This is a genomic window from Lutibacter aestuarii (genome assembly GCF_042676885.1).
In the GTDB taxonomy this organism is placed as follows: Bacteria; Bacteroidota; Bacteroidia; order Flavobacteriales; family Flavobacteriaceae; genus Lutibacter; species Lutibacter aestuarii.
Window position 1 is genome coordinate 230,686 of the sequence record NZ_JBHTIC010000005.1, and the last position, 230,686, is coordinate 461,371.

Consider the following 230,686-nt stretch of genomic DNA (forward strand, 5'->3'; position numbering starts at 1 on the left):
CTTATCCTATACCTGCAGGTGGAATGCTTTATGAACAACGATCTAGTTTCACCTCAAATGACGGAAGAATTCAAGCCAGTTACAACCGTATTATTGGAGATCATAATATTAGGTTACTAGGTGGTTTTGAAATTAGAAAAGACTACTATGAAAGTTTACCTTATGGGTTTTATGGTTATGATCCACAAGCTTTAACTCAAATTACTGGTTTAAATTTTCAAGATGACATTAATCCTAGAATGACAGGTGATAATGAATGGAGAGGAAGTATCCCTCCTATTCCAACAATTCCAAAGACAAGTGTAAGTCTTCAAGGTAGAGACAATCGATTTGTATCTTATTACGGAAATGGAGTTTACACCTATAAAAACAAATATGATTTTACTGGGAGTATTCGTTTAGATAAAACAAACCTATATGGGAGAACACCATCATACCGTAACTTACCACAATGGTCTTTAGGTTTAGGTTGGAGTTTAGATAAAGAAACTTTCTTTAATGTAGATAATGTTGATAGATTACGTTTAAGAATTTCTTATGGTTGGAACGGACATATCGATAAATCTGCAAGTCCATACATAAATGGTACTCCTTGGGTTGATGCTGTAAATCAAACACAATATGCTGCTGTACTAACTACTCCAAACCCTGGCTTAACCTGGGAAAAAACTAAGACGTATAATATTGGAGCTGATTTTTCAATGTTTGGTCAAAGACTTCAAGGTGAGGTAGAATTATACAACAAACAATCTGAAGATGTTTTAACTGATATTGCAGTAAACCCAACTTATGGTTTTTATTATGATGAAGCTACTCTAAATGCAGGTGATATCTCTAATAAAGGTATAGAATTTGATATTAACGGACTAATAATAGATAAAGAGATAAAATGGAATTCTCATTTAAACTTTTCATATAATAAAAATGAAGTACAAAATGTAAAATCCACTTCAGCTAACATTGCTTCCAGAACAAGTTTATCACAATTTTACCCAGTTGCTGGTCAACCTGTAGACTTTTTAGCAGTTGCTGAATGGGCTGGTTATAGTGAAAATGGGTTGCCTCAAGTTTATTTGGATGGTGAAATTACAGAAGTTTCTGATATTAGTTATAGTGGCGTAGATGTAGATAAACTTTTTAAATTTGTTGGTCAACGTTCACCTAAAACATTTGGTTCTTGGACAAACAATATTTCTTATAAAAACTTTGAACTTTCTGCTCGTTTCTTATATAGCTTCGGAAATAAATTTCTAAAAGATTCACCTCCAAGAAGCTTACTATACAACTACCAAAGCTACCGTACCTTCCACACTTTTAATACAGATTTATTAGTAGACCGTTGGAAAACAGGAGCCGATAATGAAAACGCTTCTATGTATTCTTTAGACACAAAAGTATCTAATTATCTTACAACTTTAACTAATGATTATATAGCTCAATACAATACTCAAAATGTTTTAGATGCAGGTCAAATTAGATTACAAAGCATTAGTCTTGCTTACCGTATTCCTTCAAAAATATTAGGAGGCATAAACAATGCTAGAATTCAATTTCAAGCAAAGAATTTAGGTCCAATTTTCTTAAAAAATAAAGAAGGTATAGATCCATCGTTTCCTAAATATAGTTCATCCCTATATTCAGCATATTACAACGTAATTCGAGATCGCCCTGAATATTCACTTTCTTTACAATTAAACCTATAATCTTACTCAATACTCAACAATTATGAAAAAACTATTAATTATATTAGTATCGTTGGCATGTTTGGTATCATGTAACGATTTTTTAGAAACTTTTCCAAAAGGACAGATTGTAGCAAAAACCACAAGTGATTTTAGATTACTTTTGGATAATGCTGACACAAGATATTCAAATAATTTATCGCAAACCTCAATGTATGTAGATGTTGTTTCAGATAACTCACAAGTAACTCTTGAAACTTGGCAAGAATGGATAGATCAAAGATCACACCTTAAACAGTTATATTCTTTTGAAACTCAAGTTTGGTTACCAGATGGAGCAACAGGAGATCTCGTATGGAAAAACGCTTATTATATTAGTACTTTAGTAAGTAATATTCTAGATGAACTTCCAAGAGCAGACGACAATTTACGCCTTCAATACCAATTAGCTGCAGAAGCCAAAGTGCACCGTGCATATGCATACCTTACTTTAATTAATATTTATGCAAACCATTATAATGAAGCTACTGCTTCAAGTGACATGGGAGTTCCTTTAATTGAAAACCCTGTTGAACTTCCCAGCTTAGAGCGCGCATCAGTTAAAAAAGTATACGATTTTATTTTAGATGACTTACTTAGTTCTGTAGATGATTTACCAGACAATGTTTCTAGACAATTTGTACATAGACCAACTAAAACATCTACTTATGCTATTTTAGCAAGAACATATCTATATATGGGTGATTATGAAAAAGCAGCTTTATATGCTGACAAAAGTTTAGCTATAAACTCATTTTTATATGATTATAATACAATTTATACAGGAAAAGCTAGTAGCGATAATTTAATTGGTCTTTCAAGAACATCAGATCAAGAAATACTATTACACAAAACAACTACTAAAGGAGGGCATTTAAGTGAATATTTACAATTAGATACCATCTCTTTTAATAATTTGTATAGTGATTATAAAATTATTGATACAATTACAACAATTAATTATGACTTAAGAAGACCTTTATGGTTTAGCGGCTTAAATGAAAATGGAAAACTAGTAAGTAGCCAACCATCATACGTTTTTTCTGACGGTGGGCATAGATATTCAGTTGATAACGATTTTAATGTTGATTATACACCTATAACAACATCCGAAATGTATGTTACAAGAGCTGAAGCAAATGCCCGTTTAGGAAATCTTCAAAATGCGTTGGATGATATTAACACATTAAGAACACATCGTTTTATGACTGGATCATATACAAATCTTTCTTTATCAGATTTAAACAACAATCAACAAGATGTATTAGATGAAGTTTTACTAGAAAGAAGACGTGAACTATACGGCAAAGATTTAAGATTGTTTGACATAAAACGTTTAGCGTTAGGAGTAGATCATATTTTAGGTACAGAAATAAAAAGTGTTCCTGCAAACGACCCTAAACTTGTATGGCCTGTACATTATGAATACCTAGATCTAAACCCAGAAATTGGACAATTTCCCAGATAATAACTTTTGTATAAAAAATATATAAATGAAAAAAATAACTATCTTAAGATTTCTAGTAACCAAGAGCCTTATAATGCTCTTGGTACTAACTTCTTGTTCAGAAAAAAAAACAATTACTCCAGAAAACAACACTATAAATATTCAAGGTAAATTAAGTGGTTATGACCAGTCTCAAGGTTTAATGACCTATGATGAATATGATTTATTAAAAAAAACACGAAAAAATAAATTTGATATTGACAGTACAGGCTATTTTAATTTTGACATAACAATAGAAAAACCGATTAAGGCTACCTTAGATTTTGGTCGCGTTATGATTAAAGGGAATGGTAATAACCGCTATGTATATCTATTTTTAAACCCAGGGGATAGTATTTATATTGAATCTGATATGGATATTATTTCTGATAAAGATATTATAAAAAAGACATTAAAGCTAAAAGGTTCTGGAGCTGTAAATAGCACTTTTGCAAATAAAGAAGATTACACCTTTAACTCATACACTCAACGTAGAAATAACAATTATACTTTTATTGTAGAAAAACAAGCTGCTGATTATACAAAAACCATTGATAGTATTAAAGAAGCCAAATTAAAATATCTAAAAGAGTATCAAAAAACACATCAATTAAGCGAAAAATTAGTAGAAGTTTATAAAGATGAATATGAAAACTTAGCTATTATCAGAAAGTTTAATTACCCTTCAAGCCATGAAGGATATACAAATGGGGAAATTGCTGTATTACCAGACAATTATTACGATTTTGTAAAAGACTTTAAAATAAGTGATCATTTGGAAGAAAAAGGACTTCCATATTTACGCTTTTTACATTTTTATATTACAAACAAACTAAACTTAGAAAAAGCACAAGGTAAAGATCCTGAGTTTCTTGATTTTGTAGATCAAGAACTAAAAGGTAAAGCTAAATATATTTATTTAGCATATTCATTAGGAACAGATTTTAAAGCCGAAGTGTACAATCAATTTGGAAAAAATTGTCCCTATACAGATTTAGCCTTAATTGTAGCCGATAAGTATGGTCATTTAGAAAAAATGTTACCAGGAAAACCATCACCCCTATTTAATCTTTTAGATATAAACGATAAAAAAATAACATCAACAGATTTGTTTTCTAAAAGCTTCACTTATATTGATTTATGGGCAACATGGTGTAAACCTTGTATTGCTGAATTTCCAAGTCTTTATAAATTAAAAGAAGAATATAAAGACAAAAATATAAAGTTTGTAAGCTTATCAATAGATAAAAACAAACAAGATTGGATAGAGTATGTTACAGAACACAACTTAGAAGGAATACAATTATGGGTAGATCCTGAAAATAAAAAAATAATAGACGATGGTTTTAACATTACTATGATACCTAGATTTGTTTTATTAGATCCTCAAGGAAAAATATTAAATGCAAACGCCCCTAAGCCATCAAATGACAAAGATATTCGTAAAATCTTTGATACTATATTAAATGAAAAAAATTAATAATTGTTAACTATACATAAAACATGAAATTTTTATATCTACTGTGCATTTTAATTTCTACTAATTTAATAGCCCAACCTATTAAAAATGTATCTAATAAAAAACATTTAAAAAAACATTTAAAATCTGATGAAGCTAAAAACATAATAATAATTGGAGAAAACCATGCTTCTGCAGTGGCTGCCAATATTTTCCCCACAATAGTTAAGTATCTAAATAAAAAAAATGATCTTAATAAATTAATAATTGAATGCGGCCCTTCAGAAGCTTATTTTTATAATAAGTATTTAAAAACAGGTAATGAAAAACATTTGAATTATACAATTTTTGGGGGTTCATATAAACCTTGGCTAGAAGCTTGGAGAACACTTTACAATTATAATAAAAAATTGAAAAAGCCATTAAAAGTAATTGGTATTGACTTTGATCGAGCACGTACTATGGGGTATGCTTTAATTAGTATTTTTTATAAGTATGACAATCCGCCTATATTTATTTCAAAACTTATGGATGAAATAAAAACAGATGATTTTTACAATACTTATAGTTCTGGATATCCTACAAAAAAAGATTTAGAATGGATGTCTAATGTAAAAATATTACTCAAAAACAAATTAATAACACTCGAAAAAATACTGGAACCTAAAGATTACAATCTTATAAATCAAATAATTGAAAATAAAACGATAAATTATAACGATGAAAGAGAACAAGGTTTAGCTAAAAACGCTAAACAGCTTATACAAAATATAGATGATAAAAATTTTCTTATTCTAATTGGTAGAAACCACGCTTATTACAAACCTTTAATAAAAAAAGAAAAACAAATGCTTGCTGAACTTTTAAGGGAAGTACCTTCATTTAACTTGTTAACTGGAGCGATTATATTTGAAGGTTCAAATTTAAGAACGTCTTTCAATAAATTTGATAAAGAAAAAGTGCTTTTTGAAATTAAAGACAAATACCCTTGGAAAGATTATTATTATAATATTCATAAAAAAGCAAAGCAAAAGTTAACACTTATACCTTTAAATAAAGATCTTAACAAACTAAATTACTATTTAGATTATATAATTGTTGCAAAAAAACAACCTGCAATAACTCTTAGAAAATAATTATTTGAATTAATTTTTTTTTAAGTAGGGAAGCAATTTAATTGCTTCCCTTTTACTTTTAAAAAGTACTTTCTTCTTTTATAAAACAATTAGTTTTAAATAATAACTTAGTTATATCTTAAAAAATCAAACTTAAAAAATTAAAATTTTATTAGTTTAAAACCTCTCATACTATTATAATTTAAAATTTATAAAAAACAGAAAAAATCCTACAATTAAATAAATTTAGTTGTAACTTATTTTTTTCATTCTTTACTGAAAGTACTAATCATTATTTTTTAATATGAATGTGAAGGAAAATTTATTATTTGCATTAAAAAAGAACAAAACTCTTCTACTGTAAATCATTTAATTGAAATTATTGAATTAGGAGAATTCCAACATAGAAAACCCTATACACTTTCTGGCGGACGAAACAACGAATTGTATTGGCACGAGCATTGGTTTAAAAACCAAGTATGCTAATGTTCGACAAACCACTTTCTGCCTTAGATGCCGAAATCCGATTTAAATTACAACAATACATTTTAGCAGTTCATAAAGAAAATAAACTTACCACACTTTTAATTAGCCATGATATTTCTGAAATACAAATAATCTCCGATAAAACACTAGAATTAGAACATGGCAACATTATACGAAAAGGAACTCCCAATGAGGTTTTTAACCACAAAAAGTTAAGTGCTAAATTTCAATTTATTGGAACTATTATTGAAATTAAAAAACAAGATTTTTTATTTATACTAACCGTTAGAATTGAAAAAGACTTAGTAAAAATGATTGTTGATGAAAGCAAAGCGAGCAATTAATTATTGTAAATAAAATATTAGTTTCTTCTAAAACATTTAATCCAATAATTAATAGAATTGGGCAGTAACTTAAACAAACCAAGCTTTTTTGCTTACTTCAAGATACCTAGCTGCATCTTTTAGCAATTGAGAAAACATGAGTTCATCAAAATTTTCTATGGAAGAAACTTGAAGTGATCTTACTTGTTTACGCTTATTGTAATTTTTTAATTCTGGATATTTTTCTTCCAAAATAATTCCTTGTACAAAAGCAATGTCTACAAAATTTGTCCCTTTTAAAATGTTTAAATACAACATTGGCTTATTATACATGTTAAAAAAAGGAATTTTATAGCTAAATTTTTCTTCTACTTCAGGTAGAACTTTAAAAATAACACTTCTTACATACAGCATAATAGACTGGTAAGGTTCTTTCTGACTAAATATATATTGTTCTATTGGATTCATAAAAAAACACCAACAATATATAAATTTGTTGGTGTTTAACATTTAATTCTATTTAAAAATTACCCACACTTAGTGTGACCACAATTTTTACATTTTAAACAGCCTTCTTCATAAATTAATCCATCAGGATCATTACATTCTGGACATTTTTTATCTACAGCCTGAGTTCCATCTTCCACAAATTGCTTTAATGTACGCGCAATACCATTTTTCCAAGTATTGATATTATCATCGTACATATTTAAATTGTTTATTAAATCTACAACATATGGTATTGGCATTCCATGACGTAAAACTCCTGAAATTAATTTTGCATAATTCCAATATTCTTTGTCAAAAGTACGAGACAATCCTTCAAAAGTAACTTTATATCCTTGTTTATCTAAAAATTGGAAATCATAACGAGAACGTCCATTTTCATCTTTATTTTTTATCACCCAACCTTGTTCTAGCCAAGTAGGTAACAAAAAGGCATCTTCAAGTTTTCCTGTAAACACTTCATAAGGTCTATTGTTTATCAATCCAACTACAGCCACCCATTTATCATAATCATTTTGAAAACGTACTACTTTAGCTTCAATTTTTTTAGGGCGTTTTGGGAAAATAGTTTCGGCATAACATTCTTCATTCTTTTTTTCTTTCTTATCATCATTAGAAACTAATATTCCGCTTCTAGATCCATCTCTATATACTGTAATTCCTTTTAAGCCTTTTCTCCAAGATTCAATATAAATATCACCAACTTTTTCAACAGAAACATCTGTTGGTAAATTAATAGTTGAGCTAATTGAGTGCGTAGTATACTTTTGCACCAAAGCTTGCATTTCTACACGCTTTTTCCAATCAATCTCAGGTGCGGTTGCTCCTTTATAAGGGCTTTCACTAATATTAGTTTTACCAGTTACTTCCATCCATTTTTTTAATTTAGGGTGGTACACATCAAATTCTTCAAAAGCATCTCCTGTATCATCAACATAAGCAATTTTTGCATTCTCATCCTCTTGATTTACTTTTCTTCTTCTTTTATAGGATAATAAAAATACGGGTTCAATTCCTGAAGAAGTTTGCGCTAACATACTTAAACTTCCGGTTGGAGCCACAGTACTTATTGAGATATTTCTTCTACCATATTTCATCATTCTATCATACAAACTTGGAAACTCTTTTTCTATCATTTGTACAAATTCAGAATACTTTTCAATTGCAGGGTTAAAAACTTCAAATTTACCACGAGTTATAGCCATATCAATACTGCTATCAAACTCTGCTTTTAATTTAGTTTTCATTATTTCATCAACTACAGCTATAGCTTCATCAGTATCAAATTTTTTCCCTAAAGCAGCCATCGCATCTGCTAGTGCAGTAAATCCTAAACCTGTTCTTCTTCCTTTTTTTCCTGTTTTATATAATAGTTTCCAAGTATCTATTTCAACTTGTTTAATTTCATCTGGCTCTTTGTCGTGCATTATTTTGTTGAAAATTTTATCAACTGCTTCCAATTCTAAATCAACTAAATCATCCATTAAGCGTTGAGATTCATACACCACTTTGTAAAATTTTTCGAAATCAAAAGACGCTTCTTCAGTAAATGGATTATCTATAAAACTATATAAGTTTACCGCAATTAAACGACAGCTATCACCTCCTTGCATAGCTATTTCTGAACAAGGATTTGTTGAGCTATTTTTAAATCCAGGATAAATTGAAGACGTTGAGTAATAGTGCTGACGATCCCAAAAAATTAAACCTGGCTCAGCAGTATTATGAGCACATTTAATAATGGTATTCCATAATTCTTTGGCTTTAATTGTTTTTGTATAAGTTGGCGTTTTACTATCAATTGGCCAACGTAATGTATAATCATCATCATTAACAACAGCCATCATAAATTCGTCAGACAATCGAATAGATATATTTGCTCCAGTAATTTTTGTTAAATCCTGTTTTACAGTTACAAAATCTTCAATATCTGGGTGTGCAATATCCATTGTTAGCATTAACGCCCCTCTTCTTCCATTTTGTGCAACTTCGCGAGTAGTATTTGAAAAACGATTCATAAATGACACGGCACCTGTAGTAGAACCCGCAGAATTAGAAACTTGAGCTCCATTTGGACGTAAATTGGACAAATCAACGCCAACACCACAACGTCTTTTAAATAATTGTGCTAATTGTTGATCTGTATAAAATATTCCACCATAAGAATCGTATACAGAAGGCACCACCACACAATTTGATAAAGAAGCAATCACGTTTTCATTTCCTAAAGAAGACATAACACTCCCTTGTGGGATAATGTATTTAAAATCTTTAAATAAGCTAAATATGACTTCTTCTGACAAAAATTCACGTGTTTTTCCATATTCTGAAAGGCCTTCACTTCCTTTTTCATTACCCAAATATTTTTTTTCAATTCGAGCAAATTCTTTCGCCATTCTTTTATGCATATCAGTAGGCGAAAATTCTAAAAATTCACCTTTTTTGTTTTTAACTGCATACTTATTCATCCAAGTGGTTGCAGCAAGCTCGTCATTATTAAAGTAAGCTAAACAACTCTTTAACACTTCATTATAAGTATATGTTTTTGGAAACACTAATTCTTCTGTCATTTTCAAATTGATTTTATATGGTTCATTTTTCTGCAAATAAAATTATTGAATAATTAAAACTAATTCGTCTTTTATAGCAATTAGTTAATAACATTTTATTGTTGAAAAGTTTACTATCAAAAATTATTTTTTGGTAAAATCATTTTTTTTATTTTACTTCGTAATTCAAAGTACTTTTAGAATGAAACAAGAAGATTATTTAAAAGAATTAACGGAAATAAAATCTATAATGAATAAATCTTCTCGGTTTATATCATTAAGTGGTTTTGCTGGTATTTTGGCAGGTATCTATGCTTTAATTGGAGCCATAACAGCTCTTTTTTTGATAAGAAATTACAAAAATTCGTACAGCAGTGTTTCACTAATTCCTATTTCATATTTAGAATATATGTTATTGGGAATTGCACTACTTGTATTAATTTTATCCATTTTAACCGCATTAATCTTATCTGCTAAAAAGGCAAAAAAAAGTGGAGAAAAACTATGGGATAGTACAAGTAAAAGACTTTTAATAAACTTTAGCATTCCACTTTTTACTGGAGGTTTTTTTTGTATGGTACTTTATCAAAACAATTTCATTGGATTAATCGCTCCTACTACTTTAATTTTTTATGGTTTAGCTTGCTTAATAGCAAGTAAATACACCTTAAGTGATATTCGATATTTAGGAATTATAAATATTGTATTAGGGTTAATTGCCACTCAATATATAGGCTACGGACTCTATTTTTGGGCAATTGGTTTTGGTATATTGCATATTATTTATGGAGCATTAATGTATAATAAATATGATAGAAGGTAACTTTTGAAGAACATTCTAAAAAATATAAATAAAGTTTTTGACCATAGAATTAGGTTAGGAATAATGTCGGCTCTATTTGTTAATGAGTCCATAGATTTTAACTCATTAAAAGAGCTTTTAGGAGTTACAGATGGTAACTTAGCTAGCCACATTAAAGCTCTTGAGAAAATGAATTACATTAAAGTTAATAAACAATTTATTGGTAAAAAACCAAATACTAGATATCGTTGTAGTAGTGAAGGTAAAATTGCATTTAAAAAACATATAGAAGCCTTAGAAAATTTAATAAATAATACTTAATTTTTTTTATAATTATACTTTGTATTTCAAAGTACTTTTAATTACTTATACTCATGGATAAACAACAAAATAAATTTGGAAATTGGTTAAAAACATCGATAACAGCAAGAATGTTAATGATTGGCTTTTTAATTATAATATTACTTATACCTCTTACTTATATAGAAAGTTTAATACGAGAAAGGTCTGAAAGACAAAAATCTGTTGTAAATGAAATAAATCAAAAATGGGGAAATGAAGTGTTGCTCTATGGCCCTATTTTAAAAGTACCTTACAAAACTTATACTGAAAAATTATTAACTAATAGTGAAACTCAAAAAGTTACAAAAGAAACTATTTCACATACCAACTATGCATATTTTTTCCCAGAAGAATTAGCTATTAAAAGTGAAATAAATCCAGAAATTAAAAAAAGAGGAATTTATAAAACTTCAGTATATAAAAGTGATATGAATATTTCAGGATTTTTTACTAAACCTAATTTTACCAACTTAGAAGTTGAAGATAAAGATGTTTTATGGGAAAAATCAACAATTATTATAAAAACATCAAATTTAAAAGGAATTAACAATCACGTTGAAATTTCTTTAAACTCAAATTCTTATGCTTTTGTACCAAAATATGAAGAACAAATTAAAAACAATCTTATTAATAATAACAAAACGCTACATAAATTAGAAACTTCATATTTACAAAAAGAGGATATAACTTTAAATAATAAACAAAATTTTTCAATTGAACTAACCATTAGTGGAAGTCAACAGTTTAATATTATTCCTATAGGAAAACAGACCAACTTAAATATTAAATCTAATTGGAAAACTGCAAATTTTATTGGAGAGTTTTTACCCTTCAATTCAGATAAAATAACCGAAGATGGGTTTGATGCTAAATGGAAAATATTACACATTAATCGTCCCTTTTCTCAAGAGTATGTAAAATATTTACCTAATTTGAATGAATTTGCTTTTGGAGTAAATTTTAAAATTCCTATTGATGAATATCAAAAAAGTGAACGCTCCGCTAAATATGGTTTTTTAGTTATAGCTCTTACTTTTTTAATTTTCTTTTTAATTCAAAGTATTAGTAAAATCAATATCCATCCATTTCAATATTTAATGATTGGATTGGCACTTACCATGTTTTATACTTTATTAATTTCTATTTCAGAACATAGTAATTTTTTTAATGCTTATTTAATAGCAAGTTTTTCTGTAATTGTTTTAATTACATTATACTCAAAATCTATATTAAAAACTTTTAAATTTCCATTATTTATTGGAGTTTCACTGGTTGCACTTTATTCTTTTATTTTTGTAATCATTCAATTAGAAAGCTATGCACTTTTAGTTGGTAGTTTAGGTTTATTTGCAATCTTATCAGCTATAATGTATGCTTCAAGAAAAATTGAGTGGAGTTACTAATAAAAAAGCCTGTTTAATTAAACAGGCTTTTTTATTTATTTTAAATTTTTAATTTACGAATCATATCCTCTAAACCATTAAGTTTAATTTCATAAACCAATCTAAGTAAATTTCCAAATTTACCTTTAGGAAAGCCTTTATTATTATACCAAACAATATAATGCTCAGGTAAATCAATTAAATAATAACCTTTATACTTTCCGTAAGGCATTTTGGTATTAGCCAACTTCACTAGTTCATTTTGAGGGCTAGTTACCATCAACGTAATCTTGTAAATACTTAAACCTATTAGTTAGCCTTCCACTTTTAGTCATTCTGGCTCTTTCCAAAACACCTTGTTGATCATTATTAAAAAAAGCTGGAATTACATTTTTAGCAAAACTTTCTCCAAATCCTTCTGAAGCATCTTTTGGCAATTCACAAGGTAAATTATCAACAGCCATAACTGCAATGGCTTGTTCATCTCTATAATCAACTTCTTTTTCTGTTAATGGGTGATATCCGTAGATTGGATTTGCAATAGTTGATGATCTTATTGTTGAAGCTACTGGTCCATCCACATCGCAGCTAATATCTGCAATTACTTTGATATGAAATTCAGTAGATTTTGCATCTTGTCTTGTAAAAATATACGGTGCTCCAGCTCCATAAAAATGACCTGCTATGTATACATCTGCCACTTTCGCAAATCGCATAAAATTACTTTCATATTCTGATGGATTGTTAAAAAAATCTTGCTGGTTTTTTTGTTGCCCATCTTTCCTCTTATTATAATCTAATACATCTATTTGAACATATACAGGCTCAGAAAATTCTTTAGTCAAAAACTGGTTAACCGTGACTTCTTTCATTCTCATCCCTTTAAGCATCTCTTTAGCTCCATTTCCAACTCTTCCTTTTCCAGTTAACACTACCTTTATATTAGGAAGCTTCAACTTTTGTAATTCGTGAATGAGCATTAATTGATCGTGAAGCTCTTCAGCCTTAGGAAGTTTATATAAATCATTTTTTAAACCATAAGCTCTAAATCCGTTGTAAGCACCTACAATACCAGCATACCTTCCAAAAGCAACCAATCGTTGTCCCTTTTCATTGGTTATTACCTCATGGTCGTAAAGCTCTATATTTTTAGTCAATATAGCTTGTAATAATTTTCTGTTATACTTTTGCTTTTTTATAGTATGAGAAAAGAAAAAATACTTTTTGTTAGGAATTAAATGATCTATTGGAACTTCTTTAACTCCAAGTAAAACATCACAATCTGAGACATTTTTTACAATTTCTATACCATGGTTGATATAATCTTGATCTGTAAAAAATCGATCATCAGAACTTTCAACTTTAATTTTTAATTGTGGATACTTTTTTAAAATTTTTCTACATTCTATTGGAGATAATACCACTCTTCTATCTGGTGGATTTTTTCGTTCTTTTATAATTCCTATTGTCATCTATAAAACGGTATAAATTTTGCTCTAATATATTATGAATTAAAGGAACTAACAAATAATAACTTTGATATAAATTTTATACATTTGCCTCCTTTAAGAAGAATTTGTTCTTTGAAGTATTGGGGACGACTGGTTTTGACTGCAAGGTCAATTAAACTATAAGCATGCCGAGTAATGAAATAGCACTCGTAAATCTCAATTTCAACACTTTAAACGGCGAAGATAACTACGCTTTAGCTGCTTAATCTGAATTATAGTAGGATAAGCCTCGGCACACAAGGTGTGCAAGCTAAATGTCTCTTGAAAGCCTTGGTTAGCGGCGGTCAGCTAAGAGACATCGTAAAAGTTAACATAGATTTGCTATTGTTTCGCTAGCATTTTGAAATTTAAGAAACTAAGCTTAAAGTAAATTGTTTTCGATTAGCTTTAAGTCTAAAATTAAAAGAAAACTAAGCATGTAGAAAGTACTTTGGTTGCTTGTTTGGACCCGGGTTCGATTCCCGGCGTCTCCACTTTTACTTCTTACAAATCTTTATTTTATAAGGGTTTTTATTTTTAAACATCTTTAACCACACTTAATAATACCAACGAACAAAAGCTTCCATCGCGGCATAATCAGCCAAACCTAATTCGTTATATTTTTGTGCAGTTTTTGTGTTTCTATCTTCTGCTCTCATCCAAAATTCTCTTAAATCATTTCCTTGAAACATGATTCCGTCTTTTTGAGATTGATGAAAGAAAATAGCTTTTCTTTTTCTAAGCACTTGATCTGGACTCATTGGAACTGTCATGTCAATTTCATGTATATCCCATTCATGCCAAGCTCCTTTATACAACCACAACCAACAGTCTTCCATAAACGGTTTTGATTTTAAAATTTTTAACGATTCTAACAAAACATTCAAACAAACTCTATGTGTTCCATGTGGATCTGCTAAATCACCAGCTGCATATATTTGATGCGGTTTAATTGTTTCTATTAAATTACACATAATATCAATATCTTCATCACTTAATGGACTCTTCTTAATACCTCCTGTTTCGTAAAAAGGCAAGTCCAAAAAATGTACATTCTCATCAGGAACTTTTAAATATCTTGTAGCAGCAATAGATTCCCCTCTTCTAATCAAGCCTTTTAATTTTCTAACTTCAATACTATCAATGGAGTTTTCATTTTTAGTTTTTAATTGTTCAATTACTCTAGACATTAATTTATCATCTGAACTACCATTCATAGCTAAAGCTACTTCTGCAAATTTTATGGCTTCATGGTCAGCTACAGCAATATTACCTGAAGTTTGATAAGCTACATGAACTTCATGCCCTTGTGAAACTAATCTGTCAAATGTTCCTCCCATAGAAATTACGTCATCATCAGGATGAGGGCTAAAAATTAAAACTCTTTTTTTATCTGGAGTTGATCTTTCAGGACGAAACGTATCGTCCGCATTTGGCTTTCCTCCTGGCCAGCCAGTGATGGTTTGTTGAACTTTATTAAACATTTTTATGTTAAGATTATACGAAGAGCCCTCATCCACAAGTAACCCAGCCATACCATTATCATTATAGTCTTTATCAATCAATTTTAAAATAGATTTTCCTGTTAGCTGACATAACCAAATAACCGCTTTACTTTTTAATTCTGGAGTCCATTTACAAGAACCAACTAGCCAAGGGGTTTTAATCCTCGTTAATTCTGAAGCAGCTTCTTTATCTAGAACAAAAGTTGTATTAGAATGAAGTTGTAAATAACTTGCCGGAACTTCCGAAGAAATAGCTCCTTCAATTGTCTCTTTAATAATTGAAGCTTTTTTATCTCCCCAACCTAACAAAACTATTCGTTTAGCCTTTTTTACGGTGCCAATTCCCATAGTAATAGCTTTTTTAGGAACATTATCAATCCCTAAAAATGAATTTGCTGCATCTACTCTAGTAATATGATCTAATAAAATACTTCGTGTTTCAGAATTTACATGGGAACCTGGTTCATTAAACCCAATATGACCAGTTCTTCCAATTCCTAATAATTGAAAATCTAATCCTCCTACAGCATCAATTTGATCTTCATAAGAAATACAATAATCGTGAAGCTCATCAACGGTAATATTCCCTTTTGGAATATTGATATTTTTAGGCAAAATATCAATATGATTGAATAAATGCTCATGCATAAAATAATGATAACTATGAATATTTTCAGGTTCCATAGGATAATATTCATCTAAATTAAATGTAATTACATTTTGAAAACTAACACTTTCTTCTTTATGAATTCTTATCAACTCTTCATAAACTTTAATTGGAGAAGAACCTGTTGCTAAACCAAGAACACACATCTCTCCTTTAGACTGTTTATCTAGAATTAAATCCCTAATTTCTTTGGCAACTTTGACAGAACCCTCTTTTGCTGAAGAAAAAATTACATTGTGGATTTTTTCAAATCTAGTGTTTTCAAATTTACCTGGCTCATCATACGTAATTGCTTTTGAATTTTTAGACTGTGTTATTTCCATTATTGTATACATTTTTAATTAGGCACTACAAAATTAAAATAAAACACTTATAAAAACGCATAAAAACGCATTTAATTTTTTATTATATTCATTTTAATGTCGTAAATTTCAATAAAACAGCAAAAATATCAGAGATTCATCTAAAAAATTTAATCAATTTGTTTAGTTTGAGTATATTCACACATTCCAATATTCTTTGGAATAAATTTTTCTAACTACAAAACTATATGGATACTTACGGATTTCTATCAATTTTACCTCCAATAATTGCAATTGTATTTGCTTTAAGAACAAAGCAAGTATATATAGCTTTACTTTTTGGGATTTGGTCCTCGTGGGTTATTATGAGTGACTGGAATTTAATTAAAGGAACCATAGCTGCAATTGAAGGAATGGTAAATGTGTTTAAATCTGAAGGTAATACTCGAACCATCATGTTTAGCGCTCTTGTTGGCGCTCTTTTATTATTTATTCAATATTCTAGAGGAGTTGAAGGCTTTGTAAATAAAATTAATATTCTTATCAACTATTTTGAAAAAAAACAAAGTGGTTATAGTAGAATAATTGTTCAAATTTTAGCCTTATTAACTGGAATCATTCTCTTTGTAGAAACAAGCATAAGCTCATTAACCGTTGGAACACTCTATAGACCAATTTTTGATAAGTTGAAAATTTCTAGAGAAAAATTAGCCTATATAGCTGATTCAAGTTCTGCTCCTTCATCCATCATAATACCTTTTAATGCTTGGGGAGCTTTTATTATGGGTTTATTAATAACTCAAGGAATAGACAACCCTTTTTCAGTACTTTTCTCTTCAATTAAATATAATTTCTACCCATTTATAGCAATTACTATTGTTTTTATTTTAATCATATCCAAAAAAGATTTTGGACCTATGGCAAAAGCCGAAAAAAGAACTCGAGAAACTGGAAAAGTTTTAAATGACAATGCAAAACCTATGATTTCTGAAACAATAACTTCATACCAACCTAAAGAAGGTATTAAAGCAAAGGCATATAATATGACAATACCACTTTTTACCATGGTAATTATGATGCCTATAAACTTGGCTTATACAGGCTGGTACAAAGTTGAAGAATATACTTCATTTACCAATCATTTATCACAAGCTATCGGGAAAGGTTCTGGATCGTCCTCTGTTTTATATGCAGTTATTACATCTATACTTGTTGCTATGATTTTATATAAATCTCAAGGGATTTTAAAAATTAAAGAAATGGTTGATTTAATTTTAAAAGGAATCAGTGAATTAATGCCTCTTGCACTACTGATGCTTTTTGCTTTTGCTATAAGCGATGCTTGTAATCAATTAGGAACTGGTCAATATATAGCTAATTGGTCTAAAGAATGGTTGTCTCCAGAATTTTTACCTGCAATTGTATTTACTATAAGTTCATTTATTGCTTTTTCAACTGGTACTTCATGGGGAACCTTTGCAATTATGATAGCTATTGCTATTCCAATGACAACTATCCACGAAGCTAATTTAGGACTTGTAATCGCTGCCACTTTGGGAGGCGGAGTTTTTGGAGATCATTGCTCTCCTATTTCAGATACAACCATTATTTCTTCTATGGCTTCTGCAACAGATCATATTGACCATGTTAAAACACAATTACCTTATGCACTAATTGGAGGTGCTATTACTACTCTTATGTATCTAATAATGGGATTTACTATTTAATCTAAACCGAAAAGTATTAAAACAACTAAAACATGTTTAAATTAAAATATCTTTTTTTAGGGCTGATATTTCTACTAATTGGGTGTAAATCTGCACAGGTTTCAAAAAAAATAACAAAACAACTCAATAGTAGCCTCTTTAATAATCAATTTACTGGAGTACTAATTTACAATCCGAAATCAAATGATACTTTATTTAGTTTTAATGCTAATAAATATTTTACACCTGCTAGTAATACAAAAATTTTTACTTTATATACTGGATTACAGTATTTACCAGAAAAAATTCCAGCATTTAAATACACTATTAAAAAAGATACCTTAACTGTTTTAGGTACTGGAGACCCTAGTTTTTTACATTCCTATTTTAAAGATAGTACCGCTCTAAAAATGTTTAAAAATTATAAAAATGTAGCTTTAATAATTGACAATATAAAAGATGAAAAATATGGTCCTGGTTGGGCTTGGGAAGATTATGATACTTATTTTAGTCCTGAAAGAAGTAGTTTTCCAATGTATGGAAACATACTTACAGTTGATTTTGAAAAAGACTCTTTAATCAATCCTAAAATATTAAAGAATAATGTGCAGTTCAAAAAATCAAACTTTAATAGAGACTATTATTCCAATCACTTTTACTACCAACCTAAAAATAAGAAACTAAAAGAGATTCCTATGGTTATGGATTCTTTATTAATCACTAAATTATGGAATGATCTTTTACCTAACAAAGTTTCTATTAAAAGTAACTCTGTAAAAAAATTGGAGCATACTGCTTATAGTATTCCGTCAGATTCTTTATATAAACGAATGATGCTTGAAAGTGATAATTTTTTAGCTGAACAACTACTTATCTTAGCATCTTCTACCGTTTCTGACACATTAAATTCTACCATGATAAGAAAAAAAATTCTTGAAACCCATCTAAAAGACTTAAAACAAAAACCCAGATGGGTAGATGGTTCTGGATTAAGCAGATACAATTTGTTTACACCAACTTCGTTTGTACAAGTTTTAACTAAATTACATTCAGAAATTCCTAAAGATCGATTGTTTAATTTCTTTCCTGTTGGAGGAAAACTTGGAACCTTAAAAAATTGGTACGTTGGTAACCCAACTCCATATATTTATGCAAAATCTGGCACCGTTGGAAATAATTATTCTTTAAGTGGATATCTAATAACAAAATCAGGTAAAGTTCTAATTTTTAGCTTTATGAACAATCATTATACTACCAAAACAAATGATGTTAGAAAACAAATGCAAACTATTTTTGAATTTATTAGAGACAACTATTAAGGCTCTTTTATTGTTAATTTTTAAAAATCAACGCATTATTAAAATTATTTTGTTTGCTATTTAAATCAATTAAGAAGCCATTAATAATTGCATATTTAATTTTCCCATCCTTTTTTAACAAAAAAGTAGGATTTGCTCCTACGTTAATTTTTAATTCTGGAATTTTATACTCGCTTCCAATTAAATGAATAGGAGCTTTCAAATATTTTTTATCATCTGGTAAATCCTCGATTTTTAAATAAGTAACCCCCTTTTTTAAAAGCTGATAAATATCTAAATCCGACAAATCATCTATAGAATTTAAAGTTTCTGGATACACTTTTCCTTGCTCAATAGTATATCCCTCTCCATTCAAGGTTTCGTATCCAAAAAATGTAGATAAATCACCTTGATCTATTATTCTACCTACATTATAAAAGCTAGAATAATTTTCATCATCAACTTCAAAACGATTAATCCCTAAATCAATAATATATTTTTTATCTAAAAGTTGATAGGTTACTCCTTGAATTTTTAAATCAAATAATTTACGATCATTTTGAGGGATTTTTTCATAATCTTCAACCGAAATATCTTTGTAAGTACCATTTGCAATGGTATAAATTGCTGCTAAAATAGAAACATAATTCAACTTTCTAATTTCTTGTTTTTCTATATCATTTTTATAACCTCCAGATTCTATTAAAATAGTGCTTGTACCCCATTTTTGTATATTATCTCCAAAAGCTCTAGGCTCAAAATCATCATTGTATCTTCCAACTTGCCCTGACGCATATTTTTGAATAATTTGATTCATAAAAACAATAACCTTCATTGCATTTGCTCTAACTTCATTAATCTCTTTTTCATAATTATAAGCAGGTGCTAAATATGAAATAGTTGCTACTTTATCTGTACGTTCAGCATTATAATAAATACTTTGGTCGTGTAAATTAAATCCGAAATTTGCTTTTAAGCTATCTCGAACATTTTTTAACGTTCTCCCTTCTGGGGATTGCAATCTTAAAGCATCTCTATTTATATCAATTCCCAATGTATTTCGTCTAGTATATTTCTCTGCTCCATCAGGGTTTAACATCGGTAAAAAATGAAGGGTCAGCTTACTTAAAATGGCTTCTTTCTCTTCAGAAAAATCATTGCTATTTAAAAAATTGAAAATATCGAAAATGGCTTGTGTTGCCGTTGGTTCATCTCCATGCATTTGAGACCACAAAAAAACATTTATATTTCCTTTACCAACACTCACTAAATTTAAATCTCTACCTTCAATAGACTCCCCAACTTTTTTTACGGTATATTTTGAATCCTCTTTCAATTTATCAATCAGGGGCTTTATATTCTTATATTTTATCCTTCTATTTTTTAAACTAGATTCTTTATAATTTTCATAGGTTTCATACAAATTTGAAGTGAAATCAATATTTTGACTTGAAATACTTATAAAAAAAAGCATCATTATACTAGTAAAAGCTTGTTTCATATTATTTTATTTTGGAATTTATTTATGATTTGAGTCTCTATAAGAATTCAATAAAACCTGTTATTAAAATTCAATTAACAATCAAATTTAAAACAATTTTACGGTTCAACAATTTAACTAATCATAAATTATTTAAATCTTAAAAAAACCATTATTTATAGGTGTTTTTTGTGTTTTTCAATTAGACTTTCAACAAGAAAAATCCTATATTTACATGAACACTTTTATTAAATTTATGAGACTATTTTTCTACTGTATCCTATTAATTTTTATGGTAAATGTGAGTTGTAAATCTAAACAACAAACACATTCCAATTTTACAAAAAATGAAACAACCCAAATAATAAAAAAACCGCCTTATCTTAAAAAAGGAGATACGGTAGTTATTATTTCTCCCGCTGGAAATTTATTTAACAAAAAAGCTGAAATTCAACAAGCAAAAAAATTACTTAACGGCTGGGGTTTAAATGTTGTTTTAGGAAAAAACATTTTTACACAAAACAATCAATTTGCTGGTACAGATAATGAACGTGCCTCAGACTTTCAAAAAGCTATAGATAATCCAAATATAAAAGCTATTTGGTGTGCACGTGGTGGCTATGGTTCTGTAAGAATTTTAGACAAATTAGATTATAGCACCTTTATTAAACATCCTAAATGGATTATTGGATATTCGGACATAACAGCTTTTCATAATCAAATTCATAATTTAGGATTTGAAACCATTCATGCTATGATGGGAATTAGTTTGAATGAAAATTGTGAATTTTTAGAAGAAAATGCCACATCACTAAAAAAATCCCTTTTTGGCAATCAATTAGCTTACACTATAAAAAGTTCAGATTATAATAAATTAGGTGAAACCACTGGACAAATTGTTGGTGGAAATTTAACACTCTTACATACCATGTTAGGGTCAAAAACCAGTATTAACACCAATGGCAAAATTTTATTTTTTGAAGAAATTGGTGAATATGCTTACCATATAGACCGCATGTTACAAAGCCTAAAACGCGCTGGCTATTTTGAAAATTGTAACGGTATTATTGTTGGAGATATTAGTAATATAAGAAAAAATAACACACATTGGGGAACATCTATAGAGCAACTTATTTTAGATGTTGTTAAAGAATACGATTTTCCAGTACTTTTTAATTTTCCAGCGGGTCATGAAGATAAAAATCTAGCGCTTATTTTAGGAAGAACTATTGAACTAAAAGTTAACAAAGATAATTCTACTGTTTTATTCAGAAAATAAAAAACCAACTATTAAATACTTACAATATGCAACTAATCTTAAAACCGTATAATTTAAAACTACGCCATACGTTCACTATTTCAAGAGAATCTTATGACATCCAACCAACACTTATCGTTGAATTAAAAGATGGTGAATATTCTGGGTATGGAGAAGCCACTTCTAATCCATATTACAACATTACCATTCCAAAAATGATGGATGATTTAACTTCATTAAAACCTTTAATTAAAGAAAACTTTCATTTAACTCCAGAAGCTTTTTGGGATAAAATGTATCCGCACTTAAAACATGATATGTTTGCTTTATGTGGCTTAGATTTAGCTTTTAATGATTTATTTGCTAAAAAACAAGGAAAAAAACTATATGAGTTATGGAACTATGACATCAATAAAAACCCATTAACAGATTATACCATTGGAATTGATTCAATTGAGAAAATGGTAGCTAAAATGAAAGAAGTTCCTTGGCCTATTTATAAAATAAAACTTGGCACAAAAGAAGATATAAAAATAATTGAAGAGTTACGTAAACATACCAATGCAGTTTTTAGAGTTGATGCTAACTGCGGTTGGACGGTTGAAGAAACTATAAAAAATTCTGTTAAGCTCCAAAATCTAGGAGTTGAATTTATTGAACAGCCTCTTAAAGCTGACGAATGGGATGACCATAAAGAAGTTTACTCAAAATCTGTATTACCCATTATAGCAGATGAAAGCTGTCAAATTGAAGAAGATGTTTTAAAATGTCACAATCACTTTCATGGTGTAAATGTTAAATTGGTAAAATGCGGTGGCTTAACTTCTGCTAAAAGAATGCTTATTGAAGCTAAAGAATTAAACATGAAAACTATGGTTGGTTGTATGACAGAATCATCTGTTGGAATTTCTGCAATAGCGCATTTATTACCATTATTAGATTATGTAGATATGGATGGTGCCATGTTATTAGCTGAAGACATTGCTACAGGAGTTACTATTAAAGATGGAATTATAAAATACAGTGATTTAAACGGAACTGGAATTACTTTAACAACATAATAATGAAAGTTAATGAATTTCCAAACAGAAAAATTTCTGTAAACAACGAACCTTATTTATATTTTGGAGGAACTTCATATTTAGGAATGGCTTCTAATACAGAATTTCAAAAAAACATTTTTGAAGGTTTAAAAAAATGGGGAACATTTTATGGAAGCTCAAGAAACGCCAATATAAAATTAGCCATTTATGAAGAAGCGGAAAATTACTTCTCCAATTTCTTAGGAAGTGAAGACAGCCTTACTACTTCTTCTGGAACTTTAGCTGGTAAAATAGTTATTGATTATTTATCTAAAACCACTCAGAAATTCTTTCATTATCCAAAAACCCATCCTGCGGTTTTGCATCCTAATAGTTTGTCTTTATTTTTAAATGGGAAATTACATCCTCTTTTACAAAATGATATTTCAGAAGATATTGTAATTACAGTTGACGCCATATTAGCACTGGAAACACAACCTACATCATTTGATTTTTTAGATGCTATTTCACCACAAAAAAAAATAACTTTAGTTATTGATGAATCACATAGCCTGGGTATTATTGGCAAACATGGTAGAGGGATTTTTTCTTCAATAAATTCTAATAAATTAAATCGCAAAATTTTAATATCATCCTTAGGAAAAGCTTTTGGTATTTCAGGCGGAATTATTGCTTCTGATAAGGATTTTATTAACGAAATTAGTGCTGAGCCTATTTTTATATCGTCATCTGGAGCAAACCCTGCTTATTTAGAGGCTTTTCTTAAAAGTAATAATCTTTATAAAAATCAGCGAAAACAGCTTTTTAATAACTTAGACTTTTTAGAAAACGCTTTAAAACCCAACGACAACAACAACAACTATCAATTCAATAAAAAATACCCTGTAATTTATTCAACAAGTGATGTATTACATGAAAAGTTATTACAAAACAACATTATTATCGCTAGATTTAAATATCCTACTTATGAAAGCTATATGAATAGAATTGTAATTACAGCAAACCACACCAAAAATGATTTAAAAAAACTATCTAATTTAATTAATTAAAACTATTATAATGAAACATTATTTCCTGCTTTTCACTTCAATTCTACTTATTTCCTGTTCTGTTAAAACAAAAATAGTAGACAAACCTATTACCTTTGATAAAGAAAGAGAAGCCTTAACGCTCCAATATCTATCGGAAAGATATGACATCAATAATGGAACAACTAAAATTACTCCAAAAATGATTGTATTGCATTGGACTGCCATTCCTAGTTTAGAAAATACTTTTAAAGCTTTTGAAAAAAGTAAAATTACTAATAGCAGACCTGACATTAAGAGTTCTGGCGCTTTAAATGTTTCCTCTCAATTTGTAGTTGACCAAGACGGTACTATTTATAGATTAATGCCCGAAACTACAATGGCCAGGCATGTAATTGGACTTAATCATTGTGCTATAGGAATTGAAAATGTTGGAGGTACAAAAGATGCTCCACTTACTAAAGCTCAATTAAAATCTAACATTAAATTAGTAAAATATTTAGCTTCAAAATACGATATTGATTATGTGATTGGTCATTATGAATACACCAATTTTGTAAACCATGAACTTTGGCTAGAAAAAGATCCAAATTATAGAACTAAAAAAACAGATCCTGGAAAAGAGTTTTTAACAGCTGTTAAAGAAGCTACTAAAAATTTAAATTTTAAACCAACACCTCAAAAATAAGCAATTCTTTACTTCAAACTCTATTAATAATTTAAAAAAAACCGTCTAAAAATTTCTTTTTAGACGGTTTTTTCAAATAATTATTAAAAACTCAACTCTACTTTATTCTGCAGTATTCCACCAGACTGGTGTAGTTAATCTAACATATGGATCATTATTAGGCATATTTTCATAGTTTCTATCTTCCTCATTGTATTCATACATCATTGCTTGAATCCAATCATTTTCATTAGGGAAAATATCAAGGTTTACATTTTCAGGACGCTGTAACCCATGATAAATATCAGAACTATAATCCATTCTTCTCATATCTACCCAAGTTTCAGGGTTTAAAACATTAGCAATATATTTTTGAACCATAATATGAGACAGTTCAATATTAGTCTCTCCAACTTCATCATCTAACAAATCCATATAAATACTTGTAGATCCTGCATCCACTCCTAATTTTTCGAAATCAGCTTGAACTCCCATTTTAAAAGCTGTATAAGCACCTGCCTTATCACCTTTTCTAAGTCTAGCTTCAGCTTCAATAAATTTTACTTCACTGAAGTTAATCATATCTGTAGTTGAATTTGGACTCGTATAAAAACCGCCATTTCCTAAAGAATAATCATCTCCAGAATTACCATCTAAACCTCTCCCAGTTACAACACCTTGATAACCTCCATTTACTGCTTCTGGAACAATAATAGTCAAACGAGGATCCCAGTCAGCCCCTTCTAAGTTTAGTGGGTTTTTTAATAATTTCACAAAGAAATCAGAAAAATAATCCATTCTTGAAGAACCATAACCTCCAACTGCAAAAGGCTGTATATCATTTGATACTGGTCCTCCACCATAAGTTTTTTGAGCATTTAATGCATTTGAACTTATTGCTAATTGACATGCTGCAATAACAGCATCAGGATCATAAGATGATTTTTTACTTAAATGATTTAGGTATCTAGCTTTTATAGCATATGCAAATTTTTTCCATTTTTCATGGTCTCCTTGATACAATACATCTCCACCTTCTTCGTTTAAATCAATCTCACTTGATTTATCCAAATCAGCAATTGCTTCATCTAAATAATTAAAAATAGCTTCATAAACCTCTTTTTGAGTTCTAAATTTAGGTGTTATATTCATAGAAGACTCACCATCATAGGTTTCATCCAATACAATATCTCCATATTGATCTGTAGTCATTCCTAAAATATACGCTCGTAAAATTTTACCAACTGCTACAAAATTTGGAGCATTATCTCTCTTACCTAAAACAATTAAATCGGCTGTATTAGGAAGCGAATACACGTACGCATTTTGCCATAAAAAATAACGTCCTGTAGTTAAAGAAGAACTCCAAGTTTCAGAGTAATAGTTAGTTACATTTTGCGAACCATATTGAGTAATTCCTAAAACTTCTCTACTTCCTCTATATTGAGCTTGAGCTGTTGTATTTTCAATTGCCCCTTGAATTCTAAATTGTGGAGGCAGTGAAGATGTTGTTGGCTTTGTTTCAGAACCATTTACATCAAAATAGTCATCACCACATGAAGTTGCTATGACTGCTAAAAATAGTATTAAATATTTATATAATTTCATAATTTTAATTTTTAGAATCTAACTTTTAAACCTAAATCGAATCCTTGAACATTAGGCGTTCCTAAATTATCTATAGACATTGACCCTGCACCAGCTATTCCGGCACCAAAAGTATTCACTTCAGGATCTACTCCGCTATAGTTTGTGATGGTAAATAAATTTCTACCAGTTGCAAAAAGCTCTACAGAAGATAAAGCTGTTTTATCAAGTATTTTCTTTGGAAGCTTATAACTTAGCGTAACATATCTCAATCTTGCAAATGAACCATCTTCAATAAAATTTTCTGTATTTCTATAATAATAATCTCTATAAAAAGCTTGGTCCATAGCTACTGGAACTGTGTTTACAGCACCATTCACATCAACTCCCGGCAATACTATTGTTTCATTTCTATTAAGAGTTTGTTTGCTTAAACCGTAATAAACCAAAGCAGATTCTGTTGCATTATAAACATCAACTCCTTGAACAATATCTAACAAAAATGATAATTGAAAATCTTTATAACTTAACGTATTAGAAATACCTAAGGTCCAATCTGGCATACGAGTTACATCATCATAAGTTTCTACAACAAGTGTTGGCAATCCATTTGAATTAATAACCACATCTCCATTTTCATTTCTTTGAGGTCTATACCCTCTTAAACCAAATAAAGAGCCATCTAATATTGCTGCTCCTGCAGCGGTTGCATTAAATGTCCAAGAATCTGATAAATAAACTTCATTTAAGAAACCTGGAAGCTCATTTACTTCACTTTTATTCATTCCAAAATTAAAATCAACATTCCATTTAAAATCCGAAGTGTACGGCAATACTTTAAATGAAACTAAAGCTTCAAAACCTCTATTTGTAATAGCTCCACCGTTAAGTGTAGCATAAAACGTACCTGTTGTTGGAGGGACTCTAATATCTCTTAGTATCTGATTTTCTGACTTACTTGTATAATATGTTAAATCTAAACCAATTCTACTTTCAAACAAACGCATATCCACACCTACTTCAAAACTATTTGTGAATTCTGGTTCAAGATTTGGATTTCCTACATCTACTCCATTCCAAGTGTAAGCAGAACTTGCCAATGAATTTATATTGGTTGAAAGAGAACTTTCTAAAGCTCCAATTGGGGCATCTTTCCCAACTTTGGCCCAAGTAGATCTGAATTGCAAATAACTTAAACCGTTAGAAGATGTAATATCATTACCCGCATTTTTAAATAAATCAGTTACAACAGCTGAAACACCAACTGATGGATAGAAAAATGATCTTTTATCTTTTGGTAAAGTAGAGGACCAGTCATTTCTTCCAGTAGCAGTCAAAAATAATGCGTTTTGCCATCCTAATTTTAACTCACCAAAAACACCTACCATTCGCTTTCTTGTAATTCCTTCACTAATAATTTGATCTTCAATTTTCACATTTCCAATACTATAAATTCCTGGAGCCTGAAAACCATTCCCTCTAGTGTAAGTTGTTCTTATATCCAATTCATCAACAGAATTCCCCAACAAAGCATTGATTGAAAAATCTTCGGTTAACTGTTTCTCATAGGTTATTAATAAATTTGAATTTAAACGTTTATTATCTCTTTCATATTGACTAATATAACCATCTTCTCTATTATCAATTAACGATCCATCTCCAGTTATTTTTTTATTAAATTGAGTAAAATTATCAATCCCTAATTTATAAGAGATGTTAAAATCTTTTAAAAATTTGTAATTTAAATTAATAGCTCCTATTAAACGATTAACCTCATCTGTATTTGGACTATATTTAATACTCCAATACGGGTTATCAAATTGCTGATCTAAAAAGAAACTTTTTTGAGAATTATCTGAATTCAAGTAATCAGAAGCATCAACATTTGCAGGATAACCTAGTAAACTTAAAAAACTACTTCCTGATGCGTTTCCTTGTTTTGTACTATTTGTTTTAGTAGTAATATAATTTGCAGTTACACCAAGTGTTAAATTATTATTGATGACTGATGAAGTATTTATTCTAAAAGATGTTTTGTCGTAACTTGTGCTTTTAATTGTTCCATCTTGTGAAACATCACCTATAGAAAAATAAATATTACTTTTTTCATTTCCTCCAGAATAACTTAAGGTATGATTTGAAGTAATGGCAGTATCATAAAAATCTTTAATATTATTAAAAACCGGAGATCCTGCTGTACTATTTCCCCAGGAAAGTGGAGAATCTGTATTAATAGTAGTACCTGTACTGCCTACAATTTGCTCTCCTTGACCATAAAGAGTCTGTACATCTGGAGTACCAATAATATTATCTACAGATACAGAACCAGAATATGTAACTACGCTAGAACCTTCTTTACCTTTTTTAGTAGTAATAATTACCGCCCCCTCCGCTGCTTGAATACCATAAAGAGCTGCGGCTGCAGGACCTTTTAGAACAGAAATACTTTCAATATCTTCTGGATTAATATCCGAAGCTCTATTTGCACTTGCTACCTCTAAACTTGAACTAGTTGAATTATCAATAGGAAGACCATCTACAATAAATAATGGTTGGTTATTTCCAGTAATTGAAGAACCTCCCCTAATCATTATGATGGCTGATGAACCAGGAGCTCCTCCAGAGTTTACCACAGTAACACCAGACACTTTTCCTTGCAATCCATTTACCATACTTGTTTGATTACCTTCCAAAAGTGCCTCAGCTTTGACAGCTTGTACAGCATATCCAAGAGATTTTCTTTCTTTTTTAATTCCCAATGCAGTAATCACAACCTCATCAAGGCTTTCCCCTGCGTTTAAAGATACATTAATAATATTAGAGGTCACTTCAATTTCCTGCGTTGTGAAACCTACGTACGAAAAAATTAAAACAGCACCTTTAGGAGCTTTAATTTCATATTTTCCGTCAAAATCCGTGATACTTCCAGTATTTGTACCTTTAATTTGTACGCTAGCACCCGGCAAAGGAAGATTGTCAGCGTTGGATTTAACCACTCCAGTTACAGTTATAGATTGTGCAAACAAAATTTGAACAAAAAATACCATTAGAATAGTTAAAAAATGATAATAGTTTTTTTTCATGATGTGTTAATTTAAAATCAATTTAATAACAAATATATTTAAATTTTCGAATAAAAACGCATAAATATGCTTTAATAATGCAATTATACTTAAATATTTTATACAAAATGAGAATATATATGATAAAACACTTATAAACGTTCACTTATTTAATAATAAAAAAATAAAAGATATTCCATATAAACAAAAAAGTTGCATATTTGTAGTTACTTTTGCTTAATAAATTAATAACATGCTAAAAGAAGAAAGACACCACTATATATTAGACAAAATAAAATTAAACAGAAAAGTACTCTCCTCAAATCTTAGTACCGAACTACATGTTTCTGAAGACACTATAAGAAGAGACCTTAATGAACTATCTCTAAACGGATTAATTAAAAAAGTTCATGGTGGAGCTTTACCTATAGATAATAAAGCCCCTTCATATGAAGAGCGAAGCAACTACAACCTTGAGGAAAAAAATATCATTGCCAAAAAAGCAGTTAAATTAATAAGAGAAGGTCAAGTAATCATTATGAGTGGAAGCACCACAAACCTTCAGTTAGCAAAAATCATACCCTCAGATATTAACGCAACTATTTACACATACAGCCTGCCAATTGCTATTCAACTCACCGAGCACCCATCAATAGAAATTATTTTTATAGGAGGTAAATTAAACAAACCCGCCCAAGTTACCGTTGGATTAGATGTAGTAGCATCCATATCACAACTAAGAGCGGATTTATGCTTTATGGGTACTGGAGGTATCGATATCACCAAAGGAATGACAGAGCCAAATTGGGAAGTATCCCATATAAAAAAGAGCATGATTGAAGCTAGTGACCAAGTCATTGTTCTTTGCACTAATAATAAAATCAATGAAGTGAAAAGATACCCAGTAACACCAATTAACAATATCAATACCATTGTTACAGATATCAAACCAGACAGTCAAATACTACAGCCTTATAAAGAAAAAGGTATCACAATCTTATAAAAATTATTTTTTTGCAGGTTTTTGCGGTTTTAGATATTAAATTTTGCACTTTATTAATGTTTTTTTAATATTATCTAAAAATAAATACTATTTTTGAGTAATCTATTTTTATTTTAAAACCATTCTTATGAACAAAACAAATGTAAACCACTCTTTATTTAAGAGATTTCGATTTATGAGTAGTGTATTTGTGCTTATGATGTTGGGTCTTTCCCTTCAAGCACAAACAAACTCATACACATTAAAAGGTACCGTAATAGACAATGTTGGTCCAGTACCTGGTGTTAGTGTACAAATTAAAAACACCAACTTAGGTGAAATTACAGACTTTTCTGGAAATTATAATTTAAAAGTTAAACTAAACGCAGGTAACTATACACTAGTTTTTAGATCTTTAGGGCTAGTTACTAAGGAGTTGGAAATTACATTAGGTACTGTAAATGAAGTAGTAAATAATGTTACAATGAACTCTGATATTCTTGGGTTAGATGAAGTTGTTATTACTGGAGCTGGAGCATTAACAGCTAAAAAACAATTAGGTAATACAATTTCAAGTGTTAAAGGTTTAGCAATTACTGAATCTGCCTCAGTTGATGTTACTGGAGGTCTTTCAGGAAAATTAGCAGGGATTCAAGTTACTCAAAACTCGGGGGATCCTGCAGGGGGAATTAGTGTAAGGTTAAGAAGTGCTAGTACTGTTAATGGAAGTTCTGATCCACTATATATTATTGATGGAGTAATTGTAAACAATAACTCTACTGATGTATTAGGAACAACTAGTGTGGTTCAAAATAGATTATCAGATATTAGCCCTCAAGATATTGATAGAATTGAAGTAATTAAAGGGGCTGCTGCTGCAGCGATTTATGGATCAAGAGCAAGTAATGGTGTTGTACAAATCTTTACAAAAAAAGGACAATCTGGAGAACCTATTATCACAGTCTCAAGCAGTATTAACTTCAACTCTTTAAGAAAGAAACGCGATTTTAATCAAGTACCCTTAGATTGGGCAGCTGATGGCTCGACGGTTCCTGTAACTAGATATGATTATCAAGATATGGTTTTTAACAACTCAACTGGTACTGATAATTATGTTTCTATGTCTGGAGGAAAAGAAAACACCAACTATTTTGCTTCTTTTTCATATTTACAGAATGATGGAATTTTGAGAAGTACAGATTATGAAAGACAAGGAGGAAGAATTAGGATTAATCAAGTAATTAATGATTGGGCGTCAGCATCTTTTGGTACTTATTTTTCAACAAGTAAAAGTAACGATCAACCCAATGGTGGTTATGTGGCAGGTGTATTACCAACTATTTTATTTACTAATAATACAATAGACCCAAGTGTAGATGCAGATGGAAACTACCCAACTATGACTTTTTATCCAAATATTTTGGAGTACATAGAAACTTTTGACTTTAATCAAGAGAATAACAGAACTATTGGTGATTTCCAACTTAATTTAACCCCAGTAGAAGGACTTAAAGTAAATTATATTCTTGGTTACGACAACTCAGAATCTATTGGTAATTCATATATCCCAATTGGAACTACAACAATTGCACTAGGAAGTGCTACAAGCACTACAATTAATACAAAACAATTCAATAGTGATTTAAACGCTTCTTTCAATAAGGATATCAACAACAAAATTAAATCAACAACTACAGGAGGGTTTTCTTGGCAATCAGATAAAACAATATTAAGTTCAATTACTGCAAGTGGTTTGGCTTTAGGGGTAAAAACTACAGATGGTGCTGCCTCAATTTCTACAGATGAAAGTAGAAGTGAAAGAACATTTTGGGGTGGTTTTCTTCAACAAACATTTGGTTTTAATGATAAACTATTTGTAACTGGAGCAATTAGATTAGATGGTTCATCAGTATTTGGTAAAGATGAAAGAAATCAATTTTATCCAAAAACCAGTATGTCTTATTTAGTTTCAGAAGAAGACTTTTGGGAAAATAGTTTTGGATCCTCAATAAATAGCTTTAAAGTGAGAGCAGCTTGGGGACAAGCAGGTAATTTAACTGCTATAGGTCCTTTTGACAGATTATCAAACTACTCTGCCATTAGCATTGATGGATCGTCAGGCTTAATTGCTCCTACAAGGTTAGGAAATGCAGATTTAAAGCCTGAAAGACAAACTGAAATAGAATTCGGTATTGATATGGGGCTATTTGACAATAAAGTTGGTATAGAACTTACTTATTATAAACAAGACATTGAAGATCTTTTATTAGCACGCACATTATCTCCTTCTACTGGTTTTGGTTCTAGAGTTGAAAATATTGGTACAATGACTAATAAAGGTTTTGAAGCATTAATTACTGCTACACCAATCCAAACAAATGATTTCAGCTGGTCAATTACTGGAACTTACTCAACAAACAAAAATGAAGTAAATGACATTGAAGGTGAACAGTTTGGAATTGGAAACTTTGGTTTTTCAGTTGCCAAAAACGGACAACCACTAGGTGTATTTTATCAAGGGTACTATGCTAGAAATAATGATGGGAGCTTATTATTAACTCCGGGTGGACTTCCACAAAGAGAAAAAGGATCTTATGACGCTAACGGAAATCCAATTCCAGAGAGAGATGCATCTGGGCAACCAGCTGGCTCTAACTTAAGTAAAGTTATTGGAGATCCAAATCCAGATTTTATAGCCTCTTTAATTAATGAATTGAAATACAAAAATTTTACATTTAGATTACAATTCGATGCTGTACAAGGTGTTGATGTACTAAGTTGGGACACACGTATGTTTTACCGTTTCGGTGGAGGACCACAAACAGGCAGTGAATTAAGTGGTGAAAGCGTTAGAGGAACTGGAGCCGCTAATTTTGGTATTGCAGAATCTTATATTGAAGATGGTTCTTATATAAAACTTAGAGAAGTTTCTGCTTCTTATTTATTAAAAGATCCTTTAAAAGGAATTGACAATGTTAAATTTACTATAACTGGACGTAATTTATTCTCTATAGATAATTTTTCAGGTTATGACCCAGAAGTAAATATGGATGGGCAAAGCAATGGTGCAAGAGGCGGTATTATGGGATTAGTTCCAATACCTAGTGTAATTAAATTTGGTTTAACTGCTACTTTTTAAGAGTAAAACAAAAACATAATAAAATGAAAAATATAAAAATATTTACAATAATAAGTGCCTTGCTTATTAGCAGTGGTTTATTCACTGCTTGCGACACTGATTTTGAAAATCCAAACAATCCAACAGAAGATGTAGTATTAGGAACAAAGGAAGGACTTTTTGCATTAGCAACAGGAATAAGACAATACTATTCTGTATATGCATTAAGACAAATCATAGAAGCCCCAGGAATTACAACTAGAGAACTAGGAGTAACCAATACTTTTTTAAATATTAATGAATTAGCAAAAGGTGGAGCTGAATTACCAGCAGAAAGTGGAGGTATTACAAATCCTTGGGTAAATCTTCTAAGAGCTAAAGGTATGGCTGAATCCTTAATTGAAGGAGCTAATATTGTTGAGCTTTCTCCAGGTACTAGAAGTGGTGTTTTAGCTTATGGAAACCTATTTAAAGCTATGAGTTTAGGCGCTTTAATTGAAATGTTTGAACAAGCTCCAATCAATAACGCAGCTGATGGTGCTGCTGAATTTAGTGACAGAGCTACTGTATTAGCTAGTTGTATTTTATTATTAGAAGAAGCAAAATCAGCTTTAGCTTCATCTCCTATCTCAGATGAATTTGAATCAACAGTTCTGTGGCCAGATATGAATTTACAAAAAACAATTAATGCATTTCTTTCAAGATATTATTTAATAGCAGGTAATTACACTGAATCAATCAATGCAGCGAATGCAGTATTAAATAATAGTGACCCAACAAACTCAATGTGGATTTATGATGCTAACAACCAAAATCCTATTTGGAACAGAACAGTAAATTCGGCAGATTTAAACCCTCAAACTAACTTTGGTTTATTAGGAAATTATGTTCCTGAGACTGGAGATGGTAGAATAGACTTTTACTTAGGAGATGATGCTGGTACCGCTAACGCAGATGCTGGTGGGCAAGCGTTAAGTGAAATGCTCGGCTTTTTTGGAACTAATACATCAGCAATACCTATTTATCTTCATGGAGAAATGCTTTTAAACAAAGCTGAAGCATTTGCAAGACAAAACCAATTATCCGAAGCTGTTATTCAACTAAATTTAGTGAGACAAAAAAATAATGATCCACTCGGAGTTAATGCTAACTTACCAGCTTGGACAGGTGACGAAACAAATCAAAATGCAGTTTTAGAAGAAATTTATAAAAATAGATGTATCGAATTATTTTTAACTGGATTAAGGTTTGGAGATAGCAAAAGATTTCACCCAAACTTTGTTGTCCCTACAGAGGCCAATACAACAAACGAAAGGAATAGAAATTTTTACCCATATCCAACAATAGAAAGAGAGAACAATCCAAATACCCCAGCAGACCCAGCCATTTAGAAAGTAATCATATAAATTTTAAGTTAGTTATTTGGATAATTTTTATTTGGGGCAGCAGAATCTGTTGCCTCAAATAAAAATCAAAAAATTATGAAATATTAATAAAAATTATGAAAGTATACACTGGCTTAGATGTGTTTATTAAAGACAAAGAAATTCAAAAAACATTTAAAGGAAATGTTGGTTTACTATGTCATAATGCATCGGTTGATTCAAAATTTTCGCATGCCATTTTTAAATTTAAAGAAATATTTAATTCAAGGTTCATTAAGGTTTTTGGCCCTCAACATGGGTTTTCAACAGATGTTCAGGATAATATGATTGAAACTGATCACACCATTCACCCATATTTTAACATTCCAATATATTCTCTATATTCTGAAACAAGAATTCCTACAGATGATATGCTTGAAAAAATAGATCATTTATTTGTTGATTTACAAGATGTTGGCTGCAGGGTTTATACATATATTTATACGCTAACTCTCTTACTTGAAAAGTGCTCAAATAAAAATATTGAAGTAATTGTACTTGATCGTCCAAACCCAATAAATGGTATAGACATTGAAGGTAATATTTTAGAAAAAGAGTTTGAATCATTTGTTGGCCTCCATCCTATTCCAATGAGACATGGAATGACTATTGGTGAAGTCGCTTTAATGCATCAAAGTTTATGGGCTACAAAAAAAACAAACCTTAAAGTAATAAAAATGCTTAACTGGAAGCGAGAAATGTTTTTTGAAGACACTAAATTACCTTGGATTTTACCTTCACCGAATCTTGCAAGAGCTGAAAGTGCCTGTACATTTCCTGCAACAGTTTTATTTGAAGGTACTAACTTAAGCGAGGGTCGAGGAACATCTCAGCCTTTAGAAATTGTTGGGCATCCAAAAATTGAGCCTTACTCGCTTTATTTAAATCATTTTAAAGAACGCATAAAAGAATCTAAATTACAAGGTTTTACCATCAGGCCTATAACGTTTCTTCCTACTTTTCAAAAACACGGTAATTTAGTTTGTGGTGGTTTTCAAATTCATATTACCAATAAAAAAACTTTTCAACCTTGGAGAACTGGACAACTTATATTAAAGGAACTATATCACTCTTTAGGAAATAATTTTCAATGGAAAAATCCTCCTTACGAATATAACTATACAAAACTCCCTATTGATATTCTTAACGGTACTGACAAACTAAGACATTGGGTTGAAAATAATGACAAGGTTGAAATGCTAGACACTTTTGAGAGCCTAAAAGATTACAAACAACAACTTAACGAAATAAAATTATATTAATGAGTGCTACACTAATTTTAATCATTATTGCTTCCTATTTTGGAATACTCATGCTAATTTCTCATATTACTTCAAAAAATTCTAGTGATGCGTCATTTTATACCGGTGATAGAAAATCTCCATGGCAGGTTGTAGCCTTTGGGATGATAGGAGCTGTAATGTCTGGAGTTACATTTGTATCAATACCAGGAATGGTTGGCACTAATTATTTTTACTATTTACAGTTTGTTTTTGGAAATGTGATAGGCTATGTATTTATTACCTATGTTCTTTTACCTATTTACTACGATCTAAAACTAATTTCAATCTACACCTACCTTGAAACCAGATTTGGTATTAAAACTTATAAAACAGGTTCCTTATTTTTTTTAATTTCGCAATCATTTGGTGCAGCATTACGTTTATTACTAGCGGCTAAAATATTGCAATTTGCAGTATTTGATGCTTTCAATATTCCATTTTATATTACGGTTATTTTAATACTAATACTTATTTGGTTTTATACCCATAAATCTGGAATTAAAACCATTGTATGGACAGATACATTACAAACATTCTTTTTAATTTTAGCAGCTATAGTCTCAATTTATGTTGTAAAAAGTTCTTTAAATTTAAATTTTACCGAAACAATTACTGCTGTAACCAACCACAAATATTTTAAAGTTTTTGATTGGGATTTTAATTCTGGAAGCAATTTTTATAAACAATTTATTTCGGGGTTTTTAATTGCTGTGGCAATGATTGGGTTAGATCAAAATATGATGCAAAAAACGCTTACTTGTAAAAATAAAAAAGAAGCTCAAAATAACATTCTAACTTTTAGTTTAATTTTAGCTGTAACTCAGTTTCTTTTTTTAGGATTAGGCGTAATGCTATACTTATATGCTGAAAAATTTGGCATTCAACTAGAAACTTTAAATGGAAAATTTATAAATACTGATGATTTATTCCCTATGCTATCTCTTAATCATTTTGGAATTATTGCTAGCGTTAGTTTTATTTTGGGAATAACGGCAGCTTCATTTTCAAGTGTTGATTCTTCATTAACGGCTTTAACCACTTCTTTTACACATGACTTTTTAGACATTCAACATAAAAATTCAAAAGATAAAAAACGATTAAAAAATCGAGTATTAATAGGCTTTTCAATAGTTATTTTTACAATTATTATGCTGTTTTCTGAAAGTAAAGGAGATGTAATTTCAACTATTTTCAAAGTAGCTGGTTATACGTACGGTCCGCTACTTGGTCTGTATTTATTTGGTATTTTTACAAAAATAAAAATAAAAGACGCAGCAGTACCTTTTATTTGTGTTTTAATGCCATTATTAACTTACTATTTAAACCACATATTCATAACAAAATTCTCTTTTGATTTAGGATTTATGAATATTCTAGTAAATGCACTTTTAACAATATTAAGTTTAATTATTGTAACAACTAAAAATGAAAAATAAACCAACAACAGAACAACCATCCAATTACAATAATCTTGAAAAAATGAGCACTTTTGAGCTCCTTTCAAATATTAATACCGAAGATAAATCTGTTCCAAACGCCATAGAAAAAGTAATCCCTTCTATAGAAAAACTTGTAGAAAGTATCCATTTTAAAATGAAAAATGGAGGAAGATTATTTTACATTGGTGCTGGTACAAGCGGTAGGCTTGGAGTTTTAGATGCTTCTGAATGCCCGCCAACCTACGGAGTATCTGACAATTGGGTAATAGGATTAATCGCTGGTGGTGATTCTGCCCTTAGAAAAGCGGTTGAAAATGCTGAAGATGACACAACATTGGCTTGGAAAGATTTACAAAACTATCATATTTCAGATAAAGATGTATTAGTTGGTATTGCAGCGTCTGGAACCACTCCATACGTTATTGGAGGACTTAAAAAAGCTAACGAAAATAACATTGTTACTGGGTGTATTGTTTGTAATGAAAATAGTCCAGTTGCTGAAGTAGTTGATTTTCCTATCGAAATTGTAGTTGGTCCTGAATTTGTTACCGGAAGTACAAGAATGAAAGCTGGTACAGCTCAAAAGCTGGTCTTAAATATGATTTCTACCTCAGTAATGATTAAACTTGGCAGAGTAAAAGATAATAAAATGGTTCATATGCAATTATCAAATACTAAATTGGTAAATCGTGGTATTCTTATGTTAATGGATGAACTTCATATCAATCAAGAACTAGCAACTTCCTTGCTTGAAAAATATAAAAGTGTTAAAAATGTATTAGACAACTATAAAAATAAATTTTCATGATTATGAAAAATAACATAAAATATTGCATTGGTGTTATGAGTGGCACTTCATTGGACGGTATTGATATTGCCTATATAAAATTAAATTTTAACACTTCTTATCAATTCGAAATAATGAAAGCTACTACTATTCCTTACCAACAAGAATGGAAATCAGCGTTAAAAAATGGTTTTCATTTATCAGGAGAAGCACTAACAAAACTCGATGCCGATTATGGGATTTATTTAGGTAATACTCTAAAAAAATTTATTACCGAAAATAGTATTGAAAATTTAGATTTTATAGCTTCACACGGACATACAATATTTCATAATCCAGCAGAAAATTACACGCTTCAAATTGGTAATGGTCCATATATCAATAAAATTACAGGAATAAAAACCATTTGTAATTTTAGAGTTCAAGACATTGCTTTAGGTGGTCAAGGAGCTCCATTAGTTCCAATTGGAGATATGCTTTTATTTTCTGAATATGATTATTGTCTAAACTTAGGAGGCTTTTCAAATATTTCAATGAATAAAAATAACCAACGAATTGCTTTTGATATTTGCCCAGTAAATATTGTTTTAAATCATTATGTTAATTCGTTAAATCTTGAATATGATGAAAATGGTGAAATTGCGTCAAAAGGAAATATAGATACAACTTTATTAAACGAGCTAAATTCTTTGCCATTTTATAACGACTCTAAACCAAAATCTTTAGGTTATGAGTTTATTTTAGAAACAATTTTCCCTATTATAAACAAATACAACCTCGAAATAAAAGATATTTTAAGAACTTTTGTAGAACATATTGCACTGCAAATAGCTAAAAAAATTGCTTCATATTCTTCAAAAAAAATGTTAATTACTGGAGGTGGTGCCTACAACGGTTTTCTTATTAAAAGGTTACAAGCCCATACAAAAACTCAATTAATAATTCCTAACAATAGTATTATTGATTATAAAGAAGCTTTAGTTTTTGCCTTGCTAGGGTATTTAAAAAATGAAGGAAAAAACAATTGCTTAAAAAGCGTTACAGGAGCGAGTAAAGATCATAGTAGTGGAATAATTTATACTTCTTAAAAACCAATTTTATGTCTACCAAAACAATAGACTTAAACCCATTAGCAAATGTATTATCAGGATCCGTTTTTTTTGACAATTTACATAAAAGTATCTATGCTACCGATGCCTCAGTATATAGAAAAATACCATTAGGGGTTGCCTATCCAAAAAACAATGATGACATTAAAACGCTAATTAAATTCGCCAATGAAAATAATATATCATTAATTCCTAGAGCCGCTGGAACTTCATTAGCAGGACAATGTGTTGGTGACGGTTTAGTTGTTGATATTTCTAAACATTTCACCAAAATTATTGCATTTAATGAACACGCTAAAACAGTTACTGTTCAATCTGGAGTAATTAGAGATGAGTTGAACAACTTTTTAAAACCATACGGATTATTTTTTGGCCCAAATACCTCAACAAGTAATCGTTGTATGATTGGCGGTATGGTTGGAAATAATTCATCTGGAACAACCTCAATAAAATATGGTGTTACAAGAGATAAAGTTATTGAATTAAAGACAATTTTAAGCGATGGTTCTGAAGTAACTTTTAATGAATTAACCTTTCAACAATTTCAACAAAAGCAACTTGGAAATTCTTTAGAAAACAACATATATAAGACTATTTTTAATGAATTATCAAATAAAGAAACACAACAAGAAATTATAAATCAGTTTCCTAAAAAAAACATCCACCGAAGAAACAATGGTTATCCTATTGATGAACTATTAAATTACGAAGAATTTGGAGGTGAAAATAAAACCATAAACTTAGCAACACTTTTAACCGGAAGCGAAGGAACATTAGCCTTCACTACTGAAATAACTTTAAAGTTAGACCCATTACCTCCTTCAAAAAACATTATGATTGCAGCTCACTTTAGCAGTATCCAAGAGAGCATGGAAGCTGTTGTTATTGCAATGAAACATAATTTATTTACGTGTGAACTAATGGACAAAACTATTTTAGATTGCACAAAAAATAATCGAGAACAACTTAAAAACAGGTTCTTTGTTGAAGGTGATCCAAAAGCTATTTTAATGTTAGAAATCTGCACTAATTCTGAAGAGGAATCCAACAAAAAAGCAGATGAGTTAATTAACGATTTAAAAGCTAAAAATTTAGGTTATGCATTTCCTAAATTAGTTAATAATGACATTGATAAGGCTGTAAACTTAAGAAAAGCTGGATTAGGGTTATTAGGAAATATGGTTGGTGACAATAAAACCGTAGCCTGTATTGAAGATACGGCTGTAACAGTAAAAGACCTGCCAAATTACATTGCAGAATTCACTAAAATGATGGAAGATTTCGGACAAGAAGCTGTGTATTACGCCCATGCTGGTGCTGGTGAATTACATTTACGTCCAATCCTTAATTTAAAAAAGAGAGAAGATGTGGTTTTGTTTAGAGAAATAACTTCTAAAACTGCCCATTTAGTAAAAAAATATGGAGGATCATTTAGTGGTGAACACGGTGATGGAATTGTAAGAGCTGAATTTATTCCTCAAATGATTGGAGAAAAAAATTACGAGCTTCTAAAACGCATAAAACACACTTTTGATCCTCATAACATCTTCAATAAAGGTAAAATTGTAGATCCATTCCCAATGGATGAAAGTTTGCGTTATCAAGCCGATAGGACAGAACCTAAAATTGAAACTATACAAGATTTTTCTGATAGTTTAGGAATTCTAAGAGCTTCCGAAAAGTGTAACGGTTCAGGCGATTGCAGAAAGCTTCCAGAAGCTGGTGGAACCATGTGCCCAAGTTACAGAGCCACCAAAAATGAAAAAGATACAACACGTGCAAGAGCAAATGCCCTACGCGAATTTTTAACAAATTCAGAAAAACAAAACAAATTTAACCACAAAGAGTTATACGATGTTTTCGACTTATGCTTAAGTTGTAAAGCATGCGCCAGTGAATGTCCGAGTAATGTAGATGTTGCTGCCTTAAAAGCAGAGTTTTTACATCAATATTACAAAGAAAACGGAGTTCCGTTTAGAACTCAACTATTTGCAGATAATGTTAAATGGAATAAATTAGGAAGCCTAACACCTACATTTACAAATTTAGTATTAAACACAAAACTCACCAAAAAAATAATGGGAATTGCCACCCAAAGAAGCATTCCTAAATTAGCTAAAACAACCGTTTACAGTTGGTATAAACGAAACAAAAAAAGATTACTTTCTCAGCCTGTAAAATTTGGAGAAATCTTTTTATTTGTGGATGAGTTTACAAATTATTACGACGCTAATATTGGTATTGACACCATTGAATTATTAACAGAACTTGGCTATAAAGTAACCATTACAAAACACGAAGAAAGTGGAAGAAGTTTTATTTCAAAAGGAATTTTAGACAAAGCAAAAGAAAAGGCAGATTTCAATGTTGATTTTTTTAAAGCTAAGATAACTAATAGCAAACCTCTTGTTGGAATAGAACCATCAGCAATTTTATCATTTAGAGATGAATATTTAAGATTGGCTGATGATAAAAATGCTGCTAAAGAAATTTCAAAAAACACTTTTACCATTGAAGAGTTTATAAAAAGAGAATTTGAAAAAAATAACATCTCTTCTGAAAGCTTTACAACAAAAACAGCAACGTTAAAAATTCACGGTCATTGTCAACAAAAATCATTAAGTAGCACAGAACCTACTTTTAAAATGTTATCAATTCCAAAAAATTACAGTGTTACTATTTTAAATTCAGGATGTTGCGGTATGGCAGGCTCTTTTGGCTATGAAAAAGAACATTATCAGATAAGCATGCAGGTTGGAGAAGACACCTTATTTCCAAAAATAAGAAATGCTGGTAAAGAAACCATTATAGCAGCTTCAGGAACAAGTTGTAGGCACCAAATTAAAGATGGTACATCCATCAATTCTAAACACCCAGTTACAATTTTAAAAGAAGCTTTATTATAATGAAACTAATTATTCACACTTATAAATTAAAGCTAAAGCACCCATTTACAATATCAAGAGGAACAAGAACGGAAATTCCTTCCATAATTGTAGAACTTTCTCACAATGGTAAATCGGGTTTTGGAGAAGCGACCGCAAATCCTTACTACCATACAACTGTAGAAAAATTTGAAGAAGAACTTATTGAAAAACATAAAACTATTGAAGTTTTTTCCAATCAAACTCCAGAAGAATATTGGACATATCTACTTCCCCATTTTGCAAATAATATGTTCTTATTATGCGCTTTAGATGAAGCTTATACAGATTTATATACTCGTTTACAAAATCTAAAACTTTACCAGTATTGGAGTTTAAAACTTGAAAACCTCCCTCAAACTAATTATACCATTGGAATTGATTCTATTGAAAAAATGACTTCAAAAATGAAGGAAGTCCCTTGGCCAATTTATAAAATTAAATTAGGCACTAAAGATGATATTCAAATTGTAACAGAATTAAGAAAACATTCAAATTCCATTTTTAGAATTGATGCAAATTGTGGTTGGGAAGTTACAGAAACCGTAAAAAACTCTGTTGAATTAAAAAAGCTAGGTGTCGAATTTATTGAACAACCGCTTCCAGCAGATAATTGGAAAGGCTCAAAAGTTGTTTACGAAAATTCACATTTACCAATTATAGCAGATGAAAGCTGCATTATTGAAACTGATGTTGAAAAATGTTACAATCACTTTCATGGAGTTAATGTTAAATTAATGAAATGTGGTGGCTTAACTCCTGCAAAAAGAATGATTACCAAAGCTAAATCTTTAGGCTTAAAAACTATGGTGGGTTGTATGACAGAATCTTCTGTAGGTATTTCAGCAATTGCACACTTAACACCTTTATTAAATTATGTAGATATGGATGGAGCACTATTACTTAAAAATGATATTGCTAAAGGAGTTACATTAAATAATGGAAACATTGTATTTTCTAAATTAAACGGAACTGGAGTTCTATTAAACAAATAAAATCTAAGTTAAAATGAAAAAAATAATATTTGCAAGTCTATTCCTATTACTCGCTAAAAGCTACGGACAACAAATTGACCCTTTACTAACAACCGATGTTGAGAATCAAGAAAAGTGGGTTGAAAGCACTATGAATAAATTAAGCTTAGATGAAAAAATTGGTCAGCTTTTTATGATTCAAGCGTATTCAAATAAAGATAGAAAACATAAAGCCTACATAAAAAAAATGATTAAAAAATACCATGTTGGTGGCTTAATTTTTATGCAAGGAACTCCTGAAAAACAAGCACAATTAACAAATTACTATCAATCAACTTCAAATATCCCTTTATTAATTGGTTTTGATGGTGAATGGGGTTTAAATATGCGCTTAAAAAATTCCTTTAGATATCCTTGGAATATGACTTTAGGTGCTGTTCAAAATAATAAATTAATTGAACAGTTTGGTGAACGATTAGGAGAACATTGCAAAAGAATAGGAATCCATATCAATTTTGCTCCAGTAGTTGATATCAATACCAATCCTGCAAACCCAATTATTGGAAATCGTTCTTTTGGTGAAAACAAATATAATGTAAGTCAAAAATCAATTGCGTTTACCAATGGAATGCAACGTGTAGGTGTTTTAGCAAATGCGAAACATTTTCCTGGGCATGGCGATACTTCAACAGATTCGCATAAAACACTTCCCTTTTTAGATTTTAATTTAGACAGACTAGAATCTATAGAATTATTTCCTTACAAAGAATTGTTTAAAACCAATTTGGCTAGTGTTATGGTAGCACATTTAAACGTGCCTTCTCTAGAGCCTAAAGAAGGAGTTCCAACTTCAATTTCATATAAAGTAATCACTGAACTTTTAAAAGAAAAAATGGGCTATAATGGACTTATTTTTACCGATGCTTTAAATATGAAAGGTGCTGCTAATTATGCAAAACCAGGTGATATTGATTTAGCTGCCTTTTTAGCTGGTAACGATATGTTATTAATTCCTGAAAATGTTAAAGTAGCTGTAAAAAAGCTAAAATCTGCGCTTAAAAATAAACTTTTTACAGAAGAACGACTTGATGAATCTGTTAGAAAAATTTTAAAAGCCAAATACTGGGCTGGGTTGAACAACTTTAAGCCTATAAATGAAAATGGCATACAAGAAGATATTATTACGGTAAAAGATCAACTACTTTACAATACTTTAATGAAAGAAGCCATAACGCTTGTTCAAAATAAAAAAGCAATTGTACCTATAAAAGAACTAACTAATAATAAGATTGCATATGTAAAACTAGGTGATTCTGACAATGCTGATTTTACAACTACCTTAAAAAAGTACACGCAAGTTGATATAATTTCTGAAGAAAATTTAACAGTATTACTGCAAAAATTAAAACCTTATACAACCGTTATTATTGGCTATCATAAATCCAATGAAAATCCTTGGAAAAGTTTTAAAATGACAAAAAAAGAGCTTACTTGGTTACAAGAAATCTCTAAAAATAACAGCGTTGTCCTTGATGTTTTCGCTAGTCCATATACCCTTTTAGATATTCAAGATTTTAGCCATATTGATGCAGTTTTAGTTTCCTATCAAAATAGTAAAGCATCTCAAGAAATTTCTGCTCAAATGATTTTTGGAGCATTAGAAATAAAAGGAAAATTACCGGTTTCGATAAATCAAGTTTTTCCTGAAGGAACTGGAATAACTACTTCCAATTTAATGAGACTATCTTACAGCATCCCAGAAGAAGTAGATATGGACAGTAAATTACTTTCTAAAATTGATTCTCTAACAACTATGGTTGTTGATTCTACAATGGCACCTGGCGGACAAGTATTAGTAGCTCGTTATGGGAAAGTAGTTTATCATAAAAGTTTTGGTTACCATACTTATGATAAAAAACAACCCGTAAAATTAACCGATTTATACGATTTAGCTTCGGTAACAAAAATTTTAGGTGGTCTTCCAATGATAATGAAAGGTGAAGAAATGGGTTTATTTAATTTAGAAACTACTCTTGAGGAATTTTTACCTTATTTAAAAGGCTCTAATAAAGATACTATTACTTTAAAAGAAGCTTTATCTCATGTGGGTAAAATAAAACCTTGGATTCCCTATTATTTAGAAACTGTTGACAGCGTTACTAAAAAACCTTTTAACAACTTATATAGTACAACTAAAAGTGATGAATTTTCAATTAAAGTTGCTGAAAATTTATTTTTAATTAATTCTTATACCGACTCTATTTACAAGAAAATAGCTGAAGCCCCTCAAAGAAAAACTGAAGGGTATAAATACAGTGGACTTATTTTTTACTTGTTTAAAAAATACATTAAAAATACATTTCATAAAGAAATGGATGTGTTAAACAATGAAAACTTCTACCTTCCTTTAGGTGCAAACTCTTTAGTTTACAATCCTTTAGAGAGATTTAATGCAACTGAAATAGCTCCTACTGAAATTGATGATTATTACAGGCATCAAACTTTAAGAGGCGATGTTCATGACATGGGTGCAGCAATGATGAATGGAGTTAGTGGAAACGCAGGATTATTTTCAAATTCTAATGATGTTGCCAAAATGATGCAAATGTATTTACAAAAAGGGTTTTATGGTGGCAAAAGATACTTTGAAAGTAAAACTATTGATAAATTTAACCACCGATATTATGAAAATGACAGTATAAGAAGAGGGCTTGGTTTTGACAAACCTAGCTTAGATCCAGAAATTAAAGCAAGTAGTAAATATGCTTCTGCTAATAGCTTTGGGCATAGTGGATTTACGGGAACATTTGCTTGGGCTGATCCAGACAATGGCATTTTATATGTATTTTTATCCAATAGAGTTTACCCTGTTATGAGTAATAATAAACTTGGAGAGAAAGATATCCGTTCTGAAATTCATAACCTAATTTACGAAGCAATTCAAAGAAATTAAACTATTAATGGATCCTAAAGTGAGCAGAAATTTTACAATCTTTTTAACATTTTTTTTATTGGTTTTGTAAAATAATTTGTATATTTGCATCGGTAAGTGGTAACACTTGCCAATCTTTTTCATAGCAATTTTCCTCACTCATCTTGAGTGAGGTTTCTTTTTTATAGACTTTTCCTTAGTTTATTTATAAGTATATTTGTCGACTTAATTAAAATTAATTATATGATTTTTGGAATTTCAATTACAGAGTGGGTGGGATATTTAGCTTCTTTAGCTTTAATTATTTCTTTTATGATGAAAAATGTAAATACCTTAAGAGTGATAAATTCTATTGGAGCTATTTTGTTTGTAATTTACGGATTTATGCTTGCAATTTCTTGGCCTATTATAATTACCAATACTTTTATTCTACTTGTAAATTTTTACTACCTCTTTTTTAAAAGAAAAACCGATTAAATTAATTTTGTTGTTTTTAAACTGACGTTTTTTGCTGTACCACTTCAAATAATTCACCACCTTCACATTTAATTGTTTTGTATGGAAATTTTAATATTAACGCATAATCATGGGTAGCCATTAAAATTGTTTTACCACTATCGTGAATTTCTTTTAATACATTCATTACATCTACAGAAGTTGAGGGATCTAGATTCCCTGTAGGCTCATCTGCCAAAATTAAATCTGGATCATTTAACAAGGCTCTTGCAATAGCTACTCTTTGTTGTTCTCCTCCAGATAATTGAAATGGCATTTTAAAATCTTTAGTTTCCATTCCTACTTTTGAAAGTACTTCTTTAATTTTAGATGCAATTTTATTTTGATCTTTCCAGCCGGTAGCTTTAAGTACAAATTTTAAATTTTCAAAAACACTTCGGTCGTTTAATAATTTAAAATCTTGAAAAACAATTCCTAACTTTCTTCTTAAAAAAGGAATTTCTTTTTCTTTTAAAGTATTTAAATTAAATCCTACAATACTACCTGTCCCCTTTTCTAAAGGCAAATCGCCATACAAGGTTTTCATTAAACTACTTTTTCCACTTCCAGTTTTCCCAATTAAATAAACAAACTCTCCTCTATTTATTTGTAAGTTTACATTAGATAAAACTAAATTTTCTCTTTGAAAAATTTCTGCACTTTGTAAAGAAAGTATTGCTTCAGCCATAAAATTGTAGATTTTTAACAAAACTAACCATTTAAATGTTAAGTTTCAACTTGTACATAATTAATTCTTAAACTTCCTAAAAACTATAGAAAAGGTATAATTATTGTTATAACTTTTGAATAAATATTTTAAACCTATAATGCAATTTCGTAGATTTTTTGCGTTATTACACTATAGTTTTAAACTTTCAATTTTTGCAAATTATGAATTATAGAAAAGCTGTTCTACCATTTTTATTAGTATTTGTAACACATTTTATAACCGCTCAAAAAACTGATATTTACACCAATCCTCTTTCTGAATACAATCATGCTATTGAGCTTTATCAAAACAAAGCTTATGTAGCTGCTCAACATAAATTCAACAACATTAAAGGTAAATTCGATAACTCTTCAGAGTTAAAAGCTAATTGTGAATATTATGCCGCTAATTGTGCTGTGAGGCTGGGTCAACGAAACTCGGATGATTTAATGCAAAAATTTGTTGATAAATACCCTACAAGTACCAAAAGAAATAGTGCTTTTATTGATGTAGCCGATTACTATTTTAAAATTGCAAAGTATTCTTACGCAGCAAAATGGTACAAACGTGTAAATACAACCAATTTATCTCTAAAAAAAGAAGAAGAATACAATTTCAAATACGGATATTCTTTATTTGCAACCAAAAATTATTCTGCAGCCAAAGAGTATTTTTTAAGTTTATTAGACTCTCAAGAATATGGTGCTCAAGCAAAATATTATTACGGATATATAGCTTACAATAATGATGATTATGCTACTGCAGACAAATATTTAGGAGAAGTAGTTGAGGATAACTCTTATAAAACAGATGTTTCCTATTATTTAGCTGATATGAATTTTAAGCTTGGAAAATTTGAAAAAGCTATAGAAAACGGATTACCATTGTTAAAAAAATCAAGAGGTATTGAACATTCTGAAATTTCAAAAATAGTGGGTGAAAGTTATTTTAACCTTCAAAAATATAAAGAAGCCATTCCGCATCTAAAAAATTACAAAGGTAAAAGAGGAAAATGGACAAATACTGATTTTTACTTATTAGGTTACGCCTATTACAAACAAAACGACTTTGAAAATGCTGTTAATAATTTTAATAAAATAATTAATGGAACTAATATGGTAGCACAAAATGCATACTACCATTTAGCAGAATGTTATTTAAAACTTGATAAAAAAGCTGAAGCATTGAACGCTTTTAGAAATGCTGCGCAAATGACGTTTAAACCTGAAATTCAAAAAGATGCTTGGTTAAACTATGCTAAATTAAGCTATGAAATTGGAAACCCTTATAAAAGTGTGCCTGAAGTATTACAAGAATACATTGAGTTGTACCCAAATTCTTCTCATAAAGATGAAATTAACGAGCTTATCATTAGTGCTTACATAACTTCAAAAGATTACAAAGGCGCACTAGTCTTTTTAAAAAATAAAAAAAGCTCCAAAGAACGTACTCTATTTCAAAAAGTTGCTTTTTACAGAGGTGCCGAATTGTTTGCTGAAGGAAATTATGATTTAGCAAAAGAAAATTTTGAAAACTCACTTTCAATTCCATTGGATGCAACTACCACTGCAAAAGCAATGTACTGGAAAGGAGAATCTAATTACAGATTGAATAATTTTATAAGTGCCATAAATGATTTTAAATCTTTTAAAGCCAACTCTGAAGCTCAAAACCTACCAGAATATGACTTATTAAATTATAATATGGCTTATGCCTACTTTAAACAAAAAGAGTACACTAATGCCATCACTGCTTTTAAACAATATACCAGTAAAAGCTCTAATGATGAAGTTCGTTTAAATGACAGTTACTTGAGAATTGCTGATAGTTATTTTGTAACTAGAAATTATTCGAATGCTATAAATTATTACAATAAAGCTATTGATGCTAACGGAATAGATACCGATTATGCACAATTTCAAAAAGCTATCAGTTATGGTCTTGTTGGAAACTCCAATGCTAAAATTAATGAATTAGTAGCTTTTTTAAACAAACATGGAAGATCTACCTATAGAGATGACGCATTTTACGTATTAGGAAATTCCTATATTGAAAAAGGTCAAAATCAATTAGCTATAGAAAGTTTTGATCAATTAATTTCCAACTTTAGAAGAAGTCCATTGGTTTCAAAAGCTATGCTTAAAAAAGGGTTGATTTACTATAATACAGATCAAAATGAACAAGCCTTAACAACCTATAAAAATGTTGTGAAAAGATTTCCAAATACCGCCGAAACAAAACAAGCCGTAAAAAACACCCGTCAAATTTATGTTGATTTAGGAAGAGTGGACGAATATGCATCTTGGGTTAAAAATATAGACTTTATAAATATTTCTGATGCTGAGTTGGATAATGACATGTACGAATCAGCAGAAAAACAATTTCTACAAAACAATCATAAAAAAGCCATTACTAGTTTTTCAAAATACCTTCAAAATTTTCCAAATGGAATTCATCATTTAAAAGCTAATTTTTACTTAGCTCAATCTTATTTTTCAGAAAAAGAACACCTTAAAGCTATTCCATACTATAGTTTTATTGTGCAACAAGAACAAAATGAATTTACAGAAAAGTCTTTAGAAAACTTATCACTAATTCATTTAGAAAATAATGATTGGACCAAAGCCATTCCAGTATTAGAACGTTTAGAAACAGAAGCAAACTCGCCTCAAACCATTACTTTCGCACAATCCAACTTAATGAAAGGTTATTATGCCAATGAAAATTATACAAAAGCTGAAAATTATGCGGAGTTAGTATTACAAAACTCGAAGTTAGAAGATCGTATAAAATCTGATGCACATATAATTATTGCGCGATCAGCCATAAAAACGAAAAATGAAAATAAAGCCAGAAGTGCCTACAAACAAGTAGAAAGTATAGCTTCAGGAGAGCTAAAAGCTGAAGCCCTTTATTACAGTGCTTACTTTGAAAATAAAGATGGTAGCTATAGAGTATCCAACCAAATAATTCAGAAAATTGCCGCTGATTATGCCGCATATAAATATTGGGCTGCAAAAGGTTTAATTATTATGGCAACAAATTATTATGAATTAAAAGATGCCTACCAAGCTACTTATATTTTAGAAAGTGTTCTCAAAAATTTCTCAGAATTTGACGATGTAGTTGAAGAAGCTACCACAGAATTAAATAGAATAAAAAAGGAAGAAGCAAAAACAAATGAGTCTGTAAAAAATTAAAGTTTTTCTACTTTCAAACATTCATAATTAAATGTTCAAACTAAAAATATTCACAATGCGAAAATTATATATATTAGCATCCTTTTTATTAATTTCTAGCATATTATCATCTCAAGAAACAAAAAAAGACACCCTTAAAACAGAAGAAATTAATGTTGTAAAACCCTATTCTCCAACTATTTCAGATGCTTTTAAAGTGAAATCAAACCCTGTTATAAATCAAGCTGAAAATATTCAAAAAGAAAAGGTAAGTTATAGCATATTCTCTTTTCCTGTTGCTTCAACATTCACTCCATCAAAAGGAAAAGCTCAAAAGGTAACCAGAGCACCAAAAGAACGTTTATTTGAAAACTATATTTCAGCAGGTTTTGGAAATTTTACCAGCCCATTTTTTGAAGCCTACTTACATACTGGTGATGCTCGTTATAATGACTTCGGTTTGTTTATTAAACATCTTTCTTCAGAAGGTGGTATTAAAGATTTACTGTTAAATGACAATTTTTCTGATACAAGAATTGATGGTTATTACAAACAATTTGATCGCGACTTTAATTGGCAAATTAATGCTGGTGTACAAAGAGAAATGTACAATTATTATGGATTGCCTGAAAATAATTACAGCGATACATTTATAGAATCTATGGATGAAAAACAAGTGTATAAAAATAGTTACATAGGTGGAAAAATTGATTTTAAAGATTCTTTTTTTCAAGGTGCAACAGCTGAAATTGTAAACTTTTCTGATAATTACAATAGCAATGAAATAAGATTGATAGCAAAACCAAAATTCGAATTTCCAATTTCAACAGAACTTATTAATAGTGAGTTTTTAGTCGATCTAGTTTCGGGGAAATTTAAACAAGGCTACAATGCTACTAACGATATCAACCACAGTTTTTTAAATTTAGGTTTTAGTCCAAATTTAGAAATATTAAGAGAAAATTTAAGTATAAATTTAGGTGCTAAACTGTATTATTCTAATGATTTAGAACGTAAAACCAATGAATTTTACGCATATCCAAATGTGACAGCTTCTTTAAAATTAGTTGATGAAGTGCTTATTTTAGTTGCTGGTGTTACTGGAGATCTAATTCAAAATACATACAGAGATTTAGCAAATGAAAATCCTTATATTTCACCTACTCAAACCATTTTACAAACCGATCAACAATACAAAGCCTTTGCTGGAGCCAAAGGAAAATTAGCGTCTAATATTGGTTATAACTTTAATGTAAGTCATACAAGTGAAAAGAACAAGCCATTTTATATACTAAATCAAACAAAAACTGATGGAGATATAACTATTGATAACGGCTATGAAGCTGGAAATTCTTTTAGTGTTGTTTATGATAATGTAAAAACCTTAGGAGTTTTTGCAGAGCTAACCATAGATGCTTCTAATGAATTTGATTTTTCTAGCTCAATAAATTATACAAATCATACAACTGAAAATTTAGCTGAAGCTTGGAATTCACCGGAATTAACAGCTACTATTTCAGCTGATTATCAAAATAAAAGCTGGTTTGCTGGAGCCAAACTATTTTATAAAGGAGAAACCAAAGATTATCAAATGCCTTATGGCTCAATTGCAACAGATGCTGGTACATTAATTACCAATGATTCTTATATAGATTTAAATTTAAATGGAGGCTATATTTTTTCAGATAGATTAACAGCTTTTGCTAAAATTAACAATGCCTTAGGAAAAAAATACCACACTTTTGTAAATTATCAAGTACAAACATTGCAAATTTTAGGTGGGATTACTTATAAATTTGACTTGTAACATTAGGTATTTAATATTAAACTTTTTTTATGTAGTTTTAAACATCTTAAAAACTATATAAAATGAAACATTTTTTTTTAGCAATAAGTTTTCTTATTGCTTTTGTTTCTTGCAATAATAAAAAGCAAACAAGCCAAACCTCAGAAACTTTAGATTACCAAAAAGATTCTACTACCATTAAACAACTTTTTAACACCGCATTAACTCAGGGTAAAAGCTACCAATGGTTAGACTATTTATCTAATGAAATTGGAGGAAGACTTTCAGGTTCTCCCGAAGCTCAATTAGCTGTTGAATGGGGAGAAAAATTAATGAATGACCTTGATTTTGATAACGTTTGGTTACAACCCCTAATGGTTCCTCATTGGATACGAGGAGAAAAAGAAGAAGCTTTTTTTACAATTAACAATCAAAACTACAATGTTCCTATCTGTGCTTTAGGAGGGTCTATAGCAACACCTAAAAATGGAGTAACTGGTGAGGTTATTGAAGTACACAGCCTAGAAGAAGCTGAAAATTTAGGCGAAAAATTGAGAGGAAAAATTATTTTTTTTAACAGACCTTTTGACGATACACTAATTCATACTTTTAAAGCCTATGGTGGTTGTGTAGATCAAAGAGGAAGCGGAGCAAGGGTTGTGGGTAAATATGGTGTTTTAGGAGTAATTGTAAGATCAATGACCCACAGTATAGATGATTTCCCACATACAGGAGCTATGAGTTATAGAGATATTCCTGAAAATGAAAAAGTGCCAACTGCTGCAATTAGTACAAAAGCTGCTAATTTATTAAGTGAAAAACTAAAAGAAAATCCAACTTTAAAGTTTTTCTTTAAACAACATTGTGAAACACTACCAGACGCTCCTTCTTATAATGTGATAGGTGAAATTAAAGGAAGTGAGTTTCCAAATAAATATATAACTGTAGGAGGGCACCTAGATTCTTGGGATCTTGGTGATGGCGCACATGATGATGGCGCTGGGATAGTTCAATCTATTGAGGTATTACGCCTTTTAAAATTAAACAATATTAAACCAAAACATACCATCCGAGTTGTATTATTTATGAATGAAGAAAATGGGTTACGTGGTGGCAAGAAATATGCTGAAGAAGCCAAAAAAAATAATGAAATTCATGTTGCAGCATTAGAATCAGACTCTGGAGGATTTACACCTAGAGGATTTACATTTGATGCCAATTCAAAAAATATTGATTTGTTTATGAGTTGGAAACCTTTATTTGCTCCTTATGGATTACATGACATAGTAAAAGGACATGGAGGAGCTGATATTGGTCCTTTAAAATCTGAAACCATTTCTTTGTTTGGTTACAGACCAGATTCTCAACGTTATTTCGATTATCATCATGCTTCAACAGATACTTTCGATAAAGTCAATAAAAGAGAACTCGAACTTGGCGCAGCTTCTATGGCTTCATTGGTATATTTAATAGACACTTACTTAAATTAATAAACCATGAAAAAACTACTTGTATTAGGCATTTCATTTCTTACCATATGTTGTGTAAAAAAAGAGATGGTAGACACCATTGTAATAAATGCAAACATTTATACGGTAAATTCAAATTTTGATAAGGCTGAGGCTTTCGCAATAAAAGATGGTAAAATTATTGACGTTGGTACCTCTCTAGATATTCAATCTAAATACGCTGCAACCTATATTAATGATGCTAAAGGAAAAACCATAGTTCCAGGGTTTATTGATGCTCACTGCCATTTTTTAGGTTTAGGATTACAGCAGCAAAAAGTTGATTTGTCTGGCACCAAAAGTTTTGATGAAGTTATAGAACGTATTGTAGCTTTTCAAAAAGAAAAAAATGTACCATACATAACTGGTAGAGGTTGGGATCAAAATGATTGGGAAATAAAAGAATTTCCAACAAAAGACAAATTAGATGAGTTATTCCCAAATACGCCCATTTCGGTTAGAAGAATTGATGGCCATGCGACCTTAGCCAATCAAGCTGCAATTGATTTAGCAGGAGTTACAATAAACACCCCTGAAGAAGGCGGGTTCATTTTAAAAAAAGATGGAAAGTTAACAGGTATTTTTATTGATGGGCCTATTGGACTTATTGAATCTAAAATACCAAAAAAATCAGACTTAGAAATCGTAAATGCATTAAAAGATGCTGAAAAAATTTGTTTTGATTATGGCTTAACCACAGTAGATGATGCTGGAATTTCTAAAAAAGTAATAGAAATAATTGACAGCCTACAACAAACAAATGAATTAAACATAAAAATATATGCAATGGTTTCTGCTAGCGATGAAAACATTGATTATTTTACCCAAAAAGGAATTATTAAAACCAATTTACTAAATGTACGTTCGTTTAAAGTTTATGCTGATGGTGCATTAGGCTCAAGAGGTGCCGCTATGAAAAAAGAATATAGCGATCAACACAACCATTATGGTGCATTGGTAACTCCATTGGAAGATTTAAAACGTTTTGCCAACAAAATTGCAACTTCAGATTATCAAATGAATACACATGCGATAGGAGACTCTGCCAATTATGTAATGTTAAAAACCTATAAAGAAGTTTTAAAAGATCAAAAAGAAAAACGTTGGAGAATTGAACATGCTCAAATCATTGATTTAAAAGATTTTGATTATTTTAAAAATATAATACCTTCAGTACAACCTACACATGCTACATCTGATATGTATTGGGCAGAAGATAGAGTTGGAAAAGATCGAATTAAAGGTGCTTACGCCTATAAAGATTTATTAAATACCTATGGAAAAGTTGCTTTAGGTACTGACTTCCCAGTTGAAAAAGTAAGTCCCTTTTTAACATTTTATGCTTCTGTTGCTCGTAAAGACTTAAATAATTACCCTAACAATGGTTTTCAAATGGAAAATGCTTTAAGTAGAGAAGAAACATTGAAAGGTATGACCATATGGGCAGCATACGCCAACTTTGAAGAAAACGAAAAAGGAAGTATAGAAGTAGGGAAATTTGCAGATTTTATTGTATTAAACAAAAATATTATGGAAATTGAAGAAGCTCAAATTCCTTATATTCAAGTAGAAGAAACTTATGTAAATGGAGAAAAGGTAAAATAATTAAAATGTTTTTACATAAACACCCATACCAACCATTTATCCCAAAAAATGCTACTAAATTAATTGTTGGGACTTTACCTCCGCCTAGGTTTTCAATTCAAAAATTAAAACAAGGAGATGTAGATTTTTGTTATGGCAGTATCGATGGACACTTGTGGAAAATTTTAAATGAAATATTTCAATTAAATCTATACTTTGAAACATCTGATATTGCTATCCAACAACGAAAGGATTTTTTAACTGAAAAAAGCATTGGTATCTGTGATATTGTAGCATCTTGTAATCGTGAAAAAATAGATGCTTCAGACTTGGGAATGAAAAATATTAAATTAAGAGATTTAAACTATTTCATCTCTAAAAACCCTAAAATTGAAACCTTATTATTAACTGGAGGAAACAGTAAAAATGGCCCAGAATACCATTTAAGAAAGTATTTAAAAACTAAAAAAATTGAACTTATTCCTATTTCATTAGATACCCCTAGAATTCATAATTTTAGTTTTGAAGATACTTCAAAAGTATTTCGAAAAATTAAAGTGGTTTCACTAACTGCACCATCTGGAGCTGCTAACAGAGCTGTTGGAAGCAATCCAACTTATAAATTATTAAAACAGAAAAACCCTAATTTCAATACATTTGACTTTAGGGTTTTACAATACAAAAAGTTTTTTAATCAATAATTGAAGTCACAAATTCATTAATTTTTGCAATTCCATTTTGATTTAAATGTTTGATAAAAGCAGAACCTATGATTGCTCCTTTAGTTTTATCAGTAGCTTGTTTAAAAGTAGCTGAATTTGAAATTCCAAAACCTACAATTTGAGGCGTTTTTAAATTCATTGCAGCAATACGTTCAAAATATTCTTTTTGAACAGTTCCAAAAGTATTTTGCGAACCTGTAACGCTTGCTGAACTTACCATATAAACAAATCCTCTAGAAATTTTATCAATAAAATAAATACGTTCTTGTGATGTTTGAGGAGTAATTAAAAATATATTTATCAAATCATATTTTTCGAAAATAACTTTGTAATTTTCACTATATTCTTTCACAGGTAAATCTGGAATTATCAATCCGTCAATCCCAATTTCTTTACATTTTTTACAAAAATTTTCAATTCCATATTGCATCATAGGATTAAAATACCCCATAATAATTAAAGGAATTTTGACATTTTTACGTATATCTTTTAATTGATCAAATAAAATTTCAGTGGTCATTCCGTTTTCCAAAGCTTTTGTAGAGCTTTCCTGAATTGTTGGGCCATCGGCTAAAGGATCGCTAAAAGGCAAACCAATTTCAATCATATCTACTCCACTATTTTCTAAACTTTCAATAATTGAAACTGTACTGTTCAACTGTGGAAAACCAGCTGTAAAATAAATAGATAATAGCTTTTTATCTTCTTGTAGTTTTTTATTTATTCGATTCATTTTTTACAACTTAAAATAGTTAATATACGTATTTAAATCTTTGTCTCCCCTACCTGATAAATTCAATACAACTACATCTGTTTTTTTAAATTTTTTAGTATTAAAAACTGCCAAAGCATGGGAACTTTCTATCGCGGGAATAATGCCTTCAAATTCACATAACTCAATACCAGCTTTCATAGCTTCATCATCTGTAACAGAAATAAACTCTGCTCGTTTACTTTCGCTTAAATATGCATGTAAAGGGCCAACCCCAGGGTAATCTAAGCCTGCAGAAATAGAATAAGGCTCGGTAATTTGACCATCTTTAGTTTGCATTAGCAAGGTTTTACTCCCATGAATAATACCTTCATTACCTAATACGCTTGTAGCTGCGCTTTCACCAGAATCTATTCCAAGCCCAGCGGCTTCAACAGCAATTAAACCTACATTCTCCTCTGCTAAATAATGGTAAAAAGCACCAGCAGCATTACTTCCTCCACCAACACAAGCAATTACATAATCTGGATTTTCTTTACCTTCTTTTTCAGTTAACTGTTTTTTAATTTCTTCTGAAATGACCGATTGAAAACGAGCCACCATATCTGGATAAGGATGAGGACCTACGACAGAACCAATAATGTAATGTGTATCCACAGGGTTATTAATCCAATCTCTAATAGCTTCATTTGTAGCATCTTTTAATGTTTTACTACCAGATAAAGCAGGAATCACAGTTGCTCCTAACATTTTCATACGAGCTACATTTGGTGCCTGCCGTGCAATGTCTATTTCACCCATATATACAATACACTCCATCCCCATTAAAGCACAAACTGTAGCTGTTGCAACTCCATGTTGACCAGCTCCTGTTTCAGCTATAATTCTTTTTTTACCCAAACGTTTTGCCATTAAAATTTGCCCAATAGTATTGTTTACTTTATGAGCTCCTGTATGACATAAATCTTCTCTTTTTAAATAAATTTTGGTATTGTATTTATCTGAAAGTCGCTTTGCAAAATACAATGGTGTAGGACGACCTACATAATCTTTTAACAAGCTTTTAAATTCTTTTTGAAAAGAATCAGATTTCATTATCTTTAAATAATTTACTCTAAGCTCTTCTACGTTTGGATATAGCATTTCTGGAATAAAAGCTCCACCAAATTTTCCATAATATCCATTTTCATCTACAAAATAACTCATTTTAAGTTTTCTTTAAATTCTTTTATATCGTTTATATTTTTTAATGCAGGTTTAATTTCAAAACCACTATTAATATCAATACCCGCAAATAATTTATGGTTCATTTTTTTTATTTCATTTGCATCAATTTTAGTAATGCCTCCACTTAATAAAAAAGGAGTGTTACCTTTATAATTTTTTAAAATTTTCCAATTGAATTTAACACCGTTTCCGCCATAATCTTTTCCTTTGGTGTCAAATAAAAAATAATCACAAATAGCTTGGTAAGCCTCTGTTTGTGAAAAATCAAAAGCATCATTTACAGAAAATGCTTTAAAAACCATTAAATTATTCTCTTTTAATAACCTACAATATAAAGGAGATTCATTTCCGTGCAATTGAACAGCATCAAGTTGGCAAAGTTGGGCAACTCTCAAAACTTCATCAATTGTTTCATTTACAAAAACCCCTACTTTTTTAATGGTTGAAGGAATTTCCACTTCTGGAAATTTAGTTACAAATCGTTTCGATTTTTTATAGAAAATAAAGCCTATGAAGTCTGGTTCCAAAATTAGTAAGTTTTGAATATTTTCTTTATCACGCATTCCACAAACCTTTATTTTCATCAACTATTTATTTTATTTGGTTAATAAACTCTTTACAAGCCAAACCTGGATTCTCTGTTTTCATAAAGTTTTCTCCAATTAAAAACCCTTGAAAACCATATTCTTTTAAACCTGTAATAATTCTAGGATCACTTAAACCACTTTCGGAAACTTTGATACATGAATCTGGTATTTGGTTTGCTAATTGTATTGAATGTTCTAAGTCAACTTCAAACGTTTTTAAATTTCTATTATTAATTCCAATAATTTTATGATCTAAATTTAGTTTATCCAATTCTTCTTGATTGTGCACTTCATATAAAACATCTAGCCCTAAATCTTCCGCAAGTTGTCCGTAATTTTTAAGTTCTTCTTTTGTTAAACAAGCTGCAATTAATAAAACAACATCAGCTCCTATGGCTTTTGCTTCAACAATTTGAAATCCGTCAACAATAAAATCTTTTCTCAAAATTGGAATTGAATCATTTACCGAACGTGCTTGCATAATATCTAATACATTTCCTCCAAAAAAATCTAAATCTGTTAAAATAGATTGTGCTGCAATGTTAGCTTCCATATAACCTTTTGTTACTTCAATAACTGAAGCTGTATTATTAATAACTCCTTTTGAAGGCGATTGCCTTTTAAACTCAGCTATAATTCCTGAAGAACCTATTTTTAACAGACTTTTTTTAAGCGATATTGGTGTACGATTAAAATTAGGACTTTTTACTAATTTTTCAACCATCACTTCTTTTTTAAGCAGTGCTACTTCTTGTTTTTTATGTGCTATTATTTTATCTAAAATATTCATCTTTTGAGCTATGAATTTTTAATTACTAATTAATTTTTCTAAACATTGCTTTGCTTTCAAACTTTTTAACGATTCTTTTGCCTCTTCAAAAGCAGCGTCAAAGGATTTTGATGGATCAAAAGTTTTTAAAGCATAAGCAGTATTTGTTAAAACTACATTATTTTGAGCTTCAGTACCTTTTCCGTTTAAAATGGAAATGAATATTTTTGCAGCTTCTTTAACCGTAGCTCCTCCAAAAATTTCAGTTTGTTCCAACCTTCTTAACCCTAAATTTTCAGGAGTAGTTAGTTGTTCGTTGTTTTTGGTCAATAATTTAAAACCGCCTGTTAACGAAATTTCATCATAGCCATCTAAACTAAATACAATACCATAATTTTTTGAAGTTTCTTGTAATAAGTAGTTGTAAATTCTAGCAACTTCTAAATTAAACACCCCTACTAATTGATTTTGTGGGTTACTTGGGTTTACAAGAGGTCCTAACATATTAAAAAAAGTTTTAACACCCAATTCTCTTCTAATTGGACCTACAGCTTTCATTGCTGGATGAAACAATGGCGCATGTAAAAAACAAATATTTGCTTTATCAATTTGATGCTTTAATTCAGACTCATTATTTGTAAATTGATAGCCTAAATATTCTAACATATTAGAAGATCCACTTATTGAAGAAACTCCATAATTTCCATGTTTAGCAACTTTATTACCTGTTCCTGCTACAATAAAAGAAGTTAAGGTTGAAATATTAAATGTATTTTTTCCATCACCTCCAGTACCACATAAATCAATGGTGTTAAATTCTGACAGATCAATTTTAATTGCTAATTCTAACAATGCCTCTCTAAAACCTGCTAATTCTTTTACAGAGATTGGACGCATTAAATATACGGTTAAAAACGAAGCCATTTGAGAAGTATTATACTCTTCATTTGCCATACGAATTAGTACTTCTTTAGCTTCATTTTTAGAGAGTTGTTGTTGTTCAAAAAGTTTATTTAAAATATTTTTCATTTTGTATGGGCTTCTATAAAGTTTCTTACAATTTGTTCTCCTACTGGCGTTAAAATTGATTCTGGATGGTATTGTACGGCACTTATATTGTATTTTTTATGCTGTAAAGACATTATTGAACCATCTTCATCTACAGAGGTAATTTCTAATTCTGAAGGAAATTTCTTAGAAGAAGCTATCCAAGAATGGTAACGAGCTGCCTCAAATTCAGTTGGAACGTTTTTATAAATTACAGCATCGCAATTAGTAATTTTCATTTTAGTTGCTACACCATGAAAAACATTTTCTAAATTTTCTAAAGAGCCTCCAAAAACTTCTGTAATAGCTTGTAAGCCTAAACATACTCCAAAAATTGGTTTTGAAGCTGCATAGGTTTTGATAACCTCTTTTAAAACTCCTGCTTCATCAGGTAAACCAGGCCCAGGAGATAAAATAATTAAATCGTAATTAGCTACCTCCTCTACAGAAATTTCATCATTTCTATAAACTGAAGGATACACTCCTGTAATATCTTCAACCATATGCACTAAGTTATAGGTAAAAGAATCGTAATTATCTATTATTAATATTTTCATAAGTTTAATCTGTAATCGTACTCTTATTTTAAATTTCTTCTGCTAAAACCAATGCTTTTTTTAAAGCCGCAAGTTTATTATTTACTTCTTGTAGTTCACTTTCTTCTTTAGAATTAATCACAACACCTGCACCAGCTTGATAAAATAAGGTGTTATTTTTACTTACAAATGAACGGATGGCGATTGCTAAATTTACCGTATTGTTTAAACCGATAAAACCAACTGCTCCTCCATAAAATCCGCGAGATTGGTTTTCATAGGTATCAATTAACTCCATAGCTTTATATTTTGGAGCTCCGCTTAAAGTTCCTGCTGGGAACGTATCTCCAACAATTTCAATTGCTTTTCCTTTAGGAATTCCTTTGACCGTAGAAACTAAATGAATTACATGGCTAAAAAATTGTACTTCTTTAAAAATCTCAACACTCACATCGGTTGCGTGTTTACTTAAATCGTTTCTCGCCAAATCTACCAACATTACATGTTCTGCATTTTCCTTTTTATCGTTTGATAGTTTTTCGCCTAAAGCTAGGTCAGAATTCATATCCCCAGTACGTTTAAATGTTCCTGCAATTGGATTAATTACTGCACTATCTTCAGTTATTTTTATTTGGGCTTCTGGTGAAGAACCCATTAATTTATAGCTTCCATAATCAAAATAAAACAAATAAGGTGAAGGGTTAATAGACCTTAACGCTCTATACACATTAAACTCATCTCCTTTATATTTTTGTTGAAATTGACGCGATAATACCAATTGAAAAACATCTCCTCTTTTACAATGTCCTTTGGCTTTTGTAACATTATTCTTAAAATCTTGATCGTTACAGTTTGAAGATTCTTTTCCAACAGTTTCAAATTTATACAAACCATAAGTTCTGGCATTTATTAAAGATTCAATTTCATGTATTCTTGAAGTTGTTCCTTTTTCTATATTTTCAATGAGTGTAAGTTCATTATTGTAATGATTAATTGCAATTACAAATTTGAAAAAACTAAATTGAAAATCTGGTATTTCAGAAGCTGCTTTTTTAGTTGTAAATTTTATGGTGTCAAAATACTGTACTGCGTTGTAAGAGATATGCCCATAAAATCCATTAAACGATTTTATTTCATCTTCGCAATCAACTTCTATAGTATTCGCATATTTTTCAAAAATATCATAAAAATTGTTTGCTATTACTTCTTGTTTTACTTCTTTATTCTTATAGTAATAGTTAAACCTATTTTCATCAGCTTTAAATGTAATAATAGGTTCAACACATAAAAAAGTATAGCTTTCCTCTTTACTGTGGTAATCTGAACTTTCTAACAATAAACTATTGGCATATTTATCTCTAATTTTTGAATACATTCCTACAGGAGTAATGGTATCAGCCAATTGCTTTTTTGTAATTGTTTTAAACTTTATTTTTTTCATTTTTTTAGAATAAAAAAAGGACCTATCGCGAGATAAGTCCTTTTTGTTTTATATTAAAATAGTAATATAGTAGTTCTTCTCGCTTATTGCATAAGAGAGTTCCACCACCAATTCATATTTAAACTATTGTTCTTCATTTATTGAACGACAAATTTAATATAGATTTTTAAATGACCAAACTAATATCTAAAAATTATTTCTTTATTTTTGAAAAAACAAATCTAATGAAAACATTAAGTCAACTTCCAATAGCTCTATTTTTACTTTTATCAATTTCCATAAATGCTCAAGGAAAACTAAAAGGAAATAAAGAAGTTACTACTGAAAATAGAGAAATTTCGGATTTTACAAAAGTTGAAGTTCTTGATAAAATTTCTGTTAAATTAGTGTATAATGAAAACCAATCGGTACTTGTTGAAACAGATTCTAATATACAAAGTTCTATCATAACTGAAGTAGTTAATGGGACTCTTATTATTAAATTAAATGAAAAAATTGGTAAATACCGAGAAATGACCGTTCATTTATCTGTAAATAATAATTTAAAAGAATTGTTTGCTTATAATAAATCCTCATTAAAATCTGACAATTTATTAATTATAGATTCGTTAAAAATTAATGCTTTTGATGATGCTGAGATAGTTCTTAAAGTAAACACAAAAACTCTTGATATTCAAGCTAAAAAAACTACTAAACTTAATTTAGAAGCAGTGAGTAATGAAACGATAATTAATACGGAAGAGTCGGCAAATTTAAAGGCTACAATTGACACTAAAAATATCCTTATCAATGTATTGGATAGATCCGATATCAATTTAAAAGGAACTTGTAGTCATTTAGAAATGGAATCTAATGGAAATAGTACATTTAAAGGTAATAACTTTAAGACTAAAACAGCTATTGTTAAAACCAACAACAATTCAAAAGCTTATATAAACTCCTCAGAGTCAATAGACATTTCTGCATTCAACTCTTCTGAAGTTTATTTATATGCGAATCCTAAAATTACATTAGCTCATTTTTTAGATAAAGCATCACTTTATAAAAGACCTTCAAATTAATCCTATTTTTAGTTACAATAAACTTAAAATTTGAACAACAATAATTAGTAGTACCATAGCAATTGGATACACTGTTGCATAAGCTACTGAAGGAGCATCTGTATCAACCATATTATCAATAGCGGCTAAACCTGGAGTACTCGTCATACTTCCAGTTAATGTTCCAAGTAACGTAAGCATATTTAATTTAAAAAATGTTTTGGCAACAATAGTTGTTATAATCATTGGTAATAAGGTTATTAAAATTCCATAAACAAATAATTCTAAACCAAATTCTTGAAAAGTACTTACCAAACTGGTTCCTGCACTGGTTCCAACAGCAGCTAAAAAGAACAATAAACCAAACTGCCTTAATAATTGATTTGCTGCACCGGTCATTGTCCACATAATAGGACCTGTTTTACCAGTTCTACCTAAAACAAGTGCCACTAATAAAATTCCTCCTGTGAGACCTAAACTAAATGAAAATGAGTCGAAATTTATACTTAATTTACCTACCAAAATTCCTAAAATAATCCCTACGGCTATTGGTAAAAAATCTGTATTGGAAAGCTTACTCGTATCGTCTCCAAAAATACGACTTACATGTTTCATGTTTGTTTTATGACAAACAACGATTAGTTTATCCCCAAACTGTAATTTAGTAGAAGGACTTGGAGATATATTAATACCAGATCTTCTAATACGAGTAATGGTTGCGTGGTATGTATCTAAAATATTAAGTTGTCCCAATGTTTTTTTAACAACATCTTTATTAGTTACTAATATAGATCTTATATCAAAATTTGTGTCTAACGGGATTTCTTGTCGAGTTTCAGAACCTATTAATAATTTAACACGCTCCAAAGCATCGCTTGTACCTACGGCTTTCACCACATCTCCTTTATGAAAAACAATTTCAGGCTCTGGTGCAATTACAATATCATTATGCATTATTCTTGAAATGACAGCCTTGGTCATAAATCTAATATTTAACTCTCCATAAGTTTTGCCAATCACATTTTCATTTTCTACAATAAAATGCTTTTTAATAATTTCTGGATAACCAGCAGAAAGCTCTTCTTTGTATTTTTTTTCTTCATCTTTGATGTTGACTTTTAAAATACGAGGTAAAAAACTAACAAAAAGAATGACTCCAATTACACCAAAAGGATATCCAATACCATACCCAATTGAAGCTAACGGAGACTCCGTAGCATCAATAGCTGCAGCTAAACCAGGAGTGCTTGTTAAGGCTCCATTTAACAAACCAATTATCAAGTTTTTGTCTATTCCAAAAAAATAAAAAATGACAAAAGCTATCAGACCTGAACTTACTATTAAAATAGTGGATAGTATTGCCAATTCTCTCCCATTCATTTTAAATGATTCGAAAAAACTTGGACCTGCTTGAATTCCAATCGTAAAAATAAAAAGTACTAAACCTAAATATTGAAAATCTCTTGGAATTTCAACACCATAGTGTCCAAAAACTAATGCTACAAAAATTACCGCCGATACATCAAGCGAAATTCCTTTAATTTTTATTCTTCCTATTATAAAACCAATTACTATAATAAGAAACAATACAAAATAACTATTAGAAAATAATTCCATTACATTAAGTTTTATAACACAAAATTAATTACTATTGAGGTTTAATTACTTGAATATATAAATAATTTACGAAAACGATTACACATTGATATAAAAACAAAAACCCAAACACTTGGTTTGGGTTTTAATTTTTAAAAAAACCATATTAGTTTAAAGACCCTAAATATCGTTCAGCGTCTAAGGCTGCCATACATCCTGTTCCTGCTGCCGTAACTGCTTGACGGTATTCTTTATCTTGAACATCACCTGCTGCAAAAATTCCTGGCAAATTAGTTTTTGTAGACTTTCCTTTAGTAATTAAATAACCTGTTTCATCCATATCTAAAACATCTTTAAATATTTCTGTATTTGGTTTATGACCAATTGCTATAAACACGCCTGTTACATTAATTACTTCTTTTTCTCCAGTAACATTGTTTACTGCTCTAACCCCTTCCACAACATTATCTCCTAAAACTTCATCTATTTCAGTATTAAATTTCACTTCAATATTTTTAGTTTTTTCAACTCTATGTTGCATTGCTTTTGAAGCTCTCATATAGTCTTTTCTTACTAAAACGGTTACTTTATTACAAATATTTGCTAAATAAGTTGCTTCTTCAGCAGCAGTATCTCCTGCTCCAACTACAACCACATCTTGTCCTTTATAAAAGAATCCGTCACAAGTTGCACAAGCAGAAACTCCACCACCAATTAAACGTTGCTCACTTTCTAAGCCCAAATATTTTGCTGTAGCTCCAGTAGAAATTATTACGGTATTAGCTTCAATTTGAATAGAGTCATCTACTGTTACTTTGTGAATCCCTCCAATTTCTTTACTAAAATCAATTTTAGTGACCATTCCAAATCTAACTTCAGTTCCAAAACGTTCAGCTTGATTTTTTAAATCTTCCATCATAGCTGTACCATCTGTACCATTAGGATATCCTGGAAAATTATCAACTTCTGTTGTAGTTGTCAACTGCCCTCCCATTTGCATTCCTGTATACATTACTGGTTTTAAATCTGCTCTAGCGGCATAAATTGCAGCAGTATATCCAGCTGGACCCGAACCTATTATTAAACATTTTATTCTTTCAATTGTATCTGACATGATTTATTTATTTTTTATTTTCAACCAACAAATTTATAGCAATTTATTGTAATACTTGGTGAATGTTTATAATTTTTTATAATGTAATTATAAGCTTTCATAATGTATATTATTAACTACAAAATATTGATTTTTTGTAGTAATTTTGAGAACCTTAAATATTGAAAACATGAGTAAAACAACCCATATAAATAACATTGAAAAGCTTGAAGAACTATTAAAAACAGAAGAAGCTATTTTATTATACTTTTCAACAACCTCATGTAATGTGGGTGAAGCTTTTGAGCCTAAAGTTAAAAGTTTATTAGCAACTAATTTTCCCAAAATTAACTTTTATCATATAGATTTAAATTTCTCTCCTGAAATTGCTGCTAACTATTCTGTATTTGTAGAGCCTACAATTTTAGTTTTTTTTGAGGGAAAAGAAACTATTAGAAAAAGTCGAGCAATAGGTATATTTGAATTAGAAGAAGCCTTAAAAAAACCTTATCAACTTATTTTTGAATAAATACTTGTTAAATGTATTTTTAGTTTTATATTTGCAGTCCGAAATTATTACGGGGTGTAGCGTAGCCCGGTTATCGCGCCGCGTTTGGGACGCGGAGGTCGCAGGTTCGAATCCTGCCACCCCGACTTTTTAACAAATCAATTAGTAACAAAAACTTGGTAGTCGTAAGATTATCAAGTTTTTGTGGTTTTACGACTATCATTTAATTTGAATTGATTTAGTTAAAAAAATGATCTATTAGCTTGTTTTATTGTAAAAAATTAAAAACCTCCAAATTTCACAAAATTAAACGCTTTCGTTCAATAATTTTTATATATTTGCATTAAACGAATACGTCTAATACTATGCCAGCTCTTAAAATTGACAAAACAAAATGGTTAAAACTAGGAATCGAGTACTTTTCTACTATAGGAAAACAGGGAATAAATGTAGAGCAAATGGCAAAAAAACTTAATTGTAACAAATCTAGTTTTTACCATCATTTTAAAACCAAGAAAAATTTTCTAAATGAAATAATTCAGTACTGGTATAACAAAAGTATGGAGCCAATTATAACTGAAATTGATAGTATTAGAGATCCCAAATTAAGGTTTGAGCGTTTTTTAATTTTAGGTTTCCGAGATAAATCGAGAAAAGATTTAATGTTCTATTTAAGAAAAGAATCCGAAACAAATTCCAATCTAAAACAGTTATTAAATGAATTTAAAAAAACAAGAATCATATATGGTTCTCAACTAATTCAGAAGTTAGGCTATTCTGAAAGTGAGGCAATACAAAAAGCAGAAACTCTATATTTATTTTATATAGGTTGGTACGAAATAAATAAATCATCAAATAATGATAAAGACATTGATGATGCAATTGACCTTATTAAAACATTTATTAAGTTTTAATTACTGATTAAAAACTTCATCAAGTATGCTAAAAAAAATTATACCATCGATTATATTATATTCTTTGATTGTTTTTCTTTTCTTATATCATTCTTTTAAACTCTATAATGTTTATTTAGGAATTGACTTTATGGCTTCAGAAAAATTTTTAAGTTCTTTTTCTATTACTTCTAATAAAAGATCAATTATCACAGTTCAAAGTATTCTTAGAGTATTAATATTAGCAAGTCTAGGCTTCATTTTAATTATTAGAAACAAAAAAATAGGAATAATAGGAATGTGGTTAGGAATAAGCTTGCTTGTATTATCACAATTTTGGCTAGTTTCAAAATCAACTGACAAACTACTTCTTTCAATGTTTTCAGGTTTAAAACCTCTAAAAGGATTGCTATTACCAACTATTATAACAATTCTCTATTTAAAACGTAAATAAACAAAAAACAAAATGGACATTAATAAGGATTGGAATATCATTCGACAACATTTCAACAAAAGTTTTAAATCAAATTTTTACGTATCTATTGCGTCCGTTGACACCAATAACAACCCAACAGTAACACCTATTGGGTCGCTTTTTTTAAATGATAATCAAACAGGTTTCTATTTTGAAAAATTTCCATCAAAATTGCCGTTATGTGAAAACCTAAATAAAAATATTTGTGTATTAGGCGTTAATAGTAATCGTTGGTTTTGGATTAAATCCTTGTTCAAAGGAAAATTTCCTAACCCACCTGCAATAAAATTATATGGTGAATTGGGTAAAAAAAGAAAGGCTACAAAAAAGGAATTAGAAAGATTGAACAGAAGAATGAGAGCTACCAAAGGATTAAAGGGGAATACTTATTTATGGAAGAACATGGAATTTGTAAGGGAAGTCTATTTTGAAAAAGCTGAAAAAATTAACCTCGGTAAAATGACACAATAAATGAATATATATTTTTTATCTGCTGGAATTTTATGCTTTTTATTGGGGATTGTTCATTCGTTCCTTGGGGAGTATTTAATTTTTAACGACAAAAGGGATAAAGGAAAATTAGTACCATCAAAAGAAAGTAGTGAATTAAAAGAAAGACATTTAAGAATACTATGGGCTACTTGGCATTTGGCATCTATTTTTGGCTGGTGTATTGGGTCAGTATTAATAAAAGTAGCATTAACAAAAAACCAACAAAATATAGAATTTGTTGATTTTATTTTACAATCAATCATTTATACCATGGGCATTAGTTCTTTATTGGTTTTAGTTGGTACAAAGGGAAAACATCCTGGCTGGATAGTGCTTTTAATAATAGGAATATTAACAATAATTGGAAACTAAAAATAATAAAATGAAAAAAATAACCTTATTAACTCTGCTTACCTTTCTGCTTTTAAGCTGTTCTGAACAAACAAAAAATAATTCTGAAAAGACAATAAATACTAAAACATCAAAACAAGAAAAAATGACAGAAAAATTGATTAACAAAAACCTGCCAACAATAGGAATATTAGTATTTGATGGAGTAATCATTAATGAAGTTGTAGCACCTTTAGATGTTTTTTCAAATCCAGATATTCAAGGAAGACATCTTTTCAATGTTATAACAATAGCAGCTGAAAACAAGGTATATGAAAGTGCTCAAGGTTTAAGGATAACACCAGATTATTTGATTAACGCGATACCTAATTTAAAAGTTTTAGTTGTTCCTAGTTCCTATAATCCATCCGATCAAACATCCAATAAAAAATTAGTTGATTTTGTAAAAGAACAAAATAAAACAACTGATTACATTGCAAGTCATTGTGCAGGAGCTTTTTTAATTGGTGAATCAGGTATTGCTGATGGAAAAGAAATTGTAACCTATTGCGGTGGTGGAGAATCTTTACAATCAATCTATCCAAATATAATGGTGGCAGACGATAATAAAGTTTCGGTTGTTCAAGATGGAAAATTTATTTCTTCAAATGGTAGTCTAGTAAGTTATATTGCATCATTTGATCTATTAGAAAAACTAACCAGCTTAGACCATAGAAAATTTGTTGAAAAAGCCATATTGTTTGATAGACTAAAATAAAACATTAGAAATCATGAAAGCAATAATTGGAGGAGGAATAGGAGGATTTACTACAGCTTTAGTATTTGAAAAATTAAGAACCCCATACAAATTATTCGAAAAAGCTAAAACTATTGATGCAGTAGGTGCTGGTATTTGGTTACCTCCAAATGCACTTCAGGTATTTGATTAGATAAATCCAAAACTATTGACAAAAATTAAACAAACTGGCACAAAGGTAATATCTGTCTCATTGGAGATGCTGCCAACAGTATGACTCCAGATTTAGGGCAAGGTGAAGCGCAAGCCATTGAAGATGCTTTTTATTTAACACAGGCAATTAGCAATTCAAAAAAGGAAGAAGATGCCTTTGTTGATTTTCATAAATCTCGAAAAACAAAAGTTGAAAAATTGGTTAAATTGTAAAGACAAACATCTAAAATGCCGTTTTAAAATATGGTTCAAGTTTCAGAAATTTTGCATTAAAGAATATGCCAGAAAAATACACTCTAAAACAAATGCCAAATATCTATACTTTATAATCAAATCAAAAGAACGCATTCTTACAGCGTCCATTTTAAAGCTCTTATTTGAACTTAGTATACTAAATTATCTGCTTTTGGAGTTACATATTGCAGCTTATCACAGCATTATATAAATAGTTTTTAGCGTAATAAAATAAATGAGAAATTTAGAATTAGAATATTATCAAGTTTTACAACAACAAAATTTTGATAAATCAAAGTTAGATTATAGCATATTTGAAAAGTACACCCCTTTTTTAAATAAAATGGCTCAAGTAAAAAACAGTGCCATAACTGTATTTGATTTACATAAAAAAGAACACATATTTAATTCATACAACTTAAAGAATCTTTTTGGTTATAATTTAGACAATATTGATACCGATTATTATAATTCAAAAATTCATCCAGAAGATTTTGTATCATTACTAAAAATTGGGATATCTGTTCTTAAAAATTCTTATAAACTTCCCATTGCAGAAAGAAAAAATTATAAACTTCAAAATGAATATCGAATATTAAATTCAGAAAACAAATATATTAGAGTCATAGAGCAATTTCAAACTCTTGAGCTAGATGAAAAAGGAAATTTTTGGTTAGCTTTAAGTACTATGGATATTTCTCCAAACCAAGAAGAATACAATGGTATTAGAAGTCAATGGGTTAATACAAAAACAGGGGAAATAAACGTTGATCATTTTATAAATAATATAGGTTCTAAATTGTCTAATAGAGAAAACCAAATATTATTTTTTGTTAACAAAGGATTGTTAAGTAAAGAAATATCTGAAAAATTATCTATTAGTGTACATACTGTTAATACTCATAGACAAAATATTTTGAAAAAACTTGGGGCAAATAGTTCAATTGAAGCCATTAAATTTGCCAAAGAACTGAATTTAGTATGAAAATTACTGATAAATCAGTATAGTAGATTATATTATCTAACTCTAATTTAGCATCAAATTTAAACTCTAAAAAATTAATTGATGTTGCTAAAAATAAGAACCCTCTATTTTATTCTTTTTATTTCTGTTTTTTCCTACTCACAAAATATCACACAAACTATAAAAGGTAAAATTATTGATGAATCCTCTCAAGAACCACTTCCATTTGCTACGGTAGTAATTATTGGTTCAAACCCAATTTTAGGAAGTACTTCTGACGTTGATGGGAATTTTATACTTGAAAATGTGCCTTTAGGCCGATATGATTTAAAAATATCTTATATAGGATATGAACCCATTATTAAACCTGAAGTTGTTGTTACATCTTCTAAAGAAGTTGTTTTAACCATTACTCTCAAAGAAAATGCTTTTTCATTAGAGGAAGTGTTTATTAAACCAAAAATTATTAAAGAAAAACCTATCAATAAAATGGCAACGGTTAGTGCAAGAATGTTAAATATTGAGGAGGCTAATAGATATGCAGGTGGTTTTGATGACCCAGCTCGTTTAGCCTCGTCTTTTCCTGGTGTAGCAAGCAATGTTAGTAACAATGCAATTGTTATTAGAGGAAATGCACCTAAATACTTACAATGGAAAATTGAAGGTATAGAAATACCAAACCCTAATCACTTTGCTGATTTAGCCTCGTTTGGTGGTGGTGGATTGACTGCATTAAGCAGCAATTTATTGGCAAATTCCGATTTTTTCACGGGAGCATTTCCCGCAGAATATAACAATGCGCTTTCAGGGGTCTTTGATATTCGAATGAGAAATGGAAACAGCTCGGAATTTGAACATAGCTTTGAAATTGGAGCCATAGGAATTGACTTTACTTCCGAAGGTCCATTAAGCAAGGAAAGCAACGCATCTTATCTTGTAAATTACAGATATTCCACATTAGGTCTTATAGCACCTTTACTACCCGAAGATGCTCAAGGAACAAATTACCAAGACCTATCATTCAAGGTCAAATTACCTATAAAAAAAATGGGACTCTTTTCATTGTGGGGAATAGGCTTGATGGATAAATCTGGAACCAAACCAGAAACTAATACTGAAAATAGAAACTATTATCAAGATATCGAGAAACAGAATGTTAAACAATTTATGGGAGCATTTGGTGTGAACCATAGATTGATATTTGAAAATTCAGCGTATGTAAACTCTACCTTGGCAATTTCAGCAAATGGTATTGACCAAAAAACAGATAGACTTGATGATTCCTCGCAATTACAACCGCAAAATGAAATTAATAACACCTACTACAACATTGTTTTTAAATCTTTTCTCAATAAAAAGTTCAGTTCAAAACATACTAACAGAACAGGAGTAATTGTAAGAGCGATGAACTATGATTTAAGCTTAAAAGAAAATGATAATACAAATAATTTAAACACGGTAGTTTTAGAAAACGGATCTAGCACCTTAATTTCTGCATACTCAAATTCGTCTTTTTCTTTTAAAAATTGGCAATTAAATGCAGGGTTGAATACACAATTATTTACGTTAAATAATCATTTTACTATTGAGCCACGTCTTGGGTTAAGCTATCAACTAAACGAAAGTAGTAAAATGAGTTTTGGTTATGGCTTACATAGTAGAATAGAACCTTTAAATATTTATTTTGCAAATACGGTAAACTCAACTGTACCAAAGGCTAATAAAGATTTGGATTTTTCAAAATCACATCATTTTGTGCTAGCATATGATTGGAATATTTCAGAAAAACTACATTTAAAAATAGAGCCTTATTATCAATATTTATATAATATTCCTATAGTAGAAAATAGCACGAACTCGCTTTTAAATTTACAAAATGATTGGTTTGTTAATAATACCTACGTGAATAATGGTAATGGGCAAAATTATGGTATAGACCTAACTCTAGAGCAGTATATTACTAATGGCTTTTATTATTTAATCTCTGCATCTGTATTTGATTCTAAATATAAAACAAGTACAGATAATTGGTATAACACCCGATTTAACAAAAATTATCTTTTTAATGTTTTAGCGGGTAAAGAATTTAGAATTGGAAAAAATAAACAAAACTTATTTGGTGTGAATTTAAGAATGAGCATTCAAGGAGGTGATAGATATTCAGTTATAGATCAAAACAATTCGGCATTAGAACAAGATGTGGTCTACAATGAAACAAATCCATTTACAGAACAAGCAAAAACATCGTTTGTAACGCACTTCACTATTAATTACGAATGGTATAAAAAGAAAACGACACAAAAATTATCTTTTAAAATATTGAATGCTACAAATTATAAAGAATTTTTAGGTCATCGATACAATATTAAAACAAATATAGTTGATGAACATCGGGAAGCATTGATAGTGCCAAATATTAGTTATAAAATTTCTTTTTAAAAATAGCCTTTTATTTAAGAACATTACAGAAGACTTTCAAGTATCAAAACATGTAGTAAGTTATATAAATACTTCTAAAGCATATTCCAGAATTCAGCTGAAAGTCTAGAAATTAAAATTATAGAAGATGATTTTACCGATTTAGCGCCTATGATAAATTATTTATTTCTAATCTAGATTTAACCAAAAGATTTGTTAAAAATTACTCGACTGCAAATTAGAGCACAAATACTTTTTATTCAAATACAGGAGAAAAAGAGTATATCGATTATTAACATATACCGAAGAGCTTTCAAAGGCTAAAAAGAAGAAAATTTATAATTTTATATTAAAAAACTAAAGTTTTCACTTGTAATTATATATGTTTTTAAAAGTAATTGTATCGCCTCTTTCATTTATTTTTTTTAGGTCATATCTAATAATAATTTTGGTATGTATAGGTGCGTAATAATAAATGTACCAAGCATCACTTTCCTTGGTCCCAATACATCCATTAGAATATGGTTTATTAAGTGTGTTTTGGTTGGTAGTTGGATGAATAAATTGTCCATTTTTAATTCCATTAATCTCAGTTTCTATCCAAGGAATTTGAGGTAATTTGGTAATCTTTCCGTCGTCTCTTTTGGTTACAAAATATTGATGTCCATTTACCGGATTGTAATAATCTGGATTTTTTACATGATTTACTATTTTACCAATTCCTGTTTTAGTTTTTAAATCGGTAATTCTATTTCCCATTTTTAAATATTTTTTTTCATTTCTACCCACCCTAACTGGAAATTCAAAAAGTAATGTTGAATTTTCATAAATACGAAGTTTATATTCAGGAATATTTACATCTAAATATGTATGATTAAAATTTTGTAAAAGTTCTTTAATTTTAAGTGAATCTGGTATTAAAATTTTACTTCCTTTTTTTAAAACTATTTGTTCTTTTTGATTGTATATAAAGGAATCTTTTGCAATCATTTTATAATAATCCATCTCTGCTAAAGTCGTTATAATCCAATTGTTATACCTTACTAATACATGCTCTGTTAAATTTAAATTTTCAGTTACATTAAAAAAATTTACTATAGAATCTATATATTGAAAATAATTCTTAACTCGAATGTTTTTAGTTACAACTATTTCATTTTGAGTATTTTCTTTTAGCTGCTTTTGAGTTTGAAAAGAATTGCTATGTTCACCACCCCAGCTAACTTTCAATAATAGTATAAATCCTATTATAAAGCCTATATTTTTTATTATCAATTTAAAATATATCATAACTCCTATTTAAACTTTTCTACAAACCACCATTTAGTTTTATAACTTTTTTTAACCAAACCAAATTTTTTCACCGCATGAATTTTGATATGATTAACCATTTCATCAATAGAATCTGTTACAAATAACAATTTCATATCTTCATCACTAATGCTTTCATTTTTAGCCATTAACAATATATGATCATACAATTCTTTATGGTATTCTTTTCCAAAAATTACTACTGGAAAATTTTTGATCATTTTTGTTTGAATAAGTGTCAAAGCTTCAAAAAGTTCATCTAAAGTTCCTATACCTCCAGGCATTACAATAAATGCATACGAATATTTTAGTAATAAAAATTTACGCACAAAAAAGTAAGGGATATTAATCCATTTATGCAAATATGGGTTAGGCATTTGCTCTTCAGGTAAAACAATATTACAACCTACAGAATATCCTCCAGAATTATAGGCTCCTTTGTTAGCAGCTTCCATAATGCCAGGACCTCCACCAGTCATTACAGTAAAACCTAATTTTGAAATTGCTTCACCAATTTGAACCCCTTTTTGATAATATTCATTTTCTTCATCAAAACGAGCCGATCCAAAAACTGTAACACACGGACCAATAAAATGTAGTTTTCTAAATGCTTTAATAAAAATATATAAAACTTTAAAGGTAAAAATCAATTCTTTAAACCGATCTCTAGGACCTTGTAAAAATGAATGCTCGTCTGTTAAAAATTCACTTTTTCTATGTTTATTTCTATTTGTAAACCAATGCCTAAAACTACTCATAAGTAATCTATTTTTAACCGTTAATTAAACAACCACTTATAATGAAATTTATTAAAGTTATTTATTATTTAGACTTCATAAAATGATATTCCTCATTTTAATTACAAAGTGCAGCTTGTAAATTAGTATTGCTATACAACATTTAATGTTATATGATAAGGCTAAACCACATATCAGATAGAATAAAAGTTTTTTTTATTGAAATTGGTGAGTTATCTTACTTTACTGGTAAATTTTTTAATGAACTATTTACACGCCCTTTTGAGTATAAAGAATTGCTAAAACAATGCTACATTGTTGGAAACCAATCTATTTTATTAGTCAGCATCACAGGGTTTATTATCGGTTTAGTTTTTACATTACAATCTCGACCTACTTTAATGGAATTTGGTGCTGAGTCATGGATGCCATCTATGGTAAGCATTTCAATTGTTAGAGAAATAGGACCTGTAATAATTGCGTTAATTTGTGCTGGAAAAATAAGTTCTGGTATTGGTGCTGAGCTCGGTTCAATGCGAGTAACTGAACAAATTGATGCTATGGAAGTTTCTGGAACAAACCCTTTTAAATATTTAGTGGTTACAAGAGTTTTAGCAACCACATTAATGCTACCACTACTTATTATTTTAGGAGATGCAGTTGCTTTATTTGGATCGGCTATTGTTGAATATTTAAAAGGAGATGTATCGTTTTTATTGTATTTCAATAAAGTATCCAATGCATTGTCCTTTTCAGATATACTTCCTGCTACCGTTAAATCATTCTTCTTTGGCTTTGCCATAGGTATTGTAGGTTGTTTTAAAGGTTATTACTGCAAAAAAGGAACTGTTGGTGTAGGTAGAGCATCTAATACAGCAGTGGTTTACTCTTCAATGTTATTATTTATTATAGATTTTATTGCGGTATTTATTTCTGACATTTTTTTCGAAATTTAAATTATGAAACCAAATACAAACATATCTCCAATTTTAAAAATTGTAAATCTTAAAAAAAGCTTTGGAACTAACCACGTGCTTAATGGATTTAATTTAGAATTATATAAAGGTGAAAATTTAGTATTAATGGGGAAATCAGGTTCAGGAAAATCTGTAATGATTAAATGTTTGGTTGGATTGATGCAACCCGATGAAGGTCTTATAGAAATTATGGGAAAAGATATTTCTACATTAAGTCAAAATGATTTAAATAGCCTACGCACTGAACTGGGATTTTTATTTCAAGGAAGTGCGTTGTATGATTCTATGACTGTCCGAGAAAATTTAGAATTTCCCTTAAGAAAAAGTACTGAAAAAAATTTTGATACAGAAGAACTAGTATTACAGGCACTTGATAATGTAGGATTAATTGACGCCATTGATTTAATGCCTGATGAACTTTCAGGTGGAATGAAACGAAGAGTAGCCTTAGCACGTGCTATTATTTTAAAACCGAAGATTATAATTTATGATGAACCAACAACGGGCTTAGACCCAATAACTGCAAAGGAAATTATTCAATTAATAAGAGCTATTCAACACAAACAAGGTACTTCATCATTAATTATTACTCATGATGTTGATTGTGCTAGAGTTATTTCAGAACGTATGATTTTATTAATTGATGGTGTTAATTATATTGAAGGAACTTTTAAAGAATTAGTCTCTTCAAAAGATGAAAAGGTTCAAGCATTTTTTAAATAATACTATGATGAAACAAACGAATACACAAAAATTTAATTTAGGGCTGTTTATTGTAATAAGTACATTACTATTAATCCTAACCCTATATTTTATTGGAAACAAACAAAATTTATTTGGAAATACCTTTAAAATAAGTGCTGTATTTAATAATGTAAATGGTTTACAACTTGGTAATAATGTTAGGTATTCAGGAATCAATGTAGGAACGGTAAAAAGTATCGTTATGATTAATGACACCACTATTTGCGTTGATATGGTTATTGAAGAAAAAATACTTAAACACCTGAAAAAAAATGCCATAGCTGCCATAGGCTCAGATGGTTTGGTTGGTAGTATGGTGATAAATATTGCCCCTAATAAAAATTTATCAAGAGCTTTGTTACCAGGTGACACCATTCAATCCTATAGCAAAATTAACACAAATGATATGCTGGAAACCTTAAACACAACAAATGAAAATGCAGCCATACTTACCTCAGATCTTCAAAAAATCACAACAGCTATTAATCAAGGAAAAGGTACTTTAGGAATGCTAATTAAAGATGATGAACTGTCAAAAAATTTAAAACAAACCATCTTAAATTTAACCAAAACAAGTGCTGAAGCATCTCAAACTTTTTCAAAATTAAATACCATCGTTACTTCAATTAATTTTGACCAAAGTATTGCAAATTTAATTGTTAACGATTCTATTGCTACCAACCAATTCAAATCGGTAATTACAAATTTAGATTCATCAAGTAAAAAAATGGACTCTGTAATAACTAATTTAAATGCTTTTATTACAATGCTACAACATAGCGAAGGTACTTTAAACTATTTAGTTAAAGACACTATATTGGTTAAAAACATTGATGAAACTATATTTAATATTAAAGAAAGTAGTGTTAAACTAAATGAAGATTTAGAAGCCTTAAAACACAATTTTTTATTTAGAGGCTACTTTAAAAAGTTAGAACGTCAAAAAAAACGTGATGAAAAAAAGGCTATTAAACATTAAATTAATTACCTATTTGTAAATACGTTATACTACTAATTTTCAAGCTTTATCAATGTAATTTCTGGTCGCATTCCCAATCTACCAGGAAAGCCCAACCAACCCAAACCTCTATTTACATATAAATATTGATTATTAAACTTATAAAGACCTGCCCAATGTTTATATTTATATTTTATAGGACTCCATTTTTTATTTTTAAACTGAATTCCAGCTTGCATTCCGTGGGTATGACCAGAAAGTGTAAGCGCAATATTTTCTTTACCTACTACTTCTTCACTCCAATGCGTTGGGTCATGTGAAAGTAAAATTTTAAAAGAAACACCTTTGGTTATAGTCAATGTTTTTTTTAAATCTCCATATTGTTTGAATGGAGGAACTCCCCAATTTTCGATGCCTAAAATGGCTATTTTTTCATTTTCTTCTTCATAAATGTCAGCTTCATTCAATAATACTTTAAAGTTTATTTTCTGGTAAAATTTTAAAATAGCTTTAAAGTTAGCTTCCTTTAAACTAGCTGTTTCCCAAGTGCTATAATCTCCATAATCATGATTCCCTAAAACTGCAAACTTTCCTTTGGTTGCGTTTAATTTGTTAAAAACAGTATCCCAACCTTTCAATTCCCAAGCATAATTATTCACTAAATCTCCAGTAAAAAAAATAAAATCAGGATTTAAATCATTTATCATATTTACTGCTATTTCTAATATTTGATATCGGTAATTAAAGCTTCCTAAATGAAGATCTGAAATATGGACAATTTTTAAATGATTAAATTTTTTAGGCAACCATTCAAACTTTAACTTCACTGTATAAACTTTAAATCGATATACTGCCAAAAAAATTCCATAAAGTATTACAAAAAACGGTAAAACTCCTGAAAACACTCCAATTAACGGAATAACAATCAGAGAAACTTCTTCAGTAAAAAAAGTATTAGAAAAATAGAGTACACTAATAATAATTACAAAAATTATTTTTGGAAAAAAAGAAGTTACTGTAAGTCCATAAAGCGATGATATAAACAATTGTTTACGTTTGGGATGTATTGAATTTAAAGTAACTCTTAAAGTAATTATTGAAGTTATTAAACCAAAAGTAAACACCCAAAAAGCCGTATAAACTATTGGCCTAAAAAAAGGAATTTCTATTGGTTTTGTGATAGCCTGTAGCCAATAAAAAGTTAAAACATCAACAATTAAAAGTGCTATACATAACCATATTATTGATAAAAAAGAAAATTTCCGCATTTCATAAACTATTACAATTTTAATCTTCTTCTATCTCTTAAAGCCCAATAAATTCCTTTTACGCCTGTCACCCAAGAATCATACATGAATATGAGTGTAATTTCTTCAATAGTTTCTAAAACCCCCAATATAATCATTCCATAAAACAACCAATAAATAGGCTCAAAAAATAATAACCATAAAATAAAAACTGCTTGTACTATGGCCGATAATTTTGCCAAATAAGTATGAAAGGCAGTTGCTTTTTTATATTTTATAAATGCGAGTAGCATTTGAATAACATAAGGCAAAAAAGCAATTAGAATTAGCAGGTAATTTTTTTTTAAAAATTCGTATTCAAAAACAAACAAACCTAACAAACCAATAGCAAATGTAATTTGGTCTCCAAATGAGTCTAATTGAGAACCTCTAGCGCTTGCAATATTTAATTTCCGAGCTAAAAACCCATCAATCATATCCGTACTATAACTAACTAATAAAAACCAAGTAAATAGGTTTCGATTATCTAATAGTAATAGACATATTAACCATGGAGCTGCAGCAATTCTATAAAATGAAAACCAATCAGCTATATTGTAATTTTTAAACGTAAGCATTATTTTAAATCAAATTTCTTATTTCTTATAACATCCATCAATTTAAAATTACTTTTATTTCTTCTAAAAAATAATGACTCCCATCAGTTTATGTACATTTTATGTATTAAAAATCAAATAATTAAACTTTTTTTCCGAAATTTAATAGTAAAATCTCTCTTAATTAAAATTCTATGTTTCATCAAAATAAAAATATTTTTGACATTTTATTTGAAGCTATTCCTGAAGGAGTTATTATTGTTAATCAAAAACAAATAATAGTTGCCGCTAACTCTTCAGCTGCTAACATGTTTGGTTACCGTAAAAGTGAGTTAATCAATAAAGCACTTCACATTTTAATTCCTTCTAAATTTCACAAAAATCACATCGCACATTTTAACAATTTTATAAAAACAAACCATATTAAAAAAATTGAACATGGATCAGACTTATATGGCATTGGTAAAAACAATAAAGAATTTCCTGTTGAAATTGGATTAAACCCATTTAAAGTAGGAAATGACAATTTTGTAATTGCTTTAATTATTGATGTTACTACTAGAAAAAAAAATGAAAAACAAATTGAAACATTAAACGACGAGTTAGAAAAAAAAATTAAGCATAGAACTGCTGAACTCAATAACACCATTAAACAACTAAAAGAGCTAAATTTAAATTACAAAGAAGAAATTAAAAAAAGAATTATTGCCGAAACTAGAATTAAAGCTGCCTTAAAAAAAGAAATTGAACTTAACGACCTTAAAACAAAATTTTTATCTATGGTTTCTCATGAATTTAAAACTCCCTTAAGTGGAATTTTAACTTCCTCAATGCTCTTAAAAAAATACCAACGCAATGAAGAACAAAAAAAACGTGACAAACATATTGAAATTATTACCAATAAAGTTCATTACTTAAATGACATTTTAAATGATTTTTTATCCATTGAAAAATTGGACTCTAATAAAATAGTTTATAAATTCTCAACATTTCATTTAAGTAAAGTTATAAATGAAGTGGTTTATAATGCCAATTTATTATTAAAAACAGGGCAACGAATTATAATCCCTGATAATATTGATGATTTTGTTCTTCAACAAGATGAACGCATATTAGAGTTAATACTTTCTAATTTAATACACAATTCTATTAAATATTCTGGAGAAAATACCACAATTCAAATTGCTGTTTACCAAAATAACGGTACTATTATTTTTAAAATAAAAGATGAAGGAATAGGAATTCCTCAAAACGATCAAAAATTTATATTCAATCGATATTTTAGAGCTGAAAATGCATTAAATATCCAAGGAACGGGCATTGGACTCAATATTATAAAAGCTCATATAGAAAATCTAAAAGGAAAAATTAATTTTTCAAGTGAAGAAAACATAGGATCCGAATTTGTATTAATTCTTCCTAAAGAAAACAAAAATAACAATCAATAAATTATTTATTGATAAACAAAATGATTAAATTTAAGGAGGCAAAAAATAGCGCATTCAAATTCCCCTTGCACTATCTAAATATTAAAACATAAACTCATGAAAAAAGTTTTATTAATAGAGGATGATGCTGTTGTAAGAGAGAATACGGCTGAACTTTTAGAATTAGCCAACTATACTGTTATTTGCGCTTCAAATGGAAAACATGGAATAATTGAAGCAAAAAAACACCTACCTGATATTATTATTTGTGACATCATGATGCCTGAACTAAATGGTTATGGTGTATTACAAATTTTATCTAAAGAAGATGCCACCAAAAAAATTCCTTTTATATTTTTATCTGCAAAAACCGAGCATAAAGATATCCGAAAAGGGATGAACTTAGGTGCAGACGATTATATTACAAAGCCTTTTGACGAATCTGAATTGTTTAGCGCAATTGAAAGCAGGCTTGCTAAAATTGCCATTTTAAATGAGGTTTCTGTTGAAACAGAAAATCATTTTAATGAAGAAATAATTTCAAAATATGAACTTAAAAACTTAAATCATTTAAAGAAATTTTTTATTGAAAATGTAGAAGAAATCTCATTTGAGATGAATAAAATTATTTATCATAAAGGAGACAACTCAAATTATGTTTACTTAATTAAAAAAGGCGTAGTAAAAACCTATAAAATTGATGAACAAGGAAAAGAATTGATTACAGCCTTACATAAAGAAGATGATTTTTTTGGGATAACTTCATTTTTACATAATCTCCCTTATCAAGAATATGCTACCGCAATTGAAGAAACCGTGGTTTTTAGAATGTCTAAGAGTGAATTAAAAAAAATTTTAGAACAAAATCATGAAGTTACTTTAGAGTTAATAGACCATTTAACAGATAATGTCAAAGAAATTAAAGATCATTTGCTTGAAATGGCCTACAGTTCTGTAAGAAAAAAAACGGCTAATACCATTTTGCATTTTTCAGAAAAAATTAAAAATAGACCCGAAGAATCCATTAAAATTTCCAGAAGTGATTTGGCTAGTATTGCTGGAATAGCTACTGAAACTTTTATTAGAACTCTTTCCGATTTTAAAAAAGATGGAATTATTGATATTGAAGGAAGAAATATTAAAATTCTGAATTTAGAAAAACTACAAAAAATAAATTAATACTACAAAGTGTTGATATATATCATTTTGCTTTTTAAATGTGCGTTTTAACTTTGAGTATAAACGCTATTAAACAATTAAGCATTATGAAAAATATACTTCTCCCTACCGACTTTTCTGAAAACTCATGGAATGCAATTAAATACGCAATTTCATTATTTAAGGAAACTGCTTGTAATTTTTATTTATTGCATGTTACATTAATTTCATATAGTTCAAGCAGCGGTGATTATCCTTTAGTAGCTACACAAGGTATTATTGAAAATACCTTATTAAAACAAGCCAAAACAGCTATAAAAAAACAATTAAAAAAATGTGAATCACTTACCAAAAACCCAAAACACAATTTTTTTACAATTACTAGTTATGACTTTTTTATTGATTCTGTAAAAAATCATTTAAAAGAAAAAAATATTGATCTTATAGTAATGGGTACCAAAGGCGCATCTGGTTTAAATGAAGTTCTTATTGGTAGTAATACTGGAGATTTAATAACACAAGTTCAATGTCCGACATTAATTGTTCCCGAAAATTCAATTTACAAACCTTTAAAAGAAATTGCTTTTCCAACAGATTATAATATTTTTTATCAAACAAAAGTATTAAAAGAGATTTTAGAATTTATGAAATTACAAGATGCTTTTTTAAGAGTGGTTCATATTACAAAAAAAGATGAAAATTTAACCCCTTATCAAGTTGAGAATAAAGAAATGCTTCATACTTTTTTTACAGATGAAAAATGTACTTTTCATAAAATAACCAATAAAAAAACTGAAGAAGGAATTCAATGCTTTGCAGAAAGTAGAGATATAGATATGATTGTTATGATAGCCAAAAACTTAAATCTTTTTCAACGAATTTTATTTAGACCAACTGTTGAAGAAATAAGTTACCATACAGAAATCCCATTTTTAGTATTACATGAAGAATTTAAATATTAACTTATGGAAAATAGTTCAATTTATTTAGCAAAGTTTTGGGGGTGGTACTTAATTATTTTCTTTTTAATTTTAAGTTTTAACCCAAAAAGAATTAGGCAAATTGTAATAGATTTAAAAGATCAAAAGTTTACCATAATTATTTCATTTTTAGCCATAATTATTGGGTTGCTTAATCTTTTATTTCACAATATATGGAAAGCAGATTATAGAATTATAATAACTTTATTTGGTTGGTGTTCTTTACTATTAGGTTTGTCTCTTTTTATAATACCTAAACAAACTGTTAAATGGTTAAATTTTGTAAACATCAAATTTGTTCAAGTGTTTTACATTTTATTGTTTTTAATTGGTGTTTACTTACTAAGTATTGTCTATGGCATTATTATTTATTAAAACTAAACTGATAACAATCATATCGTAAATTGATGGCAATCATTTTATTTATAAAATTTCCCATATACATTTACAACATAAAATTTAAGTTCTTTGATTTCTTAAAAAATAAATCTAAAAAATAAATTCATGATGTTTTTTAAAACATTATAAATTAGGAAGGCTAAGATATCCTTTTTGACAGTTTTAATTTATTAGCTAATTTTTAGTAATAAAAATTTTTGAAAGATTATTTCAATATCAAGAAGTTACCTTATTCTTTCTTAAAAAGGAAACAGGAAGTTTAGGCTTCCTGTTTCTAACAAAAAACCCATGAAAAAGAAAAATTTATACTTAACAAAGTATAAATTAGTTAAAGAATTTAAAAATGGTTTGGATTCGTATGATTCTAAAATTACTTGAGTTATAAAGCAATTTTAAAATTGTACAACATTAAATTGTTGAATTAAATTCTTTAAAAGGAAACAGGGAAGTGAAAACTTCCCTGTTTCTGTTTATAAAACTGCATTATAAATTATTATTTTAATAATTGAATTACCTTTTCATCTGAAACTTGTCTAAAATCTTTATAAAATTGTCCAACTGCTCTAAAATTTTTTGGGGTTAATAAACAAATTGTCTCTTTTACTATTGGCAACTCATTAATGGTATTAAATGCAGCTATGGATGATACAGGAAGAGCTACAACAATATTTGCAGGATTTTCTTTTTTGATAAGGTCTATACTTGAAAGTAATGTTCTTCCAGTAGCTACGCCATCATCCACAACAATCACTGTTTTATTTTGTAAATTCATAGGAATTCTATCTCCATAATACAATTTATAACGATTTGTTAAAACCTCTCTAATTCTTTTAATTTCACTTTCAATATAATGTGCTGTTACTCCTTCAATAAATTCATTTAAACTTTTACTTTTTAAAGTTACAGCTCCAATAGCATATTCTTTATTAAATGGATGACCAATTTTTTTTGAGAGTACAATTTCTAAAGGAAGGTTTAATTTTTTTGCTATTTCATACCCTACTGGCACTCCTCCTCTAGGAATTGCCACTACTACAACATCTTTGTTGTTTTTATAAATTAACAATTCATCTGCTAATAAACTACCAGCCTGTTCTCTATTAATAAACATTATAAGCTCATTTATTTTTTATATAAGTATTAAACCAACTTATTGTTTTTTGTGCTACTAAATCTAATTTTCCAGACTCAACAAATAAATGTGAAGCACCTTCAATAATTTCTAGCTCGCAAACGCCATTTATTTGTTCTTTTGCTTTTTTATTTAATTCAATTACCACCCCATCATTTCCTCCAACAATTAAAAGAGTTGGAATAGTTATGGACTTTAACTCTATTATTGCCAAATCTGGTCTACCTCCTCGTGAAACTATAGCCTTTACTTTTTTACCTATTTTAGATGCTGCACTTAATGCTGAAGCTGCTCCAGTACTAGATCCAAAATAACCAATAGGTAAATTGCTAGTTTCTTTATAATTAGAAACCCAATGGGTAACTAATACTAAACGTTCAGTCAATAAATTAATATCAAACCGATTTCCATAAACTAAATCTTCTTCAGGCATTAATAAATCAAATAGCAAACTGGAATACCCTTGTTTAAATAATAAACTTGCTACATAATTATTTCGTATACTCAATCTACTACTACCACTTCCATGAGAAAATAATATGATTCCTTTTGAAGGATTGGTCATTCTTAAATTAGCATTTAATATAATGTTATCGAGTTTAATTTCTACTACTTTATAAGGTGATATTGTTTCCATATTAAAAGCATTAAAACATTATATTTTGATATATTATAAATTTTAGGTCTTTAGGAAGTTCTGTTCTAATATCTTCTAATTCACCTAAAGAAATATACTTTCTTAACACCATAAATGTTGATTTAATATAATTCTCAGCTTTGGCATCTGATCCGAAATCATGAATTGAAGTTTTTCCATCAAAAACCCTTATTAAATCAATAAACTCGGTCATACTTTTTACTTTCTTCTTTTTACGAGATGACCATCCATTAACATAAACAGCCTTTAAAAACATTGGAAATTGAGCAATTAGTTGTAATGATTCTTCGGTAGATATAACCTCTCGTAAGCCATGTAATATAGAAGATAAAATACGTCCTGCCTGTTCGGTATCATTGCCAAGATTTAATTCCTTTGTATATATCTTTAGAAATTTATTGGCATCTACTGCAAATTGATTAAAGTTTAGTGACATAGTTAAGCTTTTTAATTATAGTTTATAAATACTCCAGGTATAATCATCCTTTTTTACAGCAACTAAATTTGGAGCAATAAATTTAGAGCGGATGCTTGGAGGTAATTGAATAGTCAATTCTGAAGGAATATAAGTTCGTATATTGTATAAATAAGCTTCTTTGTCCCCATTGGTATTTATAATGTATTCTTCAATTTTATTAGCAATTACTGCTTTTTTTAACACTTTATTATAACCAATGGTATCATTGGTAAATTGAACAATAATTGCATATCCATTAAAAAAATTTGTAGCGTTTAAAAATTGATGATTTACTACAGTTTCACCAAGTCTATTAATATATCCAAAAAAATATTTGTTATCCACAAGCTTTTTAATTAAGCACCTTCCATCTTTAAATACAGGATATAAAAAATTGGCATCAGGCAAATTACTTAATACTAAATCGTCTCTGTAATCTATCACTAAAACACCATCATTATTAATAAACCCCCACTTTCCATCTTTTTTTACTGCAGCTAAATTGTCATGAAAAGGAGAAATTTGGTCTATATTTGAAATCATTTGTGCAAAATTCTCTGTAGTAAAAAATAAATAAACTAATAAAATAATTAATTTTTTCATGGTTCATACATTTTTATTTACTTTAAAGTTATTACAGACTTTTATAAACTGGAATGATATTCCTCAATTTCAAATAATCAATTATCTATATTTTAAAGAATTTTAAATTAAAAAGCGCCTATTATATAGCTTAAATGCCCAATTGATTGCTTTATTTTTATAATCAATGAATGAATGAAATAAATTTTACGTTTGAGGAATATCATTTTATATCTCACAAATTTCAATTTAATTAGAAGAGCATTTAAATTGAAAAACTATGGAAACTAGCGAACTTACCTATAAAAAATTCGAACACAATAAAAGCATTAATGAATTAGAGTATGATACTTTAATTTGGATTTCTAGATTTGAATTTATTAAAACAGAATTGGCCTTTTTAAAAAAACTAATTCAATCCAATTCTTTTAAATCTAGAATTCCAAACCTTTATGAACGGATACAGCTTTTTATTCAAGAAATTGACATTTTACTAAAAAACAATCAAAGAATTTTACACAAACTAACCGAGCAACATAACAATTTAAGTGGAAAGTTATATTATGAATCGTTTCAATTAATTGCTTATGAAAAATTGGCAGAAAAGATTTTTAATTACACTATAACTTATCAAAATTTTAAAATTAGAATTTTTGAATATCTCGAAAGTATTTTAAAACAAGAATAAAAAATAATCTAAAATTACAAACGATGGAAACCAAAATAAAAAAGGACTGGTTTGGCAGAGAAAAAAGCATCGCCGAGCTTCACTACGATTCAAAATTATGGATTTCAGAAATTGAATTTATTAATGATGAATTACGCTTTTTAGACAATTTATTAAGCATGTATTTTATAGACTGTTTAGATTTGGGTCTTAAAAAAAACATTGAAGATTTTGTAAAAAAAATAGCCACTGAAAAGCAATTAATTTCCACATTTATAAATTTAATAAACAAACACGAAAAAATATTGGTTGACTTAATTGAAACCAATAGTGTTAAAAGCAATAAAAATTTCTTAGAGTCTCATAAAAAATTAGAACGAGAAATAAATACCTATTTTAAAAATTACAAAAAACTAAAAAAGGACATTTTTAACACCATTGAAAACATTATGAAGAAAAAAGAACAGTTGAAAATATCTTTAAAATAGTTCTTAAATTCAAGGCATTAAATTGCACTTAAAAAATAAATAAAAAAATACTTGTTTATTATCTAGAAAGTATTTTAATTTGCACCCGCAAACAAGCCGATGTAGCTCAGCTGGCTAGAGCAGCTGATTTGTAATCAGCAGGTCGTGGGTTCGAGTCCCTCCATCGGCTCAAAAAAGCCTCTTCAATTTTGAAGAGGCTTTTTTTATTTATCACACTCCTCCTAAATAATAAAAAATTGAATTCACATATATTTATTTTTATTCCTTAATTTTGCTAACATCAAACTAACTATTTATGCTTATAATTGGAATAGCTGGAGGTACTGGAAGCGGAAAAACAACCGTAGTAAATCAAATTTTACATGAATTACCTGTTGATGAAGTTTGTGTAATTTCACAAGATTCATACTACAATATTACCACTGGATTATCTTATGAAGAACGTACAAAAATAAACTTTGACCACCCAAAAGCTATTGATTTTGAGTTATTGGTTGACCATTTAAATTTATTAAGACAAGGAAAAGTAATTGAACAACCTGTGTACTCATTTGTAACGCATAATCGAACTTCAGATACGCTAATTACTCACCCCAAAAAAGTAGTTATTGTTGAAGGAATTTTAATTTTTAATAACAAAGAATTAAGAGATATTTTTGACATTAAAATATTTGTTCATGCAGATACAGATGAACGTTTGATTAGAAGAGTTAGACGAGATATTGAAGAAAGAGGTAGAGATATAAATGAAGTATTAACAAGATATCAAACCACCTTAAAACCAATGCATCAACAGTTTATTGAACCTACCAAAAACTATGCAGATATTATAATTCCTAATGATCGATATAATACGGTTGCTATAGATATCGTTAGAACTGTAATAACTAACAAACTATAGTTTTTTATGACATTTCATCAATTAAAAAATAAACCTATCATTAAAATTATTACCAATAGGTATGTAATTATACTTTCCATTTTTGTGGTATGGATGGTATTTTTTGATGAAAATTCATTGCTGAATCATCTAGAATTCAATAAAGAAATTGATAAACTACAAAGTGAAAAAGAACATTTTAAAACTGAAATTGAAAAAGATAAAGAACTCATAAAAAAATTACAAGATAAAGAACAGTTAGAGAAATTTGCTAGAGAAGAATACTACATGAAAAAAGAGAATGAAGAAATTTATATTATTGAATATGATACTTTAAAAAAGTAATGCTACCATTTTTAAAGTTACTTTTCCTATTTTTATTCAACATATTTCGCTTTCAAAATACTATAAATTATGAGTGACTTTATAACCAAAGATTTTAATCCTAGTTCGGCAGCTGCTTGGAAACAAAAAATCCAATTTGACTTAAAAGGAGCAGATTATAACAAAACTCTTTTAACTACAACTAATGAAGGAATAACTATAAAGCCATTTTACCACTTAGACAATTTTGAAAAGTTAAAGATTCCAACACCTCAAGAAGATTTTAAAATTTGCCAAAAAATAACTATTTCATCAGAAAAAGAAGCAAATTTAAAAGCTACAAATGCTATAAAAAATGGAGTCGCCTCTATTAAATTTATTGTTAATCAACCTTTTAACTCCAAAATACTGTTTAAAAATCTATTAAATAAACAGCTCGAATTCCATTTTCAATTTTATTTTTTAGATGAAACTTTTATCGATGAGCTTTTCAAACTTCTTAAAAATGAAACCGTTTATTACAATTTAGATATTGTAGGCAATTTAGCTAAAACTGGAAATTGGTTTAACTCATTAACCAATGATTTTAATGTAATAGAAAACCTACTTCAACAAAACAAAAAACAATTTTTATTAAGTGTAGATGTTAACATTTATCAAAACGCTGGGGCAAATACCGTTCAACAAACAGCCTATACGTTAGCACATGCCAATGAATATTTAACCAAATTTGGCGATGATATTGCTCAAAAAATTCAATTTAATTTTGCAATGGGTAGTAATTATTTTTTTGAAATCTCCAAAATAAGAGCTTTTCGTTATTTATACAATTTAATTTTAGGAGAATACAACATCAATTCTATTGCACAAATATTTGCTGAACCTAGTCTAAGAAACAAAACCTTATACGATGCACATGTGAATATGCTTCGAACCACAACTGAAAGCATGAGTGCCATTTTAGGAGGAGCCAATACTATTTCTAATTGTTCATTTAACACCTTATTTCATCATCCTAATGAATTTGGAGAACAAATTGCACAAAATCAATTACTAATTTTAAAAGAAGAAAATAATTTTAAAAATACACAACATATAGTAACTGATACATACTATATTGAAACCATTACTAAAGAAATTGCAGAAAAAGCATTGGCTATTTTTAAAGATATAGAAAAAGGAGGTGGCTTTTTACATCAATTAAAAGAAGGAACCATCCAACGAAAAATAGCAGAAAACGCTCAAAAGGAACAAATTAAATTTAATAGTGGAGAGCTTGTTTTAGTTGGTTCTAACAAATACCTAAATGAACAAGAAAACATTAAAAACAATATAGAAATTAGTCCTTTTATTAAAAGGAAACCGTACAAAACATTAATTATTCCAATAAGTGCAAAACGGCTTTCTAAAACTTTGGAACAAAAAAGATTGAAAAATGAAACGTAAAGATTTTTCTAAACTAGCAATTAGCACTCAGCGCACTAAGGAAGTTAATTTTAACCATGAAAATTATGTTGCTGGTATTGCGCCATTTTTAAGAGGTATTCATTCAACTATGTACGTAAAAAAACCTTGGACAATTATACAAAGTACTCGTTTTTCAACAGCAGAAGAAGGTAATACCTTTTATCGCAAAAACCTAACCGCTAATCAAAAACATATTTCGGTTGTTTTTGATTTAGCAACAAATCTCGGTTATGATTCTGATTATGAGCATGTACAAAATTATATTGGAAAAAATGGGATTGCCATAGATTCTGTAGAGGATATGAAGATCCTTTTCAAAAAGCTTCCTTTAGAACAATTAATTGTTTCTATATCTATAAATAAAGCTGTTTTACCCATACTTGCCTTTTACATAGTAGCTGCTAAAGAACAAAATATTGATGAGAACTTACTTTCTGGCATTCTTCAAATTGATGAGCTTACATTGCATAATACTACTATGCAACTACCTAAGCCTCCTATGAGAATAATTTCAGATATTTTGGATTACACCAATAAACATCTGCCTAAATTTAATACTATATCAATTTCAAACTATCACTTACAAAAAGTAGGAATTCTACCAGAAATTGAACTAGCTTATACTTTAGCAAATGGTTTAAAATACCTTAAAGCTGCAATTAATAGCGGTGTAGATATTGATTCATTTGCTACAAAATTATCATTTTCTTGGAACATTGATAGGAATCATTTTATTGAAATTGCTAAAATGAGAGCTGCTCGTATGCTTTGGGCTAAAATAGTAAAACAGTTCAACCCTAAAAATCAAGAATCTTTAGCTTTAAAAGTACATTGTCAAACTCATAACTGGAGTTCAACTAAACAACACCCTTTTGATACTATTACTGAAACCACCATTAAAGCCTTAACGGCAGCTTTTGGAGGTGCACAAAGTATTGATACCAATATTATTGACAACTCCAATGAATTATCCGAAGATTTTTCTGATAGAATTGCTCTTAACACACAGCTTTTTATACAAGAAGAAACAAATATTACTAACACTGTTGATCCTTGGGCAGGAAGTTCATTTGTTGAAAAACAAACCCAAGAAATAACCACCAAAACTTGGGCTTTATTGCAAGAAATTGAAAAATTTGGAGGGATAAATAAAGCCATTGAAAATGGAATTCTTAATATACAAGTTAAGTCAAATATCAATCTTTCGATACAAGAAGACAACAAGTTAATACGAAGAAATCAACTAAATAATCTAACGCAATTAAAAGCTTCTAGAAATACAACTGAAGTGTCCGAGGCTCTCAATAACTTAACAGCTTGTGCCAAAAATGGGAACGGAAATTTATTGGAATTAGCAATAATTGCAGCTAAAAAAAGAGCCACTTTAGGAGAAATGTCAAATGCATTAGAAAACGTATTTGAATAAAATTTAGCAACCTTATTAATAAACTCTAATAGTGTTCGATAAAAAACCAAACAACAATCCAGACTTTAAAAAAGCTACCGATTTAGCCAATACATTTGCAGAATTAGAAGGCAGAAGACCTCGTATTATGATTGCTGAACTTGGGTCAAAATCACAAGATAATAATTTTAAAATAGTAGCCACAAGGTATGCCGATTTAGGATTTGATGTTGATATTGGATCTTTATTTCAAACTTCAAAAGAATTAGTGAAACAGGCTATTGAGAATGATGTACATTCGTTAAATATTTTATTATCAACAACCAATCACAAAGTATTTATTCAACAAATTATTGATGAGTTAAAATTGTATGGAAGAGAAGATATTATGGTTGTTATTCATGAAAATATTCCTTCTCAAAATTATGAGTACTTGCTTCGTACTGGCGTTAAATTTATTATCAGTTCCAAAACAACAACTTCTAAAACAGCTATTGATATTTTAACCTCTTTAATTAAAGGTTAAAATAATTTGTCAAAAAATACAATTAAATATAAATAAACATCAAAAATAATGGCTCTATTTTCTGATAAACATATTATATGCTATTGTAAAAACACCCCATTAAAAAATATTTTTAGAAAATAAAAACTATAAAAGAGGCAATTAATTACCTATCACCTCTTTTTCTTTATGTAATAAATCTCTTAAAAAAATCATTAAAATAACTGCTACAAACCCTAAGCCACCCATTACAAACCAATTAGTAATATATCCAAATCTATCAATAATTTCCATCCCTGTTTTGGCACTAAAAATATGTGCAACAGAAAACGCCATAGTATATAGTGCTAAATAACGGCCTTCTCTACCTTTTGGAGCTCTATTCATCGCAAAATTATTAGTAAATGGAAACGCTAACATTTCACCAAAAGTTATAAACAACATTCCAATAATCAAAACACCCACCCAACTACTTACATTTAATATTATAAAACTTAGCGCAAATAAAACCAAACTCCAAGTAATAATTTTCATTCTGTTTAGTAATGTTTTTTCTATATAATGAATTAAAGGCATTTCAAATAAAAAGATTAAAAATCCGTTTAACCCCATAACTAAGCCTATTTGTACTTCACTTAATGCATGCACCTCTTTGTAATATAGTGGCATGGTAGTGAATAATTGTAAGAAAATAAAGCCCATTAAAAAAACAATCACCAAAAACAACCAATAAGGTTTATCTCTATATACCGAACGTTGTGTTTCTGAAGTATCTACAATAGCTTCGCTTTTCTTACTTAGTTCTCTTTTACTCAATACTAATTTTAATAAAAACACCGCAGTAATACAAGTTATACCATCTACCCAAAAAAGTCCAGAGTAATTTAAAGTCGCTATAATAATTCCTCCCAAAAAAGGTCCCAATGAAAATCCTAAATTTATAGCCAACCTAATTAAGGTAAGTGAGCGCGTTTGGTTTTCAGGTTTACTATAGGCTTTTAATGAAACAAACATAGCTGGTCTAAAAGTATCTGCTATAGACATGGTTATAAAAATTGCCAATGCAAACCCAATAAATGAATGTATAAATTGTAATGCTATAAATAAAAAACCTGTGATTAATAAGCTCCAAAACATAACTCTATAAAAACCAATTTTATCGGTTAATTTACCTCCTAACCAAGAACCTAATAATGAACCCACTCCAAAACAGCTCATAATAGTTCCTACTTGCGCTAACGAAAAGTTTAAATCTTTCGTTAAATAAAGCGTCATAAATGGCAAAACCATAGTCCCCGCCCTATTAATAAATGTTATGAGTGCCAACCACCAAACCTCGTTTGAGAGTCCTCTAAATGAATCTTGATAAGTTATAAATGTTCTTTTTACCATACTTTCAAAATTAAAAAACCCGGCAAAAAGCCGGGTTTATATTGGATAACTATATTTTATATTTACATAATTATAACACATACATACTCCGACAGTTTATTAAAAACCTCTTCTTTACGGAAACCTTGTATGTGAAACAATTCATCATTTTTTAATTTATTTTTTTTCAAAACTACAAAAATTATTTAAACAACAATCTTTTTTATTACAAATGTAATATTTTGTATTTTTGAGTTACAAACTTTTTTGGCATGAAAAAAACGTTTTTACTTATAAGTATCCTATCATTATTAATCGGTTGTACCCATAAACAAATTGGTTATGAAGATGAAATTAAAAATTTTCAATACGAATTAAATACTCAATTTGCTGATGCTGAAGAATCACCATTAACAGAAGAAGATTTAAAAAGTTTTAAGACTTTAGATTTTTTCCCCATTGATAAAAAATACAACATTACAGCTAAGTTTACACGAACTCCTAATGAACCTGTTTTTGAAATGCCAACAACCACAGACCGATTGCCATTATATAAAAAATACGGAGTTGCATATTTTACTTTAAATGGAAAAAAAATTGAGTTAAATATCTATCAAAATCAACAATTAATGACGAGTATTGGATATGAAAATCATTTATTTTTACCTTTTAATGATGCTACAAACGGTAAAAGTACTTATGGAGGTGGCAGATATATTGATTTAGAGATTCCTGAAAAAGATACTACAATGATTCGCATTGATTTTAACAGGACATACAACCCATATTGCGCATATAATCACAAATACTCTTGTCCAATTCCACCAAAAGAAAATACAATTCCTATTGAGATTTTGGCTGGTGTAAAAGCCTATAACAAACATTAAAAAACCTATTTAAGCATCTCAGCTTTTAAGGATGTTAAAAGAAATCTAAGCATCCAAGGTAAAGTCATCTGAAATAAACTTTACATTAGGTTACATCACAGGAGAATTTTAAAATTCTAATCCATCCCAAATATATCTATTAGTAAAATCAACTCCAATATCTAACTTTTATTTTCTTAAAACTTGCATTAAGTTACCACTTATTATGACTGTAAATAGTATTAGTATTTTTTTTAATTGATTTTATACAGTAAATTTTTAACTGTTAGTAATCATTTTTATTCCATAGCAATCCTATTAAACATTATATGCTTTTAAAAAAATCTTCAAAATTGGCAATTAAGTACATTAATTAAATGCAATTAATGTTGATTTAATCGAAAATCAGGATAAGCATCCATACCATGTTCATGAATATCTAAACCGTCTTGTTCTTCTTCTAAAGAAACTCTAATCCCTACAGTAGATTTTAATATTTTTATGATTGTATATGCAGAAACCAAACAAAAAACACCCACTGACAAAACTCCAATCAATTGTATTCCAAATTGTCCCCATCCAGCCATACTTCCAAAAATTCCTACTGCTAGTGTTCCCCAAATACCACATATTAAATGAACAGCAATAGCACCAACAGGGTCATCTAATTTCATACTATCAATAAATCCAACTCCTAAAACAATAAGCGTACCAGCTATAAAACCAATAAAAATTGAATCGGTAACACTCATTAAATCTGCTCCAGCCGTAATTCCAACCAATCCTCCTAACACTCCATTTAAAAACATTGATAAATCGTATTGTTTATGTTTAAATAATGAAACAAAAAAAGCTGCTAAGCCACCTGAAGCTGCGGCAATACAAGTGGTTACTAAAACTAAAGAAGTGCTTCCAGGATTTGCAGATAAAACAGACCCTCCGTTAAAACCAAACCAGCCCAACCAAAGTATAAACACACCTGCAGTAGCTAAAGGAATGTTATGACCTGGGATGGCTCCAATAGAACCATCTTTTTTAAATTTTCCAATTCGGGCTCCCAATAACCAAACCGCCACTAAAGCTGCCCAACCACCTACAGAATGTACTAAGGTTGAACCTGCAAAATCATAAAAACCCAATTCATCTAGCCAACCTGCTCCCCATTTCCAAGAACCGGTAATAGGATACACAATTCCAATATAAAAAATTGAAAACACCATAAAAGCGCCTAATTTTATTCTTTCAGCCACAGCTCCAGAAACTATGGTTGCCGCTGTTGCCGCAAACATTCCTTGAAACAAAAAGCCAGTCCAATAAGTATAACCTCCACTTGCATATTCTGCTGTTAAGCCGTTTTCAGGTATTGACAACCCAAATAAATCGAAAAAATAATCAGGAATAATTCCTAAAATGAATGAGCCTGGATACATTAAATTAAACCCTACCAAGGCATACAATACCAAACCAATTGATATAATAAATATATTTTTAAATAATATATTGATGGTGTTTTTTTGTCTTGTTAATCCAATTTCTAACAATGAAAATCCTAAATGCATTAAAAATACTAGTGCAGTACAAATCATCATCCAAACATTGCTCACTGTAAATAATGTGTTTTCCATAATAAAAAAGTTAGTAGTTATTTATTTTAATGAGTTAGCACCTCTTTCTCGAGTTCTTATTCTGTAGGTTTCTTCAATATTTGATATAAATATTTTTCCATCACCTACACTTCCAGTAAATGCTGATTTTAAAATAGCATCTACTGTCCTTTCCAAAAAAGTTTCTGAAACTACGATTGATAAAAATCTACGCTGAATATCTGTAGTACTATAACTAACACCTCTGTATACGTGTCCTTGTTTTTCATTTCCTACACCGGTTACATCCCAGTAACTAAAAAAGTTAATTTCAATTTGATGTAAAGCTTCTTTTACTTCATCAAATTTTGACTTTCGAATAATCGCTTCGATTTTTTTCATGATAAAATGATTTTTTAATTAATTTTATCACAAAAATATATATAAATATACTTTAACCCTGTTTTTTATAGGGTATAAATATAATTTTTATTATTTTAAATAAAATATACCCTATTTTTTATAGGGTTTTTAAAATTTTATTGAGTTTTTTATTGTATTAAGTAAATTGGTATTGTTGAAAATTTGTTTTTTATTAAAAAACAGACAACTTAAACAAGTTTGGAAAGATATAAGCCTAAAAAAACTGCTAAAAAACCAAAAACTAACGATCCTAAAGTATAGAACAAAAACTGAGAATAGTCTCCATTTTTAAGGAAAAGTTGGTTTTCGTAGGCAAAAGTAGAAAAAGTAGTAAAGCCCCCACAAAAACCACTTGCGAGTAATAATGATTGATTGGCTGGAATATTTGATGACTTAGATAGCACACCAATAATAAAACCAATAAGTAAACTACCAAGTACATTTGCTAAAAATGTGCCATAAGGAATATAATTCTCAACATTATTCAGCCATTTTCCTAATAAAAATCTTAAAACACTTCCAAAACCTCCTCCAACAAATACAAGAAATGCCTGCTTCATGTTAACTTATTTAAGTATTAATTGAACTTCATCAGCATCTGTCCAACTCCATTTACCTGTAACAGTACCTTTATGTAAAGTAACAATGCCTGGATTAGCTCTTATAATTGTTTTGAGTGTAGTTTCGTCACAAAACAACATTTCAAAATTTAAATTATGCTCATTTTTAATTTCTAAAAATTCTTCATTCATTGATGCAGATAAGGCATAAACTTTAAAACCATTTTCTATAGCTTTATCTGTTAAATCTTTTAGTTTACTTAAACCACTTTTTTCACTCTTACTTAAATTATACGCTACAATTAACATTATATTATCTGCTGATAAGACTTCTTCTGTTAAATCATTTCCATCATTTGTTTCTAAAAAGAAATCATGTACTGGTGGTAATTCTGTTCCAACAAATTGCATTCCTTCTTTAATATTTTTTCCAACAGCATAAGGTCTAAAATCAATAATTGGTAGATGAATTAATACATAATACCCTATGTATAAAAAAGCTGTAAACGACAAAAAGGAAACCCATTTTGCAAGATTCAAACTTGGAAACGGTTTAATATATTCATATTTTACAACCAAAAGTATAATTAGTAAAATTAAGAATACGTTTTTATAAAATGTTTCCCAAGGCGATAGTTTTACGGCGTCACCAAAACAACCACAATCAGTAACTTTGTTATAATAAGCAGAATACCAAGTTAAAAACAAGAAAATTAAAATCATTCCAAGCAAACTCCAAACCGTAATTTTTGGAAGGTAACCCACCAACAAGAAAACCCCTAACATTATTTCAGCTAAAATTAAAAATACCGAAAAAGGCAAAGCATAAGGAATTAAAAATTCTAAATTTAAAACGTCAGCACCAAAATATTCTTGAAATTTATACGCTGAACCAAGCGGATCAACTAATTTTACAAATCCTGAAAAAATAAACGTTATGGCAACTATAAGCCTTGATATTTGAACTACTATTTTCATATTACAATTCTTTTTCATTAATATGTATTAAAGCAAAAACGGAATAATTAATCATATCTTGATAATTTGCATCTATACCTTCAGATACTAATGTTTTTCCTTTATTATCTTCAATTTGTTTCACTCGCAATAGCTTCTGTAAAATTAAATCTGTAAGAGAACTTACCCTCATATCTCTCCAAGCCTCCCCATAATCGTGATTTTTATCTTCCATCAATTGTTTGGTTGTTGCTATGTGTGTATCATACAGTTTTACGGCTTCGTCATTAGACATATCTGGTTGTTCAGCAACTCCTTTTTCCAATTGAATTAAAGCCATTATGGCATAATTTATAATTCCAATAAATTCTGAAACTTCTCCTTCATCAACTTTTCTTGTTACATTTTCTTGCAGCTGACGAATTCGTTGTGCTTTAATAAAAATTTGATCTGTAAGCGATGGCAATCTTAAAATTCTCCAAGCTGTTCCGTAATCTTTTAATTTATTAACATATAGTGATCGGCATTTTTCAATTACCTCATCGTATTGTTTTGAAGTTTGTTGCATGTAACTTTAATTAATTCCGTAAATTTCGAACAAATTTAATGAATTAAAAAATCAATTATCTATTTATGAAGAAAGTTGCTGTTTTTTGTGGCTCAAGCTTAGGGTTTAATGAAATATATAAAAATGAAGCTATTAAATTAGGCTTTCACTTTGCCAAAAACAACATTGGTTTAGTGTATGGAGGTGGAAAGATAGGAATGATGGGAGTTTTGGCCGATGCAATAATTGAAAAAAAAGGAGAAGTAATTGGTGTAATTCCAGGATTGCTTCGTCATGAAGAAGTAGCACATACTGAAATTACTGAAATGATTGTTACTAAAACTATGAGCAAAAGAAAAATAAAAATAAGTAAACTTGTTGATGGGTATATTGCGTTACCTGGTGGTTTTGGCACCTTAGATGAAATTTTTGAAGCCCTAACTTTAGGACAATTAGGTATTGAACAAAAGCCTGTTGGAATTTTAAATACCAATGGTTTTTTTAATCATTTAATCAAACAGTTAGAAGTTATGGTAACTGAAGGATACTTAAAACAATCTAACAAAGAAATGTTAATTATAAGCGACTCTATAGAAGAACTTGTTTCAAAAATGTTCAACTATCAAGCTCCAAAAATGACTAAAGTAATTAATAAAGTAGTAAAATAATGTTTAGTATTAATTGTAATGGAAAGCTTATCGATGTATCATCACCAAAAGTAATGGGGATTTTAAACATTACTCCTGATTCATTTTTTGACGGTGGAAAATACAACAACCCCCAAAGCATTGTAAAACAAGTTGAAAAAATGCTAAGTGAGGGAGCTACTTTTATAGATGTTGGAGCTTATTCCTCTAGACCAGGTGCTAAACATATTTCTGAAAAAGAAGAAAAAGAACGTATTTTACCAGTGATTAAACTTTTAGCTAAAGAATTTCCTCAAATACTAATGTCAATTGACACTTTTAGAAGTGAAATAGCAGAAGCATGTATAAATGAAGGTGCATGTATTATTAATGATATTTCAGCTGGAAATATGGACGAAAATATGTTTACAACAGTTGCAAAACTCAATGTTCCTTATATTATTATGCATATGAAAGGCACACCGCAAAATATGCAAAAAAATTGCACCTACAATCATGTTGTGAATGATGTTATATTTTACTTCTCAAAAAAAATTAACGAATTAAGACTATTAGGCGTTAATGATATTATAACTGATGTAGGATTTGGTTTTTCTAAAAAATTAGAACACAATTATAAACTGCTTAAGCATTTAGAACTTTTTAAAAGCTTAGAAGTTCCAACACTAGCAGGTTTATCAAGAAAATCTATGTTATTTAAACCTTTAGAAATAACACAAAAAGAAGCCTTAAACGCAACTACCACTGCAAATACAATAGCTTTATTAAATGGTGCTAACATTTTACGCGTACATGATGTAAAAGAAGCTGTTGAAGCTATTAAAATTGTTGAATTGCTTAAAAATGTAGAATAAACAATGAAAAAAATACTATTTATCCTCCCTTTTTTAATGATAAGCTGTGCTAAAAAAGAACTAAAAATTCCAACTCTAGCAGAAAAAGGAATTCAAGAAGTATTTGACCATTCACAAGTATGGTTTTTTTATGAAGTTAATAACAATGATACTTTGGCCGTTTTAAATAGAAAAAACACCATAAGTTCAACACATTGGATATTTAACATAGATAAACGTTTACCTTTAAAAACATTTATTGATGATATTATAACGCTTCAAGATAAACATGCAAATTCCATACATTCAAAAGAAGGAATGCATAACTATTTTAGTTTTTCTGATACCATTTCCCAAAAATTATCATTCTTAGAATTTGACAATGTTGTTTATAAAAAAGACAGTATTTTATCCAAATACTTCATCAAAGAAAACAGAAATAACTATTTGAATTTTAATAACATCAACTTGGTTTTTAATCCAAACAATGTATTATTAAATGATTCTAAAATTGAAAAAGGAGATTTTAAAGAAACATTGCTTGAATTTATTGACTTTACCTCAGAAGGTAAACAAACCATGCTTCATTTAAATTTTAATGAAAATTTATTATACCAAGATTACCTAGCTTACAAAACAATGTTATTTAATTTAAATAATACCGCTATTCTAACCAATCACATCGAATTTATTTTTAATCAAATAAAAGTTCCTGATTGTGGTTGTGAATAACTATTTTGTGTGCAATCTTTTTCCTATTTTTACAAAAACTAATTGAATGCTAGATTTTTTAGACTTTTCTTTTTTAGATATTTTAGACATTGTTTTAGTTGCAGTATTACTGTACTATGTATACAAATTACTTAAAGGAACCGTTGCTATTAATATTTTTATTGGAATAGCTTTAGTAGTTTTAATATGGAAAATTACCGAAGCATTACAAATGGAAATGCTAAGCGGATTATTGGGTGCTTTAATTAGTTTAGGAGCTATAGCCATTCTTATCGTTTTCCAGCCAGAAGTTAGAAAGTTTTTATTAATGCTTGGATCTACCAATTTTACAAGTAAAAGAAGTTTTTTAAAACAACTTAAATTTTTAAAAACTGAAATATATACCGATATGGATGTAGAAGCTATTTTACTTGCCTGTGAAAGCATGTCTTTAACAAAAACAGGAGCCTTAATTGTTTTAGAACGCTCTAATAATTTAGACTTTGTAAAACCAACAGGTGATAAAATGAACATTGAAGTTAATCAACCTATTTTAGAAAGTATTTTTTATAAAAATAGCCCCTTACATGATGGAGCCATCATTATTAAAGAAAATTTAATAGTTGCCACTCGAATTATTTTACCGTTATCTAAAAAAAGTTTACCTACTAGATTTGGTTTACGACATAGGGCAGCTATTGGAATTACAGAAAAAACAGATGCCCTTTGCTTAGTTGTTTCTGAAGAAACAGGTAAAATTTCTTATATAAAAGATGGTGAATTTATCTTATTTAAAAACCATAACGAATTAATAGAAACTATTCGATACGATCTTAATTAAAGAAATTAAACAGCCGCCTCATTAACAAATTGCATATCGTATAAATTTTTGTAATAACCGTCTTTTTGAAGTAGTTCTAAATGCGAACCTTGTTCAACAATTTTACCTTTATCCATTACAATTATTCTATCCGCCTTTTTAACCGTTGTTAATCTATGCGCAATTATAATAGATGTTTGATGTTGAGTTATTTTATCTGTAGCTTCTTGAATTAATTGTTCAGAATACGAATCTATACTAGAAGTTGCTTCATCTAAAATTAACACACTTGGTTTACTTACATAAGCTCTTAAAAAAGCTATTAACTGTCTTTGTCCTGAAGACAACATTACTCCACGCTCTTTCACATTATAATTGTAATTATTTGGCAAACTCATAATAAACTCGTGAATACCAATTTCTTTAGCCGCTTTTTTCACTTCATCTAAAGTAATATTTTCATTACTCAAAACAATGTTATTGTAAATGGTATCTGAAAATAAAAAAACATCTTGTAATACTACAGCAATTTGATTTCTTAAAGAAGTGAGTGTGTATTGTTCTATATTATGATTATCTATACATATTTCGCCATCATTTATTTCGTAAAAGCGATTTACTAAATTGATGATGGTTGATTTTCCAGCTCCAGTTGCTCCAACTATAGCAATGGTTTCTCCTGCCTTTACATTGAACGAAATTCCTTTTAAAACTTCTTCATCTTTAATATAACTGAACCGAACATTTTTAAACGAAATATTCCCTTTAAAATGAGTTGCTTCAACATTTCCTGTCTTAGTAATTTGACTTTGTGTATCTAAAATTTCAAAAACTCGATCTCCAGCAACCATTCCCATTTGCAAAGTATTAAATTTATCTGCAATTTGACGCAACGGTCTAAATAACATCTGAGACATCATAATAAATGCAATAATTTGACCTGCGTTTGTTACTCCTGAATCGACAATATCTAAACCTCCATACCAAACCAATAACCCTACTGCTATTGATGATAAAATTTCAGCTATAGGAAAAAATATGGAATAATACCAAACCGTTTTAATGTGAGCTTTTTTATGTTTTTCATTAATTTTCACAAAGTTTTCATATTCAATTTTTTCTCGATTAAAAAGCTGAACAATGTTCATCCCAGTAACTCGTTCTTGCACAAAACCGTTTAAATTTGCTACCTGAATTCTAACTTCCTGAAATGCTGATTTAATGGCTATTTGAAACAATTTTGTAGCATAAATTAATATTGGCAATACAATAAAAGCAATTAATGCCAATTTCCAATTCATCCATAACATAACAATGGCTACTACCAACATTTTTAAAAGATCACTAATAATCATAAACAATCCTTGTCCAAAAAATTGTGCTATTGTTTCTGTGTCTGAAACCAAACGAGTAACTAATTTTCCTACAGAAGATTGATCAAAATATGCCATTTTAAATTGAAGCATATGCTTTTGTAGTTTTACCCTTATATCTTTAATAATATTTTGACCTAACCAATTTACCTTATAAATAAAAAGGAATTGTAAAAAAACTTCTGCTATTAAAAATACAACCATTAGTAATGAAAAATACAGAATACCTTCTTTATCTTTAGTTTCAAAATAGGTGTTTACAATTTCTTGTAATAAAATAGGCTTTGCTACTGAAACCAACGATAATAATATTGCTGAAAGCGTTCCAATAACAAATTGCAATCGATATTTTTTTGCAAAGCCCATTAAACGCTTAAATATTTTTGCGTCAAAAGCTTTTCCTGTTAATTTTTTACTCATGTATAAAAATTCTATTTGGGTAGGTTACTTCTGTTAAAAACAAACCTTGTGGAGGCGCAGATGGTCCTGCGTTACTCCTATTTTTACTTTCAATTATTTTTTTAAACTCTTCAAGTGATGTTTTATTTGTACCAACATCTAATAAAGTTCCTACAACTGCTCTTACCATATTACGTAAAAAACGATCTGCTGTAATATAAAAAATTAGGTGCTGTTTATTTTGAACCCACAATGCTTTTTTAAGGTCACAATCATAAGTTTTTACATCGGTGTTAGAACGAGAAAAACACTTAAAGTTTGTGTAAGTTAGTAAAATTTTAGCAGCCTCATTCATTTTAACAACATTTAACTTTTTATTAATTAACTGCCATGTTGTTTCAACTAAAAAAGGGTTTCTTCCTAAAAAAATTCTGTATTGATAGCTTCTTTGTATGGCATCAAAACGCGCATGAGCATCCTCTATTACTTTCATAATATTCAGTATCACTATGTCATTTGGTAATAATGCATTTGTTTTATAAACTACTTCATCTATATTAAATATACTGTCAATATCAAAATGTGCAAATAACTGTTCTGCATGTACACCTGCATCAGTTCTGCCAGCTCCAACAATATTAATCGGTTTCCTTAAAATTGTTGTTAAAGCTTTATTAATTAATTCTTGCACTGAAATAGCATTTGGTTGTAACTGCCAACCATGATACTTAGTTCCTTTATAGGCTATTTCTAAAAAATATCTCAATTGAAATGTTATTTTTGTATGCTTGCAAATATAAGGCATATTTACCAGTTAAGAATTTTATAAAGAATGAAAAAAATACTACTACTTTCTGATACACATAGTTATATTGATGATCAAATTTTAAAATTCGTAAAACAAGCTGATGAAGTTTGGCATGCAGGAGATATTGGATCTATAGAAGTTATAGACACCTTACAAAAATTAAAACCTGTTAGAGCTGTTTATGGGAATATTGATGATAAATTAATTAGAAATGAATATCCTTTAGATGCAAAATTTACTATTGAAAATGTAACTGTTTGGATGACTCACATTGGCGGGTATCCAACTAATTACGATGTTAGAATTAGACCGTTAATTAAAAGTGAGCCTCCTCAATTATTTATAAGTGGTCATTCCCATATTTTAAAAGTAATTTTTGACAAAAAATTAAATGTATTGCATATGAATCCAGGAGCTGCTGGCAAATATGGCTTTCATAAAATAAGAACTATGTTAAGGTTTGAAATTAACCAGGATAAAATAAGCAATTTAGAAGTTATTGAGTTAGAAAAACGTTAGTAAACTATTGGCGTTGAAATATAGATTCTTGTCCCTTCAGTTGAAGATTTTATTTTTATAATACCTTCTAATACATTAATTCGAGCTTTAACTTGGCTCAACCCTACTCCATCATTTATTTCATTTAAATCAAAGCCTTTTCCGTTATCAAAAATAACGAGTTGTAATTGACCTTCTAATTGTTCTAATTTAATAGTTGCATTATTTGCATTACTATGCTTTAAAATATTATTAACTAATTCACTAATAATATTAAATATTTTAAGTTCAAAATTTTGATCAAAACGTGTGATATTTTTAGTGTCACAAGAAAATTCGATAGTTGAATTTGATGATTTTTCGCATAAATCTTGTACCGCTATACTTAATCCAAATTTTAGAAGAAGTGAAGGAACCAACCTATGAGATAAATCTCTAATACTTTCCGATGCTTCGTTTAATATTTTTTGAGATTTATTTATTTCAACTGGTACTTGGTCTTTCAATTGCTTTTTACTTGCAAATAAATGTAAATTAGCTGCGGAGAGCAATGCACTTACATTATCATGTAAAACAGAAGCAATCACCTTTCTTTCCTCTAACCTACCGTCTAAAGTTGCTGCTAAAATTTTTGTTTGAGAATCACTTTTTAGCTTTTCAATTTTACTTTGATGCATTAACCTTTTTTGGTCAATTTTTAAAGTGTAATTTTTTTTATTCAATTTATACATTTTATAAAGTACAAATAGTAATATTAATAAAATACATATTGAAAAACCTAACCCATATGATAAATATTCAGCTTCTAACCTTTTAGACTTTTCAATTTCTGCTTCTTTCTCTTTTGAAGCTACTTTGAATTTTGATTCAATTTCAGCTATTTCCTTATACTTTAACTCTTGTTTTATTGAGTCATCTAAAGAAATATATTTATCTTGATATTCGAATGCTTTTTGAAATTGTTTTAAACCACTATATGCATAAGCACTATTGATGTATGAAGACCTTCTAATTTGCTTTTGTAAATCTTCTTGTCCAAACCCCACTAATTTAAATGTTTGCTGAAATACATTTAAAGCTTCTTTATAATTCCCTTGCATAAAATATATAGAACCAAGGTTGTTTAATATTCCTGCTTCAATTTCAATATTTCCAAGAATTTTTTGATAATTAGCTGCTATTTTGGAATGCTCAATAGCCTTTCCATAATCTTCTTTTAAATAGTAAATTCCTGCAAGATTGGCATTAATTTTAGCTTTTAAATCTTCATTATTATTAAAAAAATTACTGTAAAAAAGGGCATTCTTATAGTTTACCATTGCACTATCTATTTCGCCCTCTTTTTGAAAATTACCTCCTTTTTTAAAATATAAAATTTGTAAATAATTATTATTTTCTTTAATTAAGGGAAGCAACTTATAAAATTGTTTATTTGAGCTTTTATAATCTCCATTGTCTCTATAAACATCTGCTAACAACAAGCTCCCTTCAATTATCAAATTGGTATCTTTTAATTTTTCAGCTTCTGCAATTAATTGGTATAACTTTTGAATAGCTTCTTCAGTCTTATTAGTTTCCAATAAATCTTTTACTTGTTTCAATCTTTCATCATCTGAAAAATTAAAATCATATTCAATAAAATTAGCTTTTGGAAAAGTAAATGCAGTTAAACCATGATAACTACAGCTTATGATAATGAAGAAAAAAATTATTTTTTTATACCTGTTCATCGTAATTCATTATTCAAAAAGTAATTAAACTATATTGTTTTTTACAGCATATAAAGCTAATCCAACAACATTTTTTACATGCAATTTACTAATTAAATTTTTACGATGAGTTTCAACAGTATTAACACTTATATGTAATTTTTTACCAATTTCTTTAGAACTAAATTGTTGGGTAATAAGCCTTAAAACTTCTATTTCTCTAGGGGTTAAAGAGCTAAAAAATGAGCCATCTTGTGAGGGTGTTTCATTCTTAACCAAACTTGTTGTAAAAGTAGCCAATAATTTTTCTTGAATACTTTCACTAAAATACTGTTGATTATTATAAACCTTATTTATAGCATCAACAATATTTTCAGCAGCACATTTTTTAGCTAAAAACCCATTTGCACCAATTTTCAACACTTCTTTAATAAGTTTTGTATCATCATAACTTGATAAAACAATCACTTTTTGTTGAAATTTATGCTTTAAAAAATTTTGCAATACAGCAATTCCATCTATTTGTGGCATATTAATATCTAAAATTAATATATCGGCTTCATTAGAAGCAAACCAGCTTAATACATCGTTGCCATTTAGGGAGTAACCAACAACTTCAATATTTTCTTCTGAAGATAAAACTGCAATTATACCATCAATTAATAATTGATGATCATCTGCAATATGAACTTTAATCTTTTCCTGTATTTTCCTCATCATCAAAGTTATTTATTATTTTTTATTTATAATTACCCAAAAATAGCCATTTTCTAATATCCCTGAAAACCGTTAGAAATAAAAAACCATTTCAATTCATTGAAATGGTTTTTATGCACTAAATATACTAAGATGTTAGGTTTAACGTAATCTATCTACAGATTTTACAAGTTCCTCATCCTTTTTAATTGCTTTATTAGCTAAAACTACTAAAACAATTGTAACGATAGGAATGAGTGACCCAATACCTTTCTCAGAAACGTTAATTTCTCCAGATAAATTTTGCGTAAAATATACGATAACTCCTAATAAAATAAAATTGATTAAAATTGATAAACGTCCTAAAACAAATTGTAATTGTCTATTTTTATATTGAAAAATAGCAACCAAAGTTAGTATCGCTGAAATAAAAAATAATGCTGACAGCCCTTTTAATAAAAGATTGTCAGAATTAAAAGAATCCATTACAAAAAACTTAATTTCTTCTTCCTGCACCCATAAATTTAGGAGAAAAATTACTCCTCCTGAAAAAGCTGTAGCAAGTAATAAATAAACAGTTTGTATTCTTTGAATCATATTTATAATAATTGAACGCAAAAATACGTTTTATTTTTAAAGTTATAAAGATTATATTACAAAATAAATTTATATATTTGCAATAGTCTACTACATAATAGTATACGAAAGCTACAACTAAGACAATTAATCACCACTTTGATTATTTCACAAAAAATTCTTAACAAATAAGAACAAAATATTTATACATTAACAAATTTTACAAATAGACATAGATGTTTGAAATTTCCCAACTAAAGGAGAAAACTCTTGTAGAATTACAAGAGATAGCAAAAACTATTGGAGCAAAAAAGTATAGTCAATTAAAAAAATTAGATTTAGTTTATTTAATTTTAGATATCCAAGCTTCAACTCCATCAAAAGTTATTAAAACAAATTCTTCAGAGAGCGATAAGCCTAAAAGAAAAAGAATCGTAAAAAAAGTGAATTCTGATAAACAATCTAAAAATCCTAATCAATCAACGGATAAAAAAAAGATTGTAGAAAAACCAAAAGTTTCAGAGAGCTCTGAAACTAAAAAAGAATCAACTCCTATTGCTCAAAAAGCTGACAATGTTGTTCCTAAACAAAAGCATAATAAAGAAGGTGAAAACCCTTCTAAAAAAAATAACGCTAAAAAAGAGATTAACAAACCAGCCAACACTACCGAAACAAAAAAAGTAGTTGATAAAGATGATAAAAATGAGGTAAAAGATAAATTACCAAACGACAATAAACTTCATCATCAACAAAAACAACAAAACAGATCTAAACAACCAAACAACAATAAGCAACCAAGAGAAAAAGGACAACGTAAACAAGGAAATAGATACAGAGATCCTGATTATGAATTTGATGGTATTATTGAAAGTGAAGGTGTTTTAGAAATGATGCCTGATGGTTACGGATTTTTACGCTCATCGGATTATAATTATTTATCATCTCCTGACGACATTTATTTATCTCAATCACAAATTAAATTATTCGGTTTAAAAACTGGAGATACTGTTAAAGGTGTAGTAAGACCTCCTAAAGAAGGTGAAAAATATTTCCCATTAATTCGTGTTTCAAAAATTAACGGATTAAGTCCTAATGTAGTTAGAGACCGTGTTTCTTTCGAACATTTAACACCTTTATTTCCTCAAGAAAAATTTAATTTAGCTGGTAGAAGTAGCACTTTATCTACAAGAATTATAGATTTATTTTCCCCAATTGGAAAAGGTCAAAGAGGTATGATTGTATCTCAACCTAAAACTGGTAAAACAATGTTATTAAAAGACATTGCAAATTCCATTGCGTCTAATCACCCTGAAGTTTATCAAATTATTCTTTTAATTGATGAAAGACCTGAGGAAGTTACTGATATGCAAAGAAATGTTAAAGGCGAAGTAGTTGCTTCAACGTTTGATGAACCTGCAGATAAACATGTTAGAGTTGCCAATATTGTACTAGAAAAAGCTAAACGTTTAGTTGAATGTGGACATGATGTTGTTATATTGTTAGATTCTATTACGCGTTTAGCAAGGGCTTATAATACAGTTGCTCCAGCATCTGGTAAAATTTTATCTGGTGGTATTGATGCCAATGCATTACACAAACCAAAAAGATTTTTTGGAGCCGCTCGTAATATTGAAAATGGAGGATCCCTTTCAATTATTGCAACAGCCTTAACTGAAACTGGTTCAAAAATGGATGAAGTTATTTTTGAAGAGTTTAAAGGAACTGGTAATATGGAACTTCAATTAGAAAGAAACATTGCTAATAGAAGAATTTATCCAGCAATAGATTTAGTTAAATCAAGTACACGTAGAGATGATTTACTATTAGATCCTAAAACCGTACAACGTATGTGGGTACTTAGAAAATATTTAGCAGACATGAACCCTGTTGAAGCAATGGAGTTTATTAAAGATAAAATCCAATTTACCACATCAAATGAAGAATTTTTGATTTCTATGAATGGATAATCATTAAACCTATAAATAAAAAAAGCGAGCTTAATAGCTCGCTTTTTTTATTTATTTTATTGTTCTTTAAAAGAATTTACTTCTATTATCATTTATATCAGCTGTTTCTTCTAAAACTTTATATAGCTGATAAGCTCTTCCTTGTAATTGAGTAACCTTTCTTTTTCTGAAAGATTCATAATTTTCAAGCTCAGCTGGTAATTCTCTTTTGGTTACTTTAACAACAAACACGCCTTTGTCTCCTTCAATTACATCAGAAACTTGATCAATCGGTAATGTAGACATTGCTCCAACAACAGCTGGTTCGTTACCAACTCCAGAAATTAATGGACTCGCTAAAGTTACTAATGATACTGAACGTACAGATGTATTTGCTGAAGAAGCTATTTCTTCTAAAGTACTTCCTTTAAATGTTTTTTCTATTAAAGCTCTCTTTTTCTTATTAATCAACTCTGGTCTAATTTGTGTAATTAAATCTGAGCTAATCACTAAACCATCTTTGTCTGTTTTACCTTTCAAAACAGCAACTGCATAAGCTCTTTTTCCTAACACATCAATATCAAAACGTTTAGAATCTCCTAATTCTCTCTCTTCGTTAAAAGCCCATGTTACCATTTGACGTTGTGTATTAAGTCCTGGAATAGCTTCATCTAAGGCTTTTAAATTAACAGCTGATTGAACATTTAAATCATCTTCTTTAGCTAATTCATCAATATTTCCACCTTCAGACAATCTTGCTGCCAATGTTTCAGCTTGTTCAAAAATATTATTTTCTGTTTCTTCTGAAGCTTCAATTAAACGAGCAAAAGTAGCTAGTTTTACAGCTTTTTCAGCTTCAGTTTGGTCATCAATTCTAATTACATGGTAACCAAAAGCAGTTTCTACAACAGCAACACTTCCTTTTTTGTTTTTATAAATATAATCTGCAAAATCACGATCAAATCCTGGTGAAAAAGCTTGATCTTTTCTTATCCAACCAATATCACCACCTTTTCCTTTTGTACCATCGGTATTTATTTCATCTGCAACTTCATTAAATTTAGCTTTGTTATTTCTAACTAAAGTAAAAATACTGTCAGCTGATTTTTTAGCTGCTTCTTTTGTTTTTAAAGAAATTGATCTTGTTGCTCCAACATAGGGAACTAAAATATGACTTGATTTTACAGAGTCTGGTAATTCTAAGGTTTCAACAACTTTAGAAATTTTATAATAACCATTATTTTTATAAGGACCAACAACATCTCCTACAGTTGCATTAAAAACTTCATCGGCTATTTCTGCTGGTAATTGATTTTTGTATTTATAACCATTATCTAATGATAGATCCGATTTATTATCATTTAAAAAAGCTTCATAGTCTGTGGCATTTTTTAAACCTACTATTTTTACAGTAGTTTTTGCAGCGTTACTATATTCTTCTCTATCATTAATAAAACTTTCTACAGTTGCCTTTACGTCTGCATCATCAGCTTCAGAAGGAACGATATCAAATTTTACATATTGTAATGTACGTGTAGCTTCTGGTTTAAATCTTTTAGTATTATCCTCAAGGTACTTCTTAATTTCTTCTCTAGACACAACACTTAAACTATCAGCAATTGTAGTATATGGTACATACACTAATTGAGCGTCCATTTTGGTATTTTGATATAAATAATCTCTTTTCCCTTCTTCTAAGGATGCCCCTAAACCAGCAGATACCAAATTAGTATAAGCCTGACGTTCAAGGTTTTGCTTAATACTTCTTTCAGTAGCTAACCAGTTCATCCAAGCTTGAGTATTACCAGCCTCAGCATCATCTTTCATGTTTGCTATGTACTCTTTTAGCTTTTCTTCATCAAAAAGATTCGCTTCATTTTTAAATAATGGAGAGTTTTGAATTTCAGGCAAAGAAGTCATAGCATCCCAAATATCTTTTTCACCCACTACAATACCTGCCTCTTCTAATTGCGTTTCAAATATTTTTTCGCTAATCATTGTGTTCCAAACTGCATTTACAGCTTGCATTTGAGTCGCTCTACCTCCACTTTGTGTTCTATAAGCTTCTACTTGACGAGCAAATTCTTCTCTATCAATTTCTTGACCATTTACTTCACCAATTGAATTTATTTTACTTGAACTAAAAAATTGTTGAATTGAGCTTGGATCAAGTACAAATGCAAAAAGTGCTAAACCTACAATTAGGATTAAGAACATTGAACGATCTCTAATTTTTGATAAAATTGCCATTATTATATTTCTTTTAATTACAGTGTGCGAAAATACGATTTAGTATTTAATTATGAAAGTGAAATGATTAGAATTAATGCTAAATAACTGTTTATTTTTATGCTTTTATTAACAATTAATCTGCTTGATCTAAAACCTTTAAATAAACCTCCATAATTTTTGAAGAGTCAACTTTTAACATTTTAAAATGAAGGTTGTTTATTTCAATAATTTCATCTTGTTTAGGAATGTCTTCATTATGATATACGATAAATCCTCCTAAAGTTTCATAGGCTTCATTTTCTTCAAGGTTTAGGTTGTAGGTTTCGTTTAAATAATCTACTTCTAACCTTGCAGAGAATTCGTATTCACGAGAATTTAAAATACTTTCTAACAATTCAACAGTATCGTGTTCATCAATAATTTCTCCAAACAATTCTTCTACAATATCTTCAACTGTTATGATTCCTGATGTTCCTCCAAATTCATCTAAAACTACTGAAATACTTCGTTTCTTTTTTATCAAACTATTTAGCACATTGTTAATTAACATACTTTCAGGAACAAACTCTACTGGTAAAAGTATTGATTTAATGGTTTTGGGTTTTTTAAACAGCTCAAATGCATGTACGTATCCTAAAACATCATCTAAAGAACCTTTATAAACTAATATTTTTGAATATCCTGTTTCTATAAATAACTTTCTTAAATTGGATAAACTTTCATTGATATTTACAGCTACAATTTCTGTTCTAGGAATCATGATTTCACGAGCCTTTAAATTGTCAAATTCAAGTGCATTTTGAAAAATTTGAATTTCAGAATCTACCTCTTCTGTATCTTTTGCATTTTCTAACTGCTTTGTGATATAATCTCCTAATTCTTCTTTACTAAATTCAGTTTGCTGAATATCTTTTGAGGTATTAAAAAACATTTTTAATACAAAATCTGAAATAAGTGTAATAAAATCTGAAATAAAATGAAATAGTATATAAAAAACATAAGCCAACGGCGCAAAAAACCACAAGGTTTCATTGGCATAAATTCTAAAAATTGCTTTTGGTAAAAACTCAGCAGTTACTAAAATTATTAAGGTAGAAATTACTGTTTGAATGAGTAATATAGCAAATTCATTTAAAGTATTTAAAGGTAATAAACTTACAATAAGTTTTCCCATAAAAAAACTATAAATTACCAATGCTATATTATTACCAACCAACATAGTTGTAATAAACTTGGATGATTTTGAGGTTAGTTTAGTTAATATTTTAGCGATGTAACCTTCCCTCTTTTTTTGCAGTTCAACTTGAAATTTATTAGCCGATACATATGCAATTTCCATTCCTGAAAAAAAAGCAGATAACAGTATTGAAATAAATATGATGGCTAATTCAAGTTCCATTTATTTTGAATTCCTTTTTTCAATTCTCTTTCTAAATCTTTTTCTAAAAAAATACATAAAAACTGCCAAAACAGCGAACACTAATAATAAATAAGCTCTTTCTCTATTGGTATTCCAATTTAAAACTGTTTCTACAATAAAAATTATAGCGACAATTAAATAACCGTATTCAAATATTTTCCAAATTTTTTGCATCTCTATTCTTTAATATTAATGATTCCTGTTTGATTTTTCACCCACCAAGTTTTTAAATCTTCCGTAGCTTCAAAACCAGTTCCATATATAGTATCGGTTTGGGTGTAAAATGTAAATTTCTTTTCTGTAAAAAAATAATGAGTTTTTTGATCCCAATAAATTTGCTCAGTTTCTAATTTATTTTTTTGAGCGTAGTTATAAATTACTACATTTTTTCTAATTTCTGCAACTTCTGTTTTTTTAAAGCTTTTTGCATAACCGCCCTCAATGGTGATAGAATCTCCATTTACTTCAATGGTTGTAATTTTTATTCCTTCAGGAAATTCAGAATACGGATGTTCTTCTCTGTTATCAAAATCGAGCATTAACGGAGCTTTCATTTTAATATTTATTCGTCCAGAATCAGTATGTTTATGGTTAATGTTTTCAGCTCTTCCTAAAGGTAAATTTTTATCTGCTAAAAAATCACGAACTTCTTTTACATCATTAGTGCAAGAAAAAAACATTGCTGTTGAAAAAACAACAGCAATGTTTAAAATTATATGAATAACTGATTTTGTCATATAACAAATATACCAATTATAATATTTTAAATTTAATCTTTAGAACGAACTCTTACTGTTTCGTTAATCCAGCATCCAATTTTAAATGTAGAGCCAACTTCCACATTCGCAATGAATAAATCTTTTTTTGAAGGCAAGTTCGTTAAATACGTGTTTATGTATTTGTCTGCCTGTCTAGCAATACTTGGATCTACAGACTTTGCTTTAACTGCCATATTTAAGGCTGCAACATATACCATTCTTTTAGAAACAACGTCATCACCGCAAGAATTTGCACTGGTTGCGTATAAGCCTGAAATTAATAAGTATGCACTTCCCATTGTTGGAGCTTCCTTTAAAGCTTGATAGCAATAACTTCTTGCTTCAGACTTTCTTCCTTTTTTTCCTAAAATTTGCGCAACACGTAATAAGTGACCAGCTTTTTTATAAGAATCAGTCTCCTGATCTACTGCTCTTTTAAAATACTCCATGGCTTTGTTAACTTCATTTTTCTTCATCAATATACCTGCATAAAATACAGATGCTTGAGGTGAAGGGTCTGCATGAACATAAGCTTCAACTAACGTATCATAAAAAGGATCATCAGTACACTCTTTATTGTACATTCTAGACACTGCTCTTTTTAACCAAACAGCATTGTTTTTATTAGCTTCAAAATTCTTTTTATTTAAAGGAATTAAGTTTTCGCAAGTAGATATAGCAGATAATTTAGCATCTAAACCGCCTTCAACAATTGCAAAATTGGTTAATATTTGTTGGTAAACTTTTCTATTTTTTTTATCTCTAGAACTTAATGAAGTAGAATCTTTAGCATTGATAATATCTATTTTTTTAGAATATTCAGCTCTACTTTTTTCTAAAGCTTCACCCACTTCATCATAAGTATCAAATACTATTTGAGGATTTGCATCTTTATGTTTTTGAAGTATTGCATCAAAGTATCTATAAATATTTTTTGGAGACAATTCAGTTGGATTTTCTTTGAACGCTTTTTCTAACCAACTATAAACTTCTTCATCAGAAGCTCCAATTTCGGCTTTAAAACTTGCAATTTTATCTAAAATATCCGCTTTATCTTTTGGGAAATGTTCCATTCTTTGAGTATACACTCTCATTACCAAATCTTGTGCAACTTTTTTATCAGCTTCTGTTGCAGTTTCCAACTTGTGTTCTGCAATATCTATTCCTAACTTATAAATATTAACTGATAGCGTTGGACAATTATCCATACACCACATCCAATTTTCATAAGCCGCATCGTATTTTTTAGCTTTTACATCCCCTTTAAATAAATTGTATTTTATATTACAATCATTAGCTTGTGAAAAAACCATTGGTGCAGAAACTGTAAAAAATAATAAAGCTATAATTTGTCTCATTTTTTTCATCTTCTTATCCTTTTAATTAAAATATTTCTAATTTTTTAAACCATTTATCGTTAAGTGATAAACTTAACCTGAAGTTTACATAATTTTCTTGTACTAATCCGTTAGTTGATTTACCTCTTTTACCAAACTCAAAACCCAAATTTAAATTAGATAATTGTTGACCAACTGGTAAGCCTACTCCAAAAGATATGCCAAAATCATCAATCGCTGTAAAATCATTTCCATTCCCAGAAGCATCAACCATCAATCCTGTCTTTTCAAACTTCACGCCTACCCTGTAAGTTACTCTCTCCCAATAACTTGTTATTGAATTATATTTTGGAATGTAAAAACCTCCTAAAGCGATTTTATTATATACATCGTATTTAATTTTTGAATAATTATTAAATACTCCCCCTTGAACATTAAGAGCTTCTTGGAAACTATAATCTGCACCAACAAACCATTTATTATCACTTCCTAAACCAACTCCTAAAGTAGTTTTTAATGGTGCTTTTAAAAAGCCTTTACTTTCTCGGTTTAAAATAGTATCTCTTGGAGACTCAAATGAAATCAAAGATACAGAATATAAATATTCATTACCATCAGCTTCCGTTTCATTTTCAAAGTCAAAATTTGCTCCTACATTTAAATTTATTTTTTCATTTAATTTTGTTTTATATTGAAAACCTGCATTTAAAGAAAAACCATCAACATTTGAAATAGTTTCATATTTAGTTGCCAAAGCAACGTCCTTTTGCTGATTAATAATACTGTTTTCTATTTTTCCAAATACATAACTCCCTTGAAGTCCAATATCAAAACCTTTAAATAAATTATAGCCAAAACCCAAAAATACTTTATTAGTTCCACCATCACCACTATATGCAGAGGCTTCAATTACTTCTCCGCTAGTATCATATTGATTAGCTAGTAAAGAATACCCAACAGTAGTATTAGGTAGTAAGCCAAAAGCGAGTCCTCCTTTTTGCCCTAAAGGAATCCCCATTGCTAAATAAGAAAGATAAGTAGCTGCAGCACTTTGCTTATCATTACTATCCTTTGCCCAAGTATTTTTGTTTTCAAGTCCTAAAGAATACACCGTAAATCTAAGTGAAGCATATGCAGCGGGGTTAGATAAATTCAAGTGATAGACATCACTTAAAGAAGTTCCAATTCCTCCCATACTTAATTGCTCAACAGTACTAGAACTATTTTTATCTCCAATACCAAAAAAAGAATATGCAGAAGTGTTGTTTTTTTGAGCAAAACCAACAATTGATATCAATAGAGTTAAAACTACTATTATTTTTTTTATCATTTATTATAAATTATAAGTCAAAATTGTGTTCAATCCTTGTAATAAAAAATTAGGATTGGCAAATATGCCATTTTTTAATCTATTTGACAAGAAATTAACGTCTCCACCTGTTAAAACTATTGTTAAATCTTTATTTTTTTTTCTATAACTTTCAATATTACTATCAATTTCATTTATAACTCCATTAACAATTCCAGAATGAATACACTCTTCTGTTGATCCCCCAATTAAGCCTTCAGGTTGTTTTGTTTCTAATAATGGTAATTTCTTTGTAAATTGATGCAATGATTGATACCTCATTTTTATACCTGGTGAAATTGCTCCACCTAAATAATATCCTTTTTCATTTATAAAATCATAAGTGATACAGGTTCCAGCATCAATAATTAAAACGTTTTTATTTGGGAACTGGGAAGCTGCTGAAGAAACTAACGCAATTCTGTCTACACCCAACGTTTTTGGTGTTTTATAACAATTTTTAAAAGGAATTTTGGAGATGTAATCTAACTGAATTAAGTTAATTTTACTATTTAGTTCATTAATTTGAGATTTTTTTAAGTTTCCTACAGAAGATAAAATAGCGTTTTTACAACTATAAACTTCAAGTAGTTTTAGTGCTTTAAAATAAAACTCTTCGGTTGTAATTATTTCATTATGAATTATTTCAGCATTATTAAAAACTGCTATTTTAATTCTTGTATTACCAACGTCAATTATTAAGTTCATTCAAAATTTTTAATAAGTATCAAAAATACAATAGATTTTTTAAAAATTGTTTTGATTTGTATAAAAAATACATTTATATTTGCAACCGCTAAAGCGATGGTGCCTTAGCTCAGTTGGTAGAGCAAAGGACTGAAAATCCTTGTGTCCCTGGTTCGATTCCTGGAGGCACCACCATAAAAGCCTAAACAAATTTGTTTAGGCTTTTTTATTTTACTAAATAAAAAAGCCGCGATAGGTAAATCCACGCGGCTTTTTGTATAAATTTTTAATTGTTAATCATCATCTAAATCCACTTCTAAATCGGCATCATCTACATCAATATTTAAATCGTCACTAATTACTATATCTTCTTCATCTTCTTCATGACTTTCCATACTATCTACTAATTCATCGCTAATTTTTACCAAATACATAGTATCTTCTGTAGAAACTTCTACTGCTTCTATATATTGACCTTTATGATTTGTAAATTTAACGATATCTCTAATGCCATAACCATCAGGAAATTTTTCTACTAATAAGTTTAAAATTTCAGGTGTTAATTTTTTATAATCTACTATTATTCTCTTCAAAACAAACTAGTTATAATTAAACTTTTAAAATAAAATTTATTTATGATTTAATATCTATGAAAATCAAATATATAAAAATATTATTATGAATAAAATTAATTTAATTATTCTGAAAATAAATTTTATAAATTACTGTATTACAACATCATAAGAGTATTTACCTCCATCTCGGTTAAATGCCTCCAATGACCTCTAGGCAAATCTTTTTTAGTTAAACCTGCAAAAATTACACGGTCTAATTTTATAACATTGTAATTAAAATGTTCAAAAATTCTACGCACAATTCTATTTCTTCCTGAATGTATTTTTACTCCAACCTCATTTTTTGGCTGGTTTTGTATGTATGATATTTCATCTACAATCACACGTCTATCATCTAACATAAAACCCTCTGAAATTTTTTGCATATCACTCATTGCTAATTTTTTATCTAAGGTTGCATGATATATTTTCTGAATATTATGTTTTGGATGCGTTAATTTTTTTGCCAATTCACCATCATTAGTAAATAACAATAATCCTGTTGTATTTCTATCAAGTCTACCAACTGGATAAATTCGTTCTTTGGAAGCATTTCCTATTAATTCCATCACAGTCTTCCTCCCTCTATCATCATCCATAGTTGTAATAAAGTTTTTAGGTTTATTTAATAATACATACCTCTTTTTTTCTTGACTTATTAAGGTTCCGTCAAATCTCACTTCATCAGTTGGAGATACTTTGTATCCCATTTCAGTAACTAACTTTCCATTAACTGTGGCACTTCCAGCTTTAATAAAGACATCCGCTTCACGACGAGAACAAATTCCTGCATTTGCAATGTATTTATTTAAGCGAATACCTTCTGAATTTGAGCTTGTATTTTTTGAAGTAGCCTTTCTTTCAACATCTAAAGGCTTCTTAAAAGATTTCTTGGTATTTTCATTTTTAGAAGTTGAATACTTCTTTTTTCCTTCAAACTTATTGTGGGTAGGTTTCTGAGGATTTTTTTTCCCTTGTTGTCGTCCTCTCGACGAGTTTTTACTTGAATTCATTGTTATATGTTATATTTTTTGCAAAAATAGCTTTAATATATTAATAACATCAAAATTCTTATAAAATAATGGGTAACAATGTTTAAGGTTCATTTATATAATTATATAAACTAAAAATTAAGTATTATGAAAACTACATTAATTATCACACTATTTTTAATTACATCCATCTCATTTGCTCAAGTAAAAGAAAAAAATGAGCTTAAAAAACAGGTGGCTTTTAAAACTAAAACCATTAAAAAAAAGGAACGAAAAGCATTTGGTTACATAAAATTTGATGATGTTAAAGGAGAAGTAACATCCGCTTCAATAAAAAGAGTTATTATAAACCCAATTCGTAAAAACCCAAATTTAAAAAGATGGTGGGTTAATAAAAAAATGAAAGAAAGCTCACTTACCACAACTACTAGCAAAAAAAGAAGAAGAGTTGAAGTGCTAAAAAGCAATAAACAAGGCGATCCAAATAAAAACTAATACCAAAATTATCTTAATTTGGAATAATACGCTCAATTAATACTGAATAGTCAATTAAAGCGAGGCTAAATACTCCTGCTAGAATTAGTAATTTTAACATCCAATGGAGCAACACATAGTTTCGCTTACTTTTGCTAAACCATAAAAAGCATAAAAATAAAATTAAAATTAAAACACTTGCATAAAAGTAATATTTCATCCCTCCTATTTCAGGATATTTTAATAAAAAATAAATAGGATTTAATGTTAATACTACTAAAAAAGAAATTAATATTTTAGTAAAATACTCCCCATATTTTACAGCTATTGTTTGATAATTTTTAACAAAATCGCCTTTAATTCGTTCCAAATCTTTTACCAATTCTCTAATTAATAAGACAAAAAATAAGAACGCTGCATGTGTAAAAATAATTTCGGAGAAGTTTTTATAATAAACAAAAACAGCAAAAAAAGGAAGTAAAGCTAATATGGCCGCAGAGAATAAACCTGTTAATGGGTATTTTTTTAACTTATGTGAATACAGCCAAATTGAGAAAATATACACCGAGAAAAACAACGCTGCTCTCCAAGAAACTAACAATCCAAAAATAAATCCTAGAAAATTAAGAATAAAGTAAATAGGAAGTTTTATTTTTTGGTCAACTATAGCATCTAATTTAGTTTTTAATGGTTTATTTATTTTATCTGTTTCATAATCATAAAAATTATTGATAATATAACCTGCAGCTATAACACAAGTAGTTGCCAAAACAATAAAATACAAATCAATATCTAACAGTACATGTTTGAGAGATTTTTCTGGAGAAAAAATAAAAATTGAAGCTAAATATTGAGCTATTATAATAAGTAATATATTATAGCCTCTAACAACAGAAAATAAACTTAACATTTTAACATAAAACGGAGCGTTTTTTTTACTGTTATTTTTAGAAATCTCAAGTAAATCCATAAAAGTAAGCAATCGTTTTTATCATTTGAAAAATGATAACGTTTAAGTTTTAAAATCTATAAACTAATTCAAGTTTATACTCATTTAAAATACTTTTAGTTTTGTTAAAATCTTCCGTAAACCCTAATATATAACCACCTCCACCAGAACCACATAGTTTCAAATAATAATCGTTAGACTCTAAGCCTTTTTGCCAAATTGTATGAAAACGTTTAGGAATCATCGGTTGAAAATTATCTAAAACTACTTTTGACAATTGCTTTACGTTTTCAAATAAAGATTTTACATTGCCATGCAGAAAGTCATCAATACAAGCATCTGTAAATTTAGCGAAATCTTCATTCAACATTTTTCTAAAGCCTTCATTCTTCATTTTATTCATAAAAATATTGACCATTGGTTCGGTTTCACCAATTATTTCTGAATCTAATAAAAAAACAGCTCCTTTACCTTCTCTTTGAGAAGGAATGCCTGTAGCTTCTAAATTATCTTTAGAATTGATTAATATTGGAATACTTAAATAAGAGTTTAAAGGATCTAGACCAGAACTTTTTCCGTGAAAAAAAGATTCCATCAAAGAAAATATTTCTTTTAATTTAAGCAATTTATCTCTAGTTAAATTCTCTAAAACGGTAATTTTGTTAGTGGCATACTTATCATATATTGAAGCAACTAAAGCTCCTGAACTTCCAACCCCATAACCTTGAGGAATGCTTGAATCAAAATACATTCCTGCATCGATATCTGCTTTAAACTCATTCAATCTAAAACTTACTAAGTTTTCATTGTTTAAATTTTGTAAATAATGGTAAAACTTTTGTAAATTTTGATTTGATTTTTCAGCAATATCTGTTAAATTTTCAGATTTTTTTAATGCTCCTTTATAACTATTATAAGGAATGGCTAAGCCTTTGGAATCTTTAATAATTCCATATTCTCCAAAAAGTAAAATTTTCGCGTAAAAAAGCGGTCCTTTCATAAGTTTAAATATTGGATAATCGTTTTGCCCCTAATCCAATTCTATCGCAAATATAATGATTTTCTTGACAAAATTGAACTAACTCATTTATTATAAAATTATTAACACTCTCTTTTTCCTCTTCTGGAAATAATACATGAACGTTTGCACCAGCATCTAACGTAAAACAAACATTTGATTTGGTTATTGTTCTGTACTCCCATATTTTATTTATAACTTTTAAAGTATTGGGCTTCATTAAAATAAAGTAAGGATTACTTGTCATCATCATTGCATGTAAACTTAATGCTTCACTTTCTACAATTTCTATAAACTGCTTTAGATTTCCATTTTGAAGTATTTCTGATATTTTTAAAACATTATCATTCGCTTGTTTAAATCGCTGTTGAGCAAAAGGATGGTTCAACATTAATTGATGTCCTATTGTACTTGATACCTGTTTTTCACCTTCGTCAACTAACAAAATTGTATCATGATAATTTTTAAAATTTTTGTGAACTTTATAGGGATATTTTACGCCGAACAAATTAGAACTTCCTTCAATTTTAGAATGATTTCCCCAAACAATTAATTCACCTTCTATACTTCTGCAGGCACTCCCCGATCCTAAACGAGCTAAAAAAGAAGCTTTTTTATTAAAAAATTCTTGTGAAATTGTTGGTTTAATTAGCTTTTCTAAACTCATAATACACAATGCCAAAGCACTCATACCACTAGCTGAAGAAGCTATTCCACTACTGTGAGGAAAAGAGTTGCGAGTTTTAATTACCAAATCAAATCGTTTTAAAAAAGGCACATATTGTTCAATTCTTTCAAAAAACTTTTCAATTTTTGGCTTAAAATCATCTTTTTTTTCTCCTTCAAAATAAATTTCAAAATTAAACTCTGGTTGAAGCTTGGTTTTCAACTTGAATTCTAGTGTAGTTAAGGTAAAACAAGCATCTAATGTAAAACTGATAGAAGTGTTTTTAGGTATTTGGGGTTCTTGTTTCCCCCAATATTTAACCAATGCAATATTACTTGGTGTTTTCCATGTAACTGCGCCTTCTTGTATTTTGGATAAAGAAAAATCGGATAAAATAAAATCGGTTTCAATCAAAATAAAAAATTTTGACAAAGATAATTGTTTTAGCTAAACATTTTCTAACCTTTGTAAAACCTCTTTTTTATAACTTCTACTAATTGGAAGTGCTTTATTTTTTATTTCAATAAATTCGTTAGTAAACGAGTTTATTTTATAAATTGAAACTATGAATGATCTATGAATTCTTATAAATTCATTTTGAGGTAATTTTGCTTCAATACTTGTAATGGTTTCTCTGGTTACAATTAGCTTATCTAATAAATGAATTTTTAAATAATCACTAAAACTTTCTATGTATTGAATTTCTGAAAAGTTTACTTTTACCATTTTTCTATCAGCACGCACAAATATAAATTCACTTTTTTTCTGTTTAATTTCAACTTTTTCTTCAATTATTTCAAAAGTATTTTCACCTACATATTTATTTACTGCTTGTAATAAACGCTCAAATGATATGGGTTTTAATAAATAATCTACTGCCTGCAAATTAAACCCATCTACTGCATATTCTCTATAAGCTGTTGTAAATATTACTTTAATGTTTTTGTTAATTGACTTTGCAAAAGAAAGCCCTGAAATTTCGGGCATATTAATGTCTAAAAATATCAAATCAATTGGATTTGTATTAATTATATTAAACGCTTCTATGGCATTTTTACATGTTGAAATAACTTTTATAACTTCAATTTTTTTTAAATGACTGTTCAGAATTTCACGGGCCATTGGTTCGTCATCAACAACCAAACAATTTATTTTATTTGTCATTTTTATAAGTTTTTAATGAATAATTGAACATTGAAATTATCATTAGATTCATCAATATTTAACTCATAATCATTGTTAAATAATAAATCCAATCGCTTTTTAACTGTTTCCAATCCAATTCCTTTTTCAATATTATTGACTGATTCTTTTACTGTGTTTTTTATACTGAAATTAAATTCATTTTTATATTGCTCAATAGCAATCTCAATAGTTAAAATACCATTTACTATACTTCCGTGTTTAAAAGCGTTTTCAACAAAAGGAATTAGTAACATTGGAGGAATTTGAATTGACTCATTTTCAATATCTGAATTAAAACTAACTTTTAAAGTATCCTGAAACCTAATTCTTTCTAACTCAATATACTCATTAATATGATTGATTTCTTCAATTAAATTTACAGTTGGTTTTTTAACTTGATATAAAATATAATCTAACAAATTAGAGAGTTTTAAAATCATATCTGGAGTTTCATCTCCTTTTTTAAGTGCAAATCCGTAAATCGTATTCAATGAATTAAATAAAAAGTGTGGGTGAATCTGCATTTTCAAAAACTTCAACTCTTGCTCTTTTAATTGTAACTGGGTTTGCAAAAACTTATTTTTTAAATCTTCATTTTTTACAATTGATTTATAATTATATAAAACCAATCCAAAAACAATCACCATTAAAACCACAAAATAAACTCCCAAAATTATAAATGGTAACGATTTAGTTAGTGGTGGTGTTCCTTTTGAGTTTAATTCAATTAAAAAAACTAAAGCATAAAGTATGGATAGTATAATCAAAAAAGCTGAAACTATAAATGTATAAACACTATATAGCAAGAACAGTCCTTGTTTTTTAGTGAGTAAATATTTGGGAATTAAAAAGTATAAAAAGAAATAACTAACACATATAGTTACTGGCATTAAATAAATTGAAAACTTATTTACATACTCCGTATTATTACTTCCATATCCTAAAAAATAGGTATAAATGAAATATATAATCAGCCAGAAAACTAAATGAGAAACAACTGTAATTAACCCTTTATAAACTTCTTTTGATAGTTTCATTAATGGTGCAATATCAAGCTTTTTCAGTTAAAAGTAACTCCTTTTGCGATAGAATTCAAAAAAGTAGCGATATTTGACATAAACTAATCAAGTTTACCAAAAAATGGACTAATTTGGGTGTTAACAATTCATTTCTTGTATTCCATCGAATTTTGAATCCATCAGACTTTTTAAGGAATACTTTTGAAGTGTATTAACACTAAAAAATAAATAAAATGAATTTTTTAATTATCAATCTTTTAAACGATGGAGGACCAACTTTTACGTATCCAATGTTAATAATGTTTTTAATAGTTATAGCACTAATTATTAAAGCATTTTTGAAAGGTGACGCTGAAGGAAAAACTAAAAAATTAATTAGCCACATAAGTTTATTCGCTTTGGTGTGGGGTTTTTTAGGACAACTAATTGGTTTGATCGGTGCTTTTGATTCAATTCAAGCAGCAGGAGATGTTGCTCCTTCGGTATTAGCTGCTGGATTAAAGATAGCGCTATTGAGCCCAACTTTTGGAATGGTGATATTCTTAGTTGGTAGAGCGGGAATTATACTTTTATCAGTTCTAAAAAAATAATTATTCAATCCATTACATATAAAAAACTAACACGCCTTTAAAGTAATGTTTAATGCAAAATACTACTCTAAAGGCTTTTCTTATTACTAAATCTAAAATCACATCAATGAACAAAATTTTGTCATCAACTTTTAAGGTAATTTTAATGCTTCTAATTTCCTTTTCAGGTTATTCTCAATCTTCAAAAGGTAATTATTATTTAAATCACGTTGTTAAATCCGACAGCCTATATTCCAACACTTTTGAAACTCACAAAAAATTCTGGATCCAACTACCTGAAAATTATAACCCCGACAGTTCTGAAAAATATCCAGTTGTTTATATTTTAGATGGAAGTGTGCTTTTAAGCACTTTAGAAACTGTACAATCAAACTATTGGGGACATTATTTACCACATATGATTTTAGTTGGAATTTCTAATCAAACAAATAGAACTAGAGATTTAACCACTTCAAAAATAAAAACGCGACGTGGATCAGCATTCAAACAAGATACTGGTGGTGCTGAAGAGTTTACTAAATACATTAAAACTGAACTCATACCTTACATTGATAAAAATTACAAAACGACTAATTATAGAACTTTAATTGGTCATTCTTACGGAGGATTGTTTACCATAAATATGTTGTTAAATCATTCTGAAAATTTTAAAAACTACATTGCAATTGATCCAAGTTTAGATTGGGACAATCAAAAACTATTAAAAGAAGCCAAACAAAAATTAGCTATTGAAAATTTTAAAGGGAAATCTCTTTTTGTATCACTTGCAGCAGAACAATTGCATATGATGGATGAAACAATTACTACTGAAAATGTAATGAACAACACATCTGAGTTTACGCTGTTTGGGCGTTCAATCATAGAATTTTCAAGGTTTGCAGAAACACAAAATGAAAACCAATTAAACTTTTTATGGAAGATATATCCTGAAGATTTACACGGAACTGTTCCTTTGCCATCAATTAGAGATGGATTAGTTTTTATTTTTAAATGGTTTCAATTTAAAAACCCACCTAAATACAATAACCCTGAAACTACTGTTGATGAAATCAAGGAAATGCTAAATGAACAAACGAATATTTATGCTAAAAACTTTGGGTATACAGTTCCACCTATGCTTGAAGAAATGCTCAATGGTTATGGTTATATGAACCTACAAATGGGTCAACCTCAAAAGGCTAAGCTATTCTTTGAAATGGGTGTTAAATATTATCCTGATAGTGCAAACGCATATGATTCACTATCCGAATACTATGAGTCTCAGGAAGATTACAAAAATGCTTTAAAGTTTATAACAAAAGCTTACGAGTTGAGTGGAAGTGTAAATCACAAGCAACGAATGATTGATCTAAAATCTAAAGAATAAAAATTCTACTGGGAAAGCCTTTTTAGTTACTTTTGCTTTAATGAAAACTAAAAAGGCTTTTTTATTACTTAATGGTGATGCTCCAAAAGAAATTCCAAACTTATCATATTACGATATGGTATGTGCCATTGATGGTGCCTACAACCATTTTGAAGCAAACAACATATTACCCGATTTAGTTACTGGAGATTTTGACTCTATACACAATATACCTACAACTGTTGAGGTAATTAAAACACCTAACCAAGAGTATACCGACTTTGAAAAAGCATTACAAATTTTAAAACAACGAGGTTATTATTATATTGATGTTTATGGAGGAAGTGGAAAAGAACACGACCATTTTTTAGGAAATATAAGTACTGCTTTACAATGGAAATTAGATGTATCTATTTCATTTTTTGATGACTTTGGAAAATATTTTTTTATTAAAGAACACATTGAGTTAACTAAAGTAAAAGGCAGGAATATTTCTTTAATTCCTTTTCCAAATGCTTACGGAATAAGCACTAAAGGGCTAAAATACCCACTTAAAAATGAAGATTTAACTTTTGGCGAACGAATTGGAACTAGAAATAAAGCCGATGAAGAAACGGTAGTTATTTCATATAAAAGTGGAAATTTATTAATTTATATAAGTCACCTATAAAAAAGAATACTCTTGAATAAAAAACTAAAACTCATTTGGGATTTTAAAGGTTCAACTTCATTAAAAACTGCTGAACACCATTGCATTCATTTAAAAGAATTTGCCAATATTAAAAAACTACATTTTTATGAAATCAATTTTATTGCAATTTCTGAAATGCATAGTATTGCATTTATAACCATAGATGAAACAGCTATGAAAATTTATAGAGATGCTTTAAAACCTCACCGTGGACAATTGGCTTAATTAGCTTTCCAATTTTTCAAGATTGTATTCAAATCTTTACGTGAATTTTTATCAATCAAACTAGTTTTAATGTATAGTACCTCAATATCTGATTTCAAAATGTAGTCTTTACCATTTTTTTTAAGTTGTTTTAAATCTGCTAAATTTATTTTTTTAGGAATTAATTTATTTAACGTAATTACATTATTTTCAAAAGTCAGGTATTGCTTCTTACTTTTAAAAAAATAAATTCCAAAATAAAGCAATGCCACTATTAAATAGCCATAGTTTAAATAGTTTTCAAAATTATTTGTGATTGCTATTATCCCTAAAACCAGCCAAAATAATCCGAAAACAAAAATCCATCTCAGGTGCAATCTTTTATATCTTATTTGTATTTTCATTTTTTATAAAGTAGAAATAGTATTAGCAACAATCCAACCGCTAGTCCAAGCATTTTGAAAGTTAAAACCACCTGTAATTGCATCAATATTTAAAATTTCACCTGCAAAAAATAAATTTTTATGAAGCTTACTTTCAAAGCGTTTAAAATTAATTTCTTTTAAATCTACTCCTCCTGCTGTTACAAATTCCTCTTTAAATGTACTTTTTCCAGTAACTTTAAAAACACTTTGAGTAAGCTGCTTAGCTAAATTTTCTAACTGTAAATTACTAAGCTGCGCCCATTGAAAATTTACTGGTATTTGAGATGCTGTTACTAATTTTTCCCACAATCTTTTTGGAATTTCTTCAAAAATAGACCTTATTATAACTTGTTTTTTTGATTGTTGTTTCTTTGTGGATTTTAAAAATTCTAGAATAGTTTCGTATTTTTTAGATAGCCAATTTACTTCAATTTCAAATTGATATTCTTTTGCATTCAATTCAAGAGCTCCCCAAGCTGAAAGCTTTAAAATACTTGGTCCACTTAACCCCCAATGAGTAATTAATAAAGGACCTTGTTCAAATAATTTAGAATTCAACACTTTAATGGATGCATTTGGAACAGAAATACCAGGAATATCTTTTAATAATTGATTTGAAATATTAAACGTAAATAACGATGGTACTGGTTCAATAATAGAATGTCCTAATTTTTCAACCATGTTCCATACTTTAGAATTACTTCCTGTAGCTACTAACAGGTAATCAGCTTCAAAATTATTTTTTTCAGTAGTAATTTGATACTTTTCTTGTTGTTTATCTATTGCATTAACCCTAGTACTTGTCAAAATTTTTACTCCAACATTTTTTGCACTTTCTAAAAAACAATCTACGATAGTTTGAGAAGAATTACTTTCAGGAAAAACTCGATTATCGTTTTCAATTTTTAGCAAAATCCCTCTTTTTTCAAACCATTCCATAGTATCACCAGTCATAAACTGATGAAAAGGGCCTAATAATTCTTTTTTTCCACGAGGATAAAATTCTATCAATTCACTTGGTGTAAAACAAGCATGTGTTACATTGCACCTACCACCACCACTTACTTTCACTTTTTGTAATACTTTATTACTCCCTTCTAAAATTATTACTTCCAAATTAGGGTTGAATTCTGCAGCATTAATTGCTGCAAAAAAGCCAGCAGCACCACCTCCAATAATGATAAATTTCTTTTTCATTACAAAATTAAGTCTGTATAAGGTATTACTGTTTGGAAACCTTTGCTATTAAAATAGTTAGGAGTATCATTATTGCCTGTTGCCAAAATAAAATCACCTCCCCAAGCCCCTAAGCTTTTAGTTTGCCCAAAATAATCGGTAAATAATTCTTTTTGAACTGGGTTTATTTGAATAATTTTTGAAACTAGTTGCTCATGCTCAATTAAAAGTTGTTCAAAATCTTGTAATTTATCACAAGTTAAAAATGAAGTTGACAAATTTGAAATATATTGAATTTCGGAAGTTAATTTTCCTTTTAACTTCTTGTAACGTATAATTCCTTCTCTACTATTTTGCTTTTTGTTTAAATACACAAAATACAATTGATTTTTAAAAACTGGATTAAAATTTACTTGCTCAATTAATGGTTTAGCACCATTTCTCTTATATAAAATTGGGGTATTGTATTGTGCACAAGCTATATCGTAACCGCTTCCACCAAATGTATTTTCAAGTAATTGATATGGATTAACTTTTGCCCAATTGGCTATGTTATTAATTAAAGTTGAAGAAGTGCCCAAACCCCAATTTTTTGGAAATGTTAAATTGGTTTTTACCTTAAATCCATTATTTAAATTTAAAAAAGAAGGATTCAATTTTTGTGTTTCTTGTAAAATAGTTCTTAAATTTTCAGCTAAAGTATCGTTTCCTCCGTCTTCACTAGCTTCAAAAGTTGTACTTACTAAACGAAGGTTGGGTAAATCAAAAATTACTTCTAACCAACAAATTCCTTCATTAGTGAAACTATTCCAAATTAACTGAGGCTCTTTTATTGATGTTACTTGCAAATTTTGTCCACAAGTAGTTGGAACCGCTAATGAAGTTGCTCCATCAAGTACAAAATATTCACCTGTAAGTAATAATTTACCATTGCTGTAATACTCCATGTTAATTATCTCCTATTAATTTTTTATATGCTTCAACAACCGCATTATGAGTAATGGTTTTATTTTCAAAATAATTAATTAAAAACTGCTTTTCCTCTTCACTAGCACCTAACTGCTTTATAATGTTAGTTAAGTGCATTTTCATATGTCCTTTTTGAATTCCAGTAGTTGTTAAGGCTCTTAAAGCTGCAAAATTTTGTGCCAAACCAGCAACAGCAATAATTTCCATCAATTCTTTTGCGGATGGATTTCCTAATAATTTTAATGAAAGTTTAGATAGTGGATGTAAAGATGTTAATCCTCCAATGGTGCCAAGCGCTAATGGTATTTCAATCCAAAATTTAAAAACTCCATTTTCAATAGAAGCATTTGTTAAACTTTTATAAGTTCCACTTTTTGAAGCGTAGGCATGCGCACCAGCTTCAATAGCTCTAAAATCGTTCCCTGTTGCAATTACTACTGCATCAATACCATTCATAATTCCTTTATTATGAGTTACTGCTCGATGAGGTTCTGCATTGGCTATTTGAACAGCCTGTACAAATTTTTGAGCAAACAATTCAGCATTTTCTGCATACAACTCTTCTACTTTACAACTTACCTCGGCATAAACCAAACATTCTGGAACATAGTTTGATAAAATGCTCATCACTATTTGAATTCCTTCTTTTTCAAATTCATGAGCGATGGCTTCTAAACAAGAGTTGATAAAATTAGCGCCCATACTATCTACAGTTTCAAATGTGACATGAAGCTGATAGTAATTGGCTAATTCCGATGTTTTATCTCGAAGTTCAATATCTAAAATTCCACCTCCTCGATTTTTCATGTTTTGAGTAATGGTCTCTGTAGCTTTCAACAACTCTTCTTTTTTTTGATTAAAGTATGTTTGAAGTTCACCCTTATTATTTTGAAACATAAAATGGACCTGACCTACTTTTTTTGTAGAAATCACTTTTGCCTTAAACCCACCTCTAGTACTCCAAAATTTAGCAACCAAAGAGGCTGCAGCCACCACCGAACTTTCTTCAATTGCCATAGGGATTGCATAATCCTTTCCATTTATAAGAAAGTTTGGAGCAATTCCAAAGGGTACATAAAAATTAGAAATCGTATTTTCAATAAAATCATCATGTAAATCTTGTAATATTGGATTTGCATTCCAATATTGCATTAAAACTTGCTTCACTTTAATATCATTATCAAAAAAATTTGAAACTAACCAATCTATTTTTTCAAGTTTTGTAAGTTTTGAAAATCCATTTACGGTTTTGGGCATGGTGCTGTTTTTTTGTTTTGACAAAGATAATTTTTTTAAATATTAAAATTTAACAAATATCCTTTATGAGTACTTTTATGATTTTTTTCAGGTCCGTTTTGCGAAATTTTTCTTAAACTTGACACTTATTTTAAGAAATCATAATTTTATGAAAAAATTATTTATTCTATTTATTAGTATAACTTCCTTAGCAACAGCGCAAAAACAAGACATTTCATTAGAAGAAATTTGGAACGGCACTTTTAGCACCCAAAGAATGAATTCTTTAAATTCTATGAATGGAGATTTTTATTCCCTATTAAATTTTGATAGAAATTCACGCAGCACTTCAGTTGATAAATATAGTTATGCTACACTAGAAAAAGTAGAAACTATTGTTGATAGTAAAAACTTACAAGGTTTAAAATATTTTGAAAGCTATAATTTTAATAATGATGAAACAAAATTATTACTTGGTGTAGACTCAGAACCTATTTACAGAAGATCTAGTTTAGGAGTTTTTTACGTATATGATTTGGCTACAAAAAAGTTACAATTAGTTGATAAAGACAAAATACAAGAACCTACTTTTTCACCAGATAGCAAAAAAGTAGCCTACGCAAAAAACAATAATATTTTTATTAAAAATTTAGAAACCAATGAAATAACACAAGTAACTTTTGATGGGAAGAAAAATTTTATTATTAATGGTATTTGCGATTGGGTATATGAAGAAGAATTTTCATTTGTAAGAGCTTTTGATTGGAGTGCAGATAGTACAAATATTGCATTTTTACGTTTTGATGAAACTGAAGTTCCAACTTTTTCAATGGATATTACAGGTAAAAACCTTTATCCAACACAACAAGTTTTTAAATACCCAAAAGCGGGTGAAAAAAATGCGGTTGTTACCTTGCATTTGTATAACATTTTTAACAAAAAAACTTCAAAAATAAATGTTGGTGATTATGAATACATTCCTAGAATAAAGTGGACTAATCAAGCTAATATTTTAAGCGTAACTACACTTAATCGCCATCAAAACAATTTAAATTTATACTTTATAAATGCTACCGATAATTCTGCTAAGGTTGTTTTAAATGAAACGGACAAAGCTTATGTAGATATTCATGACAATTTAACTTTTTTAACAGACAATAGCTTTATTTGGACAAGTGAAAAGGATGGATTTAATCATATTTATTATTATTCAAATGAAGGAGTTCTAAAAAACCAAATTACAAATGGTGATTGGGAAGTCACTAATTTTTATGGTATTAATGAAAAAACAAAAACTCTTTATTACCAATCTGTTGAAGATGGTTCTATCAACCGAACAATTTATTCTATAAAATTAAATGGAAAAGATAAAAAAAGATTAACCAATGCATCAGGAACCAATTATGCCTCATTTAGTAAAAATTTAAATTATTTTATCAATACTTTTTCTGACGCTAATACGCCGCCTATATATACACTTCATAATTCAAAAGGCACAAAATTAAAAGAGGTACTAAACAATCAAAAACTTTTAGAAAAATTAAACACCTATAAGCTTTCCAAAAAAGAATTTTTTACCTTAAAAACTGAACATGGTGCGTTTAATGCTTGGATATTAAAACCTTCTAATTTTGATGCCAATAAAAAGTATCCGCTATTTATGACACAATATTCTGGCCCAGGTTCACAATCTGTTAGTAATAGTTGGAATGGAACTAACGATTATTGGTTTCAACATTTAGCTCAACAAGGTTATATTATAGTTTGTGTTGATGGAAGAGGAACAGGTTTTAAAGGTGCCGAATTTAAAAAATCAACCTATCTAAATTTAGTTAAATACGAAACTATAGATCAAATTGATGCTGCAAAAGAATTAGCTAAAAGACCGTATATTGATGCAAATGAAATTGGTATTTGGGGATGGAGCTTTGGAGGACATATGAGTACTAACTGCTTATTAAAAGGAAATGATGTTTTTAAAATGGCAATTGCAGTTGCACCTGTAACCAGTTGGCGATTTTATGACTCGGTTTATACAGAACGATTTTTAAGAACTCCTCAAGAAAATCCTGCAGGATATGATGAAAATTCTCCTATTAATTATGCTAATATGCTTAAAGGTAAATTTTTGTTAGTTCATGGAAGTGGGGACGACAATGTACACGTGCAAAATACCATGCGTTTAACCAATGCGCTGATTGAAGCAAATAAACCTTTTGAACAAGCTATTTATCCAGATAGAACACATGGAATATACAGAGGTAAAAACACAAGATTACATTTGTACAATAAAATGACTACTTTTATCAAAGAAAATTTAGGAAAAAAAGAACATACAATGAAGCCTTTTATAGATTAATAAGCTTCAAAAACTAAAAACTGTTTTAAATAATTTAATTTAAATAATCATTATGACAAATAATCAAATTAAGCAAGGACATCCACAAGGGCTAATGACGCTGTTTTTCTCTGAAATGTGGGAAAGAGTTTGTTACTATGGAATGAGAGTACTTTTAACACTTTATTTAGTAAAATCTTTAATGAAAGGCGATGCGGATGCGGCTTTAATTTATGGAGCATATACTGGATTGGTTTATGCTGCTCCAATACTTGGGGGTAAAATGGCTGATAAATTTTTGGGATATAGAAATGCCGTTTTATTAGGAGCTATTTTAATGGCTATTGGTGAGTTTTTAATTTTAGGAGGTTCTGAACAATTTTTAATGATTGGTATGGGAGCACTAATTATAGGTAATGGTTATTTTAAAGCAAATATTTCTACAATTGTTGGTAAATTATATGAAGATGGTGATCCAAGAAGAGATTCTGGATTTACTATTTTTTATATAGGAATTAATATTGGAGCACTTTTAGCTACAACCGTTATTGCATACGTTGGTGAAACTTATGGTTTTAAATATGGCTTTGGCTTAGCAGGTATTGGTATGCTTTTAGGACTTATCATCTTTTGGACAGGTAGAAATAATTATGCAGCTGCAGAAGGATTAGGGTTTACCGAAGAAGGTAAGCAAAAAGTTTTTGGACCTTTAAACAAAGCACATATGGTCGGAATTTTATCGTTACTTTTAATCCCAGTGTGCTATTTTTTAATACTTCAAAATAGTTGGATGGACTATATTTTAATTGGTCTGTTTTTATTTATTTCATTTACATTAATCAAAGCAGGAATTACCGCAGACGCTGAACAAAAAGTTTCTATTTGGAAAGATAGAATGATAGCTTTATTAATTTTTATGATTATTAACATTACCTTTTGGGCTTGCTTTGAACAAGCAGGAACTTCATTAACATTGTTTGCTGACAGAAATGTTGATAGAAGTATTTTTGGCTGGGAAATGCCTGCATCTATGACCCAGTTTTTTAACCCATTCTTTATTATTGTTTTTGGTTCAATATTTTCAGTAATGTGGGTAAAACTTGCTAACATAGGTAAAAACCCAAGTATTCCTTTAAAATTTGCTTTCGGAATTTTACAACTGGCATTAGGGTTTTTAGTAACTAATGTTGGTTTACAATTTGTAAATGAAGCTTATCAAGTACCTTTAATTACGTTAGTAGTTCTTTATCTATTGCATACAACTGGTGAATTATTCTTATCCCCAATTGGATTATCAATGGTAACTAAACTATCTCCGAAAAATATTGCTGGTACTGCAATGGGAGCTTGGTTTTTAAGTTTTGCAATTGCTAATTATGTCGGAGGTAAAATTGCTTCATTAACTGGAGGGCATAGTGATAGCGGACAAGTATTAACCGCTGCAGAAGGTTTAGATAAATACATCTCAATCTTTTCAACTATTGGATTTGTATTAATTGGTATTTCATTACTGATTATAATTTTTAACAAACCACTTAAAAAGTTAATGCACGGTGTTGTTTAATTTTAATAAAAAAAGAGATAAACTATTTATAACTAATTTTGTAAAGCTCAAGTGAATCATTTCTTGAGCTTTTCTTTAAAATAATTACATATGAGTACAGAAAATAAATCATTTATCCAAACATTAGGTTCTTTTAATAAAACCTTTTGGTTAGGTAGCTTTATGGAATTAATGGAGCGTTGGGCTTGGTATGGCTTTTGGACGCTTTTTGCTATGTATTTGGTTGGTTCAACTGATGAAGGTGGGTTAGGCTTTAATCATATACAAAAAGGTAATATTATGTCTGATATTACTGGATTATTATATTTGCTTCCAATATTTACAGGTGTTATTGCAGATCGAATAGGTTATAAATTATCATTAATAATAGCATATCTAATTTTAATAGTAGGTTATTTTATGATGGGTGAAGTAAATACTTATTGGAGTATGTACTTCGTATTTTTATTTGTAGCTATTGGTGCTGCTATGTTTAAGCCTGTAGCTTCTGCAATTATTACTAAATCCACTAACAAATCTAATGGAACATTAGGTTTTGGTATTTTTTATATGATGGTAAATATTGGTGGGTTTATTGGGCCTGCTTCTTCTTCTTATTTAAGAACAACCTATGGTTGGAAATTAATTTTTATTCAAGCTGCAATTGTAATAGGTATTAATTTAGTTTTCTTATTACTTTTCTTTAAAGAACCTGAAAGAGAAAAAGTCGAAAAAGACTCTATTGGAAAAGCTATTAAAGATTCTATGTTTAAAATATGGGAAGCTTTAAAAGATACTAAATTAACAGTTTTACTAATATTAATGGTTGGTTTCTGGACAATGTTCAACCAATTATTTTACACATTACCAAATTTTATCACAGATTGGGTTGATAGCTCATCATTAAGTAATTGGATTAATGAAAATATTCCTTTTTTAGCAAATACTTTAACTGAAGGCGGACAAGTAAAAGCTGAATGGTTTACAAATATTGATGCATTAATGATTGTGTTTTTACAAATGTTTGTTTCCTATTTCGTAATTAAAATGCGCCACGTAAGTGCTATGATTCGTGGATTTATTATAGCAGCTATTGGTGTTGGAATTACTTTCTACACCAACAATTTTATATATACCATTATTGGTACTGTAATTTTTGCAGTTGGTGAAATGACAACAAACCCTACGTTCTCATCATTTATTGCTTTAATTTCACCTAAAGGAAAAGAAGCCCTTTACCAAGGAACATATTTTTTACCAGTAGCGGCAGGTAATTTCTTAACAAAGTTGATTTCAGGAAATTTATACCAAAAGTGGTCCGATAAATTAACATTACTTCAAACCGAATTGGGAAATAGAAATATTGATATGCCAACAGTTTTAAGCCCTGAAGGTTTTATTGATAAATATTCAAATGCACTTAATATGTCTATTGATGAATTTAAAAATACTTTTAACGTAAAAGGCAAAACCGAAGATATTGATTGGAATACTGTTAAAACTTCCATACAAGAATTTGCTAGCAATAATAATATTACAGTAGAGAATTTAACATTACCTTTCTCAAAAAACGAATACTTTGCTTTGGCTGAACAAAAGTTAAGTATGAACCATTGGGAAATGACAAATATGCTATGGGAAAATTACAATCCAAACAAATTATGGTATGTGATTGTAGGTATAGGGTTAGTTACAATTATTGCTCTTTCCTTATATGACAAAATGGTAATTAAACCACGAGAGAAATCAGAATCTAATTCTTAAAAAAATGAGTAGAGAAAATAATGATTTTTTTAAAACCCAAGTATTAGGGCATCCTGCGGGATTGTTTGTATTATTTTTTACCGAAATGTGGGAACGCTTTTCATTTTATGGAATGCGTGCCTTATTGGTATTATTTTTAGTAAGTGCCTTGGGAATTGGGGGCTGGGATTGGCCTCGAGAAAATGCATTAGCATTGTATGGTACTTATTTAGCTTTGCTATATTTAACTCCAATAATTGGTGGAACTTTAGCCGATAAATATTTAGGAAATAGAAAAGCAATTATTATTGGTGCTTTAATTATGACTTTTGGTCACGCAAGTATGGCAATAGAAACTCCTTTCTTTTTATATTTAGGATTAGGTTTATTAGTTATTGGAACTGGTTTTTTTAAACCTAATATGAGTTCATTTATCTCTATTCTTTACAAAGATTTTCCAGAGAAAAAAGACGGCGCGTATACTATTTTTTACATGGGAGTTAATGCAGGAGCCTTTTTAGGAATTATGCTGTGTGGCTATTTAGGTGAAATTTTAGGTTGGAGTTGGGGATTTGGATTGGCAGGTATTTTTATGCTACTTGGATTGTTACAATTTACATTAGCACAAGGTATTTTTGGAGAAGCAGGAAGTAAACCTAACAAAGACAATAAAAAAATTGAAGCTGATGACCATACCGAAATTGAAGATAAATTAAACCCTTTTACATTAATTGATAAAATAATAATTGTAATTGTAGCAGCTCTAGGTTTAACATGGGTTATTAATGATCCTCTTTCTAAAATTGGAGAGGTAAACTTTTTAGAGTTTGGAGGGACAGATTATTCAGGTCAAACCATTTTAGTAACTCTCGTTTTATTTGTCTTTTTACTTGGATCACGTATTGTAAGATACAGTAAAATAACTCGTGATAAAATGATTGCAGTAGTCATTTTTGCATTCTTTATTATCTTCTTTTGGGCATCATTTGAGCAAGCTGGTGGATCAATGAGTATTTTTGCTAAAGATTATACTAGTAGAATATTATCTGGAAATTCCGCCTTAATTTTTAATATTGTTGATGTCATTATAACCGTAGTTCCAATTGCCATTATTACTTGGGTCTTATTTTTATTATTCCGTCAAACTTTTAAAAAATATTTGATTTCTAACTTAATTTTAGGATTTAGTTTTGTATTAATTTGGGGAATTGTTGTTTGGAAAATTTACAATAATTTCAACACCTATTCTTATGAAATTTCATATCAAACTTATCAAATATCTGAGACAAATAATCAAGGTAAAGAAACTACTAAAACATACGCTATAACTGCAAATACAAAACTGCCAGAAAACGCTGTTTTAGTTGACAATACCACAGTGATTAGATCAGCCAATGATTTTGTGAAAAATGATAAAATAGCTATTATTGATATTGATAAAAAAGGAGTGAACTACAAGTACCTAACAGATGAACAAGCTGAATTAATTGATACCAATATTTCCGCAACTATTATTAAGAAAAAAGAAAATGAAATTCAAATTCCTGCTACATGGTTTTTAATTTTAAACTCTTTATTTATCATTGCATTTGCACCACTATTTTCTAAATGGTGGGAAAGCAAATACAATCCTAAACCCGCTAACAAATATGCAATAGGGCTCTTTTTCTTAGGAATTGGTTTTGCCTTTTTAGCCTATGGTGCTTCGGGCATACCTCAAGGTGCTAAAACAGCTTCTGTAAGTATCGTTTGGTTAATTCTTGCATATCTTTTCCACACTCTAGGCGAACTTTGTGTTTCTCCTGTAGGTTTATCATATGTTAGTAAATTAGTACCTGCTCGTATGATTGCCTTTATGTTTGGTGTTTGGTATTTAGCTTTGGCAATTGGAAACAAAACATCGGGTAAAATGGGTTCAATGATTGATGATATCACCGCTAAGTACGACATTTCAACTTTCTTTTTAATATTTACATTTGTTCCAATAATTATTGGGATTATTGCGCTGTTATTAAACCCTGTATTGAAAAAACTAATGCATGGTGTTAAATAAATTTAAGTTAAAGTGTAATTTTTAAAAAAACTAATCGTCAAACTAAAAAATAGAATTTAAAATAGTTATATGAAGAAATTAATTATAGTAATAATAATGCTTTTGAGCATTACAACCTATGCCCAAAAAATAAATTGGATGAGTTTTGAAGAAGCGTTAACCGCTCAAAAAACAACTCCAAAGAAAATTTTTGTTGATGCTTATACTACTTGGTGTGGACCTTGCAAAATGCTAGATAAAAACACCTTTCAAAATAAAGATGTTGTAAAGTATATTAATGATAATTTTTATGCCGTAAAGTTTAATGCTGAAGGAAATGAAGTAGTAAATTTTAAAGGCGAAACTTTTACCAACCCAAATTTTGATTCTAATAAAAAAGGAAGAAATAGCTCTCATCAATTATCTGGATATTTAGGTGTAAGAGCTTACCCTACTATGTTATTTTTAGATGAAGAAAATAATTTAATAACACCCGTAGTAGGTTATAAAACACCTCAACAATTAGAATTATTTTTAAAGCTGATTAAAAAAGAAGATTATAAAAACATCAAATCGCAAGAAGCTTTTACGGAATATGCATCCAACTTTAAACCTGAATTTAAAGAGTAATTTAAAAGCTTATTCTCTTAATATAAAAGCTCCTTTTTGCATGGTATTGTAAAAAGGAGTTTTGTTTTTTAAACAAGTTTCTTCCCAATTTTTCACAAGGTTTTTATAATTGGATCCATCTGCAATTATTAACTTAGGGTGTAATGTATTTAACAAACGCTCTAAATTAATTTTTGGGGAATATTGTAATAAAATAGCCGTTGGTTTAATCGTTTCAATATTATAAATTCCTAAGCTATCCACAGCTAAAACTGTTGTATTTAAAAATTGATAAAAATTTCTTGGTGCTTGAACTTTCAACTTATGCATCCCAGCTTCTATAAGATAGGGCTTTACTGGATAATTTTCTTTAGAAATTGAATCCTTAGAGAATAAAATGATATCATCTCCATAACGCTGAACAATAATACCTGATTTTATTTTATTAAAAACAATAAATTCATTGGTGGTTTCAAGTTGTTGTTTTTCAAGCAATACAACTATTTGAAAAACTATAACTGAAAAAAGAACAAATTTAAAACGAATTACTGATTTTTTTTCTTGCCATTTAACAAAAAGAATTATAACTAAATAACTGGCGAGCATTGCGCTGAATGAAAATGGAATATTTTTAAACAAAAATGTTTCTTGATGAGCAATCCAGCTCACAAAAAAATTCATCTTCTGTATAATTAAAATATAAAAATCTCCTACAATAGAAGGTAAAATATTTAAAATAGCACAAACAATTATAATAACTCCTACTATTAAAATTACTCCTAAAAAAGGAATAATTACCAAATTAGAAATAAAAAACAAGCTTGGAAACTGGTGAAAATAATACAAACTTAATGGTAATACACCTATTTGTGCAGCTATTGAAACTGTAAACAACTGCCAAATTTTTCTCAATATCCATACTTTTGAAATCCATATATTAAATAATTTAGGCTGAATCCACACAATAAAAAATACCGCTAAATAACTTAATTGAAAACCTACTTCAAACAAATAAAAAGGATGAAAAAGCAGCAAAAAAAACATTGAAATTATTAAACTGTTGTAAACATTTGAAGGCCTATTTAAATACATTCCAATAGTAATGGCAGTAAACATTGCAACAGCTCTTACAACCGATGGAGACAAGCCTGCTATAATTGCATACATCCACAACAATAGTATAATTATTACAGCAGTCAAAGTTTTACCATGTTTAAAATAACTAATAGGCTTAAAAATAAATGTTAACAACATTAATATAATACCAATATGTAAACCAGATACAGCCAAAATATGTATGGCACCAGCACCTGTATAACTTTCCAATAAACTTTCTGAGATGTCTTGTCTTTGACCTAAAATTAGGGCATTTACAACTGCCAATTCATCATTTTTAAACCCATATTTTTTTAATGATTTTATAATTTTTATTCTAATTTTAGCAGCAATATTTTTTAAGGTAATATTTGTTTTTGCAATGGAAAATAGTTCTCTTTCAGAAATAATAATTTGATGATTGATTTGTTGATTCTTCAAATAGTTTTTATAATTAAACTCATACGGGTTTAAAGGCTTTTTTATTTCTTTTAAACCAGAGTTAACTATAAATGTATCACCAACATTCAAAATTACATTTGAAGAATCTCTTTCCAAATTAACCAAAATTTTCCCTAAGGTTATTTGATTATTTACTTGTAGAATTTCAGCTTCATATTTATCATAAAACATCGTAGGTTTAAGAACCTTTTTAATTGTAATGACTTTCTTAGATTTTTGATTTTTTGAAGACTTGGTATAAACTGAATAATGATTTTTTTTATGGCTTTCAGTACTTAAAACTATGGCATTAATTCCTATAAAAAAAATTGCTAAAAAAGCTGCAATGGAAAACTTAATTGAAGGTAAGTACCGTTTATTTTCAAAATAATAAACTATCGCTAAAATTAATATTGCAAAAAAATTAAGTAGTGTTATTAGTTGGGGTTGGATTATAAAATATTTACCAACCAAAATGCCCAACACCAAAAATATGGTTAATTGAAAAGGTACAAATTTCAAAAACTTTATCATAGCGATATAAAACTACAAAATATTTTGAACTTGTAACAATAGTTACAGAATGACTTATATCAGCTAAGTGAAATTCATTATAAAGTAATTTTGAGTAATTAATAATCAAAATTATGAAGAACTTAATTTTTAGTAGTATCACAATTATTTTAATGACATTTACCGCCTTTGGACAAGAGGTAGCACCATACATAAAAGTGGGAGAGTCTAGTGAATCTATGCAAAAAGTAACTGAAAAAGTTACACAGGCTTTACAAAATAATTCATTTAATATTATAGGTAATTATAGTCCTTCAAATAAAGCTGGATTAAAGGTACTTGTATTTACTAGAACAGACTTAAAAAACACGGTAGTGAAAGTCTCTGATAGAGGAGCATTAGCTGCAGCTTTTAAAATTGGATTAGTACAAGAAAATGGAAAAATTACAATTTCTTACACCAACCCTGATTATATTTTAAGAGCTTATCTTGGAGACAACTACAACACTTTTAGTAGCACTTTTAAAAAGTTTAACTCAGATTTAAAATCTTCACTATCTAGTATTGGAGTAGAATTTAAACCTTTTGGTGGGGGTATAAAAGCTGATAAATTAAAAAAATATCATTACAAAATAATGATGCCTTACTTTACAGATCCAATAACTTTAAATGAATTTTCATCTTTTGAAGAAGGATTAAAAACCATTGAAAATAATTTAAAAACAAAAAAAGGGCAAACAGTTGAAGTGTATAAAATTGTATATAAAAATGAAAAGGTTGCAGTATTTGGAATTGGATTGCAAAATAAAGAAGAAGGTGAAAATCATTTTTTACCAATAATTGGTGAAGACCATATTGCTGCAATGCCTTATGAAATTATTTTACAAAATAAAACAGCAACTATGTTACACGGTAAGTATAGACTTGCCTTACATTGGCCTGAGTTGACCATGGGTACATTTATGAAAATTATGAGCACACCTGGAGATATCGAAGATGCTCTAGAAGCTGTTTGTAAATAAAATATTACAACATTTATTATTCAATTAATTATCTAGAAAAGCTCTGAAATATTAATTTATTTCAGGGTTTTGTTTTATAATTAATTCTGCCACTTTTTTTGAAGCTCCTTTACCTCCTAATTTTTTTTCCAATTCAAAATACTCTAAAAAAAGTTGGTTTCGTTTTTTTGTCTCTAAAATTTTGTGAAGTTCACTTTCTAATCTAATTTCATTGCAATCATTTTGAATAAGTTCTGTAACAACTTCTCTTTTCATAATTAAGTTTACTAATGAAATAAATTTTAGATTTATCAATCGTTTTCCAATTTGATAAGAAATCCAACTTGTTTTATAACAAACAATTTCAGGAACTTTAAAAAGCGCCGTTTCTAAAGTTGCAGTTCCAGAAGTTACAATGGCTGCATAAGAAATTGATAATAAATCGTAGGTTTTATTTCCAATAAATTTGACATTATCTTTAGTTATAAACTGCTGATAAAACTTATAATCTTGACTTGGAGCTCCAGCAATTACAAATTGATAACCTTCAAACTTTTCCACCATTTTCAACATTACAGAAAGTAATTTTTTTATTTCTTGCTTTCTACTTCCTGGCAATAACGCTATAATTGGTTTGTTAGACAGGTGGTGCTCTTTTCTAAACTTAATTTCATTTACTTGAGCTCTACTTGCAATTGCATCAATTAGTGGATGACCTACAAAATGAACTGGAAATTGATGTTTAATTTCATAAAATTCTTTTTCAAAAGGTAAAATCACATACATTTCATCAACATCACGCTTTATTTTTTTTATGCGATTTTCTTTCCAAGCCCAAATTTGAGGTGAAATATAATAGAGAACTTTTATGCCTTCTTTTTTTGCAAATTCAGCAATTCGCATGTTAAAACCTGGATAATCAATCAATATTAAAACATCAGGTTTAAATTGTAAAATATCTTTTTTACAAAAATTTATATTTTTAAAAATAGTTCTAATATTCAATAAAACTTCCACAAACCCCATAAACGCCAAATCGCGATAGTGCTTTACTAAAGTTCCTCCAACTTGCTGCATTAAATCACCTCCCCAAAATCTAATTTCAGCTTTAGAATCATTTACAAATAGTTCTTTCATTAAATTTGACCCGTGTAAATCACCAGAAGCTTCGCCTGAAATTATGTAATATTTCATTATAAATTATTTAGAAAATATATTTAAAAATAAGACTAAAAAAGCAATGAAAAACGTTTCCAATAACACACCTCTAGCTCTATATATTTGTTTCTTTTTTAAAAACCCAAAGAATACAAAAAAGTTTGCTAAAGCCCCTAACATTAATACTTTTCCTTCTAAATTTCCTTCTTTAATTAATTCTAAACTTTTGTAAAATCCAAAATTTGAAAAAAATTCAATAAAAATATAGCACCCAAAAGATGTAGCTATTAAAGCTACTAAAAAGCCAATAAGCATTTCTTTTTTCATTCGTTTAAATTACAAATTCCAATTGTTTAATTTTTGAATAAAATGATGTGCTGTTAAATCAAACTGAACAGGTACTACTGAAATATAATTGTTTGCTAAAGCCCATTCATCAGTATCTTCACCTTTATCCATATTTACAAACTTACCAGTTAACCAATAATAAGTTCTTCCTTGCGGATTGGTTCTTTTATCAAATTCTTCCACCCAGTTTGCACGTGCTTGTCTACAAACTTTTATCCCTTTAAATGTTTCACTTTTTGGGAAGTTTACATTTAGCACAACACCATCTGGCAGGCTATTTTCTAATACATTCAGAGCAATTTTTTTAATAAACTCTTTTAAAGGTTTAAAATTTGCATTCCAAGAATAATCAAGTAATGAAAACCCTATAGCTGGAATCCCTTCTACACCGGCTTCAACCGCTGCACTCATAGTTCCTGAATAAATAACGTTGATAGAGGAATTTGACCCATGATTGATGCCTGAAACACATAAATCTGGTTTTCTATCTAAAACTTCACTAACCGCTAATTTTACACAATCTGCTGGTGTTCCTGAAGATTTAAATTCGCGTTGTGGACCTTCATCAATTTTTACCTCATTACAATACAACGTTTCATTAATTGTAACTGCGTGTCCCATTCCACTCTGTGGTCCGTCAGGCGCAATTACTACAACATCCCCTATCTCGTTCATCACAGAAATTAAGGTTCTTATGCCTGGAGCTGTTATTCCATCATCATTTGTTACTAAAATTAAAGGTCTCTTACTCATGGTTATTTTATTAAATAACAAAACTACTATATTTTATTTGGTTACAATAACTTAAACTTTAACATTTTGTAAAGAAACTTCGGTCTTAATTTTTTTTAATATTGTAGTAAATAATGCTTATTTTTTATAAACAAAATTTGAAGTAGTTATTCTTTTAACTTTTCAATTTAATCTTTGAGTGGAAAAGTAAAATGTATTAAAAACCGTAAACAAATAACACCTAAAATAGTGTTTGAATACAACTTAGGAAACTGTTCAATAAAAAAACATTAAAATTTCTGAATCTTTCCTTAGTATTTATAAAAAAAAGTTAAATTAGACCACTAGCTAAAATAATGGCATTATTTTAGTAGTTACTAACAAAACAATCTTAAACAGCCTGACAGATGATGATTAGAAAATTTAAAATTTTATTACCCTTATTTTTTGTTGTTAGCTTATTTACAAGTTTTCAAACTGTAGCTAACCCAGACCCAAAAGATAAAATTTTATTAACCATTTTAAAATATGTTTTGACAGAAGGACATTATGAACCTCATGAAATTAATGACGCTTTTTCTGAAAGAATATATTTTGACTTTTTAGATAGATTAGATCCAGCTAAAAGATATTTTCTACAATCGGACGTTGATGAGTTTTCAAAATATAAAACACAAATTGATGATCAAATAAATAATAAAGATTTAACATTTTTCTTTACAGTTTATGAGCGCTTTAAACAACGAACAAATGAATCTAAAAATTACTATCAAGAAATTTTAAAACATCCTTTCGATTTTAGTAAAGATGAAATTTTAGATGTTGATTATGAAAAAGCTCCATATGCAACAAATAAAAATCAATTATTAAATGTTTGGCATAAACAACTTAAATTTAATACGCTTTCTCGTTTATATGATAAATTAACTGATGAAGAAGATAAGAAAAAAGAAGATGCTTCTTATGTTATGAAATCTATCAATGAGCTTGAAAAAGAATCTAGAGAAGCCACACGAATAGGCATGAAAGAATCTTTTGAAAGATTTGATGAATTGACCTATTCTGATTGGTTTTCAACTTTCATCAATTGTATTGCAGAAGAGTTTGACCCTCATACCACGTATTTTGATCCAAGTGTAAAAAAACGTTTTGATATTTCAATGGCGGGTAAATTAGAAGGTATTGGAGCTAGGCTTCAAAAGAAAAATGATTATACCAAAGTAAGTGAATTGATTTCTGGAGGTCCAGCTTGGAAACAAGGTGAACTTGAAGTAGGAGATTTAATTACTAAAGTTGCTCAAGGTGATGAAGACCCTGTTGACATTGTTGGAATGAGGTTAGATGATGCCATTGAGTATATTAAAGGTAAAAAAGGAACTGAAGTTAGGCTAACAGTTAAAAAAGTAGATGGTACCATAAAAGAAATTTCAATTATTAGAGATGTTGTTGAATTGGAAGAAACTTTTGTAAAATCTAGTATTGTAAAAAAAGAAGGTCGAACTTTTGGAGTGATTCATTTGCCAAAATTCTATATAGATTTTGACGAGAAAAACTTTAGAAATTCTGCTACTGATATGGAGCAAGAAATTGAACGTTTGAAAAAAGAAAACGTTGAAGGATTAGTATTAGACTTAAGAAACAACGGTGGAGGCTCTCTTCAAACCGCTATAGAAATAACTGGATTGTTTATTGATAAAGGTCCTGTTGTACAAGTAAAGTACCGCGATAGAGCTCCAGATATAAAAAAAGATAAAAATTCAAAAATTCAATGGGATGGTCCTTTAGTAGTATTAGTAAATGAACTTTCAGCATCTGCCTCAGAAATTTTTGCAGCAGCTATGCAAGACTATAAAAGAGCAGTTATAATTGGGGGTAAACAAACCTATGGAAAAGGCACAGTGCAAAGTGTTTTAGACTTAAATAGATATCATAGTTTAAAAGAAGATTTTGGTGCTTTGAAAATGACTATTCAAAAATTTTATAGAATTAATGGAGGTTCAACACAACTTGAAGGAGTTCATTCTGATATTATGTTACCAGACAGATTTACTTATATGGAAATTGGTGAACGTGATTTAGAAAACCCTTTAAAATTTGATAAAGTTCCTCAAGCCAATTATTCACTTTGGAATAACTACCAAAACTATGATACCGCTATTAATAATAGTAAAAAACGAGTAGCAAATAACCATTATTTTAAACTAATAAATCAAAATGCTAAATGGTTAAAAAAATCTCAAGATGACACTATCATTTATTTAAATTTAAATGAATACAAAAAAGATATAGAAAACAACAAAAATGAATCTTTAAAATATAAATCTATAAGAAATTATACCACTAACTTAACCTTTAACTCTCCTTTATACGAAAAGCCGTTAATAGAAAGTGATAAAGATTTAGCTGAAAAAAGAGAAACTTGGCATAAAAATTTAAAAAAAGACATTTACGTTGAAGAAGCTTTGAATGTTTTAAGTGAATTAAAAATTAAACCTCAGCATCATTTAGTTAAAAATTAATTTTTACTTTTTATATTAATAATCAAACCCCTTTCGTTGATAAAAAACATTGAAAGGGGTTGTTTTTATGTTTATTAGAAAATTTTTCCATACCTATAAACTTAGATTTTTAATGCAACCTATTTTGACTTCAAAAAATATAAGTTATTTTTTTTTTGTATTTTGTTATTAAATCAAAAAAATCAAACTCATTATTAACCCTAATTTTAATGCTATAATAAATACAATTTAAAATATACTGAACTCATATTTTTTTCTATAAGGGTAACAATTTTTGTTTTTTTTGATATATCACTAAAAGCCTTATTAAATGGTAAGGAAGCTATTAACAAAAAGTCAAATTTTATTATGAAAAAATTAGGTATTCTTGTTTTTTTTGTATGTGTTACCTTTGGGTATTCTCAAAAAAAAATAACAGAACTAGAAAAAAACAACTCTAGTTTAGTTGAAGTTTTGATAACTACTGGCATTTCTTCTGCTACATCAACATTTAGTGACAATTCTTATGCTGCTGATGGTAGTTTTATCGAACTATCTTCAACTTACTATTTTTCTAAAATTGGATTAGGAATTTCTCTAGGAGGTTTTTCAAACCCAACCGAAGGAAATTTACGGAATTTTGCCAATGAAGTTTCTTATCCTGTTAAATTTAATTCTGAAAAATGGAAAACTTCATACTATAGCATTGGTCCAAACTACAAAACAACTTTTGGCAGTTTAGAAACAACTATTTTTGGTAGAGCCGGAATCATGCTTGTCAAACCAATTTCATTAGAAGGTAATTTTACTTCCGAAAATGTAGATGTTTCCACTACCATACCTGTTTACAATTATAATACAAACGAAACATCAAATATTGGTTTTTATAATGCTGGTATTAGATTGGGTTATAAATTACATCCAAATTGGGGTTTGTATGCAACAGCCAATTATTTGTCAGCTTTTTCTGATGGAATTACTGCCATAGATGGTCGTAAACAATTTATTGATATTAATAAAGATGGTGTAATAAATGAAGTAGATATTATTAGACAAGATGGAACGCAAATTGAGTTCAAATACACCGAAAAAAACATCCAACCACAAGTATTTAATTACGGTTTTGGCGTAAGCTATAATTTTGGCAAAAAGCTTACCACATCTAATAAAAATAAGAAGCAATCATCAAGAGAGAATTCAAACCCATATTTTGTTTCTAATGAATTAAAAGATAAAATGATTGCTAAAAATAGTGGCTCTGTTGTATTTACCAATCCTTCAAAAAAAGACAAGAAACAACAAAAAATAATTGGTGTTTTACCAAAAAATAACAGTGTTTTTAAAAATTCAAGTGAAATTAAAAATTTTACTTGGAAAGTAATTGGCACTAAAATTTTAAACCCTCAATACATTATTGAAGTTACTAAAATTGGAAATAACCAAAAATCACAACGTATATATATTGAAAAAACTTCAAGTACATCTTTAAATACATTGCAAATTTTTAAAGATCACCAATTAAGTGATGGTCAATACCGATGGAAAGTTACTGAAACATCCACAGGAAACTCATCAGCACCAATGTTTTTTACTTTCAGTAATTGCGAAATAGATTTTACCATTTCAAATGAAGAAATTGAATGTTTAGGATATGAAGGCGAAAACAGAAAATTTAAAATTTGTTTTGATTCAACTTATTCAAGTACATCAGGTGATTTAACATATACAAACCCTAGTTCAGGTTTATCTGTTTTCGACCAAACCTATTCACCTTTATCTTATACTTTAGTGAGTCCAAATCCCACACTTTTAACTCAAATTGGAGCAAGCACCACCACAATAAGCTACTGTTTTGAAGTAACTGTTTCTGCAAGTGTAACCTCAATTGGTTTTGGTTTACAAGGAGATGATTTAGATCCAAGTCCTATTTTATGCCAACCAGGCGTTAGTGTCAATTTTGATGAATTACCTAATTGCATTTGCGAAGAATGCGAAGAAATGGATCTTTCTTTTGATAATTTTAATATTTCATTGAATGGAACAAATGGTAATCAATTTAATTTTAATGGCGATATTAATGTAAGTGTTCCTATATATGGTATTGAATTTCAAATACAATCTTATAGTTATTCAGCCAACCCTTCAGCTTGTTCAAAAGGTGTTAGTACTGTTGAAGAATCGGGCATGTTTTTAATGCCAGGAACCACCATTAATGGATCAACATCTTTACAGCTTATAAATGAAACTGCTTCTGGAAGCCTAAGTTCTAATAACAATGCCACAAAAAACGTAAAATATACAAGTAATTCGATCTTAACAGGTGCAATTCCTGTAAACTTAACTATTGGTTTACCAGGCCCAATCTCTGGTTTCGATCCAAGTTGTTGTGAAATTGAATATACCGTTTGTATAAAAGTTAAAGTCTTTTATGAAGAAAGCAATTGCAAATCGTGTGTATTTACTCATTGTTTCACCTTTAATAACCAATAAAAATTACTATCATGAAAAATATATTATATCCATACAAAACATATATGTTGCTAGTATTTTTATTTGCAACAACCATAATACAATCTCAAATTGCAGTAAATACTTCACCTAATACAAATACTTGCAATTTAAACGGTGACAATGTTACAGTTTCTGTACCAACAGAAGCTTTAACAGGAGACAACATCCCTTTAAACATTACTTTACCAGGAAGTTATGATGCTGGCTGCGTAAAAACGGTTAGTATAACCAATTCATCGAACTTAATATTTCAAAGTTCTGGTGCCATTCCTTTTACTGATATGGGAGGAGGCACCTACCAAAATGCACCATCCCCTACTTTAAACGGTAATGATGGTCATAATTTTAATGTATTTTATAAATTTCCTGGTTATATAACTTGTAATGGAACTGTTGGAACGTTTGATGTTACAGTAACTTTAGATTGTGCTGGTGTTATTACTACGTGTACAACTTCTGTAAATGTTATAGCAAGGGCTGCAAATTATTGGTCAATTTCTAAAGAATTTGTAACTGGTGATTTAACTTGTGGGCTTTCCACTTGGAAAATTAAACTACATCATAATAATCCAAATGGGTCTGGTTTAGGAACTTATAAACTGTCAGGAACCATAACAGAAAGTCCTTCTGTACCTGTAGTAAGTGGAGCTGTACATACGGTAAATTATTCAATGGCTAGTAACTCTTTTTACACTAAATATATAACGCTTCAAAATTGTGCACCAGAAGGTTCAATAATTACTAATGTTGCAAATTATAATTTTACCTTAGGAGATGGAACTTGCGGTACAATGTCTGGTTCCATATCAGCCAATTCAGATCCGTTAGTTTCTCCAAATACAGATTTATCTTTTGTAAAATATGCTTACGATAATAATGGATATCCATATACACATCCATATTTTAACATTCCTCCTGGGTGTGCTGGAAAATATCGAATTCAGGCTAAAAACAATGGAAATGTACCTTGGACAAACCTTGTTATTACAGATAACTTTAATATTCCCGGAATAACAATTACAGGAATAAGCCCACCTATAGGATGGTCTGTTACACCTTCAATACCACCTTATTCAAACATCTTTTATACATTTACAGCGCCTTCTGGTTTTATTTTAAATCCTGGCGAAGAAATTAATATATGGGTAGATTTTGAAGTGAATTTAACAACTAGTTCAGGTACAACAATTTCAAATTCAGCTAATATAGATTATCAAGCAGTTGGAACAGGAGGTGGAAATGGTTCTGGAGGAGGTTCATCTCCTTGTCCAGCTATCAACTGTCCTACCATAGATACCTCGCTTCAAAATAAAACAACTTCTGTAGATTTTGATGTTGCTACACCTGAACCAAGAGGTTCTATTAAAAAATGTATTTTAAATACTCCAAGCACCATTGTTCCACCAATTTATCAAATTGGAGATATCATTGAATTTAGTGTTATGATTGGAAATTCTGGCTCAGGTAATTTATCTACAACCTTAACCGATGTTTTTGGTATGCCAGGTCAAAATTTAGAAATACTACCAGGAACTATTACGTATGAATATTATGCCGACCAAAACAGAGGCTATAGAAATAGTTGCAGCCCCCCTTTTGGAGCTCCAATTTCACCTCCTTTTCCAGTAACAGCTAACACCACAGATTTACAAAATCCGTTTTGGAATATTACCAATATGCCTGGTATTTGTGATTACAACCGATCAAATTTCTTAATCATAAAATTTAATGCTGAAGTTTTAGCACAACTTTATGGAACTAAAACTAATGTTGCAAGTATTCCAAGTACCACCGGTTTTGGGACACATTCTAGCGCTGTAAATTATACAATAGATCAAGTTGGTATTTTAGGTATTTTTAAAAAAGCTGATACAGAGATTGTTGAAAATGGTCAAACATTTAATTATACCATAACTGTTTCAAATAATGGAAGTGTACCTTTAGATAATATTGTAATTACAGATATATTACCAGATTGTGTTTCAGTAAATGGACAATTAACAATAGAAGATGCTACTGCAACCTCAATACCATTTACAACTTCTGGAGGATTGATCATAAACATCAATCCAACTACTCAAATATTTCCTGGAAATGATTTTACCATCACAATTCCTGTAGTTAAATCTGGCGGAGGAAACTGTTGTAATGAAAGTGTTTCGGTTACTGCTAAAATGATAACTTCTGGAGTAGAATTAAACGCCAACTATGGAAGTGAAGAAGCCCCTGCTGCCTGTGTAACAGGAACTGAATGTTGTGATGTTGAAGATTTTGAGGCAACAATACAAGAAAACAATGAAACTTTTAATATAACTATCAATGGTGGAAGTGTACCTTTACAAGAAGTAGAAATTTCTATGGTAGACTATCACATTGAATATTTAGAAGAAGATTGTAAACCAGAAAATTTAGGCATATTTGGAACCTTAACTACTTCAACTACAAATCTGGGTAATTTAATTTTAAATACTGGAGATAATGGTACCAGCAGTTTAACTTGGCAACTTGGAAATCCATCCATTATAAATGGAGCAGTTAATTTAGATATTTTGTATCCAGAAGTTTTAAATTTAGACTGTTGTGATGTTGAATTTTATTTCTGTCTAAAAGTTAAAGTTAAAGATGTAAATTGTAATGTTTGTGAAAAAATAATTTGTTTTTCATCAGACAATCAACAAACTGAACCAGATCCTTGTGAGATTGATATCAAACCGTTCAATCAAGGTCAAAAATATTGTGCAGGAGATACCATTAATTTAAATTGGTCAGGTTCAACACCATCTAGTCAAGTAACTATTTCTTTATTTGACAATACAAATGGTACAATGTATACAGTATTAGCCACTGGAATACCAAATACTGGATCATTTACCTACACAATTCCAACCTCATTACCTTGTGACCCACCTAGATCTTGGTCATTTATTGTTGAAGATGCTGAAAAATTATGTTTTGATAAAAGTGATGCATTTATTATTGAATGTTGCTCACAACATGGGGATTGCGAATGTGGTGAATGGATAGAAAACAGTGTTTCTATAAAAGGATATCATAAAAAAATTCCAAAAAACCCAAAACAAAAAATCAATTTTCAATCAAATTTTGAGAAAAAAATTGAATGTGGAAATGAAATTGAATTAAAGCCAACCATGAACTACACATTTACAGCACCAAATTATGTTTGTAATCCTGAAAATTGTGATGTTGAATATAAATGGACAGTTGTAGATCCAGATGGCATTATACTATCTGATAATGGTAAAACTTTTAATTATACTTTTACTAGCTATGGAACTTACAAAATAATATTTACACCAATTTGTGGCGGAAATGAATGTGAACCTTGTGTAATTTATATCAATATTGAAAAATTCATTTCACATGAACCCGGTCCAATTATTGGAACATCTCATGAACTTCCAACAGGAATCATTCAAGATGTTTACAATCCAAAAACAGGCAAAATTTGGATGAATAAAAATTTAGGTGCAACCCGAGTGGGTACTAGTCCAACAGATTCTGCTGCTTTTGGTTATTTATACCAATGGGGTCGTTTAACAGATGGACATGAAAAAAGGTCAAGTAATACCATAGGCACTTTAAGCAATTCTGACATCCCTGGACATGGGAAATTTATAACAACAAGCAATTCACAATCTGATTGGCGAAGTTCTAAAAACAACGCACTTTGGCAAGGCTCAAATGGAACTAACAACCCTTGTCCATCTGGTTATAGGCTACCTACAGAAGCCGAATTAAATGCCGAACGTTTAACTTGGGTTACCAATGATGCAGCTGGAGCTTTTGCCTCTCCTTTAAAATGGGTTTTGGCAGGTGCACGTAACAAAAATGGGTCTTTAGACACCTCAAACAAAGGCTATTACTGGTCAAGTAGTATAAGTGGAAACGATGCTAAATCATTACGTATATTTAATGCGAATGCTAATATTTATGGGGGAATGGTTCCTAATCGTGGCGCTGGATTTTCTGTACGTTGTATAAAAAATTAAAAAAAAGGATTGGTTCGTTTTAAATGAACCTTAAATTAACTAAATTAGTAGTTTATAATTGTTTTAAAAGAGTCGAGAAATTTCTCGACTCTTTTTACGTTTTACCTTAAATTAGCAACTTCAAAAAAATATCAAATGAATTTCGAAGTATTATTTAAAACAAAATGGTCTGATTTTGACCCAAATCGTCATATGAGACATACAGCGTATAATGATTATGCTGCTGAAGTTAGAGTTCGGTATTTTCAAGAACATGGGCTGTCTATTAATGAATTTGCCAAACTAAATATTGGTCCTATTTTATTTAAAGAAGAAACTTCTTTTTACAAAGAAATTCATATAGGTGAAAATATTACAGTAAAAATGGAATTAGAAGGAGTTTCAAAAGAGATTGAACGTTGGCGTTTTAATCATCAAATTTTTAATGAAGCTGGAAAACTTTCTGCCGAAATAAAAGTTTATGGTGCTTGGATAGATTTAGAAAAACGTAAATTAACTTCTCCTCCTGCTGAATTTGTAAAGATTTTTGAAGACTTACCTAAAACTTCTAACTTTAAAGAAATTCCATTAAAAAGTGAAAAATAGGAAAACTATTTATGCCATAATTGCATTGTTATTTGCATGTATATTATATATCTATGATAATTATGATGTGGAAGAAAAAAACATTTCTTTTTCTTCAAATTTCAACTATTTACCTACGTCAACCACTGGACAAATAATACATCACAATTATTATTCTCTTTCTTATAATGAAAAATTTGAACAAGCTGAATGGGTTGCTTATGAATTAACTTTGGAACATCTTTCAAACCAAAATTTTAAAAGATCGTACTTTGAAAAAGATTCAAAAGTAAAAACTCAAAGTGCCAACTACAAAAATTATAAAAACTCTGGTTATAACAAAGGTCATTTATGTCCAGCTGGTGATCGTAAATTTTCAAAAGAAGCCTTTAACGAAACTTTTTTAACTTCTAATATTACTCCTCAATTGTATGAATTTAATGCTGGTATATGGAACAGATTGGAGCAAAAAGTACGTTATTGGGTACAAAAATATGATAAATTATATGTGATTACTGGTGGAGTTTTATCTAAAAATTTAAAAACAATTGGCAGTGAAAAAGTAGCTGTTCCAACACAATTTTATAAAATTATATTAGATTACCATCAACCAAAAATTAAAGCTATTGCTTTTTTAATTCCTCACAAAGCTTCAGAAAAAGGTTTGTATAACTTTGTGGTTACTATTGATGAAATTGAAAACTTAACCGGAATTGATTTTTTCCCAGAATTACCTGATGAAATAGAATCTAAACTCGAAAAATCTTCCAACTACACTAATTGGAATTTTAGAAATTTTTAAAAATAGGGTAACAAATTTTAGTATTTGTTGATATAATTAAAACAAAAGCTGAATAATAAAATTCTTATACGTTTAGATATTAATCATCCCCCAACAGAGGCAGAAATACCATTATTTTTAAATATTGAAATAATATTGGTTATTTCATTTATATTAGGAGCTTCAAATACGTGATTGTTATTTGGAGTTCCTAATTTTTTATATTTATTTTCAGCAATATTATGGTAAGGAAGCAGGTTAATAACGGTTCTGTTTCCTTCTAAAGAATTCATAAATTTTGCAGTTTCAATAATATTTTTTTTAGACGTATTTACTCCCTTAATTAAGGGCATTCTAAAAATTAATTCACAATTAGTTTTTGCTAATTCTACAATATTGTAAAGTATTTTTTGATTAGAAACACCTGTAAACTCTTTGTGTTTCATAGAATCCATTACTTTTAAATCAATCAAAAAAAGTTCCGTGTGTTTGGCTACCTCCAACACGGTTTCTAAACTTGCAAAAGCAGTAGTATCTACTACCCTATGATACATTCTTTTTCCACATTCTTTTAGAGCTTCCAATAAATATGTTGAATGCATTAAAGGTTCTCCTCCAGAAAATGTTACACCACCACCTGATTGATCAAAAAAAATTGCTTCATTATCAATCTTCTGCATCAAATCAGAAATTGAAATTGTAGAACCTAACATTTCAAAAGCTTTAGTTGGACAAACTTCAGCACATTTACCACATAAATTACAAATAGTATAATCTGTAACTATACCCTCTGAAGTCATTTTTAGAGCATTATTTGGGCAATTTTTAATACAGCTTAATGCTCCAATACATTTTTTAACATTGTACATTTTTTGCACTTTTGGTGACATACTCTCTGGGTTATGGCACCATTTACACTGCAAATTACATCCTTTAAAAAATACGGTTAATCGAATTCCAGGACCATCATTTATAGCATATTTTTTAATATCAAAAATTAGACCTGTGCTCATTTAAAACGATTCGTTTTCTGTTCTATCAATTACTTCTTGTTGTAAATCGGCATTCATATCGTTAAAATAATCGCTATAACCCGCCATTCTAACTAATAAATCTTTATAATCTTCAGGATTTTCTTGAGCCGCATATAAGGTTGCTGTATCTACAATATTAAATTGAATATGATGCCCTCCTAAAGCAAAATAACTCCGTACTAAGTTACCCAGTTTCATAATATCTTCATCACGCTTTAATAAACTCGGTAAAAACCGCTGATTTAATAAGGTGCCTCCTGATTTTACTTGATCAATTTTGGTTAATGATTTTATAACTGCTGAAGGTCCATTGGTATCACAACCATGTGATGGAGAAGTTCCATCTGAGATAGATTTGTGAGCTAACCTACCGTTTGGTGTTGCTCCCATTACTTTTCCGAAATATACATGACAAGTTGTTGATAACATATTTAAATGAAAAGTTTCTCCTTTTGTGTTTGGCTTTCCGTCAATGGCATCGAATAAATCGTTATATACTTGTAGCGCAATTGAATCGGCATAATCATCATCATTTCCATAGAAAGGAGTTTTATTCAATATCGTTTGACGCAAAATTTCTTTTCCTTCAAAATTTACTGAAACTGCATTTAAAATGGTATCCATTGATATATTTTTATCTTCAAAAACGTGTTTTTTTAACGTGGATAAACTATCGGTTACTGTACCTAGCCCTGTACATTGTATATAATTGGTATTATAACGAGGCCCTCCATTGTAATAATCTTTCCCATTGGTAATACAATCGTCTATAACTACTGATAAAAAAGTTGCAGGACTATATTTTGCAAACATCCTATCGATATAATTACTTACTAAAATCTTCTGATTTACAATATAATTTAGTTGCGTTTTAAAAGCTTCATACAATTCATTATAACTTTTAAAATCTCTTGGATCTCCCGTTTTAATACTAACCTGTTTACCTGTTAATGGATTTACACCATTATTCAATGTGATTTCAATAATTTTTGGAACATTTAAGTAGCCTGTTAAAATATAGGCTTCTTTTCCAAAAGCACCTACTTCAATACAACCACTGCAACCTCCTTCTCGAGCATCTTCTAGAGATTTTCCTTGTCGTAACATCTCAGGAATGTAAATATCTGGATTAAAAATGGAAGGATATCCGTGTCCTTGACGAATTACTTTACATGCTTCTTTTAAAAACCGATCTGGAGTTCTAGAACTTATATGTACCGAATTTCCAGGTTGAAGTATGTGTAACTCTTCAATTATTTCTAACATAATATACGAAACTTCACTAACACCATTTGAACCATCACTTTTAACTCCTCCAATATTAATATTAGTAAAATCGTTGTATGTACCGCTTTCTTTGGCTGTAATTCCTACTTTTGGAGGTGCAGGATGGTTATTTACTTTTATCCAAAAACAACTTAATAATTCTTTTGCTTCTTCTCTTGTTAAAGTACCTTCGGCTAATTCCTTTTCGTAAAAAGGTGTTAAATGCTGGTCAAAATGACCAGGATTCATAGCATCCCAACCATTTAATTCTGTAATAGTTCCTAAATGCACAAACCAATACATTTGTATGGCTTCATAAAAATTACGAGGTGCATTTGCAGGCACCCACCTACATACTTCTACTATTTTTAACAGTTCTTGTTTTCTTTTCGAATCAGTTTCTACATTCGCTAGCTTTTCCGCTAAATCGGCATGTCGTTCGGCAAAAATAATGACTGCTTCACAAGAAATTTTCATTCCTTCTAATTGTTCTTTTTTATCAGTAGCTTCTGGATCATTTAAAAAATCTAAACGATTTATTTGTTGTTGTATTTCTTTTTTAAAATCCAACATGCCTTTTTTATAAATTTTTCCATCCAAAGCTGTATGTCCAGGAGCTCTTTGCTCCATAAATTCAGTAAACAAACCTGCTTCGTATAATTTACTCCACTGTTTTGGAACATGACTAAAAATTCTTTCGCGCATTGATTTCCCTTTCCAATAAGGAATTACTTCATTCTTATAAGTAGTAATATCTTTTTTAGAAATAGTGTATCGTTGCATTTCTCTAGTGTTTAACACGTGGAAATCTTCAACACTATGACAGGTAAGTTCAGGAAATGTTGGAACTGCTTTTGGCTTTGGACCTCGTTCACCTACAATTAATTCATCATTTCCTAAATAAATACTTTTTTGTTTACATAGTTCTAAAAAATTTAACCCTCTTAGTACAGGGGTTGCATATTTTCCAAAATTAGCTTTATAAAATTTTGTTTGGATTAATGCTCTTTCTATTGATAAGGTAGGTTCGGTTTCAAAACTTAATTTTCTCAGTTTTTGAATTCGTTCATTCATCCCTGGGCCAATGTTATTATTTATTGGTTGATAAAAATTACCTTGAACTGAAGCTGGTCTTTCTGGTTGTATAAATACAGATTTGGATTTCATAATTAAAAAGTATTGGATAAGGTCTCTAAAAAAATGCTTGAGGAAACTCTAAAAATAATTATGAAATGACAGTAAAAAACATAAGGCACTCAAATAACTGTCTGTAAGATTTTGTATGAGTAGTGCTATTTTTAAAAGTTTTCATATATAAAAGATGAATTCATCTCAAATATACAAAAAAAGAGCTGACAACTGCCAACTCTTTTTTAACTTAAACTTATATTATTATTTCCAAAATAGTGAATAAAGAACAACTAAAATTATCATCACTGCAAAGGCTCCAACGTTAAATATTGGGCTTGTTTTAAACAAATTTGAAGTAATAGCAATTCCTTTTTTATCATCTGCTCCTTTGTTTTGAAAATAACTTACAAGAGCAATAACTATCATGGTAATAATTAAAGTATATGCCATTTGATCCATAAAAGGAACATTTACAAAGATTGAATTTGTTGACCAACCCTTTGGAGCAACTTTAAAATACATTGCTACTGGAATTGAAGTTAGAGCACCAATAATAGCACCTTTATTAGTTGTTTTCTTCCAAAATAATCCCAACATAAATACCGCTAAAATACCTGGACTCACCACTCCAGTATACTCTTGAATAAACTGGAAAGCTTGATCTATACCACCTAACAAAGGAGCCATAATGCAAGCAATGATTAATGCAATTCCAGCAGAAATTCTTCCAGTATTAACCGTTGCTTTATCGCTTGCTGTTTTATTAATATATTGTTTATAGATATCCATTGTAAATATTGTTGAAGTTGAATTTAGCATAGAGGCTAAAGAAGATACAATAGCGGCTGCCAATGCAGCAAAAGCAACACCCTTTAAACCTGTTGGTAAAAATTGTAACAACCAAGGGTAGGCTTTATCAGCCTGCTCTGCCGAAGGTAAATTTTGTAATCCTTCAGCTCCAAGTCTCATCATAATTTCAGGATCATTTACCATTACATAAGCTGCAATTCCAGGAATTACAACAATTAAAGGAATGATTAACTTTAAAAAAGCCGCTAACAAAATCCCTTTTTGTGCTTCTTTTAAAGATTTTGCAGCCAAAGTACGTTGAATAATATATTGATTGAACCCCCAATAATATAAATTTGCTACCCACATTCCTCCAACTAAAACTCCCAGTCCAGGAAGGTTTTTAAATTCTGGATTTGATTCATCTAATATCATTGCAAATCTTTCAGGTACTGCATTGTAAACTGTTTTAATTCCTTCTACAACTCCTTGTCCATCAGAAACGGTGTTTAAAGCTAGATAAGTTGTAGCTAAACCTCCTAAAACCAAGAACACTACCTGAATTACATCGGTCCAAGCTACCGCTGATAAACCGCCATATAATGAATAGGCCGCTGCAAAAAGAGCTAAACCAATTACACCATACATCATAGGAATTCCCATAATTGTTTCAAGTGCTAAAGAACCTAAATATAGTACCGACGTTAAGTTTACAAATACATATAGCGCAATCCAAAATACTGCTAATATGGTTTTTAAATTGGTAGAGTATCTTTTTTCAACAAATTCAGGAATTGTATACAAGCCTTTTTCAATAAAAATGGGTAAAAAGTATTTCCCAACAATAATTAATGTGATAGCCGCCATCCACTCATAAGAAGCAATTGCTAAACCAGAAGCAAATCCTGAACCAGACATTCCAATAAACTGTTCTGCAGAAATATTAGCAGCTATTAAGGATGCTCCTATTGCCCACCAAGGCAGCGATTTACTCGCTAAAAAGTAATCTTCAGCATTTTTTTGATGTCCTTTTTTATCTTTTGACACCCATAAACCAACACCTAAAATTAATAGTGCATAGATTATAAATATGAAATAATCTAAAAATTCAAAATTTGCGGTCATAAAAATATATTTAAGTTTAGTTAATTTTTAATAGATGTTCCTTTACTAGGCATAACTTCAAAAGCAGTTAATTTAATATTAAAATTATTAAAATAAGCCTTCGAAATATCCTCAATAAATTGTTCAATTTTATGTTCATGTATGATATTAATAGTACAACCTCCAAAACCTCCGCCCATCATTCTGGCTCCTAAAACCTCTTTATAATCTTTTGAAAATTCTACTAAAAAATCTAACTCAGGACAACTTACTTCATATAGGTTTTTTAAGCCTTCATGTGTTTCGTAAATATGCTTTCCTAAAGTTGTTAATTGTTTGTTCTTTAATGCATTTACAGCCTTTTTTACTCTTTCATTTTCTTCTATCACATATTTACATCTGTTAAAAACGGTTGGATCCAATGTACTTTCAAATTTATTTAATAGATCTAATGTAACCTCTCTTAAAGATGCAACATGTGGATGTTCTTTTTGAATTATTTTTACTCCAGTTTCACATTGCACTCTACGTTTATTATATTCTCCCGAAGCCAAATTATGAGAAACATTCGTATTTAAAAGTACTATTTTATATGGTTTTATTGAAACAGGAATGTATTCAAATTCTAAAGATTTGCAATCTAACAAAATTACATGGTCTTTTTTACTCATTACAGAGGCAAATTGATCCATTATACCGCACTTGGTACCTACATAATTATGCTCAGCTCTTTGCGATAATTCAACAATTAATTGTTTCGAAAGTTTTAATTTAAAAAGTTCATTTAAACCAAAAGCTAAACCACATTCTAAAGCAGCTGAAGAGCTAACTCCTGAGCCAATAGGGATGTCACTTTCTATAACACAATCAAATCCTTTTAAATTGTTTGTAAGTTGCTGTAGCTCAAAAACAACTCCTAAAATATAGTTTTCCCATTGATGTTTACTTGGTTCAACTTTAGTTAAATCAAAAGAAAAACTTGCATTAAAATTAACACTACGTACATTACAAATTGTTGAATTTTCATTTTTCTTAAAAGAAAACTTTATTTTTTTATCTATGGCTGTTGGTAAAACAAATCCGTTGTTATAATCTGTGTGCTCTCCAATAATATTAATACGTCCTGGAGATTCTATACATAAATCGTATGTTGAGTTCATAAAGTTACGTTGTCTTTATTTAATTATATGTATCATTTTAAAATTATAATGATCTTAATTTTTCAGCCGCTAATTCAGCCGTAATGTCTCTTTGAGGCATGGCAAACATTTCATAGCCTACCATAAATTTTTTAACGGTAGCTGATCTAAGCAATGGTGGATAAAAACTCATATGCCAATGCCATTCTTCATAATCCATTTTATTGGTAGGTGCTTGATGGATCCCTGCTGAATATGGAAATGATGTATTAAAAAGTGCATCGTATTTTTGTGTTAAAAGTTTTAGCTGTTGAGCAAAACTATTTTTTTGATTATCTGTTAAGTTTTTAATATTTGGCATTGCTTGTTTTGGTATAATCATAGCCTCATACGGCCAAACAGCCCAAAAAGGAATCAATGTTACAAAGTGTTTATTTTCGGATATAATTCTAGTTTGTTCCTTCAATTCTTCCTCAAGGTAGGTTTTTAATAAACTAGTACCATTTTTCTGATAAAACTCTTTTTGTGTGGCTGTTTTTTTCTGAATTTCAGTTGGGATAGAGTATTGCGCCCATATTTGTCCATGAGGATGCGGATTACTACAACCCATAATTGCCCCTTTATTTTCAAATATTTGAACGTAATTAATATTTTTAAGATTGCCTAATAAAGAATATTCTTGTTGCCAAGTTTCAATTACTTTTTCAATTTCTGAAATCTCTAAATCTGGTATTGATAGGGAATGATTAGGCGAAAAGCATACAACTTTACATATACCTATTTCTCCTTCAGCCCTTAACAGACCTTTTTTATAACTGAATTTTTCAGAGTTGTTCATAAGCGCACCAAAATCATTTGAAAAAACATAGGTGCTTTTATAATCGTCATTTTTCACCCCATTAATACGCTTATTTGTAGGGCATAAATAACATTCTGAATCATACGAAATTTTATCTTTTGGTTCAGTGACCTCTTGTTTTCCTTGCCAAGGTCTTTTTGTTCTGTGCGGAGAAACTAAGACCCATTCTCCAGTTAAAATATTAAATCTTTTGTGCGGTTGCTCTTTTAAATATGTTTCCATTTAATTTTGACATAATTTAAAAATAATAAATGTTAAATATACGTTTATTATTCAATATAGTCAAAATAATACATAATTATTTAAAGCTCAAAATTATTACCTTTAGCAACAAACTCTTTATACTTCTCATTATCAAACATATATAGAAAAGCTCCTTTTTTTGATCCCGATTTATCTTTTTCTGTAGTTTTTGTTAAAATATCAAATGATAAAATCTTTTTTCTAAAATTCCTATCGTCTAGTTTTTGTTGATAAACGCACTCATAAAGTATTTGTAATTGTGGGATGGTAAATTTTTCTGGAAGTAATTCAAATCCAATGGGTTGGTATATGGCTTTAGATCTAAGCTTAGAAATTGCATCTTTTACCATTTCATTATGATCTAAAATTAAGTTAGGAATATTGTCAAAATCGAACCAATGAGCATCATATTTTTCAACATTCTCAATATCGAATTCATTAATTCTAATCAAACTAAAATAAGCAACAGAAATTACTCTTTCACCAGGATCTCTATCTAATTTACTATAGGTTTTTAATTCATCTAAATATACATTAGATAATCCTGTTGATTTATATAATATTTCCTTAGCTGCATCTTGTAAAGTTTGTTGATTATTAACGAAAGATCCAATTAATGACCATTCTCCTTTGAGAGGTTCTACTTTTCTTTTAAATAATAAGAGTTTTAGTTTGTGTGAATCAAATCCGAAAATTATACAATCTACTGCTAGTAAAATTTTTTCTTGACCGCTATATAAAATTGAAGTATTGATTTTATGCATGTATAAAATATTATTTTTAATTAAAATGTAGCAATCTACTTTTTAATATCTGTAAATTTAAAAATAAACCAATACTAATTAAAAAAATATCAATGTTATTCAAATCAATATTGAAGAGCTTTTCAAAAAAATCATTTCTAATACCTACTTCATAAATTTCATTAAATTTGAGGCAACAGAATTATTTTAAGGAACAATTGAAAAAAACAATACTATGCAAAATTCAAATTCATTAATAAAACCAGGCTTTTGGCAATCTGCTGGCAAAAATCCGTTTTGGATAAACGTTGTTGATAATCATGTGTTTTGGTTAGGAATGAATCAAAAAACTAACGATATTAATTTAGGCGAAAACTGGTGCCATGTGGGTCATGGAATAATAAATGAAGATAAAATAGAACTCTCATGGGCAGATATTCCTGTAGGTAAAGACAAATTGTATGGGAAAATAACCATAAAAATAATTGACGAAACACATATTAAAGTAATTGAAGATTCGGGTAATTTCGGAAAATCTGAATGGGAATGGGTTCATCCAATTAAGAGTTTCTCAAGCTTACAAAAATAAATTTCATCAAGAAGAAATTAAACGTTCCATTACTTGGTGTTTATAACTATGACCAATAGGAATCTCAATTTTTCCAATTTCAATATCGTGCTTTGTAAATGCTGTAATAGCTTCCTTATTTACAATAAACGATCGGTGAATTCTTAAGAAGCGATTATCAAGCAATTCATGAAAGGCTGTAATGCTATATTTGGTCATTACGTTACGGGTCTTATAATGTATTTTTATATAATCCTTTAAGCTCTCTATATACAAAATATCATCAAATTTTATTTTGATATTTTTTCTGTTTGCTTGAACAAAAACATAGTTGCTTAATTCCGATGCTTCTTCCTTGATTACTTTTATAGTTTTTGGTTGAATGCTTTCCAAGAATTTTTGTATGGATTTAAAAAACCGCTCAAAAACTATAGGTTTAAGTAAGTAATCAACAGCATTAAGTTCAAACCCTTCAATGGCATAATCTCGGTAAGCGGTTGTAAAAATTACTTTAGGTACATTACTAAGACTTTTTAAAAAATCGGTTCCTTTAAGTACTGGCATTTCAATATCTAAAAATAGCAGGTCAATGGAGTTAATTGCTAGTATTTTAGTGGCTTCCAAAGCACTTTCACAAGATGCCACTAACTCAAATTCATCAAATTGAGAAAGATGTGTTTCTATTAGCTCCCTAGCAAGTTCTTCGTCATCTACAATTACGCACTTGTACTTCATGCTGTCTTAATTTTTAAATCTACCTTATACTTTTGATCTTCATTACGCACCACTAATTTATGATTATTTGGATAAAGTAACTCAAGCTGTTTTTGAACATTACTAAGCCCAATTGCTTCCCTACTCTCTTCATCATGTTTATGTGTGGAAATTGTATTTTCAATACTAAAATAAATCTTACTACCCTCTGTTTTTAATAAAGCTATAATGTTGGCTTCTCTTATTTCTTGGCTCACCCCATGTTTGAAAGCATTTTCAAAAAAAGTGAGTAAAAGTAAAGGTGCTATTTTTACCGTATTATCTACATTACTTTCAAAACTTATATACACCCTTTTTCCATACCTAATTTTCTCTAGTGCTATGTAATTATTCAACAACTTAACTTCATCGCTAAGAGCTACGAACTCTTTATTACATCTATAAAGGGTATAATCTAAAATTTCAGACAATTTTGCAATCACCTCTGGGGTTTGGTCTGATTTTTTAATAGCCAATGCGTACAAATTATTAAGGGTATTGAATAAAAAGTGAGGATTAAGCTGATTTTTCAATGCACTCAACTCTGCAACTTTTTTTTGTTCCCTTAACTCTAGTGCTTCACGCTGATGCTTGTAATAACGAACTGACATAAGTATAACAGCAGGAAAAAGAAACCAAATAATATTTTGGGCAAAATAATGAAAATCTGTAGCTCGCCACCAAAAATCAACTTTACGAGATAAACGATAAAACTCAGGAAAAACAATTTCAAAACCATAATACCTAAAAAAAGTGTACAGTACAAATGCTAAATAAAGTAGAACAAACACACTTATTCCGAAAAGAATTTTTCCATATCGATTAAGCACATATGGTACTAGCACATAAATCATTACATAGGCAACCATCATTTGTGGAATAATTTTAGTTGCATACGCAGCTACGTAAGCTAGCTTCATGCTTTGATACCCCAATGTTGGTAGCACAAAAAACAAGAACAATAGTACCCAAAAAATGGCATGACTTACAACTGTATTCAGTAAGTGTTTTTTATTAAGTAGCATCAGACAAATTTACACCAAACATCTAACATAAAGAATTTTCTTTTATACCACTACTTTAGTAGACAAAAAAGCATTTAAGGCAGATAAAAACATAGTTTACAAAGCTGAAAACCATTTTTATAAGAATCCCCTTTTCTGTTGGTTAAAATCCCTTATTTATCTACTTTTTATTTTTGAATGACAATATAGGGTTTATTTGTATTTCATTAAATACTCACAAAATGATTAAACACATATCATTACTAATAATAATTTGTTTTAGTTTTGGACTACAAGCTCAAAACCAAAACAATAAAAAATACTTTAGACATATTAGGTACAATCATGTATCACCACACGTACCCATTTTGGGAATATACCCAATATCAAAACTGGAGGCAGATTCCTCTTCTCATTATGTATTTACATATAAAAACAAACAACTTGTAGAAATTATTAACCACCACTATCACACACAACAGCAACATCCGCTAACAACATTTGGTGCTTACAGAATTGAATTTTTGTATAACAACCATATGGAGATACGAACATTTTATGACCCCAATGGAAAACGTATAACTAACGATAGAGGAGTTTATAAAGAGATCTTTACAAAGGATAAAAATGGTTTCATTACCGATTTAAATTTTTACGACCTAAAAGACAATCACATGCAATCCAATTGGGGGATTTCCCATTACCAATGGAAGAAGTATAAAAAAATGGTGGTTGAAAACCGGTATAATTTAAATGATTCCACAGTAACAATTTCACCATACTTTAAGTTTGGTACAACAGGAATAGTTTACGATAAAAAAGGTTATCCTAAAGCCAATTACAATCTGGACAACAATTTTAAGCCTATTGAAAATGCAACAGGTGTCGCCTCTTATCATGACACTTATGACGAAAATGGAAACCACATTAAATATGAGTATCACAATAAAGATGGTAAATTAACTTTAAATCAATGGAGATTTGCTTACGGCGTGAAGAAGTATGATACTAACGGAAATCAAATTGGCAGAGCGGTACATGATGTTGACAAAACCTTACTCAATGAAAGAATAGATTTCTCCAATGTATATACCAAGTTGGCTTCTCCTATCTCTAAGAAAGATTCAATTGAAATTAAGCGAATATCCTTGGGCTATTTAATCGCATTACAAGAGTTAAAACCTAAACTTATGAAAAAGGTAATGCACGAACAACTAGCAAAGCGTACCATCGAATTCGATTTTAAAAATAAAAAAGAAAAAATAAGAGAAACTACCTATAAACAGATGCTGGATTTTGCCGAATCGTGGAATAAATCTGGAATAAAATTTCCAACAAACCCGAAAAATGAGGTTACCATTTTAGATGCATATCAAAAGGCAGCTTCTGTAAAACTAGTATCAGACAACTGGTATGAATATTTACACCTTATCAAAATTAATGGACAATGGAAAATAGTAAATTTGCTATGGCTCTATAAAGATTCTAGGAAAAACATTCATTAAATCTCTTATATCATGAATAAATTTATTTTTACTGCTTTTTGTTTGCTTACAATTATAAGTACTAACTATGCACAAGAACACAATCCAATTAATATAGGGTTTAAGGATAAACTCTACTCCCATACACTTAACGAAACAAGAGAATTTTGGGTAAGTCTTCCTGATTCTTATTACGAGGAAGGTTCATCATATAAAAAGTACCCAGTATTAATAGTGCTAGATGGACATGTTCACTTTAAACCTGTAACAGGTATGGTGAACTATATGAGTTCCGGATACAATGGCAACCTGAGAATTCCTGAAATGATTGTAGCGGCAATTCAAAACGTTAACAGGCGAAGAGATTTTACACCTGATAAAATTATTACAACAAGAAAAAACGATTCTGGTGGTGGAGAAAACTTTTTAAGTTTTATAGAGGAGGAACTTATTCCTGAGCTGGACAAGAAATATAGAACAGTTCCCTATCGCATACTTTTTGGACATTCACTAGGTGGTTTGTTTGTTACTCATGCCTATATGAAAGAACAAACACTTTTCAACTCTTTTATTGCTGTTGATCCAAGTTTAGGTACTTGGAATGCAGAAACGATGGATAAAAAATTAACAGCTGTTACTGAAAATTCATTCAAAAGATTTCTTTACATCGCCTCAGCCAATTGGGGTAAAAGAAATATTAGAAATCGCGATCGACATATAAGATTATATGAATCTTTAAATAGTAAATGTAAAGGAGAGTTTCCTGCCAAACTAGAATATTTTGAAAATGAAAACCACGGATCTGTACCTCCCATTGCATTTTATAAAGGTATAACTGCAATTTTTAATGGCTACGGAATATCCTATCGTAATATCACAAGTAAAGAACAACTACTTCAACATTTCAATCAGGTTTCTGAACGACTTTCATGGGATTTTAGCCCTCCTGAATCACTTATAAATCGAATTGGATACCATATGTTACAAAGTAATCGTGAAGATGATAGAAATAAAGCAATTGAGATATTTCTTTTAAATACAGAACTTTATCCTCTTTCATATAATGCATTTGATAGTTTGGGTGAAGCCTATATGGTTAATGGAAACACCGAACTAGCTATTGTGAATTATAAAAAATCACTGGAGTTAAACTTTAACAATGAAAATGCAAAAGCTACAGTAAAAAAACTAAAAAAATAACCACGACTATGGGTATTAAAGTAAAAATTATTTCCTTTTTCAGCTTAATCATATTAATTGTCCAATGCGCTTGGTCAACAAATACTAACTCCAATTTTGTAGTAACCTCTATTGCTGAAAATGTTTATAGTATTATATCACCATCCATTGGATTACCTACTCCTGAAAACAAAGGATGGAATTCCAACATTCATTTTGTGGTTACTAAAAGCGGGGTGTTACTTTTTGATACAGGATCTTCTGAGTTAATTGGTAATAAAATTAAGAAAGCAATTAAATCTATTACAAATCAACCTGTTCGTTGGGTGGTTAATTCACATAGCCATGCAGATCATTGGTTAGGCAATGCAGCATTTGCTGATGCTGAAATTATTGCCAGTAGTCAAGCCCTGGAAACAATGAAAAAGTATGGTCAAGATGATGTAGCGTTTTATTCCAAAGTGACCAAAGGCACAATTGGTACTACGCATCTTATTTATCCTAATTTATTATTGAATTATCCTCAAAAGCGTACTTTTGGAGGTGTGGAAGTTGAGTTTATTTTCGCTAATAATGGACATTCTCATGGAGATATTTTAATGTGGCTACCTGAACAAAAAATTATATTTGGAGGTGATGTGTTGAGTTCAGATTGGATGCCAATGATTACAAGTGATGGAAATGTTCTAGGGTTGATCAACACACTTAATACCATAATAAAATTAAACCCAACTATTGTGTTAACAGGACATGGTAATGTAACTACGCTAAAGTCAGTGATACGAGACGCTAATTTATTATCAAGTGTTTGGAAACAAGTAAAATTAGATTATAACAACGGCTTGAAACCTAATGAAACTCTATTAAATCTGAGAGTTAAACTAGTGTCAAAATATGAACCTTTATACAAGGATTTTGAAACGGAAATTGATCGTATTGTTAAACTGATGTACCAATTCCAGCAAAAAAATCATTAAGAAAATAAATGGCAAAATTTAAGTGCTTAAAAAATTATTAGTACAACATAAAAGTATCTAAGAATTTAACTTCGTAAACGATAATTATACACTCCTTAAATTAACTTTCTCCTTCTTATCTTTAAACATTTAGTTAAATAATTTGTTAAATTTTTTAATAAAAACAAAACTTATTTTGAAAATTAAAATTTAGTTGTTACGTTTGTTAACTAAATGGTTAAACTAATTAGTTTATATATGAATTTAAAAAAACATAGCTCAACAGAATCAAATATTTTAAATGCAGCTAAAGAAATATTTGAGCGTAAAGGAATGGCAGCTGCTAGAATGCAAGAAATTGCAGATGAAGCAGGTATTAATAAAGCAATGCTGCATTATTATTACAGAAGTAAACAATTACTTTTTGAAGCTGTTTTTAAAAAAGCGTTTTCAACTTTAGCTCCACAGTTAAATGATATTATAAATGCAGATAATAGTTTATTTGATAAAATAAAAAACTTTACTCATAATTATATAACATTTATTATAAAACACCCTTATCTCCCAAATTTTATTATACAAGAACTTAATAGAAATCCAGAATTTATTGAAAAACAACTTTCAAATAAATTACCCAATATTGAAAAGTTTAGAAATCAAATTGAAAATGCAGTCAAAGACGGACATATAAGACCTATAAAGGCTGAGCATTTATTTATTAATATTATAGCATTGAACATTTTTCCATTTATCGCTTCACCGCTATTAAAAGGATTTTTAAAAGTTGATAAAACCACTTTTAAAGAATTAATGGAAGAAAGAAAGACTGAAGTAGTGGATTTCATTTTAAATTCTATAAAAATCAAATAGATGTTTTGTCAAACAAAAAATAATTATAAACAGATGAAAAAAATAGCTACACTCCTAATGATATTTTTTGCTATTAATTCTTTTGCGCAAGAAAAAATAAGCTTAAAAGAATGCTATATACTAGTCGAAAAGAATTATCCTTTATCAAAACAGAATAACCTTTTGACAAAACAAAATATTTTGGAAAAGGAAATAATTAAGACTGGTAAATTACCACAAATTGACTTCGAATCAAAAGCTACTTACCAATCCGAAGTCATAGAATTACCCATAAGTTTACCAGATGTAAACATTACACCACCTAATAATGATCAATATCAATTAAATTTAAACGTAAATCAACTAATTTATGATGGTGGGCATACAAATGCAGCACTTGAAGAAAAAACAGCTTCTTTAAAAACTCAACAAAAACAAGTTGAAGTAAATTTATATCAACTAAAAGAACGGGTGAATCAACTTTATTTTTCAATTTTATTGTTGCAAGAAAAGAAAGCCTTATTACTCGCTAAAAAAAATGAATTAGCATCAACATTAAAAGAGGTTAATGCTGGTGTAAAATTTGGGGCCTTACTCCCAAATTCTGAAAGTGTTTTAGAAGCCGAACTACTTAAGGTAGATCAACAATTTATAGAGTTAGATAAAGATAAATTTAGCTACATCAAATCTCTCTCTCAATTAATTGGAGAAAACATTTCTTCAGAGATTACATTAGACAATCCTGAAATTTCATTAGATTTTAATACTGAAATTAATCGTCCAGAATTAGATTTATTTAAATTGAAAAAAAGTCAAATTAAAGCTTCAGAAAAATTAATATCTAAAAAAAATAGTCCAAAACTTTTAGGTTTTGCCACAGGAGGATATGGAAATCCCGGATTAAATATGCTCGACAATTCTTTTCAAGCTTACTATTTAGCAGGAATAAAATTAAAGTGGAACGTATTTGACTGGAATTCTAATAAAAAACAACTTAAATCATTACAAGTAAATAAAGAAATTATTGATACCGAACAAGAAGTTTTTGAACTTAACACCTCTATTGAATTAACAAAACATGAATCTGAAATTATTAAAATATCAGAAATTATTGAGTCCGATAAAGAAATTATAAGCCTAAGAAAAAAAATATTAAAAACATCCGCATCTCAATTAAAAAACGGTGTTATTACCGCTTCAGCTTACATTACTGAGTTAACTAATCTTTATGAAGCTGAAAATAACCTAAAAGCACATTACACACAACTGTTATACTCAAAAGCAAATTATAATACCACTAAAGGAACTAAAAATTAACACTTATGAAAATTAATAAAAATATATTTGGACTATTTCTAATTGGAACCTTTCTTTTAAGTTGTAACAAAAATGAAAAAGCAGATGGATATGGAAATTTTGAAGCAACAGAAATAACGATTTCAGCAGAAAATAGCGGAAAATTAATTCAATTTACTGCAGAAGAAGGACAAATTCTAAAAAAAGGAGCCTATGTTGGTTTTATAGATACAATTCCATTGAGTTTGAAAAGAGATCAATTATTAGTGCAAAAAACAATTATCAGTTCAAAATCAAGTAATGTACTATCTCAAATTAGCGTACTTAATGCTCAATTAAAAACTGCAACAATTAACAAAAATAGGATTGAAAATTTAGTTAGAGAAGATGCAGGAACTCAAAAACAATTAGATGATATTAATGGTGAAATTGAGGTAATTCAAAAACAAATTAAAAGCATTCAAAGTCAAAATTTACCAATAATTAATGAACTTAAAAGCATTGATGTACAACTCAAACAAGTAAATGACTTACTTCAAAAAAGCTATATAATAAACCCAGTCAATGGTACAATTTTATCAACGTATGCTGAATCTAAGGAAATCACATCCTTTGGTAAACCTCTTTACAAAATAGCAGATTTAACCAACATGCAATTACGCGTTTATATTAGTGAAAATCAACTATCTAATATTAAAATTGGACAAGAAGTAACCGTTAAAATTGATGAAAAAGATACTATGAAAAATTACTCTGGTATTGTAAGCTGGATTGCTTCAGAAGCTGAGTTTACGCCAAAAATTATTCAAACCAAAGAAGAACGTGTAAACTTAGTATATGCTGTAAAAGTTGATGTAAAAAATGATGGCAGTTTAAAAATTGGAATGCCAGCAGAAATGTGGATAACTAATAAATCCGAATAACAATTTTATTAAATTATTAAATAAATGAAATTTAAGTTTAAAATAGCATCAATATTAGCCTTTATTTTAGGGTTGCTATCAATAATAGCAGGTTCAAAAGTATTATTTGAAATTGACATAAAAGCATACACCGTTATCAAATGGCTGGTAATATATAATGTTGTGTTTGGATTTATTTCAATTATAACCTCATATTTAATTTGGTCAAAACATCAATTATTAAAACAAGCTGTTCTTTTTATACTTATATCACATAGCTCAATATTGCTATACCTCTATTTTTTAAATAAAAGTGTAGCCTCTGAAAGTATTAAAGCTATGCTTTTTAGAGTAGGAGTTTGGCTTATTATTTTTCTCTTAATTATTAATCATAAAATTAAAAAACCATGAAAAAATCTATTCAACTATTTTTAGCAATAACCGTATTTTTTAGTGTAATTTCTTGTAAAAATTCAACAGAAAAAAAGTCTAAAATACCACCAAAGCAACCTCAACAGACAGAGGAACATCAGCACACTAATTCAGAAGAATTACAATTAAACGATGGAGAATTATGGAAAGCCAATAAAGAAACAACTGAAGGCATTCATGCCATGCTCCAAATAATGAGCAACTTTACAGAAAAAGACAATCCAGAAGCTTACGCTCAGCTTAAAAAAAGTTTAGAAACAGAATTTAGTACTATTATAACCAAATGTACTATGACAGGTGAAGCCCATAACCAATTACATATTTTTTTAGTTCCGATGAAAGATTTATTTGATGGTTTAACAGCAGAACCTATCAAAATAAACAAAGAAAGTTTTGAAAAATTACACACACATTTAACAGAATACAAAAATTATTTTGAGTAAGGTTTATGAGTATTATCGTAAAAAATATCAATAAATCATTCAATCAAGTAATCGCGGTAAATGACGTTTCTTTTGAAGTTAAAAAAGGTGAGTTGTTTGGGTTAATTGGACCTGATGGAGCAGGAAAAACAACTATTTTTAGAATACTTACTACTTTATTATTTGCAGATATGGGATTTGCCAAAGTTGCTGGATTTGATGTTATAAAAGACTATAAAAAGATAAGAAGTAATGTAGGTTATATGCCTGGTCGGTTTTCATTGTATCAGGATTTAACTGTAGAAGAAAATTTAACTTTTTTTGCTACCATTTTTGGAACAACCATTGAAGAAAATTACGATTTAATAAAAGACATTTATATCCAAATTGAGCCTTTTAAAAATAGAAGAGCAGGGAAATTATCTGGAGGAATGAAACAAAAACTGGCTTTATCCTGTGCATTAATCCACAAACCCAAAGTGCTGTTTTTAGATGAACCAACCACAGGTGTTGATCCAGTTTCAAGAAAAGAATTTTGGGAAATGTTAAAACGCTTACAACAAAAAGGCATTACAATATTAGTGTCTACACCCTATATGGATGAAGCCGCTTTATGCGACAGAATAGCCTTAATTCAGAATGGCAAAATATTACAAATAGATGACCCTAAAGAAATTGTAAAACATTTTCCAACAACAATCTATGATATAAAAGCTAATAATATTTATAAACTGCTGTTAGCTTTAAAAGAGTATAAACATAGTTATAGTGTTTATCCCTTTGGTGAATTTGTTCATTATACCGACAAAAGAGATGCTTTTGACACTAAAGAGCTTTTCCAGTTTTTAAAAGACAAAGGACTAAAAAACATTATTATTCAGCCAACAGAAACTACAATTGAAGACACCTTTATGGAGTTAGCTAAATAAATCTAATATCTAAACATCTACTTGACATAAATTAAAACGATGATAGAAACTAATGTAATCCAAGTTGAGAATTTAACTAAAAAATTTGGCGATTTTATTGCCGTAAATGCCATTACTTTTGAAGTAAAAAGAGGTGAAATATTTGGTTTTCTTGGCGCCAATGGGGCTGGTAAAACTACAGCTATGAAAATGCTTATTGGAATTTCAAGCCCTACTTCTGGAAATGCAAAAGTAGCCGATTTTGACGTTTTTACGAATTCTGAAGACATAAAGAAAAATATTGGTTATATGAGTCAAAAATTCGCTTTATATGACGATTTGACTGTGAAAGAGAACATCACATTTTTTGGAGGAATTTACGGCTTGTCTCGTAAGAAGATTGAAGAAAAAAGACAATTGTTAGTGGAAGAATTAGGTCTACAGAATATTGTGAATGAACTAGTTGGATCTTTGCCATTGGGCTGGAAACAGAAAATAGCATTCTCTGTAGCGTTATTACACGAACCAAAAATTGTTTTTTTAGATGAACCAACAGGAGGTGTTGATCCAATCACTAGGCGGCAATTTTGGGAAATGATCTATAAAGCGTCCAACAATGGCACTACAGTTTTTGTCACCACACATTATATGGATGAAGCTGAATATTGTGATCGTGTTTCAATTATGGTTGAGGGAAAAATTGAAGCTCTAGATACTCCCAAAAAACTAAAGGAAAAGTTTAAAGTAAATTCTATGAATGATGTGTTTTTAAAATTGGCACGAAATATCGAGTAAAAATAAAGAAAAATAATAATTGAAATGTCATTGAGAACTTAACATAATGAAGTTTGGCAATCTCCTATTTAAAAATTTAGATTGCCCTTCGTTTCAATCTAAATGATAACAATATAGCTATATGAAACGATTTACCGGATTTATAAAAAAAGAATTTTACCATATTTTTAGAGATACGCGCTCATTATTCATTCTTTTTGGAATGCCTATTGCACAAGTAATGCTTTTTGGTTTCGCTATTACTAATGAAATTAACAACGTTGATATTGCGTTCTTCGACAAATCAAAAGATGTCACTACTCAAGAAATTATTAATAAAATTTCAGCTTCAAAATATTTTACCAATAAGCAAATCATTAAAAATGATAAAGAGATTGAAACGGTATTCAAAAAAGGAAAAGTAAAAGCTGTTTTAATTTTCGATAAGGATTTTAGCGAAAAGCTAACAAAAGAAAATAAAACTACGGTTCAAATAATTACCGATGCAACAGATCCAAACACAGCTAACACTATTAACAATTATCTTAGTTCAATTTTGAAAAACTACCAATTGGTAATTAATCATCAAATTAAACATTCTCCTCAAATAAATCCTGAAACTAGGCTAATTTACAATCCAGAGCTAAAAAGTGTTTTCACATTTGTACCTGGAGTAATGACAGTTATATTAATGTTGGTTTCGGCAATGATGACTTCAATATCCATCACTAGAGAAAAAGAAATGGGTACAATGGAAATATTGTTAGTATCTCCAATAAAACCATTTCAAGTTATTTTGGGTAAAGTATTCCCTTATATATTTTTATCAGTAATTAACGCTGTAGTTATTGTTTTACTCAGTATTTTCATATTTAAAATGCCAGTTGAAGGAAGTTTGTTTTTACTGGGGTTTGAAAGTGTGTTATTCATCATAAATGCATTATCGTTGGGGATCTTAATTTCTACAATCTCTTCTACACAACAAACTGCTATGATGATTTCATTAATGGGATTAATGCTACCTGTAATTTTACTTTCAGGGTTCATTTTTCCAATTTCAAGCATGCCTTTCCCATTACAAGTTATTAGTCATATAATTCCTGCAAAATGGTTCATCATCATCATTAAAGCAATTATGCTTAAAGGAGTTGGGTTGAGTTTTATTTGGAAAGAAACTCTAATCATATTATTTATGACTCTAATTTTTATAACTATAAGCATTAAAAAATATAAAATTAGACTGGAATAATATTGACTTAAAAGAATAGAGAGAACTATTTTCTCTATTCTAAACAAATAATTTCAAGAGAAAAATGAATACAATTTTATACATCGTTCAAAAAGAATTCAAGCAAATATTTAGAAATAAAGGGATGTTACCTATTATTTTTATATTACCTCTACTACAACTATTAATCTTATCAAATGCTGCAACTTTTGAAATAAAAAATATAAAATTTTCTTATATTGATAATGATAAAAGTTCAAATTCAAGATTGTTAATTGAAAAATTTGATGCTTCTACATACTTTAATGTGATATCTAATTTTTCTTCAATAAAGGAAGCTAAGGCGGCAATGTCAAAAGGAGAAGTCGAAGTAATTTTAGAAATTCCAATTAATTTTGAACGTCAATTATCAAATCATAAAGATACAGATCTTTCCATAACAATAAATGCAATTGATGGGGCAGCAGCAGGAGTACAAAGTGTATATATCAATCAAATTGTACAAACATTTAACAAAAATATTACCATATCATTATCAACCCCAACAGAAAACAAAAGTTCTACTAAAATTATTGAGTCTATTCCTTCCTTTTGGTATAACATTACATTGAATTATAAAACATTTATGGTTCCTGGTATTCTGGTTTTATTAGTTTCTATGATTACTTTATTTCTATCTGGAATGAATATAGTAAGAGAAAAAGAAATAGGAACATTAGAACAAATGAACGTAACGCCAATAAAAAAATCTCAATTTATTATTGGTAAGTTGTTCCCTTTTTGGATTATTGGATTTGTTTTATTAACCATAGGACTTATTATCGCAAAAATCATATTTAATACTCCTATAACTGGAAGTCTTTGGTTAATTTATTTTTATACAGCAATTTATCTTTTGGTTATTTTGGGTATGGGACTATTTATCTCAAATTTTACCGATACTCAACAGCAAGCCATGTTTATTGCCTGGTTTTTTATCGTAATTTTTATTTTAATGAGTGGGCTTTTTACTCCAATTGAGAGTATGCCGTATTGGGCACAAATTTTAACTGAATTTAACCCAATAAAATATTTTGTAGAAATTATGAGAATGGTAATGCTAAAAGGATCAAATTTTGTAGACATCATACCTCTATTAATAAAAACACTCTTTTATGCAGTAATTATGAATGGTTTAGCTGTTTGGAGTTATAAAAAAACGAATTAAAAATAAAAAAATTATTTATTTTTCTATGCTACTTCCGTTGTTTTTACTTGTAATAAATTCACAAGAAAAAATAACCTTATTCTAAAAAAAGAAAAGATTCCAGATTATTGGGCGTGTTAACATCACAAGTAATTATTTAGAATGTATAACCAAGATTCTCACCCTATTATATTCCCCTAGATTCCTAAAATTTCATTTTATTACTTAATTGAAAACAAAAAAATCAAAGAACAAAATTCTTTTTTTGGTAGAATTTCACATTATTCAAATGGTCAATATAGAGATTTTTAAGATGAGAACGGAAAATTAACTTTGTTATACCAAAAAGAAAAGCCACTCAATATTGAGAGGCTTTTGTGCGGCTGAAGGGAGTCGAACTCCACGCCTTGCGGCACTAGATCCTAAGTCTAGCGTGTCTACCAATTCCACCACGCCCGCTTTTTCAATATTTTATAAACTTTTACTTGTCTAATTCCTAAGGCTAGGGTATTTTATATTTAAGCCTAGAATAGCAAGAATTATAAGGGTAAATGGATTATTTGCTAGGAGAGGACGTAAATTTAAAGTAACTACAAATAGCAATCGTAAATACCCAATAGCAGCTAATATATTAAATCAAAACTTTGAAGTCTTTAGAAAAAATCAAGTATGGGTCTCAGATATAACCTATATAGAAACCAAACAAGGCTGGATGTATTTAACAGTGGTTATAGATTTATTTAATAAAAAAATAGTTGGGTGGTCTATGAGTGATAATTTAACAACAAAGGATACTATAATACCAGCTTAGAATATGGCGGTTAAATCCAATACAATTACAAAAGAACTCATTTTTCATTCTGACAGAGGTGTTCAGTATGCTAATAGTCATTTTACAAATACTATTAAAAATTATAAAGGTCTAGTGATACAGTTTATGAGTAGGAAGGGGAATTGTTGGGATAATGAGGTACCAGAATCCTTTTTTAAAAGCTTAAAAACGGAATGGGTATATAAACACAGTTACAATTATAGATCACAAGCTGAATTATAAATCTTTAGTTGGATTGAAACATGGCACAATAAAAGAAGGATACATTCTACCTTAGGATATAAAACTATTAATGAATTTGAAATAGAAATGTATAATCAAAATGTAGCTGCTTAAGTCTCTCAACTTATTGTACAGTTTTTTGTTGTAAGTCCAAACCTTTTCTATAATTAAACCAAGAAAAAAGTAGACACTGTTATTATATATCAATGTCTCATTAGGTTCTAAAAAGAAATCTTGTTTCTCAACCTAAAAAAATATTAAAATTTAATATCTAGAGGCTAATTCGGTATTAGTTAATTTTTGGATACATTTTGCCCCCTTATAAGCACTGTATTTTTGATTTTTTGGATAGTTTCCTCTTCTCCGCTGAGTGAGTTTCCAAAACTCACTAAAAGCCGATAAACTCTATGTTTATTGACTTTTTTAATTTCTTTACACCATAATATACATTAAATCAAATATGAAATGTGTCTAGTTAGGTGTCACTTTTAAAAAGTAACACCTAATCACCTTTAAAGTTCTTATTTCATTAGTGCTATAAAAATTATTATTAAATTATTTTTTATATATTTGAAGGAAACTTATTAATTGCCACCAATGCAAAATCTATTGTTATGAAAACAAAATCTATTTTATTAATTTTTATTTTAATCTTTTGTAGCTGTGTTGCAGATGAGAATGAACAATTGATTAATAATCAATATCTAAATAAAGACCAACAATTTCAGTTAAAAAATACAATTATAGTGCCAAATCATGATATACTTCAAATCCCTAATTTAGATAGTGAGGAAATACTAGGATTTTCAAATTTAATTTTTATCGGTAAGGAATTTTAATTTTTTCAAATTAGGACTTCTTTATGTTTAACCCTTAAATATGACTAAAGGCTAAATTGAATTTACGCTAATAATTTATATAAAACTTTTGAGGGAATATAATTATAATTTGATATCTTTTGTATAGCTTTCTGCTTTCAATTCTAATTCTGGTATTTTTTTCAGTTTGCAGATAACGGATTTTTATAAGATTTATGCGACTGGAAAATCACAGATTTTTCTTACATAAGCTAGAAGCAACAATAAAATATGTCTATTGTTACCTGCTGGCTATACAATTTTAATATGTTATAAATAATTATTAAAATTTCACTTATATGAAATATTTACTATGAAGAAATAGTGCAAAAATTACATATAACTAAATTTCCTATATATTATCTTCACATTCTAAAGCTATATTTATTTCCCATATGCAATATTCATTAGGGCTACTAATTTTAGGGGTGACTTTTATTATGGAGTTCTGTGTCTTATATCCAAAATAACAATAAATTTAAAGTTTCATTCCAAGTAATTGGAGATGTACAATATCAGACACAAAGACAAGATTTACGCCTTTGATTCTTATTACTACTTCCGGAAGAGGAAGAATGTCACATAATAAGTAATTACTCTATGATATTTTATTTAGAATTACAGCTAACCGCAAATAATATCTATCATATAAAATTATTTTTGAAAGTTTGCATCAATACTATTAATAGGCTTTGTGTTAAATGCAATCATCAAATTATCATTTCTAAGTATTATTTTTGATTGCTTAGTCCCAATATTGTTAATAGATTTTATACTAAATGCAAAAGTTAAATTATCATTTCCAAGTATTATTTTGGATTGTTTAGTTTCAGTATTTTTATTAAATTTAATATCTTTAAATTCCTCTATTTTATCATTATTAGTACTGCAACTTATGAAAAAAAATGGCAAACTAATTAATAAAATTAAAATAGACTTCTTTTTTGCTTTCATAATTCAGTAAATTTTAATATCAATAACAAATATAGATTATTTTTTTAGTAGAAGCAACTAACAAAAATGGAGAAAATTCTCGAACTATTGTTTTAAAATATTCCCTACAATTTTCTGTAAACCTTAATTACTTTGGCATTTTTTATATAATTACACAATCTATGTAGTTTTTATTCAGGACAGGTTTACTATTTAATAAAACTTCAAAATAAGCTAAGTTGAATTTTAAAAATACAATTAATAAAACAATAAACTTTCAACTAACATCAGTCTTTTTTGAATCTTTGACTATAAACAAAAAACCTTATAAAAAATTAAATTTATAAGGCTTTGCATAAAGATTAACACATAATATCTATTCTAACTCTTCTAACATTTCAGGGTATAAAACCAATTGAGTTATGTTATTTGGGTTCAAGTATTTTTTGGCTTTCTTATTAATCTCTTGTATTTTTAAATTATCAATTCTTTCATCAAATTTTGTGATTAAATTGATATCCTTCTTATAAAGAACAACACTTTGAAAATAATTTAACCAATAAGAATTTTTTCTCAAATTTAATTGATGTTGTCTGATTTTTTGATTATTGAATTTTAACAAATCATCTTCATCAAGACCTTTATTTTTTAAATTTTGAATTTCTTCCTTAGTGGCTCTAATTAAATCGTCTACTCTATTTGTTGCACAATTGAATGATATCGAGAATGAGTAATAAGGTCTCGGGATTTGAACTAAACTTAAGTTAACTGAAGGGCTATATACACCACTTTCTTTCTCTCTTAATCGCTCTAATAAATTATTTTCCAAAGTAGCTTTTAAAGCACTCAAAACTAAAGCATTTTTCTCAGAAAAATTAAATACATCATGATAGGATAATACAACTGTAGCTTTATCCTCAAGCCCCTTATATACATTTTTAGCTATTTTACCAGACAATGGTTTTATTCCAACATCTCTATATTTTTCATTTTCTTCATCACTTGGTAGTGAGCCTAAGTATTTTACTATTAATGGAATTAAACTATCTTTCTTAAAACTACCTGTGAATATAAACGTAAATTGACTGGCATCAGCAAATCTTTCTCTATAAAATTGCTCCACATCTTTTAAGTTAATTTTTTCTAAATCAACAATGTCTAAATCTTTTGCCCAAGCTCCTTTACCTTTCATGACATAATTAATCGTATCTTGAAATACTGAAATTGGATTAGATGACTTGCCTTCTATTGCAACCTTATAATTATTTTTAAGTGTCTTAAAAACTATAGAATCTACTCTAGGTTGGGTCATGTATAAATGTACTAACTGCAAAGTAGTTTCTATATCATTATTATTAGAAAATCCTTTAATTCCTTCTGAATACATGCCTATGTATGGAGTAACACCTAAGGTTTTACCTGATAACATTTTTTGAAGCTGAGTTGCTGAAAACTTACCAACTCCCGAAGAGTTTATAATATTATCTGCTAGTTTAGCAGAAGCTACATCATTTTTATTTGCTAAAGAAACACCTCCTGAACTAAATCCTGAAAAAAGTATTTCATCATTTTTAAAATCTGTTGATTTCAGGATAACACGTACTCCATTAACAAGTTTAATTTCTGTAGATTTTGTTTGTTTTTGTTCTTTTACTGAAGTAATATTTCCATTTAAATTTTCAATATCTAAAAGTGGTTCATCTATAATATCATCCACATAATCAATTATATTGTTGTTACTATTATTCACCCATTCTTTTAACTCTAATTCACTAGGTAATATTTCCTTATCTTTTTCTGCTCCTTTTAAAAGAATAATTTGATTGCTTTCAGAAACCCAAGTTTTAACCATTTTGTTTAGGTCATTAACTGAAATTAACTCTAAATTATCACTATAAAATGTATATGAATAATCCATAGATATAATAGACTCCCCTTTTAAAAAATGATTTAGATATTGATTGATAAAAACTTTAGAAGAAATTTTATCTTTTTCATGGTACGAATTTGTTATAGAATTTAGAAAACTCTTTTTAATTCGTTCCCATTCAGTCTCTTTAAAACCAAACTTTATCATACTATTGACTTCTGACATGATGCCTTCTATAGCTAATTTTATTTTAGAAGCTTCCTTAGCAACAACCTGTATACTAAAAGCATCTAGGTCCCCTATTCCTCCTTGAAATGAACTATAACTAGCACTCGCATTTAAAAAAGGAGCGTCTCCTTTCTCAATCAATTCTTGTATCCTAGCTGAAAACATACTATTAATAGCTGCTTTTTTTATAGCGTCTATCAAATCAGCTGACGTTTTTAAAGTTTTTGATGGATGTTTATATAAAACTGAAATTACAGAATATGGGAATTCGGAATCCGTAACAATTTTAATTTTTGGTTGAATATTATCTGGAATACGATACTTCTTTGGTTTAAGAAAAGTAGATGTAGACTTAAGTTTTGAAAAATACTTATTGATATATGTTTTTATTTTTTCTTTATCAAAATCTCCAACAACTAATACTCCTTGCAAATGAGGCACATACCACTTATTATAAAAAGCTCTTAAAGTATCTTTATCAAAATTTTGAATTATTTCAGTTTTACCAATAGGAATTCTATCTGCATACTTTGAGCCCTCTAACAAAACTGGGATGATTTTTTTATTAAAGCGATCATTCACATTTTTTCCTCTTTGTCTCTCTTCCTCAATAACAACTCCCCTTTCACTTTCAATTTGAGTATCGTCAAAAGTAATAGCACTAGCCCAATCAGAAAGAATTTTAAAACCAGACTCTAATAGTTCATCATCATCAGTTGGTAAAGGCAATTGATAAACTGTTTGATCAAAACCTGTATAAGCATTTAAATCTGCTCCAAATCTTATACCTGCTTTTTGTAAATAATCAATTAATTCATTTTTTGGAAAGTTTTTAGTTCCATTGAAAGCCATATGCTCTGTAAAATGAGCCAAACCTTGCTGATTTTCCGTTTCTTGTAACGAACCTGCTTTAACAACCAAATACAACTCTGCTCTTTGTTGAGGCTCCTTATTTTCTTTAATATAATATGTCAACCCATTGTCTAAGGTGTCTATTAGCACACTCTTATCTAGAGGAATTCGTTGATTTAAAGGTATTATTTTTTGACCAAAAGTGTATACACTAATAAATAGTAGTATAAACGTGATTAAATATGTGTTTCTCATTAATATCTTAATTTCTTTTTCTTCTTATTAAAACAATTGCACCAAGTATTACTACAATAATTGGAAAAATAGCTAGGTATATTCCTTTAATCCATAAGATTTGAGTTCTTGATACTTTAATTACAGTATCAATTGCTTTTTTTCTTGATGTATTTACTGGATAGACTCCATCATTCAACCATTTAAATAATCTAATCGTAAATGAACTATTAACAGTCGTTAAATTATTTCTTGTCATCTCAGAATTGCTTAGAAAATCTGAATCAGCAACTATCATTATTTTTTGTTTTTTTTGATTTACAGTTCTTTCTAAAGCTACAGCAATAGGAATTTCAATTTTTATATCAGTTTTAGGATTAAATTTTATCTGTTCTGTTTCTAAATCAAAAGGTTGTTTTTTATTCCAAACATATTCTGCATTGGACTTGAGTATAGTATTCACTCTAAATTTTGAAGTATCTTTTATTGTAATACCAGATGATGTAGGGGTAGTAACAATTGCTTTATCATAATAAGAAAAACCAAAATTTTTGGCCTCAGAAGTGAATTTTGCTTGTACTAGATCTAATTGATAGTTCTCAGTTTCTTGTAGTAACACACCATCATTTATTACTAACCCTATAGAATCTAATAATGAATTTATAAATTCATGTCTATTGGGTTCTGAAGTAATTAACATATTTCCTCCTTCCTTTAAATAGTCCAAAATTTTTGACTTTTCACTTTCTGAATAAGCTTTTTTAGGGTCAGCTATGACTACTGCTTTTAATGAATCTGGAATTTTACTAATACTATTTAAATCAATTTTTATTGGGTTAAACCCCTGGTTAATTAATGAACCTCGAATATTAGTGCCATTTGTAATAATTTTGTACCCCTCATTTTCTAGACTTTCAATACTCCTTTCTGAATTAGAAGCTAAAAACCCAACATGAGTAGGCTCAAATAGAAGTCTTTTTATAGCTACTGATATTTCAGCTTCTTTAGGGTATACAAACATATCATCAAACATTCGAAGTGGTGTTTTTTTACCTTTGTACTCAACTATCCTAACCAATCTGTTATTTTCAGGTACAAGGTTTATTTTTGCTCGAATTTGATCTGGTGACAATACATCATCAAAGTTAATTTTATATACAGATGCCGCTGTTTTAGCTTTTTCTAATAGTGTTTTTGTAGTATCTCTATTATATGCTACAGTATCGTAATAAGTAATGTAGTTCATCTTCATTTCAGGAATGAATCTTCGATATATTTCAAACCTACTTAGGTCTTTAATCCTGTTTTTGGGAGCACCATAAGAAGCACTATAATGAACAAGGTTTACATAACTAGTAATATTTATAGGTTCTTCTAATTGATTAATTAAAGATTTTGAATTCTCAGTTAATGTCCTGTCTTTGAATCTAGTAGTATCATAATATTTATTTAATTTTGGATGTGAAGAAAAATATCCTACTGAAGTTACGACTATTAATAAAAGAAGGTATCTCCCTAATTTAATTACAGCATTTCTGTTTTTGCGTTCATCATTAAGTTTTAAAAAGACCAACCCAAGAAACAAAACGACTACCAAAATAAAGTATATAATATCTTTACTACTAATAAGCCCATTTACAAGGTTATCTGCTCTACCAGAAATTGAAAACCAATAAGTTATATCTCTAATTAAATCATACTCTTGGCCAATAGTACCTATAAAATTTAAAATTGCTAAAACAGCTAAAGTACTTACTGCTGCAACTACTTGATAATTTGTAAGGCTAGACATATAAAGCCCTATTGCTGAATAGGCTGAAATAAGCAGAAAAATACCTAATATCCCTCCTAGAACAAATTTAACATCAATAGCTTCTATAGAAATTGCTCCGGTTAAAATATAGGTAGTTAAAATTATACATAAAAGAAACGCATACACCAACATTGAAAGGTATTTACCTAATATAATTTGTAATGATGTGACAGGTGATGTTAATAAAAGTTTAATTGAACCACTACTAGTTTCTCTACTGAACAACCCCATCGTTAGTATTGGGATATATAAATATAATGTTCTCTGAACTTTTGCTAATACACCATCTTCTCCAGCAAAAAGCACCTTAGATAAAACATTTAAAGGTCTTCCTAATTGTTGATTAGTTTCTTGACTATAAAGTAACTCTGTAAACGTAATACCAGTTTGAATAATGAAAAGAACCAAAACTAACCATGCAATAGGGGAATAGAACATAATACTTAGCTCTAAACGTGCTATTTTGAATATTTTTTTCATAAATATGATAAGTTTTTTCTTTTAATTTGATTTTGTTTTTCCTGATAACTGAGCAAAAACGCCATCTAATGATGTTTTTTCTAGATAGATTTCATTAAGTGACCAGGAATTATCTACACTCTTTTTAATAAGTTGTTGAGTTATATTCTTATCATTCGAAAAAACCACTCTTATCTGGCTATTATTTATAATCTCAATATTACTGACACCTTCAACCGACTTAACCTCTTCTAGGTCGGGTAAATGAGTCATTTCCATGATTAAAGAATTAGGTTCTATATAATTGTTGAAAGCATGCATGGTATCTGCAAAAACAATCTTTCCATTTTCTATCATTACAATATTATCACACGTAGCTTGCACCTCGGGTAATATGTGAGTAGATAAGACAACAGCTCTTTCTTCAGCTATTTCTTTAATCAATTTCCTTACTTCCAGTATTTGGTTTGGATCAAGCCCATTGGTTGGTTCATCCAATACAACTAATTTTGGATTATGGATAATTGATTGCGCTAAACCAACACGCTGTTGATATCCTCCAGAGAGGTTCCTAAGAACTCTTTTACTAAAGTGAGTTATTCCACATTTTTCTTTAGCATATTCAAGGGCTGTTTTTATACTTGAAGAAGGAATAGACCTTAAATGAGCACAATGAATTAAATATTCATCAACTGTTAACTCAACATGTAATGGAGCTTTTTGTGGTAGAAACCCGATTAGCTTTTTTGCTTCCACAGGGTTAGTTCTCATATTTATCCCATCAATAAATGCATCTCCTTCTGTTTGATTAACTACGCCACAAAGAATGTTCATGGTTGTAGATTTACCTGCTCCATTAGAACCCAAAAGTCCTAATATTCCTTTATTGTGAACTTCAAAATTTATATTTTTAATAGCCCAATCTCTACTATATTTGTGAGATAAATTTTCAACTTTTGCTATAATTTCTGTCATATCGGTCGTATTATTGTCTTTTTCTTTTTATTAATAATACAATACAAAACACCCCTAGTAAAATTGGGAGTATTGCTATAAAAAGAAGTCTAATATTTTTTATATTCTTTTGATTTATGATAATTTTATTATCATTAGGCTCAGGTCTAGAAGTATTAACTGGAAATTCATTATCACTAAACCATTTAAACATTTCTGTTGTAAATTGAGTATTTTTTGTACTAAGATTAAACCTCCCTAGCTCTTTATTACTCATAAAATCAGCATCACCAATAACCATAATTTTTTGCAGCTTATTTTCAATTGTTCTTGTTAAAGCCACTGCAACTGGTATTTCTAATTTACGTTCAATATCTGGATTGAATTTTAAAGTGTCAGTTTGCAAATTTATTGCTTCAAGTTTATTCCATACTTTAGTGCTATCCGTCTTAAGAATCGGTTTAAAATTAAACAGGCTATCCTCTATTTTTAAAATACCCATCGCTCCTGAAAAACTAATAATATCATCTGAATTTAATGTAAAACCAAAATCCTTAGATTCTTTTGTCGCTGTAGCTTGAATTAAATCAAGTTCAAATTTTTCAGATTCTTGAAGTAATATTCCGTCAGAAAACTTTAATCCTAAAGTCTTTAAAATTGGGTTTAAAATACCCCTTTTTTTAGGCTCACCGGCAATAATAATATTTCCTCCAGCTCTAATATATTCATTAATCTTTTGAAGTTGTAGTTCTGAATATGGCACAATTGGATCAGCTACAACAAGGACACTTATAGAGTCAAGTTCTTTAGCGTCTGTATTTAAATTTATAGAAAGAACATCAAATCCTTGATTGATTAATGACCTTCTACTTGTTGGAGTGTTTATGATATCTTTGTATTCTTTATCACCTGTTTTAGTAATTCTTCTTTCAACATTGCCAGATAAAAATCCTATTTTTGGAGGAGTTTGTAATAACCTTTTAATTGCCGCTGCAATTTCAGCTTCTTCAGGATAACCAATCATGTCATAAAACATGCGTAAACTTGTTGTCTTTCCTTTATAGGCTACTTTTCTAACAAAGAAATTATTTTCATCTTTTAAATCAATCTGTTTTTTAATTTCTGAAGGCTTCAACACTTTATCAAAATCAAAGCCTTGAGCAACAGAAGATCTTTTAGCAAATTCTTCTAGTGTTTTGAATTGACCATCTCTACGAGTAAATGTTGAATCATAATACGTAACATAATTCATTTCCAAATCTGGGATAAATCTGGTAAAATCATCAAATTTATTTAAATCAAATATTCTAAATTTTGGTGAGCCCAAATGGCTATACCCATTAATTACATTAACATAAGTAGTTATTTTAATTGGTTCTTTTAACTTACTAATTAATAATTGAGTATTTTTTGTAAGTGTTTTCTTTTTATACCTTGTGGTATCATAATACATGTCAAATGTTGGTAAAGAACTTATGTAACCTACACCTAAAACCACTAAAACTATAACCGTATATTTAATAATCAAATTAGGAAGCTTGATTTGTTTTCTTCCCTTATCAAATCTCATTACAGTAAAGAAAAGAAAAAGAGAAATAATTAAACCAAAATAAATTAAATCTTTACTACTTATTAATCCATTAATAAAGTTGTCGGACCTACCTGAAATAGAAACCCAATACGTAATATCTCTAACAAAATCTATACTTTGACCAACTGAACCAATAAAATTTAATGCAGCAAGTACTGCTAGAGTACTAATTGCTGCAACTACTTGATATGAAGTTAGACTAGACATAAATAATCCTATACTAGAATAAGTACAAATCAATATATATAAACCTAAAATTCCTCCTAACAAATATTTATAATCTAAATTTTCAATACTAAATGAAGCTATAATTACTATTAAAAATAAAACCATAACTAACAATAATCCATAAAGCATCATTGACAAAAACTTACCCAGTATAATCTGCTTACTCGTTAAAGGTGAAGAAAATAATAGCTTTATTGATCCGCTACTAATTTCTCTACTCATCAATCCCATTGTAAGCAGTGGAATGTATAGATAAAGCTTATCTTGAACTGAAGCAAAAAAGCCCTTATTACCTCCAAAAATACTTATTGTTAGGTTTTTAAGATTATTACCTAACTGTTGACTCATTTCTTTAGAATCTATTATATTGGTAAAAGCAACTCCACATTGTAATATAAATATAATTAATATAAGCCAAGCTATAGGGGAGTAAAACAGAATGTTTAACTCCACCTTAGCTATTTTAAATATTTTTCTCATTAGTTTTTCTTATAATTAACTACATTATTAGAGTTGGGTGGCCATTGCAGTGATACGGTTAAAACCTTCAAATACTTCTATATTACCTGTATCAATGTTACCAACACCCAAATTTATAATAGGCATTATATAAACACGTCCTTCATTTCCATCATACGTGGACATTAGTAAAGCATTGTTATTTAATGGTAAATAATCCTCAGAGCTTCTTAAAGGGTAATCTGCTTGTTGATATACTTGAAGAGTTGTAATAGTTTCTGAAGCCTCTGTAGTATAACGTTCTTCATAAATTGGTGTTCCTGAAGCGTATAATACTGCATATATTTTAGTGTCTGTGGCGTAATATAATACCTTTTGATTGTTTAATAATACAAACTGATTGGCTTGAGAAATATCAGGAGCGTTGCTTAAATCGTAAGATGCTATAGGTGCAGGTGGAATTGTATTTGGATAATTACTACCACCAGCATCAAAAACATATAATTCTACACTTCCAGTTGTCTCATCTTTTAATAAATGCTTAAACTCTCCTGAAGTACTTACTACAGCTGCTAAATTAATTTTATTTGCAATACTAGTAGGATTAAATGCTCCTTCTGCAGTTGCAGGTGCTGCATACATAGTATTGTCACCAAATTGTGTGATTGATGGCTGATACACAAATTGATCATTTACTTCGTCATAAAAGTTAATAACTACTGCTGGATTACTATTGGGATTAGCTGCTATAATACCTGGAACATAAAAGCTTGAATTAAAAGGAAGTCCAAAACTTCTTGAAGCCCCTAAATAGGTTGAGGTTAATTTACCATTACTTATATATAAATCTCCTTGGTAAACACCTCCTATAGCATCGGGAGAATATGAAGCTGCATTTGCATAAAACAAATCATTATTATTTCCTGCAAACGTATAATCTAAAGTATTAATTTTATAAATGCTTTCATCCGTAATCCCAAACATTACATCTACACCATAAACTTTTGCAAATCTCAATTGTTTTGTAATACCAGCGATATTTACACCATTAATAGAAGAATACACTTGATGTTTAACACTAATTCCTTCAAAATTGGTCGTTACTTTTGGACTCATAATATGACTAATATCAGTTGTAACATTATCAGTAGTTTCAGCAATTACAATTCCTTCTCCAATATTATTTAAAACTTTAACAGGCCAAGCCATTATATAGTCTAACCCATTAATTTTATCTGTAACCGTATAAACTAATTGATGAAATTTCCCTGAAACATTAGGTTTAAATCTTACTTCATAATTCAAATTGCGTTCTTCACTTATAATAGTGTATAGGGTATCGTTAGGCTCTAAATTTATTGACCATTGATATTCCAAATTATCTTCAGGAAGCCCCTCATGATTTAAATTAGGTTCTACAATCAATTTATCAAATTGATATACTGAAAATGAGCTATTACCAGTAGTATCAATTTCTACACCTGCTATTCCATTTATATCCAATGTACTAGTGTCATCTAGACAAGAAATAGAAATAATTAAGACAACAAAAGTTGCTAATATATATTTTATAAGTTTCATATTTTAAAAGTTTTGTTATTTAGGTATCTATAAATTTAATAAATAGGTATAATAGGCTCTCCTTGTTTAGGTCCGTCATCATGCAATAATGGGTTGTTTGGATGCTCCAAATTATAATTACGTATATAATCTCCAAACTGAACACCCAGCACTTTAGCTCCAGTTGGTCCTAATTCTCTATAATCTGATATTGTAAAACTAGTTCTTCCTGTTGCTGCAATAAATGCTCTATATGCTGCTTTACTAGGATATCTACAGAAAAAATATCTGTAATATGTCCATGCTGGTACAATAATAGTATTACTCCAAGTAAATGTAAAGTCTTCACTCTCAATATTGCCTTTTTTAAAGTCTTCTGAATCTATAATTTTCATATGAATACTAACTTCCAATGTATCTAATTTTGGTGCATTTTTAACATTTAAAAACAAAGCTCCTTCAAATTGCCCTGCCTCCACTTTTCCTTCTAAAATCTGATATAAGTTTGATTCAGCAGTTGTAATAGAATCATTTATAATTTCGACAGAAAAAAATCTATCATAATCCGTTGAATTCCCGATTATCTTAACTGGTATTTCTGCTATATAATCTGATGAAGTGTTTTGTATAAAGGAATAATCTGAAGAATTATTAATAAAATTTATAGCTGGCAATGCACTAAATGAATCTATTTCTTCTTCTTCACAAGAAGTAAATGATATCATCATTATGGTTAAAATCGCAATTAATATATAGTTTTTCATCTCTTAATATTTTTAAATTATCTATTTCCAAATTCTAGTTCATTATCAGGGTATGGCAATACGTATATATCATCATTTAATTCAAAAGTATCTGATAAACCTAGTATTTTTGAAGTCCCCGTTCTTTTATAAAAGAAAAATAATTGACCTTCACTCAAAAATTCTTTTCTATATTCTTTCATTAATTCTTTCTCTAATTCTTCTATAGTTACCGTTTCAGGTATGGTTTCTAAAATACCTCTGTGCTCACGAACCGTATTCAAGTATTGAACTGCTATAACTGGATTTACATCTAAATTATATTCAGCGACTATATAATACATCTCAGTAAGCTTCATTAAAGGCATTTGATTCAAATAATCATTTCCATCTTGTAATAATTTAAGACTTACTAAACCTTTAGTTTGAGTATCTAGAAGAGTATTATATCGAATATCTGTCAATCCAATATTCACATTAGATGCTTCAAATATTTCATTCATTTGTGTTTGAGTATAATACAATGCATCATAATTAGTTCCACTATCATCTGCTGTTAAAAATCTATTAACTATATCTGCAAAGCCTTCAACATCTAGGCTAAATAATATTTCAGGATAAAGTATTGGATCAGATTCAATGGGATAACTTGCGGGGTTAATTAGACTAGTAAAAGAGTTATTTATAACTGTTTGGGCTGCTATAGCTGCTTGCTCATACTTTCCTTGCCATTGGAATAGCCTTGCTTGTAATGCTTTAGCCGCATAATAATTCATTCGTTGTTCACGGTTATTATAAAACCCATTTCTATTAACTTCTAAATAGTAGTTTGCAGGTTTATTAGTTGCAAAAACGGGATCTTCTTCCAAAAGTTGAAGCGCTTCGTTCAAATCATTTTCCATTAGATTGAAAGTTTCAATATAAGAAAGCTGAGTAGTTAAATCTTTACCAAATTTTGTAACGTAAGGTATTGTATATTTGGATTTTAAATTTTCTCTTTCAGCTAAATTGCCATAACCATATAAACGCATTATATCTAAGTGTATAAACACTCTTAAAGCCAACAGTTCTCCTTTAATAATTGAATAATCAATAGCATTAAGAACATTTTTATTTCTATCTATATATTCTAAAGCTAAATTAATATTAGCAATTACATTATAGGATTTTATCCATAAAGCATCTATTTGATTGGTAGATTTAGTTGTTCTATATTCAAATTTTTGTACTTCATTATATTGAGCTAAATTAGGCAGAGCCACATATTGTTGACTTAGTAGATCAACAATATTATAGGTCATATCTCTAGAATAAAGATTTGGGGATGTCATCCCAATATAGACCCCTATTAATGCATCTTTAAAACCTTCTTCAGTTTTAAACTGTTCATCACTACTTATTTGTGTGCTTGAAGTTTCATCAAGCCAATCATTATTACAACTAGTTAAAATAATTAATAGAAATAATATTGATCCTATTGTTTTTATATATTTTTCCATAAAATTCATTTTAGAAATTTGCTGTTAAAGAAAATGACATCGATCTTGCAAAAGGGTACTGAGTTCCTCTTTCAATTTTGATGGATGAAAATTTATGAACTTCATTCATATTAAACATAAATCTAAGACGTTCAAAACCTAATGCTTCAGTAACTTTTTTGTTAAAATCATAGTAAAAGCTTACTGCAGCTATATCAATCTCATCACGATCTTGGACAAATCTGGAAGTTGCACGCGTTTTTTCTTGAAGTGTAGTATAAATATTATCTCCATCAAGGTCGACACTATAATTACCTAAACGTTTAAATAAAGCCTCTTGTCCCGGAAAACGCCACCTTCCAGTTAGAACACGTTCATCCACATTATATAGCATATCAACATTCTCAACTTTATCAACTAATGTTTGATTGTATAGTTGACCGCCACCTAAATACCTAGCAGTAACACTTAAACCAAAGCCTTTATATTCACCTGAAAATCCAACTACTCCTTTATATTTTGGACTACTATTACCTACCACAATTAGGTCATCAGCACTCCACTCATAAGTTGTGCTACCGTCCTGCTTAACATATATTTCATTTCCAGTCGCAGGGTCAATTCCTAAAGATTTAACTGCCCAAATAGCATTCATTGACATCCCATCTTCATATTTAAGAACAGGTTTGTTATTTCCTCTATCCGCAGCTATGGCTTCTTGTTTTTCATTAAAACTTTGCATCGCATCAGATAATTCTACAATTTTATTTTTATTTGTTGTAATACCAAAGTTAACTGTGAAAAAGTCTTTTCCTTTATTCCATACCAAATAACTTCCGTTTAATTCTATTCCATTATTTTTAACACGTCCTAAATTATCTTTAACACTATTAAAGCCTGTTGAATATGGAAGTGTAATATCAGTTATCAAATTTTGAGTATAGCTTTCATAATAATCAAAACGCAAACTTAGATTTTTTAATTTTGCATCAAAACCTGCGTTATAATCAAATTTTGTTTCCCATTGCAACCCAGGATTACCTACATTTAACGTATGTGACCCTGCAAAGCCTTGATATTGTGAATTCAGATAGTAACCATACGTAACAATAGATTGGTTTTCATTAAAGTTTTGGTTTCCAGTAGAACCCAATGATCCTCTAATTTTAAATTGTTCAATATATGATACATCATTCATAAATTGTTCATTATGTAAATTCCAACCTAAACCTAAACTCCAAAAAGTTGACCATTTTTTATCATTTCCAAATTGAGATGATGCACTTGTTCTAAATGTTGCATCTGAAAGCAATCTATTATCATAAGTATAAGAACCAACAGCAAGAAAACCAATATCCCTTGATAGACCACTTATTCCTATAGGTCTTGAACCTAGTGCATACTCCCTAGCAAAAACTATATCATTAAGTCTGCTACTTGGAAAACCTTCTGCTAGGTGAGAAACTTCTTTGAACTTTTGTTCACTTATGTTAAACCCAACATTACCAAAAAAGAAATTTTTATCGATGCTTTTAGAATATTGCAGATTTAAATCCCCTGATAAATAGCTACTTTCTCCATTATTAACTTGGTATGAACCTTTTCGATTATCATCTATAGTTGAATAGCTTTCAAACATGGTATGATTTGAAGGATAAAATTCATCAGCTTTACTCTTTTTAACGTCTATGCCTATTCTTGAAACTGCTTTTAATGAAGGTATGATTTGCCATTCTAAGTAAAGATTATTTACAAAATTAAAATACCCAGATTCATTTTTAGAATCTAGAGTTGAATTGTAAAGAGGATTAGTAAATCTTGTACCGTTACTAGCTATTTCAGCATAATATGGAATATTTCCATCAATGTTTATTGCTCTCCAGTATGGGTTCATAATTGCATATTCATTAAATGTTCCATAAGGAGATTCTTGTGAATTATTACTAATTACACTTGTTACATTTCTAAATTTTAAATCTTTAATCCTATAAAAGGTTGTGAAGTCTCCTCCTATATTTTCTCTAAATGATCCCTTCATCACTCCAATACTCTTCTTATAATTGAAGTTTGCTAATATTTTTAAATCATTACTCCCTAATTCTACACTAAGTGAATGACGTTGACCAACTCCATTTTGTAATGGCTTAGAAAGCCAGTCAGTATCTAGCCCCTCTTTAGCTAATTTTAATCTATAATTATAAAGTTGTAATAATTCTACATAACTATCTGAACTATTAGTAGATGGAGAATACAAACCATCTATTCTTTCAGCTTCTAGTTTCTGTAAAGAATTGGTAAGGTTATAACTTGATAAGTCAGGTAATTCTAAATCTACTCTAGTAGTATAGGTTACTAATGCATCCTCACCTGAGAATTTTTTGGTTTCAATAACAACAACACCATTTGCTGCTTTTGAACCGTACAATGCTTTAGAAGCTGCATCTTTTAGAATTGTCAATCTTTCTATTCTATTAAAGTCCAAATCAAATACCCTTTCAATAGAAACCTCAAAACCATTTAATATAAAAAGTGGTTGATTAGGGTTTTTCAGATAATTTCCTTTAAATGTATCGGTTTCTTCATTTTGAGGAAATGTAGATGTTCCTCTAATCTGAAGGTCTGGTAACGTGTTTGGATTAGATCCTAAATCAAAATTATCTAAAATTCCAATAGATGGATCAATGTTTTGTATAGCCTGAAAAACATTTTGACTACCAGTTCTTTTTAATTCTTCGCTTGTTATTGTTGCTGTTGAACCTGTATAACTTTCAGACTTTCTTTGAAAGACTCCGTTTATTACTACTTCTTTAAGCTCCGCAACAACCTCTAACATTTCTATATCAATATTAGTTCTTGAATTGATTGGAATTTGCAGAGTTTTATAACCTAAATAACTAAAAAGTAAAGTATCTTTTGGCTTGGCATTTATACTATAATCTCCATTAAGGTTGCTTATTACACCAAGGCTTGTACCCTTTATAATTATATTAACTCCAGGAAATGGTTCTCCAATTTGCGTTGTAATTTTACCTGAAACCAATATTTCTTGTTGATCTTGACTTAAAAGAGATGATTCTTTGTCTAGACTATTTTGATTTAACTTTTTTAAAATTATTTGTTCTCCAATAATTTTAAAAGTTGTTTTTGTTGACTTAAAAATTTTATTTAGGGCTGTTTTTAAATCTCCTTTCTTAATTTCAATAGAATGCACTCTATTTAAATCTACATCTGCAACATTATAAACAAAACGATAATCTGTTTTAAATTCAATTTCATCAATTATTTTTTTAACAGTCACATTTTGCAACTTAATGTTAAAAGGTTCAGATTGAAAATTTTCACTTGCAGCTTGAGTTACAAAAGTACTCGTTAAAAAATACAAAAGAAATAATTTAATTTGGTTTGCTTTTTTGAATAGATATTTAAATCTATTTTTGCACTTAAAAAGTTTTTCCATATATTTAGTTTTTATGGTTAATTTGATTTTCGCGGGTCAGATTAATTTTTAATCGGAAGATACATCGTTATTTTCCGATTATTTTAGTTAAATTTAGTTTTCATCCATTTATTTTATACTATTTAATTACTATTTTATCCCCTTCTATTTCATAGTTTATTTCTTGAATTTCTTTTAAATATTTAAAAACCATTTCAATTGATTCATCTCCAAAATTTGCGTTAAAAATTTCATCTCCTAACTGATTGTTTTTGTTCTCAATTGAAACATTAAAGCGTCTTTCAAGTTTTTTAAGGAGTTCATTAAACTTTACATTTCTTAATATTAGTTTTCCATCCATCCATGAAGTATATATATTTGAAATACCTTTTTCAACAGAAATTACTTTTCTATCATGATAAATACTTCCAAGTTGTCCAGGAACTAATAAAACAGGTGCTACTGCTTTATCTTCTTTTGTCAACTCAACCGATCCTTCCACCAAAAAAACAGCTGTTTGCAAATCATTATCATAAGCCGAAACATTAAATTCAGTTCCTAAAACTTCAACATCCATATTTTCAGTTTTCACGATGAAAGGATGATCTTTATCTTTAGAAACATTAAAAAAAGCCTCCCCTTGTAAATAGACTACTCTACTTTTTCCATTAGAAAAATTTGTTGGGAATTTTAATGAGGTACCCGCATTCATTTTTACACGGGTACCATCTGCAAGACTTAATTCAAACTTCTTACCGTAGGGGACATTTATGGTATTATATTCAATTAATGAATCTACCTTACTAACTTGGGCATTATATATTAATGTATTATTTTTTATTTCACCAATAACTTCTCCTTCCTTATTGGCTATTAAATTTGCATTTTGATTTATAACCTCAACTTCACCATTTGTTAATTCAAGTGTTACATTTTCCTCACTTATTAATGAATTAAGAGATGGATCTGAATTTATAAATGGGAAATAATTATTTAAAATAGCTAAACTAATTATACCCACAAAAACAGCTGCATATGCTAATATTTCAATTGTGTTTTTTGAAAAAATCTTAGTTGTTCTTTTATGAACTTTATTAAAATTAGTTGATTTTATAATTTTATTATAAATTTTCTCAGCTCTATCATCGTCAAGTATCTCTGGTCTTTTTAAAGATTTTAGTATTCTTTCAACATCAATATGACTTTCAGAAACTTTATTACTTTGAATTAAATGTATTATTTCTTCTATTTCAGCTTCACTACAGGTATTGTTAGCAAACCTTTCAATTAATTGTGATATCCTTTTATCTTCTGACATTCAAATAAAAAATTGTGATTTATGCTTATAATACATTTGAAAATAGTTTTTGTACTATTCAAAAATGATATTTATTTAAAAAATAGTAATTAAGCTAATTATAAATATAAAAAAAGCCTTATTTTAATAAGGGTTTAACAAATTATTTAATAAAATAAAGAATTATAAAAAAAGTAAGGTCTGTATTTAATTGTAGAAAATCTCTTATGGAGTCTAAAGCTTTACTCATTTGATTTTTAACTGTACTTATTGAAATATTCAATTCTGCACTTATCTCTTCATAACTTTTCCCTTCTTCACGAGACATTAAGAAAATTATTTTTCTTTTAGGAGGAAGTTCTTTAATAGCTTTTAATCTTAGAACCTCATACTCATCATTAAGTAGTTTGTCTAAAATATTATTGCTCAAATTACTAGTTTTATAAAAAATAGATTCTTTAAGTGACTTTTCATTTATGGCTCGTTTTAAAAAGTTAAGTGATGCATTACGCGCACAGGTAAAAATAAAAGACTTAAATGATAATTTAGGGTTTAGTTTATGTTTATTTTGCCAAATTTGAAGGTAAACATCTTGAAGAATTTCTTCAGCATTGTGCTTTGATTTTAACAAACTATAGCTAAAGGCATATATATCATCTCGATATTTATTGTATAAAGATTCAAAGGCTTTTTGGTCACCTCTAGACAACTGCTTTACTAATAAATTATCCTCAGTATTTATATTTTTGTTTGCCAAATATGGTGAAGTTCTAATTTATGAAAAAGTGCTTTTATTTCTAAATAATTATTTATAAAAATAATAAATATCAAAACAAATGTATATATTTTTTATTTAAACTAAAAAACATCAACTCTATTCATCATCCAAAAACTCTTCTCAATTCATAACAACTTTATTGTATTTTAACCCATTAAATTTGAATTAAAAAAGTCATATAAATTAGCTTATCACCTTGACAATGTTTAGTGTCATGTGTAGTGTCAGCTGAAAGTGAACTTTTAAAGAGTTAAATCTAAGAGATAGATTTAATCTATTTATAAACCTAAAAGCAGTAATTCCGTGTCACTAAAATATCATACCTCTTGGAAGCCTTATTTAATCTTAATTAGATGAAATTTTGAATAGTTCCTCTTTCTCTAAGATTTGAATAGTCTAATTCCTATCTCAAAAAATATTTTTATAAGAGGTTCAATAATTAAATTATTACTAAACTCTAAATAAAAATATACTTTAAATTAAAGTTGTACATTTACATTAGATGAAGCTTAAATTAGAGTATTGAATATTATAGTTGGTTCACAAATCGACAACAAAAAAATAGAATTTTACTAAGACCTTATAATCAAAAGGAATAAAATCAAAGGTTTGAGTCCTGTCGGATTAAGACCTAAACTTTAATAATTATAATTACAACTTCATTCTAATAATTTAATTAAGTATTAAAGATTAAGATTTGATATTAATTTAAATTAGAGTTCAAAATACAGCAAAATGTTGTACCTGAATAAAAAAAGCCACTCAATATTGAGAGGCTTTTGTGCGGCTGAAGGGAGTCGAACCCCCACGCCTTGCGGCACTAGATCCTAAGTCTAGCGTGTCTACCAATTCCACCACAGCCGCGAAATTGGACTGCAAATATACACAATACTTAGAAAATGCAAAGTAGTTATTCCATATTTTTTTCATTAATTTTAAATCAGATAAAAATGTGTATTTTTGAATAAAATAAATTTTAATTTTAATGGAAAATATTAAATCCTACGTTAGTCAACACAAAGACAGATTTATAAATGAACTTATTGAATTACTAAAAATCCCATCTATTAGTGCAGATTCTGCTTACAGTCAAGATGTTTTAAATACTGCCGATGCTATTAAAATAGCTTTGGAAAAAGCTGGCTGCAACCACGTTGAAATATGTGATACTCCAGGTTACCCAATAGTTTACGGAGAAAAAATAATAAATAAAGATTTACCTACTGTTTTGGTTTATGGGCATTATGATGTTCAACCTGCTGATCCTATAGAATTATGGACTTCTCCTCCATTTGAGCCTGTTATTAAAAATACAGAAAAACATCCTGATGGGGCCATTTTTGCACGTGGCGCTTGTGATGATAAGGGTCAAATGTATATGCATGTAAAAGCATTGGAATACATGACCAAAACTGGGAATCTTCCATGTAATGTTAAATTTATGATTGAAGGTGAAGAAGAAATTGGCTCATCAAGTTTGGCTTGGTTTGTAGAACGAAATCAAGAAAAACTTGCGAACGATGTTATTTTAATTTCAGATACTGGAATGATTTCAAATTCACAACCATCTATCACTACTGGATTAAGAGGGTTGAGTTATGTTGAAGTTGAAGTTACTGGCCCTAACAGAGATTTACACTCTGGTTTATATGGAGGAGCTGTTGCAAATCCAATTAATGTGTTAACAAAAATGATTGCTTCTTTGCATGATTCTAATAATCATATTACTATTCCTGGCTTCTACGATAAGGTTGAAGAATTATCGTCTCAAGAAAGAGCTGAAATGGCCAAAGCTCCTTTTTCATTAGAAAATTATAAAAAAGCTTTAGATATTGATGATATATATGGAGAAACAGGTTATACAACAAATGAAAGAAATTCAATTCGGCCAACTTTAGATGTTAATGGTATTTGGGGAGGCTATACTGGTGAAGGAGCCAAAACAGTAATTGCAAGTAAAGCGTATGCAAAAATTTCTATGCGTTTAGTTCCAAATCAAGATTGGAAAGAAATTACTGATTTGTTTATAAAACATTTTGAAAGTATAGCTCCAAAAGCTGTAAAAGTAAAAGTAACACCTCATCATGGAGGTCAAGGTTATGTTACTCCAATTGACAATATTGGATACCAAGCAGCTAATAAAGCTTACACAGAAACTTTTGGCATTCCTGCAATTCCTCAACGTTCGGGAGGAAGTATACCAATTGTTGCTCTATTTGAAAAAGAACTTAAAAGCAAAACTATTTTAATGGGATTTGGTTTAGATAGCGATGCCATTCATTCTCCAAACGAACATTTTGGGGTTTTCAATTACTTAAAAGGTATTGAAACAATTCCTTTATTTTATAAATATTTTACTGAAATGAGTAAATAAAAAATAAAAAAACCGTTCAAAAGAACGGTTTTTTTATTATCACATATTGACAATTATATTTATAACTCATTTACTAAATCAGCGCTGTAAAAACCACCTTTATTTTCTTTTCTAGTTTTGGAGAATTGCGTTATTAAATATGCAGTAGTAATAAGATTTCTAAGCTCACACAAATCTACCGATAGTTCAGAATGGTCGTATAATCTTTTATTATCTTCATACAAAACTTTTAATTTTCTTTCTGCACGTAATAATCGTTCATTTGAACGTACAATTCCTACATAATTACTCATAATTGTCTTCACTTCATTTCTATCATGAGTAATTAATATTTTTTCCATGTTTTTAACAACACCACTATCATTCCAAACAGGTATTTGCTTCGGAAATTTAATTTTTGAAAAACGTTTTTTTAAATTTTCAAAAGCATTATGTGAAAAAACCAACCCTTCTAATAATGAGTTAGAGGCTAATCTATTTGCTCCATGAAGCCCCGACCTAGTAACTTCGCCACTTGCATATAAGTTTTTAATGGAGGTTTTTCCTTTTTTATTAACATTTACACCTCCACAAATATAATGTTGCGCTGGTGATACTGGAATAAAGTCTTTCCTCACGTCAATCCCTAAACTCATACATTTTTCAGTGATATTTGGGAAATGCTTCTGAAATTCTTCAAAGTTAATATGTGTACAATCTAAATATACATAAGGAGCTCCACTTTTTTTAAGTTCACTGTCTATAGCTCGAGCAACAATGTCACGCGAAGCTAATTCTTCCCGTTCATCATATTTGTGCATAAAGCGTTTTCCATTAAAATCTCTTAAAATTGCTCCTTCACCTCTAACTGCTTCAGAAATAAGAAACGCTGGGTATTCTCCTGGATTGTACAGTGCTGTTGGGTGAAATTGTATAAATTCAACATCTGATATTTCAGCTTTTGCTCTATAGGCCATAGCAATTCCATCACCTGTTGCAATTACTGGGTTAGTTGTAGTAATATAAACCTGACCTATACCACCTGATGCCAACATTGTAACCTTTGATGAAAAAGTTTTAACAATGCTCTTTTTCTCATCTAATACATAAGCTCCATAACAAGTAATTTTCTCTTGTCTTTTTGTTTGTTTCTTTTTTACCTGATGCTCAGTTATTAAATCAATTGCATAATGGTATGTTAAAAAATTGATATTTTCAAATTTTTCAACTTGTTCAATAAGAGCTCTTTCTATTTCAGCTCCAGTAATATCTTTGTGATGTAAAATTCTATCTTGTGAGTGACCTCCTTCCCTACCTAAAGAATAGGTTCCATTTTTATCTTTATCAAATTTAGTTCCCCAATCAATAAGTTCTTGTAAACGTTTAGGTGCTTCTTTTACCACCATTTCAACTACTTCTTCATCACAAATACCATCACCAGCAATTAAAGTATCTTTTATGTGTTGATCGAATGAATCTACTGTTTTATCCCAAACTGTTGAAATACCTCCTTGAGCATATTTGGTATTGCATTCATTTTTTTCATTTTTAGTTACTATAGTAATTTTGGCGTCTTTAAAATGAGTTGCTGTTTTTAAAGCAAATGTAAGTCCAGCAATACCTGAACCAATAATTAAAAAATCAGTTTTATGTATCTTTTTTTCAGCATTCATTCATATAAATGGTTATTTGGAAAGCTCCAACATGCGTTCAATTGAGACTAGTGCCTTTTTACTTAGCTCTGGGTCAACATCAACATTAGGTAGTTCGTGTTTTAAGCACAAATATAATTTTTTCATCGTATTCATCTTCATATAAAAACACTCACTACAATTACAGCTATCGTCTTCTACAGGTGCAGGAATTAAAATTTTATCTGGTGATTCTTGACGCATTTTATGTAAAATACCAACCTCAGTTGCCACAATAAAAGTTTTAGCTTTACTAGTTTTTACATAATTTAATAATCCAGAAGTTGAGCCAACATATTTGGCTACTTTTAGTAAATGAGCTTCAGACTCTGGATGTGCTATAATTTCAGCTCCTGGATTTTCAGCATATAAATTTAAAATTTTATCAATTGAAAATGCTTCATGAACCATACAAGCTCCATCCCAAAGCAACATATCTCTACCTGTTTTTTTAATTAACCAAGCTCCTAAATTTCTATCGGGTGCAAAAATAATTGGTTGTTCTTTAGGTATCGAATTTATAATTTTCTCTGCATTTGACGATGTACAAACAATATCTGTTAAAGCTTTAATTTCAGCTGAAGTATTCACATACGAAACAACTAAATGATTTGGGTGTTGTTTTTTAAAAGCTTCAAAGTCAGCTGGAGGACAAGAATCTGCTAAAGAGCAACCAGCTTTTAAATCTGGTAATAATACTTTTTTGGTCGGGTTCAAGATTTTAGCTGTTTCAGCCATAAAATGAACCCCTGCAAAAACTATAACATCTGCATTTGTAGTCGCTGCCTTTTGAGCCAATGCTAAACTATCTCCAACAAAATCTGCAATATCCTGTATGGCATCTTCTTGATAATAATGAGCTAAAATTACTGCATTCTTTTCCTTTCTAAGTCTATTAATTTCTTCAACATAATTAATATCTTTTGGGGTTTCTACATCTAAAAACCCTTTTTCTTGTAACTTATTTTTAGCTTCTTCTAAGGTAGTCATAAATGGTATTTTACTAAATTAAAACCAATAAATATGCCAAACAATCGGATAAAAATCCGATTGTTTAAGCGTATGCAATGTATAAAAACTTATAATTTTAGACAAGATTTCTAAAAATGATTTGATTTATTTCACTTGAAATCTCCAACCAAATTTATCTTCAGCTTTATTTCGTTGAATATCTGTAATACTTTTTTTAATAAAAGAAGCGTAGCTATCGTCAATCTTAGGGAGTTCAAATTTTTCACCTTTGTGAGCAAATCCTAAAATAGGGCTAATTACCGCTGCGGTTCCAGCACCAAACATTTCTTTTAATTCACCTTTTTTAGCAGCTTCAATAATTTCAGTAACTCTAACTGGTCTTACTTCTACTTTTATTCCTTTATCTTCAGCAAATTGAATGATACTTTTACGTGTTACTCCATCTAAAATTCTATCACTTGTTGGAGCTGTTAATAAGGTATCATTAACTCTAAAAAACACATTCATAGTACCAGCTTCTTCCAAAAATTCATGATTTGCTGCATCGGTCCATAACACTTGTTGATATCCTTCTTTCGCTGCTAATTTTGCAGGATAAAATGATGCTGCATAATTACCAGCAGCTTTTGCATAACCAACTCCACCATTAGCCGCTCTACTATATTTATCTGCAAAAACAACTCTTACTTCACCTGCATAATATGCTTGTACTGGTGAACAAATAATCATAAATTTATATTTGTTGGATGAGGATGCAGATACACAATTCTCAGTTGAAATAACAAAAGGTCTAATGTACAATGAGTTGTCAGCTCCTTTTTGAACCCAATCACTATCCATTTTTATTAATGTTGTTAATCCTTCAAAAAAGTAATCTTTTGGAAAAGGAGGCATATCTAAACGCTCTGCAGACTTATTAATTCGTTCTTGGTTTTGGTCTGGTCTAAATAACCAAACATCATCATTATCATCTTTATAAGCTTTCATTCCTTCAAAAACAGCTTGTCCGTAATGAAATACTTTAGCAGAAGGATCAAAAGAAAGTGCTTGATAAGGTCTAATTTTTGGAGTTTGCCATTCACCATTTTCATAATCACATTCAAACATATGGTCTGTAAAAACCTGACCAAATTTTAAGTTGTTAAAATCAACTTCTGAAATTTTTGATTTTTCAATTTTTTCTATATGTAAAGCCATAACGCGTCTAAATTTAATTTAAACAAAATTACTTATTTTTTTTAATTAATAATTTCAAACCTCACTTAAGTTAATTGCTTATTTTTAATATATTTGCCTAAAATGTTGAATTTAAATAAATTGAAATGAGAAAAAATACCATATTAGTAGTTTTGGCTTTATTTTTTTTAGCTTCATGTAAAAATGAAAACAATAAAAATATTGAAAAACAACAGATTACCTACCTTTCTTTTGGAGATACAATTAATGATAGTAATGTGATATCGAAAGAGCAAATGGCAACCAACTATAAAGGGCTAAAAGAAGGAGATACTATCCATGTAAAATTTAGTTCTAAAATCAATTCTGTTTGTAAAAGCAAAGGTTGTTGGATGAATTTAGATTTAGGAAATAATCAAGAATCATTTGTGAAATTTAAAGATTATGGCTTTTTCATGCCTCTTAATTCAGATGGAAGAGAAGTAATTGTTAACGGAAAAGCTTTTGTAACTACTACCACCGTTGAAGAATTACGCCATTTTGCTGAAGATGCTGGTAAATCTAAAGAAGAAATTTCAAAAATTACGGAACCTAAATACACTTTATCTTTTGAGGCTAACGGTGTGTTAATGAAAGAATAATGAAAAAAGTTATTATTTTATTTATAAGTTTTGGACTGTTTTTGGCTTGTAACTCAAATAAAGCTAAAGAATTAAAAAATCCGAATGAGGAATTGGTAATGTATGAATTTTCTGAAATGGCTTTACTGATGGAAGAAATGTATAAAACCAATGAGACTCTTAAACAAAAGATTGTTAACAAAGAAGCTATTGGCGATTTTTCGATTAAATTTTTAGATATTCACTCTGCTGTTTTAACAAACCCTAAAGATAGAACTGAAAGTTTTGAAGTTTTTTCAAAAACATTTATTAAAAATCAGCAAGCTATTTTTACCGCTTCACAAGAAAACGTTAAAGAACAATTTAACCTCATGGTAAATTCTTGCATTGCGTGTCATAAAACAACGTGTACAGGTCCCATTCCTAGAATCAAAAAATTACTTATTAACTAAATATTGAAAAGAGAAATAATTATAACCTCTGATGGATCTTCTACCATTCACTTGCCTGATTGGGATGAGCAATACCACTCAAAACATGGAGCAATCCAAGAAGCTAAACACGTATTTATAAAAAATGGGTTGTCATTATTTTCCAAACAACACATTTCTATTTTAGAAATTGGTTTTGGAACTGGTTTAAACAGTTTTATTACTTTTTTAGAAGCACCTAAAACAGGTTTGGTAATAGATTACGTTGGTATAGAAGCTTACCCTGTTGCTCTTGATGAAATTGAAAAATTAAATTATGTTTCACAATTAAATGCCATAACATTTAATAGCATTTTTAAACAAATACACCAGCAAAAATGGGAAGAAAAACATCGCATCTCTAAATCATTTTCTTTAATCAAAAGAAAGCAGCTTTTTAATGAAATAAATGATAAAAACATTTTTAATTTAATTTATTTTGATGCTTTTGGAGCAAGAGTACAACCTGAATTATGGACAGAAGAAATTTTTAAAAAAATGTACAATGCTTTAAAACCTAATGGAGTTTTAGTAACTTACAGTGCTAAAGGAAGTGTAAGAAGGGCTTTACAAACTGTAGGTTTTTTAGTTGAAAAACTACCTGGTCCTCCAGGAAAAAGAGAAATGTTACGAGCAATAAAAAAGTAGTTATTAAATGCACATACTATGGAAGGTCAACGATTTAAAAAACGCAAAAAACCAAATTATAAAAGAGGGATGCTGTTGGTAGTATTATTAATTATTATACTTTATTTATGGTTTAATGCCGAAAGTATAATTACTAATTTATTTGAAGCCAAATAAACTATTTTTCAAACCGTCTTTCTTTCCACTTATATGTTGTTTTAAACAATGACATTAAAGCTATTAAAATAATAAAGAAAGGGTGAAAAACACTTATTAACGGATAATATATAAGAGATTCTGTACTTTTTAAAAAAAATGACGTTTTAAGAATTAAAATGCTATCTAAAACTAATTTTAAAAGAAAAAGTGTTAAAAAAAAGCATCCATAAATTGGATAAAATATTGCTAAAATCCCTAAAAATATTAATAATAAATTATTAAAAAAAACTACTAAACCAACTATTTTGGAAAATTGGTTTTTATACGCTGTTGTTTTGGCTGCCCAACGCAATTGCTGATTATAGAATAATTGTTCTTTTTGCTCTGACAAAGTTTCAACTGTAGCATCAAGCGATTTTAAATAGCTTATTTTTTTGGGGTAAGTTTGTAAAATTCTCTCCATTAAAAAAACATCATCGCCACTGGCTACCATTTCATTTCCTTTAAAACCATTTAATTTTATAAACATTTCTTTATTATAGCATAAATTAGCACCATTACACATTATGGGTTTGTTAATTCCAAAACTTCCTAAAGTACTACCTATCAAACTTAAAAAATTTAAGTTTTGAAAATGGTATAACAAACCTTTACCATTTTTAAATTTTACAGGAGCTGCAATAAACAGACATTTGTTTTTTTCAATAGTTTGATTAAATAATTGCAACCATAATGTTGGAACTTTACAATCGGCATCTGTAGTTACAATCCATTCAAATTTTGCAATTTTTATGGCTGTATTTATCGCATCTTTTTTAGGTGAATTTGAGTTTCTTTCATTATTAATTAAAGTGCTATCTATAAGCGGATGCTGTTTTATAAAATTGAACACTATCAATTCAGAATCATCTGAAGAATCATCATTAATTAAAATTATTTCAAACTTATTTTTTGGGTACTTTATATTTAAAATTGATTGTAATAAGTTAGAGAGATTGTCAGCTTCATTTCTAAAAGGAACTAAAATTGAAAAGTTATTTTTGGGAGATAAATCTTTATTACTAACATTCTTAATTTTATCAAACCCAATGATAAATGAAGCTATCAATAAAAAATAACTAAAAGAAATAATGCCAATAATATAAATCATTTGTTAGATATGGGTTTATAATTAAAAACAAAAATACTACCTATAATTGCAGGGATTACAAAATTTAGCAAATACATAAAAGTTGTAATGGTTACAATTGTAAGCTCATTTACTTCAACAAAACCAAAAACAAAAATTGCTACTGAACCTTTTATCACCCAATCAAAAATTGTTAAACTTGGTAAAACTGAGGCAATAAAATAAGTACTAAAAATTAAATACATAGCGGTAAAATAATCAACATTCAACTCAAATAAAATTATTAAAAAATAAAATTGATGTGTAAAAACTAAGTACCTAAAAACAGCTAACACCAGTGTTAAAAAGTATGTTTTTTTTGAAATTTGCCTTAAAAATAGTTTTGCTTTCTTAAAATTATCGTTTCTTATAAAAAGAATGACTAAAACAATTATAATTATTAAAATTAAGCTATATTGAATTGTTATTTTTGGAGTTTGAACCTTGAAATTGGTTAAAAAAAATACCAGTCCAACAACACCGAAAAAAGAGGTTGCAACCAACTGACTCAAATTTCCTAACAAATTTAATCCCATGATATTTTTTCTATTTGGACCTTTATAAAAAAGAGCTTTAGCTCCATATTCACCAATTCTATTAGGTGTTATCATTGATGCAGTTAAGGACGCAAAACATTGCTCATAAGCTTCAAAAAATGTGATTTTTTTTTCTACAGAAGCCAAATTTTGCCATTTTATTATTTCAAACAGCCAATTTAAATCTGTCAACAAAAGCAATAAAAGAAACATCCAAGCACTGTGAGTCCACAAAACTGAAACTTGTAACTTCAATTCACCAATAGTCAAAAGTCCATTATTCATCAACTTTTGATATATAAAGTAAAATGCACCAAATACTATGATTAGTTTTACAATAAAAAAAAGAGTCCGTTTATATTTATGCAAGATGTTGTACATTTGATTTTACAAATAAACAAATAATTGAGTTCAGAAAAAATCATATTAGGAATTGATCCAGGAACCACTATTATGGGGTTTGGATTGATTAAAGTAGTTCATAAAAAAATGGAATTAATTCAATTAGATGAATTAATGCTTAAAAAATACGATGATCATTACGTAAAACTGAAATTAATTTTTGAACGCACCATACATTTGATTGAAACTTATCACCCAGATGAAATTGCTATTGAAGCTCCATTTTTTGGTAAAAATGTTCAGTCCATGTTAAAACTAGGACGTGCTCAAGGTGTTGCTATGGCTGCAGGTTTATCAAGAGAAATACCAATAACAGAGTATTCTCCAAAAAAAATAAAAATGGCAATAACAGGTAATGGAAATGCTAGTAAAGAACAAGTAGCCAAAATGCTACAGAGTTTATTAAAATTAAAAAGTTTACCTAAAAATTTAGACGCAACAGATGGTTTAGCAGCAGCTGTTTGTCACTTTTACAACAGTGGGAAAATAACTGCTGGTAAAAGCTATACAGGTTGGACTGCTTTTGTAAAACAAAATGGAAATAGAGTAAAAAATAATTAAACTACAACATCACATTCAAAAGTTTCGTAGCGTTTATCAATTACTAATTTTCGATGCTCTCTAAAAAGTTGATATTCTTTTGACATCTCTATTTTTTCTTTGTCTTTTTTTGAATTCCAATATTCTACCAAAAAAAACCTATTTTCTTCATTTCTATCTTTAAAAATATGAAAATGATCTAGACCTGCAGGTTTTGCTTCGGTTAATTCTTCAAATTTTTGTAATTCAACAAAAGAAATCCCTTCTCCATCTTTTACTTTAAATGAAACTATATGTACATACATAACTATGGGTTTTAATCAAAAATACAATTCAGTTTTCACAATTTAGGTAACAAAAATCACCTTTTATATATTTTTTTAAAAACGTACATTTAACAACTAAAAACCACACCTCTTTTGTCTGGAATTTATTTACACATACCATTCTGTAAACAAGCGTGTTACTACTGCGATTTTCATTTTTCTACTTCTTTAAAAAGAAAAGAAGAAATGATGGCTTCTTTAATAAAAGAATTAATTTTAAGAAAAAATGAACTTGAAAATGATGAAATAGAAACCATTTATTTTGGCGGAGGCACTCCATCACTTTTAACAATTAAAGAAATAGAAGCTTTAATATCAGCTATTTATAAAAACTACAAGGTAATTAACAATCCTGAAATTACCCTTGAAGCAAATCCTGATGATTTAACTTCTAAAAAAATTAAAGAACTTGCCAACTCTCCTATTAACCGATTAAGTATTGGAATTCAATCTTTTTTTGAAGACGATTTAAAGTTTATGAATAGAGCGCATACTGCTGAAGAATCCAAAAAATGCTTAAAAGAAGTTACTCAATATTTTGATAATTTAACCATTGATTTAATTTACGGAGTGCCTAACATGAGCATTGAAAAATGGAAACAAAATTTAAATATTGCTTTTAAGTATAATGTTCCTCATATTTCAAGTTATGCGCTTACCGTTGAAGAAAAAACAGCACTACATACTTTTATTAAAAAAGGTAAAATTTCTCCAATTAATGAAAATTTGGCTTTAGAACATTTTAACCTACTGGTAGAAGAAACCAAAAAACAAGGTCTTATTCAATATGAAATTTCAAATTTTGGTAAAAAAAATTATTTCTCTAAACACAATACTTCTTATTGGTTAGGTAAAAAATATATTGGAATTGGTCCTTCTGCACATTCGTTTAACAAACTTGAACGCGCTTGGAATATTTCAAACAATGCAAAATATATCAAATCTCTTTCAGAAAACATTTTACCTTTAGAAAAAGAAACACTTACTATTGAAAACCGATTTAATGAGTATATTATGACAGGCTTAAGAACCATTTGGGGAATTTCTTTTGAATTAATTGAAAAAGAGTTTGGGAATTTCTATTTGGCATTTATAACTAAAAAATCAGTGCCCTTTATTAAAAAAGGACTTTTAGAAATTCAACAAAACAAGCAACACACAACTATTTTAACAACAACAGCTAAAGGAAAATTTTTAGCCGATGGTATTGCAAGTGATTTGTTTATTGTTTAATGAAGTTTCTTATCTTTGAATAACTTCAAAAAATTATGGAATTACTTTTAGGAACTTTATTTGGTATATTTCTTAGCTATTTTGGCTTTTCATTTTTTTACAAAAAGAAAGATTACGAAAAAACTGAAAAACAATCTGTTGTTTTAATTGAAAAAATTAAAAGTGTGTGTAAGCTAATTTCAGTTGAAGGAGACTTTGCTGAAATTTATCATTATGAAAACACAAAAAACCGTTTCTTAAATATTATTTCGAGCAAAAAGAAAGCTATTTTACTAATTAACGCAAAAGTACATGTTGGTTTTGATTTATCACAAATTCAATTAGAATCAAATAAGGATAAAAAAGAAATTATATTAACTCATTTCCCAGAACCAAAGGTTTTAACCGTTGAAACTGAAGTGAAATATTATGACAAAGTTGATGGCTTTTTTAATAAATTTAATGCAACTGATTTAACCGAACTCAATAAAGAATCAAAAAAGTTTATTATTGAAAAAATTCCAGAAAGCGGTTTATTAAACTCTGCCAAAAAAGAAGCCTTAGACACCATTTTAATGATTGAAAAATTACTTGAAACATCTGGTTGGAAACTAAATTATTCTCAATTGGTTTTACCAAATTCTGAAACAAATAAATTAAACTAACTATGAATATTGAAGAATTTAGAGAGTGTTGTTTAGCTAAAAAACATGTAACTGAAAGCTTTCCTTTTGATCAACAAACCTTGGTTTTTAAAGTTGCCAATAAAATGTTTGCTTTAGCTGGTTTAGAGCATCATCCTTCCACGGTAAATTTAAAATGTGATCCAGAAAAAGCCATAGAACTTAGAGCCCAATATGTAGACATTATTGAAGGATACCATATGAATAAAAAACATTGGAATACCATTACTATTGAAGGCAGCGTTCCTAATAAATTAATTATAGAATTGATCGATCATTCGTATAATTTAGTAGTAAAAAGTCTTACTAAAAAACTTCAAAAAGAGCTTGGGTTTATTTAATGTTTTTTTCTGTATTCTGAAGGTGTAATTCCTTTAATTGCCTTAAATTTTCTGTTAAAATTCGCTAAATTATTAAAACCCGATTTGTAAGAAATTTCGGTAATACTAAAATCATTATTACTAGCCAAAAGCTTACACGCATTTCCAATTCTAATATCAATTAAAAAATTCACAAAAGTTTTGGTGGTACGCTGTTTAAAATACCTACAAAATGCATTTGGAGTCATATTAGCAATATCTGCCACATCATTTAATGTAATTTCTTTTTGAAAGTTATCCATGGTGTATTGAAAAATATCACTCATTCTTTTACCTTCATTCCCTCCATATTTTTTTAAGTTAATTAAGGATGACAACGTATGTGTTTCAGCTTTAGCTATTAAATTTAATATTTCAATAAATGATGTAAATTGTTCATACTTAGAAATTTTTCTAATTCTAGTTAAAAGTTTAGCAATTTCACTTTTATTGGACAGTACTTCAAAACCAAGTACTGCATCGTTAAAAAATGGTTGAAAATGTTCAAATTCAGGCAATTTAAAAAACCCTTCTCCATAAGAGTTTTTTGAAAAAAAGATTGAAATCATTTCACAACTCCCTTCGCAAGATTCATCTCTTTTAAAAACGTGCGGTAAGTTTTCACCTATTACAAAAATATCATTCACTTTATAATCGCCCACACAATCTCCAATAATATAAGTTCCTTCTCCCTCTATTACCAAGCTTATTTGTATTTCTTTATGTTGATGTAACTTTTCATAAAAAGTTTCCCCTTTATAACGTTCGGTATATAAAGTAACATTTTCAGGTTTTGGTATTGTAAAAGGTAGAACTTTCATTATTATTCAATAAATAAGCTAATATTATTCTATTTTTATTCAAAAATAGTAAAATAAGTTAAAATAATACTATTATTCGATAAAAATCAGATTACTTTGGTTTAACTGTTATTCTAAATTTGTAAAAAACTACTAACTATGACAATACAATGGAAGGGTGTTATGCCTGCTGTAACTACAAAATTTACTTCAAACGATACATTAGATTTAGTTAATTTTGAAGTCAATATTAAAGCTCAAATTGAAGCTGGAGTTAATGGAATTATACTTGGAGGTACTTTAGGAGAAGCCAGTACCTTAACCGATGATGAAAAAATCGTTTTAATTAAAAAAACTATAGAAATTGTTGATGGAAAAATTCCTGTTATAATTAACATCGCAGAACAATCCACAAAAAAAGCTATTGAAGCTGTTCAAAAAGCTGAAAAATATGGAGCCAACGGATTCATGGTTTTACCTCCAATGCGATACAAAGCAGATACTAGGGAAACTACCACTTATTTTAAAAAAATTGCCAATAGTACTACTTTACCAATTATGATTTATAACAATCCTGTAGATTATGGTATAGAAGTTACTTTAGATATGTTTGCAGAACTAGCAAAGTGTAAAAATATTCAAGCGGTAAAAGAGTCTACAAGAGATATTTCAAACATTACAAGAATGCGTAATCGTTTTGGAAATCGTTTTGCTATTTTATGTGGTGTGGATACCTTAGCATTAGAAAGTATAGTTATGGGTGCTGATGGATGGGTAGCAGGACTGGTTTGTGCCTTTCCAAATGAAACAGTTGCAATTTATAAGCTAGCTACAGCTGGTAGAACAAAAGAAGCAATTAATATATACCGTTGGTTTTTACCATTGTTAGAGTTAGATATTAACACTAAATTAGTACAAAATATTAAGCTAGCAGAAGTAGCAACAGGAATAGGCACAGAGTACGTTCGTGAACCACGCCTACCCTTAATTGGTGAAGAAAAAGACCAAGTTTTAAAAATTATTAATAACAGCATAAAAACTAGACCAACATTACCAAGTTATTAAATTAAAAAAATTAACCTCTTTATTTATTAAAGTTTTTTCAATTAGAATTTAAAAGCATCGCTAGTTAAAAACATCAAGATTAAAACATAAAACTGCAAGTATGATTACAGGTAAAAATTATATAGGAAACGTACTATCATCATTAGGAAAAGTAACTTTTAAAACGTTCAATCCTCAAATAAATGCTGAAAATGAAATTGTTTTTACTGAAGCTTCTAATATAGAAATTGAAAAAGCTATTAATTTGGCTACTGAAGCCTTTAAAACTTTTAAAACAATTTCTGGCGAAAAAAAATCGCTATTTTTAAACGAAATTGCAAATGAAATTGAAGCTTTAGGCGATGAATTAATTACAACATACTGTAATGAAACAGGTTTACCAGAAGGAAGAGCTATGGGCGAAAGAGGTAGAACAGTTTTTCAATTACGAAGTTTTGCAAATTTAGTTAAAGAAGGCTCTTGGGTTGAAGCATCTATAGATACCGCCAATCCTAAACGTACTCCAATACCAAAAGTAGATCTCCGTAAAATGCTAGTCGCTTTAGGACCTGTTGTAGTTTTTGGTGCTAGTAATTTTCCTTTAGCTTACTCAACTGCTGGTGGAGATACTGCTGCTGCCTTAGCTGCTGGCTGTCCTGTAATTGTAAAATCTCATCCTATGCATGCAGGGACTGGAGAATTGGTTGCTTCTGCAATTATACAAGCTGCTGAAAAAACTGGAATGCCAAATGGCATTTTTTCAAACTTAAATAGTAGTGGTATTGATGTAGGTGTAAGCCTTGTTAAACATCCACAAGTTAAAGCTGTAGGATTTACTGGCAGTATTAAAGGTGGTAGAGCTTTATACAACATGGCAGCCCAACGACCAGAACCTATCCCTGTATTTGCTGAAATGGGAAGTATAAATCCCGTAGTTTTATTACCAAAAGCAGTAAAAAACAAAGGAAAAAATTGGGCACAGACTTATGCAAATTCCATTACTTTAGGTTCAGGTCAATTTTGTACAAACCCAGGGTTAATTTTAGGAATAAAAAACACTGATTTAACTAATTTCATTCAAGCTTTATCTGAAGAAATTGTAAAAATTGAACCCTCTTGTATGTTGCATCCAAACATTATTGGTAATTACGAAAATAACAAAGCTAAAATGCTCATTCAAAAAGGGTTACAAACAGTTGCAAATTTATCAAAAGAAGTTTCAACCAATTATGGGCGTCAAGCAATTACCACTGTTGAAGGGAGCACCTTTTTAACAAATATTAATTTACATCAAGAAGTTTTTGGTCCATTTTCAATGGTAGTACAATGTGAGAATATAGCACAGTTAGAAGAAATTATTTTAAAATTAGAAGGACAGTTAACAGGTACAATTTTAGCCGAAACTGAAGAATTACCTAAACATCAAAATATTGTTAACGCTCTTCAAAATAGGGTTGGTCGTATTATTTTTAATGGCGTTCCTACGGGAGTTGAAGTTTGTCCTTCTATGGTTCACGGAGGTCCTTACCCTGCTTCAACAGACAGTAGGTTTACTGCAGTTGGCATTAATTCCATTAAACGTTGGGTTCGCCCATTTAGCTTTCAAAACTGGCCAAATGAGTTACTTCCAAATGAATTAAAAAATGAAAACCCATTAGGCATTACTCGTTTGGTGGATGGAAAACTAACAAGTTCTAAAATTTAATAGTTATGAAATATATAGCCAAACTTGTACTACTAATGGTCATGTTTATTTCCTGTAATTTGGGTAATGAAACTGATAATTCCTCTTCAACCAAACTAAAAGCACTCATAAAAACTTATGAAGAACATATAGGTTACGATAAAGCTGAATATCCCTTAGGTTTATATACCAAAGAATTTTACAAATCTGAGGCTGATTTTGCAAACGAGCAACTTCAACAGCTCAATTCCATAAAGTTAAATGAGCTAACAGAATCAGAACAAATTTCAGTAGAATTATTAAAATTTATCCTACAAGATAAAATTGATTTTTATGATTTTGAAGCATATTTAAACCCTTTACTATCAGATAGTGGCTTTCATACAAGTTTACCTTATCATGTTAGAGATTTTTCAACACATCAACAATTTGTAAACTATTTAAATAAGCTTAATGCTTTGCCAAACTTTGTCAATCAACATATTGCTTTAATGAAAGAGGGGTTAAAAAATGGTATTTCGCAACCAAAAATTATTTTTAACAATTTTGAAGAAACATACAACAGTCAAATAGTTGATAATTATAAAGATAGCTTTTACTATTCGCCATTTAAAAATTTAGCTTCAAATAGTTCACAAGAACAGAAAGATTCTTTATTATCGGCCGCTAAAATTACAATTGAAACCAAAGTAATTCCTCAATTTAAACTCATCAAAGATTTTTTTGAAAATGAATATTTTATAAAAACCAGAGAAAAAGGAGGCGTTTCTAATCAACCAAATGGAAAAGCCTACTATCAAAATAGAGTAAATTATTATACCACTTCTACTATTACTGCTGAAGAAGTTCATCAAATTGGTTTAAAAGAAGTTGCTCGTATAAAAGCCGAAATGAAGAACATTATTCGTCAAGTAAACTTTAACGGCTCTTTTGAAGAGTTTTTACATTTCCTAAGAACTGATGAGCAATTTTATGCAAAAACAGGTGATAATTTATTAAAAGAAGCTAGAAACATAGCAAAAAAAATAGATGCGCAATTACCTAAATTTTTTAAAACATTACCTAGAAAACCTTATGGAGTTGCTCCAGTCCCAGAAGTAATTGCACCTAAATATACAGGAGGAAGATACAGCCCTCCAAGTAGTGAAACCCAACCAGGTTATTATTGGGTAAACACCTATAATTTGGCAAGTCGCCCATTATATATTTTACCCTCTTTAACTTTACATGAAGCGGTTCCAGGGCATCATTTACAAATTAGTTTAAACAGCGAGTTAAGTAAAACTATTCCTCAGTTTAGACGAAATTTATATCTCTCGGCTTATGGAGAAGGATGGGGATTGTATTCGGAATTTTTAGGAAATGACATGGGTATCTACACCTCACCTTATGAAAACTTTGGAAAATACACTTATGAAATGTGGAGAGCTTGTAGGCTAGTTGTTGACACAGGCATACATTCAAAAAATTGGACCAAAAAACAAGCTATAGAATATTTAAAATCGAATACAGCACTTTCACTACATGAGGTGAATACTGAAATTGATCGATATATTTCATGGCCTGGACAAGCACTATCGTATAAAATTGGAGAGTTAAAAATTAGAGAACTTCGCCAAAAAGCTGAAGAAATTTTAGGGACAAAATTTGATATCCGCCAATTTCATGAAATTATTTTAGAACAAGGAACCGTTACACTATCCATTTTAGAAAAAAGAATTGACAACTATATTGAGAAAGTGAAAAATGAGTAAAAAAACCTTTTTTTGTATAGATGCCCATACCTGTGGCAATCCTGTACGAGTTATTGCTGGTGGGGGTCCAAATTTAGTTGGAACTACTATGAGTGAAAAGCGCCAACACTTTTTAAAAGAGTTTGATTGGATAAGAACAGGCTTAATGTTTGAACCTCGAGGACATGATATGATGAGCGGTAGCATTCTTTATCCGCCAAACCATAAAGAAAATGATGTCGCTATTTTATTTATTGAAACTTCTGGTTGTTTACCTATGTGCGGTCATGGCACAATAGGAACGGTAACTATTGCTATTGAAGAAGGGTTAGTTAATCCTAAAACTCCAGGGAAAATTAAGATGGAAACACCTGCTGGCTTAGTTCAAATTGAATACCAACAAACAGGTAAAAAAGTAAATTGGGTAAAACTTACAAATGTTAAAAGTTATTTAGCAGCAGAAAACTTAACTGTTGAATGTCCTGAGTTAGGTAAACTTATTTTTGATGTTGCTTATGGTGGAAATTTTTATGCAATTATTGACCCTCAAACTAACTTTTCAGGAATACAAAATTTTACAGCTAGCAAATTAATTCAGTATTCACAAATTATAAGAAAAGAAATCAATAAAAAATACCCTAACTTTTTTATTCATCCTGAAGATGAAACCATTAAAAATGTAACTCATTTATTATGGACAGGACAAGTTATTGATCCAACATCATCTGGTAGAAATGCAGTTTTTTATGGAGATAAAGCTATTGATCGTTCTCCTTGCGGAACAGGAACTTCTGCTCGTATGGCACAATTATTTGCGAAAGGAAAATTAAAAAAAGGTGAAAAATATATTCACGAAAGTTATATTGGTTCAAAATTTATTGGAAAAATTGAACAAGAAACAACTTTAAATAATCAAAAAGCAATCATTCCGAGCATACAAGGTTGGGCAAAAATATATGGTTATAACACTATTGTTATAGATTCTGAAGAGGATCCTTATGCTTACGGATTTCAAGTAATTTAAAATAAAAAAAATGAAACGGATTTATTGTACACTAATTGGATTATTGATTGGAATAATTTCTATTCAAGCTCAAAAAATAACTGAAGATGATTACAAACGAGCTGTAAGTTTTATGTATGAAAATTACAACAATAAAACTGCTTTTAATTTAAATACAAATGTTTATTGGTTTCAAAACGGTTCGGGAATTTGGTTTGTAGATTATAGTAAAGAAGGAGCGTATTACAAAACAGTTTCATTTAAAGAAAATAAAGTAAAGCCACTCTTTAATCAAGCTAAGTTTGTTGAATCTTTTAATAAACTTTTAGGCAAAAATATTGCTAAAAATCAAATTGAAATATCAAATGTAGAGAGAACAGAAAACGAAAATCTTACATTTGAATTTGATAAAAAAACTTATTTTCTAGATTTAAAAACTTATAATATTCATCTAAAAGAAGAAGACCTAAAGGAGAAGAAAAATCAGTTTGAAACTAAGTCTCCCGATGGCAAATGGATTGCATATTCAAAAAATTACAACCTTTTTATAAAGTCAACAGAAAACAATGAAGAACATCATCAATTAAGTTTTGATGGAGATAAAGATTATGAATATGCCACTTACTATGGTTGGTACGATATTATGGAAGGTGAAAACGGGAAACGCCCTAAGCATTTTTATGTTAATTGGTCAAAAGATTCAAAATGGATTGCTACAAGTGTAGTTGATTTTAGCAATGCTGAAAAAATGTATTTGCTTGATTATAGTATAGATTCACTTTACAAACCCAAATTATTATCTTATTACAGGGGTTCACCAGGAGATACTTCAATGGTTCATGTAAAACCTGTTTTTTTTAATATAGAAACAAAAAAGGAAGTTAAAAGCCAACTTCCAAAAAACACTCATATTAACAGTGTTTCAACACAATGGTTACAGCAATCTGGTAGGTTACTTGCAAACTATGCCGAACGTGGTTTTAAAAAAGAGTATGTAAAACAAATAGACCTAAACAATCACACTGAAAAAAATTTAATTATAGAACAAAGCGAAACCAATGTGGATAATTTTGATTACAGATTATTAAAGAATCATAAACAAATAGTCTTTTTATCTGAACGAACTGGTTGGCGACAATTATATTTATTGAACTTAGAAACAGAAGAAATTGTTTCATTAACAAACGGTCAGTATTTTATAAATAATATTGAATATATTGATGAAAAAAAAGAATTTATTTATTTTTTAGCTTCAGGAAAGGAAGCAAATAGTAATCCTTATCATCAAAAACTTTATAAAGTAAATTTTAAAGGAAAAGTAACATTATTAACTTCTGAAAATACACATCACAACATTTCTTTTTCTAAAGATGGTAGCTATTTTATAGACAATTATTCTACTATTAATATTCCAACAAAAACAGTACTTCGAAGCTCAAAATCTGGAAAAATTCTAACTAAACTTACTTCAGCAAATGTAGATAACGCAATTGCTTTAGGATGGCAGTCTCCTGAGGTTTTTGAACTAACAGCTAAAGATGGTAAAACAACAATTTATGGTGCTATTTGGAAACCTACAAATTTTGACGCATCAAAAAAATATCCTATTATCGACCATACTTATACAGGGCCGCATACACAAGTTTTCCCTAAGTCGTTTGACAGGGGTTTTATGAATCAGTCGTTAGCTGAACTTGGCTTTATTGTTATGATGGTTGATGGATTAGGAACTTCAAATAGATCTAAAGAATTTCATAATTTTTCGTACAAAAACATGGAAAACAATTTGGAAGACCATGTGTTAGCAATTAAATATTTAGGAGAAAAATATGGTTGGATAAATATTGATAAAGTAGGTATTTTTGGTCATTCTGCAGGTGGATATGATACAGGAAGAGCTATGCTTGGATTTCCTAATTTTTATAAAGTTGGTGTAGCAAGTTCAGCCGATCACGATTTTAGAATGGAAAAAGCCTGGTGGCCTGAAATGTATCAGGGTTGGCCAATAGATTCAACATATCAAAAAGTTTCAAATATTACCAATGCTAAAAATTTAAAAGGAAAACTTTTATTAGTACATGGAGGAATTGATGATAATGTAAACCCTTCTGCAACTTTTAAATTAGCAGAAGCTTTAGTAAAAGCAGATAAAGAATTTGATTTATTAATTTTACCAAGTCAGCGACACGGATATCAAGGTTTGCATAGAAATTATTTTACTAAAAAAAGATGGAATTATTTTGTGGAACATCTTTTAAATAAACAACCTATTTGGGATTTTAAGTGGAATTACAATGAGTAAAAAAGTAGTGGTAATTGGAGGTGGAGTCATAGGTCTTTGTTCTGCATATTATTTAGCCAAAGAAGGACACCAAGTTGTGGTTATTGACAAAACTGATATGTTAGATGGTGCTTCTTATGGTAATGCTGGTATGATTGTTCCTAGCCATATAATTCCACTTGCTCAACCAGGAGTTATTCAAAAAGGAATTAAATGGATGTTCAATACAAAAAGTCCTTTTTATGTTAAACCTAAAGCTTCCTTAGAACTTGTTAATTGGTTGTATCAATTTTATAAAAACTCCACCCAAACTCATGTAAATAACTCCATGCAACACTTAAAAAACCTTTCATTTTTGAGCAAAGCATTGTATCAAGAATTTGCTAAAACCAATAAAAATTTCTTGTATCAAGAAAAAGGGTTATTAATGCTCTATCAAAATGAAAAAACTGGAGAAGAAGAACTAAAAACGGCTAAAATAGCACAACAATTTGGTATAAATGTTGACATTTTAGACAACAAACAGGTTCAAAATATAGAAAAAGGAACAACTGTACATGCACTTGGAGCTGTTCATTATAAAACCGACGCGCATTTATCACCTCATTTATTTTTAAAATTTTTAAAAGAAGAAGTATTAAAAATGAAGGTGAAATTGTTAGCAAATACAGAAATAATAGACTTTAAATTAAACCATACCACCATTCAAGAAGTTAAAACACCTATTGGCTCCATAAAAGCAGATTCGTTTGTGATGGCTGCTGGATCTTGGAGCTCTCAACTTTTAAAAAAACTGGAAATAAAATTAGCATTACTACCTGGAAAAGGCTATAGTTTTGATGTTTCAAGAACACAAAATTTGCCTTCGGTTCCTGCTATTTTATGTGAAGGAAAAGTTGCAGTAACTCCTTTAAACGCTACTGTACGTTTTGGAGGGACTTTAGAAATAACAACTACAAATGACAAAAAAATAAACCTTAAGCGACTTCTAGGTATTGTTGAAAATATTCATAGTTTTTATCCAGATATAAACCTTCAAACTCCCACAAAAGAAAAAGTTTGGACTGGATTTAGACCTTGTACATCAAGTGGACTTCCAATTATTGAACAGTCAAAAAAATTTAATAATTTAATCATTTCAACAGGACATGCAATGATGGGTTTAAGTCTTGCCCCCGCAACTGGCAAATTGGTAAGTGAGCTGGTTTCTAATACAAAAACTTCGATTGATATTTCTGCTTTTAAAATTAAATAAGCATTTTTTATGTAATTTTGGCGAATGACTTTTATTGATATTTTAATAAAACTACGAAAAATAGTACGCTCTATTAATTTAGAAAGCAAGCGTGTTGAAAAAGAGCAAGGTGTTAGTATCCCTCAATTATTATGCTTACAATTTTTGGCTGAACAAGAGGATTATAAAACAAATGCATCTAAACTTAAATCATTTTTAAATTTAAATGCTAGTACCATCTCAGGAATTATTAGAAGATTAGAAAAAAAAGGGCTAATTGCTAAACTACCAAAAGCTGCTGATAAAAGAGTTACACTTATATCTCTTACAGCAAAAGGAATGGAATTACTTCAATCAGCACCAATAACTTTTCAACAAAAATTAAGTGAAAAACTTCAAGCACTTCCACCTGAAAAATTACAAACTATTATTGATGGAATTGATATTTTAACCAATATTATGGAAGTAGATGAAATTGATGCTTCTCCAATAATTACTTCAGAGGAGTTTCCTTCAGAATAAACACTCCTCATTTTCAATTAATTAATTTTTATTTAATTATAAAATATTCCTACAGAAACTATATAAATAGTTAAAATATCAGCCACTATTTATAGATATACCTATATCTTTTTACCTCAAAATTAAAATAATTATAAAACATTATATAATTCATTAATTGTTTCTATAGAAACTATTTTGTATTTTAGCAGAAATTTAAATATTATATATGTTAATAATTGAAGTAAAAGAAGGTGAAAATATTGAAAGAGCTTTAAAACGCTATAAAAGAAAAACAAGAAATACAAAACTTTTAAACCAATTGAGAGAAAAAAAACATTTTACAAAAAAATCGGTTAGAAGAAGAAAACAAATTGATAAAGCCGCATATAAACAATATTTACAAGATCAGGAAAATCAATAAAAATGAATAATTTTAAAGTATACAACCAAGCTTCTAAACCAACAGGCAAAGAAAAAGATGAAGTTGTACAATTTTTATACAAGCATTTAGAAGAATATGGTGATGAAAAAGAAGATATTTTAAAGTGTTTAAATTTTGCAGTAAAAGATTCTAAAAATTCATTAGGTGGTTTTGTTTTAGTTTTAAAAGATAATGAGGGTATATTAGGGGCTACCATTATAAACCATACAGGAATGGGAGGGTATATACCTGAAAACATATTAGTATATATTGCTGTCCATAATAAAACTAGAGGAAAAGGTGTTGGCAAAAAACTAATGCAAAAGGCTATTGAAATAGCTGAAGGTGACATCGCCTTGCATGTTGAACCTCACAACCCAGCGAAACATTTATATGAAAAACTTGGGTTTGAAAATAAATATTTAGAAATGCGCTTAAAAAAATAGCAACTATTTTTTATGGAAATTGCTGACATAATTGTCTTTACAATATACATGATTCTAGTTCTTGGAATAGGTTTTTACTACTTCAAGAAAAATAAAGATGTTAAAGATTATTACATCGGTGGAGGTAAAATGAGCAGTATGCACATAGGGCTTTCTGTTGTTGCTACTGATGTTGGTGGGGGATTTTCCATCGGTTTAGGCGGACTAGGATTTATGATGGGTATATCTGGTTCTTGGATGCTTTTTACAGGGTTAATTGGCGCTTGGATTAGTGCCGTTTTCTTAATTCCTAAAGTGGTTAAACAAGGAAATTTACATGGTTTTTTAACATTTCCTGAATTTTTAAAACATAACTACGGAGTAACTGTAGCAATGGCTGCAGGAATTATCTCATTTATAGGTTACTTAGGGTTTACTTCCTCACAATTTTTAGCAGGCGCTAAATTAGCAATTGGTACATTTCCAAGTTTAGACCTATTAGATGCCTTATTAATTATGGGAGGTATTGCTCTACTCTATACTGTTTTTGGAGGTATGAAAGCCGTTATATATACTGATACTTTTCAATGGATTATACTAATGGCTGGGCTAATTTTTATTGGAATACCAATTGCTTATAATTATTTAGGAGGGTATCAAGAAATTATTAATGTATTACCAAAGGAATTTTACTCTTTAAAAAATGTATCTTGGGTACAGTTAATAAATTGGTTTGTTATAATTGTCCCTATTTGGTTTGTTGGAATGACTCTTTATCAACGAATATATGCTTGTAAAAATGAAAAAACAGCCAAAAAAGCTTGGTTTATTGCAGGTTTATTTGAATATCCAATTATGGCATTTATGGGTGTAATACTTGGGCTTTTTGCTAGAGTAGCAGCAGCAAAGGGTTTATTTGCTGCTGAAGGTTTTGAAAATGCCCTAATGATGGATCCTGAAATTGGAATGCCTTTATTATTAAAAAAAATACTTCCTGTAGGTTTTATGGGTTTAATGCTATCAGCTTATTTTTCAGCTATTATGTCAACTGCAGATAGTTGTCTTTTAGCGGCATCTGGAAATTTTGTAACTGATATTCTAGGCTTAAAAGATTTGAGTCCCAATACCATAAAAATTTCACAAATTACTACATTTTTAGTAGGAGGCACAGCAATATTAATTGCAAGCAGTATGCAAAGTGTTTTAGAATTAATGCTACTCTCCTATTCTTTTATGGTTTCAGGGTTACTTATACCCGTACTTGGTATTCTTATTTCAAAAAAAAGAAAGCCAAAAGCTGCTCTTGTTGCTATGCTATTAGGTGGTTTTTCAACACTCATATTAACCATACTAAAAACACCAATTCCATTTGGTTTAGATCCAATTTTAATTGGAATTTCTCTTTCTTCAATTAGTTATTTATCAATTAAAAATTAACTCATGGCTTTTGTCACACTCAATAAAAAATCTTTAGAAACCAATTATAATTACTTAAAACAACTTTTTAAAAAACACGATAAAGAATGGTCTCCAGTAGTAAAAATGCTTTGTGGACATAAAGAATTTTTAGAATTTTTACTTTCATTAGGAGATGAACAAGTTTGTGATGCTAGACTTACCAATTTAAAAATTATAAAATCTATAAATCCAAAAGTTGAAACTATTTATATTAAACCACCAGCAAAAAGAAGTATTAAAAATGTGGTTAAATATGCCGATGTAAGTTTCAATACGGAATATACAACCATAAAATGGTTGTCAGAAGAAGCCATACGACAAAAAAAAATTCACCGCATTATTATTATGATTGAATTAGGTGATTTACGTGAAGGCATTTTAGGGGAACACTTACTGGAGTTTTACAAAAAAGTATTTGAATTACCTAACATAAAAGTAGTGGGTATTGGAGCCAATTTAAACTGTTTAAGTGGTGTTATGCCAAGTAAAGACAAATTAATTCAGTTAAGTTTATACGAACAATTAATTGAAGCAAAATTTGGTAAAAAAATTGAAAATGTTACCGGAGGCTCATCGGTAATGATTCCTCTTTTGCAAAAAAAACAAATACCTAAAGGAGTTAACCATTTCAGAATTGGAGAAACATTATTTTTTGGTATTGATTTATTTTCAAATAAAACCATTCCAAAAATGAAAAATGATGTTTTTCTATTGCATGCAGAAATTATTGAAATTACTGAAAAACCCATTGTACCTTATGGGGATTTAGAGGAAAATCCATCAGGAGAAATGTTAGAAATAAATCCTGAAGACTATGGGACTACTCATAAAAGAGGAATTCTAGATATTGGTTTATTAGATATTTCAACAACTGATTTTTTACAACCTGTAGATAAAAAAATTACTTTTATTGGTGCTAGTTCAGATATGCTGGTAGTGGATTTAAGTAATAGTAGAAAAAGATATAAAGTTGGTGATGTGGTTTCATTTAAAATGAAATATATGGGAGCTTTAAGAATTATGAATTCTAGATATATTGAAAAAAAATTAATTTAATTTTTTAAATATCTTCCCAGTTTTCTTTTGAAGATTTTTCTAAATTCTCGGTTTCTATTTTCTTTATTTTAAATGTTTTATTTATAGCAGTTCTTCCATCAGTAAAACTATAAATTAAATTCGCTGAGTGTTCATTAGTATCTTTAAATGAAAAACTTGAGATATAAATTTGAGTTCCTTTTATAGGTGTAAATACATCAATATTTATATTGTCTACTTTAAAATCAATTTTACCACTTGGTAAATTATCATCGGAACTTATAGTTATTGAAAGTTCTAAATAATTAACATCAATTCCATTGGCTTTCCATGACAGTGTTGGTGTTGCTAATTCTTTTTCACTTGGAATGTCATTATCTTTACTGCAAGATAAAATGCCAACTACTGCTAAAAAATAAATACTTATCTTTTTCATTTTTAAAATGTTTTAGTAATTTTTTTTCCTTCAGAAGGAATTTCTACAACCCACATTCCAGCAGAAACATTATTAATAATTATTGCTTCACCAATTTTAGTTGTATATGTTGCTTCAAAATTGTTAGGTCCTTTCACTATAATTTTGTGCGTATCGGTATAAGCAATTATTTCAATTCTTCTACTTAAATCACCTGTTGCAAACTCAATATTGTTTTGTGTGTATATCGATTTTGAGGTAATCCATCTTATTTCAGGATAATTAATTTTTTTAAATACTGTAATATCAAGTTCTTCAAAATCGGATAACTCATTTGTATCAAAAGCAATAACTTTTAGTTTATGATTTCCAATAGTTAAATTTGTAAAAGTATGGTTGTAAGGTAAGTATTGTATTGTTTTAACAAGTGTTTCATTAAAATAAAACTCTACTCTATTTATATCTAAAATACCATTTGGATCTGTGATTGATGTTGTTAAGGTTACAGCTGTTTTTTCTTCAAAATTTGTATTGGTTAATGGCGCAGTAATTTCAACTACAGGAGCCAAATTATCAGCTATAGATATTTTTATACCGGTATCAATTAAATTTTGTTCTTGCCATAGTGGTTTTCTAGCAGGGTGTTCTAAAGATGCTACAACTCTTTCAATTTGTCCTTGAGTAAACATTTTATAACAACCTTTAGCTCCATTATAACCCATATAATTTTCGTAATTAACATAAACCCCATCACAATTTGTTCCTAAAGAACATTTAATATCATGGTTTCCGTCTTCTTGGGGAGTATCATCAACATAATCTGTTCCAGTACACCCTCCATCAAAAGTATGTATTAAATTTAACCAATGTCCAAACTCATGCGTAAGTGTTGAAGCAAACTCTTTATCTGTATTGGTTCCTAAATAAGCGCCATTATAAACAATACGAGCTGTGTTATTGTCTGACATCTCTGTGCTGGGATACCAAGCTACTCCAGAGTTATTTGTAACACCATCATCATATAAATCATTTTGAATGTATATGTTCATGTATTTGTAATTATCCCACGCATCTCCAGCAATTTCTTTTTCCATAGAGCTGTTTCCATAGCCATTTCTAGTTATATGATTAACAATACCATTTGTAGGGTTTCCATCAGGGTCTTTTCTAGCAAGTTTAAATTCAATATTTAACATTCCTTTAATATTGGTAAACATACTATTAACGGTGTTAAAGTCATCATTTAAACCTTTAAAATCTTTGTTAAGTTCAATCAACGCATTTTCAATTAAAGATTCAGTAACAGCTTTACCATTAAAATCGTTTCCATATACATGAAAAACTACAGGAATTACATACACTTCTTCAACGCCAGTTTTATTAAAAGTACCTTTTGTGTATTTTACTTTTTCATTAAACTCTAAATATTCTTTATAAGCAATTGGATTATTTTTGAAATAAAGATTATTAACTTCTGTTGTACTACATTTTACTTGTAAGTTAGTATTCTGAGAAATTACTATTTTAGTAATTAAAACGAATAAAATCAGTATTTTTGATTTCATATCAGTATTGTCATAAATATTTATTTTCAAAAATAGCTTTAAAAAAAATTAAAAATTAAAAAAAATTATCAATTCCTAATAATATCTTATCATAAAAGAACAATTAAATGCGATACAAAAGTTTACCTTCCTCCTTATTTATAAAAAACAGACAAAACTTTGCAGCAAAAATGGATCCCAATTCCATTGCTATTTTAACCTCTAATGATGTTATGCCTAATAATGCAGACGATGTTATGGGGTTTACACAAAACAATGATTTATTTTATTTGAGTGGCATAGATCAAGAGGAGTCTATTTTGGTTTTATACCCAGATGCTGCCTTACCTGAAAATAGAGAAATTTTATTTGTAAAAGAAACAAGTGATCTCATTAAAATTTGGGAAGGTGAAAAGTTAACCCAAGAACAAGCCTATACCGTTTCTGGCATTAAAAATGTAAAATGGTTGCAAGATTTTGAATTAACTATTCAATATATGGCTTTTGAAGCTGATGCATTTTACTTAGGTCATAATGAACATAAAAAAACGCTAACTTCTGAAATTAATACCCGCCAAGATAGAATGATTTCTTGGTGTAAAGAAAAGTACCCCCTTCATAATTATAAAAGAGCAGCTAAAATTACTCGAGAATTACGTCAAATAAAATCTAAGGAAGAAATAATCCTGATGCAAAAAGCAGCCAATATTAGTGTTGGTAGTTTTAAAAGAGTTTTAAAAACTGTAAAACCTGGACTATTTGAATACGAATTAGAAGCTGAATTAACTTATGAGCTACTAAAAAAAGGTGCTAAAAGAAATGCTTTTATGCCCATTGTAGCATCGGGTAAAAACGCTTGTGCATTACACTATAACACTAACGATAGTATATGTAAAGATGGTGAAATGGTGTTAATGGATTTTGGGGTTTGTTATGCAAATTACAACTCAGATACCACACGCTGTTTTCCTGTAAACGGAAAATTTACTAAACGCCAAAAAGAAGTTTATAAAGCAGTGTTACATTGTTTAAAAGAAGGTTCTAAATTACTAAAACCAGGAATAGTTTCTGCTGATTATGAAAAACAAATGGTTAACTTAGTTGAAGAGCAATTGGTTAAATTAGGTCTATTAACCAAAGAACAAATTAAAAATCAAGACCCTAAGAAACCTTTATATAAAAGGTATTATATGCACGGTTCAGCTCATCATATTGGTTTAGACGTTCATGATGTAGGTTTATATACAAGACCATTTGAAGTTGGAATGGTATTAACTTGCGAACCTGGAATTTATATTGCTGAAGAAGGAATTGGCTGTCGTTTAGAAAACGATTATTTAATTACTAAAAACGGTGTTAAAAACCTTACAGAAGCTATGCCAATAGAAATTGAAGAGATTGAATCACTAATGACTAAATAATAAAGTCCACTTATCATTATTGATAAAATGTTAGGTATTAACGTTAAAAAAGTACAACGTATTCACCAATGCAATAGGTATCTTTAAACTTTATAAATTACGCTTTTTCTTATGAAATTTTACAAATCACTCTTGTTTTTTTTAGCTTTAAGCTTTTCTATTATTAGCTGTAGAGTTAATTTAGAACCTATAGAAATATTAACTTTTAAACAACAATTAGAAAAACTTTTCCCAAAAGCTGAAATTACTAAACTTGATCCAAAAGATCATTTTACAAAAGCGTTTCAAATTGTATTAGAACAACCTCTTGACCATAAAAACCCAAATGCTGGAACATTTAAACATTATGTTTATTTATCTCATATAGATGAAGCAAAACCTACGGTTATTATTACTGAAGGATATAATGCAACACCCAGAACCTATGAATTAAGTAAAATATTTAAAGGAAATCAAGTACAGGTAGAGTATCGATTTTATGGCAAATCTAGACCTGATTCAATTCAATGGCAATATTTAAAAAATGACCAAGCCATTGAAGATTACCACAAGTTAGTCAACAAATTAAAAAGATTATATACCGGAAAATGGATTTCAACTGGAATAAGCAAAGGAGGGGAAACCGTATTAATTTATAAAAGTAAATATCCTTGGGATGTAGATGTTGCTGTTCCATATGTAGCACCACTTATTAATACTCCAGAAGACATTAGAACTCAAGAACATATAAATACTGTAGGTTCAGATGAATGTAGATTGAATATAACTAAGTTTCAACGCTTACTTTTAAAAAATAGAAAGGCTGTTTTGAATGAAATTTCTAAATATGCAGAAGAAAAAAATATGAGTTTTACCGAGCTTTCAGCTGAAGAAGCTCTAGAATATGCTACTTTAGAATTTCCTTTTTCTTTTTGGCAATGGGGCGGAAAATGTGATGAAATTCCAAATGAAAATGCAAGTCCAAAACAATTATTCGAGTATGTGAATAAAATTGTAGGGATTAGTTTTTATAATGATACCACTTATTACGATTTATTACCTTCTTATTATCAACACATGACTGAGTTAGGATACTATGGCTTTGATACTTCACCTGTAAAAGATTTATTAAAAGTAGCTTTAAAGCCTACAAATTTAAGATTTGCACCTAAAAATGTAGATTTAACCTATAATCCTAACTATATAAAAAATGTTAGAGATTTTATTGAAAATAAAGGAAAAAAAATCTTATATATTTATGGCGAATATGACACTTGGGGTGCTTGTGCACCAACTCCAAAGCCACATGTAGATGCTCTAAAAATGGTTCTGAAAAAAGGATCTCATAGCACTAGAATCAAAAATTTTAGTTCTGAAGATCAACAAAAAATTTACAATAAACTACAAAGCTGGCTTGGATATAGCGTAACTATTTACCCTTTAAATAATTAATTTTTTTATTCTTTTTTTGACATTAAAATAAGAGCTGTAATTGACAAAATATTCCACCATAACTCTGTAAATAAAATCTAGTTTTAACTAAAATTAATAGTTAAAACTAAACCTTATTTTAGATGAAAATAATTTATCGAAGCCTACAATTTATCATTCTTACAATGTTAATTTCTATTGCATTTTCTTGTTCCAAAAAAGAGAATGAAATTGAAGAAATTATTATTAACCCTGAACCTATAGAAGAAACTTTTAATTATACTTCTTCAGAAAAATACAATCTTAATATTGTTTATTTTATACCATCAGATATTAAAAACCTACCAAATTCTCATAAACGACTCAGTGAAATTTTTTTACACGGACAGCAATTTTATAAAAGCAATATGAATCATTACGGTTTTGGAAATAAAACATATAATTTATTAACTGACAAAGAAAAAAATAGAGTAAAAATAATTTATATCAATGGTAAATACCCAACAAGCAACTATCCATATGAAGGAGGTGGAGCTATAATTAAAGAGGAAGTTGATGCATATTTTAGAACAAATCCTGAAGAAAATAAAAGCGAGCATACCATTGTTGTTGTGCCAGTTAAAGATCAAGATAATCCAGATGTACCATTTTATGGATGGGGAAAATGGTGCTTTGCTCTA

At 29.2% G+C, this 230,686-nt stretch carries 201 protein-coding genes, 4 tRNA genes, 1 other RNA gene and 1 pseudogene (2 of these 207 running past the window's edge); 120 read left to right on the top strand and 87 right to left on the bottom strand.

Annotated elements, in window-relative coordinates; genetic code table 11:
• The 5 genes from ACFQZW_RS03575 to ACFQZW_RS03595 form a co-directional block, all read left to right on the top strand.
• A protein-coding gene (locus ACFQZW_RS03575; protein WP_386781484.1) for a SusC/RagA family TonB-linked outer membrane protein crosses the window boundary here: on the top strand, nt 1–1,703 show its 3' portion. Its footprint begins 1,876 nt before the window's first position; 1,703 of the gene's 3,579 nt are visible here — the last part of the coding sequence; its start codon lies off the left edge, out of view; the stop codon is at nt 1,701–1,703.
• 22 nt (nt 1,704–1,725) lie between these two features.
• A complete protein-coding gene (locus ACFQZW_RS03580; protein WP_386781485.1) occupies nt 1,726–3,189 on the top strand; it encodes a RagB/SusD family nutrient uptake outer membrane protein in 1,464 nt (487 codons plus the stop codon).
• Between the two features lie 25 nt (nt 3,190–3,214).
• Entirely contained in the window at nt 3,215–4,687 is a 1,473-nt protein-coding gene (locus tag ACFQZW_RS03585) for a TlpA family protein disulfide reductase (RefSeq protein WP_386781486.1), read from the top strand.
• Nucleotides 4,688–4,710: 23 nt separating this feature from the next.
• Nucleotides 4,711–5,802, top strand: a complete 1,092-nt coding sequence (locus ACFQZW_RS03590; protein WP_386781487.1) for a hypothetical protein — start codon at nt 4,711–4,713, stop codon at nt 5,800–5,802.
• A gap of 464 nt (nt 5,803–6,266) precedes the next feature.
• The gene (locus tag ACFQZW_RS03595) at nt 6,267–6,611 is read left to right on the top strand and encodes a hypothetical protein (protein ID WP_386781488.1); all 345 of its coding nucleotides are present in this window, start codon (nt 6,267–6,269) and stop codon (nt 6,609–6,611) included.
• A gap of 69 nt (nt 6,612–6,680) precedes the next feature.
• Here the strand turns inward: ACFQZW_RS03595 and ACFQZW_RS03600 are convergent, their stop codons facing one another.
• Nucleotides 6,681–7,058, bottom strand: coding sequence for a DUF1801 domain-containing protein (locus ACFQZW_RS03600; RefSeq protein WP_386781489.1), 378 nt, complete (start codon nt 7,056–7,058; stop codon nt 6,681–6,683).
• 59 nt (nt 7,059–7,117) lie between these two features.
• Nucleotides 7,118–9,667 carry an adenosylcobalamin-dependent ribonucleoside-diphosphate reductase gene (locus ACFQZW_RS03605; protein WP_386781490.1) on the bottom strand — a complete coding sequence of 850 codons (2,550 nt, stop codon included), beginning with the start codon at nt 9,665–9,667 and terminating at the stop codon, nt 7,118–7,120.
• Nucleotides 9,668–9,848: 181 nt separating this feature from the next.
• Between ACFQZW_RS03605 and ACFQZW_RS03610 the strand changes: the two genes are divergently transcribed.
• From ACFQZW_RS03610 to creD, 3 genes are read left to right on the top strand one after another with little or no spacing between them, the layout of a single operon-like run.
• Nucleotides 9,849–10,469: a hypothetical protein gene (locus tag ACFQZW_RS03610; protein WP_386781491.1), complete on the top strand. Its 621-nt coding sequence runs from the start codon at nt 9,849–9,851 to the stop codon at nt 10,467–10,469.
• Between the two features lie 3 nt (nt 10,470–10,472).
• On the top strand, nt 10,473–10,769 hold the full coding sequence (locus tag ACFQZW_RS03615) for a winged helix-turn-helix domain-containing protein (protein ID WP_298264290.1): 297 nt from the start codon (nt 10,473–10,475) through the stop codon (nt 10,767–10,769).
• A gap of 53 nt (nt 10,770–10,822) precedes the next feature.
• Nucleotides 10,823–12,193, top strand: coding sequence for a cell envelope integrity protein CreD (gene creD / locus ACFQZW_RS03620; protein ID WP_298264289.1), 1,371 nt, complete (start codon nt 10,823–10,825; stop codon nt 12,191–12,193).
• 40 nt (nt 12,194–12,233) lie between these two features.
• On the opposite strand, the gene ACFQZW_RS03625 is transcribed toward creD, so the two are convergent.
• Nucleotides 12,234–12,452 carry a DUF3820 family protein gene (locus ACFQZW_RS03625; protein ID WP_298285754.1) on the bottom strand — a complete coding sequence of 73 codons (219 nt, stop codon included), beginning with the start codon at nt 12,450–12,452 and terminating at the stop codon, nt 12,234–12,236.
• Nucleotides 12,442–13,644, bottom strand: a complete 1,203-nt coding sequence (locus ACFQZW_RS03630) for an NAD(P)-dependent oxidoreductase (protein WP_298285757.1) — start codon at nt 13,642–13,644, stop codon at nt 12,442–12,444. The genes ACFQZW_RS03625 and ACFQZW_RS03630 overlap by 11 nt, the downstream gene beginning before the upstream one ends.
• A gap of 121 nt (nt 13,645–13,765) precedes the next feature.
• On the opposite strand from ACFQZW_RS03630, the gene ssrA reads away from it, so the two are divergent.
• Nucleotides 13,766–14,159, top strand: a transfer-messenger RNA (tmRNA) gene (gene ssrA, locus ACFQZW_RS03635).
• 60 nt (nt 14,160–14,219) lie between these two features.
• On the opposite strand, the gene nagB is transcribed toward ssrA, so the two are convergent.
• A complete protein-coding gene (gene nagB / locus ACFQZW_RS03640) occupies nt 14,220–16,157 on the bottom strand; it encodes a glucosamine-6-phosphate deaminase (protein ID WP_298264285.1) in 1,938 nt (645 codons plus the stop codon).
• A 227-nt stretch (nt 16,158–16,384) separates the two neighbouring features.
• Between nagB and ACFQZW_RS03645 the strand changes: the two genes are divergently transcribed.
• Both ACFQZW_RS03645 and ACFQZW_RS03650 read left to right on the top strand, forming a co-directional pair.
• Nucleotides 16,385–17,863: a Na+/H+ antiporter NhaC family protein gene (locus tag ACFQZW_RS03645; protein WP_298285763.1), complete on the top strand. Its 1,479-nt coding sequence runs from the start codon at nt 16,385–16,387 to the stop codon at nt 17,861–17,863.
• Nucleotides 17,864–17,895: 32 nt separating this feature from the next.
• Nucleotides 17,896–19,161, top strand: coding sequence for a D-alanyl-D-alanine carboxypeptidase (locus ACFQZW_RS03650; RefSeq protein WP_386781492.1), 1,266 nt, complete (start codon nt 17,896–17,898; stop codon nt 19,159–19,161).
• 13 nt (nt 19,162–19,174) lie between these two features.
• Here the strand turns inward: ACFQZW_RS03650 and ACFQZW_RS03655 are convergent, their stop codons facing one another.
• A complete protein-coding gene (locus ACFQZW_RS03655) occupies nt 19,175–20,641 on the bottom strand; it encodes a M14 family metallopeptidase (protein ID WP_386781493.1) in 1,467 nt (488 codons plus the stop codon).
• Between the two features lie 235 nt (nt 20,642–20,876).
• On the opposite strand from ACFQZW_RS03655, the gene ACFQZW_RS03660 reads away from it, so the two are divergent.
• Genes ACFQZW_RS03660 through ACFQZW_RS03675 form a run of 4 tightly spaced genes read left to right on the top strand, consistent with a single transcriptional unit; the run spans nt 20,877 to nt 24,637 of the window.
• Entirely contained in the window at nt 20,877–21,899 is a 1,023-nt protein-coding gene (locus ACFQZW_RS03660; protein WP_386781494.1) for a S66 peptidase family protein, read from the top strand.
• Nucleotides 21,900–21,925: 26 nt separating this feature from the next.
• Complete coding sequence (locus ACFQZW_RS03665) at nt 21,926–22,939, top strand: dipeptide epimerase (protein WP_386781495.1); 1,014 nt, start codon at nt 21,926–21,928, stop codon at nt 22,937–22,939.
• A gap of 2 nt (nt 22,940–22,941) precedes the next feature.
• A complete protein-coding gene (locus ACFQZW_RS03670) occupies nt 22,942–23,970 on the top strand; it encodes an aminotransferase class I/II-fold pyridoxal phosphate-dependent enzyme (protein ID WP_386781496.1) in 1,029 nt (342 codons plus the stop codon).
• A 10-nt stretch (nt 23,971–23,980) separates the two neighbouring features.
• Nucleotides 23,981–24,637 (top strand): N-acetylmuramoyl-L-alanine amidase, encoded by a 657-nt coding sequence (locus ACFQZW_RS03675; protein ID WP_298264276.1) that lies wholly within the window; start codon nt 23,981–23,983, stop codon nt 24,635–24,637.
• 102 nt (nt 24,638–24,739) lie between these two features.
• On the opposite strand, the gene ACFQZW_RS03680 is transcribed toward ACFQZW_RS03675, so the two are convergent.
• Together ACFQZW_RS03680 and ACFQZW_RS03685 are read right to left on the bottom strand one after the other, a co-directional pair.
• Entirely contained in the window at nt 24,740–26,224 is a 1,485-nt protein-coding gene (locus ACFQZW_RS03680) for a SusD/RagB family nutrient-binding outer membrane lipoprotein (RefSeq protein ID WP_298264274.1), read from the bottom strand.
• An 11-nt stretch (nt 26,225–26,235) separates the two neighbouring features.
• Complete coding sequence (locus ACFQZW_RS03685) at nt 26,236–29,286, bottom strand: SusC/RagA family TonB-linked outer membrane protein (protein ID WP_298264273.1); 3,051 nt, start codon at nt 29,284–29,286, stop codon at nt 26,236–26,238.
• Nucleotides 29,287–29,518: 232 nt separating this feature from the next.
• Here ACFQZW_RS03685 and ACFQZW_RS03690 point away from each other — a divergent pair, with 232 nt between their 5' ends.
• The 11 genes from ACFQZW_RS03690 (at nt 29,519) to ACFQZW_RS03740 (ending at nt 46,714) form a co-directional block, all read left to right on the top strand.
• Nucleotides 29,519–30,268, top strand: coding sequence for a DeoR/GlpR family DNA-binding transcription regulator (locus ACFQZW_RS03690; protein ID WP_386781497.1), 750 nt, complete (start codon nt 29,519–29,521; stop codon nt 30,266–30,268).
• A gap of 127 nt (nt 30,269–30,395) precedes the next feature.
• On the top strand, nt 30,396–33,386 hold the full coding sequence (locus tag ACFQZW_RS03695; RefSeq protein WP_386781498.1) for a SusC/RagA family TonB-linked outer membrane protein: 2,991 nt from the start codon (nt 30,396–30,398) through the stop codon (nt 33,384–33,386).
• 23 nt (nt 33,387–33,409) lie between these two features.
• Complete coding sequence (locus ACFQZW_RS03700) at nt 33,410–34,756, top strand: RagB/SusD family nutrient uptake outer membrane protein (protein WP_386781499.1); 1,347 nt, start codon at nt 33,410–33,412, stop codon at nt 34,754–34,756.
• A gap of 110 nt (nt 34,757–34,866) precedes the next feature.
• Entirely contained in the window at nt 34,867–36,051 is a 1,185-nt protein-coding gene (locus tag ACFQZW_RS03705; RefSeq protein ID WP_372802151.1) for an exo-beta-N-acetylmuramidase NamZ family protein, read from the top strand.
• Nucleotides 36,051–37,508, top strand: coding sequence for a sodium:solute symporter (locus tag ACFQZW_RS03710; protein ID WP_386781500.1), 1,458 nt, complete (start codon nt 36,051–36,053; stop codon nt 37,506–37,508). Before ACFQZW_RS03705 ends, ACFQZW_RS03710 begins: the two co-directional genes overlap by 1 nt.
• Nucleotides 37,498–38,319, top strand: a complete 822-nt coding sequence (gene murQ / locus ACFQZW_RS03715) for an N-acetylmuramic acid 6-phosphate etherase (protein ID WP_298285786.1) — start codon at nt 37,498–37,500, stop codon at nt 38,317–38,319. The genes ACFQZW_RS03710 and murQ overlap by 11 nt, the downstream gene beginning before the upstream one ends.
• A gap of 2 nt (nt 38,320–38,321) precedes the next feature.
• Complete coding sequence (locus ACFQZW_RS03720) at nt 38,322–39,386, top strand: anhydro-N-acetylmuramic acid kinase (RefSeq protein WP_386781501.1); 1,065 nt, start codon at nt 38,322–38,324, stop codon at nt 39,384–39,386.
• Between the two features lie 11 nt (nt 39,387–39,397).
• The gene (locus tag ACFQZW_RS03725; RefSeq protein ID WP_386781502.1) at nt 39,398–42,313 is read left to right on the top strand and encodes an FAD-binding and (Fe-S)-binding domain-containing protein; all 2,916 of its coding nucleotides are present in this window, start codon (nt 39,398–39,400) and stop codon (nt 42,311–42,313) included.
• Nucleotides 42,313–43,326, top strand: a complete 1,014-nt coding sequence (locus tag ACFQZW_RS03730; RefSeq protein WP_298285795.1) for a dipeptide epimerase — start codon at nt 42,313–42,315, stop codon at nt 43,324–43,326. The genes ACFQZW_RS03725 and ACFQZW_RS03730 overlap by 1 nt, the downstream gene beginning before the upstream one ends.
• Nucleotides 43,327–43,339: 13 nt before the next feature.
• Nucleotides 43,340–46,258, top strand: coding sequence for a glycoside hydrolase family 3 N-terminal domain-containing protein (locus ACFQZW_RS03735; RefSeq protein WP_386781503.1), 2,919 nt, complete (start codon nt 43,340–43,342; stop codon nt 46,256–46,258).
• Between the two features lie 222 nt (nt 46,259–46,480).
• Nucleotides 46,481–46,714 carry a uroporphyrinogen decarboxylase gene (locus ACFQZW_RS03740; protein ID WP_298264261.1) on the top strand — a complete coding sequence of 78 codons (234 nt, stop codon included), beginning with the start codon at nt 46,481–46,483 and terminating at the stop codon, nt 46,712–46,714.
• 16 nt (nt 46,715–46,730) lie between these two features.
• On the opposite strand, the gene ACFQZW_RS03745 is transcribed toward ACFQZW_RS03740, so the two are convergent.
• Entirely contained in the window at nt 46,731–47,420 is a 690-nt protein-coding gene (locus ACFQZW_RS03745) for a cell division ATP-binding protein FtsE (protein ID WP_298264260.1), read from the bottom strand.
• Between the two features lie 203 nt (nt 47,421–47,623).
• Here ACFQZW_RS03745 and ACFQZW_RS03750 point away from each other — a divergent pair, with 203 nt between their 5' ends.
• From ACFQZW_RS03750 to ACFQZW_RS03770, 5 genes are all read left to right on the top strand, one after another.
• On the top strand, nt 47,624–50,641 hold the full coding sequence (locus tag ACFQZW_RS03750; protein WP_386781504.1) for a tetratricopeptide repeat protein: 3,018 nt from the start codon (nt 47,624–47,626) through the stop codon (nt 50,639–50,641).
• Between the two features lie 55 nt (nt 50,642–50,696).
• The gene (locus ACFQZW_RS03755) at nt 50,697–52,427 is read left to right on the top strand and encodes a TonB-dependent receptor (RefSeq protein WP_386781505.1); all 1,731 of its coding nucleotides are present in this window, start codon (nt 50,697–50,699) and stop codon (nt 52,425–52,427) included.
• A 62-nt stretch (nt 52,428–52,489) separates the two neighbouring features.
• Complete coding sequence (locus tag ACFQZW_RS03760) at nt 52,490–53,896, top strand: M20/M25/M40 family metallo-hydrolase (protein WP_386781506.1); 1,407 nt, start codon at nt 52,490–52,492, stop codon at nt 53,894–53,896.
• A 6-nt stretch (nt 53,897–53,902) separates the two neighbouring features.
• On the top strand, nt 53,903–55,519 hold the full coding sequence (locus ACFQZW_RS03765) for an amidohydrolase (RefSeq protein WP_386781507.1): 1,617 nt from the start codon (nt 53,903–53,905) through the stop codon (nt 55,517–55,519).
• Between the two features lie 5 nt (nt 55,520–55,524).
• Nucleotides 55,525–56,199, top strand: coding sequence for a uracil-DNA glycosylase family protein (locus ACFQZW_RS03770; RefSeq protein WP_372802219.1), 675 nt, complete (start codon nt 55,525–55,527; stop codon nt 56,197–56,199).
• Here the strand turns inward: ACFQZW_RS03770 and trpA are convergent.
• Genes trpA through ACFQZW_RS03805 form a run of 7 tightly spaced genes read right to left on the bottom strand, consistent with a single transcriptional unit; the run spans nt 56,189 to nt 62,539 of the window.
• Entirely contained in the window at nt 56,189–56,953 is a 765-nt protein-coding gene (gene trpA, locus ACFQZW_RS03775; protein ID WP_298264252.1) for a tryptophan synthase subunit alpha, read from the bottom strand. The genes ACFQZW_RS03770 and trpA overlap by 11 nt on opposite strands.
• Before the next feature lie 3 nt (nt 56,954–56,956).
• Nucleotides 56,957–58,138 (bottom strand): tryptophan synthase subunit beta, encoded by a 1,182-nt coding sequence (gene trpB / locus ACFQZW_RS03780; protein WP_386781508.1) that lies wholly within the window; start codon nt 58,136–58,138, stop codon nt 56,957–56,959.
• The gene (locus ACFQZW_RS03785; protein WP_298264249.1) at nt 58,135–58,743 is read right to left on the bottom strand and encodes a phosphoribosylanthranilate isomerase; all 609 of its coding nucleotides are present in this window, start codon (nt 58,741–58,743) and stop codon (nt 58,135–58,137) included. The genes trpB and ACFQZW_RS03785 overlap by 4 nt, the downstream gene beginning before the upstream one ends.
• Before the next feature lie 7 nt (nt 58,744–58,750).
• Entirely contained in the window at nt 58,751–59,536 is a 786-nt protein-coding gene (trpC, locus tag ACFQZW_RS03790; protein ID WP_386781509.1) for an indole-3-glycerol phosphate synthase TrpC, read from the bottom strand.
• 18 nt (nt 59,537–59,554) lie between these two features.
• Nucleotides 59,555–60,544, bottom strand: a complete 990-nt coding sequence (gene trpD / locus ACFQZW_RS03795) for an anthranilate phosphoribosyltransferase (RefSeq protein ID WP_386781510.1) — start codon at nt 60,542–60,544, stop codon at nt 59,555–59,557.
• Nucleotides 60,541–61,119 carry an anthranilate synthase component II gene (locus tag ACFQZW_RS03800; RefSeq protein WP_386781511.1) on the bottom strand — a complete coding sequence of 193 codons (579 nt, stop codon included), beginning with the start codon at nt 61,117–61,119 and terminating at the stop codon, nt 60,541–60,543. Before ACFQZW_RS03800 ends, trpD begins: the two co-directional genes overlap by 4 nt.
• A gap of 28 nt (nt 61,120–61,147) precedes the next feature.
• Nucleotides 61,148–62,539: an anthranilate synthase component I family protein gene (locus tag ACFQZW_RS03805; protein ID WP_298264243.1), complete on the bottom strand. Its 1,392-nt coding sequence runs from the start codon at nt 62,537–62,539 to the stop codon at nt 61,148–61,150.
• A gap of 224 nt (nt 62,540–62,763) precedes the next feature.
• Here ACFQZW_RS03805 and ACFQZW_RS03810 point away from each other — a divergent pair, with 224 nt between their 5' ends.
• Nucleotides 62,764–63,600, top strand: a complete 837-nt coding sequence (locus tag ACFQZW_RS03810) for a GIN domain-containing protein (protein ID WP_386781512.1) — start codon at nt 62,764–62,766, stop codon at nt 63,598–63,600.
• A gap of 12 nt (nt 63,601–63,612) precedes the next feature.
• Here ACFQZW_RS03810 and ACFQZW_RS03815 read toward each other — a convergent pair whose 3' ends face one another.
• On the bottom strand, nt 63,613–65,196 hold the full coding sequence (locus tag ACFQZW_RS03815; RefSeq protein WP_372801616.1) for an aspartate:alanine exchanger family transporter: 1,584 nt from the start codon (nt 65,194–65,196) through the stop codon (nt 63,613–63,615).
• 145 nt (nt 65,197–65,341) lie between these two features.
• Nucleotides 65,342–66,289, bottom strand: coding sequence for a thioredoxin-disulfide reductase (gene trxB, locus ACFQZW_RS03820; RefSeq protein WP_386781513.1), 948 nt, complete (start codon nt 66,287–66,289; stop codon nt 65,342–65,344).
• Between the two features lie 169 nt (nt 66,290–66,458).
• Here trxB and ACFQZW_RS03825 point away from each other — a divergent pair, with 169 nt between their 5' ends.
• From ACFQZW_RS03825 to ACFQZW_RS03875, 11 genes are all read left to right on the top strand, one after another.
• Nucleotides 66,459–66,797: a thioredoxin family protein gene (locus ACFQZW_RS03825; protein ID WP_298264237.1), complete on the top strand. Its 339-nt coding sequence runs from the start codon at nt 66,459–66,461 to the stop codon at nt 66,795–66,797.
• 50 nt (nt 66,798–66,847) lie between these two features.
• A tRNA-Pro gene (locus tag ACFQZW_RS03830) sits at nt 66,848–66,922 on the top strand.
• Between the two features lie 219 nt (nt 66,923–67,141).
• A complete protein-coding gene (locus tag ACFQZW_RS03835; RefSeq protein WP_372801619.1) occupies nt 67,142–67,690 on the top strand; it encodes a TetR/AcrR family transcriptional regulator in 549 nt (182 codons plus the stop codon).
• 25 nt (nt 67,691–67,715) lie between these two features.
• Nucleotides 67,716–68,123 (top strand): hypothetical protein, encoded by a 408-nt coding sequence (locus tag ACFQZW_RS03840; RefSeq protein ID WP_386781514.1) that lies wholly within the window; start codon nt 67,716–67,718, stop codon nt 68,121–68,123.
• A gap of 12 nt (nt 68,124–68,135) precedes the next feature.
• Entirely contained in the window at nt 68,136–68,615 is a 480-nt protein-coding gene (locus ACFQZW_RS03845; protein WP_386781515.1) for a hypothetical protein, read from the top strand.
• Nucleotides 68,616–69,008 (top strand): hypothetical protein, encoded by a 393-nt coding sequence (locus tag ACFQZW_RS03850; RefSeq protein WP_386781516.1) that lies wholly within the window; start codon nt 68,616–68,618, stop codon nt 69,006–69,008. It abuts the gene before it with no gap.
• 10 nt (nt 69,009–69,018) lie between these two features.
• Complete coding sequence (locus ACFQZW_RS03855; protein WP_386781517.1) at nt 69,019–69,744, top strand: DJ-1/PfpI family protein; 726 nt, start codon at nt 69,019–69,021, stop codon at nt 69,742–69,744.
• Nucleotides 69,745–69,757: 13 nt separating this feature from the next.
• On the top strand, nt 69,758–69,916 hold the full coding sequence (locus ACFQZW_RS03860) for a hypothetical protein (protein ID WP_386781518.1): 159 nt from the start codon (nt 69,758–69,760) through the stop codon (nt 69,914–69,916).
• Between the two features lie 80 nt (nt 69,917–69,996).
• A complete protein-coding gene (locus tag ACFQZW_RS03865; RefSeq protein WP_298264891.1) occupies nt 69,997–70,149 on the top strand; it encodes a hypothetical protein in 153 nt (50 codons plus the stop codon).
• Nucleotides 70,150–70,405: 256 nt separating this feature from the next.
• Nucleotides 70,406–71,155: a response regulator transcription factor gene (locus ACFQZW_RS03870; RefSeq protein WP_386781519.1), complete on the top strand. Its 750-nt coding sequence runs from the start codon at nt 70,406–70,408 to the stop codon at nt 71,153–71,155.
• 81 nt (nt 71,156–71,236) lie between these two features.
• Nucleotides 71,237–73,573: a TonB-dependent receptor gene (locus ACFQZW_RS03875; RefSeq protein WP_386781520.1), complete on the top strand. Its 2,337-nt coding sequence runs from the start codon at nt 71,237–71,239 to the stop codon at nt 73,571–73,573.
• 345 nt (nt 73,574–73,918) lie between these two features.
• On the opposite strand, the gene ACFQZW_RS03880 is transcribed toward ACFQZW_RS03875, so the two are convergent.
• Together ACFQZW_RS03880 and ACFQZW_RS03885 are read right to left on the bottom strand one after the other, a co-directional pair.
• Nucleotides 73,919–74,842: a L,D-transpeptidase gene (locus ACFQZW_RS03880; protein ID WP_298285862.1), complete on the bottom strand. Its 924-nt coding sequence runs from the start codon at nt 74,840–74,842 to the stop codon at nt 73,919–73,921.
• Between the two features lie 5 nt (nt 74,843–74,847).
• The gene (locus ACFQZW_RS03885; RefSeq protein ID WP_386781521.1) at nt 74,848–75,621 is read right to left on the bottom strand and encodes an LOG family protein; all 774 of its coding nucleotides are present in this window, start codon (nt 75,619–75,621) and stop codon (nt 74,848–74,850) included.
• A gap of 152 nt (nt 75,622–75,773) precedes the next feature.
• Here ACFQZW_RS03885 and ACFQZW_RS03890 point away from each other — a divergent pair, with 152 nt between their 5' ends.
• Genes ACFQZW_RS03890 through ACFQZW_RS03900 form a run of 3 tightly spaced genes read left to right on the top strand, consistent with a single transcriptional unit; the run spans nt 75,774 to nt 78,300 of the window.
• A complete protein-coding gene (locus tag ACFQZW_RS03890; RefSeq protein ID WP_298285868.1) occupies nt 75,774–76,556 on the top strand; it encodes an MlaE family ABC transporter permease in 783 nt (260 codons plus the stop codon).
• A gap of 3 nt (nt 76,557–76,559) precedes the next feature.
• On the top strand, nt 76,560–77,300 hold the full coding sequence (locus ACFQZW_RS03895) for an ABC transporter ATP-binding protein (protein WP_372801065.1): 741 nt from the start codon (nt 76,560–76,562) through the stop codon (nt 77,298–77,300).
• A 7-nt stretch (nt 77,301–77,307) separates the two neighbouring features.
• Nucleotides 77,308–78,300, top strand: coding sequence for an MlaD family protein (locus ACFQZW_RS03900; RefSeq protein WP_298265258.1), 993 nt, complete (start codon nt 77,308–77,310; stop codon nt 78,298–78,300).
• A 32-nt stretch (nt 78,301–78,332) separates the two neighbouring features.
• On the opposite strand, the gene ACFQZW_RS03905 is transcribed toward ACFQZW_RS03900, so the two are convergent.
• Together ACFQZW_RS03905 and ACFQZW_RS03910 are read right to left on the bottom strand one after the other, a co-directional pair.
• Entirely contained in the window at nt 78,333–79,547 is a 1,215-nt protein-coding gene (locus tag ACFQZW_RS03905; RefSeq protein ID WP_386781522.1) for a metallophosphoesterase, read from the bottom strand.
• A gap of 11 nt (nt 79,548–79,558) precedes the next feature.
• On the bottom strand, nt 79,559–80,143 hold the full coding sequence (locus tag ACFQZW_RS03910; RefSeq protein ID WP_298264900.1) for a CDP-alcohol phosphatidyltransferase family protein: 585 nt from the start codon (nt 80,141–80,143) through the stop codon (nt 79,559–79,561).
• A 173-nt stretch (nt 80,144–80,316) separates the two neighbouring features.
• On the opposite strand from ACFQZW_RS03910, the gene ACFQZW_RS03915 reads away from it, so the two are divergent.
• The 4 genes from ACFQZW_RS03915 (at nt 80,317) to ACFQZW_RS03930 (ending at nt 84,062) form a co-directional block, all read left to right on the top strand.
• A complete protein-coding gene (locus ACFQZW_RS03915; protein WP_298264902.1) occupies nt 80,317–81,570 on the top strand; it encodes a PAS domain-containing sensor histidine kinase in 1,254 nt (417 codons plus the stop codon).
• Nucleotides 81,571–81,666: 96 nt separating this feature from the next.
• Nucleotides 81,667–82,728, top strand: coding sequence for a response regulator (locus ACFQZW_RS03920; RefSeq protein WP_298264904.1), 1,062 nt, complete (start codon nt 81,667–81,669; stop codon nt 82,726–82,728).
• A gap of 86 nt (nt 82,729–82,814) precedes the next feature.
• On the top strand, nt 82,815–83,669 hold the full coding sequence (locus ACFQZW_RS03925) for a universal stress protein (RefSeq protein WP_298285881.1): 855 nt from the start codon (nt 82,815–82,817) through the stop codon (nt 83,667–83,669).
• 3 nt (nt 83,670–83,672) lie between these two features.
• On the top strand, nt 83,673–84,062 hold the full coding sequence (locus ACFQZW_RS03930; protein WP_386781523.1) for a hypothetical protein: 390 nt from the start codon (nt 83,673–83,675) through the stop codon (nt 84,060–84,062).
• Between the two features lie 517 nt (nt 84,063–84,579).
• On the opposite strand, the gene ACFQZW_RS03935 is transcribed toward ACFQZW_RS03930, so the two are convergent.
• From ACFQZW_RS03935 to ACFQZW_RS03950, 4 genes are read right to left on the bottom strand one after another with little or no spacing between them, the layout of a single operon-like run.
• Nucleotides 84,580–85,197: a phosphoribosyltransferase gene (locus tag ACFQZW_RS03935; protein ID WP_386781524.1), complete on the bottom strand. Its 618-nt coding sequence runs from the start codon at nt 85,195–85,197 to the stop codon at nt 84,580–84,582.
• Between the two features lie 7 nt (nt 85,198–85,204).
• On the bottom strand, nt 85,205–85,855 hold the full coding sequence (locus ACFQZW_RS03940; protein ID WP_386781525.1) for a dienelactone hydrolase family protein: 651 nt from the start codon (nt 85,853–85,855) through the stop codon (nt 85,205–85,207).
• A 10-nt stretch (nt 85,856–85,865) separates the two neighbouring features.
• The gene (locus tag ACFQZW_RS03945) at nt 85,866–86,312 is read right to left on the bottom strand and encodes a DUF2267 domain-containing protein (protein ID WP_298285886.1); all 447 of its coding nucleotides are present in this window, start codon (nt 86,310–86,312) and stop codon (nt 85,866–85,868) included.
• A gap of 15 nt (nt 86,313–86,327) precedes the next feature.
• Entirely contained in the window at nt 86,328–86,936 is a 609-nt protein-coding gene (locus tag ACFQZW_RS03950) for a WG repeat-containing protein (RefSeq protein WP_298264920.1), read from the bottom strand.
• A gap of 259 nt (nt 86,937–87,195) precedes the next feature.
• On the opposite strand from ACFQZW_RS03950, the gene ACFQZW_RS03955 reads away from it, so the two are divergent.
• The 8 genes from ACFQZW_RS03955 to ACFQZW_RS03990 all read left to right on the top strand — a co-directional run bounded on the left by ACFQZW_RS03955 (nt 87,196) and on the right by ACFQZW_RS03990 (nt 92,672).
• Nucleotides 87,196–87,603, top strand: coding sequence for a hypothetical protein (locus tag ACFQZW_RS03955; protein ID WP_298264923.1), 408 nt, complete (start codon nt 87,196–87,198; stop codon nt 87,601–87,603).
• 23 nt (nt 87,604–87,626) lie between these two features.
• Entirely contained in the window at nt 87,627–88,070 is a 444-nt protein-coding gene (locus tag ACFQZW_RS03960; protein ID WP_298264926.1) for a hypothetical protein, read from the top strand.
• Between the two features lie 95 nt (nt 88,071–88,165).
• A tRNA-Thr gene (locus ACFQZW_RS03965) sits at nt 88,166–88,239 on the top strand.
• Nucleotides 88,240–88,365: 126 nt separating this feature from the next.
• On the top strand, nt 88,366–88,971 hold the full coding sequence (gene udk, locus ACFQZW_RS03970; protein ID WP_298264928.1) for a uridine kinase: 606 nt from the start codon (nt 88,366–88,368) through the stop codon (nt 88,969–88,971).
• Between the two features lie 6 nt (nt 88,972–88,977).
• Nucleotides 88,978–89,295 (top strand): FtsB family cell division protein, encoded by a 318-nt coding sequence (locus ACFQZW_RS03975; RefSeq protein ID WP_298264930.1) that lies wholly within the window; start codon nt 88,978–88,980, stop codon nt 89,293–89,295.
• 69 nt (nt 89,296–89,364) lie between these two features.
• Complete coding sequence (locus tag ACFQZW_RS03980; RefSeq protein WP_386781526.1) at nt 89,365–90,720, top strand: methylmalonyl-CoA mutase subunit beta; 1,356 nt, start codon at nt 89,365–89,367, stop codon at nt 90,718–90,720.
• Nucleotides 90,710–92,167: a methylmalonyl-CoA mutase family protein gene (locus ACFQZW_RS03985; RefSeq protein ID WP_386781527.1), complete on the top strand. Its 1,458-nt coding sequence runs from the start codon at nt 90,710–90,712 to the stop codon at nt 92,165–92,167. The genes ACFQZW_RS03980 and ACFQZW_RS03985 overlap by 11 nt, the downstream gene beginning before the upstream one ends.
• A gap of 31 nt (nt 92,168–92,198) precedes the next feature.
• Entirely contained in the window at nt 92,199–92,672 is a 474-nt protein-coding gene (locus ACFQZW_RS03990) for a hypothetical protein (RefSeq protein ID WP_386781528.1), read from the top strand.
• A 141-nt stretch (nt 92,673–92,813) separates the two neighbouring features.
• On the opposite strand, the gene ACFQZW_RS03995 is transcribed toward ACFQZW_RS03990, so the two are convergent.
• The gene (locus ACFQZW_RS03995; protein WP_298264940.1) at nt 92,814–94,043 is read right to left on the bottom strand and encodes an MDR family MFS transporter; all 1,230 of its coding nucleotides are present in this window, start codon (nt 94,041–94,043) and stop codon (nt 92,814–92,816) included.
• Between the two features lie 251 nt (nt 94,044–94,294).
• Here ACFQZW_RS03995 and ACFQZW_RS04000 point away from each other — a divergent pair, with 251 nt between their 5' ends.
• Nucleotides 94,295–94,909: a DUF1684 domain-containing protein gene (locus ACFQZW_RS04000; protein WP_298264943.1), complete on the top strand. Its 615-nt coding sequence runs from the start codon at nt 94,295–94,297 to the stop codon at nt 94,907–94,909.
• Nucleotides 94,910–95,271: 362 nt separating this feature from the next.
• On the opposite strand, the gene ACFQZW_RS04005 is transcribed toward ACFQZW_RS04000, so the two are convergent.
• From ACFQZW_RS04005 to ACFQZW_RS04025, 5 genes are all read right to left on the bottom strand, one after another.
• Nucleotides 95,272–96,513, bottom strand: coding sequence for an ammonium transporter (locus ACFQZW_RS04005; RefSeq protein ID WP_386781529.1), 1,242 nt, complete (start codon nt 96,511–96,513; stop codon nt 95,272–95,274).
• Nucleotides 96,514–96,534: 21 nt separating this feature from the next.
• The gene (locus ACFQZW_RS04010; protein ID WP_298264948.1) at nt 96,535–96,873 is read right to left on the bottom strand and encodes a P-II family nitrogen regulator; all 339 of its coding nucleotides are present in this window, start codon (nt 96,871–96,873) and stop codon (nt 96,535–96,537) included.
• Between the two features lie 209 nt (nt 96,874–97,082).
• The gene (crcB, locus tag ACFQZW_RS04015; RefSeq protein WP_298264949.1) at nt 97,083–97,454 is read right to left on the bottom strand and encodes a fluoride efflux transporter CrcB; all 372 of its coding nucleotides are present in this window, start codon (nt 97,452–97,454) and stop codon (nt 97,083–97,085) included.
• Nucleotides 97,455–97,460: 6 nt separating this feature from the next.
• On the bottom strand, nt 97,461–98,432 hold the full coding sequence (locus tag ACFQZW_RS04020) for a BT_3928 family protein (RefSeq protein ID WP_372802734.1): 972 nt from the start codon (nt 98,430–98,432) through the stop codon (nt 97,461–97,463).
• 1 nt (nt 98,433) lies between these two features.
• On the bottom strand, nt 98,434–98,979 hold the full coding sequence (locus ACFQZW_RS04025) for a DUF1599 domain-containing protein (RefSeq protein ID WP_298285913.1): 546 nt from the start codon (nt 98,977–98,979) through the stop codon (nt 98,434–98,436).
• A 65-nt stretch (nt 98,980–99,044) separates the two neighbouring features.
• Between ACFQZW_RS04025 and ACFQZW_RS04030 the strand changes: the two genes are divergently transcribed.
• From ACFQZW_RS04030 to cdaA, 4 genes are read left to right on the top strand one after another with little or no spacing between them, the layout of a single operon-like run.
• Nucleotides 99,045–99,626, top strand: coding sequence for an LOG family protein (locus ACFQZW_RS04030; protein ID WP_298264958.1), 582 nt, complete (start codon nt 99,045–99,047; stop codon nt 99,624–99,626).
• Nucleotides 99,626–100,459: a dihydropteroate synthase gene (gene folP / locus ACFQZW_RS04035; RefSeq protein ID WP_386781530.1), complete on the top strand. Its 834-nt coding sequence runs from the start codon at nt 99,626–99,628 to the stop codon at nt 100,457–100,459. Before ACFQZW_RS04030 ends, folP begins: the two co-directional genes overlap by 1 nt.
• 3 nt (nt 100,460–100,462) lie before the next feature.
• Nucleotides 100,463–101,170: a hypothetical protein gene (locus ACFQZW_RS04040; protein WP_298264963.1), complete on the top strand. Its 708-nt coding sequence runs from the start codon at nt 100,463–100,465 to the stop codon at nt 101,168–101,170.
• 46 nt (nt 101,171–101,216) lie between these two features.
• Complete coding sequence (gene cdaA / locus ACFQZW_RS04045; protein WP_298264965.1) at nt 101,217–101,990, top strand: diadenylate cyclase CdaA; 774 nt, start codon at nt 101,217–101,219, stop codon at nt 101,988–101,990.
• Between the two features lie 5 nt (nt 101,991–101,995).
• On the opposite strand, the gene ACFQZW_RS04050 is transcribed toward cdaA, so the two are convergent.
• Together ACFQZW_RS04050 and truA are read right to left on the bottom strand one after the other, a co-directional pair.
• Entirely contained in the window at nt 101,996–103,762 is a 1,767-nt protein-coding gene (locus tag ACFQZW_RS04050) for an ABC transporter ATP-binding protein (protein ID WP_298264968.1), read from the bottom strand.
• The gene (truA, locus tag ACFQZW_RS04055) at nt 103,755–104,546 is read right to left on the bottom strand and encodes a tRNA pseudouridine(38-40) synthase TruA (RefSeq protein WP_298264970.1); all 792 of its coding nucleotides are present in this window, start codon (nt 104,544–104,546) and stop codon (nt 103,755–103,757) included. The genes ACFQZW_RS04050 and truA overlap by 8 nt, the downstream gene beginning before the upstream one ends.
• Nucleotides 104,547–104,573: 27 nt before the next feature.
• On the opposite strand from truA, the gene ACFQZW_RS04060 reads away from it, so the two are divergent.
• Nucleotides 104,574–105,068: a metallophosphoesterase family protein gene (locus ACFQZW_RS04060; protein ID WP_298264972.1), complete on the top strand. Its 495-nt coding sequence runs from the start codon at nt 104,574–104,576 to the stop codon at nt 105,066–105,068.
• On the opposite strand, the gene ACFQZW_RS04065 is transcribed toward ACFQZW_RS04060, so the two are convergent.
• The 3 genes from ACFQZW_RS04065 to ACFQZW_RS04075 all read right to left on the bottom strand — a co-directional run bounded on the left by ACFQZW_RS04065 (nt 105,065) and on the right by ACFQZW_RS04075 (nt 108,049).
• On the bottom strand, nt 105,065–106,777 hold the full coding sequence (locus tag ACFQZW_RS04065; protein WP_298285922.1) for a tetratricopeptide repeat-containing sensor histidine kinase: 1,713 nt from the start codon (nt 106,775–106,777) through the stop codon (nt 105,065–105,067). The genes ACFQZW_RS04060 and ACFQZW_RS04065 overlap by 4 nt on opposite strands.
• A gap of 24 nt (nt 106,778–106,801) precedes the next feature.
• Nucleotides 106,802–107,473 (bottom strand): response regulator transcription factor, encoded by a 672-nt coding sequence (locus tag ACFQZW_RS04070; RefSeq protein ID WP_363317273.1) that lies wholly within the window; start codon nt 107,471–107,473, stop codon nt 106,802–106,804.
• A gap of 141 nt (nt 107,474–107,614) precedes the next feature.
• Nucleotides 107,615–108,049: a DUF4293 domain-containing protein gene (locus ACFQZW_RS04075; protein ID WP_298264980.1), complete on the bottom strand. Its 435-nt coding sequence runs from the start codon at nt 108,047–108,049 to the stop codon at nt 107,615–107,617.
• 215 nt (nt 108,050–108,264) lie between these two features.
• On the opposite strand from ACFQZW_RS04075, the gene rho reads away from it, so the two are divergent.
• Entirely contained in the window at nt 108,265–109,995 is a 1,731-nt protein-coding gene (gene rho, locus ACFQZW_RS04080) for a transcription termination factor Rho (protein WP_298264982.1), read from the top strand.
• Nucleotides 109,996–110,061: 66 nt separating this feature from the next.
• On the opposite strand, the gene ACFQZW_RS04085 is transcribed toward rho, so the two are convergent.
• From ACFQZW_RS04085 to ACFQZW_RS04110, 6 genes are all read right to left on the bottom strand, one after another.
• The gene (locus ACFQZW_RS04085) at nt 110,062–112,224 is read right to left on the bottom strand and encodes a SurA N-terminal domain-containing protein (RefSeq protein WP_386781531.1); all 2,163 of its coding nucleotides are present in this window, start codon (nt 112,222–112,224) and stop codon (nt 110,062–110,064) included.
• A gap of 115 nt (nt 112,225–112,339) precedes the next feature.
• Entirely contained in the window at nt 112,340–113,605 is a 1,266-nt protein-coding gene (locus ACFQZW_RS04090) for a hemolysin family protein (RefSeq protein WP_298264987.1), read from the bottom strand.
• Between the two features lie 197 nt (nt 113,606–113,802).
• On the bottom strand, nt 113,803–114,363 hold the full coding sequence (gene lptC, locus ACFQZW_RS04095; RefSeq protein ID WP_298285934.1) for an LPS export ABC transporter periplasmic protein LptC: 561 nt from the start codon (nt 114,361–114,363) through the stop codon (nt 113,803–113,805).
• A gap of 32 nt (nt 114,364–114,395) precedes the next feature.
• Complete coding sequence (locus ACFQZW_RS04100; RefSeq protein WP_372802597.1) at nt 114,396–115,742, bottom strand: tetratricopeptide repeat protein; 1,347 nt, start codon at nt 115,740–115,742, stop codon at nt 114,396–114,398.
• Nucleotides 115,743–115,767: 25 nt separating this feature from the next.
• Entirely contained in the window at nt 115,768–117,051 is a 1,284-nt protein-coding gene (locus ACFQZW_RS04105; RefSeq protein WP_298264995.1) for a hypothetical protein, read from the bottom strand.
• A 3-nt stretch (nt 117,052–117,054) separates the two neighbouring features.
• The gene (locus ACFQZW_RS04110) at nt 117,055–117,777 is read right to left on the bottom strand and encodes a type III pantothenate kinase (protein WP_386781532.1); all 723 of its coding nucleotides are present in this window, start codon (nt 117,775–117,777) and stop codon (nt 117,055–117,057) included.
• 98 nt (nt 117,778–117,875) lie between these two features.
• On the opposite strand from ACFQZW_RS04110, the gene ACFQZW_RS04115 reads away from it, so the two are divergent.
• A tRNA-Phe gene (locus ACFQZW_RS04115) sits at nt 117,876–117,951 on the top strand.
• Between the two features lie 98 nt (nt 117,952–118,049).
• Here the strand turns inward: ACFQZW_RS04115 and ACFQZW_RS04120 are convergent.
• Both ACFQZW_RS04120 and ACFQZW_RS04125 read right to left on the bottom strand, forming a co-directional pair.
• Nucleotides 118,050–118,349, bottom strand: coding sequence for a hypothetical protein (locus ACFQZW_RS04120; protein WP_298265001.1), 300 nt, complete (start codon nt 118,347–118,349; stop codon nt 118,050–118,052).
• Between the two features lie 137 nt (nt 118,350–118,486).
• The gene (locus ACFQZW_RS04125; RefSeq protein WP_298265003.1) at nt 118,487–119,383 is read right to left on the bottom strand and encodes a pseudouridine synthase; all 897 of its coding nucleotides are present in this window, start codon (nt 119,381–119,383) and stop codon (nt 118,487–118,489) included.
• 126 nt (nt 119,384–119,509) lie between these two features.
• On the opposite strand from ACFQZW_RS04125, the gene ACFQZW_RS04130 reads away from it, so the two are divergent.
• Nucleotides 119,510–119,857, top strand: a complete 348-nt coding sequence (locus ACFQZW_RS04130; RefSeq protein ID WP_298285961.1) for a hypothetical protein — start codon at nt 119,510–119,512, stop codon at nt 119,855–119,857.
• 13 nt (nt 119,858–119,870) lie between these two features.
• Here ACFQZW_RS04130 and ACFQZW_RS04135 read toward each other — a convergent pair whose 3' ends face one another.
• From ACFQZW_RS04135 to ACFQZW_RS04155, 5 genes are read right to left on the bottom strand one after another with little or no spacing between them, the layout of a single operon-like run.
• Nucleotides 119,871–120,806, bottom strand: coding sequence for a geranylgeranylglycerol-phosphate geranylgeranyltransferase (locus ACFQZW_RS04135; RefSeq protein ID WP_298265007.1), 936 nt, complete (start codon nt 120,804–120,806; stop codon nt 119,871–119,873).
• 49 nt (nt 120,807–120,855) lie between these two features.
• Nucleotides 120,856–121,785, bottom strand: coding sequence for a mevalonate kinase family protein (locus ACFQZW_RS04140; RefSeq protein ID WP_386781533.1), 930 nt, complete (start codon nt 121,783–121,785; stop codon nt 120,856–120,858).
• A gap of 4 nt (nt 121,786–121,789) precedes the next feature.
• Nucleotides 121,790–122,902: a diphosphomevalonate/mevalonate 3,5-bisphosphate decarboxylase family protein gene (locus ACFQZW_RS04145; RefSeq protein ID WP_386781534.1), complete on the bottom strand. Its 1,113-nt coding sequence runs from the start codon at nt 122,900–122,902 to the stop codon at nt 121,790–121,792.
• A gap of 15 nt (nt 122,903–122,917) precedes the next feature.
• Nucleotides 122,918–123,634, bottom strand: a complete 717-nt coding sequence (locus ACFQZW_RS04150; protein WP_298265011.1) for a LytR/AlgR family response regulator transcription factor — start codon at nt 123,632–123,634, stop codon at nt 122,918–122,920.
• A gap of 2 nt (nt 123,635–123,636) precedes the next feature.
• Entirely contained in the window at nt 123,637–124,692 is a 1,056-nt protein-coding gene (locus ACFQZW_RS04155) for a sensor histidine kinase (RefSeq protein ID WP_298265014.1), read from the bottom strand.
• A 215-nt stretch (nt 124,693–124,907) separates the two neighbouring features.
• Between ACFQZW_RS04155 and ACFQZW_RS04160 the strand changes: the two genes are divergently transcribed.
• The 4 genes from ACFQZW_RS04160 (at nt 124,908) to ACFQZW_RS04175 (ending at nt 127,525) form a co-directional block, all read left to right on the top strand.
• Entirely contained in the window at nt 124,908–125,264 is a 357-nt protein-coding gene (locus ACFQZW_RS04160) for a MotA/TolQ/ExbB proton channel family protein (protein WP_298265017.1), read from the top strand.
• A gap of 106 nt (nt 125,265–125,370) precedes the next feature.
• Nucleotides 125,371–126,630, top strand: a complete 1,260-nt coding sequence (locus ACFQZW_RS04165) for an alpha/beta hydrolase-fold protein (protein WP_298285970.1) — start codon at nt 125,371–125,373, stop codon at nt 126,628–126,630.
• Between the two features lie 40 nt (nt 126,631–126,670).
• Nucleotides 126,671–127,279: a thiamine diphosphokinase gene (locus ACFQZW_RS04170; protein WP_298265022.1), complete on the top strand. Its 609-nt coding sequence runs from the start codon at nt 126,671–126,673 to the stop codon at nt 127,277–127,279.
• A 12-nt stretch (nt 127,280–127,291) separates the two neighbouring features.
• A complete protein-coding gene (locus tag ACFQZW_RS04175) occupies nt 127,292–127,525 on the top strand; it encodes a hypothetical protein (protein ID WP_372801858.1) in 234 nt (77 codons plus the stop codon).
• On the opposite strand, the gene ACFQZW_RS04180 is transcribed toward ACFQZW_RS04175, so the two are convergent.
• From ACFQZW_RS04180 to ACFQZW_RS04195, 4 genes are read right to left on the bottom strand one after another with little or no spacing between them, the layout of a single operon-like run.
• Entirely contained in the window at nt 127,522–127,908 is a 387-nt protein-coding gene (locus ACFQZW_RS04180) for a hypothetical protein (RefSeq protein ID WP_386781535.1), read from the bottom strand. The genes ACFQZW_RS04175 and ACFQZW_RS04180 overlap by 4 nt on opposite strands.
• Nucleotides 127,909–127,911: 3 nt before the next feature.
• Complete coding sequence (locus ACFQZW_RS04185) at nt 127,912–129,126, bottom strand: BaiN/RdsA family NAD(P)/FAD-dependent oxidoreductase (protein WP_298265031.1); 1,215 nt, start codon at nt 129,124–129,126, stop codon at nt 127,912–127,914.
• The gene (locus tag ACFQZW_RS04190) at nt 129,126–130,052 is read right to left on the bottom strand and encodes a GYDIA family GHMP kinase (RefSeq protein ID WP_386781536.1); all 927 of its coding nucleotides are present in this window, start codon (nt 130,050–130,052) and stop codon (nt 129,126–129,128) included. Before ACFQZW_RS04190 ends, ACFQZW_RS04185 begins: the two co-directional genes overlap by 1 nt.
• 1 nt (nt 130,053) lies before the next feature.
• Complete coding sequence (locus ACFQZW_RS04195) at nt 130,054–131,331, bottom strand: hydroxymethylglutaryl-CoA reductase, degradative (RefSeq protein ID WP_298265262.1); 1,278 nt, start codon at nt 131,329–131,331, stop codon at nt 130,054–130,056.
• Nucleotides 131,332–131,479: 148 nt separating this feature from the next.
• On the opposite strand from ACFQZW_RS04195, the gene ACFQZW_RS04200 reads away from it, so the two are divergent.
• The 5 genes from ACFQZW_RS04200 (at nt 131,480) to ACFQZW_RS04220 (ending at nt 139,596) form a co-directional block, all read left to right on the top strand.
• A complete protein-coding gene (locus tag ACFQZW_RS04200; RefSeq protein ID WP_386781537.1) occupies nt 131,480–133,669 on the top strand; it encodes a S9 family peptidase in 2,190 nt (729 codons plus the stop codon).
• A gap of 52 nt (nt 133,670–133,721) precedes the next feature.
• Nucleotides 133,722–135,212 carry a peptide MFS transporter gene (locus tag ACFQZW_RS04205; protein WP_298265038.1) on the top strand — a complete coding sequence of 497 codons (1,491 nt, stop codon included), beginning with the start codon at nt 133,722–133,724 and terminating at the stop codon, nt 135,210–135,212.
• 90 nt (nt 135,213–135,302) lie between these two features.
• Nucleotides 135,303–136,955 carry an MFS transporter gene (locus tag ACFQZW_RS04210; protein WP_372801712.1) on the top strand — a complete coding sequence of 551 codons (1,653 nt, stop codon included), beginning with the start codon at nt 135,303–135,305 and terminating at the stop codon, nt 136,953–136,955.
• A gap of 4 nt (nt 136,956–136,959) precedes the next feature.
• On the top strand, nt 136,960–138,987 hold the full coding sequence (locus tag ACFQZW_RS04215) for a peptide MFS transporter (protein WP_372801710.1): 2,028 nt from the start codon (nt 136,960–136,962) through the stop codon (nt 138,985–138,987).
• Between the two features lie 69 nt (nt 138,988–139,056).
• Nucleotides 139,057–139,596: a thioredoxin family protein gene (locus ACFQZW_RS04220; protein WP_298265048.1), complete on the top strand. Its 540-nt coding sequence runs from the start codon at nt 139,057–139,059 to the stop codon at nt 139,594–139,596.
• 9 nt (nt 139,597–139,605) lie between these two features.
• Here the strand turns inward: ACFQZW_RS04220 and ACFQZW_RS04225 are convergent, their stop codons facing one another.
• Nucleotides 139,606–141,633, bottom strand: a complete 2,028-nt coding sequence (locus tag ACFQZW_RS04225) for a ComEC/Rec2 family competence protein (protein ID WP_386781538.1) — start codon at nt 141,631–141,633, stop codon at nt 139,606–139,608.
• 125 nt (nt 141,634–141,758) lie between these two features.
• Here ACFQZW_RS04225 and ACFQZW_RS04230 point away from each other — a divergent pair, with 125 nt between their 5' ends.
• A complete protein-coding gene (locus ACFQZW_RS04230; protein WP_386781539.1) occupies nt 141,759–142,646 on the top strand; it encodes a hypothetical protein in 888 nt (295 codons plus the stop codon).
• A gap of 51 nt (nt 142,647–142,697) precedes the next feature.
• On the opposite strand, the gene lpxB is transcribed toward ACFQZW_RS04230, so the two are convergent.
• The 3 genes from lpxB to surE are packed head-to-tail and all read right to left on the bottom strand — an operon-like array spanning nt 142,698 to nt 144,884.
• The gene (lpxB, locus tag ACFQZW_RS04235; protein WP_298265055.1) at nt 142,698–143,819 is read right to left on the bottom strand and encodes a lipid-A-disaccharide synthase; all 1,122 of its coding nucleotides are present in this window, start codon (nt 143,817–143,819) and stop codon (nt 142,698–142,700) included.
• A 6-nt stretch (nt 143,820–143,825) separates the two neighbouring features.
• On the bottom strand, nt 143,826–144,110 hold the full coding sequence (locus tag ACFQZW_RS04240) for a hypothetical protein (RefSeq protein WP_298285993.1): 285 nt from the start codon (nt 144,108–144,110) through the stop codon (nt 143,826–143,828).
• A 9-nt stretch (nt 144,111–144,119) separates the two neighbouring features.
• Nucleotides 144,120–144,884 carry a 5'/3'-nucleotidase SurE gene (surE, locus tag ACFQZW_RS04245; RefSeq protein ID WP_386781540.1) on the bottom strand — a complete coding sequence of 255 codons (765 nt, stop codon included), beginning with the start codon at nt 144,882–144,884 and terminating at the stop codon, nt 144,120–144,122.
• A gap of 389 nt (nt 144,885–145,273) precedes the next feature.
• Between surE and ACFQZW_RS04250 the strand changes: the two genes are divergently transcribed.
• The 5 genes from ACFQZW_RS04250 (at nt 145,274) to ACFQZW_RS04270 (ending at nt 155,248) form a co-directional block, all read left to right on the top strand.
• Nucleotides 145,274–147,382, top strand: a complete 2,109-nt coding sequence (locus ACFQZW_RS04250) for a carboxy terminal-processing peptidase (RefSeq protein WP_386781574.1) — start codon at nt 145,274–145,276, stop codon at nt 147,380–147,382.
• Between the two features lie 348 nt (nt 147,383–147,730).
• Nucleotides 147,731–149,851, top strand: coding sequence for a hypothetical protein (locus ACFQZW_RS04255; RefSeq protein ID WP_298265063.1), 2,121 nt, complete (start codon nt 147,731–147,733; stop codon nt 149,849–149,851).
• 11 nt (nt 149,852–149,862) lie between these two features.
• Nucleotides 149,863–153,882, top strand: coding sequence for a hypothetical protein (locus ACFQZW_RS04260; RefSeq protein ID WP_386781541.1), 4,020 nt, complete (start codon nt 149,863–149,865; stop codon nt 153,880–153,882).
• A 135-nt stretch (nt 153,883–154,017) separates the two neighbouring features.
• The gene (locus ACFQZW_RS04265; protein ID WP_298265067.1) at nt 154,018–154,467 is read left to right on the top strand and encodes an acyl-CoA thioesterase; all 450 of its coding nucleotides are present in this window, start codon (nt 154,018–154,020) and stop codon (nt 154,465–154,467) included.
• A complete protein-coding gene (locus ACFQZW_RS04270; protein ID WP_386781542.1) occupies nt 154,457–155,248 on the top strand; it encodes a DNA/RNA non-specific endonuclease in 792 nt (263 codons plus the stop codon). Before ACFQZW_RS04265 ends, ACFQZW_RS04270 begins: the two co-directional genes overlap by 11 nt.
• Before the next feature lie 83 nt (nt 155,249–155,331).
• Here the strand turns inward: ACFQZW_RS04270 and ACFQZW_RS04275 are convergent, their stop codons facing one another.
• The 6 genes from ACFQZW_RS04275 to ACFQZW_RS04300 all read right to left on the bottom strand — a co-directional run bounded on the left by ACFQZW_RS04275 (nt 155,332) and on the right by ACFQZW_RS04300 (nt 163,556).
• Nucleotides 155,332–156,240: a glycyl-radical enzyme activating protein gene (locus ACFQZW_RS04275; RefSeq protein ID WP_298286007.1), complete on the bottom strand. Its 909-nt coding sequence runs from the start codon at nt 156,238–156,240 to the stop codon at nt 155,332–155,334.
• Entirely contained in the window at nt 156,241–158,694 is a 2,454-nt protein-coding gene (gene hypD / locus ACFQZW_RS04280; RefSeq protein WP_386781543.1) for a trans-4-hydroxy-L-proline dehydratase, read from the bottom strand.
• Nucleotides 158,695–158,919: 225 nt separating this feature from the next.
• Nucleotides 158,920–160,572, bottom strand: coding sequence for a sodium/sugar symporter (locus ACFQZW_RS04285; protein WP_298265075.1), 1,653 nt, complete (start codon nt 160,570–160,572; stop codon nt 158,920–158,922).
• 20 nt (nt 160,573–160,592) lie between these two features.
• Complete coding sequence (gene galK / locus ACFQZW_RS04290) at nt 160,593–161,711, bottom strand: galactokinase (protein ID WP_386781544.1); 1,119 nt, start codon at nt 161,709–161,711, stop codon at nt 160,593–160,595.
• 43 nt (nt 161,712–161,754) lie between these two features.
• Nucleotides 161,755–162,771: a UDP-glucose--hexose-1-phosphate uridylyltransferase gene (locus tag ACFQZW_RS04295; RefSeq protein ID WP_386781545.1), complete on the bottom strand. Its 1,017-nt coding sequence runs from the start codon at nt 162,769–162,771 to the stop codon at nt 161,755–161,757.
• 80 nt (nt 162,772–162,851) lie between these two features.
• A complete protein-coding gene (locus ACFQZW_RS04300) occupies nt 162,852–163,556 on the bottom strand; it encodes an NUDIX hydrolase (protein WP_298265081.1) in 705 nt (234 codons plus the stop codon).
• A 214-nt stretch (nt 163,557–163,770) separates the two neighbouring features.
• On the opposite strand from ACFQZW_RS04300, the gene ACFQZW_RS04305 reads away from it, so the two are divergent.
• Nucleotides 163,771–164,124: a hypothetical protein gene (locus ACFQZW_RS04305; RefSeq protein ID WP_298265083.1), complete on the top strand. Its 354-nt coding sequence runs from the start codon at nt 163,771–163,773 to the stop codon at nt 164,122–164,124.
• Nucleotides 164,125–164,130: 6 nt separating this feature from the next.
• Here the strand turns inward: ACFQZW_RS04305 and ACFQZW_RS04310 are convergent, their stop codons facing one another.
• Nucleotides 164,131–164,838 (bottom strand): LytR/AlgR family response regulator transcription factor, encoded by a 708-nt coding sequence (locus ACFQZW_RS04310; protein ID WP_298265085.1) that lies wholly within the window; start codon nt 164,836–164,838, stop codon nt 164,131–164,133.
• Complete coding sequence (locus tag ACFQZW_RS04315) at nt 164,835–165,776, bottom strand: sensor histidine kinase (protein ID WP_372801787.1); 942 nt, start codon at nt 165,774–165,776, stop codon at nt 164,835–164,837. Before ACFQZW_RS04315 ends, ACFQZW_RS04310 begins: the two co-directional genes overlap by 4 nt.
• Nucleotides 165,777–166,102: 326 nt before the next feature.
• On the opposite strand from ACFQZW_RS04315, the gene ACFQZW_RS04320 reads away from it, so the two are divergent.
• From ACFQZW_RS04320 to ACFQZW_RS04385, 14 genes and pseudogenes are all read left to right on the top strand, one after another.
• Entirely contained in the window at nt 166,103–167,365 is a 1,263-nt protein-coding gene (locus tag ACFQZW_RS04320) for a nuclear transport factor 2 family protein (RefSeq protein WP_386781546.1), read from the top strand.
• 12 nt (nt 167,366–167,377) lie between these two features.
• Entirely contained in the window at nt 167,378–168,544 is a 1,167-nt protein-coding gene (locus tag ACFQZW_RS04325; RefSeq protein WP_386781547.1) for an alpha/beta hydrolase-fold protein, read from the top strand.
• Between the two features lie 8 nt (nt 168,545–168,552).
• Nucleotides 168,553–169,500 (top strand): MBL fold metallo-hydrolase, encoded by a 948-nt coding sequence (locus ACFQZW_RS04330; RefSeq protein ID WP_298286021.1) that lies wholly within the window; start codon nt 168,553–168,555, stop codon nt 169,498–169,500.
• Between the two features lie 237 nt (nt 169,501–169,737).
• Entirely contained in the window at nt 169,738–170,349 is a 612-nt protein-coding gene (locus tag ACFQZW_RS04335; RefSeq protein ID WP_298265095.1) for a TetR/AcrR family transcriptional regulator, read from the top strand.
• A gap of 180 nt (nt 170,350–170,529) precedes the next feature.
• The gene (locus tag ACFQZW_RS04340) at nt 170,530–171,645 is read left to right on the top strand and encodes a TolC family protein (RefSeq protein WP_386781548.1); all 1,116 of its coding nucleotides are present in this window, start codon (nt 170,530–170,532) and stop codon (nt 171,643–171,645) included.
• Between the two features lie 5 nt (nt 171,646–171,650).
• A complete protein-coding gene (locus ACFQZW_RS04345; protein ID WP_386781549.1) occupies nt 171,651–172,547 on the top strand; it encodes an HlyD family secretion protein in 897 nt (298 codons plus the stop codon).
• Between the two features lie 24 nt (nt 172,548–172,571).
• Nucleotides 172,572–172,937 carry a hypothetical protein gene (locus ACFQZW_RS04350; RefSeq protein ID WP_298265101.1) on the top strand — a complete coding sequence of 122 codons (366 nt, stop codon included), beginning with the start codon at nt 172,572–172,574 and terminating at the stop codon, nt 172,935–172,937.
• Entirely contained in the window at nt 172,934–173,401 is a 468-nt protein-coding gene (locus ACFQZW_RS04355) for a hypothetical protein (RefSeq protein WP_298286032.1), read from the top strand. Before ACFQZW_RS04350 ends, ACFQZW_RS04355 begins: the two co-directional genes overlap by 4 nt.
• Before the next feature lie 5 nt (nt 173,402–173,406).
• Nucleotides 173,407–174,309, top strand: a complete 903-nt coding sequence (locus ACFQZW_RS04360) for an ABC transporter ATP-binding protein (RefSeq protein WP_372802522.1) — start codon at nt 173,407–173,409, stop codon at nt 174,307–174,309.
• Between the two features lie 39 nt (nt 174,310–174,348).
• Nucleotides 174,349–175,083 carry an ABC transporter ATP-binding protein gene (locus ACFQZW_RS04365; protein WP_298265107.1) on the top strand — a complete coding sequence of 245 codons (735 nt, stop codon included), beginning with the start codon at nt 174,349–174,351 and terminating at the stop codon, nt 175,081–175,083.
• Nucleotides 175,084–175,204: 121 nt separating this feature from the next.
• Nucleotides 175,205–176,311, top strand: coding sequence for an ABC transporter permease (locus ACFQZW_RS04370; protein WP_298265109.1), 1,107 nt, complete (start codon nt 175,205–175,207; stop codon nt 176,309–176,311).
• 64 nt (nt 176,312–176,375) lie between these two features.
• Complete coding sequence (locus ACFQZW_RS04375) at nt 176,376–177,497, top strand: ABC transporter permease (protein ID WP_386781550.1); 1,122 nt, start codon at nt 176,376–176,378, stop codon at nt 177,495–177,497.
• A gap of 481 nt (nt 177,498–177,978) precedes the next feature.
• Nucleotides 177,979–178,644: pseudogene (locus ACFQZW_RS04380) on the top strand (IS3 family transposase); the annotation flags it as partial.
• A 500-nt stretch (nt 178,645–179,144) separates the two neighbouring features.
• Nucleotides 179,145–179,369 (top strand): hypothetical protein, encoded by a 225-nt coding sequence (locus ACFQZW_RS04385; RefSeq protein WP_386781551.1) that lies wholly within the window; start codon nt 179,145–179,147, stop codon nt 179,367–179,369.
• Nucleotides 179,370–180,041: 672 nt separating this feature from the next.
• On the opposite strand, the gene ACFQZW_RS04390 is transcribed toward ACFQZW_RS04385, so the two are convergent.
• The 12 genes from ACFQZW_RS04390 to ACFQZW_RS04445 all read right to left on the bottom strand — a co-directional run bounded on the left by ACFQZW_RS04390 (nt 180,042) and on the right by ACFQZW_RS04445 (nt 199,164).
• Nucleotides 180,042–180,341, bottom strand: a complete 300-nt coding sequence (locus ACFQZW_RS04390) for a hypothetical protein (RefSeq protein ID WP_386781552.1) — start codon at nt 180,339–180,341, stop codon at nt 180,042–180,044.
• Between the two features lie 355 nt (nt 180,342–180,696).
• Nucleotides 180,697–183,525: a M16 family metallopeptidase gene (locus tag ACFQZW_RS04395; RefSeq protein ID WP_386781553.1), complete on the bottom strand. Its 2,829-nt coding sequence runs from the start codon at nt 183,523–183,525 to the stop codon at nt 180,697–180,699.
• A 7-nt stretch (nt 183,526–183,532) separates the two neighbouring features.
• Nucleotides 183,533–185,797, bottom strand: a complete 2,265-nt coding sequence (locus ACFQZW_RS04400) for a Gldg family protein (protein WP_386781554.1) — start codon at nt 185,795–185,797, stop codon at nt 183,533–183,535.
• 21 nt (nt 185,798–185,818) lie between these two features.
• Nucleotides 185,819–186,751 carry an ABC transporter ATP-binding protein gene (locus ACFQZW_RS04405; RefSeq protein WP_386781555.1) on the bottom strand — a complete coding sequence of 311 codons (933 nt, stop codon included), beginning with the start codon at nt 186,749–186,751 and terminating at the stop codon, nt 185,819–185,821.
• 10 nt (nt 186,752–186,761) lie between these two features.
• Entirely contained in the window at nt 186,762–189,029 is a 2,268-nt protein-coding gene (locus ACFQZW_RS04410; protein ID WP_386781556.1) for a Gldg family protein, read from the bottom strand.
• Between the two features lie 27 nt (nt 189,030–189,056).
• Complete coding sequence (locus tag ACFQZW_RS04415; protein ID WP_386781557.1) at nt 189,057–190,589, bottom strand: PKD-like family lipoprotein; 1,533 nt, start codon at nt 190,587–190,589, stop codon at nt 189,057–189,059.
• A 35-nt stretch (nt 190,590–190,624) separates the two neighbouring features.
• Nucleotides 190,625–191,332 carry a DUF4843 domain-containing protein gene (locus ACFQZW_RS04420; RefSeq protein ID WP_386781558.1) on the bottom strand — a complete coding sequence of 236 codons (708 nt, stop codon included), beginning with the start codon at nt 191,330–191,332 and terminating at the stop codon, nt 190,625–190,627.
• A gap of 17 nt (nt 191,333–191,349) precedes the next feature.
• Nucleotides 191,350–192,810: a RagB/SusD family nutrient uptake outer membrane protein gene (locus ACFQZW_RS04425; protein ID WP_386781559.1), complete on the bottom strand. Its 1,461-nt coding sequence runs from the start codon at nt 192,808–192,810 to the stop codon at nt 191,350–191,352.
• Between the two features lie 10 nt (nt 192,811–192,820).
• Nucleotides 192,821–196,171 (bottom strand): SusC/RagA family TonB-linked outer membrane protein, encoded by a 3,351-nt coding sequence (locus ACFQZW_RS04430; RefSeq protein WP_386781560.1) that lies wholly within the window; start codon nt 196,169–196,171, stop codon nt 192,821–192,823.
• A gap of 193 nt (nt 196,172–196,364) precedes the next feature.
• Entirely contained in the window at nt 196,365–197,543 is a 1,179-nt protein-coding gene (locus ACFQZW_RS04435) for a FecR family protein (RefSeq protein ID WP_386781561.1), read from the bottom strand.
• 142 nt (nt 197,544–197,685) lie between these two features.
• The gene (locus ACFQZW_RS04440) at nt 197,686–198,279 is read right to left on the bottom strand and encodes an RNA polymerase sigma factor (RefSeq protein WP_386781562.1); all 594 of its coding nucleotides are present in this window, start codon (nt 198,277–198,279) and stop codon (nt 197,686–197,688) included.
• A gap of 803 nt (nt 198,280–199,082) precedes the next feature.
• Nucleotides 199,083–199,164: transfer RNA gene (locus ACFQZW_RS04445), tRNA-Leu, on the bottom strand.
• Between the two features lie 121 nt (nt 199,165–199,285).
• Here ACFQZW_RS04445 and ACFQZW_RS04450 point away from each other — a divergent pair.
• A complete protein-coding gene (locus ACFQZW_RS04450) occupies nt 199,286–200,674 on the top strand; it encodes a dipeptidase (RefSeq protein ID WP_298265166.1) in 1,389 nt (462 codons plus the stop codon).
• 59 nt (nt 200,675–200,733) lie between these two features.
• On the opposite strand, the gene nadB is transcribed toward ACFQZW_RS04450, so the two are convergent.
• The 3 genes from nadB to ACFQZW_RS04465 form a co-directional block, all read right to left on the bottom strand.
• A complete protein-coding gene (gene nadB, locus ACFQZW_RS04455) occupies nt 200,734–202,326 on the bottom strand; it encodes an L-aspartate oxidase (RefSeq protein WP_298265168.1) in 1,593 nt (530 codons plus the stop codon).
• A 12-nt stretch (nt 202,327–202,338) separates the two neighbouring features.
• Nucleotides 202,339–203,334, bottom strand: coding sequence for a quinolinate synthase NadA (gene nadA / locus ACFQZW_RS04460; RefSeq protein ID WP_386781563.1), 996 nt, complete (start codon nt 203,332–203,334; stop codon nt 202,339–202,341).
• Between the two features lie 126 nt (nt 203,335–203,460).
• Complete coding sequence (locus ACFQZW_RS04465) at nt 203,461–204,513, bottom strand: branched-chain amino acid aminotransferase (protein ID WP_298265172.1); 1,053 nt, start codon at nt 204,511–204,513, stop codon at nt 203,461–203,463.
• A 125-nt stretch (nt 204,514–204,638) separates the two neighbouring features.
• On the opposite strand from ACFQZW_RS04465, the gene ACFQZW_RS04470 reads away from it, so the two are divergent.
• The 4 genes from ACFQZW_RS04470 to ACFQZW_RS04485 are packed head-to-tail and all read left to right on the top strand — an operon-like array spanning nt 204,639 to nt 206,386.
• A complete protein-coding gene (locus tag ACFQZW_RS04470; protein WP_298265175.1) occupies nt 204,639–205,133 on the top strand; it encodes a DUF4920 domain-containing protein in 495 nt (164 codons plus the stop codon).
• A complete protein-coding gene (locus ACFQZW_RS04475) occupies nt 205,133–205,564 on the top strand; it encodes a hypothetical protein (RefSeq protein WP_298265177.1) in 432 nt (143 codons plus the stop codon). Before ACFQZW_RS04470 ends, ACFQZW_RS04475 begins: the two co-directional genes overlap by 1 nt.
• 3 nt (nt 205,565–205,567) lie before the next feature.
• Complete coding sequence (gene mnmD, locus ACFQZW_RS04480; protein WP_298265179.1) at nt 205,568–206,230, top strand: tRNA (5-methylaminomethyl-2-thiouridine)(34)-methyltransferase MnmD; 663 nt, start codon at nt 205,568–205,570, stop codon at nt 206,228–206,230.
• Nucleotides 206,231–206,248: 18 nt separating this feature from the next.
• The gene (locus tag ACFQZW_RS04485) at nt 206,249–206,386 is read left to right on the top strand and encodes a hypothetical protein (protein ID WP_298265181.1); all 138 of its coding nucleotides are present in this window, start codon (nt 206,249–206,251) and stop codon (nt 206,384–206,386) included.
• A 1-nt stretch (nt 206,387) separates the two neighbouring features.
• Here ACFQZW_RS04485 and ACFQZW_RS04490 read toward each other — a convergent pair whose 3' ends face one another.
• Both ACFQZW_RS04490 and ACFQZW_RS04495 read right to left on the bottom strand, forming a co-directional pair.
• Nucleotides 206,388–207,518 (bottom strand): glycosyltransferase, encoded by a 1,131-nt coding sequence (locus ACFQZW_RS04490; protein WP_298286053.1) that lies wholly within the window; start codon nt 207,516–207,518, stop codon nt 206,388–206,390.
• A complete protein-coding gene (locus tag ACFQZW_RS04495) occupies nt 207,515–208,357 on the bottom strand; it encodes a hypothetical protein (protein WP_386781564.1) in 843 nt (280 codons plus the stop codon). Before ACFQZW_RS04495 ends, ACFQZW_RS04490 begins: the two co-directional genes overlap by 4 nt.
• Before the next feature lie 120 nt (nt 208,358–208,477).
• Here ACFQZW_RS04495 and ruvC point away from each other — a divergent pair, with 120 nt between their 5' ends.
• Nucleotides 208,478–209,035, top strand: coding sequence for a crossover junction endodeoxyribonuclease RuvC (gene ruvC / locus ACFQZW_RS04500; protein ID WP_298265187.1), 558 nt, complete (start codon nt 208,478–208,480; stop codon nt 209,033–209,035).
• On the opposite strand, the gene ACFQZW_RS04505 is transcribed toward ruvC, so the two are convergent.
• On the bottom strand, nt 209,032–209,319 hold the full coding sequence (locus tag ACFQZW_RS04505; RefSeq protein WP_298265189.1) for an antibiotic biosynthesis monooxygenase: 288 nt from the start codon (nt 209,317–209,319) through the stop codon (nt 209,032–209,034). The genes ruvC and ACFQZW_RS04505 overlap by 4 nt on opposite strands.
• Before the next feature lie 114 nt (nt 209,320–209,433).
• On the opposite strand from ACFQZW_RS04505, the gene hemW reads away from it, so the two are divergent.
• From hemW to ACFQZW_RS04520, 3 genes are read left to right on the top strand one after another with little or no spacing between them, the layout of a single operon-like run.
• Nucleotides 209,434–210,573: a radical SAM family heme chaperone HemW gene (gene hemW / locus ACFQZW_RS04510; RefSeq protein WP_386781565.1), complete on the top strand. Its 1,140-nt coding sequence runs from the start codon at nt 209,434–209,436 to the stop codon at nt 210,571–210,573.
• 35 nt (nt 210,574–210,608) lie between these two features.
• Entirely contained in the window at nt 210,609–211,217 is a 609-nt protein-coding gene (locus tag ACFQZW_RS04515) for a DUF4230 domain-containing protein (protein WP_298265193.1), read from the top strand.
• Nucleotides 211,218–211,219: 2 nt separating this feature from the next.
• A complete protein-coding gene (locus ACFQZW_RS04520; RefSeq protein WP_298265195.1) occupies nt 211,220–211,576 on the top strand; it encodes an MmcQ/YjbR family DNA-binding protein in 357 nt (118 codons plus the stop codon).
• Here ACFQZW_RS04520 and ACFQZW_RS04525 read toward each other — a convergent pair.
• Complete coding sequence (locus ACFQZW_RS04525; RefSeq protein ID WP_298265198.1) at nt 211,573–212,415, bottom strand: AraC family transcriptional regulator; 843 nt, start codon at nt 212,413–212,415, stop codon at nt 211,573–211,575. The two genes, ACFQZW_RS04520 and ACFQZW_RS04525, sit on opposite strands and share 4 nt — an antisense overlap.
• Before the next feature lie 138 nt (nt 212,416–212,553).
• Here ACFQZW_RS04525 and ACFQZW_RS04530 point away from each other — a divergent pair, with 138 nt between their 5' ends.
• The 11 genes from ACFQZW_RS04530 to ACFQZW_RS04580 all read left to right on the top strand — a co-directional run bounded on the left by ACFQZW_RS04530 (nt 212,554) and on the right by ACFQZW_RS04580 (nt 225,237).
• The gene (locus tag ACFQZW_RS04530; protein WP_298265200.1) at nt 212,554–213,459 is read left to right on the top strand and encodes a dihydrodipicolinate synthase family protein; all 906 of its coding nucleotides are present in this window, start codon (nt 212,554–212,556) and stop codon (nt 213,457–213,459) included.
• A 100-nt stretch (nt 213,460–213,559) separates the two neighbouring features.
• Complete coding sequence (locus ACFQZW_RS04535; RefSeq protein WP_386781566.1) at nt 213,560–215,143, top strand: aldehyde dehydrogenase (NADP(+)); 1,584 nt, start codon at nt 213,560–213,562, stop codon at nt 215,141–215,143.
• A 5-nt stretch (nt 215,144–215,148) separates the two neighbouring features.
• On the top strand, nt 215,149–216,876 hold the full coding sequence (locus ACFQZW_RS04540) for a DUF885 domain-containing protein (protein WP_386781567.1): 1,728 nt from the start codon (nt 215,149–215,151) through the stop codon (nt 216,874–216,876).
• On the top strand, nt 216,869–217,879 hold the full coding sequence (locus ACFQZW_RS04545; RefSeq protein ID WP_386781568.1) for a 4-hydroxyproline epimerase: 1,011 nt from the start codon (nt 216,869–216,871) through the stop codon (nt 217,877–217,879). The genes ACFQZW_RS04540 and ACFQZW_RS04545 overlap by 8 nt, the downstream gene beginning before the upstream one ends.
• A 10-nt stretch (nt 217,880–217,889) precedes the next feature.
• Nucleotides 217,890–220,160, top strand: coding sequence for a S9 family peptidase (locus ACFQZW_RS04550; RefSeq protein ID WP_298265208.1), 2,271 nt, complete (start codon nt 217,890–217,892; stop codon nt 220,158–220,160).
• Entirely contained in the window at nt 220,153–221,394 is a 1,242-nt protein-coding gene (locus tag ACFQZW_RS04555; protein WP_386781569.1) for an NAD(P)/FAD-dependent oxidoreductase, read from the top strand. The genes ACFQZW_RS04550 and ACFQZW_RS04555 overlap by 8 nt, the downstream gene beginning before the upstream one ends.
• Nucleotides 221,395–221,418: 24 nt before the next feature.
• Nucleotides 221,419–221,895, top strand: a complete 477-nt coding sequence (locus ACFQZW_RS04560) for a MarR family winged helix-turn-helix transcriptional regulator (RefSeq protein ID WP_298286088.1) — start codon at nt 221,419–221,421, stop codon at nt 221,893–221,895.
• A gap of 208 nt (nt 221,896–222,103) precedes the next feature.
• Nucleotides 222,104–222,298: a 30S ribosomal protein S21 gene (gene rpsU, locus ACFQZW_RS04565; RefSeq protein WP_298265214.1), complete on the top strand. Its 195-nt coding sequence runs from the start codon at nt 222,104–222,106 to the stop codon at nt 222,296–222,298.
• A gap of 2 nt (nt 222,299–222,300) precedes the next feature.
• A complete protein-coding gene (locus ACFQZW_RS04570; protein ID WP_372801920.1) occupies nt 222,301–222,744 on the top strand; it encodes a GNAT family N-acetyltransferase in 444 nt (147 codons plus the stop codon).
• Between the two features lie 48 nt (nt 222,745–222,792).
• Complete coding sequence (locus tag ACFQZW_RS04575; protein ID WP_298265218.1) at nt 222,793–224,160, top strand: sodium:solute symporter family protein; 1,368 nt, start codon at nt 222,793–222,795, stop codon at nt 224,158–224,160.
• 3 nt (nt 224,161–224,163) lie between these two features.
• On the top strand, nt 224,164–225,237 hold the full coding sequence (locus ACFQZW_RS04580) for an alanine/ornithine racemase family PLP-dependent enzyme (protein WP_298265220.1): 1,074 nt from the start codon (nt 224,164–224,166) through the stop codon (nt 225,235–225,237).
• A 4-nt stretch (nt 225,238–225,241) separates the two neighbouring features.
• Here ACFQZW_RS04580 and ACFQZW_RS04585 read toward each other — a convergent pair whose 3' ends face one another.
• Both ACFQZW_RS04585 and ACFQZW_RS04590 read right to left on the bottom strand, forming a co-directional pair.
• Nucleotides 225,242–225,652, bottom strand: coding sequence for a hypothetical protein (locus ACFQZW_RS04585; protein ID WP_372801918.1), 411 nt, complete (start codon nt 225,650–225,652; stop codon nt 225,242–225,244).
• 2 nt (nt 225,653–225,654) lie between these two features.
• A complete protein-coding gene (locus ACFQZW_RS04590; RefSeq protein ID WP_372801916.1) occupies nt 225,655–227,196 on the bottom strand; it encodes a M43 family zinc metalloprotease in 1,542 nt (513 codons plus the stop codon).
• A 107-nt stretch (nt 227,197–227,303) separates the two neighbouring features.
• Between ACFQZW_RS04590 and ACFQZW_RS04595 the strand changes: the two genes are divergently transcribed.
• The 3 genes from ACFQZW_RS04595 to ACFQZW_RS04605 all read left to right on the top strand — a co-directional run.
• Nucleotides 227,304–228,596, top strand: coding sequence for an aminopeptidase P N-terminal domain-containing protein (locus ACFQZW_RS04595; RefSeq protein WP_386781570.1), 1,293 nt, complete (start codon nt 227,304–227,306; stop codon nt 228,594–228,596).
• Between the two features lie 111 nt (nt 228,597–228,707).
• A complete protein-coding gene (locus ACFQZW_RS04600) occupies nt 228,708–230,027 on the top strand; it encodes a S28 family serine protease (protein ID WP_298265224.1) in 1,320 nt (439 codons plus the stop codon).
• Between the two features lie 122 nt (nt 230,028–230,149).
• Nucleotides 230,150–230,686, top strand: partial view of a discoidin domain-containing protein gene (locus ACFQZW_RS04605; protein WP_298265226.1) — the beginning only. The gene runs 1,032 nt beyond the window's last position; 537 of the gene's 1,569 nt are visible here — the first part of the coding sequence; its start codon is at nt 230,150–230,152; its stop codon lies beyond the right edge, outside the window.

Bases quoted from the DNA above. Each gene is read 5' to 3' on its own strand.
- ACFQZW_RS04070 (WP_363317273.1), bottom strand. From the start codon at position 107,473: ATGAGGAAAATACAGGAAAAGATTAAAGTTCATATTGCAGATGATCAT.
- ACFQZW_RS04505 (WP_298265189.1), bottom strand. From the start codon at position 209,319: ATGTATGTACATATAGTTTCATTTAAAGTAAAAGATGGAGAAGGGATT.
- ACFQZW_RS04495 (WP_386781564.1), bottom strand. From the start codon at position 208,357: ATGAATAATGGACTTTTGACTATTGGTGAATTGAAGTTACAAGTTTCA.
- ACFQZW_RS04025 (WP_298285913.1), bottom strand. From the start codon at position 98,979: ATGCAACAAACTTCAAAACAATACGATGAGGTAATTGAAAAATGCCGA.
- ACFQZW_RS03960 (WP_298264926.1), top strand. From the start codon at position 87,627: ATGGAAACCAAAATAAAAAAGGACTGGTTTGGCAGAGAAAAAAGCATC.
- cdaA (WP_298264965.1), top strand. From the start codon at position 101,217: ATGCTAGATTTTTTAGACTTTTCTTTTTTAGATATTTTAGACATTGTT.
- ACFQZW_RS03975 (WP_298264930.1), top strand. From the start codon at position 88,978: ATGACATTTCATCAATTAAAAAATAAACCTATCATTAAAATTATTACC.
- ACFQZW_RS04550 (WP_298265208.1), top strand. From the start codon at position 217,890: ATGAAACGGATTTATTGTACACTAATTGGATTATTGATTGGAATAATT.
- ACFQZW_RS03915 (WP_298264902.1), top strand. From the start codon at position 80,317: ATGTTTCATCAAAATAAAAATATTTTTGACATTTTATTTGAAGCTATT.
- folP (WP_386781530.1), top strand. From the start codon at position 99,626: ATGTTTAGTATTAATTGTAATGGAAAGCTTATCGATGTATCATCACCA.
- ACFQZW_RS03875 (WP_386781520.1), top strand. From the start codon at position 71,237: ATGTTGCTAAAAATAAGAACCCTCTATTTTATTCTTTTTATTTCTGTT.
- ACFQZW_RS04010 (WP_298264948.1), bottom strand. From the start codon at position 96,873: ATGAAAAAAATCGAAGCGATTATTCGAAAGTCAAAATTTGATGAAGTA.
- ACFQZW_RS03950 (WP_298264920.1), bottom strand. From the start codon at position 86,936: ATGAAAAAATTAATTATTTTATTAGTTTATTTATTTTTTACTACAGAG.
- ACFQZW_RS04315 (WP_372801787.1), bottom strand. From the start codon at position 165,776: ATGAAGCTAGCTTACGTAGCTGCGTATGCAACTAAAATTATTCCACAA.
- ACFQZW_RS03730 (WP_298285795.1), top strand. From the start codon at position 42,313: ATGAAACTAATTATTCACACTTATAAATTAAAGCTAAAGCACCCATTT.
- ACFQZW_RS03770 (WP_372802219.1), top strand. From the start codon at position 55,525: ATGTTTTTACATAAACACCCATACCAACCATTTATCCCAAAAAATGCT.
- ACFQZW_RS04370 (WP_298265109.1), top strand. From the start codon at position 175,205: ATGAAACGATTTACCGGATTTATAAAAAAAGAATTTTACCATATTTTT.
- ACFQZW_RS03760 (WP_386781506.1), top strand. From the start codon at position 52,490: ATGAAACATTTTTTTTTAGCAATAAGTTTTCTTATTGCTTTTGTTTCT.
- ACFQZW_RS03665 (WP_386781495.1), top strand. From the start codon at position 21,926: ATGCAACTAATCTTAAAACCGTATAATTTAAAACTACGCCATACGTTC.
- trpC (WP_386781509.1), bottom strand. From the start codon at position 59,536: ATGAATATTTTAGATAAAATAATAGCACATAAAAAACAAGAAGTAGCA.
- ACFQZW_RS04350 (WP_298265101.1), top strand. From the start codon at position 172,572: ATGAAATTTAAGTTTAAAATAGCATCAATATTAGCCTTTATTTTAGGG.
- ACFQZW_RS04405 (WP_386781555.1), bottom strand. From the start codon at position 186,751: ATGACAGAAATTATAGCAAAAGTTGAAAATTTATCTCACAAATATAGT.
- ACFQZW_RS03685 (WP_298264273.1), bottom strand. From the start codon at position 29,286: ATGAAAAAAAACTATTATCATTTTTTAACTATTCTAATGGTATTTTTT.
- ACFQZW_RS04575 (WP_298265218.1), top strand. From the start codon at position 222,793: ATGATTCTAGTTCTTGGAATAGGTTTTTACTACTTCAAGAAAAATAAA.
- truA (WP_298264970.1), bottom strand. From the start codon at position 104,546: ATGCCTTATATTTGCAAGCATACAAAAATAACATTTCAATTGAGATAT.
- ACFQZW_RS04030 (WP_298264958.1), top strand. From the start codon at position 99,045: ATGAAGAAAGTTGCTGTTTTTTGTGGCTCAAGCTTAGGGTTTAATGAA.
- ACFQZW_RS03785 (WP_298264249.1), bottom strand. From the start codon at position 58,743: ATGAAAATAAAGGTTTGTGGAATGCGTGATAAAGAAAATATTCAAAAC.
- ACFQZW_RS04260 (WP_386781541.1), top strand. From the start codon at position 149,863: ATGAAAAATATATTATATCCATACAAAACATATATGTTGCTAGTATTT.
- ACFQZW_RS04520 (WP_298265195.1), top strand. From the start codon at position 211,220: ATGAATATTGAAGAATTTAGAGAGTGTTGTTTAGCTAAAAAACATGTA.
- ACFQZW_RS03995 (WP_298264940.1), bottom strand. From the start codon at position 94,043: ATGGTAAAAAGAACATTTATAACTTATCAAGATTCATTTAGAGGACTC.
- ACFQZW_RS04515 (WP_298265193.1), top strand. From the start codon at position 210,609: ATGGAATTACTTTTAGGAACTTTATTTGGTATATTTCTTAGCTATTTT.
- ACFQZW_RS03945 (WP_298285886.1), bottom strand. From the start codon at position 86,312: ATGTCACTAAACTTTAATCAATTTGCAGTAGATGCCAATAAATTTCTA.
- ACFQZW_RS03920 (WP_298264904.1), top strand. From the start codon at position 81,667: ATGAAAAAAGTTTTATTAATAGAGGATGATGCTGTTGTAAGAGAGAAT.
- ACFQZW_RS04410 (WP_386781556.1), bottom strand. From the start codon at position 189,029: ATGAGAAAAATATTTAAAATAGCTAAGGTGGAGTTAAACATTCTGTTT.
- ACFQZW_RS03880 (WP_298285862.1), bottom strand. From the start codon at position 74,842: ATGATATATTTTAAATTGATAATAAAAAATATAGGCTTTATAATAGGA.
- murQ (WP_298285786.1), top strand. From the start codon at position 37,498: ATGAAAAATAAACCAACAACAGAACAACCATCCAATTACAATAATCTT.
- ACFQZW_RS04200 (WP_386781537.1), top strand. From the start codon at position 131,480: ATGAAAAAATTATTTATTCTATTTATTAGTATAACTTCCTTAGCAACA.
- ACFQZW_RS03890 (WP_298285868.1), top strand. From the start codon at position 75,774: ATGATAAGGCTAAACCACATATCAGATAGAATAAAAGTTTTTTTTATT.
- ACFQZW_RS04220 (WP_298265048.1), top strand. From the start codon at position 139,057: ATGAAGAAATTAATTATAGTAATAATAATGCTTTTGAGCATTACAACC.
- trpD (WP_386781510.1), bottom strand. From the start codon at position 60,544: ATGAAAAATATTTTAAATAAACTTTTTGAACAACAACAACTCTCTAAA.
- ACFQZW_RS03940 (WP_386781525.1), bottom strand. From the start codon at position 85,855: ATGGAAACAATATCACCTTATAAAGTAGTAGAAATTAAACTCGATAAC.
- ACFQZW_RS03840 (WP_386781514.1), top strand. From the start codon at position 67,716: ATGCTAAAAAAAATTATACCATCGATTATATTATATTCTTTGATTGTT.
- ACFQZW_RS04215 (WP_372801710.1), top strand. From the start codon at position 136,960: ATGAGTAGAGAAAATAATGATTTTTTTAAAACCCAAGTATTAGGGCAT.
- ACFQZW_RS04110 (WP_386781532.1), bottom strand. From the start codon at position 117,777: ATGAACTTAATAATTGACGTTGGTAATACAAGAATTAAAATAGCAGTT.
- ACFQZW_RS04320 (WP_386781546.1), top strand. From the start codon at position 166,103: ATGATTAAACACATATCATTACTAATAATAATTTGTTTTAGTTTTGGA.
- ACFQZW_RS04555 (WP_386781569.1), top strand. From the start codon at position 220,153: ATGAGTAAAAAAGTAGTGGTAATTGGAGGTGGAGTCATAGGTCTTTGT.
- rho (WP_298264982.1), top strand. From the start codon at position 108,265: ATGTTTGAAATTTCCCAACTAAAGGAGAAAACTCTTGTAGAATTACAA.
- ACFQZW_RS04585 (WP_372801918.1), bottom strand. From the start codon at position 225,652: ATGAAAAAGATAAGTATTTATTTTTTAGCAGTAGTTGGCATTTTATCT.
- ACFQZW_RS04305 (WP_298265083.1), top strand. From the start codon at position 163,771: ATGCAAAATTCAAATTCATTAATAAAACCAGGCTTTTGGCAATCTGCT.
- crcB (WP_298264949.1), bottom strand. From the start codon at position 97,454: ATGAAGCAGGCATTTCTTGTATTTGTTGGAGGAGGTTTTGGAAGTGTT.
- ACFQZW_RS04385 (WP_386781551.1), top strand. From the start codon at position 179,145: ATGAAAACAAAATCTATTTTATTAATTTTTATTTTAATCTTTTGTAGC.
- ACFQZW_RS03660 (WP_386781494.1), top strand. From the start codon at position 20,877: ATGAGACTATTTTTCTACTGTATCCTATTAATTTTTATGGTAAATGTG.
- ACFQZW_RS03755 (WP_386781505.1), top strand. From the start codon at position 50,697: ATGCGAAAATTATATATATTAGCATCCTTTTTATTAATTTCTAGCATA.
- ACFQZW_RS03590 (WP_386781487.1), top strand. From the start codon at position 4,711: ATGAAATTTTTATATCTACTGTGCATTTTAATTTCTACTAATTTAATA.
- ACFQZW_RS04210 (WP_372801712.1), top strand. From the start codon at position 135,303: ATGAGTACAGAAAATAAATCATTTATCCAAACATTAGGTTCTTTTAAT.
- ACFQZW_RS03725 (WP_386781502.1), top strand. From the start codon at position 39,398: ATGTCTACCAAAACAATAGACTTAAACCCATTAGCAAATGTATTATCA.
- ACFQZW_RS03700 (WP_386781499.1), top strand. From the start codon at position 33,410: ATGAAAAATATAAAAATATTTACAATAATAAGTGCCTTGCTTATTAGC.
- ACFQZW_RS03905 (WP_386781522.1), bottom strand. From the start codon at position 79,547: ATGCGGAAATTTTCTTTTTTATCAATAATATGGTTATGTATAGCACTT.
- ACFQZW_RS04420 (WP_386781558.1), bottom strand. From the start codon at position 191,332: ATGAAAAACTATATATTAATTGCGATTTTAACCATAATGATGATATCA.
- ACFQZW_RS03930 (WP_386781523.1), top strand. From the start codon at position 83,673: ATGGAAAATAGTTCAATTTATTTAGCAAAGTTTTGGGGGTGGTACTTA.
- ACFQZW_RS03860 (WP_386781518.1), top strand. From the start codon at position 69,758: ATGAAAGCAATAATTGGAGGAGGAATAGGAGGATTTACTACAGCTTTA.
- ACFQZW_RS04375 (WP_386781550.1), top strand. From the start codon at position 176,376: ATGAATACAATTTTATACATCGTTCAAAAAGAATTCAAGCAAATATTT.
- ACFQZW_RS04285 (WP_298265075.1), bottom strand. From the start codon at position 160,572: ATGACCGCAAATTTTGAATTTTTAGATTATTTCATATTTATAATCTAT.
- ACFQZW_RS04540 (WP_386781567.1), top strand. From the start codon at position 215,149: ATGAAATATATAGCCAAACTTGTACTACTAATGGTCATGTTTATTTCC.
- ACFQZW_RS04250 (WP_386781574.1), top strand. From the start codon at position 145,274: ATGATTAGAAAATTTAAAATTTTATTACCCTTATTTTTTGTTGTTAGC.
- ACFQZW_RS04600 (WP_298265224.1), top strand. From the start codon at position 228,708: ATGAAATTTTACAAATCACTCTTGTTTTTTTTAGCTTTAAGCTTTTCT.
- ACFQZW_RS04165 (WP_298285970.1), top strand. From the start codon at position 125,371: ATGAACAAAATTTTGTCATCAACTTTTAAGGTAATTTTAATGCTTCTA.
- ACFQZW_RS04470 (WP_298265175.1), top strand. From the start codon at position 204,639: ATGAGAAAAAATACCATATTAGTAGTTTTGGCTTTATTTTTTTTAGCT.
- ACFQZW_RS03850 (WP_386781516.1), top strand. From the start codon at position 68,616: ATGAATATATATTTTTTATCTGCTGGAATTTTATGCTTTTTATTGGGG.
- galK (WP_386781544.1), bottom strand. From the start codon at position 161,711: ATGAACTCAACATACGATTTATGTATAGAATCTCCAGGACGTATTAAT.
- ACFQZW_RS04265 (WP_298265067.1), top strand. From the start codon at position 154,018: ATGAATTTCGAAGTATTATTTAAAACAAAATGGTCTGATTTTGACCCA.
- ACFQZW_RS04100 (WP_372802597.1), bottom strand. From the start codon at position 115,742: ATGAGACAAATTATAGCTTTATTATTTTTTACAGTTTCTGCACCAATG.
- ACFQZW_RS04105 (WP_298264995.1), bottom strand. From the start codon at position 117,051: ATGATAAAAAAAATAATAGTAGTTTTAACTCTATTGATATCAATTGTT.
- ACFQZW_RS03695 (WP_386781498.1), top strand. From the start codon at position 30,396: ATGAACAAAACAAATGTAAACCACTCTTTATTTAAGAGATTTCGATTT.
- ACFQZW_RS03885 (WP_386781521.1), bottom strand. From the start codon at position 75,621: ATGAGTAGTTTTAGGCATTGGTTTACAAATAGAAATAAACATAGAAAA.
- ACFQZW_RS03610 (WP_386781491.1), top strand. From the start codon at position 9,849: ATGAAACAAGAAGATTATTTAAAAGAATTAACGGAAATAAAATCTATA.
- ACFQZW_RS03980 (WP_386781526.1), top strand. From the start codon at position 89,365: ATGAGTGACTTTATAACCAAAGATTTTAATCCTAGTTCGGCAGCTGCT.
- ACFQZW_RS04155 (WP_298265014.1), bottom strand. From the start codon at position 124,692: ATGAAACTATCAAAAGAAGTTTATAAAGGGTTAATTACAGTTGTTTCT.
- ACFQZW_RS04415 (WP_386781557.1), bottom strand. From the start codon at position 190,589: ATGAAACTTATAAAATATATATTAGCAACTTTTGTTGTCTTAATTATT.
- ACFQZW_RS04345 (WP_386781549.1), top strand. From the start codon at position 171,651: ATGAAAATTAATAAAAATATATTTGGACTATTTCTAATTGGAACCTTT.
- ACFQZW_RS04525 (WP_298265198.1), bottom strand. From the start codon at position 212,415: ATGAAAGTTCTACCTTTTACAATACCAAAACCTGAAAATGTTACTTTA.
- ACFQZW_RS04085 (WP_386781531.1), bottom strand. From the start codon at position 112,224: ATGGCAATTTTATCAAAAATTAGAGATCGTTCAATGTTCTTAATCCTA.
- lpxB (WP_298265055.1), bottom strand. From the start codon at position 143,819: ATGAAATATTACATAATTTCAGGCGAAGCTTCTGGTGATTTACACGGG.
- ACFQZW_RS04475 (WP_298265177.1), top strand. From the start codon at position 205,133: ATGAAAAAAGTTATTATTTTATTTATAAGTTTTGGACTGTTTTTGGCT.
- ACFQZW_RS04060 (WP_298264972.1), top strand. From the start codon at position 104,574: ATGAAAAAAATACTACTACTTTCTGATACACATAGTTATATTGATGAT.
- creD (WP_298264289.1), top strand. From the start codon at position 10,823: ATGGATAAACAACAAAATAAATTTGGAAATTGGTTAAAAACATCGATA.
- ACFQZW_RS03670 (WP_386781496.1), top strand. From the start codon at position 22,942: ATGAAAGTTAATGAATTTCCAAACAGAAAAATTTCTGTAAACAACGAA.
- ACFQZW_RS04065 (WP_298285922.1), bottom strand. From the start codon at position 106,777: ATGAACAGGTATAAAAAAATAATTTTTTTCTTCATTATCATAAGCTGT.
- ACFQZW_RS04295 (WP_386781545.1), bottom strand. From the start codon at position 162,771: ATGGAAACATATTTAAAAGAGCAACCGCACAAAAGATTTAATATTTTA.
- ACFQZW_RS04195 (WP_298265262.1), bottom strand. From the start codon at position 131,331: ATGCCCAAAACCGTAAATGGATTTTCAAAACTTACAAAACTTGAAAAA.
- ACFQZW_RS04485 (WP_298265181.1), top strand. From the start codon at position 206,249: ATGGAAGGTCAACGATTTAAAAAACGCAAAAAACCAAATTATAAAAGA.
- ACFQZW_RS04300 (WP_298265081.1), bottom strand. From the start codon at position 163,556: ATGCATAAAATCAATACTTCAATTTTATATAGCGGTCAAGAAAAAATT.
- ACFQZW_RS03740 (WP_298264261.1), top strand. From the start codon at position 46,481: ATGATTTTTGGAATTTCAATTACAGAGTGGGTGGGATATTTAGCTTCT.
- trpB (WP_386781508.1), bottom strand. From the start codon at position 58,138: ATGAGTTATTTTGTAGATGAAAATGGATATTATGGAAAATTTGGTGGA.
- ACFQZW_RS03605 (WP_386781490.1), bottom strand. From the start codon at position 9,667: ATGACAGAAGAATTAGTGTTTCCAAAAACATATACTTATAATGAAGTG.
- ACFQZW_RS04000 (WP_298264943.1), top strand. From the start codon at position 94,295: ATGAAAAAAACGTTTTTACTTATAAGTATCCTATCATTATTAATCGGT.
- ACFQZW_RS03870 (WP_386781519.1), top strand. From the start codon at position 70,406: ATGAGAAATTTAGAATTAGAATATTATCAAGTTTTACAACAACAAAAT.
- ACFQZW_RS04150 (WP_298265011.1), bottom strand. From the start codon at position 123,634: ATGACAAATAAAATAAATTGTTTGGTTGTTGATGACGAACCAATGGCC.
- ACFQZW_RS04530 (WP_298265200.1), top strand. From the start codon at position 212,554: ATGACAATACAATGGAAGGGTGTTATGCCTGCTGTAACTACAAAATTT.
- lptC (WP_298285934.1), bottom strand. From the start codon at position 114,363: ATGACAAAATCAGTTATTCATATAATTTTAAACATTGCTGTTGTTTTT.
- ACFQZW_RS04490 (WP_298286053.1), bottom strand. From the start codon at position 207,518: ATGATTTATATTATTGGCATTATTTCTTTTAGTTATTTTTTATTGATA.
- ACFQZW_RS03815 (WP_372801616.1), bottom strand. From the start codon at position 65,196: ATGGAATTATTTTCTAATAGTTATTTTGTATTGTTTCTTATTATAGTA.
- ACFQZW_RS03810 (WP_386781512.1), top strand. From the start codon at position 62,764: ATGAAAACATTAAGTCAACTTCCAATAGCTCTATTTTTACTTTTATCA.
- ACFQZW_RS04390 (WP_386781552.1), bottom strand. From the start codon at position 180,341: ATGAAAGCAAAAAAGAAGTCTATTTTAATTTTATTAATTAGTTTGCCA.
- ACFQZW_RS04255 (WP_298265063.1), top strand. From the start codon at position 147,731: ATGAAAAAATTAGGTATTCTTGTTTTTTTTGTATGTGTTACCTTTGGG.
- ACFQZW_RS03835 (WP_372801619.1), top strand. From the start codon at position 67,142: ATGCCAGCTCTTAAAATTGACAAAACAAAATGGTTAAAACTAGGAATC.
- ACFQZW_RS03650 (WP_386781492.1), top strand. From the start codon at position 17,896: ATGTTTAAATTAAAATATCTTTTTTTAGGGCTGATATTTCTACTAATT.
- ACFQZW_RS04310 (WP_298265085.1), bottom strand. From the start codon at position 164,838: ATGAAGTACAAGTGCGTAATTGTAGATGACGAAGAACTTGCTAGGGAG.
- ACFQZW_RS03690 (WP_386781497.1), top strand. From the start codon at position 29,519: ATGCTAAAAGAAGAAAGACACCACTATATATTAGACAAAATAAAATTA.
- ACFQZW_RS03765 (WP_386781507.1), top strand. From the start codon at position 53,903: ATGAAAAAACTACTTGTATTAGGCATTTCATTTCTTACCATATGTTGT.
- ACFQZW_RS04275 (WP_298286007.1), bottom strand. From the start codon at position 156,240: ATGAGCACAGGTCTAATTTTTGATATTAAAAAATATGCTATAAATGAT.
- ACFQZW_RS04435 (WP_386781561.1), bottom strand. From the start codon at position 197,543: ATGTCAGAAGATAAAAGGATATCACAATTAATTGAAAGGTTTGCTAAC.
- ACFQZW_RS04535 (WP_386781566.1), top strand. From the start codon at position 213,560: ATGATTACAGGTAAAAATTATATAGGAAACGTACTATCATCATTAGGA.
- ACFQZW_RS03585 (WP_386781486.1), top strand. From the start codon at position 3,215: ATGAAAAAAATAACTATCTTAAGATTTCTAGTAACCAAGAGCCTTATA.
- ACFQZW_RS04590 (WP_372801916.1), bottom strand. From the start codon at position 227,196: ATGAAATCAAAAATACTGATTTTATTCGTTTTAATTACTAAAATAGTA.
- ACFQZW_RS04205 (WP_298265038.1), top strand. From the start codon at position 133,722: ATGACAAATAATCAAATTAAGCAAGGACATCCACAAGGGCTAATGACG.
- ACFQZW_RS04360 (WP_372802522.1), top strand. From the start codon at position 173,407: ATGAGTATTATCGTAAAAAATATCAATAAATCATTCAATCAAGTAATC.
- ACFQZW_RS04090 (WP_298264987.1), bottom strand. From the start codon at position 113,605: ATGGAACTTGAATTAGCCATCATATTTATTTCAATACTGTTATCTGCT.
- ACFQZW_RS03900 (WP_298265258.1), top strand. From the start codon at position 77,308: ATGAAACAAACGAATACACAAAAATTTAATTTAGGGCTGTTTATTGTA.
- trxB (WP_386781513.1), bottom strand. From the start codon at position 66,289: ATGTCAGATACAATTGAAAGAATAAAATGTTTAATAATAGGTTCGGGT.
- ACFQZW_RS04190 (WP_386781536.1), bottom strand. From the start codon at position 130,052: ATGGAGTATTACAGCAATGGTAAATTATTACTTACAGGTGAATATTTT.
- ACFQZW_RS04560 (WP_298286088.1), top strand. From the start codon at position 221,419: ATGACTTTTATTGATATTTTAATAAAACTACGAAAAATAGTACGCTCT.
- ACFQZW_RS03680 (WP_298264274.1), bottom strand. From the start codon at position 26,224: ATGAAATTATATAAATATTTAATACTATTTTTAGCAGTCATAGCAACT.
- ACFQZW_RS04325 (WP_386781547.1), top strand. From the start codon at position 167,378: ATGAATAAATTTATTTTTACTGCTTTTTGTTTGCTTACAATTATAAGT.
- ACFQZW_RS03655 (WP_386781493.1), bottom strand. From the start codon at position 20,641: ATGAAACAAGCTTTTACTAGTATAATGATGCTTTTTTTTATAAGTATT.
- ACFQZW_RS03625 (WP_298285754.1), bottom strand. From the start codon at position 12,452: ATGGTAACTAGCCCTCAAAATGAACTAGTGAAGTTGGCTAATACCAAA.
- ACFQZW_RS04130 (WP_298285961.1), top strand. From the start codon at position 119,510: ATGAAAACTACATTAATTATCACACTATTTTTAATTACATCCATCTCA.
- ACFQZW_RS03595 (WP_386781488.1), top strand. From the start codon at position 6,267: ATGTTCGACAAACCACTTTCTGCCTTAGATGCCGAAATCCGATTTAAA.
- ACFQZW_RS04040 (WP_298264963.1), top strand. From the start codon at position 100,463: ATGAAAAAAATACTATTTATCCTCCCTTTTTTAATGATAAGCTGTGCT.
- ACFQZW_RS04125 (WP_298265003.1), bottom strand. From the start codon at position 119,383: ATGAATTCAAGTAAAAACTCGTCGAGAGGACGACAACAAGGGAAAAAA.
- ACFQZW_RS03720 (WP_386781501.1), top strand. From the start codon at position 38,322: ATGAAAAATAACATAAAATATTGCATTGGTGTTATGAGTGGCACTTCA.
- ACFQZW_RS03855 (WP_386781517.1), top strand. From the start codon at position 69,019: ATGAAAAAAATAACCTTATTAACTCTGCTTACCTTTCTGCTTTTAAGC.
- ACFQZW_RS03935 (WP_386781524.1), bottom strand. From the start codon at position 85,197: ATGTTTATTAATAGAGAACAGGCTGGTAGTTTATTAGCAGATGAATTG.
- ACFQZW_RS03745 (WP_298264260.1), bottom strand. From the start codon at position 47,420: ATGGCTGAAGCAATACTTTCTTTACAAAGTGCAGAAATTTTTCAAAGA.
- ACFQZW_RS04465 (WP_298265172.1), bottom strand. From the start codon at position 204,513: ATGGCTTTACATATAGAAAAAATTGAAAAATCAAAAATTTCAGAAGTT.
- ACFQZW_RS04170 (WP_298265022.1), top strand. From the start codon at position 126,671: ATGAAAACTAAAAAGGCTTTTTTATTACTTAATGGTGATGCTCCAAAA.
- nagB (WP_298264285.1), bottom strand. From the start codon at position 16,157: ATGGAAATAACACAGTCTAAAAATTCAAAAGCAATTACGTATGATGAG.
- ACFQZW_RS03750 (WP_386781504.1), top strand. From the start codon at position 47,624: ATGAATTATAGAAAAGCTGTTCTACCATTTTTATTAGTATTTGTAACA.
- ACFQZW_RS04075 (WP_298264980.1), bottom strand. From the start codon at position 108,049: ATGATTCAAAGAATACAAACTGTTTATTTATTACTTGCTACAGCTTTT.
- ACFQZW_RS04140 (WP_386781533.1), bottom strand. From the start codon at position 121,785: ATGAAAGGACCGCTTTTTTACGCGAAAATTTTACTTTTTGGAGAATAT.
- ACFQZW_RS03600 (WP_386781489.1), bottom strand. From the start codon at position 7,058: ATGAATCCAATAGAACAATATATATTTAGTCAGAAAGAACCTTACCAG.
- ACFQZW_RS03705 (WP_372802151.1), top strand. From the start codon at position 34,867: ATGAAAGTATACACTGGCTTAGATGTGTTTATTAAAGACAAAGAAATT.
- ACFQZW_RS04335 (WP_298265095.1), top strand. From the start codon at position 169,738: ATGAATTTAAAAAAACATAGCTCAACAGAATCAAATATTTTAAATGCA.
- hypD (WP_386781543.1), bottom strand. From the start codon at position 158,694: ATGAAATCCAAATCTGTATTTATACAACCAGAAAGACCAGCTTCAGTT.
- ACFQZW_RS04185 (WP_298265031.1), bottom strand. From the start codon at position 129,126: ATGAAAAAGAAATTTATCATTATTGGAGGTGGTGCTGCTGGCTTTTTT.
- ACFQZW_RS04160 (WP_298265017.1), top strand. From the start codon at position 124,908: ATGAATTTTTTAATTATCAATCTTTTAAACGATGGAGGACCAACTTTT.
- ACFQZW_RS03630 (WP_298285757.1), bottom strand. From the start codon at position 13,644: ATGACAATAGGAATTATAAAAGAACGAAAAAATCCACCAGATAGAAGA.
- ACFQZW_RS04595 (WP_386781570.1), top strand. From the start codon at position 227,304: ATGCGATACAAAAGTTTACCTTCCTCCTTATTTATAAAAAACAGACAA.
- ACFQZW_RS04330 (WP_298286021.1), top strand. From the start codon at position 168,553: ATGGGTATTAAAGTAAAAATTATTTCCTTTTTCAGCTTAATCATATTA.
- ACFQZW_RS04570 (WP_372801920.1), top strand. From the start codon at position 222,301: ATGAATAATTTTAAAGTATACAACCAAGCTTCTAAACCAACAGGCAAA.
- ACFQZW_RS03805 (WP_298264243.1), bottom strand. From the start codon at position 62,539: ATGAAAAAAATAAAGTTTAAAACAATTACAAAAAAGCAATTGGCTGAT.
- trpA (WP_298264252.1), bottom strand. From the start codon at position 56,953: ATGAATCGAATAAATAAAAAACTACAAGAAGATAAAAAGCTATTATCT.
- ACFQZW_RS04450 (WP_298265166.1), top strand. From the start codon at position 199,286: ATGGAAAATATTAAATCCTACGTTAGTCAACACAAAGACAGATTTATA.
- ACFQZW_RS03865 (WP_298264891.1), top strand. From the start codon at position 69,997: ATGACTCCAGATTTAGGGCAAGGTGAAGCGCAAGCCATTGAAGATGCT.
- ACFQZW_RS03800 (WP_386781511.1), bottom strand. From the start codon at position 61,119: ATGAAAATATTAATAATAGATAATTACGATTCTTTTACCTATAACTTA.
- ACFQZW_RS03845 (WP_386781515.1), top strand. From the start codon at position 68,136: ATGGACATTAATAAGGATTGGAATATCATTCGACAACATTTCAACAAA.
- ACFQZW_RS03580 (WP_386781485.1), top strand. From the start codon at position 1,726: ATGAAAAAACTATTAATTATATTAGTATCGTTGGCATGTTTGGTATCA.
- udk (WP_298264928.1), top strand. From the start codon at position 88,366: ATGCTTATAATTGGAATAGCTGGAGGTACTGGAAGCGGAAAAACAACC.
- ACFQZW_RS04005 (WP_386781529.1), bottom strand. From the start codon at position 96,513: ATGGAAAACACATTATTTACAGTGAGCAATGTTTGGATGATGATTTGT.
- ACFQZW_RS04020 (WP_372802734.1), bottom strand. From the start codon at position 98,432: ATGAAAATAGTAGTTCAAATATCAAGGCTTATAGTTGCCATAACGTTT.
- ACFQZW_RS03985 (WP_386781527.1), top strand. From the start codon at position 90,710: ATGAAACGTAAAGATTTTTCTAAACTAGCAATTAGCACTCAGCGCACT.
- ACFQZW_RS03910 (WP_298264900.1), bottom strand. From the start codon at position 80,143: ATGCTTACGTTTAAAAATTACAATATAGCTGATTGGTTTTCATTTTAT.
- ACFQZW_RS04180 (WP_386781535.1), bottom strand. From the start codon at position 127,908: ATGAAAATACAAATAAGATATAAAAGATTGCACCTGAGATGGATTTTT.
- nadB (WP_298265168.1), bottom strand. From the start codon at position 202,326: ATGAATGCTGAAAAAAAGATACATAAAACTGATTTTTTAATTATTGGT.
- ACFQZW_RS03895 (WP_372801065.1), top strand. From the start codon at position 76,560: ATGAAACCAAATACAAACATATCTCCAATTTTAAAAATTGTAAATCTT.
- ACFQZW_RS04240 (WP_298285993.1), bottom strand. From the start codon at position 144,110: ATGAAAAAAGAAATGCTTATTGGCTTTTTAGTAGCTTTAATAGCTACA.
- ACFQZW_RS04050 (WP_298264968.1), bottom strand. From the start codon at position 103,762: ATGAGTAAAAAATTAACAGGAAAAGCTTTTGACGCAAAAATATTTAAG.
- ACFQZW_RS04230 (WP_386781539.1), top strand. From the start codon at position 141,759: ATGAAGAACTTAATTTTTAGTAGTATCACAATTATTTTAATGACATTT.
- rpsU (WP_298265214.1), top strand. From the start codon at position 222,104: ATGTTAATAATTGAAGTAAAAGAAGGTGAAAATATTGAAAGAGCTTTA.
- ACFQZW_RS03645 (WP_298285763.1), top strand. From the start codon at position 16,385: ATGGATACTTACGGATTTCTATCAATTTTACCTCCAATAATTGCAATT.
- ACFQZW_RS03735 (WP_386781503.1), top strand. From the start codon at position 43,340: ATGAAAAAAATAATATTTGCAAGTCTATTCCTATTACTCGCTAAAAGC.
- ACFQZW_RS03710 (WP_386781500.1), top strand. From the start codon at position 36,051: ATGAGTGCTACACTAATTTTAATCATTATTGCTTCCTATTTTGGAATA.
- ACFQZW_RS03675 (WP_298264276.1), top strand. From the start codon at position 23,981: ATGAAACATTATTTCCTGCTTTTCACTTCAATTCTACTTATTTCCTGT.
- ACFQZW_RS03825 (WP_298264237.1), top strand. From the start codon at position 66,459: ATGAGTAAAACAACCCATATAAATAACATTGAAAAGCTTGAAGAACTA.
- ACFQZW_RS04580 (WP_298265220.1), top strand. From the start codon at position 224,164: ATGGCTTTTGTCACACTCAATAAAAAATCTTTAGAAACCAATTATAAT.
- surE (WP_386781540.1), bottom strand. From the start codon at position 144,884: ATGAGTAAGAGACCTTTAATTTTAGTAACAAATGATGATGGAATAACA.
- ACFQZW_RS04395 (WP_386781553.1), bottom strand. From the start codon at position 183,525: ATGAGAAACACATATTTAATCACGTTTATACTACTATTTATTAGTGTA.
- ACFQZW_RS04365 (WP_298265107.1), top strand. From the start codon at position 174,349: ATGATAGAAACTAATGTAATCCAAGTTGAGAATTTAACTAAAAAATTT.
- nadA (WP_386781563.1), bottom strand. From the start codon at position 203,334: ATGACTACCTTAGAAGAAGCTAAAAATAAGTTACAAGAAAAAGGGTTT.
- ACFQZW_RS03925 (WP_298285881.1), top strand. From the start codon at position 82,815: ATGAAAAATATACTTCTCCCTACCGACTTTTCTGAAAACTCATGGAAT.
- ACFQZW_RS04545 (WP_386781568.1), top strand. From the start codon at position 216,869: ATGAGTAAAAAAACCTTTTTTTGTATAGATGCCCATACCTGTGGCAAT.
- ACFQZW_RS04135 (WP_298265007.1), bottom strand. From the start codon at position 120,806: ATGGATTTACTTGAGATTTCTAAAAATAACAGTAAAAAAAACGCTCCG.
- ACFQZW_RS04425 (WP_386781559.1), bottom strand. From the start codon at position 192,810: ATGGAAAAATATATAAAAACAATAGGATCAATATTATTTCTATTAATT.
- ACFQZW_RS04400 (WP_386781554.1), bottom strand. From the start codon at position 185,797: ATGAAAAAAATATTCAAAATAGCACGTTTAGAGCTAAGTATTATGTTC.
- ACFQZW_RS03955 (WP_298264923.1), top strand. From the start codon at position 87,196: ATGGAAACTAGCGAACTTACCTATAAAAAATTCGAACACAATAAAAGC.
- ACFQZW_RS04355 (WP_298286032.1), top strand. From the start codon at position 172,934: ATGAAAAAATCTATTCAACTATTTTTAGCAATAACCGTATTTTTTAGT.